Source organism: Streptomyces sp. Z423-1, assembly GCF_013009255.1.
Taxonomy (GTDB): Bacteria; Actinomycetota; Actinomycetes; order Streptomycetales; family Streptomycetaceae; genus Streptomyces; species Streptomyces gossypiisoli.
This window is the reverse complement of record NZ_CP053109.1, coordinates 3,992,388-4,223,073: the sequence shown is the minus strand read 5'-3', so window position 1 is coordinate 4,223,073 and position 230,686 is coordinate 3,992,388. Positions and strand designations below refer to the sequence as shown.

General features: G+C 70.5%; 196 protein-coding genes, 1 tRNA gene and 12 pseudogenes (2 of these 209 only partly in view). 126 read left to right on the top strand and 83 right to left on the bottom strand.

The genetic code is table 11. From position 1 onward, the window contains the following. A protein-coding gene (locus HJD23_RS18850; protein WP_171109801.1) for a SpoIIE family protein phosphatase crosses the window boundary here: on the bottom strand, positions 1-1,148 show its 5' portion. Its footprint begins 1,012 nt before the window's first position; the window shows 1,148 of its 2,160 coding nt (coding positions 1-1,148); its start codon is at positions 1,146-1,148; its stop codon lies off the left edge, out of view. A gap of 259 nt (positions 1,149-1,407) precedes the next feature. On the opposite strand from HJD23_RS18850, the gene HJD23_RS18845 reads away from it, so the two are divergent. The 6 genes from HJD23_RS18845 (at position 1,408) to HJD23_RS18820 (ending at position 5,257) form a co-directional block, all read left to right on the top strand. After that, positions 1,408-1,746: a MerR family transcriptional regulator gene (locus HJD23_RS18845; protein ID WP_141310868.1), complete on the top strand. Its 339-nt coding sequence runs from the start codon at positions 1,408-1,410 to the stop codon at positions 1,744-1,746. Between the two features lie 232 nt (positions 1,747-1,978). Next, positions 1,979-2,182 (top strand): cold-shock protein, encoded by a 204-nt coding sequence (locus HJD23_RS18840; RefSeq protein WP_007383480.1) that lies wholly within the window; start codon positions 1,979-1,981, stop codon positions 2,180-2,182. 239 nt (positions 2,183-2,421) lie between these two features. Next, complete coding sequence (locus tag HJD23_RS18835) at positions 2,422-3,960, top strand: DEAD/DEAH box helicase (RefSeq protein WP_171109800.1); 1,539 nt, start codon at positions 2,422-2,424, stop codon at positions 3,958-3,960. Between the two features lie 98 nt (positions 3,961-4,058). Then, the gene (locus tag HJD23_RS18830) at positions 4,059-4,466 is read left to right on the top strand and encodes a CBS domain-containing protein (protein WP_171109799.1); all 408 of its coding nucleotides are present in this window, start codon (positions 4,059-4,061) and stop codon (positions 4,464-4,466) included. Positions 4,467-4,524: 58 nt separating this feature from the next. Further along, positions 4,525-4,812 carry an SCO5918 family protein gene (locus tag HJD23_RS18825; RefSeq protein ID WP_171109798.1) on the top strand — a complete coding sequence of 96 codons (288 nt, stop codon included), beginning with the start codon at positions 4,525-4,527 and terminating at the stop codon, positions 4,810-4,812. Between the two features lie 67 nt (positions 4,813-4,879). Beyond that, entirely contained in the window at positions 4,880-5,257 is a 378-nt protein-coding gene (locus HJD23_RS18820; RefSeq protein ID WP_171109797.1) for a hypothetical protein, read from the top strand. 52 nt (positions 5,258-5,309) lie between these two features. Here HJD23_RS18820 and HJD23_RS18815 read toward each other — a convergent pair whose 3' ends face one another. The 6 genes from HJD23_RS18815 to HJD23_RS18790 form a co-directional block, all read right to left on the bottom strand. Further along, a complete protein-coding gene (locus HJD23_RS18815; protein ID WP_240980744.1) occupies positions 5,310-5,849 on the bottom strand; it encodes a hypothetical protein in 540 nt (179 codons plus the stop codon). Positions 5,850-5,872: 23 nt separating this feature from the next. Beyond that, positions 5,873-7,261, bottom strand: a complete 1,389-nt coding sequence (locus HJD23_RS18810) for a hypothetical protein (RefSeq protein ID WP_171109796.1) — start codon at positions 7,259-7,261, stop codon at positions 5,873-5,875. After that, a complete protein-coding gene (locus HJD23_RS18805) occupies positions 7,258-8,067 on the bottom strand; it encodes an ABC transporter ATP-binding protein (RefSeq protein WP_171109795.1) in 810 nt (269 codons plus the stop codon). Before HJD23_RS18805 ends, HJD23_RS18810 begins: the two co-directional genes overlap by 4 nt. 68 nt (positions 8,068-8,135) lie before the next feature. After that, positions 8,136-8,951 carry a zf-HC2 domain-containing protein gene (locus HJD23_RS18800; protein ID WP_171109794.1) on the bottom strand — a complete coding sequence of 272 codons (816 nt, stop codon included), beginning with the start codon at positions 8,949-8,951 and terminating at the stop codon, positions 8,136-8,138. Further along, positions 8,948-9,508, bottom strand: coding sequence for an RNA polymerase sigma factor (locus HJD23_RS18795; RefSeq protein WP_171134044.1), 561 nt, complete (start codon positions 9,506-9,508; stop codon positions 8,948-8,950). The genes HJD23_RS18800 and HJD23_RS18795 overlap by 4 nt, the downstream gene beginning before the upstream one ends. Before the next feature lie 181 nt (positions 9,509-9,689). Then, the gene (locus HJD23_RS18790; protein ID WP_171109793.1) at positions 9,690-10,421 is read right to left on the bottom strand and encodes a helix-turn-helix domain-containing protein; all 732 of its coding nucleotides are present in this window, start codon (positions 10,419-10,421) and stop codon (positions 9,690-9,692) included. Between the two features lie 223 nt (positions 10,422-10,644). Between HJD23_RS18790 and HJD23_RS18785 the strand changes: the two genes are divergently transcribed. From HJD23_RS18785 to HJD23_RS18750, 8 genes are all read left to right on the top strand, one after another. Continuing rightward, positions 10,645-11,316: a DUF4097 family beta strand repeat-containing protein gene (locus tag HJD23_RS18785; protein WP_171109792.1), complete on the top strand. Its 672-nt coding sequence runs from the start codon at positions 10,645-10,647 to the stop codon at positions 11,314-11,316. Positions 11,317-11,345: 29 nt separating this feature from the next. Further along, entirely contained in the window at positions 11,346-12,323 is a 978-nt protein-coding gene (locus tag HJD23_RS18780) for an ATP-binding cassette domain-containing protein (RefSeq protein ID WP_171109791.1), read from the top strand. Then, on the top strand, positions 12,320-13,138 hold the full coding sequence (locus HJD23_RS18775) for an ABC transporter permease (RefSeq protein ID WP_171109790.1): 819 nt from the start codon (positions 12,320-12,322) through the stop codon (positions 13,136-13,138). Before HJD23_RS18780 ends, HJD23_RS18775 begins: the two co-directional genes overlap by 4 nt. Before the next feature lie 179 nt (positions 13,139-13,317). After that, positions 13,318-13,590, top strand: coding sequence for a hypothetical protein (locus HJD23_RS18770; RefSeq protein ID WP_332112401.1), 273 nt, complete (start codon positions 13,318-13,320; stop codon positions 13,588-13,590). Positions 13,591-13,784: 194 nt separating this feature from the next. Next, positions 13,785-14,789: an iron ABC transporter permease gene (locus HJD23_RS18765; protein ID WP_171109788.1), complete on the top strand. Its 1,005-nt coding sequence runs from the start codon at positions 13,785-13,787 to the stop codon at positions 14,787-14,789. Continuing rightward, positions 14,786-15,850 (top strand): iron chelate uptake ABC transporter family permease subunit, encoded by a 1,065-nt coding sequence (locus HJD23_RS18760; RefSeq protein WP_171109787.1) that lies wholly within the window; start codon positions 14,786-14,788, stop codon positions 15,848-15,850. Before HJD23_RS18765 ends, HJD23_RS18760 begins: the two co-directional genes overlap by 4 nt. Then, positions 15,847-16,677: an ABC transporter ATP-binding protein gene (locus HJD23_RS18755; protein WP_171109786.1), complete on the top strand. Its 831-nt coding sequence runs from the start codon at positions 15,847-15,849 to the stop codon at positions 16,675-16,677. Before HJD23_RS18760 ends, HJD23_RS18755 begins: the two co-directional genes overlap by 4 nt. A 92-nt stretch (positions 16,678-16,769) precedes the next feature. Beyond that, positions 16,770-17,819 (top strand): iron-siderophore ABC transporter substrate-binding protein, encoded by a 1,050-nt coding sequence (locus HJD23_RS18750; protein ID WP_171109785.1) that lies wholly within the window; start codon positions 16,770-16,772, stop codon positions 17,817-17,819. Between the two features lie 33 nt (positions 17,820-17,852). Here the strand turns inward: HJD23_RS18750 and HJD23_RS18745 are convergent, their stop codons facing one another. The 3 genes from HJD23_RS18745 to HJD23_RS18735 all read right to left on the bottom strand — a co-directional run bounded on the left by HJD23_RS18745 (position 17,853) and on the right by HJD23_RS18735 (position 22,254). Beyond that, positions 17,853-18,866, bottom strand: a complete 1,014-nt coding sequence (locus HJD23_RS18745) for an ABC transporter (protein WP_171109784.1) — start codon at positions 18,864-18,866, stop codon at positions 17,853-17,855. Then, positions 18,863-19,798, bottom strand: coding sequence for an ABC transporter ATP-binding protein (locus HJD23_RS18740; RefSeq protein ID WP_171109783.1), 936 nt, complete (start codon positions 19,796-19,798; stop codon positions 18,863-18,865). The genes HJD23_RS18745 and HJD23_RS18740 overlap by 4 nt, the downstream gene beginning before the upstream one ends. A gap of 188 nt (positions 19,799-19,986) precedes the next feature. Continuing rightward, a complete protein-coding gene (locus HJD23_RS18735) occupies positions 19,987-22,254 on the bottom strand; it encodes a heterodisulfide reductase-related iron-sulfur binding cluster (RefSeq protein WP_171109782.1) in 2,268 nt (755 codons plus the stop codon). A 183-nt stretch (positions 22,255-22,437) separates the two neighbouring features. On the opposite strand from HJD23_RS18735, the gene HJD23_RS18730 reads away from it, so the two are divergent. The 7 genes from HJD23_RS18730 to HJD23_RS18700 all read left to right on the top strand — a co-directional run bounded on the left by HJD23_RS18730 (position 22,438) and on the right by HJD23_RS18700 (position 30,421). Beyond that, entirely contained in the window at positions 22,438-23,466 is a 1,029-nt protein-coding gene (locus tag HJD23_RS18730; RefSeq protein ID WP_171109781.1) for an MraY family glycosyltransferase, read from the top strand. A gap of 94 nt (positions 23,467-23,560) precedes the next feature. Continuing rightward, positions 23,561-25,399, top strand: coding sequence for a molecular chaperone DnaK (gene dnaK / locus HJD23_RS18725; RefSeq protein WP_171109780.1), 1,839 nt, complete (start codon positions 23,561-23,563; stop codon positions 25,397-25,399). After that, a complete protein-coding gene (grpE, locus tag HJD23_RS18720) occupies positions 25,396-26,046 on the top strand; it encodes a nucleotide exchange factor GrpE (RefSeq protein ID WP_171109779.1) in 651 nt (216 codons plus the stop codon). The genes dnaK and grpE overlap by 4 nt, the downstream gene beginning before the upstream one ends. 33 nt (positions 26,047-26,079) lie before the next feature. Continuing rightward, positions 26,080-27,258: a molecular chaperone DnaJ gene (gene dnaJ / locus HJD23_RS18715; RefSeq protein WP_171109778.1), complete on the top strand. Its 1,179-nt coding sequence runs from the start codon at positions 26,080-26,082 to the stop codon at positions 27,256-27,258. Between the two features lie 8 nt (positions 27,259-27,266). Then, positions 27,267-27,725, top strand: a complete 459-nt coding sequence (locus HJD23_RS18710) for a helix-turn-helix domain-containing protein (RefSeq protein WP_171111614.1) — start codon at positions 27,267-27,269, stop codon at positions 27,723-27,725. Between the two features lie 213 nt (positions 27,726-27,938). Continuing rightward, positions 27,939-29,048 carry a substrate-binding domain-containing protein gene (locus HJD23_RS18705; RefSeq protein WP_171109777.1) on the top strand — a complete coding sequence of 370 codons (1,110 nt, stop codon included), beginning with the start codon at positions 27,939-27,941 and terminating at the stop codon, positions 29,046-29,048. 338 nt (positions 29,049-29,386) lie between these two features. Further along, entirely contained in the window at positions 29,387-30,421 is a 1,035-nt protein-coding gene (locus tag HJD23_RS18700; protein ID WP_171109776.1) for a LuxR C-terminal-related transcriptional regulator, read from the top strand. A gap of 73 nt (positions 30,422-30,494) precedes the next feature. Here HJD23_RS18700 and HJD23_RS18695 read toward each other — a convergent pair whose 3' ends face one another. Next, the gene (locus tag HJD23_RS18695; RefSeq protein ID WP_171109775.1) at positions 30,495-31,508 is read right to left on the bottom strand and encodes a helix-turn-helix transcriptional regulator; all 1,014 of its coding nucleotides are present in this window, start codon (positions 31,506-31,508) and stop codon (positions 30,495-30,497) included. A 303-nt stretch (positions 31,509-31,811) separates the two neighbouring features. Here HJD23_RS18695 and HJD23_RS18690 point away from each other — a divergent pair, with 303 nt between their 5' ends. Together HJD23_RS18690 and clpB are read left to right on the top strand one after the other, a co-directional pair. Beyond that, positions 31,812-32,147: a hypothetical protein gene (locus HJD23_RS18690; protein WP_171109774.1), complete on the top strand. Its 336-nt coding sequence runs from the start codon at positions 31,812-31,814 to the stop codon at positions 32,145-32,147. Between the two features lie 295 nt (positions 32,148-32,442). Continuing rightward, entirely contained in the window at positions 32,443-35,043 is a 2,601-nt protein-coding gene (clpB, locus tag HJD23_RS18685; RefSeq protein ID WP_171109773.1) for an ATP-dependent chaperone ClpB, read from the top strand. A 23-nt stretch (positions 35,044-35,066) separates the two neighbouring features. Here clpB and HJD23_RS18680 read toward each other — a convergent pair whose 3' ends face one another. Beyond that, the gene (locus HJD23_RS18680) at positions 35,067-35,546 is read right to left on the bottom strand and encodes a hypothetical protein (protein ID WP_171109772.1); all 480 of its coding nucleotides are present in this window, start codon (positions 35,544-35,546) and stop codon (positions 35,067-35,069) included. A 136-nt stretch (positions 35,547-35,682) separates the two neighbouring features. On the opposite strand from HJD23_RS18680, the gene HJD23_RS18675 reads away from it, so the two are divergent. Further along, positions 35,683-36,210 (top strand): YbjN domain-containing protein, encoded by a 528-nt coding sequence (locus HJD23_RS18675; RefSeq protein ID WP_141310925.1) that lies wholly within the window; start codon positions 35,683-35,685, stop codon positions 36,208-36,210. A 151-nt stretch (positions 36,211-36,361) separates the two neighbouring features. On the opposite strand, the gene HJD23_RS18670 is transcribed toward HJD23_RS18675, so the two are convergent. Further along, complete coding sequence (locus HJD23_RS18670; RefSeq protein WP_171109771.1) at positions 36,362-37,552, bottom strand: pyridoxal phosphate-dependent aminotransferase; 1,191 nt, start codon at positions 37,550-37,552, stop codon at positions 36,362-36,364. 131 nt (positions 37,553-37,683) lie between these two features. On the opposite strand from HJD23_RS18670, the gene HJD23_RS18665 reads away from it, so the two are divergent. The 11 genes from HJD23_RS18665 to kynU all read left to right on the top strand — a co-directional run bounded on the left by HJD23_RS18665 (position 37,684) and on the right by kynU (position 48,828). Then, complete coding sequence (locus HJD23_RS18665) at positions 37,684-37,947, top strand: hypothetical protein (RefSeq protein ID WP_171109770.1); 264 nt, start codon at positions 37,684-37,686, stop codon at positions 37,945-37,947. Between the two features lie 392 nt (positions 37,948-38,339). Beyond that, complete coding sequence (locus tag HJD23_RS18660) at positions 38,340-38,894, top strand: DUF2617 family protein (RefSeq protein WP_171109769.1); 555 nt, start codon at positions 38,340-38,342, stop codon at positions 38,892-38,894. Between the two features lie 145 nt (positions 38,895-39,039). After that, positions 39,040-40,602: a polyamine aminopropyltransferase gene (locus tag HJD23_RS18655; protein ID WP_171109768.1), complete on the top strand. Its 1,563-nt coding sequence runs from the start codon at positions 39,040-39,042 to the stop codon at positions 40,600-40,602. Positions 40,603-40,714: 112 nt separating this feature from the next. Then, positions 40,715-41,506 carry an SRPBCC domain-containing protein gene (locus HJD23_RS18650; RefSeq protein ID WP_171134043.1) on the top strand — a complete coding sequence of 264 codons (792 nt, stop codon included), beginning with the start codon at positions 40,715-40,717 and terminating at the stop codon, positions 41,504-41,506. Between the two features lie 575 nt (positions 41,507-42,081). Continuing rightward, positions 42,082-42,870 carry an aldose 1-epimerase gene (locus tag HJD23_RS18645; protein WP_171109767.1) on the top strand — a complete coding sequence of 263 codons (789 nt, stop codon included), beginning with the start codon at positions 42,082-42,084 and terminating at the stop codon, positions 42,868-42,870. A gap of 10 nt (positions 42,871-42,880) precedes the next feature. Then, the gene (gene pyrE / locus HJD23_RS18640; RefSeq protein WP_171109766.1) at positions 42,881-43,429 is read left to right on the top strand and encodes an orotate phosphoribosyltransferase; all 549 of its coding nucleotides are present in this window, start codon (positions 42,881-42,883) and stop codon (positions 43,427-43,429) included. Positions 43,430-43,554: 125 nt separating this feature from the next. Continuing rightward, positions 43,555-44,586, top strand: coding sequence for a class II fructose-bisphosphate aldolase (gene fbaA, locus HJD23_RS18635; protein WP_171109765.1), 1,032 nt, complete (start codon positions 43,555-43,557; stop codon positions 44,584-44,586). Between the two features lie 61 nt (positions 44,587-44,647). Next, positions 44,648-46,162: an MFS transporter gene (locus HJD23_RS18630; protein ID WP_171109764.1), complete on the top strand. Its 1,515-nt coding sequence runs from the start codon at positions 44,648-44,650 to the stop codon at positions 46,160-46,162. 38 nt (positions 46,163-46,200) lie between these two features. Then, positions 46,201-46,614, top strand: a complete 414-nt coding sequence (locus tag HJD23_RS18625; RefSeq protein WP_171109763.1) for a DUF3151 domain-containing protein — start codon at positions 46,201-46,203, stop codon at positions 46,612-46,614. A gap of 146 nt (positions 46,615-46,760) precedes the next feature. Then, a complete protein-coding gene (locus HJD23_RS18620) occupies positions 46,761-47,600 on the top strand; it encodes a tryptophan 2,3-dioxygenase family protein (protein WP_171109762.1) in 840 nt (279 codons plus the stop codon). Positions 47,601-47,604: 4 nt separating this feature from the next. Further along, positions 47,605-48,828, top strand: a complete 1,224-nt coding sequence (kynU, locus tag HJD23_RS18615) for a kynureninase (protein WP_171111611.1) — start codon at positions 47,605-47,607, stop codon at positions 48,826-48,828. Here kynU and HJD23_RS18610 read toward each other — a convergent pair. Next, positions 48,825-49,439 (bottom strand): TetR/AcrR family transcriptional regulator, encoded by a 615-nt coding sequence (locus HJD23_RS18610; RefSeq protein ID WP_171109761.1) that lies wholly within the window; start codon positions 49,437-49,439, stop codon positions 48,825-48,827. The genes kynU and HJD23_RS18610 overlap by 4 nt on opposite strands. Positions 49,440-49,652: 213 nt before the next feature. On the opposite strand from HJD23_RS18610, the gene HJD23_RS18605 reads away from it, so the two are divergent. From HJD23_RS18605 to HJD23_RS18575, 7 genes are all read left to right on the top strand, one after another. Next, positions 49,653-50,612, top strand: a complete 960-nt coding sequence (locus HJD23_RS18605) for an alpha/beta hydrolase (protein ID WP_171109760.1) — start codon at positions 49,653-49,655, stop codon at positions 50,610-50,612. Positions 50,613-50,848: 236 nt separating this feature from the next. Further along, positions 50,849-51,826 (top strand): alpha/beta hydrolase, encoded by a 978-nt coding sequence (locus tag HJD23_RS18600; RefSeq protein ID WP_240980743.1) that lies wholly within the window; start codon positions 50,849-50,851, stop codon positions 51,824-51,826. A 61-nt stretch (positions 51,827-51,887) separates the two neighbouring features. Further along, the gene (locus tag HJD23_RS18595) at positions 51,888-53,153 is read left to right on the top strand and encodes an acyltransferase (protein WP_171111610.1); all 1,266 of its coding nucleotides are present in this window, start codon (positions 51,888-51,890) and stop codon (positions 53,151-53,153) included. Between the two features lie 139 nt (positions 53,154-53,292). Beyond that, positions 53,293-54,645, top strand: coding sequence for a sensor histidine kinase (locus HJD23_RS18590; protein WP_240980986.1), 1,353 nt, complete (start codon positions 53,293-53,295; stop codon positions 54,643-54,645). Continuing rightward, positions 54,642-55,316, top strand: a complete 675-nt coding sequence (locus HJD23_RS18585) for a response regulator transcription factor (RefSeq protein WP_171109758.1) — start codon at positions 54,642-54,644, stop codon at positions 55,314-55,316. The genes HJD23_RS18590 and HJD23_RS18585 overlap by 4 nt, the downstream gene beginning before the upstream one ends. 98 nt (positions 55,317-55,414) lie before the next feature. Beyond that, a complete protein-coding gene (locus tag HJD23_RS18580; protein ID WP_171109757.1) occupies positions 55,415-56,764 on the top strand; it encodes a histidine kinase in 1,350 nt (449 codons plus the stop codon). Beyond that, positions 56,761-57,426 (top strand): response regulator transcription factor, encoded by a 666-nt coding sequence (locus tag HJD23_RS18575; protein ID WP_171109756.1) that lies wholly within the window; start codon positions 56,761-56,763, stop codon positions 57,424-57,426. Before HJD23_RS18580 ends, HJD23_RS18575 begins: the two co-directional genes overlap by 4 nt. Positions 57,427-57,656: 230 nt before the next feature. Here the strand turns inward: HJD23_RS18575 and HJD23_RS18570 are convergent, their stop codons facing one another. Together HJD23_RS18570 and HJD23_RS18565 are read right to left on the bottom strand one after the other, a co-directional pair. Beyond that, positions 57,657-57,860 (bottom strand): hypothetical protein, encoded by a 204-nt coding sequence (locus HJD23_RS18570; protein WP_171109755.1) that lies wholly within the window; start codon positions 57,858-57,860, stop codon positions 57,657-57,659. Beyond that, positions 57,857-58,342, bottom strand: coding sequence for a hypothetical protein (locus HJD23_RS18565; protein ID WP_171109754.1), 486 nt, complete (start codon positions 58,340-58,342; stop codon positions 57,857-57,859). The genes HJD23_RS18570 and HJD23_RS18565 overlap by 4 nt, the downstream gene beginning before the upstream one ends. A gap of 224 nt (positions 58,343-58,566) precedes the next feature. Here HJD23_RS18565 and HJD23_RS18560 point away from each other — a divergent pair. The 4 genes and pseudogenes from HJD23_RS18560 (at position 58,567) to HJD23_RS18545 (ending at position 62,169) form a co-directional block, all read left to right on the top strand. Beyond that, positions 58,567-59,318 (top strand): annotated as a pseudogene (locus HJD23_RS18560) (DUF6879 family protein). Positions 59,319-59,330: 12 nt separating this feature from the next. Continuing rightward, complete coding sequence (locus HJD23_RS18555; RefSeq protein WP_171109753.1) at positions 59,331-60,182, top strand: helix-turn-helix transcriptional regulator; 852 nt, start codon at positions 59,331-59,333, stop codon at positions 60,180-60,182. A gap of 112 nt (positions 60,183-60,294) precedes the next feature. After that, the gene (locus tag HJD23_RS18550) at positions 60,295-61,500 is read left to right on the top strand and encodes a cytochrome P450 (protein WP_171109752.1); all 1,206 of its coding nucleotides are present in this window, start codon (positions 60,295-60,297) and stop codon (positions 61,498-61,500) included. A 90-nt stretch (positions 61,501-61,590) separates the two neighbouring features. Beyond that, a complete protein-coding gene (locus HJD23_RS18545) occupies positions 61,591-62,169 on the top strand; it encodes a Uma2 family endonuclease (RefSeq protein ID WP_232108233.1) in 579 nt (192 codons plus the stop codon). A 9-nt stretch (positions 62,170-62,178) separates the two neighbouring features. Here HJD23_RS18545 and HJD23_RS18540 read toward each other — a convergent pair whose 3' ends face one another. Both HJD23_RS18540 and HJD23_RS18535 read right to left on the bottom strand, forming a co-directional pair. Then, complete coding sequence (locus HJD23_RS18540) at positions 62,179-63,786, bottom strand: ABC transporter permease (protein WP_171109751.1); 1,608 nt, start codon at positions 63,784-63,786, stop codon at positions 62,179-62,181. Beyond that, positions 63,783-64,724: an ABC transporter ATP-binding protein gene (locus HJD23_RS18535; RefSeq protein ID WP_171109750.1), complete on the bottom strand. Its 942-nt coding sequence runs from the start codon at positions 64,722-64,724 to the stop codon at positions 63,783-63,785. Before HJD23_RS18535 ends, HJD23_RS18540 begins: the two co-directional genes overlap by 4 nt. Positions 64,725-64,829: 105 nt before the next feature. On the opposite strand from HJD23_RS18535, the gene HJD23_RS18530 reads away from it, so the two are divergent. Continuing rightward, positions 64,830-65,360, top strand: a complete 531-nt coding sequence (locus HJD23_RS18530) for a MarR family transcriptional regulator (protein WP_171109749.1) — start codon at positions 64,830-64,832, stop codon at positions 65,358-65,360. 342 nt (positions 65,361-65,702) lie between these two features. After that, complete coding sequence (locus tag HJD23_RS18525; RefSeq protein ID WP_171109748.1) at positions 65,703-66,053, top strand: peptidase inhibitor family I36 protein; 351 nt, start codon at positions 65,703-65,705, stop codon at positions 66,051-66,053. A 140-nt stretch (positions 66,054-66,193) separates the two neighbouring features. Here the strand turns inward: HJD23_RS18525 and HJD23_RS18520 are convergent, their stop codons facing one another. Beyond that, the gene (locus HJD23_RS18520) at positions 66,194-67,042 is read right to left on the bottom strand and encodes a diacylglycerol kinase (protein ID WP_171109747.1); all 849 of its coding nucleotides are present in this window, start codon (positions 67,040-67,042) and stop codon (positions 66,194-66,196) included. A 186-nt stretch (positions 67,043-67,228) separates the two neighbouring features. Here HJD23_RS18520 and HJD23_RS18515 point away from each other — a divergent pair, with 186 nt between their 5' ends. From HJD23_RS18515 to HJD23_RS18495, 5 genes are all read left to right on the top strand, one after another. Next, a complete protein-coding gene (locus tag HJD23_RS18515; RefSeq protein ID WP_171109746.1) occupies positions 67,229-68,512 on the top strand; it encodes an adenylosuccinate synthase in 1,284 nt (427 codons plus the stop codon). Positions 68,513-68,776: 264 nt separating this feature from the next. Continuing rightward, the gene (locus HJD23_RS18510) at positions 68,777-69,382 is read left to right on the top strand and encodes a hypothetical protein (RefSeq protein ID WP_171109745.1); all 606 of its coding nucleotides are present in this window, start codon (positions 68,777-68,779) and stop codon (positions 69,380-69,382) included. A 118-nt stretch (positions 69,383-69,500) separates the two neighbouring features. Further along, the gene (locus HJD23_RS18505) at positions 69,501-69,764 is read left to right on the top strand and encodes a hypothetical protein (RefSeq protein WP_232108223.1); all 264 of its coding nucleotides are present in this window, start codon (positions 69,501-69,503) and stop codon (positions 69,762-69,764) included. 5 nt (positions 69,765-69,769) lie between these two features. Next, positions 69,770-70,174, top strand: coding sequence for a hypothetical protein (locus tag HJD23_RS18500; protein ID WP_171111606.1), 405 nt, complete (start codon positions 69,770-69,772; stop codon positions 70,172-70,174). 112 nt (positions 70,175-70,286) lie between these two features. Then, positions 70,287-70,577, top strand: coding sequence for a DUF3303 family protein (locus tag HJD23_RS18495; protein ID WP_171109743.1), 291 nt, complete (start codon positions 70,287-70,289; stop codon positions 70,575-70,577). 7 nt (positions 70,578-70,584) lie between these two features. Here HJD23_RS18495 and HJD23_RS18490 read toward each other — a convergent pair whose 3' ends face one another. From HJD23_RS18490 to HJD23_RS18480, 3 genes are all read right to left on the bottom strand, one after another. Beyond that, positions 70,585-71,235 (bottom strand): hypothetical protein, encoded by a 651-nt coding sequence (locus tag HJD23_RS18490; protein WP_171109742.1) that lies wholly within the window; start codon positions 71,233-71,235, stop codon positions 70,585-70,587. Between the two features lie 137 nt (positions 71,236-71,372). Then, the gene (locus HJD23_RS18485) at positions 71,373-72,083 is read right to left on the bottom strand and encodes a GntR family transcriptional regulator (protein ID WP_171109741.1); all 711 of its coding nucleotides are present in this window, start codon (positions 72,081-72,083) and stop codon (positions 71,373-71,375) included. A gap of 91 nt (positions 72,084-72,174) precedes the next feature. Then, entirely contained in the window at positions 72,175-73,530 is a 1,356-nt protein-coding gene (locus HJD23_RS18480; protein WP_171109740.1) for an aspartate aminotransferase family protein, read from the bottom strand. Positions 73,531-73,714: 184 nt separating this feature from the next. Here HJD23_RS18480 and HJD23_RS18475 point away from each other — a divergent pair, with 184 nt between their 5' ends. The 4 genes from HJD23_RS18475 (at position 73,715) to HJD23_RS18460 (ending at position 78,511) form a co-directional block, all read left to right on the top strand. After that, positions 73,715-74,326 (top strand): type 1 glutamine amidotransferase family protein, encoded by a 612-nt coding sequence (locus HJD23_RS18475; RefSeq protein WP_171109739.1) that lies wholly within the window; start codon positions 73,715-73,717, stop codon positions 74,324-74,326. Then, positions 74,323-74,787 carry a MarR family transcriptional regulator gene (locus HJD23_RS18470; protein ID WP_171109738.1) on the top strand — a complete coding sequence of 155 codons (465 nt, stop codon included), beginning with the start codon at positions 74,323-74,325 and terminating at the stop codon, positions 74,785-74,787. The genes HJD23_RS18475 and HJD23_RS18470 overlap by 4 nt, the downstream gene beginning before the upstream one ends. Positions 74,788-74,906: 119 nt before the next feature. Continuing rightward, on the top strand, positions 74,907-76,835 hold the full coding sequence (locus HJD23_RS18465) for a serine/threonine-protein kinase (RefSeq protein WP_171109737.1): 1,929 nt from the start codon (positions 74,907-74,909) through the stop codon (positions 76,833-76,835). A 146-nt stretch (positions 76,836-76,981) separates the two neighbouring features. After that, positions 76,982-78,511: a substrate-binding domain-containing protein gene (locus HJD23_RS18460; RefSeq protein ID WP_240980742.1), complete on the top strand. Its 1,530-nt coding sequence runs from the start codon at positions 76,982-76,984 to the stop codon at positions 78,509-78,511. Positions 78,512-78,638: 127 nt separating this feature from the next. Here the strand turns inward: HJD23_RS18460 and HJD23_RS18455 are convergent, their stop codons facing one another. Beyond that, positions 78,639-79,388: an SLATT domain-containing protein gene (locus tag HJD23_RS18455; RefSeq protein WP_171109736.1), complete on the bottom strand. Its 750-nt coding sequence runs from the start codon at positions 79,386-79,388 to the stop codon at positions 78,639-78,641. A 311-nt stretch (positions 79,389-79,699) separates the two neighbouring features. Between HJD23_RS18455 and HJD23_RS18450 the strand changes: the two genes are divergently transcribed. From HJD23_RS18450 to HJD23_RS18440, 3 genes are read left to right on the top strand one after another with little or no spacing between them, the layout of a single operon-like run. Then, positions 79,700-80,041: a YbaB/EbfC family nucleoid-associated protein gene (locus tag HJD23_RS18450; RefSeq protein WP_141310988.1), complete on the top strand. Its 342-nt coding sequence runs from the start codon at positions 79,700-79,702 to the stop codon at positions 80,039-80,041. A 59-nt stretch (positions 80,042-80,100) separates the two neighbouring features. Then, the gene (gene recR, locus HJD23_RS18445; RefSeq protein ID WP_171109735.1) at positions 80,101-80,700 is read left to right on the top strand and encodes a recombination mediator RecR; all 600 of its coding nucleotides are present in this window, start codon (positions 80,101-80,103) and stop codon (positions 80,698-80,700) included. Then, positions 80,693-81,355, top strand: a complete 663-nt coding sequence (locus HJD23_RS18440) for a DUF5063 domain-containing protein (RefSeq protein ID WP_171109734.1) — start codon at positions 80,693-80,695, stop codon at positions 81,353-81,355. The genes recR and HJD23_RS18440 overlap by 8 nt, the downstream gene beginning before the upstream one ends. Before the next feature lie 141 nt (positions 81,356-81,496). On the opposite strand, the gene HJD23_RS18435 is transcribed toward HJD23_RS18440, so the two are convergent. Further along, a complete protein-coding gene (locus HJD23_RS18435; protein WP_171109733.1) occupies positions 81,497-82,333 on the bottom strand; it encodes a PhzF family phenazine biosynthesis isomerase in 837 nt (278 codons plus the stop codon). 218 nt (positions 82,334-82,551) lie between these two features. Between HJD23_RS18435 and HJD23_RS18430 the strand changes: the two genes are divergently transcribed. Then, a complete protein-coding gene (locus HJD23_RS18430; RefSeq protein ID WP_171109732.1) occupies positions 82,552-83,058 on the top strand; it encodes an SgcJ/EcaC family oxidoreductase in 507 nt (168 codons plus the stop codon). On the opposite strand, the gene HJD23_RS18425 is transcribed toward HJD23_RS18430, so the two are convergent. Both HJD23_RS18425 and HJD23_RS18420 read right to left on the bottom strand, forming a co-directional pair. Next, on the bottom strand, positions 83,024-84,397 hold the full coding sequence (locus tag HJD23_RS18425; protein ID WP_171109731.1) for a HAMP domain-containing sensor histidine kinase: 1,374 nt from the start codon (positions 84,395-84,397) through the stop codon (positions 83,024-83,026). The genes HJD23_RS18430 and HJD23_RS18425 overlap by 35 nt on opposite strands. Continuing rightward, positions 84,394-85,110 carry a response regulator transcription factor gene (locus HJD23_RS18420; RefSeq protein WP_171109730.1) on the bottom strand — a complete coding sequence of 239 codons (717 nt, stop codon included), beginning with the start codon at positions 85,108-85,110 and terminating at the stop codon, positions 84,394-84,396. Before HJD23_RS18420 ends, HJD23_RS18425 begins: the two co-directional genes overlap by 4 nt. Before the next feature lie 197 nt (positions 85,111-85,307). Between HJD23_RS18420 and HJD23_RS18415 the strand changes: the two genes are divergently transcribed. The 4 genes from HJD23_RS18415 (at position 85,308) to HJD23_RS18400 (ending at position 89,962) form a co-directional block, all read left to right on the top strand. Then, positions 85,308-86,585 (top strand): aspartate kinase, encoded by a 1,278-nt coding sequence (locus tag HJD23_RS18415; protein WP_171109729.1) that lies wholly within the window; start codon positions 85,308-85,310, stop codon positions 86,583-86,585. 189 nt (positions 86,586-86,774) lie between these two features. After that, positions 86,775-87,833 carry an aspartate-semialdehyde dehydrogenase gene (locus HJD23_RS18410; RefSeq protein ID WP_171109728.1) on the top strand — a complete coding sequence of 353 codons (1,059 nt, stop codon included), beginning with the start codon at positions 86,775-86,777 and terminating at the stop codon, positions 87,831-87,833. A 387-nt stretch (positions 87,834-88,220) separates the two neighbouring features. Further along, positions 88,221-88,817, top strand: a complete 597-nt coding sequence (locus HJD23_RS18405; RefSeq protein WP_171111600.1) for a SigE family RNA polymerase sigma factor — start codon at positions 88,221-88,223, stop codon at positions 88,815-88,817. Further along, positions 88,814-89,962 (top strand): hypothetical protein, encoded by a 1,149-nt coding sequence (locus HJD23_RS18400; protein ID WP_197973591.1) that lies wholly within the window; start codon positions 88,814-88,816, stop codon positions 89,960-89,962. Before HJD23_RS18405 ends, HJD23_RS18400 begins: the two co-directional genes overlap by 4 nt. Here HJD23_RS18400 and HJD23_RS18395 read toward each other — a convergent pair. Further along, the gene (locus tag HJD23_RS18395; protein WP_171109727.1) at positions 89,932-90,735 is read right to left on the bottom strand and encodes an SURF1 family protein; all 804 of its coding nucleotides are present in this window, start codon (positions 90,733-90,735) and stop codon (positions 89,932-89,934) included. The genes HJD23_RS18400 and HJD23_RS18395 overlap by 31 nt on opposite strands. 111 nt (positions 90,736-90,846) lie before the next feature. On the opposite strand from HJD23_RS18395, the gene HJD23_RS18390 reads away from it, so the two are divergent. Further along, positions 90,847-92,673 carry a prolyl oligopeptidase family serine peptidase gene (locus HJD23_RS18390; protein WP_171109726.1) on the top strand — a complete coding sequence of 609 codons (1,827 nt, stop codon included), beginning with the start codon at positions 90,847-90,849 and terminating at the stop codon, positions 92,671-92,673. A gap of 76 nt (positions 92,674-92,749) precedes the next feature. Here HJD23_RS18390 and HJD23_RS18385 read toward each other — a convergent pair whose 3' ends face one another. Further along, positions 92,750-94,681: an NAD-binding protein gene (locus HJD23_RS18385; RefSeq protein ID WP_171111597.1), complete on the bottom strand. Its 1,932-nt coding sequence runs from the start codon at positions 94,679-94,681 to the stop codon at positions 92,750-92,752. 242 nt (positions 94,682-94,923) lie between these two features. Between HJD23_RS18385 and HJD23_RS18380 the strand changes: the two genes are divergently transcribed. The 5 genes from HJD23_RS18380 to HJD23_RS18360 all read left to right on the top strand — a co-directional run bounded on the left by HJD23_RS18380 (position 94,924) and on the right by HJD23_RS18360 (position 97,873). Continuing rightward, complete coding sequence (locus HJD23_RS18380; protein WP_232108229.1) at positions 94,924-95,853, top strand: permease; 930 nt, start codon at positions 94,924-94,926, stop codon at positions 95,851-95,853. Further along, complete coding sequence (locus HJD23_RS18375) at positions 95,850-96,551, top strand: TIGR03943 family protein (protein ID WP_171109724.1); 702 nt, start codon at positions 95,850-95,852, stop codon at positions 96,549-96,551. The genes HJD23_RS18380 and HJD23_RS18375 overlap by 4 nt, the downstream gene beginning before the upstream one ends. Before the next feature lie 102 nt (positions 96,552-96,653). Next, positions 96,654-97,142: a hypothetical protein gene (locus HJD23_RS18370; RefSeq protein WP_171109723.1), complete on the top strand. Its 489-nt coding sequence runs from the start codon at positions 96,654-96,656 to the stop codon at positions 97,140-97,142. Between the two features lie 82 nt (positions 97,143-97,224). After that, entirely contained in the window at positions 97,225-97,413 is a 189-nt protein-coding gene (locus HJD23_RS18365; RefSeq protein ID WP_171109722.1) for a ferredoxin, read from the top strand. Positions 97,414-97,519: 106 nt separating this feature from the next. Further along, positions 97,520-97,873 carry a VOC family protein gene (locus HJD23_RS18360; RefSeq protein ID WP_171109721.1) on the top strand — a complete coding sequence of 118 codons (354 nt, stop codon included), beginning with the start codon at positions 97,520-97,522 and terminating at the stop codon, positions 97,871-97,873. A gap of 297 nt (positions 97,874-98,170) precedes the next feature. On the opposite strand, the gene HJD23_RS18355 is transcribed toward HJD23_RS18360, so the two are convergent. The 3 genes from HJD23_RS18355 to HJD23_RS18345 form a co-directional block, all read right to left on the bottom strand. After that, positions 98,171-98,935, bottom strand: coding sequence for a glycosyltransferase (locus tag HJD23_RS18355; protein WP_171109720.1), 765 nt, complete (start codon positions 98,933-98,935; stop codon positions 98,171-98,173). Positions 98,936-98,943: 8 nt separating this feature from the next. Further along, positions 98,944-99,732, bottom strand: a complete 789-nt coding sequence (locus tag HJD23_RS18350; protein WP_171109719.1) for a GntR family transcriptional regulator — start codon at positions 99,730-99,732, stop codon at positions 98,944-98,946. Between the two features lie 285 nt (positions 99,733-100,017). After that, the gene (locus HJD23_RS18345; RefSeq protein ID WP_171109718.1) at positions 100,018-104,001 is read right to left on the bottom strand and encodes a WD40 repeat domain-containing protein; all 3,984 of its coding nucleotides are present in this window, start codon (positions 103,999-104,001) and stop codon (positions 100,018-100,020) included. Between the two features lie 553 nt (positions 104,002-104,554). On the opposite strand from HJD23_RS18345, the gene HJD23_RS18340 reads away from it, so the two are divergent. The 3 genes from HJD23_RS18340 to HJD23_RS18330 all read left to right on the top strand — a co-directional run bounded on the left by HJD23_RS18340 (position 104,555) and on the right by HJD23_RS18330 (position 108,761). Further along, positions 104,555-107,266, top strand: a complete 2,712-nt coding sequence (locus tag HJD23_RS18340; protein ID WP_240980741.1) for a YfhO family protein — start codon at positions 104,555-104,557, stop codon at positions 107,264-107,266. 38 nt (positions 107,267-107,304) lie between these two features. Beyond that, entirely contained in the window at positions 107,305-108,282 is a 978-nt protein-coding gene (locus tag HJD23_RS18335; protein ID WP_171109716.1) for a glycosyltransferase family 2 protein, read from the top strand. A gap of 89 nt (positions 108,283-108,371) precedes the next feature. Then, positions 108,372-108,761 (top strand): GtrA family protein, encoded by a 390-nt coding sequence (locus HJD23_RS18330; protein ID WP_240980740.1) that lies wholly within the window; start codon positions 108,372-108,374, stop codon positions 108,759-108,761. Here the strand turns inward: HJD23_RS18330 and HJD23_RS18325 are convergent, their stop codons facing one another. Continuing rightward, on the bottom strand, positions 108,762-109,112 hold the full coding sequence (locus HJD23_RS18325; RefSeq protein ID WP_171109714.1) for a tetratricopeptide repeat protein: 351 nt from the start codon (positions 109,110-109,112) through the stop codon (positions 108,762-108,764). Between the two features lie 191 nt (positions 109,113-109,303). Next, positions 109,304-110,308: a hypothetical protein gene (locus HJD23_RS18320; RefSeq protein ID WP_180687361.1), complete on the bottom strand. Its 1,005-nt coding sequence runs from the start codon at positions 110,306-110,308 to the stop codon at positions 109,304-109,306. A 656-nt stretch (positions 110,309-110,964) separates the two neighbouring features. Between HJD23_RS18320 and HJD23_RS18315 the strand changes: the two genes are divergently transcribed. Then, complete coding sequence (locus HJD23_RS18315; RefSeq protein WP_171109713.1) at positions 110,965-111,567, top strand: hypothetical protein; 603 nt, start codon at positions 110,965-110,967, stop codon at positions 111,565-111,567. A 655-nt stretch (positions 111,568-112,222) separates the two neighbouring features. On the opposite strand, the gene HJD23_RS43870 is transcribed toward HJD23_RS18315, so the two are convergent. The 3 genes and pseudogenes from HJD23_RS43870 to HJD23_RS18305 form a co-directional block, all read right to left on the bottom strand. After that, positions 112,223-112,561, bottom strand: a complete 339-nt coding sequence (locus HJD23_RS43870; protein ID WP_240980985.1) for an integrase core domain-containing protein — start codon at positions 112,559-112,561, stop codon at positions 112,223-112,225. Between the two features lie 10 nt (positions 112,562-112,571). Further along, positions 112,572-113,108, bottom strand: a pseudogene (locus HJD23_RS43865) (IS3 family transposase); the annotation flags it as partial. Positions 113,109-113,121: 13 nt separating this feature from the next. Then, positions 113,122-113,403 (bottom strand): transposase, encoded by a 282-nt coding sequence (locus HJD23_RS18305; protein WP_171133957.1) that lies wholly within the window; start codon positions 113,401-113,403, stop codon positions 113,122-113,124. A gap of 196 nt (positions 113,404-113,599) precedes the next feature. On the opposite strand from HJD23_RS18305, the gene HJD23_RS18300 reads away from it, so the two are divergent. Next, the gene (locus HJD23_RS18300) at positions 113,600-113,857 is read left to right on the top strand and encodes a hypothetical protein (protein WP_171134041.1); all 258 of its coding nucleotides are present in this window, start codon (positions 113,600-113,602) and stop codon (positions 113,855-113,857) included. A 774-nt stretch (positions 113,858-114,631) separates the two neighbouring features. Here the strand turns inward: HJD23_RS18300 and HJD23_RS18295 are convergent. The 3 genes from HJD23_RS18295 to HJD23_RS18285 all read right to left on the bottom strand — a co-directional run bounded on the left by HJD23_RS18295 (position 114,632) and on the right by HJD23_RS18285 (position 117,192). Then, positions 114,632-116,110, bottom strand: a complete 1,479-nt coding sequence (locus tag HJD23_RS18295; protein ID WP_171116325.1) for a SulP family inorganic anion transporter — start codon at positions 116,108-116,110, stop codon at positions 114,632-114,634. A gap of 17 nt (positions 116,111-116,127) precedes the next feature. After that, a complete protein-coding gene (locus HJD23_RS18290; protein WP_171116323.1) occupies positions 116,128-116,709 on the bottom strand; it encodes a carbonic anhydrase in 582 nt (193 codons plus the stop codon). An 81-nt stretch (positions 116,710-116,790) separates the two neighbouring features. Continuing rightward, positions 116,791-117,192: a hypothetical protein gene (locus HJD23_RS18285; protein ID WP_171116320.1), complete on the bottom strand. Its 402-nt coding sequence runs from the start codon at positions 117,190-117,192 to the stop codon at positions 116,791-116,793. A 1,370-nt stretch (positions 117,193-118,562) separates the two neighbouring features. Here HJD23_RS18285 and HJD23_RS18280 point away from each other — a divergent pair. Together HJD23_RS18280 and HJD23_RS18275 are read left to right on the top strand one after the other, a co-directional pair. Continuing rightward, entirely contained in the window at positions 118,563-118,790 is a 228-nt protein-coding gene (locus HJD23_RS18280) for a DUF2945 domain-containing protein (protein WP_171116318.1), read from the top strand. Between the two features lie 6 nt (positions 118,791-118,796). Next, complete coding sequence (locus tag HJD23_RS18275) at positions 118,797-119,129, top strand: DUF3140 domain-containing protein (protein WP_093801984.1); 333 nt, start codon at positions 118,797-118,799, stop codon at positions 119,127-119,129. Between the two features lie 69 nt (positions 119,130-119,198). Here the strand turns inward: HJD23_RS18275 and HJD23_RS18270 are convergent. After that, positions 119,199-119,330 (bottom strand): annotated as a pseudogene (locus HJD23_RS18270) (IS5/IS1182 family transposase); the annotation flags it as partial. Between the two features lie 314 nt (positions 119,331-119,644). Further along, complete coding sequence (locus HJD23_RS18265) at positions 119,645-120,337, bottom strand: HemK2/MTQ2 family protein methyltransferase (RefSeq protein WP_171116316.1); 693 nt, start codon at positions 120,335-120,337, stop codon at positions 119,645-119,647. Positions 120,338-120,702: 365 nt separating this feature from the next. Between HJD23_RS18265 and HJD23_RS18260 the strand changes: the two genes are divergently transcribed. Further along, positions 120,703-121,563 (top strand): oxygenase MpaB family protein, encoded by an 861-nt coding sequence (locus HJD23_RS18260; protein WP_171116314.1) that lies wholly within the window; start codon positions 120,703-120,705, stop codon positions 121,561-121,563. Between the two features lie 97 nt (positions 121,564-121,660). On the opposite strand, the pseudogene HJD23_RS18255 reads toward HJD23_RS18260, so the two are convergent. Continuing rightward, a pseudogene (locus HJD23_RS18255) lies at positions 121,661-122,247 on the bottom strand (PP2C family protein-serine/threonine phosphatase); the annotation flags it as partial. 642 nt (positions 122,248-122,889) lie between these two features. On the opposite strand from HJD23_RS18255, the gene HJD23_RS18250 reads away from it, so the two are divergent. From HJD23_RS18250 to HJD23_RS18225, 5 genes and pseudogenes are all read left to right on the top strand, one after another. Continuing rightward, positions 122,890-123,372, top strand: a complete 483-nt coding sequence (locus HJD23_RS18250; RefSeq protein WP_171116311.1) for an MSMEG_6728 family protein — start codon at positions 122,890-122,892, stop codon at positions 123,370-123,372. A gap of 507 nt (positions 123,373-123,879) precedes the next feature. Further along, a complete protein-coding gene (locus tag HJD23_RS43860) occupies positions 123,880-125,769 on the top strand; it encodes a geranylgeranyl reductase family protein (protein WP_240980739.1) in 1,890 nt (629 codons plus the stop codon). After that, the gene (locus tag HJD23_RS18235) at positions 125,766-126,785 is read left to right on the top strand and encodes a 3-oxoacyl-[acyl-carrier-protein] synthase III C-terminal domain-containing protein (RefSeq protein ID WP_171116307.1); all 1,020 of its coding nucleotides are present in this window, start codon (positions 125,766-125,768) and stop codon (positions 126,783-126,785) included. Before HJD23_RS43860 ends, HJD23_RS18235 begins: the two co-directional genes overlap by 4 nt. Further along, positions 126,782-127,300 carry an isoprenylcysteine carboxylmethyltransferase family protein gene (locus HJD23_RS18230; RefSeq protein WP_171116305.1) on the top strand — a complete coding sequence of 173 codons (519 nt, stop codon included), beginning with the start codon at positions 126,782-126,784 and terminating at the stop codon, positions 127,298-127,300. The genes HJD23_RS18235 and HJD23_RS18230 overlap by 4 nt, the downstream gene beginning before the upstream one ends. A 46-nt stretch (positions 127,301-127,346) precedes the next feature. Continuing rightward, positions 127,347-128,395: pseudogene (locus HJD23_RS18225) on the top strand (FAD-dependent monooxygenase). Between the two features lie 737 nt (positions 128,396-129,132). Here the strand turns inward: HJD23_RS18225 and HJD23_RS18220 are convergent. Continuing rightward, entirely contained in the window at positions 129,133-129,831 is a 699-nt protein-coding gene (locus tag HJD23_RS18220) for a helix-turn-helix domain-containing protein (protein WP_171116303.1), read from the bottom strand. 151 nt (positions 129,832-129,982) lie between these two features. Between HJD23_RS18220 and HJD23_RS18215 the strand changes: the two genes are divergently transcribed. Continuing rightward, positions 129,983-131,353 (top strand): FAD-binding oxidoreductase, encoded by a 1,371-nt coding sequence (locus HJD23_RS18215; protein ID WP_171116301.1) that lies wholly within the window; start codon positions 129,983-129,985, stop codon positions 131,351-131,353. Between the two features lie 508 nt (positions 131,354-131,861). Here the strand turns inward: HJD23_RS18215 and HJD23_RS18210 are convergent. Then, positions 131,862-132,137, bottom strand: a complete 276-nt coding sequence (locus HJD23_RS18210; RefSeq protein ID WP_171116299.1) for a hypothetical protein — start codon at positions 132,135-132,137, stop codon at positions 131,862-131,864. A gap of 498 nt (positions 132,138-132,635) precedes the next feature. Here HJD23_RS18210 and HJD23_RS18205 point away from each other — a divergent pair, with 498 nt between their 5' ends. Next, positions 132,636-133,049 (top strand): DUF4383 domain-containing protein, encoded by a 414-nt coding sequence (locus HJD23_RS18205; protein ID WP_240980738.1) that lies wholly within the window; start codon positions 132,636-132,638, stop codon positions 133,047-133,049. A gap of 59 nt (positions 133,050-133,108) precedes the next feature. Next, positions 133,109-133,207 (top strand): annotated as a pseudogene (locus HJD23_RS43855) (cytoplasmic protein); the annotation flags it as partial. Between the two features lie 24 nt (positions 133,208-133,231). Here the strand turns inward: HJD23_RS43855 and HJD23_RS18200 are convergent. Next, a complete protein-coding gene (locus HJD23_RS18200) occupies positions 133,232-134,494 on the bottom strand; it encodes an MFS transporter (protein ID WP_171116295.1) in 1,263 nt (420 codons plus the stop codon). A gap of 98 nt (positions 134,495-134,592) precedes the next feature. Between HJD23_RS18200 and HJD23_RS18195 the strand changes: the two genes are divergently transcribed. Further along, positions 134,593-134,967: a helix-turn-helix transcriptional regulator gene (locus tag HJD23_RS18195; protein WP_171116292.1), complete on the top strand. Its 375-nt coding sequence runs from the start codon at positions 134,593-134,595 to the stop codon at positions 134,965-134,967. Between the two features lie 90 nt (positions 134,968-135,057). Here HJD23_RS18195 and HJD23_RS18190 read toward each other — a convergent pair. Next, positions 135,058-136,296 (bottom strand): annotated as a pseudogene (locus HJD23_RS18190) (IS256 family transposase). Positions 136,297-136,410: 114 nt separating this feature from the next. Between HJD23_RS18190 and HJD23_RS45015 the strand changes: the two are divergent. After that, the gene (locus tag HJD23_RS45015; protein ID WP_346770312.1) at positions 136,411-136,596 is read left to right on the top strand and encodes a hypothetical protein; all 186 of its coding nucleotides are present in this window, start codon (positions 136,411-136,413) and stop codon (positions 136,594-136,596) included. Positions 136,597-136,875: 279 nt separating this feature from the next. Here HJD23_RS45015 and HJD23_RS18180 read toward each other — a convergent pair whose 3' ends face one another. Together HJD23_RS18180 and HJD23_RS18175 are read right to left on the bottom strand one after the other, a co-directional pair. Continuing rightward, positions 136,876-138,132, bottom strand: a complete 1,257-nt coding sequence (locus HJD23_RS18180) for a SpoIIE family protein phosphatase (protein ID WP_240980737.1) — start codon at positions 138,130-138,132, stop codon at positions 136,876-136,878. Then, positions 138,129-138,932: an alpha/beta hydrolase gene (locus tag HJD23_RS18175; protein ID WP_171109595.1), complete on the bottom strand. Its 804-nt coding sequence runs from the start codon at positions 138,930-138,932 to the stop codon at positions 138,129-138,131. The genes HJD23_RS18180 and HJD23_RS18175 overlap by 4 nt, the downstream gene beginning before the upstream one ends. Before the next feature lie 693 nt (positions 138,933-139,625). Between HJD23_RS18175 and HJD23_RS18170 the strand changes: the two genes are divergently transcribed. The 4 genes and pseudogenes from HJD23_RS18170 (at position 139,626) to HJD23_RS18155 (ending at position 145,165) form a co-directional block, all read left to right on the top strand. Further along, positions 139,626-140,492, top strand: coding sequence for an SDR family oxidoreductase (locus HJD23_RS18170; protein ID WP_171109596.1), 867 nt, complete (start codon positions 139,626-139,628; stop codon positions 140,490-140,492). 309 nt (positions 140,493-140,801) lie between these two features. Then, a pseudogene (locus HJD23_RS18165) lies at positions 140,802-142,189 on the top strand (FAD-binding oxidoreductase). 635 nt (positions 142,190-142,824) lie between these two features. Continuing rightward, a complete protein-coding gene (locus HJD23_RS18160; RefSeq protein ID WP_171109597.1) occupies positions 142,825-143,034 on the top strand; it encodes a hypothetical protein in 210 nt (69 codons plus the stop codon). Between the two features lie 856 nt (positions 143,035-143,890). Next, complete coding sequence (locus HJD23_RS18155) at positions 143,891-145,165, top strand: serine/threonine-protein kinase (protein ID WP_240980736.1); 1,275 nt, start codon at positions 143,891-143,893, stop codon at positions 145,163-145,165. Between the two features lie 704 nt (positions 145,166-145,869). Here HJD23_RS18155 and HJD23_RS18150 read toward each other — a convergent pair. From HJD23_RS18150 to HJD23_RS18140, 3 genes are all read right to left on the bottom strand, one after another. Next, entirely contained in the window at positions 145,870-149,337 is a 3,468-nt protein-coding gene (locus tag HJD23_RS18150; RefSeq protein ID WP_171109598.1) for a S8 family serine peptidase, read from the bottom strand. Next, the gene (locus tag HJD23_RS18145) at positions 149,337-151,298 is read right to left on the bottom strand and encodes a M14 family zinc carboxypeptidase (protein ID WP_240980735.1); all 1,962 of its coding nucleotides are present in this window, start codon (positions 151,296-151,298) and stop codon (positions 149,337-149,339) included. The genes HJD23_RS18150 and HJD23_RS18145 overlap by 1 nt, the downstream gene beginning before the upstream one ends. A 518-nt stretch (positions 151,299-151,816) precedes the next feature. After that, entirely contained in the window at positions 151,817-151,984 is a 168-nt protein-coding gene (locus HJD23_RS18140) for a hypothetical protein (RefSeq protein ID WP_171109599.1), read from the bottom strand. Between the two features lie 101 nt (positions 151,985-152,085). On the opposite strand from HJD23_RS18140, the gene HJD23_RS18135 reads away from it, so the two are divergent. Continuing rightward, positions 152,086-152,928, top strand: coding sequence for a hypothetical protein (locus HJD23_RS18135; RefSeq protein WP_171109600.1), 843 nt, complete (start codon positions 152,086-152,088; stop codon positions 152,926-152,928). On the opposite strand, the pseudogene HJD23_RS18130 reads toward HJD23_RS18135, so the two are convergent. The 4 genes and pseudogenes from HJD23_RS18130 to HJD23_RS18120 all read right to left on the bottom strand — a co-directional run. After that, positions 152,909-153,112: pseudogene (locus HJD23_RS18130) on the bottom strand (sensor histidine kinase); the annotation flags it as partial. The gene HJD23_RS18135 and the pseudogene HJD23_RS18130 overlap by 20 nt on opposite strands. A gap of 68 nt (positions 153,113-153,180) precedes the next feature. Continuing rightward, positions 153,181-153,384 (bottom strand): annotated as a pseudogene (locus HJD23_RS43850) (mobilization protein); the annotation flags it as partial. Beyond that, the gene (locus HJD23_RS18125) at positions 153,381-153,872 is read right to left on the bottom strand and encodes a mobilization protein (protein WP_171109601.1); all 492 of its coding nucleotides are present in this window, start codon (positions 153,870-153,872) and stop codon (positions 153,381-153,383) included. The pseudogene HJD23_RS43850 and the gene HJD23_RS18125, both read right to left, overlap by 4 nt. Positions 153,873-154,054: 182 nt before the next feature. Further along, entirely contained in the window at positions 154,055-154,831 is a 777-nt protein-coding gene (locus HJD23_RS18120) for a hypothetical protein (protein ID WP_232108384.1), read from the bottom strand. A gap of 79 nt (positions 154,832-154,910) precedes the next feature. Here HJD23_RS18120 and HJD23_RS18115 point away from each other — a divergent pair, with 79 nt between their 5' ends. The 7 genes from HJD23_RS18115 to pglW all read left to right on the top strand — a co-directional run bounded on the left by HJD23_RS18115 (position 154,911) and on the right by pglW (position 167,872). Beyond that, positions 154,911-155,720 carry a transposase family protein gene (locus tag HJD23_RS18115; RefSeq protein WP_171109602.1) on the top strand — a complete coding sequence of 270 codons (810 nt, stop codon included), beginning with the start codon at positions 154,911-154,913 and terminating at the stop codon, positions 155,718-155,720. Between the two features lie 727 nt (positions 155,721-156,447). After that, complete coding sequence (gene ltrA, locus HJD23_RS18110; RefSeq protein WP_171109603.1) at positions 156,448-157,689, top strand: group II intron reverse transcriptase/maturase; 1,242 nt, start codon at positions 156,448-156,450, stop codon at positions 157,687-157,689. 721 nt (positions 157,690-158,410) lie between these two features. Further along, positions 158,411-159,025: a hypothetical protein gene (locus HJD23_RS18105; protein ID WP_171109604.1), complete on the top strand. Its 615-nt coding sequence runs from the start codon at positions 158,411-158,413 to the stop codon at positions 159,023-159,025. After that, positions 159,022-160,344 carry a 7-cyano-7-deazaguanine synthase gene (locus tag HJD23_RS18100; protein ID WP_171109605.1) on the top strand — a complete coding sequence of 441 codons (1,323 nt, stop codon included), beginning with the start codon at positions 159,022-159,024 and terminating at the stop codon, positions 160,342-160,344. The genes HJD23_RS18105 and HJD23_RS18100 overlap by 4 nt, the downstream gene beginning before the upstream one ends. Positions 160,345-160,498: 154 nt before the next feature. Beyond that, positions 160,499-160,912 (top strand): hypothetical protein, encoded by a 414-nt coding sequence (locus tag HJD23_RS18095; protein ID WP_171109606.1) that lies wholly within the window; start codon positions 160,499-160,501, stop codon positions 160,910-160,912. Continuing rightward, positions 160,912-163,116: a caspase family protein gene (locus HJD23_RS18090; RefSeq protein ID WP_171109607.1), complete on the top strand. Its 2,205-nt coding sequence runs from the start codon at positions 160,912-160,914 to the stop codon at positions 163,114-163,116. The genes HJD23_RS18095 and HJD23_RS18090 overlap by 1 nt, the downstream gene beginning before the upstream one ends. A gap of 316 nt (positions 163,117-163,432) precedes the next feature. Further along, positions 163,433-167,872: a BREX system serine/threonine kinase PglW gene (gene pglW, locus HJD23_RS18085; RefSeq protein WP_171109608.1), complete on the top strand. Its 4,440-nt coding sequence runs from the start codon at positions 163,433-163,435 to the stop codon at positions 167,870-167,872. Positions 167,873-167,923: 51 nt separating this feature from the next. Here pglW and HJD23_RS18080 read toward each other — a convergent pair whose 3' ends face one another. From HJD23_RS18080 to HJD23_RS18070, 3 genes are read right to left on the bottom strand one after another with little or no spacing between them, the layout of a single operon-like run. Next, complete coding sequence (locus tag HJD23_RS18080; protein ID WP_171109609.1) at positions 167,924-169,372, bottom strand: hypothetical protein; 1,449 nt, start codon at positions 169,370-169,372, stop codon at positions 167,924-167,926. Then, the gene (locus HJD23_RS18075; protein WP_171109610.1) at positions 169,369-170,781 is read right to left on the bottom strand and encodes an AAA family ATPase; all 1,413 of its coding nucleotides are present in this window, start codon (positions 170,779-170,781) and stop codon (positions 169,369-169,371) included. The genes HJD23_RS18080 and HJD23_RS18075 overlap by 4 nt, the downstream gene beginning before the upstream one ends. Next, on the bottom strand, positions 170,778-171,287 hold the full coding sequence (locus HJD23_RS18070; protein ID WP_171109611.1) for a hypothetical protein: 510 nt from the start codon (positions 171,285-171,287) through the stop codon (positions 170,778-170,780). Before HJD23_RS18070 ends, HJD23_RS18075 begins: the two co-directional genes overlap by 4 nt. A gap of 163 nt (positions 171,288-171,450) precedes the next feature. On the opposite strand from HJD23_RS18070, the gene pglX reads away from it, so the two are divergent. Next, positions 171,451-175,206, top strand: coding sequence for a BREX-2 system adenine-specific DNA-methyltransferase PglX (gene pglX / locus HJD23_RS18065; protein WP_171109612.1), 3,756 nt, complete (start codon positions 171,451-171,453; stop codon positions 175,204-175,206). Positions 175,207-175,260: 54 nt separating this feature from the next. Here the strand turns inward: pglX and HJD23_RS18060 are convergent, their stop codons facing one another. Both HJD23_RS18060 and HJD23_RS18055 read right to left on the bottom strand, forming a co-directional pair. Further along, positions 175,261-175,452: a DUF397 domain-containing protein gene (locus HJD23_RS18060; protein ID WP_171109613.1), complete on the bottom strand. Its 192-nt coding sequence runs from the start codon at positions 175,450-175,452 to the stop codon at positions 175,261-175,263. After that, on the bottom strand, positions 175,449-176,333 hold the full coding sequence (locus HJD23_RS18055) for a helix-turn-helix transcriptional regulator (protein ID WP_171109614.1): 885 nt from the start codon (positions 176,331-176,333) through the stop codon (positions 175,449-175,451). The genes HJD23_RS18060 and HJD23_RS18055 overlap by 4 nt, the downstream gene beginning before the upstream one ends. 150 nt (positions 176,334-176,483) lie before the next feature. Between HJD23_RS18055 and HJD23_RS18050 the strand changes: the two genes are divergently transcribed. The 5 genes from HJD23_RS18050 to HJD23_RS18030 all read left to right on the top strand — a co-directional run bounded on the left by HJD23_RS18050 (position 176,484) and on the right by HJD23_RS18030 (position 187,372). Next, positions 176,484-176,942 (top strand): ATP-binding protein, encoded by a 459-nt coding sequence (locus HJD23_RS18050; RefSeq protein ID WP_171109615.1) that lies wholly within the window; start codon positions 176,484-176,486, stop codon positions 176,940-176,942. 173 nt (positions 176,943-177,115) lie between these two features. After that, positions 177,116-181,096 (top strand): PglY protein, encoded by a 3,981-nt coding sequence (locus tag HJD23_RS18045; RefSeq protein ID WP_171109616.1) that lies wholly within the window; start codon positions 177,116-177,118, stop codon positions 181,094-181,096. Then, the gene (gene pglZ, locus HJD23_RS18040) at positions 181,096-183,924 is read left to right on the top strand and encodes a BREX-2 system phosphatase PglZ (protein ID WP_171109617.1); all 2,829 of its coding nucleotides are present in this window, start codon (positions 181,096-181,098) and stop codon (positions 183,922-183,924) included. The genes HJD23_RS18045 and pglZ overlap by 1 nt, the downstream gene beginning before the upstream one ends. Beyond that, positions 183,921-185,252: a BREX system ATP-binding protein BrxD gene (brxD, locus tag HJD23_RS18035; protein ID WP_171109618.1), complete on the top strand. Its 1,332-nt coding sequence runs from the start codon at positions 183,921-183,923 to the stop codon at positions 185,250-185,252. Before pglZ ends, brxD begins: the two co-directional genes overlap by 4 nt. Continuing rightward, positions 185,249-187,372, top strand: coding sequence for a DEAD/DEAH box helicase (locus HJD23_RS18030; protein WP_171109619.1), 2,124 nt, complete (start codon positions 185,249-185,251; stop codon positions 187,370-187,372). The genes brxD and HJD23_RS18030 overlap by 4 nt, the downstream gene beginning before the upstream one ends. 368 nt (positions 187,373-187,740) lie before the next feature. Here HJD23_RS18030 and HJD23_RS18025 read toward each other — a convergent pair whose 3' ends face one another. Then, on the bottom strand, positions 187,741-189,030 hold the full coding sequence (locus tag HJD23_RS18025) for an NYN domain-containing protein (protein WP_171109620.1): 1,290 nt from the start codon (positions 189,028-189,030) through the stop codon (positions 187,741-187,743). Between the two features lie 357 nt (positions 189,031-189,387). Next, positions 189,388-191,781, bottom strand: a complete 2,394-nt coding sequence (locus HJD23_RS18020) for a UvrD-helicase domain-containing protein (protein ID WP_171109621.1) — start codon at positions 191,779-191,781, stop codon at positions 189,388-189,390. A 267-nt stretch (positions 191,782-192,048) separates the two neighbouring features. Between HJD23_RS18020 and HJD23_RS18015 the strand changes: the two genes are divergently transcribed. Beyond that, the gene (locus HJD23_RS18015; RefSeq protein WP_240980734.1) at positions 192,049-192,708 is read left to right on the top strand and encodes a restriction endonuclease; all 660 of its coding nucleotides are present in this window, start codon (positions 192,049-192,051) and stop codon (positions 192,706-192,708) included. A 143-nt stretch (positions 192,709-192,851) separates the two neighbouring features. On the opposite strand, the gene HJD23_RS18010 is transcribed toward HJD23_RS18015, so the two are convergent. Then, complete coding sequence (locus HJD23_RS18010; protein WP_171111581.1) at positions 192,852-193,094, bottom strand: DUF397 domain-containing protein; 243 nt, start codon at positions 193,092-193,094, stop codon at positions 192,852-192,854. Between the two features lie 11 nt (positions 193,095-193,105). Beyond that, the gene (locus HJD23_RS18005; protein ID WP_171109623.1) at positions 193,106-193,987 is read right to left on the bottom strand and encodes a helix-turn-helix transcriptional regulator; all 882 of its coding nucleotides are present in this window, start codon (positions 193,985-193,987) and stop codon (positions 193,106-193,108) included. A gap of 222 nt (positions 193,988-194,209) precedes the next feature. Between HJD23_RS18005 and HJD23_RS18000 the strand changes: the two genes are divergently transcribed. Together HJD23_RS18000 and HJD23_RS17995 are read left to right on the top strand one after the other, a co-directional pair. Continuing rightward, positions 194,210-195,550 (top strand): hypothetical protein, encoded by a 1,341-nt coding sequence (locus HJD23_RS18000; protein WP_171109624.1) that lies wholly within the window; start codon positions 194,210-194,212, stop codon positions 195,548-195,550. Between the two features lie 55 nt (positions 195,551-195,605). Then, positions 195,606-196,310 (top strand): 2'-5' RNA ligase family protein, encoded by a 705-nt coding sequence (locus tag HJD23_RS17995; protein WP_171109625.1) that lies wholly within the window; start codon positions 195,606-195,608, stop codon positions 196,308-196,310. Here HJD23_RS17995 and HJD23_RS17990 read toward each other — a convergent pair. Further along, on the bottom strand, positions 196,206-196,751 hold the full coding sequence (locus tag HJD23_RS17990; protein WP_171109626.1) for an ATP-binding protein: 546 nt from the start codon (positions 196,749-196,751) through the stop codon (positions 196,206-196,208). The genes HJD23_RS17995 and HJD23_RS17990 overlap by 105 nt on opposite strands. Before the next feature lie 212 nt (positions 196,752-196,963). Here HJD23_RS17990 and HJD23_RS17985 point away from each other — a divergent pair, with 212 nt between their 5' ends. The 6 genes from HJD23_RS17985 (at position 196,964) to fxlM (ending at position 203,551) form a co-directional block, all read left to right on the top strand. Then, a complete protein-coding gene (locus tag HJD23_RS17985) occupies positions 196,964-197,371 on the top strand; it encodes a hypothetical protein (protein WP_232107855.1) in 408 nt (135 codons plus the stop codon). A gap of 8 nt (positions 197,372-197,379) precedes the next feature. After that, entirely contained in the window at positions 197,380-197,547 is a 168-nt protein-coding gene (locus tag HJD23_RS17980) for a hypothetical protein (RefSeq protein WP_171107092.1), read from the top strand. A gap of 185 nt (positions 197,548-197,732) precedes the next feature. Beyond that, positions 197,733-197,936 carry an FxLD family lanthipeptide gene (locus HJD23_RS17975; RefSeq protein WP_171109627.1) on the top strand — a complete coding sequence of 68 codons (204 nt, stop codon included), beginning with the start codon at positions 197,733-197,735 and terminating at the stop codon, positions 197,934-197,936. A gap of 78 nt (positions 197,937-198,014) precedes the next feature. Beyond that, positions 198,015-201,065 carry a lantibiotic dehydratase gene (locus HJD23_RS17970; protein ID WP_171109628.1) on the top strand — a complete coding sequence of 1,017 codons (3,051 nt, stop codon included), beginning with the start codon at positions 198,015-198,017 and terminating at the stop codon, positions 201,063-201,065. Then, positions 201,065-202,240: a lanthionine synthetase C family protein gene (locus HJD23_RS17965; protein WP_232107856.1), complete on the top strand. Its 1,176-nt coding sequence runs from the start codon at positions 201,065-201,067 to the stop codon at positions 202,238-202,240. The genes HJD23_RS17970 and HJD23_RS17965 overlap by 1 nt, the downstream gene beginning before the upstream one ends. Before the next feature lie 87 nt (positions 202,241-202,327). Further along, on the top strand, positions 202,328-203,551 hold the full coding sequence (gene fxlM / locus HJD23_RS17960; RefSeq protein WP_171109630.1) for a methyltransferase, FxLD system: 1,224 nt from the start codon (positions 202,328-202,330) through the stop codon (positions 203,549-203,551). Positions 203,552-204,024: 473 nt separating this feature from the next. Here fxlM and haaN read toward each other — a convergent pair whose 3' ends face one another. The 6 genes and pseudogenes from haaN to HJD23_RS17930 form a co-directional block, all read right to left on the bottom strand. Then, positions 204,025-204,504 carry a cyclophane-containing RiPP N-acetyltransferase HaaN gene (gene haaN, locus HJD23_RS17955; RefSeq protein ID WP_171109631.1) on the bottom strand — a complete coding sequence of 160 codons (480 nt, stop codon included), beginning with the start codon at positions 204,502-204,504 and terminating at the stop codon, positions 204,025-204,027. Between the two features lie 92 nt (positions 204,505-204,596). After that, positions 204,597-205,757 carry an FxsB family cyclophane-forming radical SAM/SPASM peptide maturase gene (locus HJD23_RS17950; RefSeq protein ID WP_171109632.1) on the bottom strand — a complete coding sequence of 387 codons (1,161 nt, stop codon included), beginning with the start codon at positions 205,755-205,757 and terminating at the stop codon, positions 204,597-204,599. 13 nt (positions 205,758-205,770) lie between these two features. Further along, positions 205,771-205,974 carry a HaaA family cyclophane-containing RiPP peptide gene (gene haaA, locus HJD23_RS17945; RefSeq protein WP_171107094.1) on the bottom strand — a complete coding sequence of 68 codons (204 nt, stop codon included), beginning with the start codon at positions 205,972-205,974 and terminating at the stop codon, positions 205,771-205,773. A gap of 139 nt (positions 205,975-206,113) precedes the next feature. Then, a complete protein-coding gene (gene haaT, locus HJD23_RS17940) occupies positions 206,114-208,867 on the bottom strand; it encodes a cyclophane-containing RiPP biosynthesis TPR protein HaaT (RefSeq protein ID WP_171109633.1) in 2,754 nt (917 codons plus the stop codon). A gap of 248 nt (positions 208,868-209,115) precedes the next feature. Continuing rightward, complete coding sequence (locus HJD23_RS17935) at positions 209,116-210,885, bottom strand: hypothetical protein (protein WP_171109634.1); 1,770 nt, start codon at positions 210,883-210,885, stop codon at positions 209,116-209,118. Positions 210,886-211,258: 373 nt separating this feature from the next. Next, positions 211,259-211,965, bottom strand: a pseudogene (locus HJD23_RS17930) (nucleotidyltransferase domain-containing protein). A 379-nt stretch (positions 211,966-212,344) separates the two neighbouring features. Here HJD23_RS17930 and HJD23_RS43845 point away from each other — a divergent pair. Further along, positions 212,345-212,491 (top strand): annotated as a pseudogene (locus HJD23_RS43845) (DUF317 domain-containing protein); the annotation flags it as partial. A 174-nt stretch (positions 212,492-212,665) separates the two neighbouring features. On the opposite strand, the gene HJD23_RS17925 reads toward HJD23_RS43845, so the two are convergent. From HJD23_RS17925 to HJD23_RS17915, 3 genes are all read right to left on the bottom strand, one after another. Further along, positions 212,666-212,739: transfer RNA gene (locus HJD23_RS17925), tRNA-Pro, on the bottom strand. Positions 212,740-212,771: 32 nt separating this feature from the next. Next, the gene (locus HJD23_RS17920) at positions 212,772-213,566 is read right to left on the bottom strand and encodes a Pr6Pr family membrane protein (RefSeq protein ID WP_171109635.1); all 795 of its coding nucleotides are present in this window, start codon (positions 213,564-213,566) and stop codon (positions 212,772-212,774) included. A 156-nt stretch (positions 213,567-213,722) separates the two neighbouring features. Further along, positions 213,723-214,649 (bottom strand): metallophosphoesterase, encoded by a 927-nt coding sequence (locus tag HJD23_RS17915; protein WP_171109636.1) that lies wholly within the window; start codon positions 214,647-214,649, stop codon positions 213,723-213,725. A 95-nt stretch (positions 214,650-214,744) separates the two neighbouring features. On the opposite strand from HJD23_RS17915, the gene HJD23_RS17910 reads away from it, so the two are divergent. After that, positions 214,745-215,209 carry a GatB/YqeY domain-containing protein gene (locus tag HJD23_RS17910; RefSeq protein ID WP_171109637.1) on the top strand — a complete coding sequence of 155 codons (465 nt, stop codon included), beginning with the start codon at positions 214,745-214,747 and terminating at the stop codon, positions 215,207-215,209. A gap of 250 nt (positions 215,210-215,459) precedes the next feature. Here HJD23_RS17910 and HJD23_RS17905 read toward each other — a convergent pair whose 3' ends face one another. After that, entirely contained in the window at positions 215,460-217,751 is a 2,292-nt protein-coding gene (locus HJD23_RS17905) for a transglycosylase domain-containing protein (protein ID WP_171109638.1), read from the bottom strand. A gap of 418 nt (positions 217,752-218,169) precedes the next feature. Here HJD23_RS17905 and wblA point away from each other — a divergent pair, with 418 nt between their 5' ends. Further along, on the top strand, positions 218,170-218,505 hold the full coding sequence (wblA, locus tag HJD23_RS17900; RefSeq protein WP_171109639.1) for a transcriptional regulator WblA: 336 nt from the start codon (positions 218,170-218,172) through the stop codon (positions 218,503-218,505). 119 nt (positions 218,506-218,624) lie between these two features. Here the strand turns inward: wblA and HJD23_RS17895 are convergent, their stop codons facing one another. Then, positions 218,625-219,983, bottom strand: coding sequence for an ArsA family ATPase (locus tag HJD23_RS17895; protein WP_171109640.1), 1,359 nt, complete (start codon positions 219,981-219,983; stop codon positions 218,625-218,627). Further along, positions 219,980-220,957: an ArsA-related P-loop ATPase gene (locus HJD23_RS17890; RefSeq protein WP_171109641.1), complete on the bottom strand. Its 978-nt coding sequence runs from the start codon at positions 220,955-220,957 to the stop codon at positions 219,980-219,982. The genes HJD23_RS17895 and HJD23_RS17890 overlap by 4 nt, the downstream gene beginning before the upstream one ends. A 135-nt stretch (positions 220,958-221,092) precedes the next feature. Here HJD23_RS17890 and HJD23_RS17885 point away from each other — a divergent pair, with 135 nt between their 5' ends. From HJD23_RS17885 to HJD23_RS17870, 4 genes are all read left to right on the top strand, one after another. Further along, positions 221,093-221,254, top strand: coding sequence for a DUF4177 domain-containing protein (locus HJD23_RS17885; protein WP_003975360.1), 162 nt, complete (start codon positions 221,093-221,095; stop codon positions 221,252-221,254). After that, a complete protein-coding gene (locus tag HJD23_RS17880) occupies positions 221,251-221,715 on the top strand; it encodes a RidA family protein (protein WP_171109642.1) in 465 nt (154 codons plus the stop codon). Before HJD23_RS17885 ends, HJD23_RS17880 begins: the two co-directional genes overlap by 4 nt. Positions 221,716-221,798: 83 nt before the next feature. Continuing rightward, the gene (locus HJD23_RS17875; protein ID WP_171109643.1) at positions 221,799-222,668 is read left to right on the top strand and encodes an NUDIX hydrolase; all 870 of its coding nucleotides are present in this window, start codon (positions 221,799-221,801) and stop codon (positions 222,666-222,668) included. Beyond that, entirely contained in the window at positions 222,665-223,495 is an 831-nt protein-coding gene (locus tag HJD23_RS17870; protein ID WP_171109644.1) for an MBL fold metallo-hydrolase, read from the top strand. Before HJD23_RS17875 ends, HJD23_RS17870 begins: the two co-directional genes overlap by 4 nt. Positions 223,496-223,570: 75 nt before the next feature. Here HJD23_RS17870 and HJD23_RS17865 read toward each other — a convergent pair whose 3' ends face one another. Together HJD23_RS17865 and HJD23_RS17860 are read right to left on the bottom strand one after the other, a co-directional pair. Beyond that, entirely contained in the window at positions 223,571-224,386 is an 816-nt protein-coding gene (locus HJD23_RS17865) for a nucleotidyltransferase domain-containing protein (protein WP_171109645.1), read from the bottom strand. Between the two features lie 32 nt (positions 224,387-224,418). Continuing rightward, positions 224,419-225,093, bottom strand: a complete 675-nt coding sequence (locus HJD23_RS17860; RefSeq protein ID WP_031115987.1) for a Crp/Fnr family transcriptional regulator — start codon at positions 225,091-225,093, stop codon at positions 224,419-224,421. 334 nt (positions 225,094-225,427) lie between these two features. On the opposite strand from HJD23_RS17860, the gene nth reads away from it, so the two are divergent. The 3 genes from nth to HJD23_RS17845 all read left to right on the top strand — a co-directional run bounded on the left by nth (position 225,428) and on the right by HJD23_RS17845 (position 228,544). Next, positions 225,428-226,489 carry an endonuclease III gene (gene nth, locus HJD23_RS17855; RefSeq protein ID WP_240980733.1) on the top strand — a complete coding sequence of 354 codons (1,062 nt, stop codon included), beginning with the start codon at positions 225,428-225,430 and terminating at the stop codon, positions 226,487-226,489. Between the two features lie 82 nt (positions 226,490-226,571). Next, positions 226,572-227,267 (top strand): CoA pyrophosphatase, encoded by a 696-nt coding sequence (locus tag HJD23_RS17850; protein ID WP_171109647.1) that lies wholly within the window; start codon positions 226,572-226,574, stop codon positions 227,265-227,267. A 77-nt stretch (positions 227,268-227,344) separates the two neighbouring features. Continuing rightward, positions 227,345-228,544: a MarP family serine protease gene (locus tag HJD23_RS17845; RefSeq protein WP_171109648.1), complete on the top strand. Its 1,200-nt coding sequence runs from the start codon at positions 227,345-227,347 to the stop codon at positions 228,542-228,544. A 12-nt stretch (positions 228,545-228,556) separates the two neighbouring features. Here HJD23_RS17845 and HJD23_RS43840 read toward each other — a convergent pair whose 3' ends face one another. From HJD23_RS43840 to nhaA, 4 genes are all read right to left on the bottom strand, one after another. Beyond that, entirely contained in the window at positions 228,557-228,736 is a 180-nt protein-coding gene (locus HJD23_RS43840; protein WP_232107541.1) for a hypothetical protein, read from the bottom strand. 166 nt (positions 228,737-228,902) lie between these two features. Further along, the gene (locus tag HJD23_RS17840) at positions 228,903-229,841 is read right to left on the bottom strand and encodes an alpha/beta hydrolase (protein ID WP_171109649.1); all 939 of its coding nucleotides are present in this window, start codon (positions 229,839-229,841) and stop codon (positions 228,903-228,905) included. Further along, positions 229,838-230,344, bottom strand: coding sequence for a phage holin family protein (locus HJD23_RS17835; protein ID WP_171109650.1), 507 nt, complete (start codon positions 230,342-230,344; stop codon positions 229,838-229,840). The genes HJD23_RS17840 and HJD23_RS17835 overlap by 4 nt, the downstream gene beginning before the upstream one ends. Positions 230,345-230,433: 89 nt before the next feature. Then, positions 230,434-230,686 carry the end of a Na+/H+ antiporter NhaA gene (nhaA, locus tag HJD23_RS17830; protein ID WP_171109651.1) on the bottom strand. It continues 1,169 nt past the right edge of the window, so 253 of the gene's 1,422 nt are visible here — the last part of the coding sequence; its start codon lies off the right edge, out of view — the gene reads right to left on this strand; the stop codon is at positions 230,434-230,436.

Below are 230,686 nucleotides of genomic sequence, written 5' to 3'. Positions count from 1 at the left end.
CCGACACCCGCGCTGTCGGGGTTGGCGGGCTGGTAGACGCTGGCCGTCTCGATGGTGTCGCCGCCGGTCCGTGGCAGCAGCCGGCGCTGCAACGCCAGCACCTGCGTGTGCTCGCGCTGGTGCTGACGGGCCAGGTCGACGTGATGAGAGGTCCGGGCCACCAGCTCCTGCAGGTCCAACAACTCGCCGTCGTCGAAGGGGCGGTCCGCCCGCCGCCAGACCTCCGCCACGCCCAGAACGACGGGCGGCGCGCCGTCGAGGACCAGCGGTATGCACGCCACACCCGCCGCCCGGTCACCGGGCACCAGGGCACGCACCAGCCGCGGACTGCCGAGTACCCGCTCGATCGTCTTCCGGTCGGGTATGACGATGGCCTGCGCGGCATCGTCACGCCGTATCGCCTGCGACAGCAGGCGACTCGCCTCGCTGGGAAGATCGTCGCCAGGAGTCACGTAGCCATCGGGCCACGCCCGGTCCGGCACCAGGGCCGCCCGCCGCAGCCGGATGCGCCCCCGCGGCTGCCCGGTGACCCCCTCGCCCGTCCACACGGCGAAGTCGAGGTCGATGGCGGCCACGTCTCCCCAGGCCAGCAGGGACTCCGCCAGCGACTGCGCGGTCTCGCCGATGTCCAGCGAGGTGCCGATCGCGGTCTCGGCGGCGTACAGGTGCAGCCTCCTGGCCATGGCGATCAGGGAGACGGTCAGGCCCTCCTGAGGCGCCGCGGCGGCCAGGATGCTCATCGAGACCACCAGCTCCGACCCGTCCCTGCGCCGCAGACGCTGGACCCGGGCGACGTGCGGCTCACCGGTCTCCAGGACCTGCCGCAACCGACGGGTGACCGTCGGTACGTCCCCGGGAGGCAGAAGATCGACGAAGGAGCTCCCGGTCACGGCGTCCAGTCCCGCGAAGACGGGGGCGTCCAGATTGCAGCGGGTGATTCTCAGATCCCAGTCCAGGTTGACCGCGCCGAGGATCTGCTCCTGGCGGCCGGCTGCCGGGTTGGCGGGTACGTATGGGCGGACAGTGCGGTCGCCCTGCGAGTCGGCACCACCGGCCGCCGCCGCTCCGCCGCGCGGGATGTACTTCCCCAAGGCGCTGCTGACCATGTCGAACGGCGACGAGGACGAGGGGGAGGGTGTGGCGTCCATGCGGCTCTCTCAGCTCGCTTCCTGACCGCACATTTCATTCAATAACACCCTGCGCCGCCCCGCCCACACCAGCGCGTCGCACGCATTCGCCGGTGTCACATGGCTGACCGCCGGTGTCACATGGCTGACCGTTCGCCGGCCTGGCCTGTGCGGCAGGGAAAGTCTGTTCCGGCGAGGCCACATGTCCGTGCCTGCCGGAGTTAGGGTCGGAGCACGGGTGCCCGCCCGGGTCCCTCGCCGCATCGGAAACGAAGGTGCTATGCCCGCTGAGAACGCCCCCGTCGCCGGGAACCTCGACGACGACGACTACCCCGCCTACACCATGGGGCGGGCCGCCGACGTTCTCGGCACCACCCCCGCCTTCCTCCGGGCCATCGGCGAAGCCGAACTGATCACTCCCCTGCGTTCGGAAGGCGGCCACCGCCGGTACTCCCGCCGCCAGCTGCGCATGGCCGCCCGCGCCCGTGAACTCGTCGACCAGGGCACCCCCATCGAGGCCGCGTGCCGCATCATCTCGCTCGAGGACCAGCTCGACGACGCCCTCCGTCTGAACCGGGAAATGCGCCGGAAGCTGGACGAACACGACGCGGATACCTAGTCCCGCCGGTACAGAAATACTGGGTGCGGAGGGATGAGAATTTTTGGGCGGTCCGAAAAACGCGTTGAGAGTTTCCACCCGACCTGTGTTAGCGTGATAGCAGTTGCAGTTTTGGTTGCCAGAGACTTGTTTCTTTGCAGAGCTTTCCGGATCTTTCCGGAGGGGTGATCATCGCGGCGACTCGGATCCGTAAAGTGCGGAGTCCGGCACTGCCCCCCAAGGGAGATTCAATATGGCATCTGGCACCGTGAAGTGGTTCAACGCGGAAAAGGGCTTCGGCTTCATCGAGCAGGACGGCGGCGGCGCTGACGTGTTCGCCCACTACTCGAACATCGCCACCTCCGGCTTCCGCGAGCTTCAGGAAGGCCAGAAGGTAACCTTCGACGTCACGCAGGGCCAGAAGGGCCCGCAGGCCGAGAACATCGTTCCCGCCTGACGCTGACGCGAACCATGTGGCTGGGGCCCGCGCTCTTGGGGTGCGGGCCCCAGCTCATTTCTTTCCCGGGTTTCCCCGGTTTCTCCGGTTTCCCGTACATCCCGGATTCCTGACAGCCCCGGCTTCAGCGCAGAGAGGCCCGGCTTTTCGCATTCCCTTCGGCTCATTCTTGTGAATCCGCGTGCAGCGCTGCACCACAGCGGAGTTCCTCGATGCGCCGCATCGAGGAAGGTTCCTCCATGAACCGCACCCGCCGTACCGGCGGCCGTTCCGGTCGCTTCCGCACGGACAGAGGCTCCACGCGCTCGGCAGGCTCCGCTCGCGGCAGCCGATTCCGCCGGCAGGAGGCAGGCTCCACCGCACGCCCACAGGAGTTCGCCCTGCCGGTCACCCTCACCGAGCCGCTGCCGGCGGTCGCGACGTTCGCCGAACTGGACATGCCGGCACGTCTGCTGGCCACGCTCGGCGCCGAGGGCGTCACCGCGCCCTTCCCGATCCAGGCGGCCACGCTGCCGAACGCGCTGGCCGGACGGGACGTGCTGGGCCGCGGGCGCACGGGCTCGGGCAAGACACTCGCCTTCGGCCTGCCCGTGCTGGCCCGGCTGGACGGGCAGCGTGCCCAGCCCCGGCAGCCCCTCGCCCTCGTCCTCGTACCCACCCGGGAACTGGCCCAGCAGGTGACCGACGCACTCGCCCCCTACGCCCGCGCCCTGCGGCTGCGGCTCGCCACCGTGGTCGGCGGCATGTCGATCGGCCGCCAGGTGAGTGCGCTGCGCGGCGGCGCCGAGGTCGTCGTGGCGACACCCGGCCGCCTCAAGGACCTCATCGACCGGGGCGACTGCCGGCTGGACCAGGTCGCCGTCACCGTTCTGGACGAAGCCGACCAGATGGCCGACATGGGCTTCATGCCCCAGGTGACCGCTCTGCTCGACCAAGTGGGTTCCGGCGGCCAGCGGTTGCTGTTCTCGGCCACCCTGGACCGCAACATCGACCTGCTGGTACGCCGCTACCTCCACGATCCCGTGGTCCACTCGGTCGACCCGTCCGCGGGCGCCGTCAGCACGATGGAGCACCATCTGCTGCACGTGCACGACGCCGACAAGCACACCACCGCGACCGAGATCGCCGCCCGTGACGGACGAGTGATCATGTTCCTGGACACCAAGCACGCGGTCGACCGGCTGGCCAAGCACCTGCTGTCCGTCGGTGTGCGGGCCTCGGCCCTGCACGGCGGCAAGTCCCAGCCGCAGCGCAACCGGACGCTCGCGCATTTCAAGGACGGCCACGTCACGGTCCTGGTGGCCACCAACGTCGCCGCCCGCGGGATCCACGTCGACGACCTCGACCTCGTCGTCAACGTCGACCCTCCCGGCGACCACAAGGACTACCTGCACCGCGGCGGCCGTACCGCCCGCGCCGGCGAGTCCGGCACCGTCGTCACCCTGGTCCTGCCGCACCAGCGTCGCGCGGTGGACCGTTTGATGGCCGACGCCGGCATCACCGCGCGTGCCGTCCGGGTCCGCCCGGGCGAGGCCGAACTGCATCGCATCACCGGCGCCCGGACCCCGTCCGGCGTACCCGTCACCGTCACCGCACCGGTCGCCGAGCAGAGCGAGCGCACGGCATCCACCGGCCGTGGCCGGAGGGGACGGGGCGGCGGCCGTGGTGGGGCAGGACGGGCCGACGGGCGGGGTGGAGCAGGACGGGCCGACGGGCGCGGTGGGGCAGGACGGGCCGCCGCCCGCACCCGTCGCTCCGCCCCGAGGAACAACCCGTAGCCAGGCAGCGGGACTCACTTCGGCGGTCGGGGCGAGCCTTCGCTCGTCCTGCCCGTCCCGACGAACTCGTCCTGCCCGTCCCGACGAAGAGGAAGCCCTTGACGCCGATTCCGCCCCGCACACGGCAGGCCGAGAACGCCGACGGCACCGGCCTGACCGCCGGTGACGCCATGCACGTTCCCGGGCCCCACGTCGACGACCACATGACCGTCGACGTGGCCCTGTCCGTGCTCATCAGTGCCCGCGTCCCGCACCTGCTCCTCCAGGACGCGGACGGGCGCTGCGCGGGACTGGTCACCCGGGCGCAGCTCTCCGCGCACCGCGGAGGCGCGTGGTACAGCGACCGGACGCGGCTGCGGGACCTCCTGCTCGACCGCGGGCCGTTCACCTCGTCGGTGGCCGTACTGAGTGAGGCGGAAGCCGCCATGCGGGCCCGGACCCTGGACGTGTCCCCCGTGATCGACGAGCATGGCTACGCCCTGGGTGTCCTCGCTCTCACCTACTGACCGCCGTCGCGCGGTCGGCCCCTGAAGGTGTTTATCCCCCAACCCTGTGGAGGCATCCATGCGCTGTGTCATCGCCCGTTTCCCCTTCGACCTGACGAAGAGCGAGGTCGAGCAGTCGATGAGCGGCATCACGCCCGAGCCTGTCACCGGCGTGTCCGTGACCATCGGCCGCCGCGTCTACCCCGTGATGCAGGTCGGGGAAGTGATCACCAGGCAGAACCGCCGCGACTTCACCACGGTTGAGATGCGCCGGGCGCTGACCCGGCTCGGCTTCAGCTGCCACGAAGCGCCTCCGGTCGCGCCGACCGGAGACGCGCGAGCCGACGAGGGCCTGCTGGGCTGGTGACGCCTCGATTCCTGCCACGCCCCGACAGCCTTCGCCGGACCGGGCTGTCGGGCTAGGCTCCTGAGGCATGAAGCATCCTGACGACCTGCTCGTCGCGATCGCCGCGATGGTGGAGTCTCAGCACAGCAGCCGGATGTCCCTGACCGTGGTGATCCCGGGAGCCGTCATCACAGGTCGGCTGGCCCCGGAAGCCCTGTGGAAGGAGCGGGTGGCCGAAGTCCTGCGGGACTCCGAACACCTGGGGCGGTTCGCCACCGCGTTCACCGCGCCCCAGGGCGGCGACCACCGCCCGGAGCACGGCGACGGGCCCACACATCTCCACTTCCACGTTGCCCGGATCCTCCAGGGCAGCTTCGGCATCCCCGAAACGGGAGGCATGTACCGCGTCGCGCTGAAGGACGTGAGCGCCTGGACCATCGGGGACATCGGCTACTCGGACCAGTGAGGACCCCTCTCTGGTGGGCGGCCGAGCGCATGCCCTCGGCTCGTCGGACCCGCTACCGTCTCGGCCCCGCGACGGCGTAGGCCGCGGTGCCGGTGACCGCGAGGGCGAGGGCCGTCCAGGTGGCCGCCGTTGTGCCGGGCGGCAGCAGCATCCAGGTCGCCACCTCCGTCGGCGTACTCGTCGGGGGCGGGGCGAAGAGCGACAACGCCAGCCAGGAGATCGGCAGCGTCCACGCGTACTGCGCCCCGAACACCGTCGCCCCGGCGGCGACCAGCCCCATCAGCCCCGCGCTGTCGCGGACGACGAACGCGGTGGTGGCCAGGTCCTCGCCCATCGTCTGCACCGCCAGCAGCACCGCGCCGACGACCGTGCCGATGAGCAGCACATGCGCCGCTCTGCGCGGCACCCAGCGGATCGCCGCAGTCCGGTCCAGCGCGAGGTCCTGCCCGCCGAGCCCGATCGAGGCCGCCGTCGCCCCCGCGGCGAGGACGAGGGCGGGCAGCCGCGGGTCACCGGGTCCGTCGTTGCCGTCCCTGGCGAGTGCCCACACCGTCGCCGCGCTGATCGCCACCGCGGCGAGCGACGCGGGCACCTGCCGCGAGCGCGCGTACAGCGTCAGCCACCTAACGGGGACTCACCACCGGCCAGTACGTGCAGCGGGTCGCCGTTGCAGGAGACCGCGGCGGCGTGCATCGCGCGGATCCGCGCGAGCTGTTCGATCCGTGGCAGCGCCTTGAGGTCCTGCCACACCGGGCGGGCCAGGTCGAGCTGGTCGCGGGCGGAGTGGACGGTGCCGCCGAGCGGCCTGAGGTCCCCGAGGACCCAGCCCGCCGCGACGCTCTGCGCGGCGATCTCCCCGGTCGTGCCGCTCTCGCCGGCGCTGCGGGCGAAGCACGTCGGTGCCATGCCCTGGGCGACCAGGGCCCGGGTCAGCTCCTCGCGCTTCGCGGTGTCGAACACGCCGTCGTCGAAGTCGACGAGCACGGCGTCGCGGGGCCGTTCCGGCGTGGCCATCTGCGCCCGTAGGGCGGTGCTCTCACGGATCGAGTCCGGCGCCCGGCTCCCGAGGGCGTCGTTCAGGAGGCGCAGTGCCTTCCGGCCGGGGCCCGCGAGGTCGTCGAGCCGTGCCTGGTGTGCCTTTGTCACGCAGACCGGGCCGTCGCACACCAGCGCGGCGGCGGCCTCGTCGACGACGTACGTCCGGCGTGGGTCGGAGGGGAGGACGAGCAGGGCGATCGCCGCGCCCGCCAGGACGGGCGTCAGGGCGAGCAGCCGGGCGCGCGGGGTCGCGGCGGCCAGCAGGGCGAAGCCCGTCGCGGCCATGCCGAGCAGCCAGAGCGTCTGCCCGAGATGCACGGAGGGCGACAGCGTGAGGAGCACCTCGTGCACCTGTGCCACCGCGGGTGACAGCAGCGCGATGCGGTTCGGCACGGTGGCCGTCGGCACCACCGACTCCATCGTCTGCTGCAGGAGGGTGGTGAACAAGAAGGCGGCCACGGCCAGCGCCGGCGGGGTGAGCGGGGACGGCAGCGCCCGTGCGACCCCCATGCCCAGCACCGCCCCGGCGACGAGCGAGAGTGCCCCCACCAGCGAGATCGGCAGCCATCCGAGGTGTGTGTACTCGGTGCCGGCCAGTACTTGGACCGCGCCCTGGAGGACGAAGAGCGCGAAGACGGAGGCCAGGGTGATCGCCGTCGTACCCGCCAGTGCGGCCGCGCGGTGCCAGGCGGGCCGCGGTGTGCTCGTCAGCAGCTCGGACATCTTCGAGCGGTGGTCGCGCAGGCCCTGGAGTGCCCCGAGCCCTACGGCGAGCGGCCAGAGGAAGACCAGGAGGGTGCGGGTCCACAGGGCCATGGACGTCCACTGGGCCGTCCACAGCGCGGTGCCCTGCCACCAGGGACCGCTCAGCAGGTACAGGAACGCCAGCGCCGCCACCAGGACCACGGCCCCGGCCCAGGGGGCGACGGACCGCCTCAGCTCGATGCGCAGGACGCGGATGTTCACCAAGTGCCCCTTTCCCGTGCGGGGTTGAGCAGCATCGCCGAATAGCCGCGCTCCAGCGGGCTGTCACCCTCGTGCTCCGGGCCGCCCACCGAGGCCAGCTCGTCCGGCGGGCCCTGGAAGACCAGCCGGCCCTCGGCGAACAGCACCACGTCGGTGCAGGCGGCGGCGACGTCCTCGACCAGGTGCGTGGAGACGACCACGCAGGTGTCCGTGCCCAGCTCCTGCAGCAGCTCGCGGAAGCGCAGCCGCTGCGCCGGGTCCAGGCCGACCGTCGGCTCGTCGAGCAGCAGGATCGACGGGTCGTTGACGATGGCCTGGGCGATGCCGACCCGTCGCACCATGCCGCCCGACAGGGCCTTCATCTTCTCGTCGGCGCGGTCCGCCAGGCCCACCCGCTCCACGGCGCGCTGCACCGCCGCCGGGATGTCCGCCTTGGGGACCTCCTTCAGCCACGCCATGTACTCGACGAACTCGCGCACCGTGAAGCGCTTGTAGTAGCCGAACTCCTGCGGCAGATAGCCGATCCGGCGGCGCAGCGCACGGTGCTCGCCCAGGCCGCCCGCCGATTCGCCGAGCAGCTCCAGGGTGCCCTCGGTGGGGCGCAGTACGGTGGCCAGCGTCCGGATGAGGGTGGTCTTGCCCGCCCCGTTGGGGCCGAGGAGGCCGTGGACGCCGGTGCCCAGCGCCAGGTCGAGACCGTCTACGGCCATCCGGTTCCTGCCGACCCTCACCTTCAGCCCGGTGGCCAGGATCTGCCAGGCGTAGGTGGTCGGTGCGATGTCGGCCGCGCTTGCCGCGGGCATCATGCGGTGTTCCCTTCCTGTGGTCGGGTTTCCTGTGGTCGGCTTTCGTGTGGTCGGCTTTCGTGTGGTCATCAATGGGCTCCCAGCACGGAGTACGCGCCCCTGCGGGCGATCACGACACCGATGCCGAGCGCGAGGATCAGCCCCCACACGGGCAGACCGCCCGACTGCAGAGCGAAGGCCGTACGGCTCGTGGCGAGCGTCGGCGCCACGATGACGGCGGCCCATACGGCCGTCAGTGCGACGGCGGCACGGGTCACCCCGATGACACCGCCGAGCGCCAGGGTCGTCGAGGTGAACGCCAGGCAGGGCAGCAGCCACTGGGCCACCATCACCCCCGTCACCCATCCGCCCACCAGCAGCACGGGCACGACCACGGCGAGCACGGACGCGGTGCGCCGCAGCACCAGATACAGCCCGGCCCTGGGCACCGAGGCCGTCAGCTCGTACGCCGGGTCCAGGCCGCGCGACCAGGACGCCGCGACGCCGAGCACGGGCAGGACCGGGGCGAGCAGCAGCACCGGCGACACCTCGCCGTAGCCGACGTCGGCCAGGTCGAGCAGCAGCGCGAGCAGGGTCACGCTCGTGACCATGGCCAGCCACGGCACCATCGTGGGCGTCATCCACTTCGACAGCCGTGCCGACCAGCGCCGTCGGCGCGGCAGCGGGGCGGTGGCGGCCAGGTGGGGTTCGAGTCCCGACCACACGGTGTCGACCAGCGCCGCCACGGCGGGTGCCCCGGCCGTGACGGCGGCCGACAGCCGGTCACGGCACACCCCGCACGCCTCCAGATGGGCCTCCAGGGCCCACACTTCGTCGGCGGCGAGGTCCGCGCCGCCGCGGGCGTAACCGTCGATGATCCGCATCGACGCGTGCTCCACGCTCATGCCAGCGCCTTTCGCATCGCGATCCGGGCCCGGCGGGCACGGGTCTTGACCGTGCCCTCGGGGAGTCCGAGCAGTGCGGCGGTCTCCCGGACCGACAGCCCGTCGAGCACCATGGCCTGCAGTACCTGCCGCAGTTCGGGCGCGAGGCGCCGCAGCGCGTCGCCGACGTCACCGCCGACGGTCGCCGCGAGCGCCTCCTCCTCGGCGGCGGGCGCCGTGCCGGGCAGAGCGGCGGCCGTCGGCGGTTCGGCGTGGTGGGCCCTGCGTCGGAAGGCGTCGACGAGGCGGCGCGCCGCGATCGTCCACAACCAGCCGACGGCCGTCCCCCCGGCGGCAGTCCCGGCGAACGCGCCCGCCGCGCGCCACACCGCCAGATACGTCTCCTGCATGACCTCGGCGACGATCTGCTCATCCGCGCAGCGACGGCGCAGCCGCACCGCCAGCCACGGCGACGTGCGCCGGTACAGCTCCTCGAACGCGGCACGGTCGCCCTTGGCCACCAGCCGGACGAGACGCTCCTCGTCCAGCTCGCCCGGTGCCTTCCTGACTGATCTCACACCCTCTAGACGGCCGGCCCGGACAACGGGTTTTCACCCCGACGTGATCCCCGTCACATGGAGGCGCTCCACGGACCGGAGTCCGGAGCTGACGAGTAATCGGTCCTGGACACCGACCACCCGCGCTTAGATCCGCCTCCCGCGGGCCCGGGACGCGGACCGGCGAACGCCGCAATGCCGATCACTCGCCGCCCGAGGCCGCTTCGGGTTTCGTGTGGAGGATCTCGCGGGCCTGCTCCGCGGCGCGGACGGTGCTCTCGCTGACGAAGTCGAGGAAGCGGGCGACGTTCTCGAAGCGGGCGCCGGCCGGGGTGTGGGGGCCGAGGACACCGACGCCCTGCCGCGCGGTCTCGACGATCTGGTTGATGGCCCGGGCGCTGGCCAGCATCGACTCGTACCAGACGTCGTCGTCGACCACGTAGCGCTCGCGGCGGCCTTCGTCGCGCTCCCGACGGACCATGCCCTGGCTTTCGAGGAACGCGATCGCCTTGGAGACGGACGCCGGGCTGACATCGAGGCGCTGGACGAGTTCGGACGCGGTGAGGCTGCCGGAGTCGGTGAGGCTGAGGGCGGCCTGGATCCGGGCCATCATCTTGGGCATGCCCGACTGCATCATGACGGTGATGAACGTCTCCTCGTACGCGCGGACCGCCTCGGCGTCGCGCCCGTAGGCCTGCGCGGCCGCCTCCGGCCCCCGGGGCGCGACCTGCCTGCGCCGGTGAGCGCGGCGTTCGGTGGCGCGGTGGGCGAGGTCGGCGCGGTAGGCGGTGGGCCCGCCGTTCCGCATCACCTCACGCGTGATCGTCGAGGTCGGACGGTCGAGACGTCTGGCGATCTCCGCGTAGGCGAGGCCGTCGGCCAGCCCCAGCGCGATCTGCTGACGTTCCTGCTGGGTGAGCCTGCCTCCCGGCATCGCGATCTCCTTCGTACTCCTTGAAGGGCTCCAGCATAGCGTTCACCCGTAAATCATTGCAACGAGCCAGCGTGCCGCCATTGCATTAACTTCAGAACCGTTGCAACGATTCTTATGCTCGCACCTGCACTAACGCTGATTACGTGCAACAAGTACGTTGTCGAACCCGTGAACGCAACGTAGCTTTTCCTGTGTTGGAAACAACGACCCGAAGGAGCGCACGATGCAGCAGTTCCACACCACCGCCCCGATCTCCGTCGGCCTCGACATCCCCGCGGGACGCATCCGGTTCATCGCCGCCGACCGGGCCGACACCACGGTCGAGATCCTGCCCGCGGACGCCTCCAAGAGCCGCGACGTGAAGGCGGCGGAGCAGATCACGGTCGCGTACGGCGACGGCGTCCTGCGGATCGAGGCCCCGGAGGCCAGGAACCGGATCCTCGGACACTCCGGGTCCGTCGAGGTCACCGTCCAGCTGCCCGCCGGCTCCCGCGTCGAGGCGAAGGCGGCCGGCGCCGAGTTCCGCGGCGTCGGACGGCTCGGCGACGTCACCTTCGACGGTGGCTACCGCACGGTCAAGCTCGACGAGGCCGCGAGCGCCCGCCTCACCGCCCTCGACGGCGACGTCTCGGTCGGCCGCCTGGGCGGCCCCGCGGAGATCAGTACCCAGAGGGGCGACATCCAGGTCGCCGAAGCCGTGCGCGGCACGGTGACGCTGCGCACCGAGAAGGGTGACATCTCGGTCGGCGCCGCCCGCGGAGCCTCCGCCTCCCTGGACGCCGGCACCGGTTACGGCCGGATCAGCAACGCGCTCAAGAACAACGACGGCGCCGACGCCGCCCTGACCATCCACGCGACCACCTCCTACGGCGACATCACCGCCCGCAGCCTGTAGTCGCCCGCAGCTTCCGAAGGAGCACCCTCATGAGCAACCTGGCCATCGCGGCGAACGGGCTGCGCAAGTCCTACGGCGACAAGGTCGTGCTCAACGGCGTCGACCTGGCCGTCCCGGAGGGAACGATCTTCTCTCTGCTCGGCCCGAACGGCGCCGGCAAGACCACCGCCGTCAAGATCCTCTCGACCCTCGTCTCCGCCGACCCCGCCTCCGGTGAGATCCGGGTCGGCGGCCACGACCTCGCCGCCGACCCGCAGGCCGTACGTGCCGCGATCGGGGTCACCGGGCAGTTCTCGGCCGTCGACGGGCTGATCACCGGCGAGGAGAACATGCTCCTGATGGCGGACCTGCACCACCTGTCCAAGCGCGAGGGGCGGCGGGTCGCCGCCGAGCTGCTTCAGCGGTTCGACCTCACCGAGGCCGCGAAGAAGCCCGCCTCGACCTACTCCGGCGGCATGAAGCGCCGCCTCGACATCGCCATGACCCTGGTCGGCAACCCAAGCATCATCTTCCTCGACGAGCCGACCACCGGCCTCGACCCACGCAGCCGCCACAACATGTGGCAGATCATCCGCGAACTCGTCTCCGACGGCGTCACCGTCTTCCTCACCACGCAGTACCTGGAGGAGGCCGACGAACTCGCCGACCGGATCGCCGTGCTGAACGACGGGAAGATCGCCGCCGAGGGGACCGCCAAGGAGTTGAAGCGGCTCATCCCCGGCGGGCATGTGCGGCTCCGCTTCACCGATCCGGCCGCGTACCAGTCCGCCGCCGTCGCGCTGCGCGAGGCGGCCCGGGACGACGAATCCCTCGCCCTGCACATCCCCAGCGACGGCAGCCAGCGCGAGCTGCGCTCCCTCCTCGACTGGCTGGAGGCAGCCGGCATCGAGGCGGACGAGCTGACCGTGCACACCCCCGACCTCGACGACGTGTTCTTCGCCCTGACCGGCTCCACCGTGCCCGCCCAGCGCAACCAGCCGACCCAGCCCAAGGAGGATGTCCGATGAGCACCCCCCTGACTCCCGCCCGCCCGACCCGGCTCTCCCTCGCCGTGCGCGACTCGTCCACGATGCTGCGCCGCAACCTGCTGCACGCCCGGCGCTACCCGTCGATGACGCTGAATCTGCTGCTCACGCCGATCATGCTGTTGCTGCTCTTCGTCTACGTCTTCGGCGATGTGATGAGCGCGGGCATCGGTGGCGGCGGCGCCGACCGCTCCGAGTACATCGCCTATATCGTCCCGGGCCTGTTGCTGATGACCATCGGCAGCACCACGATCGGGACCGCGGTCTCCGTCTCCAACGACATGACCGAGGGCATCATCGCCCGCTGCCGCACGATGGCGATCCACCGCGGGTCCGTGCTCGTCGGGCACGTCGTCGGCAGCGTGCTGCAGTGCGTGATGAGCGTGGTCCTCGTGGGCGCCGTCGGCGTGGCCATCGGCTTCCGCTCCACGGATGCCACGGTCCTGGAGTGGCTGGCGGCATTCGGGCTGCTCGTGCTCTTCGCCATGGCGCTCACCTGGGTTGCGGTCGGCATGGGCCTGGTCAGCCCGAACGCCGAGGCCGCCAGCAACAACGCGGTGCCGATGATCCTGCTGCCGCTCCTGTCCAGCGCCTTCATCCCGGTCGACACGATGCCGGGCTGGTTCCAGCCGATCGCCGAGTACCAGCCGTTCACGCCGGCCATCGAGACCCTGCGCGGGCTGCTGCTCGGCACCGAGATCGGCCACAACGGATGGCTCGCGGTCGTCTGGTGCCTGGGCCTCGCGGTGCTCGGCTACGTCTGGTCGACCTCGAAGTTCAACAACGACCCGAAGTAACCGCCATGCAAGCGCGGGCCCCTTCCCCGCAACTCGTCCCACCCCAGGGCGGCGTACACCGACACCTCGTCGGCGTACGCCGCCCCGTTCGTGTGTCCAACCCCTCGCGATAGCCTGCGGGCCGACCCGGAGTGGGGGACAGGGCAAAGATGATCAGACGGTGGCCGACGGCCTTGGGCGTGAACCTGCTGCTCGGAATCCCGGGGGTGGTGCCGATCTGGCTGCTGTGGTTCCTGGCAGCGAGCCGGCACAACCCGGAACCGACGGAGAACGACGGCATGGCCCTTTGGCTGGTGATCATCGTGCCCGTCGTCGGTCTCTACACGCTGCTGTGGTGGACCGCCAACACAGCCCTTGCCCGCCGGACCTCACTCGCCGCTCAGCACTATTGGCTGCTCAGCGTGGCAGGCACGTTCTTGCCCACCCTCACACTCATCCTGCTCTATCCCTGACTTGAGCCCGCGGTGAGCAGACTTCGTCTCGTACGCCGCCTCCACAACCACTGGCCGGATGCCCCACGCCGCGCGGTGGGGTCAACCCGGCGCGCATGCCCCACCCCCATGCCCACCCCCACGCCGTACGCGAGCGCGCTCTCCCCACCACGTACGCTTAGGCAATCCTTAGCTAACAGGTACGGGAAGGGCGCATGTCAGGAGTCGCGAGCCGACGCGTCGGCTGGATGGCCGTCGCCCTTCTCCTCCTGCTGCTGGCCGTACTGCTGAGCCTCGCCGTCGGCAGCCGCGCGATCGCCCCCGCGGCGGTCTGGGACGCGCTGCTGCACGGCGGCACGAGCGACGACGCCCAGGTCGTACGGGCGCTGCGGGTGCCGCGGACGGTCGTCGGTGTGCTCGTCGGGATCGCCCTCGGCGTTGCCGGAACGGTTCTGCAGGGCATCACCCGCAACCCCATCGCCGAGCCCGGCATCCTCGGCATCAGCCAGGGCGCCTCGCTCGGCGTCGTCTGCGCCATCACCTTCTTCGGCGTGCACACCCTGAACGGCTACGTCTGGTACGCCTTCGCGGGCGCGGCCGTCGCCGCGGTGTGCATCTACGTCGTCGCCGGCAGCGGACGCGGCGGCGCCTCGCCGGTCAAACTCGCGCTCGCGGGCGCCGCGATGAACGCCTTCCTCGCCTCCGTCGTCACCGGCATCCTCACCACCGACGCCCGTGCCCTGGACGAGTTCCGGTTCTGGGACGTCGGCTCGATCGCCGGCCGGGACGCCTCGATCGTCGGGCAGACCTGGCCGTTCCTGGTCGCGGGGCTGCTGCTGGTGCTGGCCATGGCCCGCGGGCTGGACGCGCTCGCCCTCGGCGAGGACATCGCGCGGGGCCTGGGCCGCAACGTGGCGCTGCTGCGCGCGACCGGCGCGCTCGGCGCGACCGTGCTCACCGGCGTCGCGGTGGCCGCCGCGGGCCCGATCGCCTTCACCGGCCTCGCCGTCCCGCACATCGCCCGGGCGCTCGTCGGCCCCGGGCATCGCTGGCTGCTGCCCATGGCCGCCGTGCTGGGACCGGTGATGCTGCTCCTCGCGGACGTCCTCGGGCGGATCGTCGTACGGCCCTCGGAGGTGCCGGTGGCCGTGATGACCGCGCTGGCCGGAGTGCCGTTCCTGGTGGTGCTGGTACGGCGCAGGAAGGTGGTGGCGGCATGACCCGGGCCACCACCTTCCGTCTCCCGGGGCACGCCGTCCTGCGCACCGGGAAGAGCAGCCTGCTGCTGCACCGCAGGAGCCTCCTCGTCACCCTCGTCCTCACCGCGCTGCTCGCGGCCACCGTCGTCGCGTCCCTGTGCGTCGGCGAGTCGTTCGTCGCGCCGGGCGAGGTCGTCCGCGTGCTGCTGGGTCTGCCCAGCCCGGACGAACTGGTCGTCGGCACGCTGAGGTTGCCGCGTCTGGTGACCGGGCTGCTGGTGGGCGCCGCGTTCGGGATCTCCGGCGCGCTGATCCAGACCGTCGCCCGCAATCCCCTGGCCAGCCCCGACGTGATCGGCGTGACGCACGGGGCGGGCGCGGCGACGGTCGCGGCGATGACGTTCGGCGTCACCTCGTACGCCGTACTGCCCTACGTCTCCGTCGCCGGCGGTCTCGCGGCGGCGCTGCTCGTCTATCTGCTCGCCTGGCGGCGCGGGCTGCACGCCGCCCGGTTCGTGCTCATCGGCATCGGCATCTCGGTGGCCCTCGGCTCCCTGACCCGGCTGTTCGTGACCAAGGGCGAGTACCTGGTCGCCCAGCAGGCCAAGGTCTGGCTCACCGGCTCCCTCAACGGCCGCGGCTACGACCAGGCCGCGCCGCTCGCGACCGTACTGCTGCTGCTCGTACCGTTCCTGCTGTGGGCGGCCCGCGCCCAGCGCGGTGCGGCGTTCGACGACGACACCGCCACCGCCCTCGGCACCCGGCTCGACCGGGACCGGCTCGGGCTGGGCGTGCTCGGTGTGGTGTCGGCGTCCGTGGCGACCGCGGCCGCCGGGCCGGTGGACTTCGTGGCGCTGCTCGCCCCGCAGATCGCCCGCCGTCTCACCCGCACCCCGCACATCCCCCTGCTGTGCTCGGCGCTGATGGGCGCGCTGATCGTGACCGTCGCCGACCTGCTGGCCCGCCGGCTCTTCTCGCCGACCGAGCTGCCGGTCGGCGTGTTCACCGCCCTGGTCGGCGCCCCGTATCTGATGTGGCTGATCGTCAGCTCCCGTAGCGGCCGTTCCGGAGGAACCGCGTGACCGGCAACCGCCTCACCGCCCAAGGGCTCACCCTCGCCTACGAGGACCGCACGGTCGTCGACGGCCTGGACCTTCAGGTCCCGGACGGGCAGGTCACCGTCATCGTCGGGCCCAACGCCTGCGGAAAGTCGACCCTGTTGCGCGCCCTGGGACGGCTGCTGAAGCCGAAGCGCGGCGCGGTGCTGCTCGACGGCGGCGAGCTGTCCCGCATCCCGACCCGGCGGATCGCCCAGGCCGTCGGCCTGCTGCCGCAGACGCCCGTGCCGCCGGAGGGCATCACGGTCGCCGACCTGGTCTCGCGCGGCCGGCAGCCGCACCAGAAGTGGTGGCAGCAGTGGTCGGAGGCGGACGAGACGGCCGTCGCCCGGGCGCTGGAGCGCACCGGGACCGCCGAGCTCGCCGAGCGGCCGGTCGACGAGCTGTCGGGCGGTCAGCGCCAGCGCGTGTGGATCGCGATGGCCCTCGCCCAGGACACCGACATCCTGCTGCTCGACGAGCCGACGACCTACCTCGACATCGCCCACCAGGTGGAAGTCCTGGACCTGGTACGGCAGTTGAACCGGGAGCGGGGCCGGACCGTGGTCGCCGTGCTGCACGACCTGAACCAGGCGGCCCGGTACGCCGACCACATCGTCGCCATGAAGGCGGGCCGCGTCGTGGCGCAGGGCGCGCCGGCCGACGTCGTCACCGCCGAACTGGTCGAGGAGGTCTTCGGACTCGCGTCGGTCGTCGTACCGGATCCGGTGACGGGCGATCCGCTGGTGGTGCCGGGACCGCCACGTTCGACGCAGACGGCCGTGCCCGAACAGGCCGTACGGGGAACGTGATCGGAGCCACAGGCTCCGGATGCCCCGGATCCACAGGTGTCTCATAAAGTAAGGCTCGCCTAACTTTTATGTTGTACGACGGGAGCGTCCCCATGTCTGCCAGCCGCCGCGGCACCGCCGCCGCAGCCCTCGCCCTCGCCGCCGCGCTCTCGCTGACGGCCTGCGGCGGTTCCTCCTCCAGCGGGGAGGAGACGTCCGCGGGTGCCTCCGCCGGAGCCGGCGACAAGAAGGCGGTCGCCCAGGGCGGCGAGGACTTCTCCAAGGCGGCGGAGCAGACCGCGGCGATGGGCACCGACGCCAAGCCGGGCGAGTGGCCGCGGACCGTCGAGCACGCCATGGGCGAGACCGAGATCAAGGCCCAGCCCAAGCGTGTCGTCGTCCTCGACGTCGGCGAGCTCGACAACGTGGTGTCGCTCGGCATCGAGCCGGTCGGTCTCGCCCCCACCGAGGGCTCCCCCGAGCTGCCGTCGTACCTGAAGAAGGAGGCGGGCAGCCCGGCGAACGTCGGCACGATCAACAACCTCAACCTGGAGGCCATCGCCGCGCTCAAACCCGACCTGATCCTCGGCAGCCAGCTGCGCGCGGCCGACAAGTACGACGAGCTGTCGCAGATCGCGCCGACCGTCTTCTCCCTGCGCCCGGGCTTCACCTGGAAGGAGAACTACCTCCTCAACGCGGCCGCCCTGGACAAGACGGCGGAGGCGAAGGCGCGGCTGGCCGAGTACGACGAGAAGGTGGCGGCCCTGAAGGCGAAGCTCGGCGCGGACAAGCCGACCGTCTCGATGGTCCGTTACCTGCCCGACGGCGTGATCCGCCTCTACGCGAACGCCTCGTTCATCGGCACGATCCTGAAGGACGTCGAGATCCCGCGCCCGAAGAACCAGGACATCGAGGACCTCGCCACCGAGATCAGCGCCGAGAACATCGACCAGGCCGACGCCGACTACATCTTCACCGGCGTCTACGGCGACCCGAAGGCCACGGACAAGTCCACGGCGCAGGGCAACCCGCTGTGGAAGAACCTCGGCGCCGTCAAGTCCGGCCACGCGTACGACGTTCCGGACGAGACCTGGTACCTCGGCCTCGGCGTGATGGCCGCCGACGAGGTCCTCGCCGACCTGGAGAAGCACCTCACCGAGTAGCCGCACGGACGGACCGGTCCAGGGGACGCAGGGTCAGACCAGGCGTTTGCGGCCCCACAGGAAGAGGAACGCCGTGAGCGCCGCCGTCAGGGCCAGGAGGATGGCCGCGCCGAGCCACTGCATGCCGGTCATCTGGGAGATGGGCAGGTAGTCCACCGACCAGCCGACCACATCGGCCTGCTGCAGACACAGCTCACGCGCCTGCTCGGTCTCCTCCTGGGCGCAGGTGCTCCAGCCGAGCAGCTCGCCGCTGCCGGTGACGTACGACTGGTCGATCTGGTACGCGGCGTCGGGCAGCGTGGGGAACGCGTCCTCCGCGAGGACACCCTTGTGCGTGGTGACCGTGACCACGTCGCCGAGCGCCGGCCGCAGCTCACTCCAGACGACCTGGACGAGGACGGCGAACCCGAAGGTGACCACCATCGCCGCCAGCGTGCGGCGGAGCACCAGGCCGATCGCCACACCGCCGACGACCGTGAAGAGGGTCAGCGCGACGGGAACGGGTCCCGTGGTGTCGAACGAGGGGCCGGAGGTCCAGTCCATGACGTTGGTCTGGTCCTTGACCGGTCCCCACCACGAGCCGAAGGCGACGGCCAGGGTCACCGTGCTCGCCACGACGACCAGTGCGGTCACACCGAGCTTGGTGGCCAGCCAGCGCACCTGGCTGCGGGACTGGGTCGCGACGAGCCTTGCGGTCCCGTGCTCCAGGTCGCCCGCGAGCAGGGGGGCGCCGACGAAGACGCCGAGCAGGACGGGGATCACGCCCAGGGCGGTGGTGACGGGGCTGAAGGCGGCGGCGTACGGCTCGAACCTCTCGTCGAATTCCGCGATGTCCTTGCCGGGCCAGCCCTGGTCGCCGAGGAAGTCCAGCATCTGGCCGCGCTGGTAGAGGATCCACGTCGCCAGGAGTGCGGTGGCGCCCAGGACGGTCCAGAAGGCGGCCCGGTGCTGGCGCCACACGAGCCAGGTCATGCCGCGGAGCCGGGGGCGCCGGGTGGCTGCGGTCGTTTCCGCGGCCGTGGCCGGGGTGCCGGTGAGGGTGCTCATGCCGCCACCGCCCGCGTGCCGGTCCGGACCTCGGCGGTGGGGGTGATCAAAGGTGGCGCCCCGGTCGAGCGCAGGTACGCGAGCAGGAGTTCCTCCATGGTCGGGCTGTCGGTCTCCCATGGGCCGACGAGCGGTCCTTCCGGCCGTACGAGCGCGCTGAACTGCCGTCCGCCGGTGCGCGATTCGACGACGGGGTGATGCGCGAGGTCCGCGGGCAGGCCCTCGCCGTCGCGGGCACCGGTGACCAGGGTGTGGGCGTACAGCAGCTCGTCCACGTCACCGGCGAGGCGCACCCCGCCCTGCGCGACGACGACGAGGTAGTCGCAGACGCTCTCCAGCTCGGCGAGGACGTGGGTGGACATCAGCACCGTGGTGCCGCGCTCGGCGGCCTCGGCCATGAGGGTGCCCATGAGTTCATGCCGTACGACCGGGTCGAGGTCGGACATCGGCTCGTCCAGCAGCAGCAGATCGGGCCGCTTGCCGAAAGTGAGCGCGAAGGCCACGCGGGTGCGCTGCCCGCCGGAGAGGGTGCCGACCCTGGCGTCCAGCGGCACGTTGCCGGCCCGCACGATGTCCTCGGCGGCCCGCTGGTCCCAGCCGGGGTTCAGCTCCCGCCCCAGCCGCAGCGTCTCGGCGACCGTGAAGCGCCGGTACAGCGGCTTGTCCTGGGCCAGGAACGCCGTACGACGACCGGCCTCCGTGGAGCCCGGGGCCGCGCCGAACACGCTCAGCGTGCCCTCCGTCGGCTCCAGCACATGCGCCGCGATCCCCAGCAGCGTGGTCTTCCCCGCCCCGTTGGGCCCGACCAGCCCGCAGATCCGCCCGGCCGGCAGCCGGAACGAGCAGTCCCGCAACGCCCAGCCCCGCCGGTACCGCTTGCCGAGCCCCACCGCCTCCAACGCCGGCCCGCCGGCGTACCTACCGTCACTCACTGTGTTCCTCCCCCAGCAGGGCTTGCCCCGCCACCATCATCATTCCACTAATCAAGTAGTGAAATGATGATGGAGGGCCGCGCGGGATCCTGTCAACGCCACGAGGACTCCTGGGACGATCGCCGACAAACACCGACGCCCCCCGTCCGTCAAGGACAGGGGGCGTCACAAACCGCGGCAGGGGCCGGTTACTTCACCGGCTCCGGCTCAACCTCGCTCTCCGCGTCCGCCGAGCCCTCCGGCGTCACCGGCGTCTTGACGGAGTCGAGCAGCAGCTGGGCCACGTCGACGACCTGGATGGACTCCTTCGCCGTCCCCTCGTTCTTCCGTCCGTTGACCGAGTCGGTCAGCATGACGAGGCAGAACGGGCAGGCCGTCGAGACGATGTCGGGGTTGAGGGAGAGGGCCTCGTCCACCCGCTCGTTGTTGATGCGCTTGCCGATCCGCTCCTCCATCCACATCCGCGCACCACCGGCGCCACAGCAGAAGCCGCGCTCCTTGTGGCGGTGCATCTCCTCGTTGCGGATGCCCGGGACGCTGGCGATGATCTCGCGCGGCGGCGTGTAGATCTTGTTGTGGCGGCCCAGGTAGCAGGGGTCGTGGTACGTGATGATGCCCTCGACCGGCGTCACCGGGACCAGCTTGCCCTCGTCGACCAGGTGCTGCAGCAGCTGCGTGTGGTGGATGACCTCGTAGTCGCCGCCCAGCTGCGGGTACTCGTTGCCGAGGGTGTTCAGGCAGTGCGGGCAGGTGGCGACGATCTTCTTCGCCGACTTGGGCTTCTTGGTCGCCGGGTCCTCGTCGTCCTCGCCGAACGCCATGTTCAGCGCCGCGACGTTCTCCATGCCGAGTTCCTGGAACAGCGGCTCGTTGCCCAGGCGGCGCGCCGAGTCACCCGTGCACTTCTCGTCCCCGCCCATGATCGCGAACTTCACGCCCGCGATGTGCAGCAGCTCCGCGAAGGCCTTCGTGGTCTTCTTCGCGCGGTCCTCCAGCGCACCCGCGCAGCCGACCCAGTACAGGTACTCGACCTCGGACAGGTCCTCGATGTCCTTGCCGACGACCGGGACCTCGAAGTCGACCTCCTTGAGCCACTCCAGGCGCTGCTTCTTGGCCAGGCCCCAGGGATTGCCCTTCTTCTCCAGGTTCTTGAGCATCGTGCCCGCCTCGGACGGGAAGGCGCTCTCGATCATCACCTGGTAGCGGCGCATGTCGACGATGTGGTCGACGTGCTCGATGTCCACCGGGCACTGCTCGACACAGGCACCGCACGTGGTGCACGACCACAGCACGTCCGGGTCGATGACGCCGTTCTCCTCGACGGTGCCGATCAGCGGACGCTCGGCCTCCGCGAGGGCGGCCGCGGGGACGTCCTTGAGCTGCTCCTCGGAGGCCTTCTCCTCGCCCTCCACCGTCTTGCCGCCGCCCGCCAGCAGGTACGGCGCCTTGGCGTGCGCGTGGTCGCGCAGGGACATGATCAGCAGCTTGGGGGAGAGCGGCTTGCCGGTGTTCCAGGCGGGGCACTGCGACTGGCAGCGGCCGCACTCGGTGCAGGTGGAGAAGTCGAGCAGGCCCTTCCAGGAGAACTGCTCGACCTGCGAGACACCGAAGACGTCGTCCTCGCCGGGGTCGGTGAAGTCGATCGCCTTGCCGCCGGACGTCATGGGCTGCAGGGCGCCCAGCGCGGTCTCACCCGTCGCGTTGCGCTTGAACCAGATGTTGGGGAAGGCCAGGAAGCGGTGCCAGGCCACGCCCATGTTGGTGTTGAGCGAGACGACGATCATCCAGACGAACGACGTCCCGATCTTGATCATCGCCGTGAAGTAGACGAGGTTCTGCAGGGTTGTCGTGTCCAGGTTCTCGAAGGCGAGGACCAGCGGGTACGAGGCGAAGTACGCGGCCTCGTAGTGCTCCACGTGGTGGATCGCGCCCTCCAGGCCGCGCAGCACGTAGATCGCGAGGCCGATGGTGAGGATGACGTACTCGACGAAGTACGCCTGGCCGGCCTTGGAGCCCGCGAAACGGGACTTGCGGCCCGCCCGCGACGGCAGGCTCAGCAGGCGGATCACGATGAGCACGGCGATGCCCAGGATCGTCATCGCGCCGATGAACTCGATGTACATCTCGAACGGCAGGAACCCGCCGATGACCGGCAGCGTCCAGTCGGCCTGGAAGAGCTGGCCGAACGCCTGGGCGAGCGTCGGCGGCAGCGTCAGGAAGCCGACCGCCACGAACCAGTGGGCGATGCCGACGATGCCCCACCGGTTCATCCGGGTATGGCCGAGGAACTCCCGCACCAGCGTCACGCTGCGCGCGTAGGGGTTGTCGGTCCGGCTGCCGGCCGGCACCGGCTGGCCGAGCTTGAAGTACCGGACGAACTGACCGACGGCGCGTGCGAGCAGCGCAACGCCGACCACGGTCAGGACCAGCGACACGATGATCGCGGCGAGTTGCATTTGGGGCTCCTCGGGCCTGCGAGGGAGATTACTAAGCGGTAACTTACCCAGTCCGTCTGAGACTACCCGCATCCCTCGTCGCACTGTAGCCAGGCATGAGGTGATCTGGGTCGCTGAGGGTTGCCTCAGGAACTGAACGTGTTATTCGTACCAAATTGATAGATTCGCACCTAATTTAAGAGCGTGCTCTACGGCATCGGCGCCGCCGTCGCGGCCCTCTTCCTCGGCTCGCTGCTCGCGGCCCTGTTCCGCGGCCTCGGCCTGCGGCTCGGTCTGCTCGACCGGCGCCGCCGCAGCCGTCCCGTCCCGCTGCTCGGCGGGGTGGCCGTGGTGCTCACCACCCTCGCCGTCGCGGGCACCGGCGAGTGGACCGGCGTCGCCCCGCTCGGTTCCGGCGTCGGCAGGCTCCTGGGTGCCGCTGCGGCCGTCGCCGTGCTGGGACTGGTGGCGGATGTGTGGCGGCTGCGGGACCGGGTGCTGTTCTGCGGTACGGCGGTGGCGGCGGCCTGCGTGGTGCCGTACGAGGACGTCGGTGTGGCCGGTGGGGTGGTGGCCGTCGGGTGGATCGCCGCCGCCGCCGTGGCCTTCCGGGCGCTCGATCACGCGGACGCGCTGGTGGGCACGGTGGGGGTGGTGACCGCCTTCGGGGTGGGGGTGTGCGCGGCGGTCGAGGTGATGGACGGGCTCGCGGTACTGCTGAGCGTGCTGGCGGCCGCGCTGACCGGGTTTCTGATGCACAACTGGCACCCGGCGCGGATCGCGCTCGGCGCGTGCGGGTCGCTGTTCACCGGGTTCCTGCTCGCCACCGCGCTTGTGCTGACCCGCGCGGGGTACGCGCCCGGGAGTTCCGCGGGCGTACTGTTCGCGTTCACCGCCGTGGCGAGCGCCGACGTCCTGATCGTGGTGCTGGCCCGGCGGTTCACCGGGCGGCCCGGGCCGGACCATCTCGCGCACCGGCTGCGGCGGCTGGGGCTCACTCCGCAGGGCGTGACCGTCGTCCTGGGCGCCCTCGCCTTCGGTGGCGCGCTCGTCGGTGTCCTCGTGCACGCCGGGTGGGCCGGCGCGGGTGCCGTGCTCGGCGTGGCGGGCGCCGCGCTGATCCTCGTGCTCGGACTGCTGCGGGTGAAAACGGGCGGTCGGTTGACGGCAACCTCCACGCGTGCTCCTGCGTCTTTGCAGGTCACAGGGCAGTTGCGTGTAAGGAACGGATAAGAGTTGAGTCGGTTGGACTCAGGTCTGTTGACCCCGGCCCGGTCCTCATGCACACTTGAGCCTGTTCCACTCAAGTCAGCTGGAGGAATCAACCATGGCACGTGCGGTCGGCATCGACCTGGGCACGACTAACTCCGTCGTCAGCGTTCTGGAGGGCGGCGAGCCCACCGTCATCACCAACGCCGAGGGCGCCAGGACCACGCCGTCCGTCGTCGCCTTCGCCAAGAACGGCGAGGTGCTGGTGGGTGAGGTGGCCAAGCGCCAGGCCGTGACCAACGTCGACAGGACCATCCGGTCGGTCAAGCGCCACATGGGCACCGACTGGAAGATCGAGCTCGACGGCAAGCCCTTCAACCCGCAGCAGATCAGCGCCTTCGTGCTGCAGAAGCTGAAGCGGGACGCCGAGGCCTACCTGGGCGAGAAGGTCACCGACGCGGTCATCACCGTCCCGGCGTACTTCAACGACGCCGAGCGCCAGGCCACGAAGGAGGCCGGCGAGATCGCCGGTCTGAACGTGCTCCGGATCGTCAACGAGCCGACCGCCGCCGCCCTGGCGTACGGCCTCGACAAGGACGACCAGACCATCCTCGTCTTCGACCTCGGTGGCGGTACGTTCGACGTCTCGCTGCTGGAGATCGGCGACGGCGTGGTCGAGGTGAAGGCCACCAACGGTGACAACCACCTCGGTGGTGACGACTGGGACCAGCGCATCGTCGACTACCTGGTCAAGCAGTTCCAGTCCGGCCACGGCGTGGACCTGAGCAAGGACAAGATGGCGCTGCAGCGCCTGCGCGAGGCCGCCGAGAAGGCGAAGATCGAGCTGTCGTCCTCGACGGAGACCTCGATCAACCTGCCGTACATCACCGCCTCCGCCGAGGGCCCGCTGCACCTGGACGAGAAGCTCACCCGGGCTCAGTTCCAGCAGCTGACGGCCGACCTGCTGGAGCGCTGCAAGACCCCGTTCTTCAACGTCATGAAGGACGCCGGCGTCTCCATCAACGAGATCGACCACGTCGTCCTCGTCGGTGGCTCCACCCGTATGCCCGCCGTCGCCGAGCTCGTCAAGGAGCTGACCGGCGGCAAGGAGGCCAACAAGGGCGTGAACCCGGACGAGGTCGTCGCCATCGGCGCCTCGCTCCAGGCCGGTGTCCTCAAGGGTGAGGTCAAGGACGTCCTGCTGCTCGACGTCACCCCGCTGTCCCTCGGTATCGAGACCAAGGGCGGCATCATGACCAAGCTGATCGAGCGCAACACGACCATCCCGACCAAGCGCTCGGAGATCTTCACCACGGCCGAGGACAACCAGCCGTCCGTGCAGATCCAGGTCTACCAGGGCGAGCGCGAGATCGCGGCCTACAACAAGAAGCTCGGCATGTTCGAGCTGACCGGTCTGCCCCCGGCGCCGCGCGGCGTCCCGCAGATCGAGGTCTCCTTCGACATCGACGCCAACGGCATCATGCACGTCACGGCGAAGGACCTCGGCACCGGCAAGGAGCAGAAGATGACCGTCACCGGCGGCTCCTCGCTGCCGAAGGACGAGGTCGACCGGATGCGCCAGGAGGCCGAGCAGTACGCGGAGGAGGACCACCGCCGCCGCGAGGCCGCCGAGACCCGCAACCAGGGCGAGCAGCTGGTCTACCAGACCGAGAAGTTCCTCAAGGACAACGAGGACAAGGTCCCCGGCGAGATCAAGACCGAGGTCGAGGACGCCGTCGCCGAGCTGAAGGAGAAGCTCAAGGGCGAGGACACCGCCGAGATCCGCTCCGCCACGGAGAAGGTCGCGGCCGTGTCCCAGAAGCTGGGCCAGGCCATGTACGCCGACGCCCAGGCGTCCCAGGCGGCCCCGGGCGGCGCTTCCGAGCAGCCCAAGGCCGACGACGACGTCGTGGACGCCGAGATCGTGGACGACGAGCGCAAGGACGGTGCCGCGTGACGGAGGAGACCCCGGGCTTCGAGGAGAAGCCCGACGTCCCCTCGGGCGCCACCCCTGACGACGCCGAGCCGAAGGCCGCCCCGGAAGAGGGGACGGCCCCGGCAGGGGACGTTAACCAGAACGCCGGTCTGGTGGCGCAGCTGGACCAGGTGCGTACGGCGCTCGGTGAGCGCACGGCGGACCTCCAGCGGCTCCAGGCCGAGTACCAGAACTACCGCCGCCGCGTGGAGCGGGACCGGATCACGGTCAAGGAGATCGCCATCGCGAACCTCCTGACCGAGCTGCTGCCGGTGCTCGACGACATCGGGCGGGCCCGGGAGCACGGTGAGCTGGTCGGCGGCTTCAAGTCCGTCGCCGAGTCGCTGGAGACCGTGGCGGCCAAGATGGGCCTGCAGCAGTTCGGCAAGGAGGGCGAGCCCTTCGACCCGACGATCCACGAGGCCCTGATGCACAGCTACGCGCCGGACGTCACGGAGACGACCTGCGTCGCGATCCTCCAGCCGGGGTATCGCATCGGCGAGCGCACCATCCGCCCCGCGCGGGTGGCCGTCGCCGAGCCCCAGCCGGGCGCGCAGACCGTGAAGCCCGCCGAGGAGAGCGACACGCAGGCCGACGACAAGGAGAACGGTGGCCCGGACGAGGGCTGACGTTGAACGGATGAGGAAGGAGGGACGTCGAGGATGAGCACCAAGGACTTCATCGAGAAGGACTATTACAAGGTCCTCGGCGTCCCCAAGGACGCCACCGAGGCCGAGATCAAGAAGGCGTACCGCAAGCTCGCCCGCGAGTACCACCCGGACGCCAACAAGGGCAACGTCAAGGCCGAGGAACGCTTCAAGGAGATCTCCGAGGCGAACGACGTCCTCGGCGACCCCAAGAAGCGCAAGGAGTACGACGAGGCCCGCGCCCTGTTCGGCAACGGTGGCTTCCGTCCGGGCCCCGGCGCCGGCGGCGGCTCGTTCAACTTCGACCTGGGCGACCTCTTCGGAGGCGCCCCCCAGGGCGGGGGAGCGGGCGGTGGCTTCGGCGGCGGACTCGGTGACGTCTTCGGGGGCCTGTTCAACCGGGGCGGCGCGACCGGCACCCGGACCCAGCCGCGGCGCGGCCAGGACATCGAGTCCGAGGTCACCCTCAGCTTCACCGAGGCGATCGAGGGCGCGACGGTCCCGCTCAGGATGTCCTCGCAGGCGCCGTGCAAGGCCTGCTCCGGCACCGGCGACGCCAACGGCACACCGCGCGTGTGCCCGACGTGCGTCGGCACCGGCCAGGTGGCGCGCGGCTCCGGCGGCGGCTTCTCCCTCACCGACCCGTGCCCGGACTGCAAGGGCCGCGGCCTGATCGCGGAGAACCCCTGCGAGGTCTGCAAGGGCAGCGGCCGTGCGAAGTCGTCCCGCACCATGCAGGTGCGCATCCCCGCCGGGGTGTCGGACGGCCAGCGCATCCGCCTGCGGGGCAAGGGCGCACCGGGCGAGCGGGGCGGTCCGGCGGGCGATCTGTACGTCGTCGTGCACGTCGACGCCCACCCGGTGTTCGGCCGCAAGGGCGACAACCTCACGGTGACGGTCCCCGTGACCTTCACGGAGGCGGCCCTCGGCGGCGAGGTGCGGGTGCCCACCCTGGGCGGCCCACCGGTCACCCTGAAGCTGCCGCCCGGCACGCCCAACGGACGCACCATGCGGGCCCGGGGCAAGGGCGCGGTCCGCAAGGACGGCACGCGCGGCGATCTGCTGGTCACCGTCGAGGTGAGTGTCCCGAAGGACCTGACGGGGAAGGCTCGTGACGCGCTTCAGGCGTATCGCGAGGCGACCGCGGGCGAGGATCCGCGGGCGGAGCTGTTCCAGGCCGCGAAGGGAGCATGAGTCAAGCCATGGACACCAACGGCCGTCGACGCAACCCGTATGAGCTGACCGAGGAGACCCCGGTCTACGTCATCTCGGTGGCGGCCCAGCTGTCCGGCCTGCACCCGCAGACGCTGCGCCAGTACGACCGCCTGGGGCTGGTGTCTCCGGACCGCACGGCCGGCCGCGGCCGCCGCTACTCGGCCCGGGACATCGAGCTGCTCCGCCAGGTGCAGCAGTTGTCGCAGGACGAGGGCATCAACCTGGCCGGCATCAAACGCATCATCGAACTGGAGAACCAGGTCGCGGCACTGCAGTCCCGCGTCGCGGAGCTGCAGGCCGCGCTGGACGGCGCGGCGGCGGCGATGCAGCAGCGCGAGGCCGCCGTGCACGCCTCCTACCGGCGCGACCTGGTGCCGTATCAGGAGGTGCAGCAGACCAGCGCGCTGGTGGTGTGGCGGCCGAAGCGGCAGCAGCAGGGCGACTGACGCACAACGACCTCATCTCCCCCTCGGTGGAGGGGTCGTAAAGGTCTCGGGAGGCTGTTTCGCCGTGTGTTCACGGCCTAAGCGGAACGTGATGTTGCTATCTCGTTAAGTAGTTTCCCTTGACGCTGGGGGGCGCCGACGCGTTGGCTTTTCAGTCATCCGGGCCGCGGTGTCGCGGCCGCCTGACGGTAAGCAGCAGAAGTGGGCTCCTCCATGCGTCGTCGTATCGCCATGTCCGTGGTCGCATCGTCGTTGTCCCTGTCGCTGGCAGGCTGTGGCGTACTGGGGGCGACGGGCGACAGCAGCGACGCGAGCCCCACCAAGGGCAACGACATCACCGTCGGCCTGCTGCTGCCCGAGACGGCGAACACGCGGTACGACAAGTTCGACTACCCGATCATCAAGGAGCGGGTGGCCGCGCTCACCGAGAACCAGGGCAAGGTCCAGTACGCCAACGCCGACGCGGACGCGAACAAGCAGGCCAGTCAGTTGCAGCAGATGATCGACGAGCAGGTCGACGTCATCCTGCTGGACGCCGTCGACGCGCACGCCATCGCGGACGGGGTGAAGAAGGCCAAGGACGCGGGCATCCCGGTCATCGCCTACGACCGGCTCGCCGAGGGTCCCATCGACGCGTACATCTCCTTCGACAACGAACTCGTCGGCGAGGTGCAGGGCCGCTCCCTCCTCGATGCGCTGGGCAGCGACATCGACAGCTCCGACAAGATCGTCATGATGAACGGCTCGCCCACCGACCCGAACGCCAAGCAGTTCAAGCAGGGCGCGCTGTCCGAGCTGAACGGCAAGGTGACGATCGCTCAGTCCTTCGACACCAAGGACTGGAAGCCGGAGAACGCCGAGGCCAACATGGCCCAGGCGATCGAGCAGATCGGCAAGGACAACATCGCCGCCGTCTACTCCGCCAACGACGGCATGGCCGGCGGCATCGTCAAGGCTCTGGAGGCGGCCGGGGTGACCAAGCTGCCGCCGATCACCGGGCAGGACGCCGAACTCGACGCGGTGCAGCGGATCATCGCCGGTGAGCAGTACATGAGCGTCTACAAGTCCTACCCGCAGGAGGCCGAGGTCGCCGCCGAGATGGCCGTGGCCAAGGTGCAGGGCAAGGACATCCAGTTCGACGCCCTCGCCCGCGACCGGGTGGACAGCCCGACGGACAAGGGCATCCCGGCCCAGCTGGTGTCGGTGGTGGCGCTGACCCGGGAGAACATCAAGGACACGGTGGTCGCGGACGGCATCTACAAGGTGTCGGAGATCTGCACGGCCGAGTACAAGGACGCCTGCGCGGCGATCGGGCTCAAGTAACGGGCTCAAGTAACGGTCGCCGGTTCCCGGCACGGGTGAAGGGGTGTGCGCGCTCGCAGCGTGCCGCCCCTTCGGTCGTTCCGCTTCGGCCGTTCCCTTTCGGCCGTTCCCCTTCGGGCGTTCCCCTTCGGTCAATCTTCCGGTCATTCTTCCGGGCGGGTACTCCGGAGGCGTACACCACCGTCAGCTTGTTGCAATGTGACGGGCGGGGGTAGGGAGGAATCCGGCCATACCAGTGGTTTCCCACGGTCACCCGGGAGGGAGCCGTGTTGCGGAGCAGGTCCGGTCCGCGCATAGTTGCGCTGCGGAAGAGGCTGGAACCGGGGGTGGAATGGGCCATGGCCGGGCACGGGACGGACGAGCATCCGCATGGTGCTGACCGACTGTGCGAGGCCGGGGATCGTGTGTATTCCCGGGCCGTACGGCGGGGCCGTGTGCCGCGCCGGGACGCGGAACCGGTGCCGTGTCTGCTGGAACTCGCCCTGCTGCACCCCGACCCCGACGACATGGACTGGCTGGTGCCGACCTCTCCGCAGGAGGTCATGACCCGGCTGCTGCGCGGCGTGTACGACGAGATCAGCGCCAGCCAGCGGCGGGTGGGCTCGGCGGTGGCGGCCTTCGAGTGGTACGCCGGTCTGGGCGGCCCGGCGTCCGCCTCCTCCGAGGGCATGGCCATCCGGGTGCTGGACGGGCCCTCGCGCATCCAGGCGGCGCTGGACGAGGCGACGGCGGCGTGCACCACCGAGGTGCTCACCGTGCAGCCCGGGGGCATCCGCCGCGAGCACGAACTGTCGGAGGGCCTGCACCGGGCGCTGGCGCTGCGGGGGCGGGGCGTGCGGATGCGCGACCTGTACAACCATGTGGCCCGGCACGGCCAGGGGCTGCTGAACTACCTGGAGTTGATGGGCGACGCGGTCGAGGCCCGGACCCTGGACGAGGTCATCGACCGCCTGATCCTCTTCGACCGCACGGTCGCCTTCATCCCCGCGAACGCCGACCGCACGATGGCCCTGGAGCTGCGTCACCCGGGGCTGGTGGAGTACCTGGTGACGGTCTTCGAACGCCTCTGGCGCCTGGCGATCCCGCTCACCGCCCCCCTCCCCGACACGGGCATCGAGGGCATCTCCCACCGGGAGCAGTCGATCGCGGCGCTGCTCGCGGAGGGGCACCAGGACGCGGTGATCGCGGAGCGCCTCGGCATCAGCGTCCGCACCTGCCGGGCCCACATCGCCCGCCTCTCCGAGACGCTCGGGGCGGCGAGCCGCACGCAGTTGGGCGTACGCATAGCCCAGGTCGGCCTCGACGGCCCCGCCCGTCCCCTCGCCGCCGCCGAACTCACCCTTCCTGAGCAAGGATCCCGGACTGCCCGATGAGGCCATGAGGCCATGAGGCGATGAGGCCATGAGGCCATGAGGCCATGAGGTCATGAGGTCATCGGCTCTGCGTTCAGTGATCCCGCTCCAGAATTCCCGACTGCGCTATGAGGTAGCCGAGCTGGGCCCGGCTGCCGCTGCCCAGAGCGGCCGCCAGCTTGGCTATGTGGGCGCGGCAGGTGCGGACGTTCATGCCCAGCCGGCGGGCGATCGCCTCGTCGACGTGGCCCTCGATGAGGAGTTTCGCTATGGAGCGCTGCACGCCCGTGATGCCGTCGGAGGAGACCTCGTTGGGCAGTTCCTCGGTCAGCGGGACCGCGCGCTGCCACAGCTGCTCGAAGACCTTGCGCAGATAGGTGACCAGCCCGGGGTGCCGCAGCTCCAGGGCCACGCTCCGGTCGTCGCTGGCGGGTATGAACGCCACGGTGTTGTCGAAGAGGATGAGGCGTTCCACGAGCTCTTCGAGCGTGCGCACCTGGACGTTGCCGCGGGGCATCCGCTCGACGTACGCGAGGGTTCCCTGACTGTGCCGGGCGGTGTGCTGGTACAGGGTGCGGAAGATGACCCCCCGGTCGGTCAGGGGGCGGTCGCGCTTGAGTGCCTGGGCCAGGGCGTCCACGGGACGGCCGCCGCCGGGCTGGATCGTCAGCACCTCGCGCTCGCACTCCGCCGTGGCGGAGTCGAGTGCCGCGTTGATGCGGTCGAACCCCTCCAAGACCGTGATCGCATGGATGCTGCCCGGATTCTGGGTACTGATCGCGATGAACGGATCGAAGGAATCGGCCAGCTCGATCGCCTGGCGCCGACGGTCCTGGATCTCCCGTTCCAGCGGGTGCAGCCGTTGCGCGAGGGCGACGGACGGCGGTACGGGGCGGAGCCAGTTCGCGTCGTCCGGATCCGGGTGCAGAAGCGCGAATTCCAGCAGACAAGGGGCGGCGGGTTCTACATCCATCCGATTGATGCGTCCGGAGCGCAAAGCGGTCGCGTAGAGCCGTGCCCCTTCGTCGCACAGGGCGGTGAGCGTGTGGGGATGTGTCGGTTGTGCGTCTTTTGTGGGCAAAGCTCCACCCCCCAGGGTCCTGAACATGCAGGAACATGATGCACCGCTCCTGTGGCATTGACGTGCCTGAATGAGCCATCGTCTTGTGTCGCGGGGGAGAGGAAACCATCGAGTGAGGACGAAGCCGACTATGCGAGCGAGATTGCTTGGCTCAGTGCTTGCCGCGGTCTTCTCCGCCGTAGCGACCTTCGGTGCCCTTGACGCGGGGCACGCCGAGGCCGCTCCGCTGGACACAGGCTGGACCAGCGTTCGTGCGGACACCGGCTGGACCGGGGTGCCTGCGGTCGCTGGCGACAGTGGGCTGACGGGTGCCGTGGAGGAGGGCGGAGCATGAGCACTCCACCCGACGACCGCTCCTTCCGTAGAGAAATGGCCACCGCCTACCGATCCGGCTGGCACTTCATCGACCTGGCCACCGCCATCCCCCACAGCGGTGACTCGTTGATGGTGACCGTCTTCGGTGAGCCCGTCGTCGTCACCCGCGACGAGGACGACGACGTGCGGGCGTACCGGTGTCTGCGGCGGCCTCGGGGGGCGCCGCAGCCCGTGCGGTGTGCCATCCGGTACGGGATGATCTTCGTGAACCTGGATCAGCGAGACCATCGGATGGTGGAACCGGAGACCTCCGACCCCATGACCATCTCGGCCACCCCCCGCAGTGCCTGACGCGATTCCCCCGTCGTAACAGATCGCTCAGGTGCTTCGCAGCGGCGTCACCGTGACCTGAACACGGTGACGCCGCTGCAGTTTTTGCGGGATATTTCCCGCTATCACGGCCTATCGGACGTGCGTTCGAGTGTGGCCGAAAAGGGTCGCCCGTCGTCGATGGCGCGTTCCATGCTTCCTCCGGGTACTACAGAGAGACCTTGGGTCGTTCCCCACCCTCACCCTTGAGTGGAATAGACTCAACTTTATGCACGTTGCCTGAGTCAGTGGCTCACGCAAGGAGGAGAACGGACACGTGGACGCCGAGCTGACCAACCGGAGCCGGGACGCGATCAACGCGGCCGGTAACCGGGCCGTGACCGAGGGGCACCCCGACCTGACCCCCGCTCACCTGCTCCTCGCTCTGCTCCAGGGGCAGGACAACGAGAACATCATTGACCTGCTGGCCGCCGTCGACGCCGATCAGGCCGCCGTACGCGCCGGTGCGGAGAAGGTCCTCGCCCAGCTGCCCAGCGTGACCGGCTCCACCGTCGCGCCCCCGCAGCCCAACCGCGAGCTGCTCGCCGTGATCGCCGACGCCCAGGCCAGGGCCCAGGACCTCGGTGACGAGTACGTCTCCACCGAGCACCTGCTGATCGGCATCGCCGCGAAGGGCGGCGCGGCCGGCGAGGTGCTGACCCGGCAGGGCGCCGACGCCAAGAAGCTGCTGGACGCCTTCCGCAAGGCGCGCGGCGGACGCCGGGTGACCACCGCCGACCCGGAAGGGTCGTACAAGGCCCTGGAGAAGTTCGGGACCGACTTCACCGCCGCCGCCCGCGAGGGCAAGCTCGACCCGGTCATCGGGCGGGACCAGGAGATCCGGCGGGTCGTGCAGGTCCTGTCCCGCCGCACCAAGAACAACCCCGTGCTGATCGGTGAGCCCGGCGTCGGCAAGACCGCCGTCGTCGAGGGGCTCGCCCAGCGGATCGTCAAGGGCGACGTGCCCGAGTCCCTGCGCAACAAGCGGCTCGTCGCGCTCGACCTCGGCGCCATGGTCGCCGGGGCGAAGTACCGCGGTGAGTTCGAGGAGCGGCTGAAGACCGTGCTCGCCGAGATCAAGGACTCCGACGGGCAGATCATCACCTTCATCGACGAGCTGCACACCGTCGTGGGCGCCGGCGCCGGCGGCGATTCGGCCATGGACGCGGGCAACATGCTCAAGCCCATGCTGGCCCGCGGTGAGCTGCGCATGGTCGGTGCCACCACCCTCGACGAGTACCGCGAGCGGATCGAGAAGGACCCGGCGCTGGAACGCCGCTTCCAGCAGGTGCTGGTCGCCGAGCCCAGCGTCGAGGACACCATCGCCATCCTGCGCGGACTCAAGGGGCGCTACGAGGCCCACCACAAGGTGCAGATCGCGGACAGCGCGCTGGTCGCGGCCGCGACCCTGTCCGACCGGTACATCACCTCCCGCTTCCTGCCCGACAAGGCCATCGACCTGGTCGACGAGGCCGCCTCCCGGCTCCGTATGGAGATCGACTCCTCGCCCGTCGAGATCGACGAACTCCAGCGTGCCGTCGACCGGTTGAAGATGGAGGAGCTGGCGATCGGCAAGGAGACCGACGCGGCCTCCCGCGAGCGCCTGGAGAAGCTGCGCCGCGACCTCGCCGACAAGGAGGAGGAGCTGCGCGGCCTCAACGCCCGCTGGGAGAAGGAGAAGCAGTCCCTCAACCGGGTCGGCGAGCTGAAGGAGAAGCTCGACGAACTGCGCGGCCAGGCCGAACGCGCCCAGCGCGACGGCGACTTCGACACCGCCTCCAAGCTGCTGTACGGCGAGATCCCGGCCGTGGAGCGGGACCTGGAGGCCGCTTCCGAGGCCGAGGAGGAGGTCGCCAAGGACACCATGGTCAAGGAGGAGGTCGGCTCCGACGACATCGCGGACGTCGTCGCCTCCTGGACCGGCATCCCGGCAGGGCGGCTGCTGGAGGGCGAGACGCAGAAGCTGCTGCGGATGGAGGACGAGATCGGCAAGCGGCTCATCGGGCAGACCGAGGCCGTGCGCGCGGTGTCCGACGCCGTACGACGCTCCCGCGCGGGCATCGCCGACCCGGACCGGCCCACCGGCTCCTTCCTGTTCCTCGGTCCGACGGGCGTCGGCAAGACCGAACTCGCCAAGGCGCTCGCCGACTTCCTCTTCGACGACGAGCGGGCCATGGTCCGCATCGACATGAGCGAGTACAGCGAGAAGCACAGCGTCGCCCGGCTCGTCGGCGCCCCGCCCGGGTACGTCGGCTACGAGGAGGGCGGCCAGCTGACGGAGGCGGTGCGGCGCCGGCCGTACAGCGTCGTACTCCTGGACGAGGTCGAGAAGGCGCACCCGGAGGTCTTCGACATCCTGCTCCAGGTGCTCGACGACGGGCGGCTGACGGACGGTCAGGGGCGGACGGTCGACTTCCGCAACGCCATCCTGGTGCTGACCTCCAACCTGGGCAGCCAGTTCCTGGTGGATCCGATCTCCAGCGAGGAGGAGAAGAAGGAGCAGGTGCTGGAGGTGGTCCGTGCCTCCTTCAAGCCGGAATTCCTCAACCGGCTCGACGACCTGGTCGTCTTCTCCGCGCTGAACAAGGACGAGCTGAGCCGGATCGCCCGGCTCCAGATCGACCGGCTGGCCAAGCGCCTCGCCGAACGCCGCCTGACCCTGGAGATCACCGACGAGGCCCTCACCTGGCTCGCCGACGAGGGCATGGACCCGGCGTACGGCGCCCGCCCGCTGCGCCGCCTGGTCCAGACCGCGATCGGCGACCGGCTCGCCAAGGAGATCCTCTCCGGCGAGATCAAGGACGGCGACACGGTCCGGGTGGACACCTTCGGGGACGGGCTGATCGTGGGCCCGGCGACGACCGGCAAGACGCTGTAGGGACACTCCGTCGCGCGTCCGCTTCACACCGTGAACGCGGAGAAGCGGACGCGCGCGGTGTCGGTGCCCTCGTACGTCACGTACACCTGCACGGCGTGGGCCGCCACCTCCGGATCGGAGTGCTCCATGGCGAAGTCCAGCTCCAGACAGAGATCCGCGTCGTCGAAGCAGTACTCGGTGTCCGGCTCGGGTGCGTACGGATAGGTGTCCGCCAGCCAGTCCCGCACCTGAGCGCGGGGCATCCGGAACTCGGCGCTGTAGTGCGTGTCCTGCCAGGCCATGACCTCGCACGCGCCGACCTGCTGCGCGCCCTGCGGCAGCCGGGCCCCGCCGAAGGCCAGCGCCTCGGCACAGGGCACCTCCTCGGGGCCGCCGCCCAGGAAGTCGTCCGACACCGCGGCGGACACCACCATCCAGCCGAAGAGACCCAGGATCAGCACCGGCACCGCGGCGAGCGCCGCCACCAGGCCCCACCGGCTCCGCCCCCGCCGACCGTCGTTCATGAAACCCACCCCTGTACGGGCCTCCCCCCGACCGGCCAGATCATGCCGGCCGATCGCCGACAGGACCCTTCGGGACTTGCCACCCCCCTCCCCGCATGGGGGAGGATGGCGGAATCCGTACGAAGGGAAATTCACGGTGACCATCGACCCGTCCTCGATTCCGAACTTCGGGGGCAAGCCCCAGCCGCAGCCCCAAGGACCGGCGGGCCCCGTCGTCCCGGATCAGGACCTTGTGAAGCAGCTCCTCGACCAGATGGAGCTGAAGTACGTCGTCGACGAAGAGGGTGACCTCGCGGCGCCGTGGGAGCAGTTCCGTACGTACTTCATGTTCCGCGGCGAGGGTGACCAGCAGGTCTTCTCGGTGCGGACGTTCTACGACCGCCCCCACCCGATCGACGAGAAGCCGCAGCTGCTGGAGTCCATCGACGACTGGAACCGGCGGACCCTGTGGCCGAAGGTCTACAGCCACACCCACGACGACGGCACCGTCCGCCTCATCGGCGAGGCCCAGATGCTGATCGGCACCGGCGTCAACCTGGAATTCTTCGTCTCCTCGACGGTCAGCTGGGTGCGCGCGGCCATCGAGTTCGACCGCTGGCTGGTCGAGCAGCTCGGCCTGGAGAAGGAGATCAACGACGCGGACAAGCCCGAGGACGAGGAGTAGTCGGGCCGCACGAGAGCCCGGTCAGGGCACCGACCCCCGCGGTCGGGTGCTCCGGCCGGGCTCTCGCCGTACCTAGGGCCTGTTGCGAAAGTCCCGCCTGCCCTCCGGGCGGACGACGGGACTTTCGCAACAGGCCCTAGGCCCTCACGCCTCACCCGGCGAGCGTCTTCAGCCGCTTCACTGCCTCCTGAAGCACCGCCCGCTGCTTGCAGAACGCGAACCGCACGAAGGGCGCGCCCGCCTCCCGGTGGTCGTAGAAGACGGCGTTCGGGATCGCGACGACGCCCGCGCGCTCCGGCAGGGCGCGGCAGAAGGCGATGCCGTCGCTCTCGCCGAGGGGGCGGATGTCGGTGGTGATGAAGTAGGTGCCGGCCGGTTCGAAGACCGTGAAGCCCGCCTCCGCCAGGCCCGCCGCCAGCAGATCACGCTTGGCCAGCATGTCGTCGCGGAACGCGGTGAAGTACGACTCCGGCAGCGCGAGGGCCTCCGCGACCGCGTACTGGAACGGCCCCGACGCCACATACGTCAGGTACTGCTTCGCCGACCGCACCGCCGTCACCAGACCCGGCGCGGAGGTGACCCAGCCGACCTTCCAGCCGGTGAACGAGAACGTCTTGCCGGCCGACCCGATCGTCACCGTCCGCTCCCGCATGCCCGGGAAGGTGGCCAGCGGCACATGCTCGGCGTCGTCGAAGACCAGATGCTCGTACACCTCGTCGGTCACCACCAGCAGATCCCGCTCGACGGTCAGCTCGGCGATCGCGGTCAGCTCCGCGCGCGTGAGCACCGTGCCGGTCGGGTTGTGCGGGGTGTTGATCAGCAGCAGGCGGGTGCGGTCGGTGACGGCGGCGCGCAGTTCGTCGAGGTCGAGGCGGAACGTGCCTTCGTGCGGACGCAGGGTGACCGGCACCCGGGTGCCGCCCGCCATCGCGATGGACGCCGCGTACGAGTCGTAGTACGGCTCGAAGGCGATCACCTCGTCCCCGGGCTCGACCAGCGCCAGCAGCGCGGCGGCGATCGCCTCGGTGGCGCCGGCGGTGACCAGGACCTCGGTGCCGGGGTCGTAGGACAGCCCGTAGCGACGCTCCTGGTGCGCGGCGACGGCGGTGCGCAGCTCGGGGATGCCCGGGCCGGGCGGGTACTGGTTGCCACGGCCCTCGCGCAGGGCCCGTACGGCCGCCTCCCGGACCTCCTCGGGGCCGTCGGTGTCGGGGAAACCCTGGCCCAGATTGATCGAGCCGGTGCTCAGGGCCAGCGCGGACATCTCGGCGAAGATCGTCGTCCCGAACTCCGCGAGACGGCGGTTGAGGAAGGGGCGCGCGGTGGAGGTCATGGCGGTCATCCTGCGCCCAAGCTCTGGACTTCCTCAACTCTGCTTTGGCTCGCGCGGCGGGCGGGCATCCCCTCGGCACGCAAGCGAACGAGGCGCCCACGGGGGGCCGCTTCGGGGGGAAACGGAAGGAGGGTGACGCCATGGTCATCGGCATCATCCTGGCGCTCTTGACGGCCTTGGTGCTCGTCGCGGGCATCGGGGCCATCGCGGGCCTGCGTAACGCCGGCGGCCGGGCCCGTCGGCGCAGCCGTTCGCACGGCGGCCGGGTCCGTCGGGGCAGCGGTGCGTCCGGCAGTGGCGGCAACAGCTGGTGGGCGGGCGGGGGCGACTCCGGGGGCGGGCACTCCTGCGGGGGTGGCTCGTCCTGCGGAGGCGGCGGCGGTGGATGCGGGGGAGGCAGCTGACACGGGGCAGCTGAGCTCCTTGAAGGGGGAACCGCATCTCTGCCGCACGGCGCCCGCCGGGACTCCGGTCCGGGCGGGCGCCGTGGTGTGCGCCGGTCGCGCGCCGTTCGCGCTCCCTCCGGCGTGCGCCGGGCTCGCTCGGGCGTACGCCGTGGTTGAACAGTTGAACTGATAAGCCCTCTGAGGGATGGAAGCCCCACGAAGTTGGGTAAAAACGCTGTGGCGTCGCCGCAGTTCATGATTCCCTCTAAACCACCAACGCGGCCCTCGGACGTCCTGCGGACCCCGCCACCGACCGGGCACCTGACAGGGCCGCCGGGCCGATCTCCCGGTGCCGACCGGGGCGCGCCGGACCCACACCGCCTTTCTTTGCGTGCTAGCGGAGCCGATCCATGCTCACGACCCTGAACACCTCCTACACCGACACGCGCGCGGCCGACCTCGCCTGGGCGCTGGGCCGTGAACCACTGCCCGCCCTTGCCACCCTCGATCTCGAACTGGCCGGGGCAAAGCTCCAGTTGCGCCTGCTCGGCGCGTCCCACCAGGTGCTCCTGGAGGAAGAGCGGAGCAGCTGCTCGGAGACCGTGGCGTGCATTCCCGGCAGCAGCACACCCCTGCCACTCGGCGTCGCCAAGCGGGTGGGCGACTGGGAGTACGAGTTCGCCGCCCGCGTCGAGGCACTGTCACCCGGCTCCTTCGCGGGCCGCGCCCAGGAGTTGCTGGCCCTCGTCTCCGACCACCCGCACGGCCTGGTCGGCGTCTTCCCCGGCAGCCCGCACGCCTTCACGGCCCTGCTCGCCCAACGCCACGAGGGCCAGGTGCACTGGCGCACGTGGCACGCGTACCCGCAGGACGGCCAGTTGGTCGCGACGCGGACACGGGTGGGGGTGCGGGGGCCGGTGAGCCATCAACGCCGGGCGTCTTCCATAGGTCCGTCCGGTGATTGAGGACGAGACCGTTCACGCCGAAAGCGGGGGCTGGGGGTGTGCAACCCCCAGCGACGCCCACCCAAACGCCCCGAGCCCCGACAACACCGGGTTCCACACGTGTGGGTGACGAAGCGTGCCAGACCTGTGACGTAACGTCGCAGTCGTGATCGACCCGCACGCGCCAGCCCCACCCGGCACCTCGCCCCCCTGGCGCGCCCCCGCTCGGATCCCCGTGCGGCAGGCAACCGGACGGTACCTGGTCCTCGCGGGCGTCTTCGTCTGCGCGGCCTGCGGACTGGTGTACGAACTCGAACTCGTCGCCCTGGCCTCCTACTTGATTGGCGACTCGGTCACCCAGACCTCCGTCGTGCTGTCCGTCATGGTCTTCGCGATGGGCATCGGCTCGCTCGCCGCCAAGCGGCTGCGCCGCCAGGCCGCCGCCGCCTTCGGCGCCGTCGAGGCGACCCTCGCCCTGGTCGGCGGGTGCAGCGCCATGGTCCTCTACGCCGTCTTCGCCTGGACCGGCGACTGGGGCGGCCTGTGGGCCGACGGCCCGCGCTGGCTGCTGGTCGCCTTCTCCCTCGCCATCGGCCTGCTGATCGGCGCGGAGATCCCGCTGCTGATGGAGCTGATCCAACGCATCCGCCGACAGGACGCGGGCGGCGCGGTGGCCGACCTGTTCGCGGCGGACTACGTCGGCGCCCTGGTCGGCGGCCTCGCCTTCCCCTTCCTCCTGCTGCCGTTCCTGGGCCAGTTGACCGGCGCCCTGCTCACCGGCGCCGTCAACGTCGTCGCCGGCGGCTGCCTGGTGCTCGGCCTGTTCCGGCGCGACCTGACGTGCCGCGCCCGCTGGCTGCTGCTCATCGCGAACGTCGCCGTCCTCGGCATCCTGGCCTCGGCCGCCGTCCTGGTCGACGACTTCGAACGCGCCGCCCGCCACGCCGTCTACGGCAGGGACGTACGCGTGGCCCTGCAGACGGACGTCCAGGAGATCGTCCTGACCGGCGGCACCGACGGCCGCTCCCTCGACCTCTTCATCGACGGCCGGCTCCGCGTCAGCGGCCGCGACGAACGCCGGTACCACGAAGCGCTGGTGCGTCCCGCGATGAACGGCACGCACGCGCGCGTACTCATCCTCGGCGGCGGGGACGGCCTGGCCGCGCGCGAGGTACTGCGGCATCCGGACGTACGGCATCTCGACATCGTCGAACTCGACCCGGCGGTCGTGGAGCTGGCGGGCCGGGACCCCGCGCTGGCCGACCTCAACGACCACGCGTACGACGATCCGCGCGTCCACGTCACCACGGCGGACGCCTTCCGCTGGCTGCGGGGCGCGCCGGCGGCGGCGTACGACGTGGTGATCGCGGACCTGCCCGACCCGGGCATCACGGCCAGCACCAAGCTGTACTCCCAGGAGTTCTACGGCCTCGCCCGGCGCACCCTGACGGACGGCGGCCGCCTGTCCGTGCACGCAGGACCGTTCCGCTCCCGCCTGCGCGTCTTCTGGACGGTCGAGACGACGATCCGTGCGGCGGGCCTGCACACGGCCCCGTACCGGGTGTCGTCCGGCCACGACTCCGCGTTCACCGCCGACCGCACTCCCCAGGACTGGGGCTTCGTGCTGGCCGCGCAGGACGGCACACCGCCCTTGGACGCGACCGGCCACACCCTGACGGCCCGGAGGACGGGGTTGCCGCCGTCGACGTTGGTGCATCCGAGGTATTGAGCCGTGCAGCGGGGGCCCGGGGCGGCAGCCCCCGGAGGGCCGACCGCAACGCCGGGCACGTTTCTGTCGAGGGAAGCGTGCTTCCGGCCAGCCACGGGTAGGCTCCGTCGGCATGGAGCATGAGGTGTTCGTTCCGGTTTCCCCCGACCGGTTGAGCGCGGCGCTGGCCGACCCCGAGCGGGTCGCCCGGGCGGTTCCCGGGCTCCAGCAGGAGGCGGGGGCCGAGCCCGTCGCCGGGCGGCTCAAGGTGCGGATCGGCAGTCACTCCATCACCTACCGCGGCACCCTGCGCATCGCCGCACAGGACAACGGTTCGTACGCCGTCGAGGGCGACGCCACCGAGACCCGCGGCGCCGGCTCGGTCAAGTTCGCGCTCACTGTCCGCCTCCGCGACCACGACGGCGGCACCACGCTCACCGTCCAGGGCACCGCATCGGCCGACGGCCGCATCACCGAGCAGCCCGCCGAAACGGTCCACTCGGCCGTGATCCGCCTGGTCAACCGCACGGCGGAGAACCTTGCCGCCGTCGCCGCGGAGCCCGCAGCGCCCCCGCCGCCCCCCGAAGAACAGCCCGCCGTCCGCGACACCGAGGTCCCGCCCCCCGCCCTCGCCCCCACCGCCGACGAACCCGACCGCGTCGACGAGGCCGCCGAAGAGCCACCCGTCGCCCAGGACTTCGCCGAGGCCGCCGAGCCCCCCGCCGAAGCCGCGCACGCGCGCCGCACGATGATCGGCCGCAGCGCGGAGGAGGTCGACCACGCCCCGCCCCGCGGCCGCTACGCCCCCGTCCCGGCCCCGCAGACGATCGTGCAGAACCCCGCCCTGCGCTGGGCGGCTCCGGCGGCGGCGCTGGTGGTGGCGACGGCGATCGTCCTGGGCCGCGCCCTGCGCCGCCGCCGCTAGGGCCTGCCCGGCCCGGCACATGCCCGTCTGCCCGCGACGCCTGCACGCACGCTCGAACCGGCTTCGCCCGCCCCGCGGCCGCTACGAGCCCGTCGGCCCCGCAGACGATCGCGCAGAACCCCGCCTTGCGCTGGGCGGCTCCGGCGGCGGCGCTGGTGGTGGCGACGGCGATCGTCCTGGGCCGCGCCCTGCGCCGCCGCCGCTAGGGCCTGCCGGGCACATGCCCGTCTGCCCGCGGCCCCTGGCACGCACGCTCGAACCGGTTTCGCCCGCAGCGCGGCCGCTACCGCCCCCGTCCGGCCCCGCAGACCGTCGCGCAGAACCCCCGCCCTGCGCCGCCGCTAGGGGCCTGCCCGATACATGCCCGTCTGCCCCCCGCTAGGGCCTGCCCGGCACATGCTCGTCTGCCCGCGGACCCTGGCACGCATCCTCGAACCGGCTTCGCCCGGCTCGTGCGGGGCGCACCCATCGCCGCCGCGGAGTCCGCCCTCCGCACGGACGACGGGCGTGTGTCGGACAGGCGCCGCCCACCGCGACCGGACATGCCCTCTTGATCCCCCCAGTAGGGTCGTCCCGTGAGTAACGAACCCATCACGCTGACCGCGGGCGACGCGGAAGTGACCGTGCGGCCGGACAACGGCGGCCGTGTCGCGGGGCTCCGCGTCGGCGGCACCGAAATCCTCCGCCAGGGCGACCGCTTCGGCTGTTTCCCGATGGTCCCCTGGTGCGGCCGGATGCGCGAGGGCCGGTTCCGCAACGGCGCCGTCCAGCACCAGCTGCCGCTCAACGCCCCGCCGCACGCCATCCACGGCACCGCCCGCGACGGCGCCTGGAACACCGCCCGCGTCACGGCCGACGAGGCGGTCCTGACGTACGACCTGGTGGACCCCTGGCCCTACTCCGGCCGCGTCACCCACGCGATCGGCCTCACGCCGGACGCCCTGACGCTGACCATGGCCGTCGAGACGTACGACGACTCCTTCCCGGCGCAGATCGGCTGGCACCCGTGGTTCAACCGGAACCTCGGCGGGGCCGACGTACAGCTCGGCTTCAGCCCCGCCTGGCAGGAGGAGCGCGGCGACGACCACCTCCCCACCGGCAACCGCCTCGACCCCAAGCCCGGCCCCTGGGACGACTGCTTCGGCATGCCCGGCGGCGTCGACGTCACCCTCACCTGGCCGGAACGGCTGGAGCTGAAGGTCACCAGCCCCGAGGAGTGGGTCGTGGTGTACGACGAGCAGGAGGCCGCCGTCTGCGTCGAGCCGCAGACCGGGCCGCCCAACGGGCTGAACACCCTCCCGCGCCTGGTCACGCCGCTGGAGCCGCTGGAGGCCACGACGACCTGGAGCTGGAGGCGGCTCTAAGCTGGTCGGCATGACGGACGTACGCGCGGCGCTGCTGCAGCAGATCAAGGACAAGGCCGTGGTGCACGGCAAGGTGACCCTCTCCTCGGGTCTGGAGGCGGACTACTACGTCGACCTGCGCCGCATCACCCTCGACGGCGAGGCCGCCCCGCTGGTCGGCCAGGTGCTGCTGGACCTGACCGCCGACCTGGACTTCGACGCCGTCGGCGGCCTCACCATGGGCGCCGATCCGGTCGCCGCCGCGATGCTGCACGCCGCCGCCGCGCGGGGCCGCAAGCTGGACGCGTTCGTCGTACGCAAGGCCGCGAAGGCGCACGGCCTGCAGCGGCGGGTGGAGGGCCCGGACATCGCGGGACGCCGCGTGCTGGTCGTCGAGGACACCTCCACCACCGGCGGCTCCCCGCTCACCGCCGTCGAGGCGGTGCGCGAGGCCGGCGCCGAGGTGGTGGCCGTCGCCACGATCGTCGACCGGGCGACCGGCGCCGCCGAGAAGATCCAGGAGGGCGCCGGGGTGCCGTACCTGTACGCGTACGCGAAGGACGAGCTCGGTCTGGACTGAGCGCCGCCTCTTAGAGCATCACGGTTCGTCTGGGAAGATGGGGCCGACGATGACGTCGCACCCCAGGTCTAGGTCAGGGCCGTAAGTACGCAGAACGCCAACCCGCACATACAAGGAGCGGACAGATGCCCATCGCAACCCCCGAGGTCTACAACGAGATGCTCGACCGGGCGAAGGCAGGCAAGTTCGCCTACCCGGCCATCAACGTCACCTCGTCCCAGACCCTGCACGCGGCTCTGCGCGGCTTCGCCGAGGCCGAGAGCGACGGCATCATCCAGATCTCGACGGGCGGCGCCGAGTTCCTGGGCGGCCAGCACAACAAGGACATGGTCACCGGCGCGGTCGCCCTGGCCGAGTTCGCGCACGTCGTCGCCAAGAAGTACGACGTGACGGTCGCCCTGCACACCGACCACTGCCCCAAGGACAAGCTCGACGGGTACGTCCGTCCGCTGATCGCGGTCTCCGAGGAGCGCGTCGCCCGCGGCGAGAACCCGCTCTTCCAGTCCCACATGTGGGACGGCTCCGCCGAGACCCTGGCCGACAACCTGGCCATCGGCCAGGAGCTGCTCGCCCGCGCCGCCGCCGCGAAGATCATCCTTGAGGTGGAGATCACGCCGACCGGTGGCGAGGAGGACGGCGTCACCCACGAGATCAACGACAAGCTGTACACCACGGTCGACGACGCGATCCGCACCGCTGAGGCGCTGGGCCTGGGCGAGAAGGGCCGCTACCTGCTGGCCGCGTCCTTCGGCAACGTGCACGGCGTGTACAAGCCGGGCAACGTCGTGCTGCGTCCCGAGCTGCTGAAGGAGCTCAACGAGGGCGTCGCCGCCAAGTACGGCCGCCCGGCCGACAGCAAGCCGTTCGACTTCGTCTTCCACGGCGGCTCCGGCTCCACGGCGGAGGAGATCCTCACCGCGCTGGAGAACGGCGTCGTCAAGATGAACATCGACACGGACACCCAGTACGCCTTCACGCGCCCGGTCGCCGACCACATGTTCAAGAACTACGACGGCGTCCTGAAGGTCGACGGCGAGGTCGGCTCCAAGAAGACCTACGACCCGCGGACCTGGGGCAAGCTGGCCGAGGCGAGCATGGCCACGCGCGTCGTCGAGGCCTGCCAGCACCTGCGGTCGGCCGGTACGAAGCTCAAGTAGTACCCCGATTTCATCGGCCGGGCCCGGCGCACAGCGCCGGGCCCGCTGTATACCTGAGGGCATGCCTGATGTCCGGCTGGCCTCGCCCCAGGGCAAGTGGATCCTGTTCACCACGGTGCTCGGCTCCAGCATGGCCATGCTGGACTCTACCGTCGTCAACGTCGCCCTGCCCCGCATCGGCCGCGACCTGGACGCCGAGCTGTCGGCCCTCCAGTGGACGGTCAACGCCTACATGCTCACGCTGGCCGGGCTGATCCTGCTCGGCGGCTCGCTGGGCGACACCTACGGCCGCCGGAAGATCTTCGTCGTGGGTGTGGTGTGGTTCGCGGTGGCCTCGCTGCTGTGCGGGCTCGCGCCGAACGCGGGGATGCTGATCGCGGCCCGGGCGCTGCAGGGGATCGGCGGCGCGCTGCTCACACCGGGTTCGCTGGCGTTGATCCAGGCCTCCTTCCATCCCGACGACCGGGGGCGGGCGGTCGGCCTGTGGTCGGGCTTCGGCGGCATCGGGGCGGCGGTGGGGCCGTTTGTCGGCGGCTGGCTGGTGGACGGCCCCGGCTGGCGCTGGGTCTTCCTCCTCAACGTCCCGCTCGCCCTGGTGTGCATCCCGGTGGCCCTGCGGCACGTCCCCGAGTCGGCCGACGGCCGCAAGCACGGCCGCTTCGACGTGCTCGGCGCGACACTGGGCGCCCTGGCGCTGGCCCTGGTGACGTACGCCCTGATCGAGGCCACGGAGGGCACTCTCGTGGTCGCCCTGACGGCGATCGCGGGCGTGGCGGCGGGCATCGCCTTCGTGTACGTCGAGAAGCGCCGCCCGGACCCGATGATGCCGCTGGACATCTTCGCGTCGCGCCAGTTCACGGCGGTCAACGTGGTCACCCTGTGCGTGTACGCGGCCTTCGGCGGCTTCTTCTTCCTCGCCGTGATCCAGCTCCAGGTGGTCTCCGGCTACTCGGCCCTGGCCGCCGGTACGGCCCTGCTGCCGACCACGGCCCTGATGCTGCTGTTCTCGGCCCGCTCCGGCGAACTGGGCGACCGGATCGGCCCCCGCATCCCGCTCACCGTCGGCCCGCTGCTGTGCGCGGCGGGCATGCTGCTGATGCTGCGGGTGGGGCCGGACGCCGCGTACCTGCCGGACGTGCTCCCGGCCCTGCTGGTGCTGGGCCTGGGCATGGTCACCCTGGTGGCCCCGCTCACCGCCACCGTCCTGGCCTCCGTGGACCCGTCCCGGGCCGGTCTGGCGAGCGGCGTCAACAACGCGGCGGCGCGGGCGGCGGGCCTGATGGCGGTCGCCGCGCTGCCCCTGGTCGCCGGGATGGGCCCGGAGGCGTACCTCAGGCCGGAGGCCTTCGACGCGGCGTTCGGCCGGGCGATGGTGGTCTGCGCGGTCGTCCTGGTCGCCGGGGCGGCGCTCGCCTACGCGTTCGTACGCCGGCCGGCTCCGGGCTGTGAGCGGCCCGAGTGCCGTACGCACGGAAACGTGGTCTCGCCGCCGCTGGAGCGGCCGGGGCGGCCGGGGCGGCGGGGGCGCGGGACGGCGGGGCGTAGAGCGCGGGGCGGCGCGGATAAGCGACTGTGACTGCTCTCGTTCTGCCGTGATGCACCAGACTGGGACACATGACGATTCACGAGAACCTCCTCGGGGGACCGCCCCCGACCCACCTCCCCGACGACCCGGAGCCGCGTGAGCTGCTCGCGAACGGGTCCGCGCCCGCCGAGGTCGCGGCGAAGTACCCGACGTCCTCGCTGGCCTGGGCCCAGCTGGCCGACGAGGCGTTCGAACGGGGCAGCGTCGTGGAGTCGTACGCCTACGCCCGTACGGGCTACCACCGCGGCCTGGACGCCCTGCGCCGCAACGGCTGGAAGGGCCACGGGCCCGTGCCCTGGGAGCACGAGCCGAACCGCGGCTTCCTGCGCGCCCTGCACGGACTCGCCCGGGCGGCGGGTGCGATCGGTGAGCAGGAGGAGTACGAGCGCTGTACGCAGTTCCTGAAGGACTCCTCGCCGACGGCGGCGCAGACGCTGGGTTAGTCCTGTCTTCTTCGCGGGCCCGTCTGTGATCAGGCGGGCCTTGCGATGTTCCGGGGCATACCTGAGGATGCGGGGTGGGGACCGGGGCCCCCGTGTCGGTAACGGCAGGGGCGGACCGCTACCCGGAGTTACAACAGGAGACAGCGATGTCCCAAGAGGCTCAACTGACGCACGAGCCCGAGACCCCGCATCTCGATTTCGATGGCACGACGCCGTACGAGGACTACGTCAAGGCGGATGTGCTCACCCACCTCCAGCACACCCTCTCCGACGATCCCGGAGAGATGGTCTTCCTGGTCACGACCCAGGTGATGGAGCTGTGGTTCACCGTCGTCGTCCATGAGTGGGAGACCGCCGCGAAGGCGCTCCGCGAGGACGACGTGCCAGTGGCGGTCGCGGCGCTGAAGCGTTCCGTCCGCGAGCTGGAGGCGCTGAACGCCTCCTGGAAGCCGCTCGGACAGCTGACGCCGGCCCAGTTCAACTCGTATCGCTCCGCCCTGGGCGAGGGCTCCGGCTTCCAGTCGGCGATGTACCGGCGGATGGAGTTCCTGCTCGGCGAGAAGTCCGCCTCGATGCTGGTCCCGCACCGGGGCGCGCCCCGGGTGCACGCCGAGCTGGAGAAGGCGCTGCACGAGCCGAGCCTCTACGACGAGGTGCTGCGGCTGCTCGCGCGGCGCGGGCACGCCGTGCCGGAGTCCGTGCTGCGGCGTGACGTGTCGCAGCGGTACGAGGCGTCCGACGAGGTCGAGGCGGTGTGGGCCGCCCTCTACGCCGACGACCAGAACGCCGAACTCGTCCGTCTCGGCGAGGCGTTGACCGATGTCGCGGAGCTGGTGTGGCGCTGGCGCAACGACCACCTGGTCGCCACCCGCCGCGCGATGGGCGCCAAGCCCGGCACGGGCGGCTCCGCCGGGGTGGCCTGGCTGGAGAAGCGGGCCCGGAAGAACGTGTTCCCCGAGCTGTGGACGGCGCGGTCGCATGTCTGAACAGATGTCTGAACTGCGCCTGCGGGCCGAGAAGCTGGACGCCGAGGACCCGTTGGCCGGGAAGCGGTCGGAGTTCGTCCTCGACGACGTGGTGTACCTGGACGGGAACTCGCTGGGCGCGCTGCCGGTCGGCGTGCCGGGCCGGGTCGAGGACGTCGTCCGCCGTCAGTGGGGTGAGCTGCGGATCCGTTCCTGGGAGGAGAGCGGCTGGTGGACCGCGCCCGAGCGGATCGGCGACCGGATCGCTCCGCTGGTCGGGGCCGGACCCGGGCAGATCGTCGTCGGCGACTCGACCAGCGTGAACGTCTTCAAGGCGGTCGTGGCGGCGGTGCGGATGGCCGGTGAGGGGCGGGACGAGATCCTCGTCGACGCCACCACCTTCCCCACGGACGGATACATCGCCGAGTCGGCGGCCCGGATGACGGGGTGCACGCTGCGGGCGGTGGTGCCGGGTGAGGTGCCCGGTGCCCTGTCCGGGCGTACGGCCGCGGTGCTGCTGAACCACGTCGACTACCGGACGGGCCGGTTGCACGACCTGCCCGGTCTGACGGCCGCGGTGCACGCGGCGGGTGCGGTGGCGGTGTGGGACCTGTGCCACAGCGCGGGCGTGCTGCCGGTGGGGCTGGACGAGCACGGGGTGGATCTGGCGGTCGGGTGCACGTACAAGTTCCTGAACGGGGGGCCGGGTTCACCGGCGTACCTGTATGTGCGGGCCGAGCTGCAGGACCGCTTCGATTCGCCGCTGCCGGGGTGGACCTCGCACGTCGAGCCCTTCGGCATGCGGACCGACTTCGAACCGGCGGCGGGCGCGGTGCGCGGGCGGGTCGGCACGCCGGACATCCTCTCGATGCTGGCCCTGGAGGCGGCGCTGGAGGTGTGGGACGGCGTCTCGATCGAGGCCGTCCGTGAGAAGTCCCTCGCGCTGACGGACTTCTTCCTGGAGTGCGTCGGCGCGTATGCGCCCCAGGGGCGCGTGGAGTCGGTGACTCCGGACGCCCCCGCGGAGCGCGGCAGCCAGGTGGCGCTGCGGTGCGAGGACGCGGGGGAGGTCATGAAGCGGCTCATCGAGCGAGGGGTCGTGGGCGACTTCCGGCATCCCGATGTGCTGCGGTTCGGCTTCACGCCGCTCTATGTGGGGTTCGCGGATGTGGAGCGGGCGGCGCGGGTGCTGGGGGAGGTGCTGGGCTCCTACGAGGAGCCGGACCCCCGGGAGGTGCTGGCCCCCTAAGGGGCATCCCCGGTGACGTAGACCCCCGCCGCGGCAGCCGCATACGCCGCCCGCGCGGCGCGCTCCGCGGCGGGGGCGTCCGGGACCACCCCGGTCGTCAGCAACCCGTAGTACAACGGCGCCGAAACCGCCCGTACCACCGCCCCCGCATCCGTCCCCTCCGGCAACTCCCCCCGAGCCACCCCCTGTTCCACGCACGGCGCCCACTCCGCGACCCGCACCTCGTAGAACCGCCGCAGCGCGGCCGCCGTCCGCTCGTCGCACGCGGCCGCCGCGATCACCGCCCGGAACAGGGACCCCTGCCGGGGATCCGCAAGCGTCCGCTGCACCAGCCGCGCATTGGCCCGCAGGTCCCCCAGTACAGAGCCGGTCTCCTCGCGCGGCAGCGACTGCTCGGCCATGTCCACGAGCAGATCGGCCACCAGCCCGGTCACCGACCCCCACCGCCGGTACACGGTCGTCTTCCCCACCTCCGCGCGCCGCGCGACATCCGCGAGGTCGAGATGAGCGAACCCGTGTTCGGCCAGGACATCCCCGGCCGCCCGCAGAACGGCCGCACGCACGCGTGCGGTACGCCCGCCGGGGCGTACGGTGCCGGGTTCGGCGGTCATGGGGGCTCCTCGTGCGCGTCTGCAACCGTGGCTCACCAGCGTAAAGGAAACGACAGTACCGTTTGCCTGCTCCTCACCGAGCGTGACATCCCCATGCAGTCCCACGTCACCGGCCTGATACCGTCCCCGCCAACGGCCGCCCCTGGTCCGCCAAACCCTCCCCCAGTGCCGAAGGCCTGGGAGGTACCCCCATCGTCGCTGAGAGGTTGGAGCATGCCGGACGACGCCGCAGCAGCCCGGGCCGCCGCCGAGGAGGAGTCGGCCTTCTCGCATCCGGCCGTCGACCCCGACGCCACGGCCGCGTACGGCGACCACCCCGACCAGGTGATCGACTTCTACGCCCCGCGCGGCACGGAGCCCGCGGGACCCTCCGCCCTCGCCCCGCTCGTCGTGGTGCTGCACGGGGGTTCGTGGCGGGCGCCGTACGACCGTAGGCACGTCAGCCCGTTCGCGGACTTCCTGGCCCACCGGGGGTTCGCCGTGGCGAGCGTGGAGTACCGGAGGGGCGCGGAGATACCGAGCGGGGACGCCGGGCCGGTCGCCAGGACGGACGCCAGGACGGGCGCCGGGACGGGCGCCGGCTCGGTCGCCGGGCCGGTCGCCGGGCCGGTCGCCGGGCGTTGGCCGGAGACCTTCGACGACGTCGCCGCCGCGCTCGACGCGCTCCCCGCGCTCGTACGGGAGGCCCTGCCGCAGGCCGACCCCCGCCGCATGGTGATCACCGGGCACTCGGCGGGCGGGCAGCTGGCGCTGTGGGCGGCCGCCCGGCATGTCCTCCCGGTGGACGCGCCCTGGCGCACGGACCGGCCCGCGCCGCTGCGGGGCGTGGTGGCGCTGGCCCCGATCGCGGACTTCGCGGTGGCCGACAAGCTGGATGTGTGCGGGGGTGCGGTACGGCAACTCCTGGGCGGCGAGCAGCACTTCGCGGAGCGGCAGCCGTATGCCGACCCGGCGCTTCTGCTGCCGACCGGCATCGCGACGACGCTCGTCCAGGGGCGCACGGACGCGGATGTTCCGCAGGCCGTCGCCGAGTCGTACGCGGAGGCGGCGGCGAAGGCGGGGGAGGTGGTGGGGCTGACCCTGCTGGAGGATGTCGGTCACTTTCCGCTGATCGATCCGGCGGCGGATGCGTGTGCGGTGGTGGCGGAGGAGATTGGGCAGTTGGCTTGGTGAGGGGATGTCGGCCCTTTTGCCTGGCCGTCGGCTCAGGGGTCCCCCTCATACCCGTACTACCTCATACCCGTAGTACCTGAGAGCTACCTGCCGGAACAGCTCCCTGGCGTGACGCGGGCGACGAGCCCGGATCCGTAATTTCCCCACCAGACAGGCCCGATGGGCGGGCGGACTGGGAGGGGAAGACGGCCATGGGCCTGGGGTTCGGGGTTGGTACGAGGACGGCTGGGCAAGGGGTGCGGGGCCGGCAGGCGGCCCTCCTCACCGCCCGGCGCCTACGCCGCTCCCTCCTCGCCCTCCTCATCACCGCCGCCGTCGTACTCCCCCTCTCCGCCGCGGCCCACCCCCGCATCCCGGCCCCCGCCGTACTGGCGCCGCTCACCGCGTCCACCCTCGACGATGCCTACGCCGCCAACCGCGCCAACGCCGCGGAGGCGTCCCGTATGGCCGAGGCGCACGGCGACCGCGGCCGCGCCGCCGTGGACCGCGCCCTGGCCGACCCGTCCCGCACCCTCCTCGCCTTCGACGGCCGTGGCTCCGGCCGGGCGACCGAGGTGTTCGGCGACCTGGCCCACGCCGACCGCATAGCGGTCCTGGTCCCCGGCTCCGACACCACCCTCGACACGTACGCCCGCTTCCGCGCGACGGCCACAGCGCTGTACGGCCAACTGGCCCGGCACGCCCCGAAGGGCCCCCGCCCGGCGGTCGTCGCCTGGCTCGGCTACGAGACACCGGCCACGATCAGCACCACGGTCCTCACCCCCACCCGCGCCGACCAAGCCGCGCCGAAGCTGCGCGAGTTCATACGACAGCTGCACGGCATCACCGCCCGCCAGGCCCACGTCACGCTGCTCTGCCACTCCTACGGCACTGTCGTCTGCGCCCGCGCCGCCGCCGGACCCGGCGTCGACGACATCGCGTTCGTCGGCAGCCCCGGCACGGGCGTGGACTCGGCGGCGGCGCTGCACACGTCCGCCCGCGTCTGGGCGGCCCGCGGCGGCGACGACTGGATCGCGGAGGTCCCGCACGTCAGCGCCGACCTCTTCGGCACCACCGTCGGCTTCGGCACCGACCCGGTGTCGCCGGCCTTCGGCGCCCGCGTCTTCGCCGCCGGCGACGGCGGCCACAGCGACTACTTCACCCCGGGCTCGGTCTCCCTGGCCAACCTCGCCCGGATCGTCCTCGGCGACACCTCGGAGGTGACCCGTGCGTGACGTACGCGATCTACGCGATGTACAGGACATACAGGGCGTACGCGACCGGGCCGTCCGGTACATCCGGAAATCCGCCGCCCGTATCGACGCCGCCACACCCCCGGAACGGGATCGCGCGGTCGACGCCCTGCGCGCCCTCGCGATCCTCGGCGTGGTGCTGGGCCACTGGCTGGTGACCGCCCTGGTGGCGGACGGCGGCACCCTGCGCGCGTCCAGCCCGCTTCAGCACATGCCCTGGCTGGCCCCGATCTCCTGGATCTTCCAGACGCTCGCCGTGTTCTTCCTGGTCGGCGGCCATGTGGCGACCAGGAGCTATGCCTCGGCGCAGGCGCGTGGCACGACGTACCGCCGCTGGCTGGTCACCCGCCTGGCCCGGCTCTTCGCGCCGGTGGCGGCGGTGCTGGCGCTGTGGGCGGTGGCGACGGCCGCGCTGCTGCTGACGGGCGCGGAGTTCACGACGGTCCGCACGCTGGTCAAGCTCGCCCTGTCGCCGCTGTGGTTCCTGCTGGTGTTCGCGGGGCTGACGGCGGCGACGCCGTTGCTGACGCGGGTCAACCCGCTGTGGCCACTGGCCGTCGTCCTCCATGTGGATCTGGTGCGCTTCGGCCTCGGCGGCCCGTCCTGGCTCGGCTGGGTGAACGTGGCCGCGGGCTGGCTGGTGCCGTACACCCTGGGCGCGGCCTGGACCCGGGGCGAGCTGGAGCGCCGCCGCTCCGGGTGGGTCCTGCTCACCGGCGGTGCGCTGGCGACGGCGGGTCTGGTGGCCTGGGCCGGGTATCCGGCGTCGATGGTCGGCGTGCCCGGCGCCGCGGTCTCCAACCTCAACCCGCCGACTCTGGCCGCCGTCACCTTCGGCCTGGCCCAGTGCGGCCTGGCCCTGCTGCTGCGCGGTCCCCTGCGCCGGGCGATGCGCCGGCCCCTGGCCTGGGCGGCGGTCGCCCTGCTCAACCTCTCCGCGATGACGATCTTCCTCTGGCACCAGACGGCCCTGATGGCCACCACGGCCACCGGCCTGCTCGCGGGCCGCCTGCCCGGCCTGCACACCCTCCCCGACGACCCGGCCTGGATAGCGGCCCGGCTCATCTGGCTGCCGGTCTTCGCTGTCGCACTGACGGTCTGCTGGGGTGCGTTCCGCTCCTACGAGTCCCACGCCCACGCCCACGGGCCGGGGCCGCGACGAGTCCGACACAGGCAATCCACCCGCTCCCGCGTGGTCCGCGTACACCGCGGCCGCCCCGCCCGCTCCACCACCGAGGAGGTTCCGGATGCCCGGTTTTCGACGCCGTCTGGCCAGTGGGACGCCGGGCATGCGAAGCCTCCTGTCTAGGCTGAGCGGCATGACGGGCAGGGGCGTTCCTGGGGAGCGGGGCGGGCAGCCCGGCCGCGCGCTGCCCCACATCCGCAACACCCTCCGCGGCCTGCGCGACGACCTGTGGACCAGCACGATCAACCCCCTCCCACCCTCGATGTGGCTCCGCTGGTTCCCCCACGGCGTGGTGATCCTCGTGGCGATCGGCACCCTGATAGCCAACGCCGACCAGATGGCCGACGGCTACGGCCTCGGCGCGGAGTACGGCCTGCTGTGCGCGACTGCCCAGGGCGTGGCCGTCGGGCTGGCGTTGTGGTGGCCGGTTCCGGCCTGGTGGCTGTCGATGGTGGCGACGGTCGTGGCGGCCATGGGCGCCCGGATGCAACTGATCGCTGACCCGCTCACGGCCGGCGGCCCCGGCTGGCCGTGGGGCCCGCCCGGACTGGTCGCGCACGCCATGGTGCTGTTCCTCCTCGCACTGCGCGTGCCGACCCGCGTCTCCGCGACGGTTCTGGCCCTGACGGCACTGGTCACCTGGGTCATCCAGGGCCTCGTCGGGGCCGCGAACTACACGTCGACCGGCGTGCTCGCCGTCGCCCTCTTCGCCGGCGTGGTCCTCCTCGGCACTGCCCTCAGAGGCCGCCGCGAGGCCCGGAACCAGCTCGTGGAGCAGGCCGGGATCACCGCCGAGGAACGCGCCCGCCGCACCCTGCTGGAGGAACGCCACCGCATCGCCCGCGAGCTGCACGACGTCGTCGCGCACCACATGTCGGTGATCTCCATCCAGGCCCAGGTCGCCCCCCATCTGGTGGAGAACCCGTCCGACGAGCTGAAGGAGAACCTCGACGGCATCCGCAACAACGCCCTGGAGGCCCTCACCGAGCTGCGCCGTGTCCTCGGCGTCCTGCGCTCGGAGCACCCCGAGGACCCCGACGACCCGTACGGCCTGGGCGAGGCCGGAACCGGCACCGCCCCGGACGCCCCGCAGCCCACGCTCGACCGCCTCGACGCCCTGATCGACAACACCCGGGCCGCCGGACTCGACGTCGTCACCGACATCCGGGGCGAGCCGAGCCGGCCGTACTCGCCGGGCGTGGAGCTGTCGGCGTACCGGATCGTCCAGGAGGGACTGAGCAACGCCCTGCGGCACGCACCCGGCTCCCATGTCCGCGTCGAGATCACTCACTTCCCCGAAGGCCTCTACCTGAGCGTCCTCAATTCCCGCCCGGAACACCCGGTCCAGCCCTCCCCGGGCGCCGGACACGGCCTGCTCGGCATGCGCGAACGCGCGACAATGCTCGGCGGTCACCTCACGGCGACCAGAACGCTGCACGGCGGCTTCGCCGTCTCGGCCTTCCTCCCCAGGGACGGCCGCCCACACCCGGACGGCCCCCGCAGGCCGACCGCCGACCCTCGGCTCCCGGCCCCGGAGCTGCACTTCCCCCCATCCGACGCCACAGACCACGTAACCCTGCGCCCCCCGAACCCGGCAGGAGAAGAAAACCCATGACGAGCGGCACTATCCGTGTACTCATCGCCGACGACCAGCAGATGGTCCGGCAGGGCTTCACCGTGCTGCTCAACACTCAGCCGGACATCGACGTGATCGGCCAGGCGGTCGACGGCCTGGACGCCGTGGCCAAGGTCGCCGACCTCATGCCGGACGTCGTCCTCATGGACATCCGCATGCCCGAACTCGGCGGCATCGAGGCCACCCGCCGCATCACTGCCGCCACTCCGCAGATCAAGGTGCTGGTCCTGACGACCTTCGACCTCGACGAGTACGTGTACGAGGCGCTGCGCGCGGGCGCGTCCGGGTTTCTGCTGAAGGACGCCTCCGCGGACCAGCTGGCCGAGGCGATCCGGGTGGTGGCGGCCGGCGACGCGCTGCTCGCGCCGGGCATCACACGGCGGCTGATCGCCGAGTTCTCCCGGCTGGAGGGCCCGCCCCGGGCCCCGCTCAAGGAGCGCGTCGGTGACCTGACCGAACGGGAGACGGAGGTGCTCGCCCTCATCGCCCGGGGCCTGTCGAACGCGGAGATCGCCCAGCACCTGGTGGTGGCCGAACAGACGGTGAAGACGCACGTCGGCCGCATCCTGGTCAAGCTGGGCCTCCGCGACCGCACCCAGGCGGCGGTCTTCGCGTACGAGTCGGGCCTGGTCCGGCCCTCGGGCTACTGAGGGAGGTGAGGGCGGACCCGTAGTACCTGAGAGGGACGTCGAATGACCCCTCTCACTGGTGACGACCTGGACCCCCATCCGGCCGTACGGTTTTGAACGTGACCGAGACGACCCAGACGCAGAGGCCTACGACACCGCCGGGCGGTGCCGCGGCGCGCAGCCCCGAGTTCCGGCTGGCCCTGGACGCCCTGCGGGGCCTGCGCCAGGACCTGTTCCACGACGCCTTCGCCTACCGCCCATTGCCCCGCATGAGCGTCGACGGCCCCATAACGCGCCGGCTGAAGGGCCGGTTGCGGCAGTACGCGGCGTGGACCCCGCACGCGGTGGTGGTGTCGGCGGGCCTGCTGGCGATGCTCGTCGGAATCGAGTCGAGCCGCGGCGAGGCCCTCAACCTGTTCGTCGGTGTGCTCGCACTGGCCCCGGTCCTGCTGACCCTCGTCCGCCCGGTCGGCGCCTTCTGGGTCTCCCTGGCCGCCGCCCCGCTCTCCGGCATGTTCTACAGCGGGTGGTACGAGCCGTGGCCGTGGCCCCCCGGCAGCTTCGTGACGCACCTGACGGTGCTGACGGTCGTCGCCGTGCGCACCCGGCCTCGTACGGCCGCGTGGATGTGGGTGCTGACCCTGGCCTATGGGCTCCTCGCGGACACCTTCCTCGGCGCGGGCTACTACGACACCAACACCGGCCCGATGCTGATCCTGTCGGCGATCATCCTGCTGTTCGTCGCCGTGCTGCACATACGCCGGGAGGCCAGGCAGGAGGTGACCGCCCAGCAGACGGTCACCGAGCATGAGCGTTCACGGCGCACGCTGCTGGAGGAGCGCACGACGATCGCCCGCGAGCTGCACGACGTCGTCGCCCACCACATGTCGGTGGTCGCCATCCAGGCGGAGGCCGCGCCCTACCGGGTGGAGAACCCGCCGCCGGAGCTGGAGCGCGCTTTCGCCACCATCCGGGAGAACGCGGTCGCGGCCCTCACCGAGCTCCGCCGCGTCCTGGGCGTCGTACGCGCCGAGGACTACGAGGCACCCGAGGCCCCGCAGCCCACGCTCGCCGACCTGGACGCGTTGCTCGCCAATGTGCGCGACGCCGGCCTGACCGTCGACAAGACGGTGACCGGAGCGGTGCGCGAACTCCCGCAGGGCGTGGAGCTGTCGGCCTACCGCATAGTCCAGGAAGCGCTGAGCAACACCCTGCGGCACGCACCCGGCGCGACCGCCCGCGTCGAGATCGGCTATGTCCTCGGCGGCCTGGGCCTGCGCATAGTCAACGGCCCGCCGCCGCACCCGGCCCTGGTGAAGCCCTCGCCCGGCGCCGGGCACGGCATCACCGGCATGCGCGAACGCGTCTCCATGCTGAACGGCGAGATGACGGCGGGCCCCACGGACGAGGGTGGCTACGAGGTGGCGGTGTTCCTGCCGGTCGCCACGGTGAGCGAAGGTGAGGCATGACCATCCGCGTCCTGATCGCGGACGACCAGATGATGGTCCGCGAGGGCTTCTCGGTCCTGCTGAACGCGATGCCGGACATCGAGGTGGTCGGCGAGGCGGTCAACGGCCGGGAGGCGGTCGACAAGGTCCGCGAACTGATGCCGGACGTCGTCTTGATGGACATCCGGATGCCCGAGCTCAACGGCATCGAGGCGACCCGGGAGATCATCGCCGCCGACGGCACGGCAAAGGTGCTGGTGCTGACCACCTTCGACCTCGACGAGTACGTGTACCAGGCACTGCGTGCGGGAGCCTCCGGCTTCCTCCTCAAGGACGCCTCGGCACGGCAGCTCGCCGACGGGGTCCGGGTGGTGGCCTCCGGCGAGGCCCTGCTGGCCCCGTCCGTCACCAAGCGCCTGATCACGGAGTTCTCGAAGCTGTCGGAGGCACCGGGCATACCCGCCACCGCCCAGGCAGCCTACGGCGACCTCACCGAACGCGAGACGGAGGTACTGGTCCTGATCGCGCAGGGCTTGTCGAACTCGGAGATCGCGGCACGGCTGGTGGTGGCCGAGTCCACGATCAAGACCCACGTCAGCCGAATCCTGGTGAAACTGGGGCTCAGGGACCGCACACAGGCGGCGGTATTCGCATACGAGGCCCGCTTGGTGACACCGGGCTGAACGACGGCGCTGTCCTCACGCTGCGGCGAGTTCGCACCACACCTGTCCCAGTATTCGGCGGGTGTCATGGGCGCGTGAGGCATTCGGCTCCTCGGGAGGGTGGGATGACCGGTGTCCGTGCGCACCACGCCCGCCGCCCTGCCGCCGGCGGTAGCCCGCTGGCGGCGAGGACTAAGGAGGTCGTGGCGCGGTACTCCTCCCCACAGCCTGTTTACTCCCACCCGCCCTGCTCACTGCCGCCTCGGGCGCTGACGGTCGGCATGGTGGTTGCGGATCTCCACGTTGCAGTCCGATACGCGGGACTGGTCGTTCCGGGCCGCTGCCTCGGCACGTTGGCGCGCCAGCGCCTGGCACACTCCGCAGTCCGCCTGGGGCTCCGGCCACTCCAGCGGGAGGCCGAGCCTGGGCGCGTCGTCCATGGTGGTCGACCTCATCCGAGTGACTCCGAGGGGCGCCGGTGCTGGCGCCAGGCCCCGAACGCCGCGGCAAGTACGGCGGGTCCGGTGAGACGCCCCGTTCCGTCGGGACGCCAGAGCCACCACCGGCCCGCCACCTGCCGACCGGTCGGCGGGCAGTTCAGCGTCCAGCCAGCAGGCTTCACGCTGACCTGCCGCACGTCAGCCAGCTCCTCGGCGGCATCGAGCCGCACGAGCCACCACAACTTGTCGAGGTCCGGGTCGGCGAGCACGGGCCCCCGCAGTTCCTCGTGGATGCGTACGGCGGCGGCCATGCCGGTGACCAGGCGGGACTCGGCGACGAGCCAGTGCTCGCCGGAGGTTAAGGGTGCGAGTTCTTCCGCGTCCCAGGCGTGGTGTGCGAGGTCCGGGTGCGCGGAACAGTCGGCGAGCCACGCGTCCCCGGCCTTGTACAACGCCGCGAGCGTGGCCGCACGCGTCGTGGTCGGCTTCGTGTTCATGCCGCGCGGTCCTCTCGCTGGAGGGCGGTTGACGTTTGTGACTGCGTCCATGAACAGGACAGTAGGAAGGGCCCGTTGACAGGCGCTATGTGATGTTCTCGAATGTTCTCGCAGGCTGGCTGAATGTTCTCGCCTGGTCTCGCGAAGGGGCGTGCGCGCTGTAGTACGGCACACCGCACGCGGTAATGCTGAAGGCGACACCGGCCACCGGCAGGGGAGGAACCATGGCACGACGCCTGCGTTTCAACGGCACAGACAGCAAGAACGGCGGCTGCCCGGCCGTCCACGAAGACCTCGACAGCGGCGAAGTCGTCGTCCAGGGGCGGCCGCTCACCGACCCGGACGACATCGCGCAGCTCCAGCATTTCGGCCCGGGCGATGTTGCTGTGGTCGTGCCGCGCGAGCTGCTCGTCAACCATGGCCCGAAGGAGATGAAGCGCGTGTCCAAGCTGATCGGCCTGGAGGAGTTCGGCCGACTGTTCGAGACGTTCGAGCACTCGGCCTGGCACCTGGAGACCCGGCGCGGCTACGCCTCCGACCGCGAGGACCCGGCCTTCGCTGAGTTTCTGGAGACCGGCGAGGCGCCGCTGGACCTCGACAGCGACTGGTGTCAGACCATCAGTCGGCAGACAGCCGCAGGAAGTACGTTGGCCGGGTCCGCGTCGTCGACAACCCGCCGACCGAGGGGCAGTCGTTCCTGCTGTCCTACGCGCGGTGCAACGCGGCCACTGGGGAGGACGTGCGGAACCTGTGGCGGGAGGGCGCCGAGCGGGCGCACCTGCCCACAGAGGATTTCTGGCTCTTCGACAGCCGCTTGTTGGCCATCCTCCGCTTTGACGACCAGGACGCATTCCACGACGTGGAGATCGTCACCGAGCCCGCAGAGGTGCTCCGGTACTGCCAGGTCCGGGATGCGGCGGTGCACGCGTCCGTACCGTATGACGAGTTCGCGGCGCAGCTCGGCGCGAAGGGGTAGTGAGCGGTACCGGTGAGCACGGACTACCAGCAGGCGCGGGAGGCACTCGGCGCACGCCTGAGAGAGCTGCGCTTCTCCGCCCCTGATGGCAGGCTCACCGGTACGCAGCTCGCACAGCGGCTCGGCTGGCCGCACTCGAAGGTGTACAAGCTGGAGGGCGGCCGGCAGACCGCTACGGCGGAAGACTTGCGGGCGTGGGCTGATGCTGTCGGCCAGCCCGACACCTTCGAGGAACTGAACGCGAGGCTACGCGGCTTCGAGTCCCACATCCGGTCCTGGCGCCGCCAGCTCGCCGCCGGCCACCGGCCCGTGCAGGACAGCTGGAACGTGGCCGTGGACCAGGCCCGCGTCATCCACGCCTGGGAGGAAGCCGTCATCCCCGGCATGCTCCAGACTGCGGACTACGCGCGGCACGTCTTCCTGCGGTACGCCGACCTGCAAGGCACCCTGCGGGACACGGACGCCGCGGTTCTCTCCAGGATGGAGCGGCAGAAGTGGCTTTACCAAGGCGGCCGCCGGTTCCATGCTCTGGTGTGGGAGGCGGCGCTGCGTACTCTCGTGTGCCCGCCGTCGGTGCTCGTCGCCCAGCTCGACCGGCTTGCGGGACAGATCGGGATGGACACCGTAGAGCTGGGTGTCGTCCCTCTGGGCGCGTCGCTACGTATCCCGGCCGCAAATGGATTCTGGGTCCTGGACGAGCGACTCGTCATCACTGAGGACTGGCACGCAGAGCTGTGGCTCGACGACGCCGAGACGGTGGCCTTGTACCTGCGGGTCTGGCGCACGCTCCGCGAGTCCGCGGTGTACGGCGCCGACGCGCAGAACGTGATCAACCGGGCCCGGCGGGCGCTGAACATACGCTGACCCCGGCATTCGGGGCCGTAGCCCATCCGTCTGCCCGCGCGGGTGCCGCATCTACCGCCAGCCGCGACAACCCCCCTGTTCAGCGACCGACCCTCCGGGTTAGCGTCCGCTCATGGCAGTCTTCGACCCCTGGGACCCCGCGTTCCTCGCCGACCCGTACCCCGCCTACGCCGAGCTGCGTGCCCAGGGGCGCGTGATCCGTTACGAACCCACCGACCAGTGGCTCGTCCCGCACCACGCGGACGTCTCGGCGCTGCTGCGCGACCGGCGTCTCGGCCGGACCTATCAGCACCGGTTCACGCACGAGGAGTTTCATCGGACCCCGCCCCCGCCGGAGCACGAGCCGTTCCACACGCTGAACGACCACGGGATGCTCGACCTGGAGCCGCCGGACCACACCCGGATCCGGCGCCTGGTGTCGAAGGCGTTCACACCGCGCACCGTGGAGCGGCTGAAGCCGTACGTGGACGGGCTCGCCGGCGATCTCGTCTCGGCGCTGGTCGAGGCGGGCGGCGGGGATCTGCTGACCGACGTGGCCGAACCCCTCCCGGTCGCGGTGATCGCCGAGATGCTCGGCATCCCCGAGTCGGACCGCGCCCCGCTGCGGCCCTGGTCGGCGGACATCTGCGGAATGTACGAGCTGAACCCCTCCGAGGAGACGGCCGCGAAGGCGGTGCGGGCGTCGGTCGAATTCTCCGAGTATTTGACGGAGTTGATCGCGGAGCGCCGGAAAGAGCCCGGCGACGACCTCATCTCCGGTCTGATCGCCGCGCACGACGAGGGCGACCGGCTGACCGAGCAGGAGATGATCTCGACGGCCGTGCTGCTGCTGAACGCGGGCCACGAGGCCACGGTGAACGCCACCGTCAACGGCTGGTGGGCGCTGTTCCGCAACCCCGACCAGCTGGCGGCCCTCCGCGCCGACCACTCCCTCGTCCCCTCCGCCGTCGAGGAGCTGATGCGCTACGACACCCCGCTCCAGCTCTTCGAACGCTGGGTGCTGGACGAGATCGAAATCGACGGCACGGTGATCCCGAGGGGTGCGGAGATCGCGATGCTGTTCGGTTCCGCCAACCATGACCCGGCGGTCTTCACCGACCCCGGCCGCCTCGATCTCACCCGCCAGGACAACCCCCACATCTCCTTCAGCGCCGGCATCCACTACTGCATCGGCGCCCCGCTGGCCCGTATCGAACTGGCCGCGTCGATGCGGGCACTGCTGGAGAAGGCCCCGACGCTCACCCTGTCATCGGAGCCGGAGCGGAAGCCGAACTTTGTGATCCGGGGATTGGAGGGGCTGAGCGTGGAGGTGGGGTGATCACTCATTCGGCTGAGCAACGGGGAGATCCGGCCCCGGATCATCGGCGGATCGGCAAGCTGGTGCGGCCTGTGAAGGGAGATCGCGGTGATGGGCGGGTCGTGCCACATGCTGGTGGAGGAGTTCGAGGAGATCGCGGCATTCGCCGAGCGTGAGATCGAGACGGTCAGGTTCGAGTTCGTCGAGGGCCGGATCGGGGTCAGGAAGGCGACGAACGGCAACCACGGGACGGTCGTGACATGGCTGATCCACAAGTGGATGTCGGCCCGGCCGGAGCTGGGCCTCTACCCGTGCGCCGGTTTGAAGGTGGGGCGGCAGCGCACGGGGCGGGCCGTGCCCGACGGCGTACTCGCGCCGATCGGGCACTTCGCCGGCCAGGGCGACTGGGCGGAGCCGGACGGTGTGCTGATGACCGTCGAAGTGACGTCGCACGACTCGGACACGCACCACCGCGATCGTGTGGCAAAGCCCTCGGCCTACGCCGCGGCGGGCATCCCCGCCTATCTGCTGATCGACCGCGACAAACGCACTGTCACCCTTCACAGAGAACCGCACCCGGAGATCGGTTACCGCACGACCCGCAAGGAATCCTTCGGCGCCAAACTCGCGCTCCCCGAGCCCCTCGGCATCGAACTCGACACCGAGAGGCTCAAGCAGTACGTCGACTGAACCCCACCGTCAGCCGCTGATCACGTCCCGCCGACGCAACCCCGCCAGTCCCGCCCCCACCAGCACCACCGCAACGCCGGTCAGCACGGACACCGCCCCCCACGCCATCTCCCCACCCGGCAGCTTCGGCAGATGCCCGAACGGTGACACATCCAGCACCGCCTGCGGGGCATCCAGCGCCGGGCCGATCCACCCGATCAGCAGGACCGCCCCGGCGACTCCCCACGCCGCCGTCGCCAGACGCGGCGACACCCCGTGCAGCAGTACCGCCACCCCGCCGATCACCCAGATCGCCGGGAGCTGCACCAGGCAGGCGGCCAGGATCGGGCCCGCCGACTTGCCGTGGCCGAGCGCGAGGCCCAGCCCCGCCAGCAGCATGAGCAGCACCGAGCCGCCGAAGGCGACGAACAAGTGGCCCGCCGCCCAGCGCAGCCGCCCCACCGCGTTCGCCAGTACCGGCTCCGCCCGCCCCGACGTCTCCTCGCCGTGCAGCCGCAGTACCGACGCCACGACGTAGAGGGCGGCGACGAGACCGAGCATCCCGACCATCGCCGCGAGGAACGCGTCCGTCAGGCCCGACTGGCCGCCCATCCGCTGGAAGATCTCCCGGGCGTTGTCGTTGTCGCCGACCAGATCGGCCGCGCCCTCGGCCAGCCCGCCGTACACCACCCCGGCGAGGAGGAAGCCGATGCTCCAGCCGAGCACGCTGCCCCGCTGCAACCGCCAGGCCAGGGCCCCGGCCGTGCCCAGCCGTCCCTCGGCCGGGCCCGGTCGGCTGGGCAGGAAGCTCATGCCGACGTCCCGCCGCCCGGTGAGCTCGTACGCCACCGCCCCCTGCACCGCCGCCGCCCCGACGAACAGCAGCAGCACCCACCACCGTTCGTCCGCGAACGCCCGCAGGTTCTCCAGCCAGCCGATCGGCGACACCCAGGTCAGCACCGACGAACCGTCGTCCGTCGCCGAGTCGCCCGCCGCGCGCAGCACGAACGCCGCGCCGAGCAGCCCGGCCGTCAGCCCGCGGGCGAGCCGCGCGCTCTCCGTGAACTGGGCGACGATCGCCGCCATCGTCGCGAAGACCATGCCGACGCCCGCGATCCCGAGCCCGAAGGCCAGCGCCCCCTCGGCGCCCTGACCGGCCAGGCCCGCGGCGATCAGCAGCGCCAGCACCGCGTTGGCGACCGCCGCCGTCAGCAGCGCCGCCGTCAGCGGGGCCCGGCGGCCCACCATCCCGGCCGAGATCATCTCCTGCCGGCCGCTCTCCTCCTCGTCACGGGTGTGCCGTACGACGATGAGCAGGCTCATCACCGCGGCGAGCACACCGGCGTACACGCCGGCGCGCCACGCGGTCAGCGCGCCGAGGGAGTCGCCGAAGACCGGGCCGGTCATGGCGCGCAGGGAGGCGTTGGTCTCCATCTGGCGGAGCAGATCGGCGCGTTGGGCGGCGGTCTCGTACAGGCCCTTGAGGGTGTTCGGCAGGGACAGCACCATCAGGGCGTTCACGCCGATCCAGATCGGGATCATGGCCCGGTCGCGGCGCAGCGCGAAGCGCAACAGCGTGCCGGTACCGGCCAGTTGACGGGACCCGGTGCCCCGTACCGCAAAGGTCGCGGCGGTCATCGCGCGGCCACCTCACTGATCTCGCCGGTCTCCCCGGTCTCGCCGGTCTCGCCGGTTTCGTCCTGGTAGTGCCGCATGAACAGCTCCTCCAGGGTGGGCGGCGTCGAGGTCAGGGACCGTACGCCGGAGTCGCTGAGGGACTTCAGTACGTCGTTCAGCTTGTCGGTGTCGACCTGGAGGCGGACCCTGCGCCCCTGTACGTCGAGGTCGTGCACGCCGGGCAGGCGGGACAGTCCGTTGGGCGGACCGGCCAGCTCGGCGGTCACGCTGGTGCGGGTCAGATGGCGCAGGTCGGCGAGCGAACCGGTCTCCACGGTCCGGCCCTTGCGGATGATGCTGACCCGGTCGCACAGCTCCTCCACCTCGCTCAGGATGTGCGAGGAGAGCAGGATCGTCCGGCCGCGCTCACGCTCCTCGGCGACGCAGCGCTGGAAGACCTCCTCCATCAGCGGGTCGAGGCCCGAGGTCGGCTCGTCCAGGATCAGCAGGTCGACGTCCGAGGCGAAGGCGGCGACGAGGGCGACCTTCTGCCGGTTGCCCTTGGAGTACGTGCGGCCCTTCTTGGTCGGGTCCAGCTCGAACCGCTCGATCAGTTCGGCGCGGCGCCGCTTGTCGAGGCCGCCGCGCAGACGGCCGTACAGGTCGATCACCTCCCCGCCGGAGAGGTTGCGCCACAGGGTCACGTCGCCGGGGACGTACGCGATCCGGCGATGGAGTTCGACCGCGTCCGCCCAGGGGTCGCGGCCGAGCACCTGCGCGGCACCGGAGTCGGCGCGCAGCAGGCCGAGCAGGACGCGGATGGTGGTGGACTTGCCGGCGCCGTTCGGGCCGAGGAAGCCGTGTACCTCACCGGACTCGACGTCCAGGTCGAGGCCGTCGAGCGCATGGGTCCGGCCGAAGGACTTGTGCAGGCCGGAGACGGTGATTGCCTTGGTCATGGTTCAGAAACGTACGCGTGCTTCACAAACTTGTGAAGTTAAGGAAGCGTATAAATCCTCGGTACACTCGGAGAGCGGGCGCTGAGCAGGGGAGATGATGCGGGGATGACCGAGCGGAGCGAGAGTGCGGGCGCGCAGACGGGCGGGAACGGGGCGGACGGGCGGAATCCGGAGGCCATCTCCCGTTTCGTCGAGCACTTCGCGGCGCAGCTCGTCGAGGCCGGTATGCCGAGAATGCCCTCCCGTGTCTTCGCCGCCCTGCTCGCCTCCGACGCCGGTGCCCTGACCTCCGCGGAACTGGGCGAACAGCTGCAGATCTCGCCCGCCGCGGTCTCCGGCGCGGTGCGCTATCTGGCCCAGGTCCACATGGTCTCGCGCGAGCGGGAGCCCGGTTCGCGCCGGGAACGGTACCGGGTGCACGGCGACCAGTGGTACGAGGCGCTCACCAACCGCGAGGCCGTGCTCAAGCGCTGGGAGGACGCCCTGCGCGACGGCGTCGACAGCCTGGGCGCCGACACCCCGGCCGGCCGCCGCCTCGCCGAGACGCTCGCCTTCTTCGAGTACCTGGAGGGGGAGCTGGCGTCCCTGATGGAACGCTGGCGCGCGCATCGGGAGCAGGTGTTCGGCCGCAGCTGACACCCCGCGCCCCGGGGCTGACACCCCGCGCCCCGGGGCTGACGCCCGCGTCCGGGGGATGGCGCCCGCACCCCGGGGCTGACGCCCGCGTCCCGGAGTTGACATCCGTGCCCCGCAGCTCACATTCCGCACCCCGCGGATCGCCTCCCGCCCCCGACGCGGCTCGCGAGCCGTGCGTGAGGGGTGCCGGGTGCGCGGCGGTCGTATCGCGGAGGTCGCGCGCTCAGTCGTAGGGGTGTACCTGGCCGTACCCCATGGCCGTCACCGCCTGCGCCCCGCCACGCTGAATTCACGATCACCCGGAGTGTCGTTCCGGCGACAAAGAGTGAGGAGAGGTCCAACGTGAAGCGGATCATGCGCAAGGCCGTGACGATGCTGGCGGTCAGCGCCGCGGCGGCCGGGGTGGCGCTGCTGCCGGCGGGTGCGGCGCAGGCGGACGAGCCCGTGAACTGTCCCCGAGTCATCGCCTTCTGCACGTTCGAGGGGCCCGACGGGTACGGCCGGATGAGGCTGTATTTCCAGGATGAGCCCTCCGCCGACCCGTCCTTCCACACCGCGCAGAACCAGACCCCCGAGCCGTGGTGCGTCTACGAGCTGCCGGGCTACGGCGGCCTGGCGTTCGAGGTGCCCGCCTGGGGGACCGTGCGCCAGCTGCCCTTCGCGGCCCGCTCGCTGCACCAGGGCTCCTGCTGATCCCGTCATCCGGTGATCCGGTGATCCGGCAGGCCCCCTGACCGGGCCTCGCTCCGTGACCGACACCGCCACCCCGCCCGCGGAGCGAGGCCCCTCACCCGGCCCCTCACCCGGCGCTGCCCTCCACTCGGCCCGGCCCCTCACCCACCCGGCAACGTCAACCCCCACGCCCCCTCCCGCACCCGCCACGTCCGTGTCCGCACCGGCCCGCTCACCCCCGCGTCCGACCGGTACCGGAAGTCCGCTCCCGACACGGTCACCGTGCGCCCCTCCGCCCGTACCGGCGTGGCCTCCGCGCCCACCGACAGCGGGCGCACCTCGATCTCCGCCGCGCCGGAGCCGCCCGGGGCGAGGGACACGGCCTCGACCGGCTGGTCCAGATCCACCAGCGTCGACCCGTCGACCTCGACCCGCAGCCGCGCGGGCCCGGGCGCGGGCACCGACGGCGCCCGCGCCGGACGGGCCGCCACCAGGGTGCGTACGAGGGACTGGCAGGTCCGCAGCCAGGGCGTCCGCCCCGGCGCCGCGCCCTCCTCGCTCAGCGGCACCGGCGGGATCCGCAGCGCCCCCAGCACCACGCCGTCGCTGTCGTCGACGAGCAGATCCAGCCGCCGCTCGACACCCTCCAGCACGGCCCGCGCCGCCGACACCGCGCTCGTCGGCACACCCAGTGCCGCCGTGAGCCCGACGGCGGACCCCACGGGGACGACCGACAGCACACTTCCGGCCAGCTCCCGCTGCCGGTGCAGCAGGGACACCGCCCGCACCAGGGCGCGGTCGTCGCCGATCAGCACCGGCCGCCGCGACCCCCTGCGCCGAAGCGCCCGGGCGAACTCCTCCGGTCCGTCCGGCAGGCACACCTTGGTGGCCGCACCCGCGCTGAGCACGTCTTTCGCGATGCGGACGGACTCCCCGTCCGTCCTCCGAGCGACCGGATCGATGATCACCAGCAGCTGATCGGACATCGCGGAAGTCGCCACCTCGGTCATGCCTCGCTTCCTCGGGTAGCATCTTTGTGCAAGAGCCCCTTGCGCTATTGCGCCAGGGGCTTCGTCTATTCCGGGGCACCCGGTCCGACGGTCGCGGCCAACGACGGCCGCGGGGCACGCGGCGGCACGACCCACCGCGTACGCCCTTGACCTTGGACATGCCCCGCCCGGAAGGGGTGTACGCGCGTGCCCGCACTTGTGCTGCTCGGTGCTCAGTGGGGTGACGAAGGCAAGGGAAAGGCGACGGACCTGCTAGGCGGGTCGGTCGACTATGTAGTGCGCTACCAGGGCGGCAACAACGCCGGCCACACGGTCGTCGTCGGCGACCAGAAGTACGCGCTGCATCTGCTCCCTTCCGGAATCCTGTCCCCCGGCTGCACGCCGGTCATCGGCAACGGCGTCGTCGTCGACCCGTCTGTCCTGCTCTCCGAGCTGAGCGGGCTGAACGAGCGTGGCGTCGACACGTCCAAGCTCCTGATCAGCGGCAACGCGCACATCATCACGCCGTACAACGTGACGGTGGACAAGGTGACGGAGCGCTTCCTCGGAAAGCGCAAGATCGGCACGACGGGCCGCGGCATCGGTCCGACGTACGCCGACAAGATCAACCGCGTCGGGATCCGCGTCCAGGACCTGTACGACGAGTCGATCCTGACCCAGAAGGTCGAGGCGGCGCTCGACGTCAAGAACCAGATCCTCACCAAGCTCTACAACCGCCGCGCGATCGCGGTCGAGCAGGTCGTCGAGGAGCTGCTGGGTTACGCCGACCAGATCCGCCCGTACGTCGCGGACACGGTGCTGGTCCTGAACCAGGCGCTGGACGACGACAAGGTGGTGCTCTTCGAGGGCGGCCAGGGCACGCTGCTGGACATCGACCATGGCACGTACCCGTTCGTGACGTCGAGCAACCCCACCGCCGGTGGCGCCTGCACGGGCGCCGGTGTCGGCCCCACGAAGATCAGCCGCGTGATCGGCATCCTCAAGGCCTACACGACCCGCGTCGGCGCGGGCCCCTTCCCGACGGAGCTCTTCGACGAGGACGGCGAGGCGCTGCGCCGGATCGGCGGCGAGCGGGGTGTGACCACCGGCCGTGACCGCCGCTGCGGCTGGTTCGACGCGGTGATCGCCCGCTACGCGACCCGCGTGAACGGCCTGACGGACTTCTTCCTCACCAAGCTCGACGTCCTCACCGGCTGGGAGCAGATCCCGGTCTGCGTGGCGTACGAGATCGACGGCGAGCGCGTCGAGGAACTGCCGTACTCCCAGACGGACTTCCACCACGCGAAGCCGGTCTACGAGATGCTGCCGGGCTGGAGCGAGGACATCAGCAAGGCGAAGTCCTTCTCCGACCTGCCGAAGAACGCCCAGAGCTACGTCAAGGCGCTGGAGGAGATGTCCGGCGCGCCGATCTCCGCGATCGGTGTCGGTCCCGGCCGGGACGAGACGATCGAGATCAACTCGTTCCTCTGACCCCGTCCCTCTGACCTCCGGTCACTCACCACGCATCCCCAACTGCTCGTCCGCACGAGCAGTTGGGGATGTTCGTTTTGCACTCCCACGAGTGAAACAAGCGAACTTCCGCCTGGGAAAACCCGGTTCCGGCTTGCGCTCGTCGCTCTGTGTGCCCTTAGAGTCACGCCAGTAGATCAATGAAACGCCCCCGCGGTGCTGCAACACCCGGGGGCACGACACCCGGAGCCAAACCTCCAGATGCGCATTCATCGTACGGCGCCCATGCGCGCCTTTTCAGCCCTCTCTCACACTCTTTTCTCCGACCGGAGCATCTCCTGGTGCGCGGTGGGCGTACTGGCGTACCTATTGAGCGTCCCGGACGCGACTCGCGTCACCGTCCGCGCGCTCGCCGAGCAGCGCGGGGAAGGCCTGGGGCGGATCGCTCGGGCCCTGCGTGAGCTGGAGGAATCGCGGTATCTGCGGAGGGTTCTGCGCGGGGACCGGGAGACGGGGCAACTCGTCGCCGCCTACGAGGTGTTCGACACTCCGTACGAAGACGAGCCACGCGCGGGTGAACCTGAAAAAGTTCGGAACCTGACCTCCGGCGAGTCCGCCGCGTCGAGCCATCAGCGCACCCTGCTCGCCGCGAGGCTGCTCGGCTCACTCGGCATCACGCACCCCTGCCTCATGCTCGGCGCGTCCCAGGTGTGGCGGCTCGCGCCGCTGGTCGTGGAGTGGTGGGACGCGGGGGTGAGCAGTGCGCAGGTGCGGGCGGCGCTGACCGAGGGGCTGCCGAGGCGCGTGTACGCACCCGCCTCCCTCGTCGAGAACCGGCTCCGGCACAAGCACCCGGCACACCCGGCGGTGGGGGCGGCCGCGGTCGCGTAGGCCTGGAAAGACTCCCGACCGCGTGTCCGCGCGGTTGGGCGGACCCAAGTAAGAAAGGAACGCAATGACCGCACTGCTTGAACGGCCCGAGGTGGTATACCGGAGGTATACTGCCCTCATGGCTGACACCACCGTCAAGGTCGACCCCGCTGTCCGTGACCGCCTCATGGTGCTCGCCCGTGAGCGCGGGATGACCATGCGCGACCTGATCGCAGAGCTGGCGGGGGCCACGCCCACGCAGGAGGAACTGCGCAAGCGGTACGAGGAGACGAAGGCGTACTGCGAGACGCACTTCGGCGTGACGCTCACCGACGAGGATCACGACCGTGTGGAGAAGGTCTGGCAGGACCTGGAGGCCGGTCGCCCCGTGGACAGCCTGTGAGCGCGATGAGGGCCGGGTCGACCGGCGTCATTTTCGACGAGTCCGCCCTGCTGGCGCTGGCCTCGGGGAACTCGCTCGCCTCACAGTTCGTGTCGAACACCGAGCATGGGCCCACCCGGCACGTGTACGTTCCCGCGCTGTGTCTGGCCGCCGCCGACGGTATGCGCAAGGGGCTTGCCGAGCATGTCGGCGCCCTGCCCGCCGTCGAGATCGTCGAGCTGGACCTCGCGGGCGCGACCACCGTGGGGGCGCTGCTGCGTGATGGCGTGGAGTGGCGGCTGGGCCAGGCGGTCCACCTGTCCCGTCCGACGCCGGACTGGCCGGACGGACGGCACGTCCTGACCGTCGAGCCCGAGCAGTACGCCGACATGCCCCTCGTTCGCACCATCAGGTTGCCGCGCCAGCGGTGACCCCCGGTCGGGGAGGGCGTCGGCTCCCGCGTCCTCTCCGCCAGGAAGACCCCCGCAAACCGGGCATATCCTGAGGCTGTACGCGCTCTCTGCCGGAAGAAGGTGAAGCGCGATGCGCGTCATGCTCAAGGCCACGCTCGACACGGACAAGGCGAACGAGGCTCTCCGCAGTGGCAAGCTGCCGGAGTTTCTGAAGGAGGCCGTCGAGCCGCTGAAGCCGGAGGCCGCGTATTTCGGGCCGGCGGAGGGCCGCCGTACCTGCTTCATCGTGTTCGACCTTCAGGACAGCTCCGAACTGCCGCGCAAACTGGAGCCGTTCTTCACCCAGTTCAACGCCCGGGCCGAGGTCTTCCCGGTGATGACCGCCGACGACCTGCTGAAGGGGCTCGCGCAGCTTCGCTGAGCGGGCCTCAGCTGAACACGATCATCGAGCCCTGCGCGAGGCTCCGCGTCGCCGCCGCGTGCAGCCCCAGCCAGACGTGCCGTTCACGGGCGAACGGGCTCGGGTCGTACGGGGCGGGTACGGCGGGTTCCTCCAACTCCGTAGGGGCCAGAGGGGGTTGAGGCGCCGCCGGGGGGTTGGCCGGGTCGATGCCGATCGACGGGGCCACGAACTCCAGCTCGCGCAACAGGGCCTGCGAGGAGCCCAGCGGGCCGCCGCCCGCGAGGAGTTCGTCGTCCGACAACGGGTGCGGGAAGTCGACGGGGACGTACGCCCCCGCGTGGTCGTAGTGCCAGACCAGGTGCGACTGCTGGGCCGTCGTCTCGAACATCTCCAGGAGCTGCTCGTAGTCGCCGCCCAGTTCGTCGACCGGGGTGACCGGCAGGCCGCACACCTGGAGCAGGTACGCGCGGCGCAGGAAGTGCAGCGCGTCGTAGTCGAAACCGGCCACCGGAGCGACGTCGCCGGACAGTCCCGGCATGTACTGGTACACCGGCACCGGCGGCAGCCCGGCCTCGGCGAGCACCTTGTTGTAATGCGCGAGTTCCTCGGCGAACGGGTTGTCGGGCGTGTGGCACAACACGTCGACGAGCGGTACCAGCCACAGGTCACAGGCCAAAAGAGGGCTCCTCACAACGCAGGCGGCGCGGGGTGATGACGGGGGCAGCGCATAGCACGATGGTCAAAGAAGGGTAATCCGTGTGGTGCGGGGCAGGACCCCATGTGCAGTCCCCGTGTGCAGGTCCCATACCCACGTCAGCCGGTGGCCAGCCGCTCGATCACAGCCAGCGCGTGCGCGTTGTGCGCCGCGACGATGGAGCGCGCGGCGTCGGTGTCGCGCCGGGACAGCGCGTCGATCAGTTCGGTGTGGCCGGCCCACAGCTGACCGCGCAGATCGGTGACCCGGCGCAGATGCTGCACCGCGCACACCCAGGACTGCACACGGAGCCGGTGCAGGAAGTCCACCAGGTAGGGGTTGCCGAACAGGCTGCTCAGCTCGCGCCAGAAGCGCAGGTCGTAGCCGATCAGCACGGTCAGGTCCCCGGCGCAGGCGGCACGCTGCGCCTCCTCGCCGCGCCGGCGCACGCCCGCGAGCGCGGCGGCCGTGTACGGGTCGTCGGGGTCCTGGACGTGCGGCGGGCCGCCCCGGCCGCGGTCGAGGGCGTGGAACATGCCGTCGATGACCAGGCTGCGCGCCTCGACCAGCCCGCGGAAGTCGGCGAAGGAGTACTCACGGACCCGGAAGCCCCGGTGCTGGAGCGCCTCCAGCAGGCCCTGCGCGGACAGGTCGACCAGCGCCTCACGGACCGGCGTCGCCGAGACGCCGTACTGGTCGGCGATCTCCTTGACCGTGAACTCCTGCCCCGGCTGCAGCCGCCCGGCCAGCACCTCGTCGCGTAGCGCGTCCGCGATCTGCTGCCGCAGGGTGCTGCGGGTCACAGCGCCGTTGCCGCTGGTGCCGGGCATGGTCGGGGGTCTCCTCGTCGCGTGCGGATGGCGTGCTCGTGGTGGGGGTCCACGAGCACGCCACCTTACGCGCTCGGATGCCGGGCCGTGATTACTCGGTGTGCTCGTCGGCCACCGACAGGGCCGCGTCCAGCGCCGCCAGCCCTTCCTTCAGCTCGGCCTCGGTCACATTGCACGGCGGCACGATGTGCGTCCGGTTCATGTTCACGAACGGCCACACCCCGCCCGCCTTCGCCGCCGCCGCGAACGCCGCCATCGGGGCGTTCGCCGCACCGGCCGCGTTGTACGGCACCAGCGGCTCGCGCGTCTCCTTGTTCTTCACCAGGTCCAGCGCCCAGAACATGCCGACGCCGCGCACCTCGCCCACGCACGCGTGCCGCTCGGCCAGCTCCCGCAGCGCGGGCTCCACGACCTCGGCGCCCAGCCGTGCGGCGTTCTCGACGACGCCCTCCTCGGCCATCACGTCGATCGTCGCGACGGCGGCGGCACAGGCGAGAGGATGGCCGGAGTACGTCAGTCCGCCCGGGTACGGCCGCTTGCCGAAGGTCGACGCGATCTCGCCGGAGATGGCGACCCCGCCGAGCGGCACATAGCCCGAGTTCACGCCCTTCGCGAAGGTCATCAGGTCGGGCACGACGTCGAACAGGTCCGCCGCGAACCACTCACCGGTCCTCCCGAACCCCGCCATCACCTCGTCGAGGACGAAGACGATCCCGTACTTGTCGCAGAGCTCGCGCACACCCGCCAGATATCCCGGCGGCGGCACCATGATCCCCGCGGTCCCGGGGATCGTCTCCAGGATGATCGCGGCGATGGTCCCCGGGCCCTCGAAGGCGATCGTCGTCTCCAGGTGCTCCAGCGCCCGCGCGCACTCCTGCTCCTCGGTCTCGGCGTAGAAGCGCGAGCGGTACCGGAAGGGCGCCCAGAAGTGCACGACCCCGGCCGTGCCGCTGTCGCTGGCCCAGCGGCGCGGGTCGCCGGTGATGTTCACCGCCTGCTGGGTGCCGCCGTGGTACGAGCGGTACGCCGACAGCACCTTCGGGCGGCCGGTGTGCAGCCGCGCCATGCGCACGGCGTGCTCGACGGCGTCGGCGCCGCCGTTGGTGAAGAAGATCTTGTCGAGGTCGCCGGGGGTGCGCTCGGCGATCAGCCGGGCGGCCTCGGAGCGGGCCTCGATGGCGAAGGCGGGCGCGAAGGTGGACAGGGTTGCGGCCTGTTCCTGGATCGCGGCGACGACCTTGGGGTGCTGGTAGCCGATGTTCGTGTAGACGAGGCCGCTGGTGAAGTCGAGGTAGCGGTTGCCGTCGTAGTCCCAGAAGTACGACCCTTCCGCACCGGCGACGGCGAGCGGGTCGATGAGCTCCTGCGCGGACCAGGAGTGGAACACGTGCGCACGGTCCGCGGCCTTCACGGCTGCACCGGCGGCGGGATGGGGCTGAGGGGTCATGGCGCCGAGGGTAAATGTCCGGGATGCGGACGCGATATCGGCGTCCTGTATGGGGTCTCGCACATTCCGCGACAGGTTGTCGACGGGCGCCCCCCGGCAGGCATCGACAGGATGCATTGACAGGATGCTGTCGAAAGTGACAGTATCCTGTCATAGGCATTCGCCGCATGACCCAGGAGACGTCATGAACAGCAGCCGCAAGTCCGTCCATCTGGCCGTCTACGACACCCTCGCCGACTGGGAGACCGGCCACGCGACGGCGTATCTCGCCCGCGCCGGGTACGAGATCCGCACCGTCGGCCCCTCCACCGCCCCGGTCACCAGCATCGGCGGCCTGCGCGTCCAGCCCGACCTGGCCCTGGACGACGTACGGCCCGAGGGCAGCTCGCTGCTGATCCTCCCGGGCGCCGACCTCTGGGACACCGGCGACGACCTCGCGCCCTTCGCCCGCAAGGCGCGCGAGTTCCTGGCCGCCGGGGTGCCCGTCGCCGCGATCTGCGGGGCCACCGCCGGGCTCGCCCGCGAGGGCCTGCTCGACGACCGGGACCACACCAGCGCGGTCTCCTTCTACCTCGCCGCGACCGGCTACCGGGGCGGCGAACGGTACGTCGACGCCGACGCGGTCACCGACGGCGGCCTGATCAGCGCCGGGCCGACCGAGCCGGTCGCCTTCGCGCGGGAGATCTTCCGGCTGCTCGGGGTGTACGAGGGCGAGGTGCTGGACGCCTGGTACCGGCTGTTCCACGACTCCGACCCCGAGGCGTACGCCGTCCTCGAACAGGCGGGTGCGCGGTGAGCCGCCGGCGGCAGGATCTGCTCAGCCGTGGCGCGCTCGGCGTCTTCCGGCTGAACGGCCAGTTCCTCGCGGTGGCGGAGGAGCTGGCCCGCCCGGCCGGGCTCACCGCGGCCTGGTGGCAGGTCCTGGGCGCGGTGCTGCCCGAGCCGCTGCCCGTCGCCGGGATCGCCCGGGCCATGGGCATCACCCGGCAGAGCGTCCAGCGCATCGCCGACCTGCTGGTCGAACGGGGCCTGGCCGAATACCGCCCCAACCCCGCCCACCGCCGCGCCAAGCTCCTGGCCCCCACTCAGGCCGGTCTCGCGGCGGTACGCCGCATCGACCCCGGGCACGCGGACTTCGCGGACCGGCTGGCCCGGGCGCTGGGGGAGGAGGGGTTCGAGGAGACGGTACGGGTGCTGGAGCGGCTGTCGCGGGCGCTCGACGAGGTGGGGATGCCGACGGCCGCGGTGGAGCCGTAGGGACCGCGGATGCCTCGCTTCCGTTACGGAACCGTAGAAAGCGGCCGGGCCGTCTCCCCGTATCGCCGGATTATTCTTCGGTCATCGCACAGGGGCGGATGGGGGGAGGCGGGTTCGCCGTGGACAGACTGGGGCCTGGGGATCCACCGCGGATCGGTGCCTACCGGCTGCTGGCGCGGCTCGGCGCCGGCGGGATGGGGCATGTGTATCTGGCGCGGTCGGACCGGGGGCGGACCGTCGCGGTCAAGCTGGTGCGCAAGGAACTGGCCGCGCAGGAGGAGTTCCGCGCGCGGTTCCGGCAGGAGGTGCGGGCCGCCCGGGAGGTCGGCGGGCACTGGACCGCGCCCGTGCTCGACGCCGACACCGAGGCGGCCGTGCCGTGGGTGGCCACCGGGTATGTCGCCGGGCCGAGCCTGCAGCAGGTCGTCGGGCGGGACCACGGGGCGCTGCCCGAGCGTTCGGTACGGATCCTGGCGGCCGGGCTCGCGCACGCGCTGAAGGACATCCACGCCGCCGGGATCGTGCACCGGGACCTCAAGCCGTCCAACGTGCTCGTCACCATCGACGGGCCCCGCGTCATCGACTTCGGGATCGCGCGGGCGATGGAGACCGTCACCGACGGGGGCCTCACCCGGACCGGCGCGCTCGTCGGCTCGCCCGGCTTCATGGCGCCCGAGCAGGTGCGCGGCGACCGCATCACCCCCGCCTGCGACGTCTTCTGCCTCGGCTCCGTCCTCGCCTACGCCGCCACCGGCCACCTGCCCTTCGGCGGCGCCGACAGCGGGGTGCACGCCCTGATGTTCCGCATCGCCCAGGAGGAACCCGACCTGGACGGCGTGCCCGAGGGCATCGCCGATCTCGTACGGCACTGCCTGCGCAAGGACCCGGCCGCCCGGCCCACGCTGGACGACGTCCTTCGGCGCACGGGCGCCGAGGACACCCTCACCGGCGGGCGGTCCCGGGATCCCTGGCTGCCGGGCGGGCTGGTGGCCCAACTCGGGCGGCACGCCGTGCAGTTGCTGGAGAGGGAGGATCCGGAGGGGGCCGGGGGCGCCGACGCCGACCGGGGCGCCTCGCCCGAGCACGCGTCCGCCGCCGACGAGGCGGCACCGGCGGCCGCGGGGCAGCAGCCCGGAGCGCAGCCCCTGGACCGGATGCCCCCGGCGGCCGCGGCCCAGGGCGCCGCACCACCGGCCCCGCCGCACCCGGCGTACGGCTCCGTGCAGCAGGGGCAGGGCCATCCCCAGCAGGCCCAGGGCCAGGGCCAGGGCTCCGCGCAGAGCGCGGCGCCGCCACCGCCGTACGTCCCCATGTACGGACCCCACAACGGCGGTGCCCCGGCCGGTGGCGCGTACCACAGCGGGCCGTATGCCGCCGCTTCGCACACCCCCGGCCCCTACGGCGGTCTCGGCCCCACGCGTCCCTACGGCGCACCCCCCGCCCTCCCTCCCGAGGAGCCGCCCCGCAGAAGCGGCCGCACCACCGTCGCGCTCCTCGCCATGGCGCTGGTCGTCGCGCTCGCCGCCGGTGGGACGGTGTACGCGCTGATGGACGGCACCGAGAGCCCGCAGGCCGGCCCGACCGCCTCCGCGCCCGCCGGCTCCTCCGCCCCGACCAGCCCCGACGCCCCCACCACCCCCGACGGCCCCACCACGAGCCCGGAGCCGTCGGCCTCGGCCACGCCCGCCGACGGGGCGATACCCAGCGGCTATCTCGGCACCTGGACGGCCACGATCGACAACGCGAGCGGGCAGCACACCCGGCGGCTGACCCTTCAGCAGGGCGAGGTCGGCGACACGGTCCTGTCCCTGGTCGCGGACGGGCCCGTGGAGGGCGGCGGCAGCTATCACTGCGTGTTCCAGGCAGGGCTGGCGACGGCGCCGGGCGCGGACGGCCCGGTGCGGGTCGGCCCGTCCACGGTGACGGTCGGCGAGCCGGCCACCGCCTGCACACCGGGCGCGGCCACCGAGATCACCCTCCTGCCGGACGGCAGCCTGCAGCGCGTGAACGGGACCACCGGGGAGAAACTGACCTACCGGCGCCAGTGACACGTGCCGGGCCATAGCTGAAGTCCCGTCCCCTGTAGGTTAGTTGAACGTACAGCGAACTTTGCGGGCAGGGCCCTGACGGGCTGTTCGGACAGACGTACGGTGACCCCACTCATCTGAGCTCCGGGAGTGGCGGGGGACCACCAGTGTGGGAGTGGCTGAACAACGAGAACCTCATCGCCGTCGGCACGTCCGTCCTCGGTGTCGCCGCGGCCCTCGCGACGTTCCTGTACGACCGCTGGGTGCCGCGTCGCAAGCTGATCGGCTATCGCGTACAGATGGACACCCCCATAGGTGACGGGGTGTCGTCCAACCCCCGCCTCGGCGACTTCGACGTACCGAACATGGCCCGCGCCTCGCTCGTCCTGCTGCGGATCGAGAACGACGGAGGGCGCAGCATCGACCAGGGCGACTACACGTCGTCCGAGGTGCACGGCCTGACCGCCGAGTTCGCGGGGCGCACGGTCCAGGCCGTCGCGGTCACCCAGCCGTCCGGCATCGACCATCTGAACAGCCACTTCACCCGCCGGAACGGGTTCGACCACCACGACAACAAGGTGACCATCCCGCGGGTCCCGCTCGAACCCGGCGACCACTTCAAGCTGCTCGTGCTGCTCTCCGGTGGTCAGGTGGAGGGGGAGGTCAAGCTGATCGGTGGCCTCCACGAGGGCAAGGTCCATCAGAACAGCTCCCCCACGCCGGACGAGAAGCAGCGCCTGTTCAGCCTCCCCGCCCGGCTGCTCAGCGGCGCGCTCATCCTCGCCCTCCTGGGCCTCGCCGGGATCATCGTCCTGCGTGACGGCAACCCGATCGAGTGCGAGCGGGGCGAGCTGACCGTGATCGGCTCGACCGCTTTCGAGCCGGTCGTCCAGACACTCGCCGAGCGGTACGAGAGCAAGTGCGAGGGCGCCCACATCTCGGTCGAGGCGCGGGGCAGCGAGCAGGGCGTCGCCGAACTCGCGGCGCTCGGCGGACAGTCGAAGAACGACGCCCGGTCGGTGATCGCCTTCTCGGACGGCCCGCTGGGGGAGCGTCTGAACCTGAAGGGGAAGAAGGTCGCGCTGTCCGTCTTCACCGTCGTCGTGCACAAGGACATCGACCTCGGTTCGCACGGTCTGTCCCTGCAGGAGGTGCGGGACATCTACGCGGGCCGGTACCAGCGCTGGGGGCAGGTCGTCCCCGAGGTGGAGGAGCTCGCCGACCTGCCGATCGTCCTGGTCAGCCGGGGTGATGAGTCGGGTACCCGGCAGGTCTTCCAGGAGCGGGTGCTGAACGCGTGGGAGGGGGCGCCGAGCACATCACTGGACTGCACGCCGCCCGAGCGGCCCGGTGACACCGTCACCCGCTGCGAACTCCCTGGCACGAAAGCCGTGCTGGACAAGGTCGAGGAACAGCCCGGCGCCATCGGCTACAGCGAGCTCACCCTCGCCGAGGCGCGGGGTGACGCCCTGCGCAGGGTGCCCCTGAACGGTGACCAGCCCGACGACGAGCAGATCGAGCTGGGCGGCAGCCGCTATCCGTACAAGGAGGTCGAGTACGCCTACACCTACGGCACTCCCCGCCCCGGCTCCCTCGCCGCCAGCTTCCTCGCCTACGTCGAGGAGTCCACCAGCCAGAAGGTGATCCGGGACGAGGGCCATCTTCCGTGCCTGCGGGTGCCGGTGCAGTGCGAGTGACGCTGTTGCGGGGGTTGATCCGGTGGCGGTCGGCCCACCGCTGGGCGGTCGGCGGCGCGACCTGGAAGCGTTCCGCGGCCCGCCGCAGGGGCCGGCCGGCCCGCACTCCATACGGTCCAGCCGATGGTCACCTTGGCTCGGGCGGCCGCTGACGAGGCATATTGGGCCGAGCGCCCGCCCCCGGCGGCAACGGAAACCTCCCCTGTCCGCCCGCACCCTCCGGCCGCCCCCCGGACGCCACCGCCGACTGGATCCCGAGCGGCGCGGAGCCGGTCCGGAACTCCACCATCCAGTCCGCCGTCTCCGTCCGCACCAGCTCCGTCACATCCTCCGAGAACCTGCGCAGCACCCCGAGGCACCGCTCAGCCGCCTCCCCGGCAGTCCCCTCGGTGGGCCCCAGCACCTCCCGCACGCTCTCCGACGCCCAGTCGAACTGCAACGCCTGCAACCTCCGCTGCACGGCCTGCGCGGTCGCCACGTCCCTTATCCACCCGGACGTCACCCCGAAGTACCGGTCCACGGCTACACAGGACACGGCCAGCAACAGCGCCAGATACCCCCAGGGCGCCACCCCGCCCACCACACCGGTCAGGTCGAGGAACGGCAGCGCGGCCCCGGTCACCGCCCCCGCCGCCGCCCCGCCCCGCAGCGCGCGAGCACCCCGCCGCTTCCACACCCGGTCGGCGAGATACCAGGCCGCCGTCTCCAGCGCCCCCCGCTCCACCCACCGGTACAGCTCCTCCAGCCGCACCGCGGGCTCCGCCCAGTCCCCGAGCGGAAACTCCCGCCCGGCCAGATCGCCCGGCCGCAGCCCGGCCGCGCCGTCGCCCCGCCCGTCCTGAGGCGGACCCTCGGGCTGCATCTCCGGCTGACCCACCCGGCACTCCCTATCGACCACAGCTGATCACGGTGCGTGACACGTCGTGTCGTACAGCTCGTACAGCGCACGCGTCGTCACGACGTCCCGCCTGATGGTGACGCCGATGCGCCGGAACCCTTCCTACCGCCCAATGGGTGGCGAAGGCCCTGCTTTCCCCTGTTTTCCGCCCGGAAGGGGGCCTTGATCAGGTATAGGACACGAGGTTCTCTCACTCGAAAGAGTGCTGGGGCGACGGCCGCGTGGAGCACGTAGGCTCGTGCTGAGCGGGAAAAGCCCGTGCCTCATGAGCCCCGGAAGAGGAGCTGATCGTGATCCCCGGTGGTGGCCAGCCCAACATGCAGCAGCTGCTGCAGCAGGCCCAGAAGATGCAGCAGGACCTGGCGAAGGCCCAGGAGGAACTGGCGCAGACCGAGGTCGACGGCCAGGCGGGCGGCGGCCTGGTGCAGGCCACGGTCACCGGCGCCGGTGAGCTGCGCGCGCTGCGGATCGACCCGAAGGCGGTGGACCCGGAGGACACCGAGACGCTCGCCGACCTGATCGTGGCGGCGGTGCACGCGGCCAACGAGAACGCCCAGACCCTTCAGCAGCAGAAGCTGGGCCCGCTGGCCCAGGGCCTGGGCGGCGGCGGTATCCCGGGACTGCCCTTCTAAGTCGGGCCGCGGGAAACTACCGTACGTACTGAACGACACCCAGGAAGGGCGGCAGTCCGTTGTACGAAGGCGTGGTCCAGGACCTCATCGACGAACTGGGGCGGCTGCCCGGCGTCGGTCCCAAGAGCGCCCAGCGGATCGCCTTCCATGTGCTGCAGGCGGAGCCGGCGGACGTCCGTCGGCTCGCGCACGCCCTTCTGGAGGTCAAGGCGAAGGTCCGGTTCTGCGCCACCTGCGGCAATGTCGCCCAGGAGGAGCTGTGCGGGATCTGCCGCGACAGCCGCCGCGATCCGGCGGTGATCTGTGTGGTCGAGGAACCCAAGGACGTCGTCGCCATCGAGCGCACGCGTGAGTTCCGCGGCCGCTACCACGTGCTGGGTGGCGCGATCAGCCCGATCGAGGGCGTGGGCCCGGACGACCTGCGTATCCGAGAGCTTCTCGCGAGGTTGGCCGACGGGACGGTCACGGAGCTCATCCTGGCCACGGACCCGAATCTGGAGGGCGAGGCCACCGCGACGTACCTTGCCCGCATGATCAAGCCCATGGGCCTGAAGGTCACCCGCCTGGCCAGCGGCCTCCCGGTGGGTGGCGACCTGGAATACGCGGACGAGGTGACCCTCGGTCGCGCCTTCGAGGGGAGACGACTCCTAGATGTCTGACGCCACGCTGCACTCCACGACGCAGGACCCGGACGACTTCGCGGTCCAGATCGCGGACCAGGTAGAGAGTTTCCTGGTCGCCGTCACCGAGGTGGCCAGGGGCGACGAGCCGGACTCGGCCGTCCCCTTCCTCCTCCTGGAGGTCTCCCAACTCCTGCTGGCCGGCGGCCGCCTGGGCGCCCACGAGGACATCGTCCCCGACGAGCGCTACGAGCCCGACTTGGGCCCCGAGCCCGACGTCGACGAACTCCGCGAGAACCTCGCCCGGTTGCTGGAGCCGATCGACATCTACTCCGAGGTCTTCGACCCCTACGAGCCCCGCAAGGCCCGCGTCCCGGCCCGTATCTCCGACGACCTGGCCGACGTCATCACCGACCTGCGCCACGGCATGGCCCACTACCGCGCGGGCCGCACCACGGAGGCCCTGTGGTGGTGGCAGTTCTCCTACTTCTCCAACTGGGGCTCCACGGCGTCCGCCACCCTGCGCGCGCTCCAGTCGGTCGTCGCCCACGTCCGCCTCAACCAGCCCCTGGAGGAACTGGACGGCCTGGACACCGACCAGGGGATGATGGGCGACGAAACGCTGGAGTTCGAGGCCGGGAAGGTCATGGCGGAGGAGATCGCCGGGCCGCTGGGGCTGCGCGAGGCGCGGTAGCGACCGAGCCGGACCCTCGGTACTCAGGGTGCCGCTCCCTACTGGCGGTGCGCCACGGCACGACGTCCGGGTGAGGTTCGCCCGGCCAGGGATCGGCGGCTGTCACCCAGCGCCTGTCCGGCGGATCAGGCCGGGTCCGGTTCAGATCGGGACGGCGGTGCCCGTGACGCCGATGCCGCTGCCGGGCTCGGCCGGGACCGACACCGTGATGGTGCTGGGCCGTCCCATGTCCGCGCCCTGGTGGACCGTGACCGTGGCCGGCGTGGGCACGAGGCGGTGTTCTCTGAGGTAGCCGCCGAGTGCTGCGGCCGCCGCGCCGGTGGCCGGGTCCTCGACGACACCGCCGGGCGGGAAGGGGTTGCGGGCGTGGAAGACCGTTGCCGACTCCCGCCAGACCAGGTCGACGGTGGCCCAGCCCTTGCGGGCCATGAGCGCGGCGAGCGCCGGCATGTCGTAGTCCAGGTCGGCCAGGCGACCGCGGTCGGCGGCGGCGATCACCGGATGCCAGGCGCCGGCGTATGCGGCGCGGGGCGGCAGTGCCGGGTCGAGGTCCTCGGCGGGCCAGCGCAGCGCCGTCAGGAGTTCGGTCAGGTCGTCCTGGGGGATGGGTGCCGTCCGGGGCTCGACGCTCACCAGGGAGGCCACCAGGGAGCCGTCCGCGTGGGCGGCGGTGGTGACGGTCACCGGACCGGCCTTGGTGCGCAGCCGCAGGGTTCCGGGACCATGCCGGTCCGCGTAGGCGACTGCGGTCGCGATCGTGGCGTGGCCACAGAACGGCACCTCGGTGAGCGGACTGAAATACCGGATACCGAGGGTGCCGTCAGCGGACGGCAGTACGAACGCCGTCTCCGAGTAGCCGACGTCGGCCGCCGTCGCCAGCATCGTCGCCTCGTCGACCCCGGTGGCGTCCAGCACGACACCCGCTGGGTTGCCTCCCGCGGGGTCGGCGGCGAAAGCTACGTATCGCAGAACCTCCATCCGCCGACCGTAGCGGCGCGGGGCGCCGAACGCCAATGGTTTCAAAGGGCATTGAGGGCGGCTCAGCCCCAGGTCAGCAGGTCCCATGCTTGGACAAACCCTGTCCCCGCCCTGCACGCCCGCTGGACGGGCCCTAACCAGTGCAAAGCGAGTCTTGAGTCACTCCCGCAGCGCAGGTCGCTGAAGGAGCAACTCCTCTCACTTGCACTGGAGATGCGATGACCCGCAAGACCCGTATACGTGCCGCCGTCGTCACCGCCACCGCGCTCGTCGCCAGCGCCACCGTCACCGCCGGAGTCGGTGTCGCCGGTCCGTGGTGGGGTGGTGACCACAAGCGGCCCACCAAGGCGGAGATCGCCGGTCTGTTCGACGACTGGAACGCCGCCCTGCAGACCGGTGACGCGGAGAAGGTCGCGGACCTGTACGCGAAGGACGCGGTGCTGCTGCCCACCGTGTCCAACAAGGTCCGTACCGACCGCGCCGGCATCGTCGACTACTTCGAGCACTTCCAGGCGAACAAGCCGGTCGGCAAGAAGATCGAGACGCACATCAACATCCTCGACAACAACTCCGCCCTCGACGCCGGCGTGTACCAGTTCGCCCTCACCGACCACGAGACCGGCGAGAAGAGCACGGTCACCGCCCGCTACACCTACGAGTACGAGAAGCGCGGCGGCGAGTGGCGGATCGTCAACCACCACTCCTCTGCGATGCCCGAAGGCTGATCGACACACAGAGCCCGCCTCCGGGGGCGTCCGTGAGGGTCGCGGTCCCGCCGTCGTCGGTGACCAACTGCTTGACGACCGCGAGACCGAGGCCGGAGCCGGACTTGCCCGTGAGGCCCCTGCCCCGCCAGAAACGGTCGAAGGCCCGGGACTTGTCGGCGTCCGACATGCCGGGTCCCTCGTCCAGGACGGCGACCGTCACTTCGTCGCCCCTGTGCTCCACCCGGACGGTGATCGTCCCGCCGTCCGGTGACACCTCCAGGGCGTTCGAGAGCACGTTGTCCAGCACCTGGTCCAGATGACCGGGGCTGGCCAGCACCAGCGGCCGGCCGCCGGCATTCCCCCTGAGCGCGATGGTGACTCCGCGCTCGTCGGCGGCCGGTCTCCACACCGCGAGGCGCTCCTGAACGATGTCCATCAGGGGAAGCGACTCGGCGTCCGTCACCTTCGCCTCGGCCCGCGCCAGCACCAGCAGGCCGTTGACCAGCCGGCTCATCCGGACCACCTCGGCCGTCGCCTGCTCCACGTCCTCCCGGACGAAGTCGTCGTCCACACCGTCCGCGATGTTGTCCAGGGACAGCCGCAACGCGGTCAAGGGGGTCCTGAGCTGGTGCGATGCGTCCGCCACGAAGATGCGCTGGGCCGCGATGAGAGTGTCCAGGCGTTCCGCGCCCTGGTTGAGGGTGCGGGCCAGCGTCTGGGTCTCGGGTGGGCCGGTCACCGGGGAGCGGGCCGTCAGATCGCCGTCGCTGAATCTGCTCGCCATGTCGTTGAGCTGGCGCAGCGGACGCGTGATGCGGCGGGCGGCCGCGACGCCGATCAGGGCGGCGACGCCCAGGACGGCCACCGCGAGGCCGGCCCGGAAGCCCCAGATGGTCCACAGGCGGTGGGTCATCTGGGCGGTCGAGAACGTGATGCGGACGGCGCCGACGACCTCGCCGCCGTCGCGCGCGTGGGCGGGAACCGTGACCACCAGCTCCGGCCCCCAGACGAAGGAGGAGCCCCAGTCGGTGGTGACCCGGTCCTCGTCGAGGGCCCTGTTCAGGGCCGCGTCCTGGTCCGGGCGGGGCAGGGGCGGCGCGCACTCCGGAGTGGTGGTCGTCTGGACCGCGCGCGTCTCGCCGTCGTCGTCGTACGCCCGGGCCATCCGCTCCAGGGCCAGGCACGAGGCCGGGTCGCCGTTGCCCAGCAGCACCGCCATGGTCGCGGCCTTGCGCTGCACGGAGTCACTGGTGTCGTCCCGCAACTGGTTGGTGAGGGAGAACGCCACCGGCACGGTGAACAGGGCGATGGCGATCGCGACGAGCAGGATGTAACTGCGGACGAGCTGGCGGATCATCGGCCGCTGCCGCCGTTTCCACCGCTGCCGCCGTTTGCGCCGCCGTTCTCGACGATCTCCAGCCGGAAGCCCACCCCCCGCACCGCCTCGATCGTGATCGCCCCGGCCAGCTTCCGCCGCAGCGCCGCCACATGGACGTCCAGGGTCTTGGTCGGCCCGAACCAGTTCGCGTCCCAGACGGCCTCCATGATCTGCTCCCGCGACATCAGCGCCCCCGGCTCCTCGGTGAGGAAGGCCAGCAGGTCGTACTCCTTGGGCGCGAGCGCGATCTCCTCGCCGTCGAGGCGGACGCGGGCCGCCTTGCGGTCGATCGTCAGGCGCGGGCCGTACCGGTCGGGGCCGGACTCCGCGGGCGTACGAGGCTTCAGGCGCCGCATCACCGCTCGTATCCGCGCGATGACCTCCCGCACCCCGAACGGCTTGGACACATAATCGTCGGCGCCCAGCTCCAGTCCGACCACCCGGTCCGTCTCGTCGCTGCGGGCGCTGATCACGATGATCGGGACGTCACCGCGCTCGCGCAGCGCCTTGCAGACGTCGAGGCCGTCGGTGTCGGGCAGCCCGAGATCGAGGAGTACGACGTCGTAGGGACCCTGGTGGGCGAGGGCGGCGCCGCCCGTCGTCACCCACTCGACCTCGAAGCCGTACCGCTTGAGGCCGCGCCGGAGCGACTCGGCGACCGGCTCGTCGTCTTCCACCAGAAGTACTCGCACGGCGGCACCCTAGTGCTTGAAACTTAATCGACAGAGGCGCTTGTGACCCGCGGCACTTTTCCGAGTGCCATCAGCACATGCGGGCATATGCAGTCCGAGAACGAGCGGCCGGACATCTCACCATGCGATACCTGGGAAGGGAATTTCGGACGCTCGTTAAACTGAGCCGACACACACGGACTGAGCGAGGAGCGCACGTGGGCCTTGTCGTGCAGAAGTACGGAGGCTCCTCCGTAGCCGATGCCGAGGGCATCAAGCGCGTCGCCAAGCGGATCGTGGAAGCCAAGAAGAACGGCCACCAGGTGGTCGCCGTGGTTTCCGCGATGGGCGACACGACGGACGAGCTGATCGATCTCGCCGAGCAGGTTTCCCCGATCCCTGCCGGGCGCGAGCTCGACATGCTGCTGACCGCCGGAGAGCGAATCTCCATGGCCCTGCTGGCGATGGCGATCAAAAACCTGGGCCACTCGGCCCAGTCCTTCACCGGCAGCCAGGCAGGTGTCATCACCGACTCGGTCCACAACAAAGCCCGGATCATCGATGTCACGCCGGGCCGGATCCGGGACTCGCTGGACGAGGGCAACATCGCCATCGTCGCCGGTTTCCAGGGCGTCAGCCAGGACACCAAGGACATCACCACGCTGGGGCGCGGTGGCTCCGACACCACGGCGGTCGCGCTGGCGGCCGCGCTCGACGCCGAGGTCTGTGAGATCTACACGGACGTCGACGGGGTGTTCACCGCCGACCCGCGCGTGGTGAAGAAGGCCCGGAAGATCGACTGGATCTCCTTCGAGGACATGCTGGAGCTGGCCTCGTCCGGGTCGAAGGTGCTGCTCCACCGCTGTGTGGAGTACGCCCGCCGCTACAACATCCCGATCCACGTCCGGTCGTCCTTCAGCGGACTGCAGGGCACCTGGGTCAGCAGCGAGCCGATCGAGCAAGGGGAAAAGCAGGTGGAGCAGGCCATCATCTCCGGTGTCGCGCACGACACCTCCGAGGCCAAGATCACGGTCGTCGGCGTGCCGGACAAGCCGGGCGAGGCCGCCGCGATCTTCCGCACGATCGCCGACGCCGAGATCAACATCGACATGGTCGTGCAGAACGTGTCCGCCGCCTCCACGGGCCTGACGGACATCTCCTTCACGCTGCCGAAGACCGAGGGCCGCAAGGCCATGGACGCGCTGGAGAAGAACAAGGGCGGCATCGGCTTCGACTCGCTGCGCTACGACGACCAGATCGGCAAGATCTCGCTCGTGGGCGCCGGGATGAAGACCAACCCGGGCGTCACGGCGGCCTTCTTCGAGGCGCTGAGCGGCGCGAGCGTGAACATCGAGCTGATCTCGACCTCCGAGATCCGTATCTCGGTCGTCACCCGCGCCGACGACGTGCCCGAGGCCGTGCGCGCCGTGCACACCGCCTTCGGACTCGACTCCGACAGCGACGAGGCCGTCGTCTACGGAGGCACCGGGCGATGACCGTATACGGAGGCACCGGGCGATGACCAGGCCCTGCCGTCACCTTCCCGCCTGCCGCGCGGCGCCTGGCACGCACGCTCGCCGCGTTGCCGGAGTGCCCACGTGACTCCGCCACGCGGACACTCCGGCGCCTTGCGATCGCACGCACCAGGCGCCGCGCGGCCCGCCCTCCGGGCGGACGACGGGAAGGTGACGGCAGGACCTGGACCGACGCTCGCGGTCGTGGGAGCGACCGGAGCCGTCGGCACGGTACTGCTCCAGATCCTGTCCCAGCACGCGGACATCTGGGGCGAGATCCGTCTTGTCGCCTCGCCCCGCTCGGCCGGCCGCAAGCTGGCCGTGCGCGGCGAGGAGGTCGAGGTGGTGGCCCTGTCCGAGGAGGTCTTCGACGGGGTCGACGTCGCCCTGTTCGACGTACCCGACGAGGTCGCCGCGCACTGGGCGCCGATCGCCGCCGCCAAGGGCGCGGTGGTCGTGGACAACTCCGCCGCCTTCCGGATGGCCCCGGACGTGCCGCTGGTCGTGCCGGAGGTCAATCCGCACACGGCGCGGGTCCGGCCGCGCGGGATCATCGCCAACCCGAACTGCACCACACTGTCGATGATCGTCGCCCTGGGCGCGCTGCACGCCGAGTTCGGGCTGCGCGAGCTGGTGGTGTCGTCGTACCAGGCGGTGAGCGGCGCCGGGCAGGCGGGCGTTCGGACCCTGCGCGAGCAGCTGTCCCTGGTGGCCGGTACGGAGCTGGGGACCAGCCCCGGTGACGTACGGCGGGCCGTGGGGGACAACACCGGGCCGTTCCCGGAGCCGGTCGCGCTGAACGTCGTACCGTGGGCCGGGTCCCTGCGGGAGGACGGCTGGTCGTCGGAGGAGATGAAGGTGCGGGACGAGTCCCGCAAGATCCTCGGTCTGCCGACGCTGCCGGTCGCCGTGACCTGCGTCCGGGTGCCGGTGGTGACCGCGCACTCGCTGACCCTGCACGCCCGCTTCGAGAACGAGGTGACGGTGGACCGGGCGCGGGAGATCCTCGCCACGGCGCCGGGTGTCGTGCTGTGCGACGATCCGGCGGCCGGGGAGTTCCCGACGCCCGCCGACGTGGTGGGCACCGATCCGACCTGGGTCGGGCGGGTGCGGCGGGCGCTCGACGATCCGACGGCGCTCGAACTCTTCGTGTGCGGGGACAATCTGCGCAAGGGCGCCGCGCTGAACACCGCTCAGATCGCGGAGCTGGTGGCGGCCGAGATGTTCTGAGTGAAAATTGCCCCTGGCGATGTCCGGATCTGTTTGTAGGATCAACGTAAGGATTTCCTCCCCGTCACCCGCAACCGTGCGGAGGGCGGGGAGCGTCTATGCGGTCGCCCTTCCGGGGTGTGGGACGTGTTGATCCAAGGCGTGGGGACGCCGGTGGACGAGCGTGGGGACGCCCGTTCAGATGGAATATAGGGGAAGAGCGGGACGCATGAGGGCATATGAGGCACCGTCAGTCGTGCTGCCTGACGCGAGACGAAGAGTGACGTCCGGCACGTACAACCCTGACGGGTTCAGACGTGTCCAACTGGCGTGGCAGAGGTACTCGACTTCCCCGCGGTGGCCCACGGCGCGGCCCTACGGCCGCCCCGGCGGCCCGTCCGCACCCGCATGCCCGGTGCGCCCGGCGGCATGCCGGTGATCGCGCCCATGCCCGCAGCGCGGCCCGCCCGCATTCCCAGCCCGCGTGACGGCGCCGATGACGCCGTGGCTGCCGGCACCACCGTCGACCACCTCACCGAGACCTACCGCACGCACTACCGCTCGCTGCTCGGTCTCGCCGCGCTCCTCCTCGACGACACCGCCTCCTGCGAGGACGTCGTGCAGGAGGCCTTCATCCGCGTCCACTCGGCCCGAAAACGCGTCCGCGACCCCGAGAAGACCCTCGCCTATCTGCGCCAGACGGTCGTCAACCTCTCGCGCTCCGCGCTGCGCCGCCGCATCCTCGGGCTGAAGCTGCTGTCCAAGCCGATGCCGGACATGGCGAGCGCCGAGGAGGGGGCGTACGACCAGCTGGAGCGGGACTCCCTGATCAAGGCCATGAAGGGCCTGCAGCGCCGCCAGCGCGAGGTGCTGGTGCTGCGCTACTTCGCCGACATGACCGAGGCCCAGGTCGCCGAAACGCTCGGCATATCGCTGGGCTCGGTGAAGGCGTACGGCTCCCGCGGCATCGCCGCGCTGCGGATCGCCATGGAGGCGCCGGCATGACGAACGGCAAGGCGCACGAGCCGTACGAATGGCGTGAGCCGATCGAGGCGCACGACCAGGAGCCGAAGCACACGCACGCTGGGAACGGAACTGTGAACGACCGCCTCGACGACCAGAGCTCCGAGGGGCTCGACTCGGACGAGCTGGCACTGCGCAGGATGCTGCACCAGGCGGTGCAGGACATCGAACCGCGCGACGGCACGCTGGACCACCTGCGGCGGGCGGTGCCCGCACGCCGCGCACGCAAGCGGCAGGCCGCCGTCGGCATGGCGGCCGCGGCGCTGTTCGTCTGCACCGCCGTACCCGCCCTCGTGCACGTCTCCAACTCCACCGGCCCCCACGCCAACCCCACCATCGCCGGTCACGGCGCGCACGCGCAGGGCGGCGCGAGCGAGGGCCTGAGCACCGAGGGCACGGGCGACACCTCGGGCGGTTCCACCGGCACGGCGGAGAACAAGGACAAGGCCGGCCCGACCGCGAACGAGAGCCCCGACTCCACCCCGAGCAGCGGTGTCGTCGACGACACCACCGACGAGGTCTACCCCTCGGCGACCAACGCGGTCGCCGCCCCGGTGTGTACGGCGGCCCAGCTCGGCTCGGCCACCGCGACCGCCGACGTCCCCGACTCCGCCGGCACGGTGTACGGCACGTTCCGGATCACCAACGTCTCCACCGCCGGCTGCACCGTCGGCGGCGCCGGCGCGGTGACCCCGCTCGCGCAGGGCGCGGCAGACGCCACCAAGATCAGCGTCGCCGCGCACACGGCGGACGACGCGGCGACCGGCCTGCCCGACCCGGCCAAGGAAGTCCCGCAGCTGGTGCTGGAGCCGGGGGCGGCGTACGAGGTGAGGTTCGCCTGGGTGCCCTCGGCGACGTGCCCCACCGGCAACACCGGCAACACCGGCGGCACCGCCGGCCCCTCGCCCGACGCGTCGCCCAGCACGGACGCGGGCACCTCCAACGAGGGCAGCTCCACGGGTGGCGACACGGGTACGTCGACGCAGCTGATGACCGAGGAGGGCACGAAGGGCGGAAGCGTCGTCGTCTCCTACACGGCGGAGCCGGGAGCGCCGACGGTGTCGGCGACGGTGTCGAACGCGTGCGCGGGGACGGTCTACCGGACGGGCGTGCTGTCGGCCTCGTAGGTGGTGGCCGCGTCCGCGGCGAGGAGCCCCATCTCGGCGTCCCGCGCGAACTCCACCTCACGGCGGAACAACCGGAACCACATGAAGACCACGAACCCGGCGAAGACGAACCACTCCCCGGTGTACCCCAGGTTCTGGAAGGCCTTCAGGTCGAGCCCGGTGTCCGGGGCCGCGCTCACCGGCACGGCCTTCATCCCGGAGTCGCCCTTGTTCAGCGTGACCCAGGCGTCGTAGACGTCGTACGGCACCAGGTTCACGAGTGAGGCCGCGCTGATCGCCGCCGTCTGGCCCTCGGGCAGTCCGCCGCGCGCGCTGACGCCGTTCTCACCGGGGTTCTCGGAGGCCTGGAGCGCACCGGTGACGGTCACCTCACCGCTGGGCGGGGCGGGCGCCTTCGCGGCGTCCGGCTCACCGGGCAGCCAGCCCCGTACGACGGGCAGGGCCTTGCCGCCGTCGGTGTGCAGCAGGGTCAGCACGTAGTAGCCCCGCCTGCCGTCCAGCTCCCGGTCCGGCACGAGCAACTGCTCCCCGTACCGCCCGCTGACCCTCGTCTGGTCGCCGGTGGTCACCTTGTCCACCGGCAGCAACGCGTCCAGCGGCCGGGCGGCCCCCTTCTTGTCCGAGGCGACCTGTTCCTCGGCGCTGCGATGATCCTCGACGCGTGCCTCGAACCGGCTCAGCTGCCACGACCCCATGAACACGCAGAAGGGGATGGCGAGCAGCACGAAGACGTTGATCCCCCACCATCGGGGCGTCAGCAGAAACCGGTACACGCCCTCAAAGGTACGGGGTGGGGGGAGCGGTGGGGCGCCGGGGTCCCGAAGTTATCCACAGGCTGGGGACCCTGGCAGCGCGATGTCGGTGTGAGCGGGCAGTATGGGGTCATGACTGAGAGCAACAGGTCCCCCTCGCCCGAGCGGCGCGAGGACATGCCGGACTGGGAGAAGCGCTTCCGGGCGCCGCGGGTGTCGCTGCCCGACTGGGCGGAGGACGCCCCCGACCGCTCCTTGTTCGTGTCGAACGCGACGGGGACGTACGAGCTGTACGCCTGGGATCGCGCGACGGGTGAGCAGCGCCAGGTGACGAACCGGCCGAACGGCACGACGGACGGTGTGCTCTCCCCGGACGGCGAGTGGATCTGGTGGTTCGACGACAAGGACGGCGACGAGTTCGGCGTCTGGCGCCGGCAGCCCTTCGCGGGAGGCGAGGACGAGCTGGCCGTGCCGGGGCTGGATCCGTCCTATCCGGCGGGACTGGCGCTCGGGCGGGACGGGCGTACGGCGGTGGTGGGGCGGTCCACCGACGAGGACGGTACGACGATCCATCTCGCGCGCGTGACCGAGGCGCCGGTGCAGCTGTACCGGCACCGCGAGTCGGCGGGCGTCGGCGATATGTCCCACGACGGCTCACTGATCGCCGTCGAGCACACCGAGCACGGAGACGCCATGCACTCCGCGCTGCGCGTGCTGCGCCCCGACGGCACGACGGTCGCCGAGCTCGACGACACCAAGGGCGGCACGGTCGAGCTGGGCCTGGAGGTGCTCGGCTTCGCGCCGGTCCACGGGGACACCCGGCTGCTCGTCGGGCACCAGCGGCGCGGCCGCTGGGAGCCGCTGGTGTGGGACGTCGCCACGGGCGAGGAGACCGACCTGGCGCTGGAGCTGCCGGGTGACGTGAGCGCCGAGTGGTATCCGGACGGCTCGGGGCTGCTGATCGGGCACAGCTACGAGGCGCGCGGCGAACTGTTCCGCTACGACCTGCGCACGCGCGAACTGGTGAAGGTCCCGACCCCGACCGGCACGGTGCCGGGGGCGACGGCCCGGCCGGACGGCAGCGTGGAGTACCTGTGGTCGTCGGCGGCCGAGCCGTCGTCCGTGCGCTCGACGGCGGGTGGCGTGGTGCTCGACCCTCCGGGCCTGAAGTCGCCGGGCTCGGTGCCGGTGGAGGACGTGTGGGTGGAGGGGCCCGGGGGGCGTATCCACGCGCTGGTGCAGAAGCCGGTGGGGGCCACCGGTCCGCTGCCGACCGTCTTCGACATCCACGGCGGCCCGACCTGGCACGACAGTGACTCGTTCGCGGCGGGCCCGGCGGCCTGGGTCGACCACGGGTACGCGGTCGTCCGGGTCAACTACCGGGGCTCGACGGGCTACGGCCGGGCCTGGACGGACGCGCTGAAGCACCGGGTCGGCCTGATCGAGCTGGAGGACATCGCGGCGGTCCGCCAATGGGCGATCGGCTCCGGGCTGGCGGACCCGGACCGGCTGATCCTGACCGGCGGTTCCTGGGGCGGGTACCTCACGCTCCTCGGCCTCGGCACCCAGCCCGACGCATGGACGCTGGGCATCGCCGCGGTCCCGGTGGCCGACTACGTCACCGCGTACCACGACGAGATGGAAGCGCTGAAGGCCATGGACCGCACGCTGCTCGGCGGCACCCCGGAGGAGGTCCCGGAGCGCTTCGAGGCGTCGTCGCCACTGACGTACGTGGACCGGGTCAAGGCGCCGGTGTACATCTCCGCGGGCGTCAACGACCCGCGCTGCCCGATCCGCCAGATCGAGAACTACGTCAAGCGCCTTCAGGCGCGCGGCGTGGTCCACGAGGTCTACCGCTACGACGCGGGGCACGGCTCACTGGTCGTCGACGAGCGGATCAAGCAGGTGCGGCTGGAGCTGGACTTCGCGGAGAGACACCTCAAGGGCAGGGGGAATTGACGGATCCTGGCTCACCGAGGCGCGTGAGTGGCCCGCCGCGGCCCGGCAGGCCCCTCACGCCCCGGCCGAGGGCCCCTCACGCCCCCGCCCGATCCCGTCGCCTCCGCCCCAGCAGCTCCGCGAGCCCGCGTCGGGTCGCCGCCAGCACCACCCGGTCCTCGGCGCGCAGGACGTACGTGGGCGGCAGGTCCCACACGAGGTCCGAGGTCGGCCCGGGCATGCCCCGGCCGTCCGTGTCCGTCGGGCTCGTCGCCAGGTCCGGCCGGCGTTCGTCCGGGGCCGCCGTGTCCAGGGCGAGCACCCGCCAGGAACCGGCCCGGAATGCGTCGGCCACCGTCTTCCCCTCCAGCTGCCGGATGCCCCGCACCTCCACGGCCGCGAACAGCAGCACCCGCCGCTCGACCGGGATCGCCCCCAGCACCTGCCGCCCCATCATCGCCCCCGCGAACGAGGGCGCCGCGAGATGCGTGACGCTGCGGCTGCGGGTGAGCGCCCGGGGGTGCGCGGCGCGCAGGGTGCGGTAGACGGCGGCGGCGAAGTCGTCGTCGTAGAGGCGGAGTACGACCCGCAGGTCGGGGCGGACGGAGCGGGCGTAGAGGACGGCCTCCAGGTTCGTCGTGTCGGCGCTGGTCAGCGCGAGCAGCGTGCTCGCGCGCTGGATCTTCGCGGCCTCCAGGACGCCCTCCTGCGTGACGTCCCCGAGGACCACCGGCACCCGCAGCCGCCGGGCCGTCGCCATGCCCCGGGCCTCGGGATCGGCCTCGACGCAGACCACCGGGATGTCCAGTTCGCGCAGCCGGGTCAGCACACGGGTGCCGATCTTGCCCAGGCCGAGCAGGACGACATGCCCGCTCAGCCCGCGCGGCGGCCTGCGCAGCGCGGACACGCTCCGGAAGGTGCCGAGGGCCTCCAGTACGGCGGCCAGCAGCACCGGCAGCAGCAGTAACCCGACGACGGCGGAGAGGAGTTGGAGGACCTGGCGGCCGATCGAGGCGTCGATCGCCGGGTCGTCGATGCCCAGGATGTCGAGCAGCGTGAGATAGGCCGCGTGCAGCGGATGGTGGCCGGTGACGACGGTCAGCGCGATCGCCAAGGCCACCACGGCCCCCACCAGACCGGCGAGCGACCAGCGCAGCCGCCGGGAGAACAGGGAGGCGAACGGCGGTACGACACCGACCGCGCGTCCGGCGGACCGGGCTGAGCCGGCGTACGACACCTGTTCCAGGACGATCGTGCCACGCCCGGTGGCCGCCGCGACCTCCTCCGCGTCCGGCAGCAGCCGGGGCCCGCTCTCCCCGCTGCCCTCCGACCCGTCGGCACCGGCGGGATCGCTGCTCGTCGCCGACAGCAGCGCCAGCGTGCACAGCCCCGGATCGGCGACCTGACCCGGCGCCGGGGGCGTCCGCTCCACCGCGCGCAGCAGCAGCCCGTCGGTCTGGACGACCTTGCTGGTGCCGACGACGGCGGTCGCGGCCAGCGCGGGCGCGGCGGTGTCGGCGTCGGACAGCACGGTCGTGGCGGCGTCGAAGCCGCTCGTCCCGTACGCGTCGCCGGTCGCCAACGCGGCGGCCTGGTCGAGGAGTTCCTCGATGTGCTGGCCCAGCCGCCGGTTGTACAGGCGCAGGACGAGCCGCAGCCGGGGGTTGAGGCGGCGGGCGGTGAGGGCGGCGCGGATGTTGGTCTCGTCGTCGTCGTACACGAGCGCCAGCGCGGTCGCCCGCTCCGCGCCCGCGTCGGCGAGCACGGCCTCGGTCGGCTCGGCGGCCTCCACGAGCCGCACGTTGCCGCCCGCTTCGCCGTTCGCCAAGGAGCCGTTGCCCGCCGCCCGGCCCGCCGCATTCACCATCCGGTCCAGCAGCGCCGCCGACGCGGCCCGGGCCCGTCCGGCGACCGGCTGGGGCGCCCGGCGCTCGGAGGGCGGCACGACGAGGGTCACCTGCTCCTCGTACACACCCCTGAGTTCGGCCGCGAGCCGGTGCGCGAGCCCGTCGTCGCCGCACACCACCATGTGTGCGGGCGCGTCGCCCGGCCGGCCCTGATTCGGAACGCTCGCCACGAGGGAAAAGACTGCCCCAAAGGGAAGGATGGTTCCAGCAACTGATTGAACGTCTGTTCCGGGTCGGCCGTATCGAAGGGGAGGCACCCCGCGCACCGGAGGACCGACCCGTGGCCGTCACCGTCCCCAAGTCACCACCCCCGCCCCCGCCCCCAGTCCGTGAGCAGGACGACGGCTGGCACCTCAGCTCCCCCCTGGTCCTCACCGTCACCCTGCTCCTCCTGCTGCTCGCCCAGGCCCCGATCCGCCGGGCGCTGTCCGCGCCGGTGATGCAGAGCTGGACGACGGTGTTCGTCGCGGTGGTCGTGCAGGCGCTGCCGTTCCTGGTGCTCGGGGTGCTGCTGTCGGCGGCCGTCGCCGTGTTCGTACCGGCGTCCGTCTTCGCCCGCGCGCTCCCGGCCCGGCCCGCCGCGGCGGTACCGGTCGCTGGACTGGCGGGCGCGGTGGTCCCCGGCTGCGAGTGCGCGTCGGTGCCGGTGGCGGGGGCGCTGATGCGGCGGGGCGTCACCCCGGCGGCCGCGCTGGCGTTCCTGCTCGCCGCGCCCGCGATCAACCCGATCGTGCTGACCGCGACCGCGGTCGCCTTCCCGGGCCAACCCGAGATGGTCCTGGCCCGTTTCGTCGCGAGCCTGGCCGTGGCGTGCGCGATGGGCTGGCTGTGGCAGCGGCTCGGCCGCGCCGACTGGCTGCGTCCACCGGCGCGTCCGGGGTACGAGGGGCAGGGGAGGGGAGCGGCGTTCTGGGGGTCGGTGCGGCACGACGTGATGCACGCGGGCGGGTTCCTGGTGATCGGCGCGATGGCGGCCGCGACGCTGAAGGCGGTCGTGCCCGAGCCGTGGCTGCGGGCGGCGGCGGACAACCCGGTGGTGGCGGTGCTCGCCCTCGCCGTACTGGCTGTCCTGCTGTCGATCTGCTCGGAGGCGGACGCGTTCGTGGCGGCGTCGCTGACGCAGTTCTCGCCGACGGCCCGGCTGGCGTTCCTGGTGGTGGGGCCGATGGTCGACCTGAAGCTGTTCGCCATGCAGGCGGGCACATTCGGCCGCGGCTTCGCCCTCCGCTTCGCACCGGCGACCTTCGCCGTCGCGGTCGGTGTGTCCGCCCTGACCGGGGCGGTGCTGCTGTGAACCGGCACGCGCAGGCGGCGGTGCTGTGCCTGCTCGGCGCGTCCCTGGTGCACGCGGGGGCGACGGATCTGTCGCTGCGGTACGTCAAGTCCGGGCTGCGGCCGTTGCTGGTGGTGGCAGGGGTGGTGCTGGTCGCGGCGGCGGTGGCGACGGTGTGGTACGAACGCCGGCACCCGGCGTCCGGTCACCACCACGAACCCCGCGTCTCCTGGCTGCTGTTGCTGCCCGTCCTCGCGCTCGTCCTGATCGCCCCGCCGGCACTCGGCTCGTACAGCGCGATGCGCGCCGGTACGTCCCTTCAGGAGCCCCCGGCCTACCCGCCGCTGCCCGCCGGTGACCCCGTCCGCCTCGGCCTGGCCGACTACGCGGCCCGGGCGGCGTACGACCACGGGCGCACGCTGCGCGACCGCGAGGTCAGGATCACGGGCTTCGTCGCGCTGGACCGGGCGGGAAACGCCTACCTGGTCCGCATCGCCCTCAACTGCTGCGCCGCCGACGGCCGTCCGGTCAAGGTCGGCCTGACCGGCCGGATCCCGCCGGTGCTGCAACCGGACGCCTGGCTGGAGATCACCGGCACGTACAGCCCCCGCCGGACGCGGGACCCGGTCAACGCCGGGCCGATCCCGTTCATCGAGGTCACCGCCGCCAAGCCGGTGCCGGCGCCCAGCGACCCGTACGACGAGAGCTGGAACAGCTGAGGAGGGGTGGGATGGCACCCGGGGCCCAGCCGCTCTGGTGAACTGACGATCCGTCAGCTATCGTCCGGGCCTGCCTGCTGCTTCCCGAAGGAGTGATGTTCCGTGCCGTCACGTCCCCAGAGCCCGCAGCCGCCCGGTACGCCACGCTGGGTCGCGATGTTCTACGAGCCGTCCTCCGCGTCCTGGCGGGTCGGTGCAGAGTCGCCGTACCGGGTGCCCGTGCTGTACGCCCTCGGTGAGATGACCCAGACCCTGCGGGCCCGCGGCGAGGATCCGGCCGTGACGCTGTGGGGGCCGAAGGGCGGCGCGTGGCAGCGGATGGACGCTCCCGGAGCCGTCGGGGCCACCCCTGCCGCCGCACCCGAGCCGCCCACCGGTACGCCCGCCCAACCCACCAAGTTGGCCGAACGCATGACCGACCGTCGGCACCAGGTGCTTGTCGCCGCGCTGAACCGTGCCGGGCTCTACGACCTCGCCCCGGACGACGAGACGGCCGTCCAGGCGGTCGTGGACCGGCTCGACGAGACCACCGTCCGCAGGGTCGCCCACTGGCTCTCTCTCGCCGCCGGGGAAGCATCACCGGTTCGGTGAACCGCCCGACGGGCAGGGAAGGGACGTACGTCTCGGTACCGATCGGCCCGTCGTTCACGGGCTCAAGGCCACTGGAGTGAGAATGAAGCTCTCCGTTGACCCCGAGCGCTGCTACGGCTCCGGCGACTGCGCCTACCGGGCTCCGTCCGTCTTCACGGTGGTGGACGGCTTCGGCGCGGTCATCCCGGGACGCGAGGACGCCGGAGACGATCCCAAGGTCCGGGAGGCGGTCGAGGGGTGCCCGTCCCAGGCCATCACGGTCACCGAGTAGCGCGCCGCGTCTTTTCGCGCACGGACGCCGAGGCGCTCCCCTGACCTCCGAGGACATCCGACGGGCACTCAGTAGGGTGCGAAAGCGGATGAAAGGGGTACCCACCGTGGCCATCAACACCGTCTACGCCGTCATGCCCGTCGCCGACTTCGAGGCGGCGCGCACCTGGTACGAACGCCTCTGGGGCCGCCCGGCCGACCGCGACCCCATGGAAGGCCTGGCGGAATGGGAGGTCCTCCCGGGCGGCGCGATCCAGCTGCTCCGCGAACCCGACCGCGCGGGCGCCGCCATGCTGACGCTGGCCGTCGACGACGTCGACGCCGAGGTCCGGCTCGCCGCGGACCGAGGGCTGGACCTGGGGACCGTCCAGGACACCCCCGGCGGCTTCCGCGTCGCCGCCGTCACCGACCCGGCCGGGAACGTCGTCACCTTCGCCCAGGACATCGGCGGGGCGGAGTGAAGGGCCTTCGCCGAGGACGTTGGCGGTCCGGTGTGACCGGTCTCCGCGCAGGACATCGGCGGGGCGGAGTGAAGGGCCTTCGCCGAGGACGTTGGCGGTCCGGTGTGACCGGTCTCCGCGCAGGACATCGGCGGGGCGGAGTGTTGGGCCTCTGCTCAGGACATCGGCGGCCCGGGCGTGACCGGCCTTCGCTCAGGGCATCGGCGGTCCGGGCGTGACCGGCCCTCGCCCAGGGCATCGGCCGCCCCGCGTGAAAGGCGCAGTTCCTCTCAGCCGGCCTGATCCAAACGGCAGGCCCTACGAGTCCCCGCCCGCCGGATGCCTCCAGCCCAACTCCGCCAGCGCCCGCGCCCGTGCCTCCGCCACCGCCATCCGGGCCTGCCGTTCGCCCGGATCGACGTGTGAGGCCTGGCCCGTCACCTGGCCCTCCCACTTGCGGTAGAGGAGCCCCACCTCCGCCGAGAACCACCCCCGGCTCACGGCATTCAGCGCCAGCAGCAGTCCCGTGTCCTCGGACGCGGGCAGTGCCATCCAGCCGCCGAGCGCCAGCAGCAGATCCCGTCGTACGCAGAGCGAGGCCGGGTGGACCTGGGCGCGGAAGTCGTTCGCCGTCCAGAAGGCGAGCACCGCGCCCCGCTCGACCGGCCCGTCCTGCGGGTCGCCCGGGAAGCCGACTGTCGAGCCGTCCGGCAACAGGTCCAGCGCCCGGGACGTCACCCACCCGACGCCCGGTTCGGCCTCCAGCACCGCCAGATCGCGGGCCAGCACACCCGGCGCCAACCGGTCGTCGGCGTCCAGGACCTTCACGTACTCGCCGTCCGCGTGTGCCAGCGCGATCGTGCGCGCCACCCCGGGCCCACCGCGCCGCCCCTGACGGAACGTCACCCGTGCGTCCTCGGGCACATACGGGCGGACGTCCTCCGACTCCCCGTCCTCCTGGATCACCCACCGCCACTCCCAGCCCTCCGGAAGCCGCTGCTCGCACAGCGACGCGTAGGCGTCGGGCAGAAAGCGGGCCGACGGGGGATGCACAGCGGTCACGATGACGACGTGCCGGGTCACGGCAGCCCTCACCACCTTTCCAGCCACGTCGTGAAGAGCAGTTCGGTACGGTCGCCCGGAAGCGTGACGTCGGAGATGTCCACCACGCGGTCGTCGATGTCGTACGACGTCTTGTGCAGCAGGATCACCGACGTGCCCGGTTCCAGCTCCAGGTCCGCGGCCTCCTCCGGGGTCGGCGGGCGGGCGGTGAAGCGTTCCTCGATGCGGGCCACCTCGATGCCGACGGTGGAGAGCTGGTGCTGGGTGCCGCCGGGCCAGGGCTCGTTGGCCTCGTCCAGGAGAGCGGGGTTCGCGGCGATCATGTCGCGGACCAGGTAGGACGTCACGAGGTTGAGGGGTGCCGTCTCCGTCGCGCACCTGGTCCGGTAGTGGCGCTCCAGCAGGACCGTGCCCTCGGGGACGCCGAACGCCTCCGCCAGCTCCTCGGGCGCCTCGATCTCGCGGTACGTCACGTGGAAGACCAGGTCCTGTTGTTCGAGGCCGGTGTCGTGTTCGGTCGCGCCGGTCGCGGCCCGCTCGGGCAACGGCTGACGGGCGCGGTCCTTCTCCCACTGGTGCCGTCGGTTGTCGCGGACCGCGAGCGTGCGGGGGCTGCGGACGAAGGTGCCGAGGCCGTGCCGTCTGTCGATCAGACCTTCCTCGCTCAGCAGCCGCAGCGCGTTCTGGATCGTCGGCACACTGCGCCGGTACCGCTCGGCCAGCTCCGTCTCGGCCGGCAGCCGGTCACCGGGCCTGCGTTCGCCCTCGCGGATGGACCGGCGGATGTCGTCCGCGATCACTTCGTACGCCTTCGGCATATGAGTCAGCGTAGGACTCCTGAAGAGGTCTTGCCGACCGGGCCGGGCTGTATCGGAAATCGGGACGGGACTTTGTCAAATTGCGGTGCGGTCGCGCCGCAATACGCCCACCCGTGGCGCCGTATCGAAGAATGCCTCGCCATTCGTGCGGGGTGCCGGCGAACGAAAACGCCCGATCGCTGGCGACGGGGGATGCACCAGCGATCGGGCTGTGGCCAAGAGTAACAAGGCGGATGGCGGCGCGGGAGCCGACTGATGAGGTGCGTCGAGGTGCTGTGACGCGGATCACTGTGGGCAGGGCGGCTCGTAGGACAGCCGCGGCAGGTACTCGTGCCATTTTTCCGGCGTCAGCACACCCTGAGTTGTCGAACAAATGTGCCTTACCGCGTCGTCGACGTTCAGATCCCACAGCCGTACGGTCCCGGCGCCGCTCGACACCCCGAGCAGGCGGCTGTTGGGGCTGAAGGACAGGAAATTGCCGGTCTTGGCGTTGGGGCTCAGCGACTGCCCGATGGGCTTCGCGGTGGACGGGCGGCTGACGTCCCAGAGGCGGACCGTGTCGTCGTTGCCGCTGCTGGCCAGCGTGTGACCGTCCCGGCGGAACGTCAGGGACACGATCGCCTCGGTGTGGCCGGTGAGGTTCGGGCCGAGCCGGGTGGCCTCGAGCGGGTCGGTGACGCCCCACAGGCCGACCGTGTTGTCGTCGCTGCCGCTGGCGAGCGTGCGGCCGTCGGGGCTGTACGCGAGCGCGTTGACGGGGCCGAGGTGGCCGCGGAGCGGGGTGCCGAGCGGGGTGACGTGCCGGGGGTCGGTCACGTTCCACAGGCGGATCGTGGTGTCGGCGCTGCCGCTGGCCAGGGTGCGGCCGTCGGGGCTGAAGGCGAGGGAGAGGACGTAGCCGGTGTGGCCGGTCAGCGGTGCGCCCAGTCGGCGGGGGTGCGACGGGTCGTCGACGTTCCACAGCTGGATCGTGCGGTCGTCGTAGGCGGTGGCCAGGGTGTGCCCGTCGGGGCTGTACGCCAGCGCGTCGGGGCCGGCGTAGCGGTTGCGCAGTTCCACGGGCGGACCGTAGGCGACCGGCCGGGACGGGTCGGTGACGTTCCACAGCTGCATCGCGTGACTGCCGGTCAGCACCGCGAGAGTGCGCCCGTCGGGCGCGAAGACCACCGAACGGACGTCGCCTTCGGCGGGCAGGAACGGCTCGCTCAGCAGCACCGGCCGCTTGGGCGCCCGTACGTCCCACAGCCGGATCCGCTGGTCGCGGGCGGCCGTGGCGAGCACCCGCCCGTCCGGGCGGAACGCCCCGATCCGGCCGACCATGTCCGACCTCGGTATCGACCACAACCGGACCTTGGTGTCGCCGGTGCCGGTGGCGAGCGTACGGCCGTCGGGGCTGAAGCCGAGGGCGTACATCTCGCCGCTGCTGCCCGCGAGCGGCTCGCCGACCCGGGAGGGGAACGCCGGGTTGCTGACGTTCCACAGGCTCGCCGAGCTGTCCGCGCTGGCGACGGCGAGCAGGGAGCCGTCCGGGCTGAAGGCCACCGACCACACGGGCCCGGTGTGCCCGGTGAGCGGGGCGCCGAGCGGAGCCGCGTCCCGTACGTCGGTCACGTTCCAGAGCTGGACGGTGTCGTCGGAGCTGCCGCTGGCGAGGGTGCGGCCGTCGGGGCTGAAGGCGACGGAGTGGATCAGGGCCCGGTGGCCGGTCAGCGGGCCGCCGATCGGCTCGGGGTGCCGCCGGTCGGTCAGGTCCCACAGCCGGACGGTGGTGTCGTCGCCGCCGGACGCCAGGGTCCGCCCGTCGGGGCTGAAGGCGACCGAGCGCACGGCGGCGGTGTGGCCGGTGAGCGCGCCGAGCGGGGTCGGGCGGGCCGGGTCGGCCACGTTCCACAGCCGTACGACGTGGTCCTCGGTGGCGGCGGCGAGCGTACGGCCGTCCGGGCTGAAGTCGAGCAGATAGACCGTGCCGTCGTGGCCGGTCAGCGGCGCGCCGAGCGGACGCGGGTGACGGGGGTCGCGTACGTCCCACAGCCGGACCGTGCCGTCGTCGGAGGCGCTGGCGAGGGTGGTGCCGTCGGGGCTGAAGACGGCGGTGCTCACCCAGCTGGTGTGCGCGACGAGGGGCTTGCCGAGGGGCTTGGGGCGCTGCGGGTCCGCCACGTTCCACAGGCGGACCGTGCGGTCGTAGCTCGCGGTGGCCAGGAGCTTGCCGTCGGGGCTGAACGTCGTGAGGTAGACGGCGCCGGTGTGGCCGAGCAGCGGGGTGGCCAGCGGTGCGTTGACGATCGACACCAGCCGGTTGTTCGTGCCCTCGTCGTCGGGGCGGAGGCGGTGGGCGACCAGGTCGAGTTGGGCGGACAGCGACGGGTCGGTGTACTGGACGCGGTCGGCCTCGGCGAGCACCTGCTCGAACACCGCGTCGTCCCGCTGCTGCCACGCGACCACCGCCGACCCGACCGCCAGCACCGCCAGCACGACCAGCGCCGCCACCGCGCCCCGGCTGATCCACACCGTGCGTCGGCGCAGCCGGACCGAGGCGGCCAGGAAGTCGACCGCGCTGCGGGTCAGGAAGGTGTCACCGGCGGACCGCGCCCAGGTGTGCGCCTGCTCCAGCCGGGAACCCCGGTACAGCAAGGACGTGTCGCGGTGGGTCGCCTCCCAGGCCCGGCTGTCCTCCTCAAGCCGCTGGCGCAGCAGGTTGCCGCCGCGGTCCTCGTCGATCCAGTCGCGCAGCCGGGGCCAGGCGTGCAGCAGCGCCTCGTGGGTGATCTCCACGGTCTCCGCGTCGAGCGTCACCAGCCGGGCGCGCACCAGCTCTTCGAGCGACTCCTCCGTCTTGCCGGGGTCGGTCGACTCCTCCGCCAGCTGCCGTCGCGTCCCGCGCCGCCGGGTCGCCTGGGTGTCCTCGCCCAGCCGGACCAGCCGGAGCAGCAGCAGCCGCGCGGCCGTCCGCGCCGCCGGGTCCAGCCGGGACCAGGCCCGCTCGGCGGTCGCCGCCACCGCCCCCTGGATGCCGCCCGCCGCGCGGTATCCGGCCAGCGTCAGCCGGCCCGCCTTGCGCCGCTGCCAGGTGGCGAGCAGGGCGTGCGACAGCAGCGGCAGCGCGCCCGCGTCGTGGTCCCCCACTGCCCGAAAGGCGTGGGAGGTACCCCCACCGCGCGGTCCGTCGGAGCTCACCTCCCGGACGATCAGCTCCGCCAGCCCCGGCTCCAGCTCCAGGCCCACGGCCTTGGCGGGGCCGGTCACCGCCTCGCGCAGCTCCGCGGTGGTGAGCGGGCCGAGCACCATGTGCCGGTGCTGCAGGGCGTCGGCCAGCTCCGGATGGCCGAGGCACTGCTCGTAGAAGTCGGCGCGGACGCCGAGGACGACGAGCACGGGGGCCGGTTCGTCGGGACCGGCGGGGGAGGCCGCGGCGTGCAGGAGCCGGATGAAGGTACGCCGGTCGGCCTCGTCGGAGCAGAGGGTGAAGGTCTCCTCGAACTGGTCGACGATGACGACCGGCCGGGTCTCACCCGGCGCCCACGCCGTGACGGCCTCCCGTACGGCGTCCGCGAATCCGGGGGTGCCGGGCTCCTCCTGCGTGACGACCGGCGCGAGCCCGGGGATACGGCGGGTCAGCTCCGCGAGCGGGTCGGCCCCCGGCACCAGCTGCACCACCTCCCGGCCCTGGCCGCCGCGCAGGGCCGGCACCAGACCGGCGTTCAGCAGCGAGGACTTCCCCGCCCCTGAGGCCCCGACGAGCATGACCAGCCCGCCCGTCCGCTCCGCCGCCCGCAGTTGGGCGACCAGGGCGTCCGTACTGCGCTCCCGCCCGAAAAACCAGCGCGCGTCCTCCGGGCGGTAGGAGGCCAGCCCCCGATACGGGCACACACCGCCCGGAACGGACGGACCTCCCTCGGCCGGAGGCCCCTCCTCCTCTTCCGGGTCCGCCGCCCCGCCGACCGCACGCTCCCAGAGGCGCTGCCACTGGCCCATGTCGTACAGACCGGCGGACACCGGCACGGGCCGGGCCCGCCGGGCCTGCGGAATGAGTACGTGCAGCACGGCCGCGAGCGCCGCGAAGTGCGCCGGTACGTTCTTCGCCCGGCGCCAGTCGCTGATCCGCTGCGCGGAGACCCGTACGGGCCGCCCCCGTTCGTCCACCCGTTTCAGTCGTACGACGGCCTCGGACACGCTCTTCAGGGGAGGGTTGCCGGCCTCCTTGTACAGCAGCGCGAGACGCTCCGCGAAGGCTGTGCGTGCCCCTGAGCCCGAACCCAAGGTCTCCACCCCTTACTTCCGCCGCACCTCGCCATCCGGACCGGAAAACCCACTCTATATGGCTGACCTGCGGATTCGCGGTCGTCCGGACGCCGGAACCCTCCTCGTCGCGAGCCCTGGATGGGAGGCTGAGCTCCGCTGCGCGCGTCGTTCGGCACCGGTCTCCACGTGGGAGGGACCGGTGCCGAACGACGTTGCTCAAGGTTGGCCAAGATCATGTCCGGCTCCTACCCAAGCCGCCCCGGGAGAACGCGTCCGGGGCGGCTTGCGTTGCTGGAATGACGCCCTTCGTTCACCTGGCGATAACCAATTTCACCGGAATTTCTTCTGAAACCGGAATGGCTGCCTTCATATTCGTTTTCTCGCCCGGTAATTCCGTTCGAGGCACAACCATGGGGATCCGGTAATCATCTAAACCGGCGAACGAGGGCGCGCGGGAGCCGCAACACCGGACGAAATGCGACGCGTGCCACTTCCCCAGGAGGACTGCCGGAATGGTCTGTTCGCACGGACGTGGCGTGGGTCACGGAAACCGCTGGTGCCGCCCGGACAGGGACAGGGTGTGAAACAGCCCAGGCCTGCCGCCGCCCTGCTCGCCGCGGTCCTCACCGTCACCGCGTTCTGCGCCGCCGACGCCGTCGCCCGCACCTACCCCTTCGGCCCCGACACCCGGAACGTCAACGACCTGGGCAACCAGTACGTCCCGTTCCACGCCCACCTCTGGGACCTGCTGCACGGCAGGGCCGACGGCGGCCTCCTGGTCAACTGGCAGTCCGGCTACGGCTCCAGCTTCCTGCCCGACCTCGGTACGTACGTCAGCAGCCCGTTCGCCCTGCTGGTCGCGGTGTTCCCGCGGGACGAGATCGACCTCGCGGTGTACGTCATCACCGTGCTCAAGGTGGCGTCGGCGGCCGCCGCGATGGCCTGGCTGCTGCTCGCCCTGCGCCCCGGCCGCTGGTGGGCGGCGGGCCTGCTCGGCACGTCGTACGCCCTGTGCGGCTGGACGCTGGCGAGTGCCTCGTACAACACGATGTGGCTCGACGGCCTCCTCGCTCTGCCGCTGCTGTGCATGGTCGGTGAGTGGACGCTGCGGGGGCGGGAGCGGGAGCAGGACGGGGAGCGGGACCGGGGGTCGGAGCGGGGGCGGGAGCGGAACCGGGGGTGCCGGTTGCGTCAGGCGCTCGGTGTGCTGATCGTGGCGGTCGCCTGGATCGCCAACTTCTACACGGCGTACATGGCCACTCTCGCCGCCGGTCTGGTGCTGCTGCTGCGGCTGTCGCTCACCGACGGCACCCTGCGGCACAAGCTCCGCGCGGCGGGCCGGGCGGTGCTGACCGTCGGCCTCGGGGTGGGCCTGGCCGCGCCGCTGGTGACGGTCGTGTACTTCGGCACCCGGCACGCCTACCCCGGCCGCGTCCGGGAGTTCGTGCCGGTGCCGACGGAGGACGTACTGGCGCGGCTGCTGCCGGCGACGTACGGCTTCAGCTCCCCGGCCCTGTACGTCGGCGTCACCGCGCTGCTGCTCGCCCTCGCCCTGCCCTTCCACCCGGCGGTGCCCCGGCGGGTGCGGTTCGGCTGGACGCTGCTGGTGGTCGCCGTCGCCCTGTCGTTGCAGTGGGGGCCGACGCATCTGCTGTGGCACGCCTTCGCGACGCCGCAGGGCAGTCCGTACCGGCAGACGTTCGTGCTGTGCGCGCTGCTGGTGATCGCGGCGTGGCACGCGCTGGCGTACGGGGTGCCCGGATGGCGGGCGCTGACTGCCGCGGGCGGGCTGCTGGCTCTCATCGCGGTCGTGGCGAGCGGGAGTTACCTGATACGGCCGTTCGCCTGGCCGGTGTTCTTCACGGCCGTGCTGGGGACGGTGGCCGGGCTGGCGCTGCTCGCGGTCCGGCAGGCCCGGGGCTCTCACCTGACCGCCAGGGGCCGTGTCGTACTGCCCGCCCTGGCCGCGCTGCTGCTCGTCGGTACGCAGCTCGGCGAGGCCACCGCGACGTCCGCCGTGGCCAGTCGGCTGCGCCTCGGTCACATGGACGACTACGCGCCCTGGGGAGCGCGGCAGGACCGGCAGGCGGAGGCGATCGCCGAGGCCGACGGCTGGCCCCGGTACCGCACCGACCCGGGCCGGGAGCAGACCGTCGGCAACGACCCGCTGATGGTCGGCGGGCAGGGCGCCCAGTACTACAGCAGCCTCACCTCCGACGTCCTCAGCCGCACCCTCACCGCCCTCGGGGACGGCTGGACCTCGCGCGGCCGGAACGTCCAGAGCCTCGACAACGCCGTCACCGACGTGATCTTCTCCGTCGGCGCACGCGTGCACTCACCGCCGGACCCGCACCAGAGGTGGTTCCGGAACGAGGGCGGCACGCTGAGCGTGTCCCGGCAGCAGGTGCCGCCGCTGGTCACGGTACGGCCGACGGACGCGCGCGGGACGGTCGCCGACTTCGGCCCGTCGCCGTACCGCAACCAGGAACTGCTGCTGGGCACCCGCGTCTACACCGTCCCCCGCATCACCGTGCGCACGGCGGACGGCACCCCGCCGCGGCGCAGCGCGGACGACCGTCCGGGCGTCCTCATACCCGCTCGCGGCGCTGCCGAAGGGAACAGGCCGACGATCACGGCCCACTGCCCCGCGGGTGACGAGGTCTACCTGTGGGCGCCGCACTTCTCGGGCACCGCGCGCCTCACCGGCGACACGGCCGGCGGCCTGACGGGCCGCTTCCGGGCGGACCACCCCGTCACCAAGATCGCCGCCATGCAGCGACTCGGCACGGTCCCGGCGTCCGGCCGCCTCGGCGTCGAACTGTCCCCCGACCGCGAGGGCGTCGTCCCCGACGGCGCGGTCGGCTGCCTGGACACCGCCCGGCTGCGCACGGCGGTCGAACGGCTCACGGCCACCGGCGCCACCGACGTGACCTTCTCCGACGGCGGCGAGATCCGCGCCGAACTCCCGCCCGGCAGCAGGGGAACGGCCGTGATCGCGGCCCCGCGGATCGCCGGCTGGCGCTGCGCGACGGGGGACGATCCGGCCGTACCCGCGCAGCAGTACTACGGCCTGATCGCCGTACCCCTGAACGGCTCCGCCACGACCGTCACCTGCACGTTCCACCCACCCGGACTGCGGCTGGGCGCGGCGGTGGGCGGGGCGTCGCTGCTGACGCTGCTCGCGCTGGGCGCCCTGACCGCCGTACGGGACCGCCGCCTTCGACGCCGTACCACGCCCCACCCCGCACCACCCCGACCGACGGCTCCACTACCCGAGCGCGCGAGCGCGTGACCGGCCACCAGCGCGCGCAGAAGACCTGGGGGAAAACCATGCTGATATCGATCGTCGCACCCTGTTTCAACGAGGAAGACGTCATAGAACGCTTCCACGAGACGGTCCAGAAGGTCGCGGAGGAACTGCTGCCGCTGGGCCACGACATGGAATTCGTCTACGTCGACGACGGCAGCCGCGATCGCACGCTGGTCGTGCTGAAACAACTGGCCGAACTCGACGCGCGCGTGCGCTACGTCTCCTTCAGCCGCAACTTCGGCAAGGAGGCGGCCCTGCTCGCCGGACTGCGCCACGCCTCCGGCGACGCCGTGATCATCATGGACGCGGACCTCCAGCACCCGCCGGAGCTGATCCACCGCATGGTGGCCCTGCACGAGGAGGGCCACGACCAGGTCATCGCGAGGCGCACGAGGACCGGCGACGGGCTGCTCCGCACGGTGACGGCGCGCCTCTACTACCGCCTCGTCAACCGCCTCGTGGACGTGGAACTGGTGGACGGCGTCGGCGACTTCCGCCTGCTCTCCCGCCTGGTGGTGGACGCGGTCCTGGACCTCACGGAGTACAACCGCTTCTCCAAGGGCCTGTTCGCCTGGGTGGGCTTCCCGAGCACGACCTTCGACTACGAGAACGCCGTACGCGAGCACGGCCGCAGCTCGTGGACCCTCCGGGGCCTGCTCAACTACGGCATGGACGGCCTGATCTCCTTCAACAACAGACCGCTGCGGGCGGCCCTCTACCTCGGCATGGGGCTGCTGCTGTGCACGGGCCTGTACACGGCGTGGATCGTGATCGCCGCGCTGGTCAACGGCGTGGACACGCCCGGCTACGTCACGATCATCACCGCTGTCACGGCGGCGGCCGGCATGCAGATGATCATGCTGGGGATCATCGGCGAGTACACGGGCCGGATCTACTACGAGGTGAAGGGCCGACCGCACTTCCTGGTGAAGGCGACGAATGTGGAACGATCGCCGGAACGCAGCACGGGTGGCAGGACGAAGGACCTCATTCCCTGATGAGTACGCCGAATTCCCTGACGGGTACGTCGAACTCCCTGACGGGTACCCCTTCCGCGACGACTACGCACCCTGCGGACGCACGCCCGGTGCGCCCGGTCACGGGGCAGATCCTGACCTTCGCCGTGATCGGCGTCATCAACACCGGGACGTACTACGGCCTCTACCTCCTGTTCCTGCCCCACATGCCCTACCTGGCCGCACATGTCGTCGCGACGGCGCTGAGCATGACGGGGTCGTTCTTCCTGAACACCCACTTCACGTACCGAACCCGGCCGACGTGGCGAAAGTTTCTCCTCTTTCCCTTGACGAACGCCACGAGCTTCGTGGTCACCACGGCAGGCGTATACGTGATCGTCGACATCCTGCACGCCGGAAACCGCCTGGCCCCCCTCATCGCGTCGCTGGCGGCGGTGCCGGTGACTTTTGCGGTGGCGCGCGTGATCATGGTGCCGAAGGGGGGAACGGGCGGGGCGTGATCAGCCAGGCGGATGCGGTTGGTGGTTCATCGTTCGCGCCGCACCCTCGCCATCCAGACACGGCCCCAACTGCTGTTCGTTTCCCTCTGTGACGGATTGCGCCAGTTGTTCGGCCTCCGCGGTCGAGCCACGGCGGAACAGCACCCAGGCAAGGGTGATCAGGCTGACCAGCGTGCGGGGGTGCACCCTGCCCAGGGCACGTTCGCTGGTGGCCAGGTTCGGCCGGGCGAGGGCCTCGGCTTCCTCCCAGCGCTGCTGCTTGCCGATGGATTCCGCCAGGCAGGCGGTGTTCTCGACGGTGTTGGGGTGGTAGAGGGCGGGGCCCAGGACATGGGCGCTGTCCAGGCTCAACGGGTGGTCGGGGCCGTGGAGTTCCTCCGGCCCGCGCCCTGGCCGGTGGACAGAGCGGTGGCCGTGTGTCCTCCCTGCGTGCCGCGTGTGCGGCCGAGAAGTCTCCGCTGTCGTGGCTCTGTTGCCGCAGACGACGGACCCGACCCAGGTGACGACGAGGAAGGCACACAGGGCTGTGGCCGGCGGGACCGTCACCGGCGTCGGCGCCACCAGCGACCCTTGCGGGTAGAGGGCGCCTGCGGACGGACCGCGGGCCCTGTCAACTGGGCCAACAAGTGTCTGTACGCGGCGGGGTCCCGTGCGAAGTCCGTTGCGGCCGCGAGGGCGGCCAAGTCGGCGTCCTGCCCCCGAAGCAGGTCGACCGAGGTCTGCGCGAAGCGCTCGGGCAGGCCGTTCCGCTCCGCGTCGGCCAGCAGCAGGCGGAGCTCGGCAACTGCCTGTGCGGCGCTTGACCGGGCTGCCGGGCCGGCCTGCAGCATGCTCCGCAGCCCGGCGGCGGGGGCGGCATCGTCCAGCAGCCCGTGAAGCTGGTTCGCGAGCTTCCGGCCGAGAACCGCCGTCTCGCGCGCCTGCGGGCCCGCCTCCCGCAGTACCCAAAGCGCTGTGATCAGCCGGGAACCGGGGCCACTGTCGGCACCCTGGGGCAGGACGTCGTGGCGTTCCGCTTCCCTCACCGCCGAGACAGCCCGTTCGTACTCCTCGGCCGCCCACGTTGCGGCCTCGGACAGGTCGAACGCGTGGCGGATGAGCCGTGTCTGCACCCCAAGGACCCGGGGGAGGGCTCGGAGATTCCCACCGATCAGCCCGAGGGCGATGAGCGGCGTTCCCAACAGCAGGAAGACGTCCCCATTGCCGAGGTCCTGCTCGGTGGCGAGGTCCTCCAGATTCCCTCGCTCCGGCCCCTCGGTGAGCATGAACCCGGTCTCCCAGCCGTGGCCGTGACTGTCGGAGTACTGCGGCGCCTTGAGGAGGTCGGACCGGCCAGGATCGCACTGGTAGGACGCTTCCCTCGCCCGCTTCTGATACGGGTCGATCCAACGGACCCTGCACGAGCCGTCGGGCTTCTCGTCGAGCACCGTCAGGTCGATCTGACGCGCTTCAGGCAGGTCCGACCCGACGGCGTACAGCCCCACCGCACAGGCGAAGAGCACGAACCCTAACGTCAGCACCCACCGGAAGAAAGGAACATGCCTCATCCCGCCTCCTCCCCGTAAAGGCTTGCCAGCGTCCCGCGAACCTGGCGGGAGTAAGAGAGGCGACTCCGGCAGCGCTCAGACGGACGGCGCTGCCGGGGCCCGGCAGGTGGTGCACTTCTCCCCATCCTGCCGCTCCACTCCAGGGCCGGACTCACCTCACGAACAACCGCATACCGCCTGCCGTACACGACATGCGTGCCGGCCGCCTCCGGGCCGCCCGTCACGGACTCCGTAAGGGACCGGCGAATGGCGGTGCGGTCCCGGATGGGGACAAGGGGCGAGCCGTCAGCGGAACGCGTACGGAATCGGGCCGGACGGCCTTCATCGGCGATTCCGCGCAGCGCCGAGTGGTAGTGGGTGTGGTACTCGGTGATGTGCTGGTCGTGCTGTGCCTGGAAGACGCGCCCCTGCTCCCGGGCGGCCGCCCGCATGGGTAACTCTTCGGGCCGCCCGGGCTGGAGACCCACCGTTCCGCGAGGGGTGTCGGGCGTGGTCGCCTCTGCCGTCACTTACTCGTTCACCACCTCAACCCAGCCGCCCCGACTGGTGGCGTCGCACGTCAAAGCGTCGGCGGCGACCATCACGCTTTCCAACTGTGGCGGTGCCCGCGCAGAACTCGGGTGACGGCGGACTGCGGTGGGCGCTAGCGTGCGGCGGTGATCAGCAGTGAGGGAGTATGCCTGGGTGCGGAGGCCGCACGTCGTCTGGCGCAGACAGGCCTCTATGAATTCGAGCCGGGGCTGACGGACGCCGAGTTCCTACGCATTGAGCGCGAGTACGGCTTCGCGTTCGCGGATGATCACCGAGCGTTCCTCGCGGCCGGCCTCCCGGTCAACGTCCCTCCCGAGGACGGGCAGACTTGGTCCAGGCCTTGGCCCGAGTGGCGCGGTGGTGATCCGGACAGCTTGCGTCGACAACTCGACTGGCCGGTCGAGGGTGATTTGCTCGACGTTGAGCACAACGGGTTCTGGTACGCGGGCTGGGGTGAGCGTCCGGCCGACGGGACGGCGGCACTGGACGCGGCGCGGCGTCATCTGGCGGAGGCGCCAGTGCTGGTGCCCGTGTATGCCCACCGATACCTGCCCGCCGGCCGGGGAAGCTTCGGGCATCCGGTGCTCTCGATGTGGCAGACCGACGTCATCCATTACGGGCTGGACCTGGTGGACTACGTGCACCAGGAGTTCGGCGAGGCACGGGGTGAGGTCGATGAGAGCTGGAACCCGCGAGCAACGGTCCCCTTCTGGCGGGACCTTCTCTGACTCCTCGGGACCGTGGACAGGCGGCAGGGACGCTCAGCTTGGAAAGCTCGGGTTCTATGGGGTCGATTGACTTGCTGACCTGCGGAGCGACGTCATGACCTGAGGGCGTGCTTGGGCAGGTGCCCGCCGTTCCTCGTGGCTCCCCGTGGCTTTCGCAGTATCGGGTCTGGCACGGAAGCGCGTCCTGCGGGCTATTCAGGCCAGCGCCGTGAACCCGGCACGCCGCTGCCGGGGCAGAGGTCGGTGGAGGCGGTCAACAAGTGGGCCGCGGTTCTCAGATCGTTCTCCCATCCCGGGACCTCGTCCGGGCCGATCCATTCGCTGTAGTCCGCTGCTACAGAGAGGAAACGTGTCTCCTCCCGGGTGCGGGCTGCGACCGTCATCGATAGCCGGTCGGCCACGTCCTTGGGGCTCAGCTCGCCTTTCGCGAGACCGAACGCGAGGCTCACGAGGAGGCGTCGGCCGGCTGTCTCTTCGTCGGGAAGGGATATACCGAGTTCGTGCAGGGCTTGGACGTACAGTTCACGGATCTCGGCCTCATCGCACCTGCGCGGCAGGCCGGCCAGTTCGCGCAGGGCAGGGGAATCAAGCCCATCGACGAGCGCATGCGCAGCGAGCATCGTGAAGTTTCCCCGTGATCTCGGACACGTGATCGTTACGCCGCAAGGGCGTGCTGGTGTCGCTGCCTGGTCTCGGCCGGGGTGAGGTAGCCGAAGATTTTGTGCTTGCGCAGACGGCGGCGGTTGTAGAAGGTCTCGATGAAGGTGAAGACCTCGGCGCGGGCGGTCGCCCGGTCGGGCCAGGTCCGGGTGCCGATCTCCTCCTTCAGGAGGGCCCAGAAGCTCTCCGCGGCGGCATTGTCGAAACATGACCCAGTCCGCCCGCAACTCTGCCGGAGTCCCAACTCCTCTATCCGGTAACGGAATTGGGACGAGGTATACTCGCTGCCGCGATCGCTGTGGATCACACATCCCGGCTCCAGGTTCCCGGCCATGTGCCATGTCCAGGGCGTCGACGACGAGGTCGGCTCGGTGGTGATCGGCCATGGCATAGCCGACGACCTCGCGGGTGGCCAGGTCCAGCCAGCAGGCGAGGTAGAGCCAGCCCTCGGCGGTGGGCAGGTAGGTGATGTCGCCGACCAGCTTGATCCCGGGACGCTCGGCGTGGAAGTCACGGCCGATCAGGTCCGGGGCCGGCTTCGCCTTCGCATCCGGCCGGGTCAGCGAGCGGCGCTTGCGCCGTGTGACGCCGCGTATGTCGCGCTCGCGCATCACGCGGGCGACACGCTTGCGGTTCACCCGCTGCCCCAGGCGTCGCAGTTCAGCGTGAATGCGCGGGACACCGTAGGTATGGCGGGAGGCGATGTGCAGCACCGTGATCTCATGCCCGAGCGCGTCGTTCGCGGCCTCCCGGGCGCGGCGGGCCGCCTCGCCATCACACCACGCGTAGTACGACGAGCGGGCGACCTTCAGCACCCGGCACAGCAGAACGACCGGGTAGTTCGCCTTCTCCGTGTGGATGAACCGGTACAGCTCGCTCACCGGTCGTTCTCCTTCACGAAGAAGGCGGTCGCTTTTTCAGGATCTCGATCGTCTGCTGTTGTTCGCGGACCTCCTTGCGCAGCCGCTTGAGTTCCTCGCGCTCGGCGCTGGTCAGCTCACCGGGCTCGCCCTCGCCCCGGTCCGCCTTGGCCCGGCGGTACCAGCCACGCAGGGACTCCGAGCTGATGCCGAGTTCCCGGGCCACCGCAGTGACCGTCTTGCCCGAGGAGTCGACGAGCGCGATCGCGTCCCGCTTGAACTCCTCGGTGTACCGCTTCGTGTACTTGCTTCCCACCTGGTGCTACTTCCTCTGGAACCTCAGGTCCCAGTCTCCAGGTGTCCACGATCAAGGGGAAGCTTCACCGCTGGCTGCGTTCTCACATGGCTGAACAACAGCGGCACTCTCGACCGGGAGCGCGGCCGCGTCTTGCAAGCCTGCATCGAGGACCTGGATCGAGTCCTCCCTGAGATCACCGAGCCGGCAGGAATCCATGTCCTCCAATGCCGTGGAGCCGACCGCCCCAGCCACGACGTACCCCTTCTGTGACGGCAAGCGGCTGATTGCTGTGCCCGGCCGGCACGGGCGCCGGCCGGGCCGAGATTCGCTCCGCATGCCCCCGGGGGAGACGCGGAAGGCGCTCCGGAAGCTGGGCAACGCCCTGGGCGGCAGCAAGCAGAAGGAGGGGAAGAAGAAGGCGAAGCGCAAGCAGGAAGAGAGGCCGGACGAGGACGGCCAGCAAGAGTCATAGAGGTTGCTGTACTCCGCTGCTGTACAGACGCCCAGAGGCCCATCCGCGATCACGCGAATGGGCCTCTGACCTGGGTCAAGGTGGCGGGATTGGAACTCACGACCTCTTCGTCCCGAATGAGGTCCGATCATGTTGCCTACCTGCTGCGGCTGGTATTTGCGCACGTCAGAGCGTTGGTGGTGGTTGGTCTCGGGTGGTGCTGTGGGGGCTTTGGGAGAAGATCTTCTCCCAGCTTTCTCCCAAGCCACGGCGGCCCTGCTGCTCCTACGGTGACTCAGACTGCGTTGCTCGAGCAGGTTTGCGCACGCTCCGGATGGTCAGGTTGGCGGCACACGCACGCGGCTCGTTGAGCTGACCGCGAGCGGGCAGCCCAGCGCCATTTCGAGGTTTCGCACGTCACCCCGGCGGGCCGAAGGACGCTCGGGATCTTGCCCGTGGCGTAGACGATGGCCGACTCGGTGCAAACGTTGCAAGGCTGCCTTCCAGTACGAAGCGGACGTCGTCCTTGAGCTTCGCGCGGACGTGGTTCGCGGTAGGGCTGGCCTAGCCGGGAACTGGCCGCCGAGGTACGCGATCGGGATCCGGACCACCTGGCGGACAAGGCCGGGCCAGCCCCGTGTCATGCGGTGACGGTCGGTTCCGCGCGCCTGCTCGGGTTCTGTCAGTAGGAAAAGCAAGCCGAGGGGCAGGTAGCCCATGACCAGGAGGTACAGATATGCCCGGCGGAGGCTTGACTGAGCCTCCACCGGGCGGTAGATCCCTACGACGAGATCCTCATGGCGTCGTGGCCTTCACCGGTTCGGCGGACGTGACCTTCACCGGGTCGGTGTCGGGTGCGCTGTGTCGCTCGGCCCAGGTCTCCAGGGCCGTACGGCAGGCGTGGTCGAGGTGGTAAAGCCCGGACAGGTCCACCTCGATCGGCCGGTCCTGCGGAAGGGCCTCCAGGCCGTCGAGTATCTTCGGCAGCCGCAGGAACGTCGCGTTGCCCGACAGGTACACCTGGATCGGCCCCGCGCCCTTGTCTATGACCTCGGTCTTCAAGTGCGATGCCTCCCAGGCGGTCTTGACCACCGCCAGCGCCAGGCCGATGAGCACGCCCTCGAACATGTTCACCGCGACGATCGACACGGCGGTGACGATAAGGATCAGCGCCTCACCCTTGTGCCCCCGCCACAGCTCCGCGACCTGGCGGAACGGGATGAGTTTCCAGCCCGCGTGCACCAGGATACCGGCCAGGGCAGGCAGCGGGATCAGCGCCAGGACGGAGGGCAGCGCGGCGGCGAACAGCAGCAGCCACACGCCGTGCAGCACACGCGACGCCTTGGTCTTCGCGCCCGCCTGGACGTTGGCAGAGCTGCGCACGATCACCGCGGTCATCGGCAGTGCACCGAGCAGACCACATACCGTGTTGCCCGCGCCTTGGGCGATCATCTCCTTGTTGTACTCGGTGCGCGGGCCGTCGTGCAGCCGGTCCACGGCCGCCGCGCTGAACAGCGACTCGGCGGATGCGATCAGCGCGAACGCGATGATGGTGCCCCAGATGGCCGGGCTGGCCAGCTCACCGAAAGTTTCGGTGCCGGGCGGCTGGATGACGCCGAGCAGGCCCTCCACCTCGACGGTGGCGACCGGCAGGCTGAAGGCGAGCGAGGCGAGCGTGGCCAGCAGCACCGCCGCGAGGGCGCCGGGCACAGCCTGTACGGCCTTCGGCAGCTTCTTCCACAGCACGATGACGGCGACGGTGCCCACGCCGATCGCGAGCGAGGTCAGGGCCTCGGTGCTGCCGAGGGCGTCGGCGAACGCCCCGGGCAGGCCCACGATCTTGCCGATGCCGGTCTCCGGGGCCTTCAGACCTGCCGCCGCGTAGATCTGGCCGGCGATGATCACCAGGCCGATGCCGCAGAGCATGCCTTCGACGACGGCGACGGATATCGCCCTGAACCAGCGGCCGATCTTGAGGAAGCCCATGGCGAGCTGGAGCAGCCCGGCGATCAGCACGATGACGCCCAGCGCGGCCACTCCGAACTCGCTGACGGCCTCGAAGACCAGCACGGTCAGGCCGGCGGCCGGGCCGGACACCTGAAGGCTGCTGCCGCGCATGAGCCCGGTAACGATGCCGCCCACGATGCCGGTGACCAGGCCGAGTTCGGCCGGGACACCGGAGGCGACCGCCACGCCGACGCACAACGGCACGGCGACCAGGAAGACGACGATGGACGCGGCGAAATCCTGCCGCAGGTAAGGGAACCTCGACATCACAGTCATGGTGTCCCTCACAGCGCCTCGAACGTGTCGGTCTCCGCGCGGTGTTCGCGCACGGCTCCGGTGTGCACCTCGTAGTACCAGCCGCGCAGGCTGAGTTGGCCCGCCTGCAGGCGCTTCTCGACGCAGGGGTAGGAGCGCAGTCGCAGCAGCTGTGTCAGGACGTGGTGCTGCACGGCCTCGGCGACCGTCGGGTCGGCGGGGTCGGAGCACTTGGGCTCGTCGGCGGCGTGCGCGAGCCAGTCCCGCACGGCGGGGACGGCGTTCAGGTCGTCGCCGCGCACCACGGCGCCCACGGCGCCGCAGTGCGAGTGGCCGCAGACCACGATGTGCTGGACTCCGAGAACCTCCACGGCGTACTCGATGGTGGCCGCCTCGCTGGTGGGGTGCTCCAAGGCGTACGGGGGGACGATGTTGCCCGCGGTGCGCAGCTCGAAGAGCTGGCCGGGGCGGGCGCCGGTGATCAGGGCCGGGACGACCCGGGAGTCGGCGCAGGTGATGAACAAGACCTCGGGCGACTGGCCTTTGGCGAGGCCGGCGAACTCCTCAGGGCGCTGTCCGAACATACGGGCGTTGTCGATGAGGGGTTGCATGATGTGGTGACTCCTCCTGGCGCGCCGTAGAGGCGCGTCGGGGTTTACAGGACAGGTGTGTGTGGGGGGCTGCTCTGCTGCTCAGCAGCGGAACACCTGAAGTGCCGCCGGACAGTGGGCTGTCGAGGATCTCGACGTGCGGTGGTGCGCGGTACGGGGTGTCCCCGGCTCGTCCGCCTTCGAGGCCCCCTGCCTCAGGTGCGGACGGTCGGGTACCTCGGGTGCGCAGTCGGCGGCAGTGCGGTGCCGGTCGCGGGTGCCCAGGGGACCGGTCAAATCCCCGTGGCGGCCGGCATCCCGGCAGGTGGCGATCTCGTCCCGCAGCGCCTTCCCGGAGGGCTTGATTCCGGGCTGGCCCTTGGCCACGGCATGACGGGCCGTGTGCGCGGATGCGAAGGATGCGGTGGACGCGAAGCCCTGGAGGCCGAGCAGAACGGCGGCGAGGACCGACACCACGGTCCGAGCCGTCGTACCTCGGAACATGAGCCTCCCTCCAGTCAGTTCACGTCTCTAGCGCATGCCAACGCTTGGTCAATGATCGGCCAAGAAACACAATAACCCTGCAAAATCCTTTGCAGGGTTAACTCAAGGTTTCGACCTGAAGAGAGCCTGAAAAACGTGTCGCGGGTGGCGTGAACTGGCCCTGATGTAGTGAAGTTGGTCGGTCAGGCCGTCGCGCATAACGCGCGCTGCCCCGTCGCGCCGGTCAGGGCAGGTGTGACTTGAGTGGTCAGGGGAGGGGGTGCCGCGGCCGTAGAAGCAGCAATTTCCGCCACGGAGACTTCCAGGAGCGTCGGTGATGTTCCTCGCCAGCCGCCTGTTCAAGTCCGCCGGTCCGCCCGTCGTTTTTCAGCTCGGGGCGGAGTGATCTCCTCGTGCGGCCCATGCGCTGTCGTGGCCGACCGTGAAGGAGGTCCTGTCCGAGATGGTTGTGCTGCGGCGGGCGCGCGCAGTGGCGTTGAGGCAGGCGAGCCGGTCGGGGTGGACCGGATCGTCGTGTTCCGTGGCGGCTTGTCTGGAGGACGGGTTCGGGCTGTTGCCCGACCGTGACGGCCCCCGGCCCGGCACGCCCCGACTCACCGCTGCCGATCCCGGTGCCGTAGGCCCGTGTGGAGGAGTACCGCCACATCCTCGAAGGTTGGGCTCGGCTGCACGCCTGGCCCGCCTCGCTGACGAGCGGCGCAAGGCGGGCCAGGCACGGCCGACGGGGTTCGGCCCGGTGCGCGCCTCACTCTGGCACGGGCGCCCTGCGCGTCGAGGTATCTGCGGCGACGTCTGTCACCTGGTCGGGCCTCGTCAGGTGGTCAGGTCAGCTGCCAGTCGTACAAGCTGTGGTCGTCGCCGATGTCGGCGGTCAACCGCACGTTCGGCAGGTCGCTGACAGAGACCCCGACCGAGGCAGCGATGACCGACGCTGGATGGCGCTCCAGCTCGCCGCGCTCGGCTGGCGGGACGTCGGCGACAATCTCGCCTGATCACCAAACAGCAGCGGGATGCGGACGGTGATGCGCTTGGTGGTCATGGGTGCCATTCTTCGATCGGCTCCATCTCGGAAGGCCGCCGGACGTGTCGGGTGGGCCAGTGACCGATCCCCCGGATCGCACGTTCCGTTGTGGCAGCCTGCTGAAGTCGGGCATGCCCTGCTCCTAGCTCACTGGCCTCGTCCCTCACAACGCCGACGACGTCGCCGTGCCGGCTTTCCGGCTTCCCCGGTCCCATCGGTGACCGCTGTCGCCGGCTGTACTCGCTTCTGCCCGCAGCTGCGCCTGCTCACGAGCTGCGACGAGGCCGGAAAGCCCGCACTCTGGAGGAGGAAGGCTGGGTCGTCCGGCGCGCGCAGCGAGGGAGAACGCATGACGAAGAAGCGCAGCGGGAGCAAGGGGCTGCAGAAGGGCGACAAGGTCACCTGGAGCAGCCACGGCAGTGAGGCCGAAGGCAAGGTGGAGAAAAAGATCACTGAGCGGACAAAAGCCGCAGAGCGGACGGTGGACGCCTCGTCCGAGGATCCGCAGTACCAGGTCCGCAGTGAGAAGTCCGGCAAGTCCGCGGTGCACAAGCCGTCAGCGCTGAAGAAGAAGTGAGGTCGCGTGGACGACAGTGAGCGGAAAGAGACCTGGGACGAGTTCCACGAGCTGGTGAACATGAAGCCGGCCGAACTGGAGAAGTGGCTGGAATCCGAGCAGTCGCAGAGTGCCGGACAGCACAAGGACGGCGGCGAGTCCACGGGCCACGCCTCCGGCCGCCGGATCGTGGACCTTCTGCGCGCGAAGAAGGGCGACCTCTCGGACGACGACTACCAGCACATGCGGAAGGTCACCGGCTACGTCCGGCGGCACCTGGCCCAGCGGCCCTCGGGCGATGTACGGGACACCCGATGGAGGCATTCGCTCATGAACTGGGGCCATGACCCGCTGGCATGAACACGCGGCGGAATCCTGTGAGGTCCGGCCTGAGGGGGCGTTTTGAGTGGGCAGATTGCCGTTTATTTCCTAGTACGTTCCTCGCCAGGTGGGTGTCGTCTCGTCCGTTATGCGCTTGGTGAGGTTGTCGATCGAGGCGATGTGGATCATGGTTTCGAGGCTGGCGGTGAGGGTCTCGTGGTCGCGGGCGAGGCGGCGGTTTCCGGCCGACGATCTTCTTCGCGGCTTCCTTTCCCTGGCTGGTCACGGGCATGTTGGTGGAGGGCTTGACCTGCATAAACGCCCTCTGGGATTCGGGATCGCACCGCGACCCTCCTGGAACCCGCAGTTGGACGTGCGTGACTCCGACGCCGGGTGTGTCCCGGTGGCTGGTTGTCGCACCAGGGATGGCGGCGGCTGCGACGACAGGTGCGCAGGGCGCCTGCAAGAAGTGGGAGAACACCGTGCTGCCTTCTTCCACCAGGGCTCTCCACGAGCAGGAGGCCCGGCGCAACACCTTGACATTGCAGTGCGGATCAGATGGGGAGTTCGGCACGGACGACCACCAGCTCTTCCTTGTCATCGGTAGGGGAGAGCAGGCCGCGCGCCCGCAGCCAGTCTGTGCGGGCGTGCAACACGGGGCCGAACGCGATGTGTTGGCGGTGGGTGACGTCGGCCTTGAGGCCGGCTCCGCGCAGGTGCTCTACCGTCCGGTCGGAATCGCACAGCGCGGAGTGCACCATGAGCAGAACGCCGCCCCGACGCAAGCGGGAGGGAGCTTCCCGGCAGATCCGGTCCAGCAGGAACCGTCCGTCCAGGCCCGCGTCCCAGGCCCGGGCGGTGCCACGTGGCGGCCGTCTGGCGGACGGCACCGGTGCGTACGGCGGGTTGGTGAGGATGAGGTCGAACGACTGGTCCCGGACGGGAGTGAAGAGGTCTCCGCGTCTGATGCGGACCGGCACCAGCCAGGCGTTCAGCCAGGCCGTGCACGCCGCGCGCCAGGACACGTCCACCGCGGTTACCCGGGCGTCGCGGCGGGCGGCCGCGACGGCCAGTGCACCGGTTCCCGTGCCGAGGTCGAGGACGTCGGCGCCTGGCCGGAGCGGTTCTTCGGACAGGGCGCAGGCGAGCAGAGCGGTGTCCTCCTGCGGGGTGTACACGCCCGGGAGGACCAGCGGGAGGGCCGATGGCGGCATCAGGGCACTCACCCCGGGCGGGTACCCCGACATGCAGGCAATACAGCACATTTCGGATGATCGACGGGTGCGCGGGAACGCGGAAGCGGGGTGCGAGGCGAGGCTGGCACAGGGGGGCCTGCTGCGCGCAGTTGTGGGCGTCGCCTCGGGGTTGGACGCCATGCTGGTCCTGCTCCGGGGCGGCGCGTGCCGGACGGGTGGCGGCGGAGCTCGCTGCCTGGCCCGCGGTCGACCGGCCGCCGCGGGTAAAACTTCGTGGCGTGCGGTCCACCGATCCGTGCGGCGAAGGCGGGGCGCGGGAAAGCCGGCCTGTTCCCCGGCGGCACGGTGTCGAGCGACCCGCTGTGTCCGCATTCGTCCGGGTATGGCGGACACTGGCGAGAGAGGGAGGTGCGACGGTGGTGCTGGTAGTCCGCGAACGGCTGGGCCAGGCCCTGTTCCGCCGTGTCGCCGGCCCCGACGGACCGGAGGTGCGCGCCCGCATCCACCACATGCCCGGTCCGCGCTGGTTCGGACCGGACCGCCCGATCCGCACGGTGCACGCTGACGCCTCGATGTTCATCGGAGGGCTGAGCGCGCTTCTGCTGCAGTCCTTGCATCCACTCGCGATGGCGGCGGTGGCCGGGCACTCCGGTTACCGAGGCGATCCGTGGGGCCGGCTCCAGAGGACCAGCACCTTCCTGGCCGTGACGACCTACGGCACCGCCGCGGACGCCCAGCGGGCCGTCGACCACGTGCGCAGCATCCACGAACGGATAAGTGGAACGACGGCCGAGGGCCTGCCGTACCATGCGGGCGATCCGCACCTGCTCGGCTGGGTGCACGCCGCCGAAGCCCACTGCTTCCTGCGTGCCCACGAACGCTACGGAGCCCGCCCGCTGGACGCCGCCGACTATGACGCCTACGTCGCCGACACCGCGCGAGTCGCCGAGGCGCTGGGAGCGATCGATCCACCACGCGACCGCCGCGAACTGTCCGAGAGGCTGACCGCCTACCGCCCGGAACTGCGGGCCACACCTGAGGCCCGCTCCGCCGCCCGCTTCCTGTTGTTCCAACCTCCCCTGCCTCTCGTGGTACGGCCCTTCTACGGCGTCCTGGCCGCGAACGCCGTCGCGCTGCTCCCGCCCTGGGCTCGCGGCATGCTGTGGCTGCCCCGGGTGCCGGTCGTCGAGGACCTCGCCGTACGCCCCACCGGCCAGGTCCTGACCCGGACCATCCGCTGGGCCATGAACCCACCGCGCCAGTCTCGTCCGACGTGAGCCCCCCAAGGTCCCTGGCGCCGATGCGCCTGAAGGCGGCTTCGAGCCGACACAGCGTTGCCCGACACGAGGTGCGCCAGTCGCGGGCAGTCGGCCATCAGGCGGTGTCAGAGGGACGCGGACGGCCCAGGGCGAGCAGGGTGGTGTCGTCGAGCCCGTCGCCGAAACCGGCGAGCAGGCCGATGCAGGCATCGATCACGAGCGTGGGCGCGCGGGGGCGAGGTCGGTGGCGAACGACTGCAACGCATCGTAGCCATACAGGTCGTCGTTCTCTCCCGTGCGCGCCTCGGTGAGGCCGTCGGTGTAGAGCAGCAGGGTGTCGCCGGGATGGAGGGCGCTGCGGGCGGCGGTGCAGGACGCTTTCGGGAAGGCACCGATCAGCAGCCCACCAGGCGTCGGCAGGTACTCGGCCCGGCCGTCCGCCCGCAGGATCAGCGCCGAAGGGTGGCCGCCGGAGGCCAGGCGCACGGTGACGGTCTCGCCTGCGGAGTCCGGGATGCCGAAGGCGGCGGTGCAATAGCGCGGGTCGCTGGTGTACCTCTCGAGCAGCGCGGCGTTGAGGGTGGCCAGGACGGCTTGCGGATCGGAATCGTGCAGAGCCGCCGTGCGCAGGGTGTAGCGCGCGAGCGAGGTCAGGGCTGCGGCCTGCGGGCCCTTTCCGCAGACGTCGCCGAGGAAGAAGGCGCAGCACTCCCCCTGCCAGGCCCTGAGGTCGGAGCGGCCGGACCCGACGTAGCCGAACAGCACGACGCGGAAGTGCTCCGCCAAGACGGGCGCCAGGAGACGCCACAGGTCCTGATCGCAGCCGAAGCCGTGTGCGAGGACGACAGTCGGACCGTCGTCCGTCCTGACGACGCGGACGCTGTTCCTCTGGCGCGCAGCCATCCCACGTCGGCGATCGGACTTGCCCATCCGCCATCGACCTGTCCCCGACCGTCTGGTAACGGCCTCGGACAACAAGGCGCTGACGGTGCGAACGCCACCTGGGCCACCGGAGATCGTTGCCGCCACGTGGCGGGTGGGGCGACCACAGCATGAGGGCTTCGTGAAGTCGACGCCGGTAGGCCGCCGAGAAGCTGGCCGGACCGTTCGTACCTTGATACCGCGGGGCAGGCACGTTGATGGGAACCGTGTTTGTCTTGGTGGACGTACTCAACTTCATCCCCGGCAGCACCACCGACTTCGGCCGCTCTGACACACGTCTTCCACGAATCCAGGGATCGGGCGCCGAGAGTTCTTATGACACCTGACGTCACGGCCGTACCCGGCCGAACACGGATGGCTCCGGCCCGGCCGGATCCATACCTAAGCCTGATGGGGTAACAGATGCAGACCTTCCTGCCCTATCCGGACTTCAGGGCATCGGCACTGGTTTTGGACCGTCGTCGACTCGGCAAGCAGCGGGTCGAGGCGTTGCAGGTCCTCCGCGGGCTCATCGTGCCGGGTTACGGGTGGCGCCGGCACCCAGCGGTGCGGATGTGGGCCGGCTACGAGGAAGCACTGGTCCGGTATGGCCTGGAGGTGTGCAAGGTGTGGCGTGCAGCGGGGCATCAGGACACCTGTGCGGCTTCGCTGGTCAGCGGCCTTGCCGCATTCCGGCCGGGTGCACCGATACGTACCCAGCCGCAGCTGGCAAGCGCCGGAGAGCTGCCTTGCTGGCTCGGTGATGACGCCTTCCACCGCAGCCACCGCTCGGCGCTGGTGCGCAAGGACCCGGCCACTTACGGCCCGATGTTCCCCGGCGTGCCGGACGATCTGCCGTATGTCTGGCCGGCGTCGGACCGGACAGGCGACGCAGCCGACGCATGAGTGCGCTCGGCCAAGGACCCGTATGGCGCTTCGTCGGCCCTTTCCCGAATGGCCGGCCGCACCCGATCGTCGGGGCGGTGGACAGGCAGGCGACAGACGGGACCGGCGCCGTGGCGTGAGTTCGGTCGACGGCGCCGAGGGCCGGCCTTTAGGGGCCTAGGGGGGGACGTGGAGTTCTGCAACCGTCGACGTCCGCCGGATGCCGGAGTAGGTCGTGTGAGTGGGCAGGCAATGTGGCACTGATGCTTCATGCGCATCGTCACCGGGGCGACCGGGAGCGTCATGTCCACCGTTGTACGGCGTCTGCGTGCCGAGAACACGCACGACCGGGCCGGCCGGACTCCGCGGCCGAACGTCCCGGTGGCGGCCCGATGATGCCCGTGGCGTCCAGCACGGGCCCGGCGCGGCCAGGACCGTCGCCCGTGCTCGCACTGTTCGCCGCCGCCCAAGGCGGGCCGGCTCTGGCGGTCATCGCTGTCGGGGGGGCTGCTGGCGCTCCGCGGCGACTTGGGTCCGCTCCATGCCTTCGCCGTCACCGCGGCGCTGTTCACCGGACAGCTCACGATCGGCTGGGGCAACGACCTGCTCGACCGTCGTCGCGACCTCGCCGTCGGCCGCACCGACAAGCCGCTGGTCACCGGCACTCTCCCGGTCGGGCTGGTGGTGCGAGCCCTGGCCTGGGCCGCACTCGCCTGCCTGGTTCTGTCCGTGCTGGCCGGCTGGCGCAGTGCCCTCGGCCTCTTCCTCATCACCGGCGCGAGGCACCTCTACAACCTGGGGCTCAAGTCGACCCGGTGGTCGTGGGCGCCGTACGCCTGCGCCTCCGGGACGCTGCCCTCGGTCGTCGCCCTCGCCGAGCCCACCCCGCACTGGGCGCCGTTCTGGATGACCGGTGCGGGCGCCACGCTCGGTGTCGGAGCGCACCTGCTCAACACGCTGCCCGACCTCGCGGACGACGAACGCACCGGTGTTCGTGGCCTCCCGCACCGGATCGGTGAGCGCCTCTCACGTGTTCTGGCCGCCCTGCTGCTGTCCGTGGCCTCGCTGCTCGTTGTGTTTCGGCCCCGCAGGTGTGCCCCCGGCGTGGGCGTGGGCAGTCCTTGCGCTCGTGGTCGGCCTCGCGGCGTTCACGATGGTCGCTCAAGGCCGGTTCCCCTTCCGGGCCGCGGTGTTCATCGCCCTGCTCGACGTCGTGCTGCTCTTGGCGGTCGGCTGATGGTGCCGACGCCCACCCACTGGGACCTCGCCGTGATCGGCGCCGGACCGGCCGGCGCCGCCACGGCCCTCGGCGCGCTGCGGGCCGAGCCGGGCCTGCGCGTCGCCCTTTTGGACCGGGCGGACTTCCCCCGGGACAAAGCATGCGGCGACGGGGTGGCTCCGCACGTCCTCGATCTGCTGAGCGAGGTGGGCGTGACAGGTCTCGTCGACGACCGGGCGCCGGTCGACCGGCTCCGTCTCGGCCGCGGTGGCCTGGTAGCCGAGCGGTGGATGGCCCGCCCGGCCTGGGTGGTACCGCGCCGCGTCCTCGACACCCGCTTGGTCGACGCGGCGGTCGCCGCAGGCGCCCGGCTTCTCCGGCACAGGGTCCGTGACGTGCGGCATCACGGTGATGCGGTGGTCCTGGACGGCGAGATCTCCGCCGCGGTCGTCGTCGGCGCCGACGGCGCCCACTCGGTCGTCCGGCGCGCGCTCGGACTTGACAGCGGACCGGTGGCCCTGGCGGTGCGCGGCTACGCCCCGATCCCGGCCGAGCGGCGTGGCGCGCTGGTCATCGCGTTCGCCGACCGTCACCAGCTGGCATACGCATGGTCCTTCGACCTCGATGACGGCCGCGCGAACGTCGGGTACGGCGAAATCCTTGATGAGAACCGTCCCGCACCGAGCCGGATCCAGCTGCTCGAGCGCATCGAGGCTCTCCTGCCCGGCGCGACCGAGGGCGGGGCGCACTGGGTCGGCCACCACCTGCCGCTTTCGACGGCACGCTGGCGCCCGCCCACCGGCCGCCTGCTGCTCGCGGGCGACGCCGCCGGCCTGGTGAACCCACTGACCGGCGAGGGCATCTACTACGCCGTCGCCTCCGGCATCGAGCCCGGTCGCGCGGCAGCCGCGGCCCGGCGCGTCGGACGGCCCGAGACGGCGGGGGATCGGTACGCCCGCGCCACCCGCCGCATCCTGCTGACCCACCTGCGGCACACCGCAGTCGCAGCCCGGCTCGCGCGCAGCACACGCGTCCTGGAGGCCGGGCTGCGCGCGTCGGCCGCCGACCAGCGCGTCTTCGACGACCTGGTGGAGCTCGGCCTGGCCCGAGGCGGGCTCACCCCGACCATGGCGCTCGGCCTGGGCCGGGCGCTGGTCGCGCCGTTCCGCCCCACCGGCCGACTCCCGGAGCCACCATGACCATGCGTGTCCTCAGCGTCCGCGGCGCCCTGCCCGAGCACCGCCACCGGCAGGAAGAGATCACCCGGTCCTTCACCACCACGCTGACCGAGGGCAGGGTCAACAGCGGCGTCGTCGAGCGCTTCCACCGCAATGTGCGTGTCGCGACGCGGCACACCGTGCTGCCGCTGGCGGAGTACGCCCGGCTCGAGGACTTCGGTCAGTCGAACGACGTGTTCATCCGGGCGGGCGTGGAGCTCGGCGGTCGCGCGGTCGTCGACGCGCTCAAGGCTGTCGGGCTCACCCCGGCCGACGTCGACTACATCGTGTCCTGCACGGTGACCGGCCTGGCCGTCCCCTCGATCGAGGCCCGCGTCGCCGCGGAGATCGGACTGCGCCCCGATGTGGTGCGGCTGCCCCTCGTCGGCCTCGGCTGTGTCGCCGGAGCGGCCGGCATCGCCCGCCTGCACGACCTGCTGCGCGGTCGACCGGACGGTGTCGCGGTGCTGATGTCGGTGGAGCTGTGTTCGCTCACGCTCCAGCGCGATGACACCTCGGTCGCCAACCTCGTGGCCAGCGGTCTCTTCGGGGACGGTGCCGCGGCGGTGGTGGCCGTCGGATGCGAGCACCCCCTCGCGCAGTCCGACGAGCCCACCCGTCCCGAGGTGCTCGCCTCCCGCAGCCGTCTCTACCCCGACTCGGAACGCATGATGGGCTGGGACGTCGGCGCCCGCGGCTTCCTCGCCGAACACGGACTGACCGGCGACGACATCGGCTGGTACGTCGCCCACCCTGGCGGCCCGAAAGTCCTGGAGGCGCTGCAGGACGCCCTCGGGGTCGAGCGGCACGCCCTGAGCGTCACCTGGGACTCGCTGCGCCGCATCGGCAACCTGTCCTCCTCGTCGGTGCTGCACGTCCTGGCGGACACGCTCGCCAACCGTCCGCCGACGCCCGGCTCCTACGGGGTCCTGCTCGCCATGGGCCCGGGCTTTTGCTCCGAACTCGTGCTTCTGCGCGCTCCGCGAGGTGGGCGGTGACCAGCGAGGTCCTGTTCACCGCCCTGGTTGTGACCATCGGCCTGGAGCGGGTCGCCGAGTTGGCCCTCTCCCGGCGCAACGCCGCTTGGAGCCTGAAGCGTGGCGGCGTGGAGTACGGGCGGGGCCACTACCCCCTCATGGTGATGCTGCACACGGGACTGCTCGTGGGCGCGCTCACAGAGGTGTGGATGCGACGGCCGGACGTCGTAGCGGTCCTCGCGTGGGCCATGCTCACCCTGGTCGCGGCCTCGCAGGGGTTGCGCTGGTGGTGCATCGCCACCTTGGGTCGGCGGTGGAACACCCGCGTGATCGTCGTGCCCGGCGCCCCACGCGTCATCAGCGGCCCCTACCAATGCATTTCCCACCCGAACTACGTCGCTGTCGTCATCGAGGGGCTCGCGCTCCCGCTGGTGCACGCTGCCTGGGGCACAGCACTGGTCTTCACCGCACTGAACGGGTTTCTGCTCGCCACCCGCATCCGCACCGAGGACGCCGCCTTGACGCGGCTGGCCTGAGGAGGCGCGCGTGGACCTGCTCGTCGTCGGCGGAGGACCCGCAGGCATGGCCACGGCCTTGCACGCGGCCAGGGCGGGGCTCGACGTCACCGTCTGGGAACAGCGCGCAGGCACGGTCGACAAGGCATGCGGCGAGGGCCTGATGCCGAGCGCCGTCGCCGCCCTGGCGGCGCTCGGCGTGCACCCGCCGGGGCACGCCCTGAGAGGCATCCGCTACGTCGCCGGGCCGCGCCGGGTCGACGCCGATTTCCGCGCGGGGCCGGGGCGCGGGGTACGCCGAACGACGCTGCACGCGGCGCTGCGTGAGGCGGTGCTCGCCTCGGGAGTGCGGATCGAGCAGCGCACCGCGCGACGCATCGAGCAGAGGGAGGACAGCGTGGTGGCCGACGGCGTTCGCGCCCGTCACCTCGTCGCGGCCGACGGCCTGCACTCGCCGATCCGCCGTGCCCTGGGCCTCGATCGGCCGCGTCCGGGCCACCTCCGGCGGCACGGGCTGCGGCGCCATTACGCCCTCGCCGCCTGGAGCGACCACGTCGAGGTGCACTGGGCCCGCGACGCGGAGGCATACGTGACCCCCGTCTCCGACGATCTCGTGGGCGTCGTCCTGCTCACCGCTGCCCGCGGATCGTACGACGACCACCTTGCCGACTTTCCTGAGCTGAGAGAGCGGCTGGCCGGGGCCAGGCCGGCCGGATCCGTACGCGGGGCGGGCCCGCTCCGCCATGTCGCGAGCGCGCGTACCGCCGGCCGGGTGCTGCTCGTCGGCGATGCGGCCGGCTACGTCGACGCGCTGACCGACGAGGGCGTCGCGCTGGCGCTCGCGTAGGCGCCGGCAGCTGTGCGGGCAGTGACCAGCGGGGACCTCGGGGCCTACGAACGGGAGTGGCGACGGTCACCCGACGCTACCGCTGGTTGACCCACGCGCTGCTCTCCTCGACCAGGGTTCCCCTGGCTCGCGTAGCGCTGGTGCCCATGGCACAGAAGGTGCCGTGGCTCTTCTCCGCCACAGTCGACGTGCTGGCACGCCCGGCCGGGGAAGCCCGATCATGCGGGACGGCCCCGTCTGGTCCCGGACCGTACGGCTGCGACGACTGAACCCTCGCGCGCTGCTGGATGATCAGCAGACCCACCACGCAACCTGCTCCGATGCAGGAGAGCGGCAGCGTTCCGATCCTGCCTGTTCGGGGCGTTGGAGCGGTGACTCCCAACAGCGGGCGGAGGATCGTTCGTTCGGCGGAGCCATCCTGTGTTCCCAGTGATGTTCATCCAAAGGGCCGGGCTGACCGAAATCGAATCCGCATCACCTCCAGTTCGACCTCGACCGGTCACCATCACCGGTCACCATCAGGAGAAACCCCTGGTCGCTCAGGTTTTTCTCGGCGCGAGGCACGTGTCCGTCACCGCGTGTCCAGTGCTGGGCACGGGGCATGGTCACCGGGCTTTTCCTCGGAGTGCAAGCGGTGGCCCGCCAGGCCACCGGAGACCGGCTGGTAAGGCAACTGTGACGGCGGCCCACTGTACGGTTGCGTGCCATCGCTGCTGCACCTCTCCTCGAAGGACAGCATCAGGCTCGCTCCACGACCGTCGACCGCGCATGGGCAGCCCTGCCCGTCTGCTGCCGGGGGCTGACGACGAACATCGGCTTGCTCACCGTCCGGGCCTCTGAGGTGATTACGGGCCAGTCCGGCAGGGGGAACCGATCACCACGGTCTGGGGCGTGGGGCGGCGTGCGGGAATTGGCGCCGAAGGGCTCGTATGTGCGGCGCGCAGTGCTCGACAGCCTGCTGGGCTTGCGTCTGATGGCTTGGTTGCTGCGGCGTGCGTCGAAGATGTCAGGCTGCCGGACTCGCCGCGTTCGGGGAGACCGGTTTGATGTGGGCGAAGGCGCTGCGGGCGTTCCAGGTGGGGAACGTGCGTACGAGCCAGGAGGGGCCGTGGAGTTGGATGCGGCCGTCGCGGACGGCGTCGGTCCAGGTCTGCTGTCCGGCGTGCCATTTGACGAAGGCTTCGGCTTCCGCCGTGATGTAGAGGTCCTCGTCGAGGCCGGGGTACGTCTTGCAGATCTCGGTGTCTCCGTGGTCGATCAGCAGCCAGTACCGCTCGGGGCGCGGGCGGCCGGTGAAGTCGAAGCGGATGACGACGCGCCGGTCCGGGAGCCGGTCTCGGCGGAGCATGTTGCACATCGACCACAGCGCCACAAAGGGATCGAGGTGCTCGGGGGCGATCTCGAGCCAGGCAGCACCCCACTCGCCGAGCGACACGCAGACCTTGAACAGGTCGTGTCCCGCGGGCGTGAGCTCGTAGTGGCTTCCGCGCCCGTCGGGTTTGGGTGCCGCCTTGACGATGCCGAATCGTTCGAGCTGCTTGAGCCTCTGCGAGAGCAGGGTGCGGGAGAGCCCGGGGGCGCCCTGAAGGATCTCGCCGAAGCTTCCACAGCCCAGGTACAGGTTGCGGATGATCAACGGTGTCCAGCGCTCGGCGAAGATCTCGGCGCCGCGGGCGATCGGGCAGTACTGGCCGTAGCTCCGCACGCCATCAGTGTCGCACTGCTCCCCAAGGCCCTGAAGTCCAGATTCTTGACTTCACATGCGCGGCCTCCAGAGGTGCGATGAGATCGATACGCGAGGAGATTGGAGAAGGACCTCCCAGCAAGTCGGCCACCCGAGTGAGGAGGCGACCGCCATGAAGATCGACGGGTTCCGAGGCCGGCTGATCACCCGCGACGACGCCGACTACGACACCGCCCGAGCAGTGTGGAACGGTGCCGTGTACCGGCGCCCCCGGCTGATCGCCCGATGCGCAGGCACCGCAGACGTGGCCGCGGCCGTGCGTTTCGCCCGCGATCACGACCTGGAGATCGCCGTGCGGGGCGGCGGTCACAACGTGGCCGGCACCGCAGTGTGCGACGACGGGATCGTCATCGACCTCTCGGCGATGCGGGCAGTGTCGGTCGACCCGGCCGACCGCACGGCCTGGGTCCAGGGTGGTGCCCTGTGGGGCGATGTCGACCACGAGACGCAGGCCCACGGGCTGGCCACCACCGGGGGCATCGTGAGCCACACCGGCGTCGCCGGGCTGACCCTCGGCGGCGGCATCGGCTTCCTCATGCGCAAACACGGGCTCGCCGTCGACAACCTGCTGACCGCCGAGGTGGTCACCGCCGACGGCAGCATCCTCCATGCGTCCGCGGACGACCACCCTGATCTGTTCTGGGCGCTGCGAGGCGGCGGCGGCAACTTCGGCGTCGTCACCCTGTTCCGGTTCGCGCTGCACGGCGTCGGCCCGACGGTCCTGGCCGGTCCCGTCTTCTGGGCGGCCGACGACACGACCGACGTGCTGCGCTTCTACCGGGACTTCGCCGCCGACGCACCCGACGAACTCGGCACTGTGGTCAGGCTGGGGACCGTTCCCCCGCTGCCCGTCATCCCCGAGGAGCTGCACTGGCGGCCCGCCATCGCCGTCGTCTGCTGCTATGCCGGCCCGATCGCCGCCGGCGAGCGCGCGGTGGAGGCCCTGCGCCGGCTGGGGACGCCGCTGGTGGATCTGCTCGCACCCAAGCCGTACTGCGCCCACCAGAGCGCCACCGACGACACCACGCCCCACGGCTGGCACTACTACTGGAAGTCCACGGACCTCGCCGACCTGTCCGACGACACCATCTCCGTCATCGCCGATCACGCCTACCGCGCCGGCTCGCCCCGGTCGTACGCGGTGATGTTCCACATGGGCGGCGCGGTCGCCCGAGCCTCCCACACCGCCACCGCCTACGCCGGCCGTGACGTGGCCCACAACATCAACATCGACGCCGTGTGGCTGCCCGGTGAGTCGGGCGAGCACGCCGCAGCCGAGACCGCGTGGGCGCGGCGGTTCCTCCACGCCCTTCAGCCGCATCGCGCAGGCAGCGTCTACGTCAATTTCCTTGATTCCGACGACGGCACCAGCCGTGTTCGGGAAGCGTACGGCGAGCGCGTCTATTCGCGACTGGCCGAGATCAAGGCCAAGTACGACCCCGACAACGCCTTCCGCCACAACAAGAACATTCACCCTGGCTGAGGAGGGCCGGAGACGATCGAAGCCGGATCGTGGCCCCGCATGCTCGATGCGAGGGGTTGAGCCTGGAACAAAGATGGGAGGTACGGCCTGGGGAGCACGGTCATGACAGGCGGTGGCTGGTTCTGTGGGAGGTAGTGACGGTCAGTTCGCTCCGCTGTCGCGCAGTTGGGATGGTCGGGTCTCATCCATGCTGTCGCCGCGTACGGTGGCATTGTGCTGCCCCAGGTTCGCGGCAACCTCGGCGATGAGGTGGGCAGCACCGGCCGCGTGGTGGGCTTCTTCGGGTCTTCCTCGTACAGATGGTTCCGGCCTTCGGCCAAGCGTTCCACTGCGGCGTCGTCGAAATCTTCGAGGGGTTAAAAGTTGTTGCAGTCCTCGATGATTTGGAAGGTGCACTGGCCCATGCGGGCCGCTGCTGCAAACGTTCATCACTTTCCATGGGGCTGGATGTGCGATGGTGCCCGCTTGGGCAGGCACCACTAGGAAAACTTCGGCTCCGCAGCCCTTCTCAGCTGGCTTCCCTACGCTCCCGGAACTCATGCACGCTGGCGGTGAGGGTGCCGTCTTGCTGCTCGTAATGGGACAGGGCGAGACCGAGGCCGAAGAACGTGGGAGCCCACTCGCCCACGAAGATGCCCCACCGGTCGGCGCGGGCCAGCCCGGTGCCGGGTTCGGCTTTGAGACTTGTCACCCAGGCGGCGACTGTGAGGCCGATCGAGGTGAATGCGGCCATGTAGGCGTGCTCGCTTCGGACGCCCATCTCGTGCATTCTCTTGACGATCATGGTGTTCTCCGAGTCATGGACCGGTAATGAGGGGTGGTTTGCGGTCCTCGCGTTGCGAGTCGCACACCGGGGTGAGTCCGAGCCGATCGGCAGTGCTGCAGACGCACGCCGGCCGTCGTCGTCCTCCCGCCTATTGCAACAGCGCCATCGCTCCCCGAGCCGCGTCAGCGGTGGCCAGAACCTCCGCAGGCGCTGCCGCACCTGCGAGTGCCCGATTTTTAATGCAGCATCCGCGCTCCGGGGAATTGATGCCCTTTTTTGGTTGCGCGTCAATATTCCGTGGGCTCCATCAGGTGGACTTCAGTCGGCTGTGAAGACCCGAGCGTGGTCTGGTGTCGACCGGACCGGCGTGCACCGAAGTTCACGGTCGACCAGGTGGTGTTTTGCGTCGGGCGTGGTACTCGTCGGCGAGAGTTGCTTCCTTCTGCTGACTCACCGGTACGACGTAAGGACCGAAAGCCCATGACCACACATACACGCACAACCGTCCGAGGCCCCGTGCAGCAGGCCGCGATGCTGGTGGGTGCCATATTCCTCCTGGTGGGCATACTGGGCTTCATTCCCGGCATCACCACGAGTTACGGCTCGATGGAATTTGCATCGCACGAGTCAGGTGCCAAGCTGTTGGGGATCTTCCAGATTTCCGTCCTGCACAACCTCGTCCACCTGCTCTACGGCGTGGCCGGCCTGGCGATGGCCCGCACTGCTTCGGCTGCGTATTCCTATCTGCTGGTCGGCGGGGCCATCTACCTGGTGCTGTGGATCTATGGGTTGGCCGTCGGCCACGACACTGACGCCAACTTCGTGCCTCTCAACACTGCCGACGACTGGCTTCACTTCGTACTGGGCATCCTCGTGATCGGCCTTGCGCTTCTTCTCAGCCGACGCAGCCTCGGCCGCGGAGATCGGTAAGAGCGAGTTGGGCAGCGGCTTCTTCCTTCAGAAACAGAAGCCCTCGCCTCACGGAGGTGATGGCGTCGGGCTTTCCTTCCTCGGCCCTGGTCGTGGGCCCTTGCCGACCTGGCAAACAGCGGGTCGAGGCACTGCAGGTTCTTCGTGGGCTCGTCGTCGAGGCTTGCTGTGGCTCGCGGCCGTCAGGCTGGCTCCGTCGCCTGGCGCCGACTGGCGAGGACAACCAGGCCGCCGATGACCGCGAGGCCCATGAGGACGGCACCGAACACCGTGGCACCGCTGGTCAGGCCCACGGCATCGCTGAGGTAACCAGCGGACACGGGCAGTAGCCCCGCCGGGACGTACCCGCCCACGTTGAGCGCGGCGTTGGCCTCCGCGAGGCGCTGGGGCGGGACGCTGGAGTTGAGCAGAGACAGGCCGCCGAGTTGGCCCATGCCCTGGCCGGCGCCGGCGAGTAGCGCGGAGGCGATGAGGACCGGCACCGACGAGGTGTGCACGGCGACGATCAGCGTGATCATGCTCAGCGTGGTGCTGACCGCGCCGGCCGTGAGGATGGTGCGCCGGTCGAGGCGTTGCACGGCGAACTGCACGCCGGTAGCGGCGAGGAACATGACGAAGGCCATGGCGCCGGCGATGATCCGGCTGGTGGTGCCGAGCAGGCCTGACAGGAGCGAGGGGCCAAGCGAGAGCACGAAGGAGGTGGCCGTGATGCCCGGCGCGAACACGGTAATGCCGAGGGCGAGTTGGCGGCCGTTGCCGCGCGGCACGCCGGGCACTCGCACCCAGGCGCCCTTCGCGGGCGCCGCGGGACGGCGGAGGGGCATGCGCAGCACGGCAAGCACGGCGGTGACGAGCAGCACGGCCTCGACGACGAAGACGGTGACGGTCGGCCCGGGCAGTGACTCGGAGAGCACCCCGGCCAGGAGCGGGCCGAGACCGGCGCCGAAGACCATCGCGCAGGAGGCGAGTAGGGCGGCGATCCGCTTGCGCTCGGGACCAGCCAGGTCGGACACCGCGGCCATGCCGGCCGAGACGACGGCGCCGACGGCGATTCCGGTGAACAGCCGTGCCACGATCAGCGCGGCCACGGTGGTGGCGGTCGCGAAGATCAGGCAGGCGGCCAACGCGAGCACCAAAGCGGGCAGCAGCACGGGCTTGCGCCCGAGCCGGTCGGAGACCACTCCGGACACCAGGAGCGAGCCGATGAGCCCGAGGATGTGGAACGCGAACACCATGGTCAGGGTGCCCTTGGAGAAGCCGATGTCGCGCTGCCACAGCACGTACAACGGTGTTGCCGCGTTCGAGAGGACGAAGACGGCCGTGACCGGCCAGGCGGCCAGCCATACCCACCCCAGCGGAGGCGCGGATCCTCCGGCGGGCGCCGCGGTGTCACTTCGCTGCCTCCCGTCGACGGCCTGGACGGGCGGGTTCCGGGTCTCGGACATGACTGTTCCCTCCGGCTTCCTGCAGTACGACTTAAGTCGAACTTAGCATGCAGTACGATTGGAGTCGTACAAAGGAATCGAGTCGTGAGGAGCTGCCCATGTCTTCGACTGCGGCCGCACCCGCCATCAAGGTGCTCCCGGCCCCTCCCGGCCTACCCGAACCGCTGCCGGAGCCGACGGTCGAGGAGTTGCGACTGGAGACCGTTCTCGGGGCGCTCAGCGACCCCTTGCGGCTGACGATCGTCCGCAAACTCCTTCTGGAATCAGAGCAGTTCGACCACTCCTGCGGCTGGTTCGGCCTCGACCGGCCCAAGTCGTCGCTCACGCACCACTTCAAGGCGCTGCGAGAGGCGGGGGTCACGCGCCAGCGCCAGTACGGGCTCGAACGCCGCAGTCACGTACGCGTCGACGACCTCAACGCCTGCTTCCCCGGACTGCTCGACCTGGTCGCGGCCTGGGTCCCAGAGGCATGACGAGGCGCCGCTTGACGAACGAAGACAGGCGGGCGGGGGTCACAGCAAGCCCCGACACCGCGGTCGTGTCCCTTGACGTGGTGTAGGCGATCAATCGTCGGTCGTGTTGGTGGTGTTGGGGAGTGCGGGGGCGCTTTCGCCGGCTTCGGTGGGGTAGATCTGGTCCATGCTGCCTTCGGGTAGGTAGCGGCGGGGGAAGGCGATCCACTCGTCGTGCATCTCGAAGAGCACGGCGGTGACCAGTCGGAGGAGAGCGTCGTCGTTGGGGAAGACCTGGACGACATCGACGCGGCGTTTGATCTCGCGGTTGATCCGCTCCAGCGGGTTCGTGGACTGAATCTTCTTCCAGTGCCGTTCCGGGAAGGCCGCGAAGGCGGTGAGGTCGTCCTTGGCGTCCAGGAGCATCTGCTTGACCTGGGAAACTGTGCGCCCAGCATGTCGGCGACCGTGTCGAGCTGGTTGCGGACGGCGTCCTGGTCGGGCTGGGCGAAGATGGTGCGGATCGTCGCGGCGACCATTTCCGCGGCGTCCTTGGGGATCACGCCGAAGACATTGCGCAGGAAATGAACCCGGCAGCGCTGGTAGGCCGCGCCGATCATGACCTTGCGGATCGCCTTGACCAGGCCCGAGTGGTGATCGCCCAGTACGAGTCGGACACCGCCCAGACCGCGTTCGCGCAGGTGACGCAGGAACTGGGTCCAGAACACCTCGGTCTCGCTGTCGCCGACCATCACTCCCAGCACCTCGCGGCCGCCGTCCTCGGTGATGCCGGTGGCGATCACCACGGCCCGCGAGACGATCTGGTGCGCGACCCGTGCCTTGCAGTAGGTCGCATCGAGGTAGACGTAGGGAAGCGGGTGTGGTCCAGGGGCCGGCCGCGGAACGCGGTCAGCTGGGTGTCCAGGTCCGCGCAGATCCGTGAGACCTCGCTCTTGGAGATCCGCTGTCCGCACCCAGCGCCTTGACCAGGTCGTCGACCGAACGGGTGGACACTCCGTGCACGTACGCCTCCATGATGACGGCGAACAGAGCCTGGTCGATGCGGCGGCGACGCTCCAGCAGGCTCGGGAAGAAGCTGCCCGAGCGCAGCTTGGGTATGGCCAGGTCCAGGTCACCGGCCTGCGTAGTCAGCGTCTTGTCGCGGTGCCCGTTGCGCAGCGCGGTGCGTGTCTCGGTGTGCTCGTTCCACTCCGCACCGATCCTCGACGTCGCCTCGGCCTCGATCAGCTCCTGCAGCATCCGCTCGGCCACGAAACGGACGAGTTCGAGTCCGTCCGCCGAACGCAGTGACTCCAGCAGCCGAAGTAAGTCATGCTGGGACAGGGCCATCATGCACCTCCTGGTTGAACTGGCCGTTTACCAGGGAGAGTTGCATGGTGGCCCGCCTGCCGGGCAGGGAGCGGAATCCCTATCGACACACGCCCCGGGGCGTACGCCCCAACGTTGATCGGCTACACCACGAAGCGGGACGCCATCGACACCGCCGCGCCGCACGGTCACCCGCCTGCCAGAACGGCGGAAGTCAAGGGCCTCCCCCAGCGCCCGCCGCAGCCCCATCGCACCGGTGCCGGCGACCAGCTCCAGGTCGCGCATGCCGCGACGCCGGCAGTCGCGCAGCAGGTCCGCTGACGACTCGGTCGACTCGCGCAGCCCTCCGCCAGCGCGATTAGCTCCTTCGTGCCGTCGATGCGCAATCCCATCAGTACCAGAACACACGAGTGGCCTGGCCGAGGCCGACCTTGGTTGCACGCCGTCGGCCGACACGTACACGTAGTCGCTGCCCGACAGGTCGCGCTGCTGGAAGACGGCGTGGTCGTCGCTCCTCTGCTTGGTCAGACGAGTGACGGTCGGCGCGGACAGGCCGGCGGCCGAGCCGAGGAACTGTTCCGGGCCAGGCTGAACCGCCTGTCACACAGATGCGGGGCGTCCGAGAGCGAGCAGGGCCGTGTCGTCGTCCAGCCCGTCACCGAAACTGACGAGCAGTCCGATGAAGGCATCGATCACGGCACGCGGGTGCGCAGGGGCGAGGTCAGTGGCGAACGACTGCAATGCGTCGTAGCCGTACAGGTCGCCCCTGTCTCCCGCGCGCGCCTCGGTGAGCCCGTCGGTGTAGAGCAGCAAAGTGTCGCCGGGATGGAGAACGGTGCGGACGGTAGTGAAGGAGGCTTTGGGGAAGGCTCCGATCAGGAGTCCACCGGGCGTCGGCAGGTACTCGGCCCGGCCGTCCTTCCGAAGAAGCAAGGCAGGAGGGTGCCCGCCGGAGACCAGGTGGACGCCGGCGCTCTGTCCTTCGGTTTCCAGAATGCCGAATATGGCGGTGCAGTAGCGCGGGTCGCCGCCGGTGTACCGCTCGAGCAATGCGGCATTGAGGGTGGACAGTACGGCTTCGGGGTCAAGACCGTGGAGAGCCGCCGTGCGCAGTGTGTAGCGCACGAGCGAGGTCACGGCTGCGGCCTGTGGGCCTTTTCCGCAGACGTCGCCGAGGAAGAAGGCGAATCGCTCTTCACCGAGCGGGAACAGGTCGTAGAAGTCACCGCCCAGCTGTATCGATGAGGCTGTGTGGTAGTAAGCGGCGGATTCCACGCCGGGCACGGTCGGCAGGCTGGCCGGAAGCAGGCTCTGCTGCAATACGGCCAGGGCCTCGCGCAGCTGCTCGCGGTCGGCTTCCGCTTGGCGGCGGGCCTCCTCGGCCGCGCGGCGGGCGCGCAGCAGCTCGGTCTCGTAGGAACGCCGGTCGGTGGCGTCGAAGACGGTCGTGCGGATCAGCAAGGGGCGATCGTCCGCACCGCGTTTGACGGTTGATGTGATCAGTACCGGAAGCCGAGACCCGTCCGAGACCTTCAATTCCAGTGCGATGCCCCCAAGATGGCCCTGCATGCGCAACAAGGGCGCGTAGTGGGTCTCGTGGTAGAGCTTGCCCCCGACGGTCAGCAGGTCGGTGAAGTGCCTGCGGCGTACGACCTCCTCCCGGGAGAGACCGAGCCAGTCCAGCAACGTCCTGTTGATCTTGACGATGGTGCCGTCCATCAAGGTGGACAGGTAACCGCAGGGGGCGGACTCGTACAGCTCCTCCGTACTGTCCTCCAGCAGGGTGGTGAAGTCCGCGTCGATGTGTGGCTGTGCTTCGCCTCCGGGTTGAGGAGTAGGGCCGGAACGGGACATCACGCCGGATCTTTCAGGAACGCGGTGATCGCCTCAAGGGTGGCTTCCGGAGCGCTCAGTTGCGGGCAGTGGCCGGTGGCGGCCAGGGTGATCAGGCGACTGTCGGGTATTGCGGCGTGGACGTACGCTCCGACCTCCCGTGGCGCGATGACGTCGTGCTCGCATTCGACGATCAGGGTGGGGACGGTCACCGTTTTCAGGTTCTGACGGGCGTCGGAGAGGAACGTGGTGCGGGCGAAGACACGCGCGATCTCCGGGTCGGTGGCGCAGAAGCTGTTGGTGAGTTCCTCACCCAGCTCCGGTCGGTCGGGGTTGCCCATGATGACCGGGGCCATGGTCGCGGACCACCCCAGGTAATTGGCTTCCAGTGAGTCGAGCAGCTCGTTGATGTCGGCCTCGCTGAAGCCGCCACGATAGCCCTCCTCGTCGATGTAGGAGGGTGACGGGCACACCATGACCAGGGAGCCGAATCGGCCTGGGGCCGCCGCAGCGGCCAGGACCCCGACCATGGCGCTGACCGAGTGGCCCACGAACACGGCGTCCCGCAGGTCCAGCTCTTCGCACACGTCCACCACGTCCTGGGCGTAGCCGTCCAGTGTCGCGTAGCGATCCTCGCGCCAGGCGGTCAGATCGGAGCGGCCGGAGCCGACGTAGTCGAACAGCACGACGCGGAAGCGTTCCGCCAAGCTGGGAGCCACCAGGCGCCACAGGTTCTGATCACAGCCGAAGCCGTGGGCGAGGATCATGGTCCGGCCGGATTCCGGCCCGATGACGCGGACGTTGTTCCTGCGAAGGATGCCCATTCATCCATCCTGCCACCTTGGCGGGCGGGCTCGATTTCCCGTGGTGGCTGACCGTCGACAGACCGGCGTCGGCTGTCGAGCCCGGTCATTGACCTCTGAGGTTCCGCAAGCGCCGGCGCTGTTCGGCGGCGTGGTCAGCACCCAAAGCCTGGATAGTCGGCCAGGTGTCCGATCAGTGGGTGAGATCGACTCCGGAGCGCCGCAAACCCTGGAAACGGCACAGCCGAAGGGCAGCATCCGAGATGGACTCGCTTCCGTTGCGCGGGGCCGATGACCCCCCTCTGCAGCCCTGGCCGGTTCGACCCCGGCGCCCCTGCGTCGGGAACATACAGACAGCCTGGGTGGACATCAGCCGCGGGGCGATCGGGCTGCCCCGGTTGCTGGACCGATTCTCCGAAGCCGATGCACTGATCCAGGTATAGCGTGATGAAGAGCGTTGTTTGAGGGCCGCACCACCTGTTCGCAGGCCGGTGCAGAGGGTTCATGCCAGTCCTCGGCGGGCGTGGGCGCCACTGGCCCCCGGGCCGAAAGTTGCTTGTTCGAGGCGGGGTGGTAGCCGTCCGTCCGGGCGCGTGGCGACGACTCTGTCCGGCCTGCCTGGCCCACCCCACAAGCGCCGCCACGACCCGCGGAACGTCCTCCGCCTCGCTACCGACATCCGCCGAGTGGTTGTCCGTCCGGAAGAGGAGCGCGATGAACGCGATTCTGGTGGCCGGTGCGACCGGCAACGTAGGCCGAACGGTGGTGGCCGCCCTGCAGGACCGTGGCAGACCGGTCAGGGCGTTCGTGCGCGACGAGGCCGCCGCGCGGCGCCTCCTCGAGCCCCGAACCGAACTCGCGCTGGGCGACTTCCGTGACCCCGCGTCGCTGGCCCGAGCACTGCGGGGCGTCGACGCGGTCTTCCTCACCTCCGCCGACGGCCCTGAGAAGGTGGCGCACGAGACGGCGGTGATCGACGCTGCCGTGGCCGCCTCGGTCGGTCGCATTGTCAAGCTGTCCTCCCCGCATGTCCTGATCGGCTCCGACCTGGTCTTCTGGGACTGGCACGGGCGAATCGAACAGCACCTGCTCGCCTCGGGCGTGCCGGCTGTGTGCCTGCGCGCGGGCTTCCTCATGTCCAATCTCCTCAGCGCGGCCGACATGATCTCCGCCACGGGACGGATTGCCGCGCCTGCGGGTGACGCCCGGATCGCGATGATCGATCCGCTGGATGTCGGAGCGTGTGCCGCCGTCACGCTCACCACGGACGGGCATGCCGGGCGGACCTACCGGCTGACGGGTCCGCAAGCGGTGAGCTACCACGATGTCGCTGCCGCACTGTCGTCCGCGACAGGCAGAAGCGTCCGGTACGTGAATGTGTCCGACGAGGACGCCCGTGCGGGTCTGTCCGCCTCCGGCGCGCCGGACTGGCTGGCCGCCGCCCTTGTGACGATGTTCGCGAAGCTCAGAAACGGTGCGGGCGAGGAGACCACCGACACCGTCCGGTCTCTGACCGGGCGTCGGCCGAGAACAGTCGCCGAGTGGCTCGTCGACCACGCGCGGGCTTTCGCCGTGGGGTGACTGTCGGGAGAAACGAACTGGCCGTCGACAGTGGGCCGGCCGGCCCAACCCGCGCAGGCGTGACGCACTGCGACGGCAGCGCCAGGGCCTTGGCGTCATCGAACGTGACGAGCTCACCGCGGCGCGAGGTGCTCCTCTTCCACCGACGTGCGGAGCGTGACGGGCGGGTGAAGACTGGGGACGGGCAAGGACGCACTCGCCGTATCGATGCGGAGGCGCGAACGGATCCACGCCCGTCTGCGTGGCCGTGTGTGTCTCCGACATGGTGCGGGGTTCATAAGGATCACGCAGGAAATGAGGTTCTCGGCCATGGGCGGTATCGACGACACTGCTGTCGGCAGCCTGCGGGAGGCGCTCCGGGGACCGGTGATCACTCCACGGGATCCGGGCTACGACGAGGCCCGCAGCATCTACAACGCCATGATCGATCGGCGGCCGGCCGCTGTTGCGCAGTGCGTGGACGTGGCGGATGTGTAGGCGACCATCTCCTTTGCCAAGGACACCGGAGCCGAGCTGGCCGTGCGCGGCGGCGGGCACAGCGGCCCGGGTCTGTGCCTGGTCGACGACGGGCTGGTGCTCGACCTGTCGCCGATGCGCTGGGTCAGGGTGGATCCGGAGGCGGGCATCGTTCAGGTCGGCGGCGGCAGCCAGCTCGGTGACGTGGATCATGCCACGCACGCCTTCGGACTCGCCGTGCCCGCCGGCATCATGTCCACCACGGGCGTCGGCGGTCTCACCCTGGGGGTGGTCACGGGCACCTCACCCGCAAGTACGGTCTGACGATCGACAGCCTGCTGTCGGCCGACGTCGTCCTCGCGGACGGCAGCTGCGTCACCGCGTCGGCCGAGAACCATCCGGACCTGTTCTGGGCGTTGCGGGGTGGTGGCGGCAACTTCGGCGTGGTGACGTCGTTCACCTTCCGGCCGCGGCCGGCGCACACGGTCGGAGTCGCGGTGACGGTGTGGCCGGTCGACCGTACGCCGGAAGTGCTGCGCTGGTACCGGGAGTTCCTGCCCGCCGCTACAGAGGACCTCAATGGATTCTTCGCGGTGCTGGTCGTGCCGCCCGGCCCGCCCTTCCCCGAGCCGATCCACGGGCAGAAGATGTGCGGCGTGGTGTGGTGTTACACGGGCGACCTCGCCGCCGACCGCCTGGAACAGGTACTCGCCGTGATGAACGAGCCGGCGCCGCCCGCCTTCCACTTCACCACCCCCATGCCCTACCCCGGGCTGCAGGCCATGTTCGACACGCTGATCCCCAAGGGCCTCCAGTGGTACTGGCGCGGCGACACCGTCTCCGACGGCGCCATCGACATACACCACAGGTTCGGGGAGAACATCCCGACGGACCTGTCGACCATGCACCTGTACCCGGTGGACGGGGCGGCTCACCGGGTCGGAGCCGATGACACCGCCTGGGCCTACCGCGACGCCGTCTGGTCCGGAGTGATCGGCGGTATCGACCCCGACCCCGCCAACGCCGAGCTGATCCGCCAGTGGTGCGTCGACTACTGGACCGCTCTGCACCCGCACTCCATGGGCGGCTCCTACATCAACTTCATCGGTGCCCAGGAGAGCGCGGAACGCGTCCGTGCCACCTACCGGGGGCACTACGATCGGCTGGCCTCGATCAAGGGTGCCTACGACCCGGACAATCTGTTCCACGCGAACCAGAACATCCCGCCCGTCCCGGTCTGACGGCACGGATCACCGACCGCACGGCCACGTGCCGCACCGCCGGGACGACCGAAGCTCAGTGCGGAGGACCGCGCGTGCATGCGTCGACGGCCCAGCCGCAGCGCAGGAACTGCCGCGTCGGCGACGACCCTCGTACGGTCCCGACCGACGGAAGGACGTCGTCCCAGGGCCAGTGCCGTGGCCACCCCCTGCCATCAGCGATGCCGCCTGCGACGATGACCGAGGCGCAGTGACCTTCTGGCTTCATCGAACCTGCACATGGCATCCGCAACGACGTGGCGAAGCCCAGGGGATCCGCCCATGAGCCTGCCACATGACGCTCGGTTCGTGTGGAGTGTCCCGTTCGACGGCTCGGCCGCCACAGCAGCCGGTTCCCAATGCCGTGCGGTGCGTGGAGAGGCTGTTCCCGAGTCGTGTGCGGGCCTGCACGGACGTGTCGCCTGTTCGTTCAACTGCTGTGATGTGTAAGCCGGTCGATTGGATACCCGGTGTGCTCCGTGCTTTCATCCTCGGCACCGCAGGGTCCGCGCGGCAGTCTCCGGAACGGAGGTCGCAGGCCCCTTCGGCCGAGACCCGCGTCTGTCTTCAGCGGGGCCGCCCCCTTGTGGATCATCCATACGAAGGGAAGTTTCCTCATGAACTCCGCTATCCAGGTTGAGACCGTTGAGATCTCCGACGCCGAGCTCGACAACGTCTCCGGTGGCCTGAACCCGCAGGTCGGCATCGTCGTCGGCCCCACGGCGGTCAGCAGCGCTGATGTCCTGGCCCAGATCGACGGCGTCAAGAGCGAGGCCCTGGGTGCCGTCGGTCAATACCACCACGCCAGCGTCAGCGCCTCCCTCTGAGCGACTGCCTGAACGCCAGCCGGTGAGCCCCTTCCCATCTGAGGGTGTGGTGAGGCGGGTTGGCGGATTCAGGCTGCACGACTAGGTGAAGCTTCTGGCGGCAGCGGGTCCTTGACTGAGGATCACCTGTATCTGCCAGGAGCTTCGCGTGCTTGTTCGGCGCGGCTCTCAGCAGGGCCAAGCCATCAAAGCGGTCAAGCCCGCGAAGTCGTAACTCCCCGGGGCGGTATGGCCCGCGTGCACGGTCAGGTGTGACGGATCAGATCCGTGGTGCGCTGTAGGAAACGACCCGATCACCAGGGTCAAGGGGTCCGCCCTCTGTGGAGGGGGCTGCGGGCTCCGACGTGCAGGGGCAGGCTCGGTATCCCCCCGTGACGGGTCTGCCCCTGCACGAACATGAGGACGACCCTGGGGGACCAGCTGTGTGCGGCGCCCGTGCCTTCTCGGTGGGCAGGATGGCCGAGCGCGATCGAGTCCCCCGAGTGGCCGTCGCTACACCACCTCGGTGGACGTGCCCCAGCGCCTGCTGCGCTCCTGGCAGGTTCGTCAGGTGCCGACGTGCCGGACAAGAACTTCCTCCGGCGTCTCGCGGCCTGCCTCGGCGTGGCTCATCGTCTCGTCGCTCCAGGGCGGACAACTTCGCCTGGGTGTCATCGCTGAGGAGGCGCGATCACGGCTCGAAGCCGACGCAGCTCGTGGAGCTGTCGAGATGCCCCGAGAGAAACGCCCGGTCAACCAGCTGCTGTGACGCAGGGCGCTCTGTGTGAGCTGAATGCGGTGACGGGTCGGCGTGTGTTTGTGGGGCTGCCATGCAGACGGGCAGCGGCCGGAGCAAGCGGGTGCGGAGACGGGGGACGTGGTGCTGGTCTCGGAGCGGTATCGGCTGCAGGAGCGCCTCGGCCGGGGCGGTATGGGCGACGTCTGGCGCGCCGTGGACGAGGCGTTGGGTCGGACAGTGGCTGTCAAACTGCTCGCTGCCGAGGCGGACGAGGCGGCTGGCCTGCGCTTTCGCCGGGAGGCGGAGATCGCCGCCCGGCTGAACCACCCCCATACGGTGGCCCTGTACGACGCCGGGTCCTACGAGGGGCGGCTCTTCCTGGTGATGGAGTTCGTCGACGGCCGCAGTCTGGCCGAGGAACTGGCCGCCCATGGTGTACTGGCTCCCCAGCACGTCGCCGACCTTGCCACCCAGATTACGCGGGGGCTGTCCGCAGCACACCAGCAGGGCGTCATACACCGGGACATCAAGCCCGGCAACCTGCTGCTCTCCTCCGACGGCACCGTGAAGATCGCCGACTTCGGAATCGCGCGCATCGCCGACGAGACCGCACTGTCCCTGACCACCACCGGGCAGTTCCTGGGGACCAGCACCTACCTGGCCCCCGAGCGCGCCGTGGGACGTCCGGCCGGCCCTGCCTCCGACGTCTACTCGCTGGGCTGCGTCCTCTATGAACTGCTCACGGGCCGACCACCGTTCGGCGGGGACACCGCCGCGGCTGTCGTTCACCAGCATGTCCATACCGTCCCCGCGCGGCTCGGTCAGCTGCGGCCCGGGCTGCCCGGCAGCTTCGAGGACTACTTGCTTCGCCTGCTGGCCAAGGAACCCGGACAGCGGCCCACCGCAGAACGCGTCGCCGACTGGTTCGCCGCCTGGCTGGACAGCGGACCCGCCGCATCGCCCGCGCAGCCGAGGTCGGCCGCGGCGCCCACCACCCCCCTCGCTGCCTCTCCGGCTGCGACGACGCACCGGGCGCGACGGCCCGCCAGATCACGCACCGCGGTGCTCCTCGGCATGGGCGGGGTGGTCCTCTTCGCTGCCTCGGTCTTGGTAGGAACGACCCCGCACAGCGAGGCGACCGGCCCGGCAAGAACTCCTGCCCGCTCCCCGTCCGCCTCCACGCCGACGCCCACGGCGGCCACTGACCCCTCGCTCTCACAGGAGACCGGTGCCGTCACCACGACCTCCCCACCACCCGCGCCTTCCGCAACCCCCACCCTGCTCCCGACAGGGCACGACTCCATGGCCGCCACCACTCCCACAGCCCGGCCGAGCAGTGCTACGCCCACCGAGCCTTCACCGACGCCGACGTCCGCCAAGAAAAGGCCCGGCAAGCACAAGCCGAAGCCGTGACTGCCCACCTGCGTCAGTGGGACGCCTGGTCCGTGCCCCATCTGTTGCCCACCGAGTAGTGCTCGCTGTCCCGCTGGCGTCCGCATCGAGCGCTCACCTCGCAGCGGCCTCAAGGGCTCAGGGTCGAGGCGGCGGGAAGCCAGGGCGGTCATGGAGATCCTGCGGACCGCCGTGACTGGTGTCACCGATCTGCGGACCGTCGAACTGTCCGGCGCGACATACTCCGGGCTGAGGGTGGCGTCACGCTGTGGGCACGGGTGGCGAAGACCGGTGGTTGAAGCACGCACACGAACGGGCCATGCGTCCGGCCGGTCTCGGTCGGACGTCCGGGTGGGGCCCTCGCGCGTGCACAGATCTTCCGGTCAGGACCGTTTAGGCCCTGACCGGAAGGCGGTTCCTCAGAGCAGTCGGCGCGTGGTCCGCACGTGTCGGTTGACGAGCGTGTCGGTGCGGATCGCGGCGGGTCTGTCCGCCGGGTACCAGCAGGGCGTGTTCCACCGGGACATCAAGTCCGGCACCTACCCTGCCGGTGTCGGCCGATGGCACTGTTGAATCGCCGACTCGGGATCGCCCGGATCGCCGAAGAGGCCGTTGTCTCATTGACGGGCCACGGGCAGCTGATCAAGAAGAAGGTCGGCAACACCGGGGCGGGCCGGAGCCCCGCAGGTCCGGCCCGCCCGGATACTTCGGAGGAGTGTGCCGCGTCAGCGGAAGCGGACCCGCACGCTGTCGCGTGCCGTCTCGGTGCCGCGTTCCACCAGACGTACGACGATGGTGCGGTGGCCGGCGCCGTAGGAGGACGTGGTCAGGCGGAACGACCAGTCGGCGAGACCCTCGGCGGGACGCCAGGCGGCCGGGTCCACGGGGGCGTTGCGGCTGACGACCTGCCACTCGACGCGGGCGTCGGGGACCGCCCGGAAGTTCGTCCGTGTGGCCTGCGACGGAGTGCCGTCCCGCACCGCGCGGGCGTACAGCACGTGTTCGCCCGCGCCGAGGCGCCCGACGTGGACGCGCCAGGTACCCGTGGCCTCGTCGAGTTCCGCGGAGAGCGGGGAGGCGAAGCCGGCGTCGTCCACGGACACCTGCACCCGGCGAGTTTCCGGACGGCCGCCGACACCTTCGGGGTCGGTGCCGGCGTCGGGGAAGGTGAACCGGCCGCCGGCCACGACCGTCTCGCCCTCGCGGACTTCGCCGCCGTTCGCGGGTGCCTCGATGGTGGCGCCGAATGCAAGGCCGGAGGGCGGCAGCGCGGCCGGGTCGAGCGTGAGCCTGGTGGCGTGGTAGCCCTCGTATCCCACCGAGAGCAGGGCGGTGGTGTCGGAGAGCAGTTGGACGGTGAGCTGTTCCCCGGTGAAGGCGTGCCGGGCGGTCTCGAACTCGATGGTGAGTCTTGTCCAGGCGCCGGTGACCGGCTGGGTCGTGGCCTTGCCGCGGCCGATCTCCCGGTCGGTGGCGAGCAGGACGACGGACGGGCCGATGAGTGCCGCCGGGGCGCGCGTCCGCACGTACAGCTCGGCCCGCACCTTCGAGCCCGCGGCGAGCGGTGCGTCCAAGGTGTCGGTGGACGGGTGAGCGGCGGTCGGCAGATACGGCGCTACGGAGGACAGGGTGTCGCCGACGGGGCAGCTGTCCGCGTCGCCCGCCCGGTCGGTGCGGTCAATGGTCCGCTCGGCGCCGCAGTCGGGCCCTTGGTGCAGGTAGTAGCTGAACGCCCGCTCGGAGTACGTCCCTTGGGGCTCACGGTTCTGCTGCGCGGCCAGCGTCCGGCGCAGTACACCCAGCGTGCCGTCCAGCGTCGCCACGTCGTCGAGGCCCGCCGAAACGCCGCTCGGCAGCGGGGCGGGGTCCTCGGTGCCGTCCCCGTCCCGGTCGTAGCCGCCCCAGATGCTGTCCCGTACGGACCGGTCGGCGGCGAAGAAGTCGTCCTCGACGGGGCGTTCGGGTAGCAGGGTGCGGCCGAGCAGGACGTCCGTGGCGCGGCGTGCGGTCTCGGGGGTGGCGGCGCCGTAGCCCTCGAAGAGGACGTTGCCGGCCGTGTGCGGTGAGGCGAGCGGCCAGCTCGCGGACGGCAGGTTGTCCTCGCCGAGCGGGAAGGCGTTCTTCAGGACGGCCTCGCGCAGCTCGCCCCGGGTCAGCCTGCCGTCCCGCAGGTACTCGCTGCCGTCGAGCGCGGCTCCCTCGGCGACGACCTGGCCGCTCTTCTGCCCGGCCCGTGCGTCGCCGATCGCCTCGCGCACCCGCTGAAGTGTCGTTCCGAAGACGCCGGCTGTGTACGGCGTCGCGGCCGAGGTGCCGCTGAACTGGTCCTGGCACAGGACTCCGGTGTGGCAGGCCGAGGGAAGGCTTCCGATGCCCCAGGACGACAGGTGTACGGGAATGCCGTCGCCGATGACGGCCCGCTGGTCGTCGCGGCGCAGCGCGCCGACGGTGATGTTCCAGTCGGGTCCGGTCTGGTCGGAGTGCCAGGTGCTGACGGGCACGTCGAAGGCGTTGCCGACGCCGTTGCCCGCGGCGAACAGGACGGTCTGGCCGCGCTCGGCGGCCTCCTTGGTGACTTCCTCGCCGCTGAGCACGGGGCCGACGGGGGCGCCCCCGACGTAGCCGAAGGAGTGCGAGGTGATGTCGACCCAGGGGTACTTGGTGGCGACTGTCTCGTCGAGTCCCTCGACCATGACGAGCAGGCAGGTGGGGCAGTAGCCGTAGCGGTTGCCGGCCGAGACGGAGGCGGAGCCGGTGCCGTGGCCGTGGTCGTCGAGGACCGGATGGGTGCCGTCGACGCTCGACGAGTACGCCCCGATGATCTTCGTTCCGGGGATCCAGTGGAGCAGTCCGCCCTTCACTCGCCCGCCGGTCCACAGATCCTGGTCCTCCTCGGGCAGGTAGCCCTTGCCGAGGGTGACGGGGATCGCGGGGGCGGAGGCCGGGTAGCCGGGGATGTATTCCGAGGGGTGCCGGGTGAAGTTCTTCGTCAGCGCCAGCACGTCCGGGTCGGGGTAGGTGCGGGCGGAGAACTCCAGGTGGTAGGGGTTGATGCCGGTGTCGGCGACGCCGATGACGGTGACCGGCGGCGCCGCGTCCAGCCGGTCGGCGTCGCCGACGAGCACGGAGGTGGTCTCGCGCCGTTCCAGGCCCCGGGCGTCGGTCGACTTGAGGGTGACGAGGTGCCGGCCGTCGGGCAGTTCCGGGGTGACGGTGGTGCCCGTACCGTTGTCGAAGCGACCGTCGCCGTCCAGGTCCCAGGCCGCGTCGACAGGGTTCGTGCCGCCGGTGACGGTGCCGCTGAGCCGTTGCTCGGTGCCCGTCTCGAACTTGTACGGCCCCCCGGCCCTCACCTCGGGCCGCGGGTCGGCGGTGAGCCTGCGGGCCACGACCCGCGCGGTCACGTCGGCCGTGACGGTGGCCCATTTGACGGCTACGACCTTCCAGGTGCCCGCGGCCGGGTCGGCCACGGACGTCTGCTCCGGGTGCCCGGACGATTCCGACTGCGCGACCACCTTCCCGGACGGGTCGGTGACGCGCAGGTCGTAGTCCTGCTCCGGTGTCGTCCAGGACAGAGTGACGTCCAGGGACCGCACGCCGGAGGGCACGTCGAAGGGGAACTCGACGTTCTGGCCGGCGGGGAAGACGCCGGGCGTCGGGTCCGCCTTCGTCTCGTCGAGCAGTTCGCTGCTCGTCTGCTCGCCCACGACAGCCTTGACGGTGTCGCTCGTACTGACGCCCGCGGCATCGGTGACGGTGAGCCGGACGTCGTACGTGCCCGGGGCGAGCCCCGTCGTGTCGAAGGCGGGGCTCGCCGAGTCCGCGCCGGTGAGCCTGCCGTGTTCGGCGGTCCAGGACCAGGTGTAGGGAGCGGTACCGCCGTAGGCGCTGCCGAGGAGCAGCGCCTTGTCGCCTGCGGTGACGAAGGGGCTGTCGCCCGCGTCGGCGTGCAGCGGCGCGGGATCGGCGGGCTGCTGTGGGCTGCCGGTGCGGGCGGTGCCGGCCACGTCCACCGTGCCGCTCAGCGGCTGCTTGACCGTGCCGTCCTCGGTGACCTGCTGGCCGCCGACCGAGGACACCGTGACACCCGGGCCCTGCGCCGCGGTGGCGCCCGTGAGGGGGAGCAGTGAGAGGGACAGGGCAAGCGAGGTGACGGCGGCGAGGCGCCGGAAGTGTATGCGCGCGCGTCTCATCAGCTCTGGCTCCACTTCTGCGCGCAGGTCTTCAGATCGGCCTTGACGCGCTGGCCGCGGTCGACCACGACGGGCAGCTGTTGCAGGACCTTGCCGTTCTTCTCGCAGGTGAGCGTCCAGTTCTCGATGAGCCCGCCGACCTCTTCGGTGGTGGCGTCGTAGAGGGAGGCGGTGAGCTCCCAACTCGGTGCCGCGGACGCCCAGTTCTCCACCCGCAGCACGTAGTCGCCCTGCGCGGGGGAGTCGAGGAGCACACGTTCCTTCTCGCCGACCGACCCGGTGGACCGTCCGACCTCGGTGAGGGTGCCGTCGGCGTTCCTGCGCAGCACGTACAGATCGAGATCGTCCGGGGTGGGCCAGTCGAGCCGCACCTGAAGGAGGTCGGCGGCCCGGTCGACGGTGAACTCCCGCTCCGTGGGCTGCGCGGGCAGCGTCGTACCCGTGTACGTCTGCCGCTTCAGCGGCTCGGAGTCGACCACCCGGATCTGGCGGGCCTTGACGACGGGCCGGGTGGAGGGGTTGACGTGCCAGGTGTAGCCGCCGCCCGCGCCGACGGTCATCGTCGTGTCCAGGGTGTCCGCGATGGCGCCGGACCAGGTGGGCGTGGCGAAGGTCTTCTTCAGCCGCAGCGTGGCTCCGGCGGGCGCCTTGCCGGTGATGACCGAGTGCGCCGCCGGGTCGACGGCGTTCTCCAGCGCGAGCAGGAACGCCTCCCTGTTGCCCTTCCCCGCGTACTCGCCCGCGCCGAGGTATTCGTCGACGACCTCCGGGAACGGCGGGTGGAACTCGTCCGGCCCGATCTCGAAGGTGTAGCCGTAGCCGCCGGTCGCGTTGTACGACCAGTCCTCGGTCGTTCCGGTGGTGTCGTACAACTGCCAGCTGTGCTGGCTGGTGTAGCCGTTCTGCGCCGCCATCCGGTCACCGAGTTCCTTCATCGCTGCCTCGTCCGGCGGGTCGCCGAGAGGCAGTCCGTCGGGACCGGTGGTGTCGGGCGCGACGCCGTTCGGACGCAGCACCAGATTTGAGAAGGTGTGGTTGGTGATGAGCCCGGTGACCTGCCGCCCGCTGATCAGCTCGCGGATGTTCTGCGTCTCCGGCTCGGAGAACGGCCCGGCACCGCGGTAGGTGGCGTCGACGGGCTCGGCCGCCGCGCCCGGACCGCCCCAGAAACCACCGTAGTTGCGGTTGAGGTCGACGCCCGCGCCGAAGCCGCCGGGGCTGCTCGCGAGGGCGCACTCGTTCGCGAGCGGGGCCAGGCCGTCGGCCATACGGCAGTTCTTGCGCTTGTACGCGTTGCCGGGCGTGGCCAGGATGGACGCGGTGCCACCCTCGTCGACAGTCCGCAGATCGACCAACTGCCCGTCGTTGAAGGACTTCTCGAAGCCGTCGACGTTGACCACGGGCACGATGATCACCCGTGCTTTCTTCAGCAGGGAGGTGATGCGCTCGTCGCTGCCATAGTTGCGTGCCAGGTCGAAGGCGAACTCGATGGCGTGCTCGCCGGAGGGCCATTCACGGGCGTGGTGCAGCCCCATCATCAGGAAGACGGGCCGGCCGTCCTCGGGGGCGTTCACGTCATGCGCGATCTCCACCGCATACACGGACTTGCCTTCAAGACTCTTACGGGGAAGCGTCAACCTCCTGACAAGCCCTGGATGTTCCTCGACCAGGCGGTCCATGTCGGCGTTGTAGCCGGCGAGTGATCGGTAGGCGTCCCGTCCCGAGGGCAGGGGCGAGACCGCGGTGGCGGCGGCGTAGGCGCGGTTCGCGGCGTTGACGTCGGACTCGCGTTGCATCAGGTCCGGTATTCGGACCCGCCAGTCGAAGCCCGCGCCGGCCAACGCCAGTTCGTCGGCCGCACGGTGCAGGACGACCTCGACATAGTCGTGGCCGGCGTGCTCGGTCAGATCGAGGCCGAGCGCGACGAGGCGGTCCTTGTCGGCGCGTGTCGGGGTGCTCACTGTCACCAGTTGCGGGCGAAAGCCGTCCGCCGCCGCTGAGGCCGGTGCCGGCGAAGCGGGGGCCAGGCCGCAACCGGCCACGACAGCGGTCACCACCAGGGCGCAGGCGATCAGTCTGTGTCTGCGAGATCGTGGGGAGGAACCAGCCAGTTGTCGGGATGAACCAACCAGTCCTCGGGATGAACCAACCACATGACCTCCTGCTCGTTAGGAGGCACGCCGGCTGTCCCGGGCACGCCTTGTGGGCGGCCGGTTCACCGGGCGTTGCCCGATCATGTGGGGGTGGCGGACAGAACCTACCCCTCCGGATACAGCCCGTACACAGGTTTGCAGGCAGGATTTCGTGCTGTCGACTGCATCGCGTCGTGGTGGTCCAGCGTTCGATTGACGCTTACATGCCATACGCTGCATCGTTGGCAGTGTCCACGCATCCGTCGTCGGAGCGAGGGGGGACGTGCGGCCTGTTCGTTTCCGCCCTGAGCATCGGGCTTTTCCTGTGGGCGTTCACATAACTGTGCCTAGCGAGGCATCTCGATCGCGACGGCACTCGCAGTCCTCCCCGTGAAGGCGACGCCGACCGGGCTCTCCGGCGAGATCGGGCTCGAGCTGTCCGCCGACTCCGGCCGGAGGTACGCGGCCGCGAAGAACAGCAGCCGGATCGTCTCCGAGCGGACGGGTACGTACACCCAGACCCCGATTCACCGGTCGGCGCGGGCAAGTCCGGTGACCGGCGTTCTCGATGCGTCAGTCAGGATGCGTTCAGGCAGCCGGTGGCACGGTCGGCCTCATGTCATACGAGACCTCTGAAACGTCCGACATACCCGCAGCCCCCGGTTCCGCGACCGCCGCTCGTGAACATGGTCTGCGCTGGAACAAGGTTCCCGAAGTCACGGTGTACTTCTGGGTGATCAAGGTGCTGTGCACGACGGTCGGTGAGACCGCGGCCGACATGCTGAACGAGAAGCTGGGCCTGGGCCTGACCGGTGTGTCGCTGCTGATGAGCGTGCTGCTGGCGCTGGTGCTGGTCTGGCAGTTCCGTACGACCGCCTACCGTGCGGGCGTGTACTGGCTGGCCGTGGCGCTGATCAGCGTCGTCGGCACGCTGATCAGCGACAACCTCACCGACAACCTGGGCGTGCCGCTGGAGTTGAGTACGGCGGTGTTCGCGATCGTCCTCGCGGTCGTGTTCGTCGTCTGGTACAGGCGTGAGCGGACGCTGTCCATTCACAGCATCGACACCCTGAGCCGTGAGTCCTTCTATTGGCTCGCGGTGCTGTTCACCTTCGCGCTCGGCACGGCGGCCGGTGACCTGGTTGCCGAGCGCATGTCGCTCGGTTACTGGGTGTCGGCGCTGCTGTTCGCCCTCGCGATCGCCGTGGTCGCCGTGGTGCACTTCGCGTTCGGGTTCGACGCGGTGTGGAGCTTCTGGATCGCGTACGTTCTCACCCGGCCGCTGGGCGCCTCGGTGGGCGACTACCTCTCCCAGCCGACCGCGGACGGCGGCATCGGCCTGGGCACGGTGGTCACCAGCGTGCTGTTCCTGGCGGTCATCCTCGGCCTCGTGGTGTTCCTGACGGTGACGCGGAAGGACGTCACCGAGCGGGACCGGGTCAGCCTGCCGGCAGGCTGACCACGAATCGCGCTCCGTGGGCGTGCTGTTCGTCGTAGGTGACCTCCCCGCCGGCAGAGCGTGCCAGGCGTCGCGCGAGCGGCAGCCCCAGGCCGGCTCCGCCGTGCCCGTCGGCCGGATCCGCACGGCGGCCTGGCTGGAACAGCTGCCCGGCGAACTGCGGCGGTACGCCGGGACCGTCGTCCTTCTGCGCCGCGTACACCTCGGTGGAGCATCCGGATGGGGAAACCGAGGACACGGGCCGGAGCTACCCGCAGTGAGCAGGGACAGGGGCTGGTCGAGGAGGTGCTGGAGGTCCTTTTTCGTGACCGAAGGGTCGCGGCCGGGGTCGGGGGCCATGCCGTCGAAGGACGCGACCAGGTGCGGGTCGATGTGCTCCTCGTGGGTGCCCTTGCCGTACAGGTAGTGCAGGAGCCTGAGGGTACGGCTGCCCTGCTCGTGGATCCGGGGGATCAAGCCGTCTGATCCTCCTGTCGGTTGGTGATCCTGTCGGCCGCTCGCTGGACGGCCTGTGCGGCGCGTTGCAGGTCGGCGAGGGCGGCGGCGAAGTGCGGTGCGCCGACACCGGAGTTGAGTACCTTGACGGCCTGGTTGACGTTGCTGCCGGCCCAGCCGAGCTGACGGCGCACGCCGAACAGGGCGGTCAGGATGTCCCGTTCGGTCGCGATGGCCGCGGCGGTGCGGGACTGGTCGCGGGCGGCGGCCAGGGCGGAGTGGGCCAGGAACCCGGCCACGCTCATGTCGACGTGGTCGGCGCCGGACTGGATGATGGCGAGTTCTTGTTCATTGAGGCGGACGCTGTGGGCGGGGCGCTGCTTCTTGTCGCGCGGACGTGACTTCCCCTTCCTGGCCTTGCCCTTCGCGCTGGCCTTGCCTGGCTGCGGTCCGTCCTCGGTCGCAGCCTTCCCGTCCGGCGCCCCCTGGTGCCGGACGGACCCCGCCACCCCCAGGGCGGGGTCGGGTTCGGGCGCTCCCCCTGCGGGGGAGTGTCCGGACCTCCAACTTGCTCCGCCTGGGGCAGGGGTGATCGGCAGGGAGTCCTCGTGGGTGGTGGGGTCTGGGTGGTGCGGAGAGTACATGGGGCCTTCCGTGAGGGGCGTGGTGGGGAGCGTTGGTGCTGAGGGGATCACCGAGGTGCAGCGTCGGCTTCGCCCTTGACCTGGGCCTTGAAGTCACGGACGACTCGTCCGACGTCGTCACTGGAAACGGTGTAGTCATCGACGCGCAGGGCGTCCTCCACCCGGTCGCGTCCGACGCTGCCGGTCTCCTCGTACATGCGGCGGGTGTACTTGAGGATGACCTCGTCGGAGGCGCGGGGTTTGCCGTCGTTGCGCTTCTTCCGGGCAGCCGGTTTCCGCTCGCGCCTGCCCGGAGCGCTGCCCGAGGTATTGCCCGTGAGCGGCGGGCTGTCTTCGGTGTCTGCCCGGGCGGGCAGCCCTGGCGCCGAACGGGCAGGCCGCGGGCGGGCAGCCGGAGGCACGTCGTCGTCGCCTGGGTCTGATGGGTGGGGGCGGGAAGCGTTCTGCTCTGCCCGTGGCACTGACGCCGGGCGGGCGGAGCCCTGGCGGCTCTGCCCGGATTCGCGGGCGGTGTATGAGGCCGGGGCCTGCCAGCGTGGCGGCAGTGTGAGGGAGGCGAGGCCGAGGGCCTGCTTGCGGGTGGCGAGCTTGCGCAGCAGCAGCTCGTCCTGGAACGGATCGCCGTCGACATCGGCCCGCTCCAGAGCCTGGTGCAGGCGCTCTGTCAGGCGTCGTCGCCGCCGTTTGCCGCGCTTCTTGTCAAATTCGTTTGGCCCCCTGTTTGGCCCCCCGGGCATGAAAGAGGGCCATTGAGGTTTTCTCAGCGAGATGCTCTCTGCGGGGCCGGGGCGATTGGCGGCGTTGCTGGCGAGCGGGTGTGGCACCCGGGCCGCGGACAGACATGAAGCCCCTGGTAGGACAGGTCTCTCTCACAAGATCGTCCGCTGAACCAGAGGCTTCACGTTGGTCACCTATGTTGCCACGCTCGACGTCCCGCGCCACGTCGTCGAGTTCCTCGCCAGGCTGCTGGCCGCCCACCGGCGCCGGATCGGCACCCCGAAGGGCTCTCGGGCGCTCGGCCCGTTCCGGCAGGCGGTGCTGGTGCTGCGCTGGTTCCGCGAGCGCGGCTGCGTGCACTGCCTGGCCCGCGACGCGGGCGTCTCCCAGGCCACCGGCTACCGCTACCTCCACGAAGGCATCGACGTCCTCGCCGGCCAGGCCCCCGACCTGCACGAAGTCCTGAGCCGCTGCCAGCGCGCAGGTATGACGCACCTGATCCTGGACGGCACCCTGATCGAATCGGACCGCCTCGCCGGCGTCCGGGACAACGGGAACGACCTGTGGTTCAGCCAGAAACACAAGGCGTTCGGCGGGAACATCCAGTTCCTTTCGGCCCCGGACGGCACCCCGCTGTGGGTCTCCGACGTCGAGCCCGGTTCCACCCCCGACATCACCGCAGCTCGCATCCACGTCCTGCAGGCCCTGTACAAGGCGGCGGCACAGGGCCTGCCGACCCTGGCGGACAAGGGCTACATCGGCGCGGGTATCGGCATCCTGATCTCGGTCCGCCGCCCAAAGGGCAAGTCGGAAAAGGCACTTCACGCCGACACCCGCATGTTCAACGCCCTGGTGCGGCACGTACGAGCCCTGGGCGAGCGCACCGCCGCCGAACTCAAACAGCGATGGCGCACCCTGCAGTACGTCACGCTCAGCCCCAGCCGGATCGGCGACATCGCCCGCGCCGCCCTCGTCCTCAACGGAATCTGGAAGTGATCACCGTTGAGAAAACCTCATTCGCGATCATGCGAATGGCCCTCTGACCTGCGTCGGGGTGGCGGGATTTGAACCCACGACCTCTTCGTCCCGAATGAGGTTCGGTTGCTGATCTTGCCAGCGCGGATAGTGTTTTGCCTGGTCGTGTGTCACGAACGCTGAAGGAGGCGTCGATGTAGGAGCTTCCGGAAGCGGTGCTGTGTGAGAGATGGAGGTAGGTCCTCCGGGGTCGCCCTGCAGGGGGAGGCTCCAAACCACCGCAGGCTGCGCCGGTTAAGTGCCGGTCGTGGTGAGCGCTGCGGGAAAAGGCGCGGCCTTGATTGCGTCAGGTGTGGGTCAGGAAGGCGAGCGTGAGCGAACCGCTGATGACGTGTCGTAAGAAATTCCAGTGGCGTCGAAACCAGGGCGAGACCAGGGTCCTGGGACAAGTCCGGGGGGAGCCTGCTGACTGCCCGGATGGCGTCCGGCATGTAGGCGGCGCGAGCCTGGCCCGGGCTCTTGCATGGAACGTGAGAACCTGTCGCCCCGATACGGCCGCCGGGCAGCCAGCCCGGAGGCGGGAGGGAGAACCCCAAGCGGCCAACACCGCAAGAGACCGAGTACCGACGCGGGGCACGGGGGCGGACCGTCTCGTAGTAGTGGTGAAGCCCGGTAATGCGGGTGGAGCGAAGGGGACGGGTCATCCTGGCCTGCTTGGCGGTCAACCGGCGGTGCCGGGAGGAGCCGGGTGAGCGGGCCGAAGCCGTTCGAGATCTCAAAGCATGTCGTCTGGGAGGCGTATCTCAGGGTCAAGGCGAACCGGGGAGCGGCCGGCGTCGACGGCGAGTCGATCGAGCAGTTCGAGGCGGACCTGAAGGGCAACCTCTACAAGCTGTGGAATCGCCTGTCGTCGGGCAGCTACTTCCCGCCGCCGGTACGGATGGTGGAGATCGAAAAGCCGCAGGGACGAGGGGTCAGGATCCTTGGCGTGCCGACGGTCGCGGACAGGATCGCGCAGACGGTAGTGGCCATGGTCCTGGAGCCGGAGGTGGAACCGCTGTTCCATCCCGACTCCTACGGATACCGGCCCCGCCGTAGCGCGCTGGACGCGCTCGCGGTGTGCCGGGAGAGGTGCTGGAGAACCGACTGGGTGATCGATATCGACATCCGTGGCTTCTTCGACAACCTCGATCATGACCTGGTCCTCAAGGCGGTGGTCCACCACACCGACCAGCGGTGGATCCTGCTGTATGTGGAGCGCTGGCTGAAGGCCCCGCTCCAGCAGGACGGTGGCGTGCTGGTCGCGCGGGATCGCGGGAGCCCACAGGGCTCGGCGATCTCACCCTTGTTGGCGAACCTGTTCATGCACTACGCGTTCGACGCCTGGATGGCCCGGGAGTTCCCGGCTGTCCGCTTCGAGCGGTACTGCGATGACATGGTGGTCCACTGCCGCACCGAGGCCGAGGCGCACCGGGTGCGCGAGGCGATCGGCGAGCGGCTGGCGCAGTGCGGGGGCTTGCAGCTGCATCCTGACAAGACCCGCATCGTGTACTGCAAGGACGGCAAGAGGTGTGGCTCGTACGAACACACCTCGTTCACGTTCCTGGGGTACACATTCCGGTCGCGGAAGGTCCGGACGCGGAGCGGAAGCTACTTCTTCAGCTTCAGTCCGGCCATCAGCGACGAGGCCGCCAAACGGATCCGGGCCCGGATCCGGTCCTGGCGGCTGCACCTGCGCAGTGGATCGTCCCTGGCAGACCTCGCACGGGAGATCAACCCGATCGTGCGGGGGTGGATCGGCTACTACGGGCGGTTCTACCCGTCCGAGCTGGTCAAGAGCCTCAAACGCATCAACCACTACCTGATGCGGTGGGCCATGCAGAAGTACAAGCGACTCCGGCGCCGCCGGATGAGGGCCTGGGACGGCCTCGGGAAAGCCGCACGGCTCTACCCGGGCCTCTTCGCCCACTGGAAGCTTGTCAGACCTTGATCGACTGGATGATGGGAGCCGTGTGAATCGAGAGGTTCACGCACGGTTCTGAGAAAGCCGGGAGGTGAGATCCCTCCCGGCTACTCGCCAGCGCGTCGGGCTGTCGTGGTCTCGGGTGGTCTCGAAGGGGCTCGGGGAGCGGGTTGGCTCCCAGATGGCTCCCTGCGGGGCCTCAGCCAGCGGCCCCTGAGTCCGCCCTTCCCGCTGGGCCCGCGGAACCCGACCGTTACGAACAGCTCGACCTCGGCTGAGCCGCGCGTACTGACTTAGCGTTCCGCAGCAGGTGAGAACCACGTGACGCACGACGCAAGGCCCATTCTTGCCAGCCTCTGGCCTGCCCTGCCCCAGGGCCTGCGGCATGTCCGTAACCCAGCGTTACGTCTCGTCACGCTCTAGAGTGTATGAGTCACAGAGGGTGATACTCGTGGCCGGCTGGCCGACGGACCGATCGGTGCTGCCCTGGCCGAGTCCCGCCCTACCTGGGGATAGTCCGATCTGATGCCATGGATGAAGAGCGGGTTGGGACACCATCGTTGGGGGCGATGTGGGGACATCCACGCGATGGAAGGGGCCGAACGGCGAGGGGTGGAGCTCCGCTGGGAGGCGGCTGGCTCACTGGCGAGAGGACTCGCGGAACGCGGATCAGCGGCTGGAGGAGATCGCCGCGGACCATCTGCGTGCCCTGCACGAGACGCTCCGTGCCGATCGGTCGGCTTTCGGGTTGTACGACACGGCCTGTGCGGCCGGTGAACGGCTCGCCAGGGTCCTGGGTTCGCTGGCCGCAGAGGGCGCGGAGTCGGAGAACGCGCTCGTCGCGCGTCTCGTCTCGGAGGTCGGCGGTGACGGCGGCACACTCGCCGACGCCGCGGTGCGCAGGGGGATGGCCGCGGCGGTCCGCGATGTCCGGAGCAGACATCCCGAGCTGGACAACGCCATGGGCGGGGGTGCCGCCGTCGGCGGCGGCTTCACCTGGGACATCCTGTGCGATCTCTACCAGGTGTTCTTTGCCGACATGGTGGGGGAGTTCCTCAGGTCCGTGGTCGCCGAGCACGTCAAGCTGGCGGTCCCGGTGCTCATCGCGACCGATCCGGAAGGCAGGATCGCCGACTGGGTCACGGAGAAGGTGGTGGACCTGGTGCCGAGCCCCTGCGAGGAGTCCGCCGAAGCGACGGACCTTGCACAGGCTGTGGATACCGCGCAGTCGGTGGTGGGCGCTGTGCAGGATCCGTCGGCCGCACTGCCCAAGATCGCCGAGTTGTTGGTGCCGCGGGCGGTCGGAAAGGTGCTTGGCCTGATCACCGAGGAGATCACCGGCGAAGAGGGAGCCGCGGCGTGACCGATTCCGACGACTTCCTGTGGTGGCGCGGCCCCAGGGGCGACCGACCTCCTGGCGACCGCTGGACGGAGATCGGTGAGGAAGCCTTCCAGGAAAAGGAGCGCCGCATTACCGGCCGGCACCATCTGCCCGGTCCTGTCCCCGACTGGGCCGAGGACCTGTTCCGCGTCGCCAGGGCCGCGTTCATCGCCGACAAGTACGTACGCCGGACCGGGGCGCGGGACCGGTGGACCCGCCGCATCAGCCTCGCCGTGCCCGTCACGGAACACGAGCGGTGGCAGAGCGCGGCCGTCAGTACCCACCTCACCGCACTCCTCCAGATCCTCACCGGGGACCTATGGCATGTGGACTTCCGGCCTCTCACCGGTCACTACGTCGAGGAGGCGATGGTCTGCCCCGACGAGCCGCGTGCATCGGAAGTCGCGTTGTTCTCTGGTGGACTGGATTCCCTCAGCTGGGCTGCCACCCGTTCGCGCGCCGACGACTTCCGACCGCTCTTGCTCGTGATGTTCCGCGAGATCGGCCTGCTGCGTCTCCAGCAACGGGTGTACAAGGCCGTTGAGCGACTGGACGGAGCACGGCCGGTGCTGCTGTTACCGATGAGCCAGACCCCAGCGGGTGACGGCTCGGGGGCACGGCTGGAGACCTCCTCCCGCACACGTGGTCTGCTGTACGCGGCGGGCGCGATCCGCGCCGCCACCGCGCACGGGGTGGGCACCGTCCACATCCCCGAGAACGGCCAGCTCGCCCTCAATCCGCCTCTGACACCGGCGCGCTCGGCCGCTTGCTCCACGCGTTCCGTGCACCCGCGGACGCTGGGCAGTCTGAACGCCTTGGTAACTGCCGTGAGTGACGCAGAGAGCACGGTGCAGGTGGTCAACCCCTTGGCGCAGCTGACGAAAGGCGAGGTATGCAAGGCCGGACGTGATGCGGGCCTCACCCCGTCCGGCCAGGAGTCCACCTTGAGCTGCGGCAAGCCGCCAACCCGCCGAAGCGGCGGGCCTCCCATCGCCAACTGCGGCGTCTGCTTCCCGTGCCTCGTGCGCCGCTCAGGGCTACTCCACGCTAATGGCACCGACGACACCCCGTACGAGGCATTGCCATGGGCGGACGACCTACCGCCTGACCGGGGTGCCGACTGGCGCGCACTGCAGCGGTGGCTGCTCGGTGGGTACACCCTTACGGATGTCCTCACCGATACCCCGCTGCCGCCGGGCATGGACCCGGTGGCTGCCTTCGACTTGATCAGGCGCGGGCGGAAGGAGCTGGAGCGCCTGCTTCGGATCGCGGCTGTCGCTGGGGCCACTGACGCAGCGTAGGCGGCAACGTGGAATACGAATCAACGGCGCACTGGCGAAGGTCAGTTGGGACGTATTCTTTCCTCTGGGCTGAGAACTGTGGCAGGAGTGACGGTTCCGTATCCATTCCTTGCCGTGAGCGCGGGCGGCAGCAGAGGCAACAGGGGGAGACGTCGTGGAGATTCAGATCACGGTCGATACGCAGGGCGACGACGCAGCGACACATGATCTGTACTACTGGCTCCGGCAGGATGGCGAACTCCGGCGTCACGTGGAGTTCCAACTGGCACGAGCCTCCGAAGCCTCTGGCCGCATGAGCGCGGGCGAGATCATCAACATGTTCGTCAGCAATGGAATTGCCGCTGCAAGCTTGTTGGTGAACGTCGTGGTCGCCTGGCGAGCAGCCCGCCCTTCGCAGCCGGGGGCCGTGACCTTCGAACGCGGCGGTATGACAGTGACCGTGCACGACACGTCGGGCGAAACGTTGCGCCGAGTCGCAGAGCTGTTGGCTTCCGAGCCTCACGGCGGAGACCCGGAGGCCACTGGTGCGGGACAGCAGTCGGCTCCGTCGGTTTCCGGGAATCGGTGATGGGGCTGCCCAACCCCGACAGAACCCGTGTGGTGCTGATCGGCGCGGACGAGTACCAGAACTTCCCGGCCCTGCCGGCAGTGCACAACAACCTCGTCAGGCTGGCAGAGCTGTTCACGTCCCCGCACGTCGGGGGCCTACCTGCCGGACACTGCGTGATGGTACGTAATCCTGCCGCCCGCGATGACGTGCTCGACGCCGTTTACCAGGCAGCGAGCGAGGCGACGGACACGCTGGTGGTGTACTTCGCCGGCCACGGCATGCGGTCACCTGAAGGCTCTCTCTACCTCACACTGGGGCATTCCGAGCCAGGCCGGAAGTTCTACAAGTCAGTGGCGTACAACGACCTCCGCACCGGAGTGCTGGAAAGCGCGGCGCCCAGGAAGGTCGTGATCCTCGACTGTTGCTACAGCGGTGCCGCGCTGGAGGGGTACATGGGCGGGCCGGATGAGTTCGCGGACCAAACCGCCATCGAGGGCACCTATGTCATGACCGCCTCAGCGGCGACGCAGGCCGCCATGGCTCCCGTGGGTGCGCGCTTCACCGCGTTCACCGGTGAACTCGTGAAAGCCATTTCCGAGGGCGTTCGAGACGTGTCCGGCCCGCTCGATATGAACTCCCTCTTCCGGCATGTCAGCCGTGAACTGGCATCAAAGGGCATGCCGGTACCTCTGCAACGGTCCGGTGACCAGGGGCACGCCATCGCGTTGTTCCGAAACAAGTGGAAGCAGCCTTGGGAGGAGCCCACGCTCGCGACACTGCGTGAGGAGTGGTTCCGCGCGATCCAAGAAGGGCTGCTCTGGCACGTGCGGGATGTTCCGGCGCTTGGCAAGGGCCGACTACGTACCGGCTTCGGCGAGCCCAGGCTCGTCGGCTCCGTGCTGATCGCGCGGATCGCCGTCCGGCTCGCTCGGGGTGAGAGCACGGCGAGTATCCGCGACTGGCTCGCCGCCAGTCCGTTTTTCACAGCGCCCGGCCCTGATGGCGATGAGCTCAACGAGCTCATCGCCAAGGTTCAGTTCGGGTTCGAGCACGACGGGCTGGCCACCACTGTCGTGGTCCTCGACGGCCTGGGATTGCTCCCCTGGAGCCCGGAGAGCACGGACATGCTCCTCATCGAGTACTGGGCTGCCCAACGAGGTCGTACGGTGCCTCGTACGCGTGTGGAGCGCGAACTCAGGGAGTTGTGGGACAGCACCGACTCTCGCGTCCACGCGGCACTCTCGGCGCTGCCGTCCTCTCCGCTGGAGGCATACCCCGACCTGTGGGAGAGGCTGAAGGGCGAGCCTGACTTCCGAGTCGGTAACGCCGGCGCCATGGCGCTCGGCCGCCTTGGCGGCGAACGCGCCTGGGATCGGTGGATGTCCACCCGCCCCTGGAGCATCCTCAAGGCTCGCCACCTGGTGAGCCTCGGCGGAGATCTCGCCCGCTGCCAGGCCGCGCAGCGTGCTCTGGGCCGTCTCCTCGATCAAGCACCTTCCGGCGATGAGTTCCGCGGTGTTCTCGAGCGTGCCGCAGAAATCATCCGGGAGCAGTTGGAGCACATCGCCTTGGCCGTGGAAGGCATGAGTGCCATCGAGTACGAGCTGCTACGCGAGCGCAGCCAGGACGAACACTTCCAGGACGGCTGTCTCGTCACCTTCCAGCAGCATCTGCTGGAGCGGGACCAGTCCTTCACCCCTTTCCCCGAGCACGCGGCAGCGCACGGCACTTGGGGCCCACTTCCATGGTGGTCGATCGCCCTTCACGACGAACGCGAACAACGAGCGGCGCAGGAACTGCTCGCCCGCGGCGGTATGCAGCTGGCCATCACCGCCAAGAGCCGCGACGCTGACGAGCTTGTCATCACCTGCCAGGAGCCCGGGCCCGGACCGTCGCGCATCACAGCCCGCCTCCGCTTTCATCTCCGCGACGCCGTGCACGCCTGCGAGCTGCTCCTTCTTGCCCGTCGGCAGAAGGTGACGGTGGACTTCCTCTCGGCACAAATCGACGAGTGGGACGATCGCGAGGTCAACCTCATCGGCACGTTGCCCATCGACCTGGGCGGCGATCTCGGAGCCACCCTTGCCGACATCGCGACCCACGCGCTGCGCCGACTCATGCCGGGCGCGTCGGGCCCAAACTTTCACCTGGAAGGTGTCCCGTCGCTCGAAAGGCTCTTGAAGTCATCTCGACTCCCCCAGGTCTGCCGCCATCCGAGGTAGCGACGAGCCTGGGCGACCCTACGGGTCCCGGTCCGCACCGGCCGGCTTGCCGTCGAAAGGTAGCCAAGGAATCCTTCTGGCTGGAATGTCCAGGTCGGTCCGCGGTATGCCGCAAAAGACCCGCGTGATCGCGATGGCTCCGCGAGGTTGTGCGGCGCGCGCCCACCGCCGGTGTGTGGCCGAAACACCATGGGCCCGTGCCAGGCGGCCGCTCGGCTCCCGTCCACAAGCCGGTTTCCGCCGCTTGCTCTCGCGATAGGCTCGACCAGGCACTTTTGCATCGTGGTCCGTGAGGAAAGCCTGGGGAGGCCGGACGGTGACAGATCGGTCAGGCGCGTCGGCACCGAGGCCCGGCGTACCCAAGCCGGGCCCGCCGCGCCCCGCCCGGCAGTGGTTCCAGGAGCGTCCCTCGCCGTACCCGTGGGAGCAGGACGCGCTGGACCATGTGCGGGGGCTCATGCCGCAGGCCGAGCCGTTCCGCGCCTGGGCCACGTTCTCCTTCACCGCTATGTCCGGCCGCGTCAACGAGTGCGATCTGCTGGTCGCCGTTCCCGCCGGCCTCTTCCTCATCGAGATCAAGGGGCATCCGGGGCAGCTCCGCAACACCGGGTCGACCTGGAACTTCCAGGGACCAGACCGCATGCGGACCATCAACAACCCCCTGCATCTGACCGACCTGAAGTCCAAGGAGCTGAAGAGCCAGCTCCAGTGGGCGGCCCGCAAACTGGGCCTCTCCGAGCGGGTGGTCCCGCGGGTCGAGCCCGCCGTGTTCCTGTCGTCGCCCGACCTGGAAAGCCACCTGGACGAGGTCCAGCAGATCAAGGTCTACGGCCGTGACGACGGCGGCAGCGGTCTGAAACGGATCTGGCAGGACTTCCTCGGTCTGCCCCCGGACCGTCCCGACCGGCGCATCACGCAGGAGTTCTCGCGGCACACCCTGCCGCAGCTGCTGAAGGCGATCGGGATCCGCCAGTCCACGGCCCATCTCCGCTTCGGCGACGCCTGGAAGATGGAGCCGCACCCGCTCGACGCGGGACCCTCCTGGGAGGACCGCCTGGCCACCCGGGATGACGGCCTCGTCCAGGAGGAGGGCCGGGTCCGTATCTATCTGGTGAGCCAGATGGCGACGGAGGCGGCCCGCAAGGCAACCGAACGCGCTGCGCGCCGCGAGTACCAGGTGCTGCAGGGCATCACCCACCGCGGTATCGTCGACGCGCTCGACTACCGCGAGCACCAGGGCGGACCGGCGATTCTCTTCCGCCACCGTCACGGCGATCTCCGCCTCGATCAGTACCTGGACGCCTACGGCGGCAGGCTGACGCCCGAGATCCGCCTGGACCTGGTCCGTCAGCTTGCCGAGGCGGTCCGTTACGCACACAACCGCTCGCTCTATCACCGGGCTCTCGCGGCCCGCTCCGTGTACGTCTCGTTCCGGTCCGACGGGGCCAACCCCGAGCTGCGGATCACCGACTGGCAGACCGCGGCGCGGGACTTCGACAGCAACGCCACGTTCTTCCGCTCCATCGGCGGCTCCGCCCTCGACGCCGCTCTGATCGAGGACGCGGCCCGCGTCTACCTCGCCCCCGAGTCGGACCAGCCGTACGCGGACCCGGCCGACCTGGACATCTTCGGTCTCGGTGCACTGGCCTACCTGATCCTCACCGGCCGCCCGCCGGCCGCCCAGCGCAGCGACCTCGCCGAACGGCTCCGCAGCGACGGCGGGCTCCGCCTGTTCGCGGTGGCCGACGGCCTGCCCGACGCACTCGACGACCTGGTCTTCCGGGCGACCCGCGCCGACGTCGACGAGCGCCTCGGCTCGGCCGAGGCGTTCCTGGACCTGCTGGACGAGGCGGAACGTGCCAGCATCCTCCCGGACTCTCCGGCGGCGGCCTGCGTCGACCCGCTCGAAGCGGTGCCCGGTCAGGCGCTCGACGCCGAGTGGACGGTACGCCGTGTCCTGGGCACCGGAGCCACCGCCCGCGCCCTGCTCGTGGAGCGGGTCGCGGAGGACGAGGACGGCCGCACCCAGATCGACGAGCACGTCTTCAAGGTCGCCCTAGACGAGGAGAAGGCGGGGCGGCTGCGCGCCGAGGAACGGGCGTTGCGCAAGGTCGGCGGCGGCTCCGTCGTCCAGTTGCGCGGCGAGGGGCTGCGGGAGCTCGGCGGGCGGACCGTCCTGGAGCTGGAGTACGCCGGTGAGCAGTCGCTCGGCGAGCGGCTGCGCGGCAAGGGGCGGCTCAGCTACCACGACCTGGAGCGCTTCGCCGACGACCTGTTCCGCGCCCTGGACCAGCTCGCCGCGCAGGGCGTGCGCCACCGCGACATCAAACCGGACAACTTCGGCATCCAGCGCCGCAAGGACCGCACCCGGCAGCTCAAGTTGTTCGACTTCTCCCTGACGGACGCGTCCGACCGGGACGTGAAGGCCGGCACGCGCGGCTACCTCGACCCGTTCCTCGGTTCGATGCGCCGCGCCCACTACGACGACCACGCCGAGCGGTACGCCGCCGCCGTCACCCTCCACGAGATGGCGAGCGGCGAGCGTCCGCTGTGGGGCGAGGGGCAGCTCGATCCGCTGACCAACGAGTCGGCCGAACTCCACGTCGCCACCGAGCTGTTCGAGCCCGCGCTGCGCGATGGACTCACCGCCTTCTTCCAGCGTGCGCTGCACCGGGACACCGAGCAGCGCTTCGACACGCTGCGGCAGATGTGGGACGCGTGGCGTGAGGTGTTCCGGGCGGCCGACGCGACCGCGCCCGCCACGACCCCCTCCACGGTCGGCAGCACCTCCGACGACCCGCTGACGGCCCGCGACCGTGCCGCCGCGGCGGCCGACCTGACGACGCCGCTGGACGCCGCCGGCCTGTCCCCGCGTGCCGTGTCGGTGGCCGGCGGACTGGGGGCGACGACGGTCGGTCAGCTGCTGGACATCCAGCCGTACGCCATCTCCAAGGCGCGTGGCGCGGGAAACCTCGTCCGCAAGGAACTCAACCGGCGCCGCAGGCAGTGGGCCACCGCGCTGCGCCCGGCGGCGCCGTACGCGCCCCGCAGGCAGGCGCCGGACGACACCGACCGGAAGCACTCCGCCCCCGGCACCAGCGAGCCCCGCGTCCTGTCGATAGACGACATGGCCGCGCTCCTCGCCCCCGAGCCGGGACGCAAGGGCTCCCACCGCGCCGACGTCGTACGCCTCACCCTCGGCCTGCCCCTGGACGACGGCGGACTCTCCCCGCTCGGCGCCTGGCCCGTGCAGGCCCGCGTCGCCGACCACTTGGGCATCAAGCAGACCTCCGTCTCCCGGCACCACCGCAATGAGATCAAGAAGTGGGCGGAGGCGGACTGGCTGGACCCGGTCCGCACCGAGCTGACCGAGATCATCCAGTCGGTGGGCCGGGTGATGACCGCCGACGAGGCGGCGGCCGAACTCCGGGCCCGGCACGGCGCGGGGGCGGACACGCCCGAGCGGACGCTCGCCAGGGCCCTGGCTGTCGTCCGGGCCGCGGCCGACGCGGAGACCACCGAACGACCGGACGAGGACCCCGACGGGCAGCACGAGCCCCGGCTCGACGTGCACCGGCGCGGTGAGACCGTCCTGCTCGCCGCTGAGTCCCTGCCGGGTGCGGACGACCCCAGCCCGCGGGAGCTGGCGGACTACGCGGCGCTCCTCGGCCAGGCCGCCGAACGACTGGCACGGCAGGACCCGCTGCCCGGCCGCGGCGAGGTCCTGCGCGTCCTGCGCTCCGTGGCCGCGCCCGACGGTCTGGCCCCGCTCGCCGACACCCGTCTGGTGTCCCTCGCCGCCGCGACGGCCCCCGGCGTCGCGGCCACGCCCCGGCTGGAGCTGTATCCGCGTGACCTGAGCCTGGAGCGGGCGCTGCGCATCTCCCAGGCGGGCGCGGGCGTCCGCCGGGACCGGGGGATCACCGTCGCCGAGCTGGTGGCGCGGCTGCGCGCCCGTTTCCCGGGCCTGGACCTGGTGTCGGGTTCCCGGGAACCCACCCATGTGGAACTGCTGGACGCCCTGGAAGGGGCGCGCTTCGACCTCGTCTACGACGACGAGGCGGAGAAGTTCGTCCCCAGGGCGCCGGAGTCGCGGGGCCCGTGGAGCTCCACCGGCGCCCTCACCAGTTACCAGCCGCCCACCCCCGTCACCCGGGCCGACCGGGAGGATCCGCACGGCCCGCTGCGGGAGCGGCTTGCCGCCGTTGCGGAGCGGGGTGGTTTCCTCGCCCTCACGGTGAAGGCGAACGCGTTCGCGGGAGCGGCGGAGACCGTGGCGGCCGCTTTCCCGGTCGAGGCCCTGGACCTGTCGGACGTGTTCCTCACCGCCTTCCGCGCCCTGGCCGCGGAGAAGGGCCAGGACTGGCAGAAGGTCCTGCGCGCCGACAGCCTCTCCACGCCCGGCAACATCAAGCCCGGATTGGCGTCGTTCGTCCGGGTGGTCTGGCAGCGTGTGGAGGAGGCGGTGCTGGCCCGCGCCGACGCGCCGCGCACCGTGCTGTTCCTCCACGACGCCGGCCTGGTCGCCCGGTACTGGGACGAGGGCGGTCACGCCTTCCTGGTCCGGCTCCAGAACGCGGCCCGCCGCCCCGCCGACGCGCCGTACGGCCTGTGGCTGCTGTGCACGGTCGAGACGCGCGCGCAGGAGCCGAAGCTGGACGGCCGGACGGTGGAGGTGATCGGCGGGGACGGCGAACGGGCGCACCTGGACCAGGAGTTTCTGGACTCGTTGCGGGTGCCGGTCGGCACCGGCTGAGCGGCGGCCGGCTACCCGGCACCGGCCGACGCATCTATCAACCTTGATAGTTCAGGTCTTACGGGGCACCCCGCCTTTGCGGCCGATGTCGAACGCCAGCCGGTACACGTCGGGGAGGTCGAGCGCGCCGCTGGTGCGTTCGGTCAGGACGCCGAGTTCGACCAGTTCCTCTATCAGGCCGATGGGGTCGTCAGCGGCGGCGCGGGGACCACTGTTCTCGTCGTCGTCCTCCCGCATACGACGCAGGATTTCCGAGAGACCGCCACGCTCCCAGCACTGGCGGACGACTGACGGCTCTATCGGCACCCGCTCGCCTTCGAGCTGTTCGATCGCCGTCGCGGCCCAGCCGATGTCCTCCTTCAGCTCGTCCACCCTGACCCGCGACGCCTCGTGCAGACTCTCCCGGATCGCCTCGTAGTGCAGCGGGTACTGCTGCGTGGCGTACCGCTCCGCCGTCAGGTCCGTGGCCGTGCGCAGCGCGAGCAGCCAGGTCCTCGGGCTCACGCGTCCTTTGCCGTCCTGGAGATGGTTCGGTACCCAGGTGAAGGTGTGGCCCTTGCGCCGGTCGGTCCCCATGTACGGCCCCGCGAGGGCGACGAAGGCCCGCTCCTGGCACTTCTCGTCGGCGATCAGGTCGACCGGGGCGACGAACCGCCCTTCACTCTGTACCAGCCACTCGCCGTACTGCGCCCGGAACTTTTCCGCCTCGGCACTCGGATAGTTGCCCAGCCGGTGGAAGAGCAGCCCGTAGAGGTTCTCTCGGCTCCATGTCAGGTCGGCCGCGTTCGCCCCCAGCTTCGAGGCGTCCGGGAACGTCTTGGGCGCGCTGTCGTACATGTCTGGGCGTACGAAGATCTTGGCACGCAGGGCCCCCGTGGTCAGACGCAGTTCCAGTGCCACCTGGAACAGCGCCGACACCAGCCGGTCGGCGGTCTTGCGGTCCGCGTGGAGGTGGTCGAGGGCGTCGAAGAGCAGCACGCGTGTCTCGCCGCTGTCCCGCGCCTCCCGGTCGGCCTTGCGTAGTGCGTCCTCGTAAGCGTCCTCGTTCTCCTCGGCCCACCGGATGCGGTCGGCCCAGTCGGGGATGCTCGCGATCTCCGGAACGCCGAGCGCCATCATCACGACCGCGCACCAGAAGACCTCGGGATCGGCCCCCTCGCGCAGCAGCCGGGCGATCCTGCGCTTCCCCGGGTATGGGGTGTCGGCGCCACCCCCCGTGGTGAAGCCGGTGGTGACTCTGACTCGCCGCAGCCGCGGCATCATGTACGACCGCGCGGCCACCTCCCGCAGCTCGGGATCGGTCAGTGCCTTGGCCCAGTACGTCTTGCCGGTGCCGCGCGCGCCCCGGACCACGGTCACGTCCGGGTCGAGCGCGAGGCGGTGGCTGGACGGCGTGAACAGCCGCCGCAGGTCGGGGCCGTCCGTGTCCGCGTCGAGCGCGACACCGAGGGCCCTGGTGATCAGGGTGCGGTACTCGTCGGTTGTCGGTGCGGCGGTCATGAGGACTCCGGGGCGGGGTGCGGTGGCGGCAGCAGACGCTCCACCGTAGTCGTGAAGGTCCGGTACGCGGCGTCGACGAACGGCAGCTCGGGCCAGTCGCGGCTGCGCAAGGGGTCCAGACCCACCAGGTCGTTGCCGAAGAGGATGGGGATGGCGGCGTGCGGCGCGTCGTCGTCCTCCAGCGGGGGGTGGTATAGCTCGTCGCCTTCGTCGTCGGCGCCCTCCTCGTCCGCGTCGAGCTGGTCGTACAGGGTGGAGGCGAACAGTGTCTGGGCGCGGTCGATCAGGGCGGGCAGCCGCTTCGCGTCCCCGGCGGAGTGGAACATGGCCGCCACGATCCGCAGCCGCTCCCTCAGCTCCCGGGCCAGGGCCGGACGCCGCTGCCACTGCGTGAACAGCATCTCGTAGCCCTCCCAGGTGGAGGGGTTGTCCACCGCGAACAGCAGCGAGAGCCCGCTGAGATGGGTCAGGGTGACCGCCGCGATGTCGTGCATGCCGGCCCTGCTGTCCAGCAGGACGACGTCCGGGGGCCGTGACAGCTCGGTCACCTGGTCCTCGCAGGCGGCGATCGCCTCTTCCAGCCGCGCGGCGAACGGCCGTTCGCGGTCACCGGGGTTGAGCCCGGCCAGGTCGCTGTAGATGCGGTTGAGTTTGGCGAGGTAGTCGTACGGCTCGCCGTTCCGCTCCAGGGGGCGGCCGCCCGCCGGCGCCAGCCACACCTCCCCGTTGCCCGTGACGGGCAACGCGGAGCTGCGTGCCACCAGTTCCAGCCCGTCGGCGTTGCCGACACCGCCCTCTATCAGGTGGTCCACGATGCCGTGGCGGGGGATGCCGGCGGGGTCCTCCAGCAGGTTAGACACGCCCGGGGACTCCAGGTCGAGGTCCACCACGAGCACGCAGCGGCCCGTTCCGGCCAGGTACCGGGCGAGAACGGCGGTGGCGGTGGTGCGCCCGACCCCGCCCTTGAAGCCGTACAGCGCCACCCGCCGGTCGCGGCGCCCGGCGGTTCCGTCGGAGGGGGTGGGGACGCTGCGGGCCCAGTCAGTGCCGATGACGGTCCGCTCCAGGGCGTGGACACTGCCGGCCCCCGTTCCGGTGGCCTGCCGGGGGCTGACCTCCACACGGTCGTCGGCGTCGAAGTACAGCTCCGGCGCGAAGAGCTTGTCGCCGAAGAGGAGGGGTTCCAGGCCGGTGAAGGGGCGCGTGGCGGCGGTGAACGCGTCTCGGAGAGCGACTACGTCGGGGTCGTCGTGGGCGAGGGGGCGGCCACGGTCGTCGATGAGGATGCAGCTTCGGCCGAGCACGTCCCGGGTAACGACGACGTCCATGCCGAACTGTGCGGCGGCCTGCCGGGCGTGGTCGAGGGCGGCCTGCCAGGCCGTGTCGAAGCGCGCGCGGGAAGGGCTCATGCGCGGGTCCTCGTTCCCAGGATGCTCGCCTGCTCGTGGGCGGCGATGAGGGCGTACGCGGCCTTCAGGTGCTGATCGATATCCGCCTTGGTGATCGCGGTGCCGTCGCAGTAGCGGTCCGCGACGTCCCAGTCGGCGAACGGGTTCTTCCAGATGAGCTGTGTGAACAGCGCGCCCGCTCCGCCTCCCCGGCGGCGGTGGGCTACGGCGGTGAGGTGTTCCCACAGTTCGGGCAGGTGCCCGTGCTTGTTGGTCCACTGCGGCTTCTTGCGGGAGCGGTCCAGGTATTTCACCTCCGGGTGCTCCGGCATGTTCCGCGCGTCCAGCCGTGAGCCGAGGAAGTCGATCAGGATGGCCTTTACGGCGCACTCGGCCGCCAGCCCGGCCAGATGGTCGGCGGATATCCGCAGGTCCCGCTCGGAGGCCAGCAAGGCCGCGTCGTAGTGATTCCTGCTCGCCGTCGCGAATGCGGGCGGCGGTGTCGCGGAGGGTGTCGAGGCCGTCACGACGATCACTTTAACGAGTCGATCAAGAGGGTTGCGGGGGCTTTTCCCGGATCGCGACAACCCTGGGCCGCCGTACGGGGGTACGGGTGCGGCAGGATGGGAGGTCCGGTCCGCGGATGACGCGGTGGGGCGCTGACGCGGTGCAGGGAGAAGGAAGCGAAGAGTGACGGTGACGACTACGGGCACGGACAAGGCGGCCCTGCTCAAGGACCTGAAGAAGCTGGTCGTCGCACTGGAGGACGACCTGCGGGCCCGCTGCGAGTCCAAGGAGGAGTTCCGCACCCGCCTGGACCGCGAGTGGCGCGAGGCCAAGGAGGCCCGGCGCACCGCCCTGTCCTACCCGGCCTGGCGGGACGATCGCGTCACGCAGGCCGCGGTGGCGTGGGTGCTGGGCTGCGTCTTCGTCCGCTTCTGCGAGGACAACGGCCTGATCGACGAGCCGTACCTCGCCGGCCCCGGTGAACGCCTCGCCGAGGCGGAGGCCCGGCACGAGGCCCACTTCCGCACCTACCCGCACCACAACAACCGCGACTGGCTCATCGAGGCGTTCCGCCACCTGGCGAGCACCAACGAGACCGCCGCCGGCCTCTTCGACGAGCGGCACAACCCGCTGTGGGGACTAACCCCCGGCTACGAGACGGCGACGGAACTGCTGATGTTCTGGCGCCGCTGGGGCGCGGACGGCGAGATCCGCTACGACTTCACCGACCCCGAGTGGGACACCCGCTTCCTCGGCGACCTCTACCAGGACCTCAGCGAGCACGCCCGCAAGACGTATGCGCTGCTGCAAACCCCCGAGTTCGTCGAGGAATTCATCCTCGACCTCACCCTGGAACCGGCGGTCGCCGATGACGGGCAGGGCTTCGGCCTCGACCCCGTGTGGACCGGCCCGGACGGCAGGGAACGCCGCGGCCTGCGCACCATCGACCCGGCGTGCGGCTCCGGCCACTTCCTGCTCGGCATCTTCCACCGCCTGCTGGACAAGTGGCGCCAGGCGGAACCCGGCACGGACGACTGGACGCTGGTCCGCCGGGTGCTGGAGTCCGTCCACGGCTGCGACAAGAACCCCTTCGCCGCGAGCATCGCCCGCTTCCGTCTCCTGGTCGCGGCGATGCGCGCGGCCGGTACGCGGAGGCTCGCGGACGCGCCGCCATTCCCCATCAACGTGGCCGTGGGTGACTCCCTGCTGCACGGCCGGGGCGCGGCGGGCATCCAGACCGACCTGGACACACTGTTCGCCGAGGCGGTCGTGGGGCGCGAGGAGGGGGAGGCGTACGCGTACGCCACGGAGGACGTGTGGGAGTACGCGAAGCGGGTCGACCTGCTGGGGCGGGGGTCGTATCACGTGGTGGTGGGGAACCCGCCGTACATCACGGTGAAGGACAGGCAGGAGAAGGAGAACTACAAGAAGGGCTACAAGAAAGCGTGTGTGGGTCTCTTCGCCCTGTCGGTGCCGTTCGCGCAGCGCATGTTCGAGCTTGCGGTGAAGGGACCTGGCGGGCGACAGGGCGGCGGTGGATTCGTCGGTCAGATCACTGCGAACTCGTTCATGAAGCGGGAGTTCGGACGCAACCTGATCGAGGTGGTCTTCCGTAACGAGGTCGAGCTGTCGCACGTCATCGACACCTCGGGTGCCTATATCCCCGGGCACGGAACTCCCACGGTCATTCTGGTGGGGCGCAACCGTGTGCCCAGCGGCAGTCGGCCCATCCGGGCGGTGCTGGGCGTACGGGGTGAGCCGGAGCAGCCGGAGAACGCTGCCGAAGGGCAGGTCTGGACGGAGATCGTCAAGTACGTCGACCGGCCGGGCAGCGAGACGGACTGGGTCTCGGTGGCGGACTTCGACCGCACCCACTTCGCCGAGGCACCTTGGTCGCTGAGCGGTGGCGGCGCCTCCGAGGTGTTCGGTCAGCTCACAGCTGCGGGGGCGGAGCTGTTGGGCTCGCGCGTAAAGCTGATCGGGCGCACCACGCACACGGGTGCGGACGAGGCGTACTTCGCTCCACCCGGCACCTGGACCAGGCATGGAGTCGCAGCGAGCCGGGTGGTGCCTTTGGTGGAGGGCACCGTCATCCGGGACTGGGACCTCGAACCCGAGACCGAGGCGCTGTTCCCGTACGGTCGCGACCTCTCCGCCAGCCTCTCCGACCCGGCCTCCGAGCGGCTGCTGTGGCCACAGCGCAGCATGCTCAGGCTGCGCCGCGAGCCCGGCGGCACGCACGAGGAGATCGGGCTGACCTGGTACGAGTGGAGCCGCTGGCATCCAGAACGCTACTCGGTGCCCCTGGGAATCGCCTTTCCGTTCGTGGCGACGCACAACCACTTTGCATTGGATCGAGGCGGGAAGGTTTTCAAGCAGACCGCGCCCGTGATCAAGCTGCCCGAGGGAGCCGGGGAGGAAGAGCACCTGGAGTTGCTGGGGGTGCTCAATTCTTCGGTGGCTTGTTTCTGGCTCAAGACGGTGAGCTACCCGAAGGGTGGTGATCCAGTCGGCGGTGCGGGTGCGCGCGTCAGCGTGCACCCTTGGTCAGACAGATACGAGTTCACTGGCACGAATCTGCAGGATTTCCCCCTTCCGGCCAAGCTCCCGCGTCACCTCGGCCGCGTCCTCGACGCCCAGGCGCAGAAGCTCGCCGAGTTCGAGCCCTCGGCCGTGGCCGCGACTGTCGTGCCTACGCGGCAAGCGCTGGATGACGCGGAAGCCGAACACGTCAAGGTCCGTCGCCGCATGATCGCCCTCCAAGAGGAGCTGGACTGGCAGGTCTACGGTCTCTACGGGCTGCTTACCGACCGCGAGGTCGCCCGGACCGTGACCCCGTCGCCCGACCCCGAAACCATCCCTGAGGTCAAGCTCGGCGAGCGTGCCTTCGAGATCGTCCTCGCGCGCAAGGTCGAGGCCGGTGAAGTGGAGACCGCCTGGTTCACGCGCCACGGCTCGACCCCCGTCACCGAGATCCCCGCCCACTGGCCGGACTGGTACCGCAAGATCGTCCAGGCCCGTATCGACCTGATCACGAGCCGCAAGGACATCGCCCTCATCGAGCGCCCGGAGTGCAAGCGCCGCTGGGCCACCGACCCGTGGGAGAAGAAGGAACGCGCCGCGCTGCGGGGCTGGCTGCTCGACTGCTGCGAGGACGAGAACCTGTGGTTCGAGGTGCGCGAGGGGATGCGCTACCCGCGGACGCTGACCGTCAACAACCTTGCCGACCGGCTCGTTTCCGACCCCGACTTCACTTCCGTCGCCGCGCTCTACGCCACCGACCACCTCAAGAAGCCGGACCTCCCCCTCGCCCAGATCCTCAACGAGATCATCGCTGATGAGCACGTGCCCTACCTCGCGGCCATGCGCTACAAGGACTCCGGCCTGCGCACCCGCCGGGAGTGGGAGAAGGTCTGGGAGAAGCAGCGCGAGGAGGATCGCACGGGTACGCGGCTCGACATCGACCCGCCGACGAAGTACAAGTCCTCCGACTTCCTCAAGCAGTCCTACTGGACCCACCGCGGCAAACTCGACGTCCCCAAGGAGCGGTTCATCTCCTACCCGGAGGCGGGGCCGGACAGCGACTCCACGCTGATGCTCGGCTGGGCCGGCTGGGATCACAAGGACCAGGCGCTGGCCCTCACCCAGCTGATCGAGACGCGCGTCAAGAACGACGCCTGGGGCGCCGAACGGCTCGTACCGCTGCTCGCCGGCTTGCGTGAGGTCATGCCGTGGGTGCACCAGTGGTACAGCGCCTACGACGACGAGTGGGAGGGCTCACCGGCCGAGGACCTGGAGGCGGAGTTCCAGCGCTACTTGCGCACGCACGGTGTGAGCGAGGCGCAGATGCAGGACTGGCGTCCGGTACGGAAGACGCGCGGGCGGAAGGCCGTACAGCGTCGTGAGACGACCGAACAGGCCGAGCTGGACGACGCGTAGAGCGGGGCGAGGGGGAGAGCCAGAGTGCCCTCCCCCGGGGCTCCGACCGGTGACTCAGCGGGCGGAGCCGGACGCGTGCGCGGTGAACGCCGACCAGGCGGTGGGGGACATGCGCAGGGCCTGAATCCGGGTGTCCTTGGAGTCGCGTACATGGACAGCCTCTTGGGTCAGGGCCACCTCCACGCAGTTGTCACCAGCGCCGCCGCTGTAGCTGCTCTTGAACCAGGCAAGTTCGGTGGTGCTCATAAGGCTCCTCGCATCTGCTCCAGCAGGCTCGCGGTGGCCGTCCGGCTGAGAGCCTGCGAGCGCATCTTTCCATAGCGCTGGAGTATCGCACTGACCGATTTCGGGTTGGTGATGAGGACGCTGGTCTCTTGAGCTTCGACGTACCCCACCCACTTGTTGTCCGGCGTTTCGGCCAGGTACTTCGGGCCTTCGAACCCCGAGTGGTCCTCCTGGCACAGCGGCATGACCAGGATCTCGACGTTGCGGCGACGGCCCTGCTCCAGCAGGTTGTCGATGAGCGCCCGCGTCACCTCGGGGCCACCCATCCGACGTTCAAGCAGAGCCTGCTCGATCATGAAGGAGAACGACGTGTTCGGGCGCTCGTGCAGGAGCCGCTGCCTGGCCAGTCGAGCAGCCACCTGTTGCTCGAACTGCTCCTCAGTCAGTGGCGGCAACCTGCGCTCGAAGACTTCCCGGATGTACGGCTCGGGCTGCAACAAGCCCGGAATCACCCGGCACTCGTACGCATACAGAGACACCGCCTCCTCCTCGATGCCCGCCCACTCCCGGAACCACGACGCCAGCCCCGCCCTCCGCGTAAGACTCCGCGCCGCAGCGCCCAGCACCTTGGCCGCAGCCGCTCCCAGAGCCGGTTCCGCCCGCGACGGCAAGTCGCTCGGCGGGAACCTCTTCCCCTGCTCGATCTTCGCGACGTAGGCCGCGGAGTACTGCACCCGCTGCGCGAACTCCTCCTGCGTGAGCCGGGCCTCTTCCCTCAAAGCCTTCAGGACCGCGCCGAAGGTCTTGAGGCTGTCGGACAGATCGTGCTCCCCGTTCGAGCCGCCGCCCCCACCCGCCCCGGCACCCCCGCACCCGCTGCCGATTCCGTTGTCCGTAGCCATGCAGCCGCCTCCCCGTGCACTGTCGCACACCGAACCCACCCCATGGTTACGGGCCGTGACCCACCCAGTCCAGCGAGTGAACCAGTACAGGCGAATCTGTATCAGCGTCGGTCCTGTTGGCGGCGCTCTGGCGGCGGGACCTTGGTCCGCATGCCGACACCGCAGACCCAAGCCACCGTCACCGTACGTACGTTCGCCCAGCGTTTCTCCGCGACCCGCCGCGGGGCGCGGCTCGCCCGCAGACTCGCCGCGCACCAACTGGACGTGTGGGGCGTACCGCACGGCACGTCGGCGTCGGACGCCGTCGTGCTGATCGTCGCGGAGTTGAGCGCCAACGCCGTCCTGCATGGACGCGTACCGGCGCGTGACTTCGCGCTGCGGCTCGTCCACAGGCCGGCCGCCGGGCTCGTACGCGTCGAGGTGTCCGACACGCATCCGGCCCTGCCCGTGTGCCTGCCCCCGCCCGCAGACGCCGACGGGGGCTGGGGTCTGCTCCTGGTCGCCGCCCTGGCCTCCCGCTGGGGTGTGACGGAGCGCACGGGGCCGGGGAAGACGGTGTGGGCGGAGGTGGACCTCCCGAGAGAGGCTCCCGCCGGACACCCCACGTGAGCGCGCCCGGCCACCCACCCCCCAGACGATCACCCACCGTGATACCCCACCCCGAAGGCGTCACGATCTCCCCTCCCACTGTCGGACTCACCTGGCAAGATGGACGTCGCGCCAACGCTTGAGGGGGGCGCTGTCCGGGCAGGCAGCCAGCACAGTGAGGGAATGATCGCCTGATGTCGACCACAGAGCTGTTCCTCCGCGATGTCATCGACATCAAGGAGGACGTCCACGCGGGCGATTTCAAGGTCGACCTCTCCCAGGGCTTCCACGAGGCCGATGAGCGGGTGGCGGAGTACGTCGTCACCGAGCAGTTGCAGAAGGCGTTCCGCAAGGCGCTCGGCATCGTCGCGAAGGCGGTCCGCACGGGCGACTCGCACGCCGCGTATCTGCACGGCTCGTTCGGTGCCGGTAAGAGCCACTTCCTCACCGTGCTGCACGCGGTGCTCAACGGCCACGAGGGGGCTCTGAACAAGCGGGGCCTGACGGAGGTCGTCGCCGAGCACCGGGACTGGCTGGGCGGCAGCCGGTTCCTGATGATCCCCTACCACCTGGTCGGATCGACCGACCTCGACTCGGCGCTGCTCGGCGGTTACGTCCACACCGTGCGGGAGCTGCACCCGGAGGCGGCGACCCCCGCCGTCTACCGGTCGGACGCGCTGCTCGCCGACGCGGACCGGCAGCGCAAGTTCCTCGGCGACGACGACAAGTTCCGGCAGTGGCTCGGCGCCGGTGCGGCGGCCACCGCCCCCGGCGGGGCGTCCGGTGCGGACGACGAGGACGACCTGCCGGGCATCGACGGGGGAGCCGGCCTGCCCGGCACGGGCGGCTGGAGCACCGCCGAGCTGGACCGGGCCTTCGCCGCGCCGCCCGGCAGCGAGGAGCGGGAGCGGCTGGTGTCGGCGCTGCTGACCGGGCCCATGGCCGCGTACACGCAGGCCGCCCGCGGCGACGCGCAGTCCTTCATCCCGCTGGAGAACGGCCTGAAGGTCATCTCCCGCCACGCCCAGTCGCTGGGCTACGACGGTGTCGTCCTCTTCCTCGACGAGCTGATCCTGTGGCTCCAGGCACACATGGGCGACCAGGACTTCGTCCGCGACCAGGTGCAGCGGCTGGTCAAGCTGATCGAGTCCGCCGACAGCGGCCGACCCGTGCCGATCGTCTCCTTCATCTCCCGCCAGCGCGACCTGTCCCAGCTGATCGGCTCCGACGTCGCGGGCGCCGACGTGCAGAACCTGGAGCAGCAGGTCGACTACCTCGCCGGCCGACTGGATGTCGTGGAGCTGGAGGACAGCAACCTCGTCGAGATCATCAAGCACCGGGTGCTCGCCCCTCGCCCGGGCATGGAGCAGGCGCGCGACGACGCGTTCAAGATCGTTGAGTCGTCGCGGGACGAGGTGCGGCAGGTCCTGCTCGACGCGCAGGGGCGCACCGAGGCGAGCTGGGACGACTTCCGCACCCTGTACCCGCTGTCCCCGGCACTGCTCAACGTGCTGGTCGACCTGTCCGGCGCGCTCCAGCGCGAGCGGACCGGCCTCAAGCTCGTGCAGGAACTGCTGCGGCGCCACCGCGACGACCTGCGGCTCGGCCAGCTCGTCCCGATGGGCGACCTGTGGGACGTCATCGCCACGCGGACCGGTGAGGCGTTCACCGCGAAGCTCCGCAAGGAGTCGGAGATCGCGCACCGCTTCCACGCCCGCGTCCGCGAGCACCTGCTGACCAAGTACGGCTCCGAGGACGACAAGCGGTTCCGGACCGACGACCGGCTCGTCAAGACGCTGCTGCTGGCCTCCCTCGCCCCCAACGTGCCCGCCCTGACCCGGCTCACGGGCGGCCGGCTCGCCGCGCTGAACCACGGCACCATCAGGACCCGGGTGGGCGACGCGGGGGCCGTCGCCGTCAAGCGCCTGCAGGAGCTCCAGGCCGAGGGCTTCGACGGCGAGCTGCGCAGCGAGGGCGACCCCGCCGACCCCGTCTTCCACCTGCACCTGTCCGACCTGGACGTCGAGCCGCTGCTGGAGGAGGTGCAGGGCGTCGCCGACCAGGACGGCTACCGCCGCCAGTGGATCAAGGACCAGCTCTGGGCGGCGCTGGGCATCCCCGACACCCAGGCGTTCGTCTGCGAGCGGACCGTCGTCTGGCGCGGCACCAAGCGCACCGTCGAGTTCGTCTTCGGCAACGTCCGCGACCCGCACCTGCCCGACGCCGAGTTCGCGCCGCAGACCGAGGGCAACATCCGCTTCGTCTTCGACTACCCCTTCGACGGCCACGACCACTCGCCGATGGACGACGTGCAGCGGGTGGAGCGGATGAAGCGCGCCGGGAAGACGGCGCCGACGATCGTCTGGCTGCCGCACTTCCTGTCCGAGCAGAAGGCCCGCAACCTCGGACGCCTGCTGAAGATCAACTACCTGCTGGAGCGCGACCGGCTCGACGACCACACAGCGACCCGCCCCGCCGAGGAACGCATCCAGATCCGCAACCAGCTCAAGGCGTCCCGCGACAGCCTGACCACCCAGCTCACCGACGCGCTGCTGCAGCTGTACGGCATCAACAAGGCCGAGCCCGGCACCGCGGGAGCCGAGGTCCCCGAAGGTCACCACCTGATCTCGCTCCAGCCCGGCTTCGCCCGCACCCGGCCCGAACCGGCGGTCGGCTTCGAGGAGAACCTCTTCCTGCTCGCCGACGGGCTGCTCAGCGCCCGCCACCCCAAGCACCCCGACTTCGACCCGCGGCTCACCCGCAAGGCCGTCACCACCCGCGAGCTGAAGACCACCCTCGAATGGATCACGAGGGCGATGGAGGACGGCTCCCGCCGCGTCGTGGTCGACAGCCAGCACCTGCCCGTCGTCCGCCGGATCGTGCACGCCCTCCAGCTCGGAGAGGTCCACGAAGGACCGCTGAACGTCACCACCGACTGGCGCCTGCGCATCAACAAGAAGGCCGCCGAGACCCCCGACGCCGGCCCGGACCTGTCCGTGGAGGACATCCGCGACTGGATCGAGGAGCTCGGCTACACCGGCCTCGACCGCCACGTCAGCAACCTGATCATCGCCACGTACGCCCTGCTCGACGACCGCACCTGGGTCTACCAGACCTCGCCGCTGCCCAAGGCCCCGGAGCTGGAGCGGATCGGCCCAGGATACGGGCTGAGGGCCGTGGAACTGCCCACCGAGGACGAGTTCCACACCGCGCTCGGCCGCGCCGGGACGATCTTCGGCAGGACCGTCTCGCGGGTCCTGTTCGCCCGCAACGTCGCCCGGCTCGCCGAAGGCGTGCGCGCGGTCGCGGAGGAACACCGCGTGGCCCTCGGCGAGGTGCGCACCCTCCTGACGGAGCACGCCCACCACCTGGGACTGACCGGCGCCGACGCGCCTCGCCTGAAGTCCACCAAGGCCGCCGCCGACCTCGTCGCCCGGCTGCTGCGCACCACCGAAACGGCCGCGTGCGTGCGGGAGCTGGCCGCCGCGGCGTACGACGTGACCGACGAGGAGATCGCGGGCGCTCTGCGGCACGCCCCGGAGGTCGCCGCCGCGCTGCGCGGTACCAGGTGGTCCCTGCTGGAGGACGTGCGCCGCGACATCGCCATACGCCAGGACAGCCTCGGCGAGCGGGCCACCCGCTTCCTGGACGAGGTGCACCGCGCCGCCCGCGAGCACGAGCAGACCGTCTCGCTCGTGCCCGTGCTGGACCGGCTCCCGGACACCGTCATGGCCCTGATGCGCGAGGCCACCCGTCTCGCACAGCCGGCGCAGCCGGTCACCCCGCCCGTGGCGCCGGTCACGCCAGTCGCGCCGGAGCCGACCGCCGAGGACGTCAGCCCCACCACCCACGGCAAGCCCCCCGTCCCCTCGACCCCTGTGCCGCACCAGCCCGCCACGCCGGACGACTCCTCCCGCAGCGGGGGTGGCTCGGAGGCCGTCGTCCCGGCGCAGGCCGGTCGCCGGCGCGCCGTCCACCTCGTCGAGCCCACCCAGCTGGAGGTATCGCTGGCCACCACGGTCGCCGAGATCGACGCGGAGATCCGCGCCTACCTCGCCGCCCACCCCGGCACCCGCATTCAGGTCACCTGGCAGCCGGTCGCCGACACCGGGTCCGGAACCGACGGCTCCGCCGAAACCGAGGCGGAACCGGGCGGCGAAGGGACCACCGGCTGATGGCCCCGGCCCTGCCCCGGGTGGGCCGCCGTACCGTGGAGGCCCTGCTCGCCGCGAACGCCAAGGACCTGGGCGAGCGCAGCCTTGTGCTCGTCCACGGCCAGTACGCGCCCGGCGCCCCGCCCCGGTTCACCGTCACCCTGGACGGCGAGGCGCGGCGTGTCCACGTACGCGACGAAGCCTCCGTCCTCGGCGTCGTCGCCGCCCTGCACGAACACCGGAGCGCAGCCGCTTCCTCCGACGTGCTCGTGGTGACCACGGGCGTCGACGACGAGCAGCTCGGCTGGGACGTGCGCGGCAGGGCCGTACGGCGCAAGACCCTCACCGTCGAGAACGCCGAGGTCGTCCTCCAGCGCTTCGGCGCCACCGCCCTCGACCCGCGGATGTACCGCGAGCGGTGGCTCCTGGAAGCCCTGGTCGAAGCGGAGCCCGCGGAAGACGGCTGGCCGCGCCTCGGCGGAGTGCTGACCCGGGACGCGGCCCTGCGCGCCCTGACCGCCGAACGGCTCGGCCTGCGCGCGGTGCACGGCGCCTCCGGCCAGGACGGCCAGGTCACCCTCGACGCCGACACGCTGCTCGCCTGGTCGCGCACACCCGCCGGACCCCGGCGGTTCGCCGAACTGGGCGCCACAGAGCGCGGGGAACTGAAGAAGTGGCTCGCGGAGGTCGCCGGACCGGCCGTCCCCGTCCTGCTGTCCCTCGCCGAGGCCGGACTCGGCCACGACGCCCTGCCGCTCGGACTGCTCGGCGCCGCACTGCGGGACCCCGCCGCCCAGCCCGACACCGTGCTCGCCCTCGGCGGACTGTTCGGACAGGTCATGCCCCGACGGTCGGAACTCGCGGTGTTCACCGACGCCGTGGAGGGGACCCTCACCCGCTGGATCGCCGACGCCCGGACCAGCCAGGACGCCCGCCGACGCGTCGACGCCGTACTGGACCGGGCCGACGAGCTGGCCGACAAGGCGGGCCTCACCCCCGGACTCACCGCGAGCCGCTTCCTCCCCTCCAGCTTCACCGCGCAACTGCGCCGGACCGTCGCGGAAGCCCGCAGGTCCCCGACTGCCGGCGAGGCCGCGCTGGCCGACCTCCTCGGCCACGCCCTGGCCGGCCTGCGCCCGGACCACGTCCAGGCCGCCGAGACGGCCGTACGGGTGGCGCGCTGGCTCAGCGGCCGCGAGCCCGCCGTCACCGGTGTGGCCGCCGCCGTGCGAGCCCATGTCTCCGACTGGGGCTGGGTGGACCGTGCGCTCACCGTGCTGTGGGCGGGCGATCCCGACGGCGACCTCGAGACCGGCCGGGACCTGCGCGCCCTCTACGAACAGGCACGTGAGCGCAGGCAGCGCCTCGATCAGGGGTTCGCCCTAAGGCTCGCCGCCTGGACGGCGCACGCCACCGCCCAGCACCCCGACGGCTGCCTCGTCGTCGAGAACGTGCTGGACACCGTCGTACGCCCGCTGACCGGCCAGGCCGCTCCGCTCCTCCTCGTCCTCGACGGCATGAGCAGCGCGGTCGCCGCCCAGCTCGGCGAGGAGGCGGAACGCGACGGCTGGCGCGAGATCGTGCCCCGCCCGGAGCCGGGAGAGACCCCGGCGCGGCTCGCCGCCGTCTCGATGCTGCCCTCCGTCACCCGCGTCAGCCGTGCCTCCCTGCTGGCGGGTGAAGCGGCGGGCGGCGGCCAGTCGGCCGAGACGAGCGGGTTCACCGCCTTCTGGAAACGGCGCCGCAAGGACGCCGCCCTCTTCCACAAGGCCGCCATCGGCGGCGAGGCGGGCCACGCGCTCTCCCATGACCTCATGACCACGCTCGCCTCCGACGCCGTGGTGGGCGTGGTCCTCAACACCATCGACGAGGCACTGGAGAACGGCCGGCACGGCCGCGGCACCACCTGGTCCCTGGCCGACGTCACGCACCTTCGTGAACTGCTCGCCGCCGCCCGCAGCTACGGCCGCCCGGTCGTCCTCGTCGCCGACCACGGGCACGTCCTGGAGCGCGGCAGCCGCTCCGACGGCCCGACGGCCGCCGCCGACGGCGCGGAGTCCGCCCGCTGGCGCACCGGCGATGCCGTGGGGGAGGGGGAGATCGCCGTCCGCGGCCCGAGGGTGCGCGAGGGCGGGGGAGCGGTGATCCTGCCGTGGCGCGAGGACATCCGCTACACCGGACGGCGCGCCGGATACCACGGCGGGGCCTCCCTGGCCGAGGTGACCGTCCCGGTGCTCGTCCTGCTCCCGGCAGGGGAGGAGACCCCGAAGGACTGGGTGCCGCTGCCCCGCGAGCTGTCCACGCCGGACTGGTGGCGGACGCACGTCACCCGTGACGAGCCGGCCTCCGCCGCCGTGCCTGCCGAAGCGCCGGCGGTGCCCTCGCCCGCGCGCCGCACCGCGCCCTCCGGGAGCGCGCCGACCACCGAGGCGCGGCCGTCCGCCCGGACTAAAGCCGCACCGCCGGTGGCAGAGTCGCTCGGCTCCACAGTGGTGAGCAGCGAGGTGTACGCGGCCCAGAAGGAGTACGTCCGCAAAGCGCCCGAGGCGAAGGTGGTGGCCGCGGTCGTCGACGCGCTCGTCACAGCGGGCGGGACGATGTCCCCGGCCGCTCTCGCCGCGGCGATCTCCGCCACCGGGCGGGTCCGCCGCAACATCGAGGGATTCGTCGCCACGGTGCAGCGGCTGCTGAACGTCGAGGGGTATCCCGTCCTCGGGTTCATCGACGGCGGGCACGCGGTCAAGCTCGACGTGCCGCTCCTGCGCGAGCAGTTCCTGCCGAAGCCGAAGGACGACGAAGCGGACGAGCAGACGGACGAGCCGGCTGGCCGGGGGGAGGAGAAGGCGTGACCGACCCCGCCTCCGTCAGCGCGGTCCGGCGCCGCGAGGTCATCGACGCTCTGCGGCGCGGCACCGTCCCGCAGTCCGGCCTCGACCTGTTCGCGGTCGGACTGGACCGGTTCGAAGCCGCCCTCGACGACGACCTGGCCACCGTTACCCGCGGCGGTGCCGCCTTCCACGCCGTCCGCGGCGACTACGGCTCCGGCAAGACCTTCTTCGCCCGCTGGCTGGCCGAACGCGCCAAACGTGCGGGACTCGCCACCGCCGAGGTGCAGATCTCCGAGACCGAGACACCGCTGCACCGGCTGGAGACCGTCTACCGCCGGCTCACCGAGCGCCTGGCCACCGCCACGCACCAGCCCAGCGCCCTGCGCGCGGTCGTCGACTCGTGGTTCTACACCCTGGAGGAGGAGGTCCTCGACGGCTCGGAGATCGACGAGGACGACGAGGAAGCCCTCGCCGAGGCCGTGGACGCGCTGATGGAACGCCGGCTGGCCGACGTCGCCCGCACCACCCCCGCGTTCGCTGCCGCCCTGCGCGGCTACCGGCGGGCCGTCACCGCCGGGGACGGTGCCACGGCGGAAGCCCTGATCGCCTGGCTCGGCGGCCAGAAGTCCGTGGCCGCCTCCGCCCGCCGGGCCGCCGGAGTACGCGGAGATCTCGACCACTTCGCAGCGCTCGGCTTTCTCCAGGGGCTGCTGACCGTGCTGCGCGACTGCGGCCACCCCGGGCTGCTCCTCGTCCTCGACGAGACGGAGACCCTGCAACGCGTCCGCGGCGACGTCCGGGAGAAGGGCCTCAACGCACTGCGCCAGCTCCTCGACGAGATCGACGCCGGACGCTTTCCCGGCCTCTTCCTCGTCATCACCGGAACCCCCGCGTTCTACGACGGCCAGCAGGGCGTCCAGCGCCTCCCGCCCCTGGCCCAGCGGCTCGCCACCGACTTCACCACGGACGCCCGCTTCGACTCGCCCCGCGCCGTCCAGCTCCGCCTGCCCGGCTTCGACCTGCCGCGCCTGGGGGAACTCGGCCGGAAGGTGCGGGACCTTTACCGGGGCGCGGCCCGCCACCCCGAGCGGGTCACCGCGCGGGTCGACGACGCCTACGTCGGCGAACTCGCCACCGCCGTCACCGGCGGTCTAGGCGGCAACGTCGGCATCGCCCCCCGCGTCTTCCTGCGCAAGCTCGTCGCCGATGTCCTCGACCGCGTCGACGAGTTCGAGGACTTCGACCCACGCAAGCACTACCAGCTCACCGTCTCGGCCGGCGAGTTGACGGACACCGAACGCAACGCCGCCGCCGACCGGGCGGACGACATCGAGCTGGAACTGCCGTGACCACTGCCGACGGCCTGGAACCGGCGCTGGTCCACCACATCGTCAACACCCTGGGCTGGAAGGACCTGCGCCCGCTCCAGAAGGCCGCCGTCGCCCCGCTCACCGCAGGAGACGATGCCCTGCTGCTGGCCCCGACGGCAGGCGGCAAGACCGAAGCCGCCTGCTTCCCCCTGCTGTCCCGAATGCACGCCCAGAGCTGGTCCGGCACATCAGTGCTGTACGTGTGTCCCCTCAAGGCGCTGCTGAACAACCTGCTGCCGCGCGTGGAGACCTACACCGCCTGGCTCGGCCGGACCGCGGCCCTGTGGCACGGCGACACACCGGCCGGCGCCCGGCGGCGCATCCTCGCCTCCCGGCCCGACGTGCTGCTCACCACTCCCGAGTCGCTGGAAGCCATGCTGGTCAGCGTGAATGTCGACCACGCGTCCTTCTTCTCCGGGCTGCGGGCCGTGGTCGTCGACGAGGTCCACGCCTTCGCCGGCGATGACCGTGGCTGGCACCTGCTCGCCGTACTGGAGCGCCTGCAAAGAGTCGTGAACCGCTCCCTACAGCGCGTCGGCCTCTCCGCGACGGTCGGCAACCCCGAAGCCCTGCTCACCTGGCTCCAGGGATCAGGAGCGGGGCGGCGCCCCGGCCACGTCGTCGCGCCCCACCTGGCCGAGACACAGCCGACACCGGCTTCCGTACCACCGGGCGACATCCAGCTCGACTACGTCGGCTCGCTCGACAACGCGGCCACCGTCATCAGCGCCCTCCACCGCGGCGAGAAGCGGCTCGTCTTCTGCGAGTCACGGCGCCTGGTGGAGGAGCTGGGCGCCAAGCTGCGGGCCAAGGGCGTGACCACCTTCCTCTCGCACGCCTCCCTCTCGCTCGACGAACGCAGACGCGCGGAAACCGCGTTCGCCGAGGCGCGCGACTGCGTGATCATCGCCACGAGCACCCTGGAACTGGGCATCGACGTCGGTGACCTGGACCGGGTCATCCAGATCGACGCGCCCACCTCGGTCGCCTCCTTCCTACAGCGCCTGGGCCGCACCGGACGCCGCCCCGGCACGACCCGGAACTGCCTCTTCCTCACCCTCGACCAAGGTGGGCTCCTGGCTGCCGCGGGACTGCTGCTCCAGTGGTCGCGAGGCTGGGTCGAACCGGTCACCGCACCGCCCGAGCCCCGGCACATCGTCGCCCAGCAGCTGCTCGCCCTCTGCCTTCAGGAACACCGCGTCGGAGACCGGCTCTGGCAGGAGTGGTGGAACGGTCTGGGACCGTTCGGAGGGTCCGCCGAGCCGATCGTCCGCCATCTCGTGGAGGAGGGATACCTGGACCAGGACGGCGGCATGCTGTTCATCGGCCCCGAAGCCGAACGGCGCTTCGGACACCGCCACTTCATGAACCTCACCGCCGTCTTCACCGCACCCCCGCAGTTCACCGTCCTCCAGGGCCGCACCGAGATCGGCCGCACCGACCCCGCCCTGCTCACCGAGCGTGTCGCTGGCCCTCGTCGGCTCCTCCTCGCCGGCCGCAGCTGGCAGGTCACCTACATCGACTGGCAGCGCAAGCGCTGCTTCGTTGAGCCGGTCGACGGCGGTGGAAAGGCCAAGTGGAGCGGCACCGGATTCGGCCAGGGCACCTCCTTCGAGGTGACCCGCGCCGTGCGTGAGGTGCTGCTTGGGGCGGATTCGCCCGTCGCCCTGACCCAACGCGCCACCACGGTGCTCAAGGAGGCACGTGACGTCTTCCTGGAGAAGGTCCACCCGGGCGGCACCCTGATCGTGCGGGACGAAGGAGGGCAACTCCGCTGGTGGACCTGGGCAGGTCACCGGGCGAACGCCACTCTGTCCGCCACGTTGGAGGGGATCGCGGTGCCGGCCCAGCGCATCAACGATCATTGGATCCGTCTGCGGGAAGACCTCACTCCACCGGTGTGGAAGGAAGCCCTGAGCGAGGCTCCGGACCGGCTCTGCCTTCCCGCTGTCGACGAACGGGCGGTGCGGGGATTGAAGTTCGGGGACGCGCTGCCGCCGCGTCTGGCGGAGGCGACGCTGTCCGCCCGGCTGGCCGACTTGGAGACCGCCGCAGCTGTTCTCACTGAGCCTGTACGTTTCGTCTACACAGGTGCGTAGGACATGAGCTGGTCGGGCAGGGACCGGTCGCAGCGCGGGCGGTGTCGCTGTTGTCAGTGGCGTCCGGTATCAATCGATCTGGAGACGATCACTGGCCGATATGAGGTTCGAGCTCGTGAAGGGGCCCAACACGCTTTCCAAATGTTCGTCTGGGGGTTCGGGGCGGGACGGGAGCGTCTTGACCTGCGGTGGAGCGGGTGATGGGAGGCGGTTCGGACGGCTCCGGACGGGGGTGAATGAGACCAAAACTGAGACCAGAGGCGGCCACGTTGCCCGAACACCTCCCTCAACGGCACGGGAGCCCTGCCCGTTGCGGCCTGTGTTCTCACGCCGCCTCCGTCACTCCATCGGTGGCCGCGCTGCAATGTTTACTGGTCAGAGGCGTGAGAGGCTGTCTCCTCAAGGCTGCTGGCTGCCAATCCCACCTCGAATCCGCTGATGTCGCCCCCGGTGATCCACCTACGGATCAGTTCCCGGTCCTCCTCGGAGAGCGACATCCGTGCGTTCGCGCACAACGTGTAGACGTTTTCCACCCACGCGTCGGCAAGGGCCTCCGCTGTAACGCCTTCGGCCATCAGCTGTCCCACGTAGAGGAGCCCCTTGAGTACGAAGTTGACGGCGTTGCGAGTTACGGGGTTTCCACGCGACTCCGTTTCGTCTCGGACTCTCTTCGACGTCGGGTACAGCTGAAAGGCAGAACTCTGCAAGTCTTGGGCGAGAACCTCGAACAGCAGAGCATAGGCGTCCGGCTGCAACGCCGGCACATCCGTCAGGGCACACACCTGAGCAAGAAGACGAGGAAGCTGCGCCCGACCCCCCTTGTCCTCAAAGGAGTGCAGCGTTGGATCGAGAATGTATCCGGGGGGCGTGGCAACATATTCAAGATCACTGCAATGAGTCTTCACGAACCCACTGAAACTTCCGGCGCCGTACCATGCGGAATCCTTTATCGAGGGATCGATGTTGAGCGCCGCCTGTGCCGCGGCAGCCGAGGCGAGCGGACGGGCAGCCGCCCGTACGACGCGGTGAATCTCCTTGACGACTGCCTCGCGCTGGTCGCTGCCCGCTTGTTGCGGAAGGACGACCGCGACCTGCTCGGCGTCGCTGTCGAGCGTCACCTCCGTTGCCTGGAACTCGTCCCAGAGCGAGGCCGCGGCGAGCTGCTCAGGAGTCACGAACACATCACACGTCGCCCGGAAGGCAGCGGCGCTCAGGCCGGCCGCTACCACCGTCGTCCACCGATCCTTGGCCCGGAGCCTTTGCAATACGGGGGTGAAATCGGCGTCCGCCGACATGATCACAAACTCGTCGTACCGGGTCTCGTCCGCTAGAGCATCCATGATATCGAGCACCATGTAGATGTCAGCGCTGTTCTTGCCTCGAGTAGTCAAGGGTGGGCAATCGATCGACCGAAACCCACTTCGCGTGAAGAAGGCGCGGTACTTACCGAAAGCTTCCGGGTTGATATACACGTTCCGCACGAGGAAGCGGCGAGCGGGGCCACCCTGGGCAGCTTCACCTGTGTGGCTCTTCCCTTCCAGCCAATTCATCCACCTGTCCGGACGGGTCGCAAACGCGTCAGCCGCCCCCGGGTCCATGTCGCGAAGTCCCAAGTAGATGTTGTCGAAGTCCACAAACAATGCGGACTTGATCGTCACCGAATTGGCACCATCGAATGGCTCTTTACTCAACGACCCGCCTCCACTGGTCATTTCGCGGAGCGCTCAGAGGGGAGCGATCCACGCAGCCATGACATCGGTGTGGGAAGCATAGCCGCGTTCCTGGACCGGAAAACCGAACGGAACGAACGGTGAACCGCTCCGGGTCTGATGGAGGTTCCGCCTGCCCCGAGTTGCGCGGAGTCGACCAGATCCAGGACACGGCGGCGGAACTCAGGGGGATGGCTGTGGGGCATGACGGCCTCCGTAAGCTGCTGGAACGGTCAACTCGTCGGCGATCCGGCTCCATCAGAACCAGGGCTGCCCACCGACACCGATCCCGGGATGGTTCACACGTCATGGCTTCCTGCCGGCGTCGCGCAGGTGCTGGCGGAATTGGTGGCGCAGTTGCGGCAGCGGAGCGTTGGCGCCGAGCCGCCGCAGGAACTCGTCGGCCTTCCATGTGATCAGGCCGCCTTGGCGGGACAGGTACAGGCCGACATGGTCGATACCGAAGGCGTCGTCGTAGTCGAGGAGCAGGTATCCGGCGAGCTGGTAGATCTCCTCGCGGCCCAGGCGGCGGGGGTCTTTCGTGGCTTTGCAGTCAAGTAGGAGGCCGCCGAGGATGCAGTCGGCGTCGGCTCCGCCAATGTCGGTGCTGCCGGTGAACACGGGGCCGCAGATCCGGTTCTGGGGCGGGAGGGCGCGAAACGGCGCGAAGGGGGCTTTGGCCAGTTCCATCTGCTGGTGGATGTCGTCGAGTACGTATTCGGGGACCGCGGCGGTGAGGTCGTCCAAGGCAGTGGCTGGGGTGGCGTGGGCGAGCATGCTGAAGCGGCGGATCTGGCCGGTGCGGGCGATGTCCTCGAAGAAGCCGGCGACGAAGCACAGCCGAGTGAGTGCGTGCTCGTCCAGGTTTGTGGGGGCGGCGAGGTAGGCGTCGACGGTGGCCAGGAGCTGCTGGCCTGCCGCGTGCAGGGCCTTGCGGCTCTCCGGCCCCGGCGCACCACGCAGGGGCTGGATGTCGCCGAGGGAGAGGACGCCGGCGCTGACGGCGGGTCCGAGTCGTCCGCCGAGCGACAGGCGCAGCCGGTAGTCGATGGCGTGGCCGAGGGCTGACCAGTTCGGGTGTTGTACGTCGATGGGCTGGACGGGGCGTGGGAGGCGGGAGATGCGGGCCTGGTAGTCGCGCAAGAGGTCCTGGTGGCGGGGGAGGCGGTGCGCCATGAACTGCGAGATGTCGTACTTCAGCTGTCCGGTCAGGCTCAGCTCGATCATCGGCCGCCCGGCGACGGTGCCGTCGCGGCCCGCGCCGGTCATAGCGGTCTCGTACTCGTCGATCCACGCGATGCCCTCGGTGTCGAGCTGGTGGCGGGCGCGGGTGACGGCGACGTAGATCAGGCGGGCCTCGCTCGGGATCAGGGAGCGTTGCAAACCGTCGTCGTCGACGGATGGGGCTTGGAAGCCTTTGCTGATTCGGACGGTGGCCCACTCGCGGCCCTTGGCCTTGTGCGCGGTGGACACGGTGACCTTTGCATCGTCCTCGGAGGAGAGCCGGTCCACGGCAGCGATGATCTGGTCGGGTCCGTAGGTGTCGACCAGCTTGACGATGGCCTTGAGGTCCTGGGCTGCCTTGTCGTGCTCGGCGTACTCCTGTACCTCGCCCCAGGAGTTGAACAGGAACAGTTCGGGGTGGCTGGTGCGCTTGCCCGCCTTCAGCTCCATTGCGGCCGTCGCGATGCGGTGCAGCGCGCTGCCTCCGCCGGTCAGCGCGACGGGGATACCCAGCTCCATGTACGCCAGGACTTCCTGCATGGCGTCGGCGTTGCCGCGGCACAGCACCGCGTCCGGATGCGTCACTGTGCCGATGCGGGAGGCGCCGGGGCCGTGCCCGGTCAGCTGCATCTCGGATTCGGCGTGCTTCAGCCACCGGTTGGCCACCTTGGCGATCGCAGGGCCGAAGCGGAAGGACTGGGTGAGGTGCAGATGCTCGCCCGGGAAACCGGTCATGACGTCGCGCGCGTTGCGCCAGCCGTAGATCTGCTGGGCCGGGTCGCCGACGCAAACCCGTTGCGCCTGCTGAGCGAGGAAGATCTCCTCCAGCACGGGGTTGGTGTCCTGCGCCTCGTCGAGCAGGATGAAGTCGGCCGACAGCACCGGCTCTGTCATGGCCCACAGCTTCATGTAGTGATCGTGTTCGAACCGCAGCTTGCCGTTGGGAGAGCAGATGTCCTCCCAGGCCCGGTGCGCGTACTGCAGCAGGACGCGGGCGACGTACTCCTGGGCCCTGTCGTCGAGGCCGTTGAGCCACTCCATGTGGCGGGCCATGACCTGCCGGTCGGTGGTATAGCAGAACTTGCGGATCATGCCCATCACCAGGCGGGCCTGGTGGCTGACCTTAATCCGGCGGGAGTTGACGATCAGGTCACGGTCGATGCCCAGCATCTGTGCGGTGTGTCTCGCAGGTATGCGTGCCGAGGTGTCCAGGCGCTCGCGGTAGAGATGCCCCACTGCCCTGAAGGCGAGGGAGTGCGCGGTGCGGCACTCCACGTTCGGTCCGAAACGTCGGCAGGCGTCGTCGGCGATGGCTCGGTTGAACGCCACGTACAGTCCGCGCTTGCGGGTGGCGGAGCCCATCAGGATCAGCGTGGACGTCTTGCCCGTTCCGGCGCCAGCGACCAGAGCCAGGTCCTGGCCTGAGACGAACAACTCACGGGCAGCTTGCTGTTCTTGGGTCGGCTCAATGGCCACAGCAGTCCTCTCTGGAAACACGGCTTCATGTACCGCAGTCCGCAGGGTGCCTGTTGACGTGACCGTAGGTCAATAAGGTCTTACGTTCGGTAGTAGGTGTGGTGCTGGGCCCGTCTGGCCTCGTCGGTTAATCGGGATCCAGACATGGCTGACTTGCGCCCTTCTCGCGCTGTATCGGGCTGCTCAGACTTCCGTACACGGACCTATGGGGGAGGGGCTTCGATCGTGGCTGGGCGTGGACGGGGTGCGGCTGCTCGCAGTCGGCGGGTGGCGCGGCTGAAGGCGGGGGCGGTCGGCGGTGGCCTGGTGTTGGTCCTGCTGGTGGTGTTCTGGTCGGCCGTGTGGCCTTACATCACGGGCGCATTGGTCCTCGGTGGCGTCGGCGCGGTGGGCTGGTGGCTGTGGCGTACGGACCGGCTGGTGCGGGGGCGGGACCGTCTGTGGCGGCAGGAAGAGGCGGTGAGGGCCGGGCATCGAACGCTCGCCGAGGTGGACGCGATGACAGGTACCGAGTTCGAGGACCTGGTCGCGGGCCTCTGCCGACGGGACGGATGCACAGAAGTCCGGAGGGTGGGCGGTGCGAACGACAACGGCGCCGACGTCGTCGGCCGTCTCCCGGACGGGCGGACCATGGTGATCCAGTGCAAGCGCTATGCGCCGAGCAGCACGATCGCGAGTCGCGAGTTACGCGATCTGCTGGGCGCCAAGGTGCACTTCGGGGCCGACCTGGCGGTGTTCGTGACGACCACGCGCTTCAGCCGTCCCTCGGAGCGGTTCGCGGTGCAGCACGGCATCCTCGCGGTGCACCGCGACCACCTCGGCTTGTGGAACAACGGGACCTCCCTGCTGTCCCTGAGTGAGGTGAACGGCCACGGCCAGGGAGACTCCCGGTACCGGGCCCGTTGGAAGCGCGCGTACGAGAAATGACTGGCCTCCCGGGTGCGCGAGGCCAGTCATGCCGGACGTTTCCCAGCGCGGCCTCAGTTAGCGCTACGCCGGTCGTGAGGCCCGAGACGACTACGTCCACGAGACGACCGTCACGACCCTCTCCTCACGCCCCAGCTCTCTGCTCAGCCCCGATGCTCACCCATGGCCCTCATGGCGATTCCGCCAACCAGCGCGCGCATCGCCGCCTTCGGGAAGAGCAACGTCCCACGGCTGATGTCCTTGGAGTCGCGCACTGCGGCATGTTCGCCCAGTTCGGCAACTTCCACGCAGTCGTTCGCACCACCGCTGTACGAGCTCTTCCTCCAACGCGCGCGTGCGAGGTCGACGTCGTGCCGGGCTGCCGTGACGTCGTGTGGGGCGGCCATGCGGGGCGTGCTCACTCTTCGAGCTCCTTGCTGATGCGTGCGATGCGGGTGCGAGTCTCCGACGGGTCGAGGGCGCTGTCTCTCAACTGATCGAAGATGTCCGTGTAGTTGTCCACGTCCTCCGGGGACTCGAGATACATGGAGTTCTTGGGGTTCTCCAACCACACCAGATCTGGCGTGGAGTCCGGGAAGGTCAGGATGACGAACGGACCGTACAACCCGGGATGCGCTCCGAGCGAGAACGGCAGCAGCTGCACGGTGACGTTCGGCCGCTCGCTCGCCTCCACCAGCATCCGCATTTGGTCGCGCATCACTTCGACGGAGCCGACCGTCCTGCGCAGCACGGCTTCGTCGAGGATCGCCCAGAACCTGGCTGGGGTCTCACCGTCCAGGCGGCTGTTCTGCCGCTCCATGCGGACCCTGACCAGGGACTCGACCTGCGGCGGGGACAGGTCCTTCCTCATCTGGGAGATCACGGCACGCGCGTAGTCCTCGGTCTGGAGCAGCCCCGGCACGAGCATCGGCTGGTAGCTGGCGAGGTGTGTCGCGCCGGCCTCCAGCGCGAGGTACCCGTCGTAGCGGGTCGGGGTGAGCACCGTCGAGTACTTCCGCCACCAGGGCTTCTGCTGCTCCTTGTCCGCTCGCACGAGGTCGAGCACGTCGGCGCGCCGGTCCTCGTCCTTGACGCCGTACAGGTCCAGCAGAGCCCGGACGAGGACCGGCGTCGTACCGCGCTCGCCGTTCTCGATCCGGCTCAGCGACCCCTGGTTGACCTCCAGTTGATCAGCAACCTCGGTGAGGGTGAGCCCGGTCGCGTCACGCAGTTCCTTCAGCCGTGCCGCGAGCTGTCGCCGGTGCACCGACTGCGGGACCAGGCTTCTCTTCAAGGCCATGCCGGAAGTCTCTCCGTACCGGCGACACCTCTACAACCCATACGGGTCAACTTCACCAGACATATTGCCTAGTTGGTGGTTGCGTCGGCATGCTGTCACGAGTCGCGGCGCGCGTGCGTACGGGCGTGCACCGCAGCCGACCGATGGGCGAGCATGGCCACCACCTCGCTACCGGCACGCGCCTTCGCGTCGGTCCTGCACGCCGCACCAGGAGGGTGGGCCATGCCACGGACAACGCTGCTCCGGCAGCTGCTCCAGCAACGGCACCTGACGACGCACGAGGCTTTCGCCGCCCAGTACGAGCGGGCCGCCGCCCGGCTGGCAGAGCTCGACCGCGACCCCCGCCTGGCGTCCCTCCAGGTCTCTCCACGCCAGTTCGACCGCTGGTACGGCGGGGAGTTGCTGACTCTCCCCCGTCCTGACGCCTGCCGAGTTCTGGAGCACATGCTGGGCAGACCCGTGTCCGAGCTGTTCTCCGCGGCGTACTACGGCGACTCCGCGCACGACCGCGACGAGGAGCCGAGCACGGCCCAGCAGGCGACGAGTGCGCCTCCGCCACGAGAGGACGACGAGAACCCACTGCACATCGTCACCCGGACCCGGCAGCTCACGGCCAGCAACGCCGACGACGCGACGCTCGCCTTCCTCGACTCCTCGCTGGAGGGCATCGCCAGCCGGTACGAACAGGACGGGCCGTACGTCCTCCGCCCCCAGGCCCGCCAGGTGCGGCAGCTCGCCCACACCCTCCTCGACGGCCGCCAGCCCCCACGCACGCGCCGGGAGCTCTTCCGCCTCGCCGCCCGCGCCTCCGGCCTGCTCGGCTACATGGCGGTGAACACGGGCGACTTCGCGCTCTCGGAGGCGTACTGCACCGAAGCCCGGGAACTCAGCCGTGAGATCGGCGACCTGGACACCGAGCTCTGGGCGTGCGGCACCCTCTCCTTCAGCCTCTACTACGCCGGCCGGTACGACGAGGCGGACGCCTGCGCGGCCGCGGCCGTCGAGCGAGCCCCACGCCACGCCCAGTCCATCCGCCTGCTCGCCAACGGCCGGGCCCGGGCCCTCGGCAAGACCGGCGACCGGCGTGCCGTCGAGCAGACCATCGGACAGGCACTCCGCCTCTCCGACCTCCACGAGGTACCCGTCGGGCTGACCTCCTGCATCTCCTTCGAGCCGTACGGACGGGCCAGGACGCTGGCCAACGCCGTCACGTCACACGTGGCGCTGCGCAACACCGCCCAGGTACTGCGCGACGCCGAGCGCATCGACGATCTGGTGGAGCACTCGACCTCCGCCTGGAGCCGGTCGCTCGTACGCCTCGACGTCGCCACCGCGTTGCTGCAGCAGCGCACGCCCGACATCGACCACGCGATGGCGCTGGGCCGTGAGGCCCTGCGGTTGTGCGGAGACACACCGATCAGCTCGGTCTACCAACGCTCCCGTGACCTGCATGAGCAGGCCGGGCCGTGGCGTGATCACCCGGCGGTACGCGATTATGGCGACGAGTTCCGGACCTGGAGCTCGCAGCCAGCCGCCCTGGCCATGGCGTCATCCGCGTCGTAGGCGCCGTCGATGTCGTCGTACTCCGGGGCAGTGTGAAGCCGAAGGAGTCCGACGGGTGCCCCTGCTCAGCGCCGATCCCGCCGCGTTCCCCGCCGAGCCCCCGGCCGACACGCATGATCCGGCGGTCACCGCGGCCCACGACTGGGCTGCGTTCAGCGCACTCGACGAGATGACCGACCACTGGGCACGCCCCGGCTGGTCGGACGGCAGCCGGGCGTACTACTGGATGCTGACCTTCCCGGATGATCAGCGGCTCGCGACTCTCGCCGGGCGCTGTCAGGAGGAGCTGGCCCCCCTCGGCCTCGACCCGGTGCCAACGGACGGACTGCACATCACCCTCGCCCGAGTCGGAACGCCGGGCGTCGTCACCCCCAGCCAGCTGGACAGCTTGGCGCGGGACGCCGAGGCGCTGCTGCCCTCCGCTTTCTTCGTACGCGCCATGCCGCTGGCCGGCTCCCGCGGCGCCGTCCGGCTGTCCCTCGGACCCTGGGAACCCCTGCTCCGGCTGCACCACGCGCTGGCCAAGGCGGGGAGCAGCGTCGGTCTGGCCCCGAAGAAGCCGACGTCCGCTTTCCGGCCGCATCTGAGCCTCGCGTACAACAACCGTCGGCGCCCCGCCGCGCCCGTTGTGGAGACGGTCTCAGGGCTTCGCGCTCTACCGGCTGTCGAACTCTCCGTGTCCGCCGTCCAGTTGGTGGAGCTCCGCCGTGAGGGGCGGACGTACCGCTGGGATGTGCGGAGGAACGTCGCGCTCGGGTAGCCCGCTGGCGTCTAGGGCGAGAATTACGACCACTTCCTTGCCGATCGCGGTCGGCCGGACGGACCACGCGGAGGCCAACTCGGCGACGAGCAGCAGTCCGAGACCACTGCCCTTCAACTCATCCACCGACTCCTCCGCAGACCGTGCCCGGACCCTGGAGACATCCCGTCCCGCGTCATGGACTCGTAGTACCGCCACGTCCCGGTAGACCTCCACACACATGCAGTCCGGTCCGTCGGCTGTGTGCCTGAGCGCGTTGCCCACGAGCTCCGAGGCGATCAGAACGGCGTCGTCGACCCGCTCCGGCGCGGCACGTCCATCGAGGAGTTCTCGTACGTGTCTGCGCGCGAGGCCCGGAGGCTCGGTGCAATCGGCCAGCTTCACCCAATGACGCCGTACTGGCGTCCGCCTGCATAGGCGCTCTTCGTCCACCGCGCCCATCGCCGCTTCTCGTTTCCGCTTGGCACTGGACCGATCAGCCTCGCTACGCCTGAGCCGCGGCGGTACGCCGCGGCTCCGCCTGCTCGCGCGCCGCCGGACGGCGGACGAACGGCGTGCTGACGGCGTACCGCCGCCGACTGCCCCCGGCGAGGCTTTTCGTCAAGGCGCCGGACCCTTGGCGCATCGGCTCACCTGGCTGGAGGTAACGCGGCATGAGCGGCAGTGCGAGGCAGACCGCACCACACGAGGTGCCCCCGGGCACGCGCCTGGTGTTGTACGCCTGTCTGCCCGCGTCGCTCGGTGATGCCGCCGACCAGAGCGTGGCCAGCGCACAGCGGTACATCTCCGGTGCCGGCTGGGAGGCGGTCGAAACGTACGTCGACCGGGCGGCACCGTTCGAGAGCCGCGCCCTGTGCGAGGGCTGGCACAACGCTCTGGCCGCAGTCGAGCAGGGGAAGGCAGCCGGGATCGTCACCCCTTTGCTCGTGATGCTGGGGCATCTGGAGGAGGACAGGGCGAACCTCGCTGCCTGGCAGGCTCGGACCGGAGCGCTGATCACGACCCCGTGGGCGGTCGTCGATGCCGCAGGCGCCACGGTCGCACGGCGGTCGGCGGCGTGATGGCCCGGATGCGGCAACGGTCGCTCCTGCAGCTGCTCGGCCAGGTCGGATGGGTGCTGCGGCATCCGGTTACGTACGTCGGTCGGTTCGGCTTCGGCAGCTTGCAGGTGCTGTTCCTGCCCGTCCTGGTGACCGGCACAACCTTGACCGCGCTCTACGCGGGCCAGTCCCGGTAGCCCCGGCCCGTGTCCTCGACCCCCCTTTCCGGATGCTCCGAATCCATGTCCCCCACGGAATCCGATCAACCGGAGAGGGGCCGCACCCAAGGTACGAACGCAGAAACCCGGCCCTGCGGCAATCCATACGCAGGCCGGGCAGCACGACGAACCGTTCAGAACCTTCCGACAGAAGAGGAAGTGCGATGACCGCAACCATGCTCAGCCCGATCACGACGGCCACCACCGCGGCGTCCGCTGCGACGGCCGCCCCCGAGGCGCCCGCCGACCCGTTCGACATCGACCTGACCATCGTCACGGAGATCGGCGCCGACCTGCTCCCCAAGGCGTGCGGCACCGGTGACGGGTGCGCGCCCTCCTGCGCCTCGTCCTGCGCCAGCGCCGTCTGACGACGGCCGTGCACGGGGTCGGGGGCGCAGCCGCCCCCGACCCCGCTCGTTCACAGCACCGACGGCGGAGGCATGGGGATGGGAATCGACGGAAAGCTCTACCAACACACGGGCGCGGCGCTGCTCCGGGCCGCCGCGATGCCACTGACGGGTCTGCCGACATGGTGGCCTGACCCGTCCGACACGGAGGCATGCGGCAGATGGCTGAAGCAGGTGTGGGCCGATGCGCGGTTCGCCGACGCCGTCCGGCAGGCAAGCGGCGATCTCGCCACGCGGGTCGACGCGATCTGCGCCGGGCAGCCGACACGTCCCAAGCAGGTCCGGCGCGCCGCCATGGCCACCGTCCGCTACTTGTTGCGCGCCACCGGGCGACCGACCCCGTTCGGCCTCTTCGCAGGAGTCACCGCGGCCAGCGTGGGCTCGACGCCACACGTGAGGTGGGGCGACACACACCAGGCCGTGGCGCGGGTGGATACCGAGTGGCTCGACAACGTCATCGTCCGCCTGGAGGCGTGCCCGATCCTGCTGCAGCGCCTGGATGTCGTCCTCAACAACCTGGCGGCGCGCCGCGGCGGGCGGCTGCATGTCCCGCACGGCGGACCGATGGGGGCCACCGTCCGGCGCACCAGCGCGGTACGCGTGATCGAGGACCTGGCACGTCGGCCGGTCCGCTTCGCCTCCCTCGCCGAGCAGTTGGCCGCCTCCTTCCCCCGGACCGAGCCGCAGAACATCCCCACACTGCTCGGCGCGCTGGTGCGCGAGAAATTTCTGATCACCAGTTTGCGCGCGCCGATGACCAACACCGATCCGCTGTCCCACCTGATCGAGCGGCTGCACGGCGCGGACGCGGGCACGGTGCCGCAGGTCGCGCAGGTTTTGCACGAACTGGAAGCTGTGCAACGCGCCGTACACGAGCACAACCGGCGCCCGGCGAGCGCGCAAGTGCTGGCTCGGGAGGAACTCACGGGTCGACTGCGTGGGCTCTCCGACGCGGGCCGAAGCCCCTTGGCCGTCGACCTGAGGCTGGACGCCGAGGTACGGATCCCCGAGAGCGTCGCGCAGGAGATGGAAAGGGCTGCCGATGCTCTACTGCGGCTCACGCGCCGACCGGCGGGCCAGGGCGTGTGGAAGGAGTACCAGGTCGCGTTCTGGGAACGGTATGGCACCGGCACGCTCGTGCCGGTGAAAGAGGTCGTCGACCCGGCGTCCGGGCTCGGCTATCCAGCCGAGTACCCCGGCAGCCGCATGACCGCACCGCCCCCGACAGTCTCCGAGCGGGACGAGCGGCTGCTGGCCCTGGCCTGGCAGGCACTGGCTGACGGCAGCAGAGAGATCGCCCTCACCAACGACCTGATCGACCGCCTGGCCGGCGATGCGCCGACCGGGCAGGAGGCACCGCCCCACGTGGAGATGTGCGCGCGCCTGCACGCCGACAGCCTGTCCGCCCTGGAGGACGGGGACTTCACGCTCACGGTGACACCGGCACGCGCCGCGGGAACGCTCACCTCCCGGTTCACTCCGGTCGCCACCGGCACGGGACTCGACGAGGTCTACCGCCAAGTTCCCACGGGCGTCGAGAACGCGCTGACCGCGCAGCTCTCCTTCCCGCCGCTGTACCCACACACAGAGAACGTCGCCCGCATCCCCGCCTATCTCCCACACGTGATCCCGTTGGGCGAGCACCGCAGCCCCGACGACACCTCGACGACGCTCATCGACGTCGACGACCTCGCGGTCACGGCCACGCACACCCGGCTGTACCTGGCCAGCATCTCCCGCCGTCGCCTGGTGGACCCGCAGGTCTTCCACGCCATGGCCCTGGACAAGCAACCCCCGCCCCTGGCCCGGTTCCTGGCGCACCTGACCCGCTCCTTCGGCCCTGCCTGGACCAGCTTCGACTGGGGGCCGCACGGCGCACGACTGCCGTTCCTGCCGCGCGTCCGCTACGGGCGCGTAATCCTCTCTCCCAGTCGCTGGATTTTGACCGCCGACGACCTTCCAAGCCGCGGCGCGGACATGCGGGAGTGGACCGACGCCCTCGGCAGGTGGCGGAAGCGGTGGCACTGCCACGGTGCCGTCGAGCTGCGGGAGGACGACCGGACACGTCGGCTCCAACTCGACGTGCCCGCCCACGCCACCGTCCTACGCGCCCACCTGGACCGGGAAGGCCATGCCGTGCTGACGGAGGCGCCGACCGAGGAGACCTACGGCTGGATCGGCGGCCACGTCCACGAGATCGCCCTGCCGATGACCAGCACCCGCCGACCGATACCCGACCCGCTCTCCGGCTTCCTCCCCGTGCTCACCAACAGCACCCTCGGGCCCGTACCGGGGGCGGTACAGGCACCCTGGCTGAACGCCAAGATCTACAGCCACCCCGAACAGCTCGATGAGCTGATCGGCACCCACCTCACGAGGCTCGTGACCCAACTCCCAGGTACGCCCGAGTGGTGGTTCGTCCGTTACCGCACCCCGCACGACCTCGACCACCTGCGCCTGCGCATCCGCACCCACAGCCCCGGACAGTACGCCGCCGGCACTGAGCTCGTCGCTGGATGGGCCACCGGGCTGCGCCGCGAGGGGCTCAGCAGCAGGCTCGTGTTCGACACGTACACCCCCGAGATCGGCCGTTACGGCCCAGGCGCCGCCCTGCGCTGTGCCGAGGCGGTGTTCACGGCCGACTCGGCCTACGCCCTCGCCGCCCTGCAGGGCCCCGGCGTCGACGGCGTCGACGGACGCGCTCTGGCCGCGGTCGGCATGGTGGACACCGCCTGCGGCTTGCTCGGCCCCGACGAGGGCATGCGGTGGCTGGCGAACCGCCCCGCGCCTCCGGCTCGCGTCGAGCGAGGCGTCAGCGACCAGGCAATCGAACTCGTCCGCCGCACTACGCCTCATGCCCGGGGCTGGGGCGAAGAGCTCGCCCAAGCGTGGCACCGTCGCGCCGTGGCCCTGGCGCTGTATCGCGAGGGCCTCGCCGAGAGCATGGACCTCGACTCCGTCCTGGAATCCTTGCTGCACATGCACCACAACCGCCTGCGTGGCCTGGACCGGGAGGACGAGAGAATCTGCCGCCGCCTTGCCCGTCAGTCCGCCGTCGCATGGGCCGCCTGGCCGGGGGAGAGCCGCTGATGAACTACGACGCGCCGCCCACACCCACCGGGCCCGGCTGGGGCCAGTCGCTGTACTCCGGCGCGGCGGGAGTCGCCCTGCTGCACGCAGTCAGAGCCCACACCGGCGAAGAGGACCGGGACGCCCTCCGGCCGTGGGCCGCCGCCATGCTCAAGGGCCCGATCCAGGCCGCCCCCGAAGCATGCGGTCTGTACGAGGGCGCTCCGGCCGTCGCGTACGTCCTCAGCTTCACGCACACGAACACCGCCACGCGCGCCCTGGCGACCCTGGACACACACCTCGCCGACGTCACACGCCAACGACTCAAGCGGGCACACGCCCGTATCGATCGCGGCGCGTTGCCCACCCTGGGCGAGTACGACCTCATCAGCGGACTGACCGGGCTGGGCGTGTACCACCTGCACCGCGGCCACAAGACGGAGCTTCAGGACCTCCTCGCCTACCTGGTGCGGCTGACCGAACCGATCACCTTCGAAGCGCAACGTCTGCCCGGCTGGTGGACGGGAGACAGCCCCGATCTGCGACCGACGCCGCGATGGCCCGGCGGACACGGCAACTTCGGCCTCGCCCACGGCATCGCCGGACCGCTGGCGCTGCTGGCCACAGCCCTGCGCCACGGCCACACGGTGCCCGGACAGACGCAAGCCATCACCCGGATCTGCGACTGGCTCGACCGGTGGCGCAACGGCACCGGCTCGCGCGCCTGGTGGCCGGACCTGATCACCCGAGCCGAACACCGACGCGGCGAACTCCAGCGCCCAGGACCGAGGCGCCCGTCCTGGTGCTACGGCACCCCCGGCATGGCCCGCGCCCAACAACTCGCCGGCCTCGCCCTCGGCGACCGTGACCGGCAACGGCAAGCCGAGCAGGCCCTGGCCGGATGTCTGGCCGACGACCAGCAGCTCGCCCAGCTCACCGGAGCCTCCCTCTGCCACGGCTGGGCGGGGCTCATACAGACCGTCTCCCGTGCCGCCGCCGACGCCCTCGACGACGAACTCGCGTCGCATCTACGCCGCCTGAACGTCCGGCTCAACAAGCACCTGGACCACCACGGACTGCCGGACGGCGCCGGCCTGATGGACGGCACGGCAGGTATCCACCTGGTCCGTCTCACCGACCCCGTCAACACGGCGGTCACCGCCCCCTGGGACCGCTGCCTTCTCCTGACGGGATGAAGCCGCGACCCGCACCCGCGCACGAGAACAAATAAGTACGATCTGCCCCTGCCGCACGCACGGCCGGGCACCTTCCGGAAGGACGCGATGAACACCACCACTGGCGCCTCCCCCGAGGCCCTGCGCAACCGCCTGGTCGACGCCATCCTGAAAGAGGACCTCTCGGGCCTCCGCGACGCACGCGTCGAAACCGCAATGCGGACCGTACCCCGCCACGCCTTCCTCCCCGACGCGCCCCTCGAGGAGGCGTACGCCAACAAGAGCGTGACGATCAAGGAGAACCTCGACGCGGACGCACTCCCGCTGAGCTGCGCCTCCCAGCCCGACGTCGTGCACTTCATGCTGGTCCAGCTCGCCGTCCGCGAAGGCGACAACGTCTTCGAGATCGGAGCCGGCACCGGCTACAACGCCGCCCTGCTCAAGCACCTCACTGGGAAGTCCGGACAGGTCACCACATGCGACATCGACCCCGACGTGACCGCCTACGCCCGCCGGACACTGGACGCCAACGGATACGAAGACGTTCGCGTCGTCACGAGGGACGGCGCCCTCGGCGCCCCGGAGTTCAGCCCGTACAACCGAATGATCGCCACGGTTGGCATGTGGGACCTCCCCGGCGCCTGGTGGGACCAGCTCGCCGTCGGCGGACGCCTCGTGGTCCCACTGCGATGGCGCGGGCTCTCCAGGGCCGTGGCCTTCGAACGCGAGGAAGGGCGGATGCGGTCCGAATCCGTCAAGATGTGCGGCTTCCTCCCGGTGATCGGCCAGGACGGAGAGCGGAACGATTACATCGACGACGACCGGCTCGTCCGGCTCTACTGGGACGAGGACCAGTTCATTACCTTGGATCTCCTGCGCGACGCGCTCACCCGACCGAAGTCGGTCGCTTGGACCGATGTGACGGTCGGGCCCGTCGAGTCGTTCGACGGCGTCTGGCTGCGGTTGAGCGCCACCGAGCGAGCGACCTGCCGCATCACCGCGAAGCCCGCAGCGATGGAGGCCGGCCTCCATCGCCCCGCCTCACCCGCCCTGAGCCCCGCCCTCGTCGAGGGGGACTCCATCGCGTACCTCACCCTGGAGCGGACCGCCGAAGACCCCGAGACAGAACCCCGGTTCCGACTGGGAGCCGTCGGCTACGGCCCGGCCGGCGCTGATCTCGCCGAGCGGATCTGCGCGCAGATCCGCGCCTGGGGCCCGGACCGGACCGCCGAACCCGTGGTCACGGCCTACCCCGCCGACACACCGGACAGCGACCTCGCCGACGGAGCCGTGATCGACCGGCCCTCCGTGCGGCTCGTCATCAGCTACTGAGCCTGACGCAGGCGGGCGCGGCCGTTGACGGGTGAGGCCGCGCCCGCCGAAGCGAGAACAGAGCGATGTCGCAGCACGGTGGTCAGCCCTGCGCGAGGTTCGCCTCACAGGTGGTGCACCGTCGCACGGCCCGCCGCCTCGGATTGCCCGCGGTGGCGGTCGCCGGAGAAGCACTGCTCAACCGCTCCCAGAGCCCGGGCGGAGGATTCGGGATCCACCCCCAGCGCGGCGGCTGTACGTCGTCCTCGGTCATGTGGTCGCACCATCCCGGCCTGTGCGCGCACTGGGCCGGGGAGATCAGGATTGTGTCCTCCGGGTGAGTACGCCACTCCGTCCTCACGAACGTACTCACCGAACGCGGGGTCGCCGACGCCAACGCGGACGAGCCCGGCGGACATTCGCATCCGAGCCCGATGACGATCTTGCTGCCGCACTCGTCGCAGCGCTCTACTTTCACTGGCCTCGTACCACCCTCACGCAGTGCCGGAGTCGACCCGGTAGACGATCTTCCCGTCGAACTCGGCGAACCCAAGTGACTTGTAGAAGGCCCGTGCACTCGGGTTGTCGCTGTCGGTCATCCACTCCACGCGGCTGCACCCGGGACGCGCCGCGGCGATGGCACGAAGTTCGTCCATGAGGCGGGCACCGATGCCCTGCCGTCGGAGTGTGCCACGGACGTACAGCTCCTTGAGGAACAGGGAGTGCGAGGAGCCAGCGGCCGGCCAGAGGAACGAGTAGGCGGCGAGTCCGATGATGTCCCCGGTCTCATCCTCGACGAGCAGCGCGGAGGCCAGCGGCGGCGAGCCGAACAGCGCCTCTTCGACCTGGCTGCGGCGTTCCTCCAGTGGCTGGATACCGGTGTCGGTCGCGCCGTAGAACCGCTCGATCTCCTCGATCAGCTCGGCCACGGCCGGGACGTCCCGCTTCTCCGCAGGGCGGATCGTCACGCTCATCGGCGCCTCCTGTCGTTCCTCGGGTAGCTCGGTCGCTGCTGCACTCGCTCGTTCCAACGCGTGATCCCCTCCTGGTGGTACGGCACACGCGTCTACGGCGACGAGGCGGCCTGCGCGTAGGGGTCCCAGCCGTGCTGCCGCAAGGAGCCCTGGACGTTTCGGATGAGGTACTCCAGGTCCGCGCAGTAGACAGACGGGTTCCGGTAGCCCTGGGCTTCGCTGAAGCGGTGTGGGAGGTAGCCACCGCCGCACACGTCCACAAGTGGGCAGGCGCGGCACTGCTCGGCGAGCGCTTCCTTGCCGTGTTGCCGGTGCAGCAGCTTTGGATGGGACAGAGCTTCGTCGAAGGAGTGGCGGAGGACGTCGAGTCCGAGCCAGGTGGCACCCTCCTCGACCGACCGCAGGGTGTCCACGGCCTCGATGGAGCCGTCGGACTCGATCACGACGCTTGTCGGCGGGGCCAGGCCGAGCGTCTCCACCGAGCCGCGCACGCCGGAGCTGAGGGCCACGATGTCCTCCAGCATCCGGACGCTGTGCCGGTACTCGGGCCGGTCGAGCCAGGCGTCGTACACCCTGCTCATCCACAGCCCGTACTCGGGCACGCTCGGGTCGGAGCGGTGCGGCGGGTCGTCGTGGGTCGCGTGCGGCAGGCCGAAGTCGATCACCGGCGGTTCGAACGCCGCCAGGTAGTCGTGGACCTCCACGGGGTCGTTGGCCAGGTCCACGACGGCGAGCAGCCCCGCGAACAGGTGTGGCCGCGACCGCAGGAGTTCGATGCCGCGCACGGCGGAGGCGGCGCTCGACCGCCCGACGTGCGTCAGCCGGTGCCGGTCATTGGCATGCGGCGGCCCGTCGAGGCTGACGCCGACCGCAACCTCGTACCGTTCGAAGAGGTCCAGCCACGCATCGGACAGAAGAGTCCCATTGGTCTGGAGCTCGAAAAGGACCCGGGTCCCGGCCGGCACGCTGTCCCGGACGGCCTGCAACAGACCGGCCATGTGCCCGACGCCGACGAGAAGCGGCTCCCCGCCATGCAGGACGACGTGGATGGCTCGAAGGCGGTGGGCGGAGGCGTGCTCACCTATCCGCCGGGCCGCAGCCCGCACCACAGCGAGGTCCATTCGGGCGGGCAGGCGCCGCGCCGCCTGGTCCTTGGAGTTGAAGACGAAGCAGTAGTCGCAGTCGATATTGCAGCGGTTGGCGACCTTGAGGATGAACGTCCGGAAAGGAACGGGGCCTTCGGGTTCTGTCATCGAGCGGACGTGCTCACAGCGGCCAGGGCCAGATGAGCGAGGCCGCATGGGCACCGTCGCCGACCCGGGCCGTCGCGCCCTCCTCTGCCTCCAGCCGTTGCCGGACGCGGGCGGCCACGCGGTCCAGGACGGCGGTGCCGGCCGCCGTCGGCTCCGTGGACGCCGGGCCGGCGGGCGTGATGGTGCGTGGCTCGGTGGCGGACGTGGGTGACGGCATCCAACGCTCCTCGTGAGGTACGTGCCGGAGGTGGCACGGTGCGACGGGGTTGAAGCGACAGATCAGCCGGAAACGTAGCATCCTCAACCACCCACCTGGCACGGGAAATTCGGCCACGTGGTCGGCATCAGCCGGACCGCTACACCAGCAACCGTTCGATGTCGTCCACGGACGCGCTCACTCCCAACCGCCGGTACACGGTCACGGCGGCTCGCAGCGAGTCCACGCCGTGACCAGGCCCGTCAACCGTCCAGTCGCAGCGGCCGATGCCCTCCAGCGCCCGCGCCTCCTCTAGCGGGCAGCGGATGTCCCGCGCGAGCGTGAGCGCCTGACCAAAGTGCCCACGGGCGGCCGTCGGCTCATCGGAGGTGAACAGCAGCATCCCCCAGTGGTTGAGTACCTCTGCCTCGCCGCACCGGTCGCCCAGGCCCCGCAGGATCTCCAAACCGCGTTGGAACGCCTCGATCGCGCCGTCGCGCTCACCGACGATGCCGCGCGCCACGCCCAGCTCGCTCAGCGAGGCGGCCTCACCCCCGCGGCTGCCGAGTTCGCGGTAGGCGCCCAGGGCCTCCTCCAGAAGCCGGATCGCCTCTGTCGCATCCCCGGTCACACGCTCCACGAGGCCAAGGTGACGGATGCTGTTCGCGCGGCCGAACCGTTCACCGAGCTCGGTGAAGTGCATCAGGGCCTGGCTGTGTGCCGTCCGCGCTGCCTCGATGTCTCCGGTCAGCCGTCGGACGACGCCCAACTCGTTCAGCGCGTAAGCCTGGTGCACACGGTCGTCCAGCTCCAGGTAGATGTCGAACGCTTCCTGGTGATGCCGCGCGGCCAGGTCGTACGTGCCCATGAGGCAGTGCACGACACCCAGGTCCCGCAGGGAGTTCGCCTCCCCGTACCGGTCACCGAGTTCTCGGTAGATCGCCAGGGCCTCGCTCTGCGCCTCCACCGCAGCGTCGAACCGGCTCATCTGCCGGTGTGTCATGCCGAGATCCGCGAGCGCGTTCGCCTGCCCGAGCCGGTACCCCAGCTCACGGTAGAGGGCGAGGGCCTCGGTCTGGGCCCGGGCCGCGTCCTCGTTGTCCGCGGTCAGGTACCAGACGATGCCGAGCTGGTTCAGTGCCTCCGCCTTGCCGCGCCGGTCGTCGACCGCTTCGTACGCCGTCACGGCGTCGTTGAGGGCCTCGATCGCCTGTGGGTAGGCGGCCATGAAGCGGCGTACGACACCCAGCTCGGCGAGTGCATCGCCCAGCGCCCGATGGTCACCGGTATGGCGAGCGGCCTCGGCGGCGGTCCGATGGAGCCCGACGGCCTGGTCCCAGGGGCCGGCCTGGCGCAGGAAGGGCGCCATGGCCGCGGCGAGCCGGACCACGAGGTCGTACAGGGCGAGGCCGTTCGCCCGCCGGACGCAGGCCAGGATGTTGGCCCGCTCGGTCTCCAGCCAGCTCAGGGCATCCGCCCGCGACTCCAGGACCGGCGTCTCCACCCGCGAGGTGTCGTCCGGCGCCGGTGGCACCGCGGCTCCGCTGCGCACGGTGTGCCCGTTCGCGACGGCGAGAGCGGCCAGGTAGTAGGTGCACACGCGCTGGACGGCCTGTACATGGTCCATGCTGTCTCCCTCGGCGGCGAGACCGCGAGCGTAGTCGCGCAAGAGATCGTGCAGCCGGTAGCGACTCCCCGGTTGCTCGTCGATCAGGTGGTCGTCGTAGAGCGCCTCAAGGTGCCGACGGGCCACCACAACGGAGACCTCAGCAAGAGCCGCACCGACGTGCGGGTCCAGATCGGTCCCGGGGAAGAACCCGAGCTGTCGGAAGAAGTGCTGCCGCTCCGGCGCGAGATCCCGATAGGACAGATCGAACGTCGGGGTGACGGCACGTTCCCCCGCGCGCAGCTCTCCCAGCCGGTCCCGCGCCGCCACCAGCCGCCCGCGCAGGTCCTCGGCGCTCCAGGACGGATGGTGCCGCAGCCGTGCCGCGAGAAGCGACACCCCCAGCGGCAGACACCCGCACAGCCGCACCAACTCGTCCACCACATCCCGGCCGAGAGCGTCGGCCGGTCGCCCACTGAGCCGTACGAAGAGGTCGACCGCGTGATCCGGCGGCAGTGCGTCCACCGACATGACCACCTCCTCGTTCGCCACCAGCCGCTTGCGACTGGTCACCAACACCAGACACCCGCTCCCACCGGGGAGCAGCGGCTCCAGCTGCCGGTAGCTGGCCGCGTTGTCGAGAATCAGCAGCGCCTTCTTGTCCGCGAGTCTGCTCCGCCACATGGCGGCCCGAGCCTCGGTGACCGCTCCGACGTCGTCACCTACGGGAATCTGCTGCGTCGGCACGCCGGCGGCCGCGAGAAGCGAGGCGAGCGCCTCGCCGGCCTGCACCGGAGTACGCCCCGGCGTGTGCCCGTTGAGGTTCACGAAGAGCTGTCCGTCGGGGAACCGCTCGGAGAGCAGGTGGCCTGCGTGCACGGCGAAGGTCGTCTTCCCGACACCGGGCATGCCGTCGATCACGTGAACGGGCAGCCCCTCGCCACGCTCCTGTGAGGCCCGCACCGAGCCCACCAGCCGCTCCAGCTCCGCGGCACGGTCGGTGAACGCGGCGGTGTCGCGCGGCAACGAACGCAGCACCTGGGCGGCCCCTGGCCCTGCTCCATCCTCCGGTCGGCCCGGAGGGGTGGGAGGCCGCGTCTCGGAGAGCCCGGCGAGCAGGGCCGTCAGCCCCGCCATCGCAACGCCCAACACGACGAACGAGAACCAGGCGTGCTCCTGCAACCACCCCAGCCCGCCGGGCCACCGCGACTCATCGGACACGGCGTTCGTGACGAGCCCGACCAGCATGGTGGTCACAGCGCCGCCTCCGGCGACGACGGCGATCGCGATCCCGCGCCGGAGTCTCATACGGAGGCCCCAGAAGCCAGGGGAGCGGCCGATTCCACCCTGGTGCCGCTGACGAGACACCACGCACTGCCAACCGACCTGGTCACGAAGGCAACTCCCGAGTAGAACGCCCCAACTTCCCTAACGGAACAATCCTCGTAGACCTTGGTCAAGGGCGCGTCTGAGCCACGGGGTGCACCAGCTGCCGCAGGGCGCGGTGGGCGCTTCCCTATCGGCCCCAGCCACGAACTGGTCAATCGGTTCGGGGCCTACTCGGCATCGCAGGTCGTGGCCTCGGATCCAGCCGGTTCGGTAGACCTCGTGCCAGCACTCTCGCTCTTCTTGCCCGCCTCGATGGGGGCGTAGCGCCGCCGTTGCAGCTCGTCGCGTTCAACGTCCGGGATCGTCATCGACTCGGCGAGCACGGCGGCGAGCGCGCCCACTTGAGTGTTGTCGATGTCAGCGTGGAAGAGCCACCGGATGTTCTCGTCGCGCGTGATGAGGTCGATCGCCAAGCGCGCGCTTCTGTCCTGTGTGGTCGTTGCTCGGACGTATCGCACCTGGTCGATCGGGATGTCTTGACGGATCTCGGCTTGCTCAAGGAATGCGTTCGTCTTGGCCGTGATGATGCGGCGATCCGTGACGGCGACCAGTGTCTTTGCCGCAGCCTTGTCCCTCGCTGCCGCCCACTTATCCTTCGCTCCGCCGACGATCGCAGAAATTGGACCGAGGGCATCGAGTTGGTCGGGGAAGCCGAGGACACGTAGAGCCTCACCGTCCTCGAGGAGCCATCGCAGGATGCGAAGGTACGGCTTGAGATCCAGCGATTCGGGTGCGCAGACGACGCCCGGAGCCTCGAGCGGAGGGGCCGGCGGGTGGAGAGCGTCGGCAAGAGGCTCGATCGCCTTCAGAAGACGGGCGGAGGTTTCGCGGGCTGCCTTCACGTCCTTCCGCTTCCCCGGCAGCGGCCATGTGTCGGGTCCGGGGAGTTCGGCGGTGATCCGCAGCTCCCGCGTCAGCGCGTCGACGAGGCTCGTCGCTTCGGCGAGAGCGGAGTCGAACTCCGCGCGGGTGTCGCGCGCGATGACCTCGGCGTACTGCGCCTCGGCGGCGTCTTCGCGTCCAGCGGCTCTCGCCCTCGCGGCGCGCAGCGCGTGATACCCGGTCCATGCCTTGAGGGAGGACAGGAGGGCGTAGGCGTCGAAGGCGATCGCCTCGGCGTTCGTCTGCAGATGCTCACGGTGGCTGCGTGCGTCGGCCCGACCGATCCGCCTGACGTGGTCTCGGACGTTCCCCTGGTAGAGCTCAAGCTGCTTCTGCAGCAGCGCTCCAATGCCCGCGACGTCCTCCCACAAGGACGTCGGGACCGATTCGATCTCTCGCGCCTGGTCGACCGCGCGATCGATGGCGGCGACGAGCCCCGTCAGTTCGGCCCACTGATCCTTGCGGATGGCGGTGAGGACCTGACTTGTCACCGCGAGGTTGGTCCTGACGAGGCCCGAGACCTCACTCAGCATCATCTGAAGGGCGACCATGGCCAGCGCCGGCCCGACCGAGGCCGCGGTCTGCGCCTTGCTCACCGCAGTCACGGGGTAGAAGCGGGCCGCATGCAGGATGCGGCCAGGAACCATCACTGTTCCCAGTTTCGCGCCGTCCTTGACGGCGAGCGTCGCGCCGCTGTTCAGCAGGGCCTGTGCCGTGTCGCCGATCCTGTAAAGCCCCTGCACGCCGGCGAACGCGCTTCCGAGATTGCCGGCCACGGTCGCCGCGTTCCCGATCGAGGCGAGGATCGCTGAGATCTGCTTGCGGTCGGCAGCCGGCACGATCCCGAAGTCGATCAGATCGGGCTTCAGCTCCGGCGGGACCTCACCGGCGACGACAGCCACCCCTGGGAGCACCTCCACCAGGACCGTCGACGCCGTCGTCGAGTCGATGTCCGAGTCGGACGTCGGATCATCCACAACTGGTGAGTTGGCGGTATTGCTCCGGCCGTTCTCCTCAGGCTCGGCGATCTCCATCGAGTCCGAAGGGTCCTGCATGCGATCTCCTCCCCCGCGGGCACGCGCAACGGCCGGACCTCGTCAGCGTTGGCTGCCGAAGTCTACGGCTCGACGCCTGCGGTCCAGTCCGAATCCACCCGAATCCATCGGCGCTGATTCCGCACTGGCTGGTGCCAGGCATGGGTGCACCCGGCGTCGGCTGCGCGGGCAGCTGCCCGCGCGTGATCAGGACCGCCGGAGTGTGCGTCGGCCGGATGCCGGCCACACGCACGCTCTCGGGGCCGTCCTCCACCGTCGCACGAGCCAGCGCGAGGACTTCCGCACCGGACTTGCCGAGGGCCACGGCCTGTCCGTCGCTGAGTTCGTCTACTCCGTCGTCACCAGTGGGTACTGCCGGCCGTGCCGTGCCCGCTCACGGCGTCCCGCCACCGCGCTTGTAGCCCTCCCACAACCGGCCGCCGACCTGCTCCAGTACCTCGTCCACCACACCGACGAGGGAATCACCCGACCCTCCAGCACCTCGCAAAGGGCATGATGCAGACGCATGCCGAGCCCCGGCGCTGTGGATTCCAGACGCCGTGCCAGCCACTTCCCGCCCCCACTCCAAGACCCGCCTATGGCCAGCGCCAACTCCCCGGTTCGCCCGACCAGTTCGGTGGCGATGAACAGCCGCTCACTCTGGTCGGCACTCCCCGAGAGATCGTCGAGGAGGTCGGTGATCGCGTAGCGGCGGTCATCGATCTCTTCAGCTGACACAGGCGGCGGTCCTGCCGCAGCCAGCCTCTGGGCTTCGTCGTTGAGGCGCGCTCCGACTCCGTCGGTGTCGAAGAGCAGCAGCCCGTCGGCGCACATCCACAGGAGGGGTGACCGGCGCTTGCGTATTTCCCGTTCGACGTACGCGGACCAGGTCTCCTCGGTGTGCACGAACAGCTCCACCGGCCAGTCATCGTGCCGGAAGCTTGCCCGGTACGGGGCTGGGGCTCCACGCAGGAGCACCACGATGTCGAGGTCCGACGTCGCCGTGCGGCGGCCCGTCACGACGCTGCCTCCCAGGAACGCCGCGCGAGCGTCAGGGTGGTGTTCCTCTACAACGGCACGCGCAGCGTCAACAGCATCCATTCAGCAACTATCAGCGCCCTGTGGGCAGGCGCGCACTAGGTTTTGCTCTCCCACCAGCGATGGCACCCGCAGGACCCGATGCTGTCGCCTGCGCTGGTGGCGGCCTCTGGGTGCAAGCCAGACTCGCCCAGAACGGCGCCCAAGCCCGTCGGGAGCCACCTGACCGCAGCGTCTCGACGCGCTTCTCGACTTCCTCAGCGACGCGCGGATCCGTGCCGGCGTTCTGGGAGAGCCAGGTGACCATCAGCAGTTCGCGGACGCTCCGGAGCACGGTGTACCCGGACCACTGCCGGACGTCGAAGCCGTAGCCCTCAGCGAAGTCGGTGTACTCGGCATCTGCGTGCCAGCCGAAGCTGGCGTAGTACATGGATGTCTGTGTGAGGTGTGGGCGGAGCCCGTGCCCGGCGCGTCGTATCTGTGGTGTGCCAGCTTCAGCGCCAGCGTCCCCCATGGCCTGGTCGCCGCGTTCGTGTCCTCTCGTTTCCCCGGCCCGGTGCCTCGCCACCGCAGGCAGCCTGTCCCGTGATCACGCAGGTGCCGAAGCGATGGATGACATTCTCGCCGAAGGTCAGTAAGGGGAGCTGCGGAGGCCGACGAAGAGGGCGACGGGTGGCCTGATCAAATTCGTTTGGCCCCCTGTTTGGCCCCCGAACATGACAGAGGCCCACCCGCGATCACGCGAATGGGCCTCTGACCAGCGTCGGGGTGGCGGGATTTGAACCCACGACCTCTTCGTCCCGAACGAAGCGCGCTGCCAAGCTGCGCTACACCCCGATGTCGCTGCTGTCGCGGCGACGTCGTTTACTTTAGCCCACTGGTGGCTGGAGACGAAATCCGGTTTTCGTGCGGTGGCGGACGGGGTTCGGGCGGGCGTGGTCGAGGGCGACCAGGAGGACGGCCAGGGCGTAGATGGAGAGGCCGAGGAGGAGGGCGTTGCCCAGGACGCTCTTGTAGCCGTGCTGGTCGACGTCGAGGAACGGGTAGAGGTAGCGGCCCGGCGTGTCGGGGAGCAGGTACGCGCCCCGGGCGAAGGAGAAGGCCAGGTAGGCCAGGGGGTAGAGGAGCCAGGTGGTGGCCTGGCGGAGGTGGAGGCGGCCGGAGGGGGTAAGGAGTAGCCAGTCCAGTACGGCCGCTATCGGGACCGCCGTGTGCAGGGTGTGGTCGGCGATCGACTGCAGCAGCGTGGGGTGTGCGTCGCCGGTCAGCGTCGTCGTCATCACGAACGGGCTCGACGCGTTCGCGAGGAGCAGGTGGTGGACGAGGGCCGCGATCAGCACGTAGAGGAGTGCCGCGCCCGTCACGGCCGGCGGCAGGGGGCGGCGGGCCGTCCAGGCTCGGCGGGCCGAGATCGTGAGGACTACGGCCAGCAGGATGCTGCTCTGGATCGTGAAATGGCTCATCACCCGGAGCGGGCTGCCGAGGAGCAGGAAGATCGTTGCGCCGGCCGCCGCCGTCAGTGCGGTCATGAGGCGGAAGACGGCGGTCGCGGGGCGGCGTACGGGGGGTACCACCGCCGTGGCGGGAACCGGGGAGGGCGGCAGCCCGGGCACGCCCGGGATCGCGGGGAGGTCCGGGATGTCCCTGGGTATCGGGGCGGTCATGCCCTCACGCTAAGCAGATCGGGCAAATGGGGCATTGTGGGTGGGCTGTGTGGGTTACGTCGGTCGGTGCCTTGCCGGTGCCTTGCCGGGTGCCCTGCCAACCAGCGCCGCCCCGCCCCGCCGCCCCGGCTCTACCCCCTACCCCCGCCCTACGCCCTACCCCCGCCCCACCAACGTCATCAACGTAACCTCCGGCGGACAAGCAAACCGCACCGGCGTAAACCGGTTCGCCCCGCACCCCGCCGACACGTGCAGGTAGGACGTGTGGCCCTCGGAGGTGTGCGTCGACAGGCCCTTCACCCGGTCCGTGTCCAGGTCGCAGTTGGTGACCAGGGCGCCGTAGAAGGGGACGCAGAGCTGGCCGCCGTGGGTGTGGCCGGCCAGGATCAGGGGGTAGCCGTCGGCCGTGAAGGCGTCCAGGCTGCGCAGGTACGGGGCGTGCACCACGCCCATCGAGAAGTCCGCCGACGACGACGGACCGCCCGCCACCGTCGCGTAGCGGTCCCGCTTGATGTGCGGGTCGTCCACGCCCGTCATCTCCACCGTGACGCCGTCGATCTTCAGCATCCCCCGCGTGTTCGTGAGGTTCAGCCAGCCCGCCGCGTCGAAACCGTCCCGCAGGTCCTCCCACGGGTTGTGGACGACGCCGACCGCGGGCGCGTTGCCGTTCAAGCCGTGGCGGCCCTGGGCCTTCTCGATCAGATAGCGGGCGGGGTTGCGCAGCTTGGGGCCGTAGTAGTCGTTGGAGCCGAAGACGTACGCACCCGGGAACTCCATCAGGGGCCCCAGCGCGTCCAGCACCTCCGGTACGCCCTCCGGATCGGAGAGGTTGTCGCCGGTGTTGATCACGAAGTCCGGGCGCAGGCCGGCCAGCGAGCGCAGCCAGCGCTGCTTCTTGCGCTGGCCGCTGACCATGTGGATGTCGGAGACGTGCAGCACGCGCAGCGGGCGCATGCCCGCGGGCAGGACGGGGACGGTCACCCGTCGCAGACGGAAGGAACGGGCCTCGAACCCGGCCGAGTAGACGAGACCGGCGGCCGCGACCGCCGTGATGCCGAGGGGTACTCCGTATCGCGCGCGCATACGCCCCATCGTGTCAGACGCTGTAGCGCCCCCGCGCCCGACCGCCCCTTAAATCAACGGGCGTCCAGCCGTGCACACCTGCGACAATCGACCCCATGACCACGCTCAAGTCGAAGCTGCAGGAAGACCTCAACGCCGCGATCAAGGAGCGTGACGAGCTCCGCTCCTCGACGCTCCGGCTGACGCTCGCCGCGATCACCAAGGAGGAGGTCGCGGGTACGGAGAAGCGCGAGCTCTCCGACGAGGAGGTCACGAAGGTGATCACCCGCGAGGCGAAGAAGCGGCGTGAGGCCGCGGACGCCTTCGCGCAGGGTGGTCGCGCCGAGTCGGCCGAGCGGGAGAAGGCGGAGGGCGAGGTGCTCGCCGCGTACCTGCCCAAGCAGCTGTCCGACGAGGAGCTGAACCGGATCGTGGCTCAGGCGGTGGAGGAGGCGAAGGCCGCCAGCGCGGAGGGGCCGCGGGCCATGGGCGCGGTCATGAAGATCGTGAACCCGAAGGTGGCCGGCCTGGCGGAGGGCGGCCGCGTCGCCGCCGCGGTGAAGAAGCTCCTCGCGGGCTGAGGCGGCAGTCGCGGGCCACCGCGCCAAGCAAGCGGCCGTACGCCGACGGGGCGCCCCTCTTCAAGAAGGGCCCCATCACGTCGCCAAGGGCGCCCCTCTTAAAGAGGCGCCCCTCTTAAAGAAGGGGTGCCCACCACGCCGCCAAGGGTGCCCTCTCCACAAACGGCGCCCAGCCTCCAGTACGCCAAATGGGGGCGCCCCTCCTCAAGAAGGGCGCCCCCATCGTCGTACCACCGCCTGGGTCAACCCATCACGGCCAGTTCCCCCCGTTGCCGTTGCCGTTCCCGTTGTTCCCGCCGTTGCCGCCGCCCTGGATCCAGCCCTCGGGAATCGAGAACGTGGGGTCCGGGAACCTCCCCCCGTCCGTGCCCCCGTTGGTCAGCCCTTCGATCAGGCCGCCCCGGTCGTCGCCGTTGCCGTTGTCGTTGTTGCCGCCGTCACCGCGGTCACCGCGGTCGCGGTCGCCGCCGTCCGGGATGTCGACGATGTTGAAGGAGGCAGGCTCCTTGCCCGCGAGGGCGCCGGTCATGGCGTCGCGCCAGATCGGGCCGGGCACGCGGCCGCCGTAGACCTTGTCGTGATAGACGCCGCCGATGGAGATGCCCTCCATCTCGACCTGCTGGGTCGCGCTGCCGACCCAGACCGCGCCGGCCAGGTTGGGCGTGTAGCCCACGAACCAGGCGTTCCTGCGCTCGTCCGTCGTACCCGTCTTACCGGCGCTGTCGCGGTCGGTCAGGCCCGCCTCCTGGCCCGTGCCGGAGTCGACCACACCGCGCAGCAGGGTGTTGATGGTGTCGGCGGTCCGCTCGGACATGGCCCGTGAGCAGGTCGACTTCGGCACCGGAAGCGACTTCTGCTCGTTGCCGATCTTCTGCGTGATCGACTCGATGGCGATCGGCGTGCAGTACATACCGCGCGCGGCGAAGGCGGCGTACGCGGTCGCCATGGTCAGCGGGGAGATGCCCTTGGCGCCGAGGGCGATGGAGGGCATCTCGGGCAGCTTGTCGCCGTTGCCCTGCACCACGTGCAGGTTGTCGGTCATCTTCACGACCGGGCAGAGGCCGATGTCGGAGATCATCTGCACGTAGTAGGTGTTGACCGACTTGGCCGTCGCCTCCTCCAGCCGGTACGGGCCGACCTCGGACTCGTCCTCGTTCTCGACGGTCTCCTTCTTCGGGCCGACGTTCACCCACGGCTTGCCGGAGCACGTCTGGACCGGGCTCGGGTACTCCATCCGGTACGGCGACGAGTACTCCTGTGTGGGCGGCCGCCCCTCCTCCAGCGCGGCCGCCGCGACGAACGGCTTGAACGTCGAACCGGTCGGGAAGCCGTAGTTCGAGCCGCCCATGGAGGAGTCGACCGAGTAGTTGTACTCGGTCTCGTTCTTGTTGTAGCCGTACGGCTTCGACTGGCCCATGCCGAGGATCTTGCCGGTGCCGGGCTCGACCAGGGTGGTGGCCGCGGCGACCTGGTCGTCCTTGTTGACGTGGTCCTTGAGCGAGGCCTGGACCGACTCCTGGGCCTGCGGGTCGAGGGTGGTCCGGACGGTCAGACCGCCCTGGTTCCAGAGCTTCGCCCGCTCCTCCTTGGTCTTGCCGAAGACCGGGTCGTTGAGGAAGACCTTCTCGACGTACTTGCAGAAGAAACTGGCGCCCTTGACGGCGGTGATGCAGCCGTTCTGCGGCCGGCTGACCTTCAGCCGAAGCGGCTCCCGCATGGCCTCGTCGGCGTCCGCCTGGGAGATGTCGCCGACTTCGGCCATGCGCTGCAGGACGACGTTGCGCCGCTTGGTGGCCTCGGCCTCGTCGTTGACCGGGTCGTACCGGCTGGGCGACTGGACGATGCCCGCGAGGAGCGCCGCCTCCGGGAGGCTGAGGTCCTTGGCCGACTTGGAGAAGTAGCGCTGGGAGGCGGCCTCGACGCCGTACGCCTGCTGGCCGAAGAAGGTGATGTTCAGATAGTTCTCGAGGATCTTCTTCTTGCCGAGCTCCTCCTCGACCTGGATCGCGAACTTCAGTTCGCGGATCTTGCGGCCGAGGGTCTGCTGGGTGGCCTGCGCGACCTTCGTCGGGTCGTCGCCGGCCTCCTCCACGAAGACGTTCTTCACATACTGCTGGGTGAGCGTGGACGCGCCCTCGGCGACGCCGCCGCTCTGCGCGTTGCGGTTCAGGGCGCGCAGGACGCCCTTGAGGTCGACCGCGCCGTGCTGGTAGAAGCGCGAGTCCTCGATCGCGACGATCGCCTTCTGCATGTACGGCGAGATGTCCTTGAGCTCGACCACCGTGCGGTCGCGTGAGTAGACCGTCGCGATGTGGTCGCCGCGGGAGTCGAGGATGGTGGTCCGCTGGCTGAGCGGCGGGGTCTTCATGTTGGCGGGGAGCTCGTCGAAGCTCTCCACCGAGCCCTTCGCCGCGAGGCCCAGCGCGCCGACGGCGGGCAGCGCGATGCCGGCCATGACGGCTCCCGCGAGCACACTGACACCGAGGAACTTGGCGGCCTGCTGCGTTGCCGACAGACCACCGCCCGAGCGCTTCTTTGGCATGAGGGCAGCCTACGTTCTCATTCGCCGGACACGCGTATATGCCTTGGCCTAAGCTGCTCTCAACTGTCACAGCAGTAGGACTACGTATCAATACGTCCGGCGACCCCGAATCGTTCCGGATCCTCTCGGCCCTTTTTGCCGAGGCGTGTTGGGTGCGTGCCCGAATCCGCCTTGTGTGTCACCGGGCGTCCGTTGTGACGCAACAGAACCATCCCGAAATGCCGGGATTGCCGCGCATGTCGCGGGCTCACTCCCCCGGGTGATCTGCCGCTTGCGCATAGTCCGTTCGGGCCATTCAAGATTGGGCCCGCTGGGGGTGTTGCACTGTGCCCACCTTCCGTAACGTCCTCAACTGGCGGCGGTGAATATGCCGCTGCCGCCGTGGGGGAGCCTCGATTCGGGAGAGGACGGCGCCGGTATGGGCTGGGTAACCGACTGGAGTGCGCAGGCGGCCTGCCGCACTACCGATCCGGATGAACTGTTCGTTCAGGGAGCAGCGCAGAACAGGGCCAAGGCGGTGTGCACCGGATGTCCGGTACGCACGGAATGTCTGGCCGACGCGCTGGACAACCGCGTCGAGTTCGGCGTGTGGGGAGGAATGACCGAGCGCGAGCGCCGCGCACTGCTGCGCAGGCGCCCGACCGTCACCTCCTGGCGTCGGCTGCTGGAGACCGCGCGGACGGAGTACGAGCGGGGGGCCGGCCTGGTGCCCCTCGACGACGAGGTGTACGAGAACTACGCGGCGGTGAGCTGAGGACCGCGGGCGTCCCGGGCGCCCCCTCAGGGGCCCCGCGTCGTCAGGCTTCCTCAGGGGCCCGTGTCGTCAGCTTCCTCAGGGGCCCCGCGTCTTCAGGCTTCCTCAGGGGCCCGTCTTCAGGCTTCGTCGACGGACAGCTCCGGCCGGTGGGCCGCGAGCCGGTCCCCGATGTCCCGCAGCCCCGCGAGGTCGTGCACATCGCCGGGCAGCGCGGCCACTTCGACCACCGCCACTTCGGGGTGCAGCGCGGTGAAGCGGTCACGCGTGCGCTGCTCGCGGGAGAGCAGTTGCATACGGTCCGCGTGCAGCCTCAGCAGGCCCGCGGTGAGCTGGTCGACGGTGCGGTCTGAGCCGTTCCCGTCCGTGGCGATGGGGGAGTCCTCGCTATTGAGCGGTGCTTCGGGAGCCGGTGACTCGGGGGCCGACGCCTCGGAAGCGGGTGCATCTGAACTGCCGTACGTGTCGGGAGAGTTACGAAGTCCAGCTTTCCCGCCCCCCTGATCCACAATGCGGGGCTCCTCAAGATTTTCCGCGGCGGCGAGCGCCCGCTCGGCCGACAGGCGGTCGGCGCCGCTGCCGTGCACGCGGTTGAGCACCAGCCCGGCCAGCGGCATGTCCTCGGCGGCCAGCCGCTCCACGAAGTACGCGGCCTCGCGCAGCGCGTCCCGCTCCGGGGCCGCCACCACCAGGAACGCCGTCCCGGGCGCCTGGAGCAGCTTGTACGTGGCGTCCGCGCGCGTGCGGAAGCCGCCGAAGGTCGTGTCCATCGCCGCCACGAACGTCTGGACGTCCTTCAGCAGCTGACCGCCGAGCAGCTTGCCGAGCGTGCCGGTCATCATCGACATCCCGACGTTCAGGAACTTCATCCCCGCCCGGCCGCCCAGCTTCGCCGGGGCCGTCAGCAGCCGGATCAGCCGCCCGTCCAGGAACGACCCCAGCCGCTTGGGCGCGTCCAGGAAGTCCAGCGCGGAGCGCGAGGGCGGCGTGTCGACGACGATCAGGTCCCACTCGTCGCGGGCCCGCAGCTGGCCCAGCTTCTCCATCGCCATGTACTCCTGCGTGCCCGCGAAGCCCGCCGAGAGCGACTGGTAGAAGGGGTTCGACAGGATCGCGGCCGCCCGCTGCGGATCCGCGTGCGCCTCGACGATCTCGTCGAAGGTGCGCTTCATGTCGAGCATCATCGCGTGCAGTTCGCCGTCGCCCTCGACGCCCTTCACCCGGCGCGGGGTGTTGTCCAGCGAGTCGATGCCCATGGACTGCGCCAGCCGGCGCGCCGGGTCGATGGTGAGCACGACGACCTTGCGGCCGCGCTCGGCGGCCCTGAGGCCCAGCGCCGCCGCCGTGGTGGTCTTGCCGACCCCGCCCGAGCCGCAGCACACCACGATGCGGGTCTTCGGGTCGTCGAGCAGCGGATCGACGTCGAGCACGCGCGCGGGGGAGAGGTGGTGGTGCGTCGATGTGGGGTCCGGGCTCATGAGACGTCCTGCTTCCGCAGCTCGGTGGCCAGTTCGTACAGGCCCGCCAGATCCATGCCCTCGGCGAGCAGCGGCAGTTCGTGCAGCGGCAGGCCCAGCTCGGCGAGGACAGACCGCTGTTCGTGCTCCAGCAGATACCGCTCGGCGTACTCCTCGGCCTGCGCCAGCAGCGGGTCCACCAGCTTCTCGGCGTTCTGCCCGCGGCGCGCCCCGCCGAGTCCGGCGGCCGACAGCGACCGGGCGAGATCGGTGCGCGGCACGGTCCGTACGAGGTCCAGGTCGGCCGCGTCCAGCACCTCCGGCCGCACCATGTTCACGATCACCCGCCCGACCGGCAGACCCGCCGCCCGCAGCTCGGCGATGCCGTCGGCGGTCTCCTGGACGGGCATCTCCTCCAGGAGGGCCACCAGGTGGACGGCCGTCTCCCGGGACTTCAGCACCCGCATCACGGCCTGTGCCTGATTGTGTATCGGGCCGATCTTCGCCAGCCCGGCGACCTCGTCGTTGACGTTCAGAAAGCGCGTGATCCGGCCCGTGGGCGGCGCGTCCATGATGACGTAGTCGTACACGAACCGCCCGGTCCGGTCCTTGCGCCGGACCGCCTCGCACGCCTTGCCGGTCAGGAGTACGTCCCGCAGGCCGGGCGCGATGGTGGTGGCGAAGTCGATCGCGCCGAGCTTCTTCAGGGCCCGTCCGGCGCTCCCCAGCTTGTAGAACATCTGGAGGTAGTCCAAGAGGGCCAGTTCGGGATCGATGGCGAGGGCGAACACCTCGCCGCCGCCCGGGGCGACCGCGATCTTCCGTTCCTCATAGGGCAGCGCCTCCGTTTCGAAGAGTTGTGCGATGCCCTGTCGGCCCTCGACCTCGACGAGAAGCGTCCGCTTCCCCTCCGTGGCCAGAGCCAACGCGAGTGCCGCGGCGACCGTCGTCTTGCCGGTCCCGCCCTTGCCGCTGACGACCTGGAGCCTGCTCACGTCTTCGAGCGTAACCAGTTCGCGCGAAAACCAATCGGCGGCCTGTGGATAACATCCTGTGGATAACGCCCTGTGGACAACTCTCACTCCCGCCGCCCGCGATGACCGCCCCCGCCAGCGGATACAGTCGGCCCCATGACCAAGTGGGAATACGCAACCGTGCCGCTGCTCGTCCACGCCACGAAGCAGATTCTGGACACCTGGGGCGAGGACGGCTGGGAGCTCGTCCAGGTCGTGCCCGGGCCGAACAACCCCGAGCAGCTGGTGGCCTACCTGAAGCGGGAGAAGCAGGCGTGAGCGCGGTCGAAGCGAAGCTCGCGGAGCTGGGCCTGACGCTGCCGGAGGTCGTCCCGCCGCTGGCCGCCTACCAGCCGGCCGTGCAGAGCGGACCCTACGTCTACACCGCAGGCCAGCTCCCGATGGTGGAGGGCAAGCTTCCGGTCACCGGCAAGGTCGGCGGGGAGGTCACCCCGGAGGAGGCCAAGGACCTGGCCCGCATCTGCGCCCTGAACGCGCTGGCGGCCGTCAAGTCCGTCGCCGGCGACCTGGACCGCATCGCGCGCGTGGTGAAGGTCGTCGGCTTCGTCGCCTCCGCCGCGGACTTCACCGGCCAGCCCGGCGTCGTCAACGGCGCGAGCGAGCTCCTGGGAGAGGTCCTCGGCGACAGGGGCGTGCACGCGCGCAGCGCGGTGGGCGTGGCGGTGCTGCCGCTGGACGCGCCGGTGGAGGTCGAGGTCCAGGTGGAGCTCGCCCCGTAGCAACCGGGCGGGTCACTGCCTCCGGCAACCGAGATGATCAACGCCCCTCGAACATCCGCTCACCACGGGATAGCCTCGCGCCCATGGCGAACGGTCAGTGGTACCCCCCGGAGTGGCCGGACCGGATCCGCGCGCTGGCGGCGGGCTCGCTCACGCCGGTGACCCCCAAGCGGGCGGCCACGGTCATGCTGCTCAAGGACACCGGCACCGGCCCCGTCGTCCACATGCTGCGCCGCCGCGCCTCCATGGCCTTCGCGGCGGGCGCCTACGCGTACCCGGGCGGCGGCGTCGACCCGCGCGACGACGACCGTCACGTCGGCTGGGCGGGCCCCACGCGCGCGTGGTGGGCGAAACGGCTCGGCGTCGACGAGACGGCCGCCCAGGCGATCGTCTGCGCGGCCGTACGGGAGACGTACGAGGAGGCGGGCGTCCTCCTGGCCGGGCCCACCCCCGACTCGGTCGTCGGCGACACGACCGGGCCGGACTGGGAGACGGACCGCGCCGCCCTGGTCGCGCGCGACCTCTCCTTCGCGGAGTTCCTGGACCGCCGGGGCCTGGTGCTGCGCTCCGACCTGCTGGGCGCCTGGACGCGCTGGATCACCCCGGAGTTCGAGGCCCGCCGCTACGACACCTGGTTCTTCGTCGCCGCGCTCCCCGAGGGCCAGCGCACCCGCAACGCCTCCACGGAGGCGGACCGCACGGTGTGGATCCGGCCGGCCGAGGCGGCGGCGTCGTACGACAAGGGCGAGCTGCTGATGATGCCGCCCACGATCGCGACGCTGCGGCAGCTGACGGCGTACGAGACGGCCGCGGAGGCGCTCGCGGCGGCCCCGGGCCGCGACCTGGCTCCCGTCCTGGCACAGGCCCGTCTGGAGGGCGAGGAGATCGTGCTCTCCTGGCCGGGCCACGACGAGTTCACCAAGCACATCCCGACCGGTGGAGCCCCCGCATGACGGACGCAAGCGCCCTGCCCGGCCAGCCCCGGGGCGGGGTCCTCACCGGACCCGCCACCCCGCGCGCGGTCAACGTCCTCGCGCCCAACCCCTCCGCGATGACCCTGGACGGCACCAACACCTGGATCCTGTCCGAGCCCGACTCCTCGGTGGCCGTCGTGGTGGACCCGGGGCCGCTGGACGAGGGACACCTCCGCAACGTCGTCGGCACCGCCGAACGGTCCGGCAAGCGCGTCGCCCTGACCCTGCTGACCCACGGTCACCCGGACCACGCGGCCGGTGCCGCCCGCTTCGCCGAGCTGACCGGCACCAAGGTGCGGGCGCTGGACCCGGCGCTGCGGCTGGGCGACGAAGGGCTGGCGGCCGGGCACGCGGTCCGGGTCGGCGGCCTGGAGCTGCGGGTCGTACCGACGCCCGGCCACACCGCGGACTCGCTCAGCTTCCATCTCCCGGCCGACCGGGCGGTGCTGACGGGCGACACCGTCCTGGGACGCGGTACGACGGTCGTGGCGCACCCCGACGGCCGGCTGGGCGACTATCTGGACTCCCTGCGGCGCCTGAGGTCCCTCACGGTCGACGACGGCGTCCACACGGTCCTCCCGGGTCACGGGCCCGTCCTGGACGACGCCCAGGGCGCCGTGGAGTACTACCTCGCCCACCGCGCCCACCGCCTCGCCCAGATCGAGACGGCCGTCGAGGACGGCTACCGGACGCCGTCCCAGATCGTCGCCCATGTGTACGCCGACGTGGACCGCTCGCTGTGGCCGGCGGCGGAGCTGTCGGTGCGGGCCCAGCTGGACTACCTGGAGGAGCACGGGCTCATCTAGGGCCTGTGCTGTGGAGCAGGCCGCGGCGTCGGCCCTTTGAGGCTCGACTGACGCTCGACGACGTGCAGTCCCCGTTCAGTCGGGCCTCGGTGCCTTGACGCCGTGCACGCGCGCGTACTCCTCCGCGAGCCAGGGGCCGAGGTCGTCGACGTACGCCCCGAGGACGGCACGGTCGCCGGTGGGCTCGTACCCCAGGACGGCCGCCGTGCGCATCTGCTCCGCGCGCGTGGGGTAGTACGCGCCGAAGATCCCGGCCATCTCCGCGAGGTCGCTGGTCCAGCCGCCCCAGCGGGGCATCACGAGCGTGAATCCCGTACGGACGAGATGCCGGGACATGAACCGGACGAGCGGCCGCCGGGCCGCGTCCGTGTCCTCGACGCCCGCGATGCGGTCCCGCCAGCGCGGCAGCAGCAGGGCGAGGTCGCCGTTGGTCTCGCGCGCGAGGAGGCTGTCGGGGCGGTAGCGGGGCAGCAGTTCGGCGAGGTCCGCGCCGAGCAGCGGCGTACACAGACAGGCGACGAACCACCCCTGGTCGTACGTCTCCAGCTCACTCAGCAGCCGTGCCCGGCCGTACAGCAGCGTCCCGACCCCGTCGATCTCGGGGAAGTCCTTGTCCAGCGCCTCGCCCAGGGCACGGGCGGCGGCCCGGTCCGCGTCACCGGGCTCCTCCCGGAGCGCGACCAGCAGATCCAGGTCGCTGCGTCCCACGCGCGCGGTGCCGCGCGGAATCGACCCGTAGAGGTACGCGCTGTGCAGCCGCGCGCCGAACACGTCCGGCAGCCGGTCGCGGGCTGCGGCCACGACGGGACGGAAGGGGGCCTGTACGCGCGCGGGAGAGCCTTCGCGCGCGAGGTAGCCCTCCGGGTCGAGGCCCTTGGGCGGCGGTTTCACCGCGGTGCCGGTCTCTTGGCCCCCGGCCGCCGTTACCGCGAGCGCTTCGCCAGGCGCTCCACGTCCAGCAGGATCACCGCGCGTGCCTCCAGCCGCAGCCACCCGCGCTGGGCGAAGTCGGCCAGCGCCTTGTTGACCGTCTCGCGGGACGCGCCGACCAGCTGGGCCAGCTCCTCCTGCGTGAGGTCGTGGACGACGTGGATGCCCTCCTCGGACTGCACGCCGAACCGGCGGGACAGGTCCAGCAGGGCCCGCGCGACACGGCCGGGGACGTCCGAGAAGACGAGGTCGGACATCGCGTCGTTGGTCTTGCGCAGCCGCCGGGCGACGGCACGCAGCAGCGCGGAGGCGACCTCGGGGCGGGCGTTCAGCCAGGGCTGGAGGTCGCCGTGGCCGAGGCCGAGCAGCTTGACCTCGGTCAGCGCGGTGGCGGTCGCCGTACGCGGACCCGGGTCGAAGAGCGACAGCTCACCGATGAGCTCGCCGGGGCCGACCACGGCCAGCATGTTCTCGCGGCCGTCCGGTGAGGTGCGGTGCAGCTTCACCTTGCCCTCGGTGACCACGTAGAGCCGGTCGCCCGGGTCGCCCTCGTGGAACAGGGAGTCACCCCGCGCGAGGGTCACCTCACTCATGGAGGCGCGCAGCTCCGCGGCCTGCTCGTCGTCGAGCGCCGCGAAGAGCGGATTGCGCCGCAGAACGTCGTCCACGAGTTCTCTCCTTGTCGACCTGCTCAGGGGATCTTGTCCCCGGTGTACCAAGGCACCCTGGTGCCCATTTTGCCGGACGGCCCAAACAGTGTGATCTGTCACAAGGATGCCGCACAGCTGTGCCGTGGTAAGCGGCAGGGGTCCAATTGGGCGCTGATCCTCGGGGTCCCGGGCGGATGTCAGTACCGGGGCTTAGGCTGGCCGGGTGTCCAAATCGCCGGTGAGAGCACGGGCCTAGGGGGCTGCGCGGGTGGTTGTACGTCGAGATTCCGCTGTGGGCGAACAGGATTCCGGTGGCGGAGAGAAAGCAGCAAAAGCGACAAAACGGACGGCTGTGAAGAAGGCTGCCGCCAAGACCGCTGCTGCGAAAAAGGCCGCCCCGGCCAGCAAGGCTGCCGCCAAGAAAGCCGCCCCTGCGAAGTCGGCGGCGGCCAAGAAGGCACCCGCCAGGAAGGCTCCTGCAAAGAAGGCTCCTGCAAAGAAGGCCGCCACCGCCAAAAGCGCAGGCCCCGTCAAAAAGGCCACCGTCGCCCGCGCGAAGCCCACCGTCGCCCCCAAGAAGGCCTTCGCCCCCGTGAAGAAGGCCGCGCCCGCGAAGACCGTCACCCCGAAGCCGCCGAGCGACGAGTCCCGTACCGCCCTGGTCCGCCGGGCCCGCCGGATCAACCGCGAACTCGCCGAGGTCTATCCGTACGCCCACCCGGAACTGGACTTCGAGAGCCCCTTCCAGCTCCTGGTCGCCACGGTCCTGTCCGCCCAGACCACCGACCTGCGCGTCAACCAGACCACCCCGGCCCTCTTCGCGAAGTACCCCACCCCCGAGGACCTGGCCGCCGCCAACCCCGAGGAGGTCGAGGAGATCCTCCGGCCGTGCGGCTTCTTCCGGGCCAAGACCAAGTCGGTGATAGGGCTGTCCAAGGCCCTCACGGAGGACTTCGGCGGCGAGGTCCCCGGTCGGCTCGAAGACCTCGTCAAGCTGCCCGGCGTAGGCCGCAAGACCGCCTTCGTCGTGCTCGGCAACGCCTTCGGCCGCCCCGGCATCACCGTCGACACGCACTTCCAGCGGCTGGTGCGGCGCTGGCGGTGGACCGACGAGACCGACCCCGACAAGATCGAGGCCGCCGTCGGCGCGCTCTTCCCCAAGAGCGACTGGACGGACCTCTCGCACCATGTGATCTGGCACGGCCGCCGCATCTGCCACGCCCGCAAGCCCGCCTGCGGCGCCTGCCCCATCGCCCCGCTCTGCCCGGCCTACGGCGAGGGCGAGACGGACGCGGAGAAGGCGAGGAAGCTGCTCAAGTACGAGAAGGGCGGCTTCCCGGGCCAGCGTCTGAAACCCCCGCAGGCGTATCTGGACGCGGGCGGCAAGCCGGCCCCGCCGCTGGGGGCCGGATGAGGGGACCAGCGACGCGTCCGCCCCGCCAGGAACGATCTCGGTGCCGTCCCGCGTTGGACGCATCAGGACGACGGGGGTGGCGATGACACGAGCGAGCGAGACACAGGGTGGCCCGGTGGTGCTCAGCAAGGAGGGGCTGCCCGACTGGCTGGACCCGGTCGTGCACGTCGTGGAGACGGTGGAGCCGCTCCAGCTGAGCCGTTTCCTGCCCCCGAAGGACGGCGCCGGCCGCCAGTCCGCCGTACTCATCCTGTTCGGTGAGGGCGAGCGCGGCCCCGAGCTGCTGCTGATGGAGCGGGCGAGCTCGCTGCGCTCGCACGCCGGACAGCCCTCGTTCCCCGGTGGTGCGCTCGACCCCGAGGACGGCGATCCGCACGCCGACGGGCCGCTGCGGGCCGCGCTGCGCGAGGCGGAGGAGGAGACCGGCCTGGACCCGTCCGGGGTGCAGCTGTTCGGCGTGCTGCCCAGGCTCTACATCCCGGTGAGCGGCTTCGTCGTGACGCCGGTGCTGGGCTGGTGGTGGAAGCCGAGCCCGGTCGGAGTGGTGGACCCGAACGAGACGGCCCGGGTCTTCACGGTCCCCGTGGCGGATCTCACGGATCCCGACAACCGCGCCACCGCCATCCATCCCAGCGGCCACCGAGGTCCGGCATTTCTGGTCGAATCGGCGCTTGTCTGGGGCTTCACGGCCGGAATCATCGACCGCCTGCTGCACTACGCGGGCTGGGAGAGACCGTGGGACCGCGACAAGCAGGTCCCGCTCGACTGGCGGTCATGACAGGGTGGCCCTCGTGCTGTGGCCGGGCCCCGGCCGACCAGGAGTGATCGCGAAGTGATGAGGCGAGGCTTGAAGCGGTGAACGTGCTGGACATCCTGTTGCTGGTCGCCGCCGTGTGGTTCGCGATCGTGGGCTACCGCCAGGGCTTCGTCGTCGGCATCCTGTCGGTGATCGGCTTCCTGGGCGGCGGCCTCGTCGCCGTCTACTCCCTGCCCGTCATCTGGGACGCGCTGACCGCCAACGCGGAGGTGAGCACCACGGCCGCCGTCGTCGCGGTGGTCGTCGTGATCGTCTGCGCCTCGGTCGGCCAGGCCCTGACGACCCATCTCGGCAACAAGCTGCGCCGGTACATCACCTGGTCCCCGGCCCGCGCCCTGGACGCGACCGGCGGCGCCCTCGTCAATGTCGTCGCCATGCTGCTGGTGGCGTGGCTGATCGGCTCGGCGCTGGCCGGCACCACCCTGCCGACGCTCGGCAAGGAGGTACGCAGCTCCAAGGTGCTGCTCGGGGTGTCCCGGGCGCTGCCCGAGCAGGCCGACACGTGGTTCGCGGACTTCTCCTCGGTACTCGCGCAGAACGGTTTCCCGCAGGTCTTCAGCCCGTTCGCCAACGAGCCCATCACCGACGTACAGCCGCCCGACCCGGCCCTGGCCAACAGCCCCGTCGCCACGCGCGCCCAGCGCTCCATCGTCAAGGTGATGGGCACCGCCCAGAGCTGCGGCAAGGTCCTGGAGGGCACCGGCTTCGTCTTCGGCGAACGCCGTGTGATGACCAACGCGCACGTGGTGGGCGGTGTCGACGAACCCACCGTCCAGATAGGCGGGGAAGGCCGGCGGTACGACGCGACCGTCGTCCTGTACGACTGGGAGCGCGACATCGCCGTACTCGACGTACCCGACCTGGACGCGCCCGCCCTGAGGTTCGCCGCCGACGACGCGGTGAGCGGGGACAGCGCGATCGTCGCGGGCTTCCCGGAGAACGGGGCGTACGACGTGCGCGCCGCGCGCGTGCGGGGGCGCATCACCGCCAACGGCCCGGACATCTACCACCGGGGCACGGTCCGCCGCGATGTCTACTCGCTGTACGCGACCGTCCGCCAGGGCAACTCCGGCGGCCCGCTGCTGACGCCCGAGGGCGAGGTCTACGGTGTCGTCTTCGCCAAGTCCCTCGACGACGCCGAGACGGGGTACGCGCTGACCGTGGACGAGATCCGCGAGGACATCACCAAGGGTCGTACGGCGAACCAGCAGGTGGACAGCGACAGCTGCGCGCTCTAGCAGGCGGTGGCGTCACCCGCGCGGGTGACGCAGCCGTACCGAGACCCAGCGGGCCCGGCGGCGCAGAATGCGCGGGATGCCCACCCTCGGGTCGGTGCCCGCCAGTTGCGGGGTGCCCCGACGGTGGGGGCCCGGGCCGTTGCCCGAGCGGCGAGTGCGTGCTGCGTCACTGTAGTCGTGCGTCCAGCCCATACCCCGACGTGTGCCCCCGCCCCAAGGTCGATAACCGCCTCCGAGGCCGCCAATTGGCCTATGCGCCAGGCATTTGGCAGTTCGTAGTACAGGCGTACCGCTCCGCATACGGCACATCGGCTCGCCGACCGGCCGGGGGCGTGGCCTTTCGGCCGGACGTGCCTGTTCAGCGGTCCGGCTCGGGGTCCTTCAGCCAGCTGATCAGCTCGTGGGAGAACGCCGCAGGGTCCTCCTCGTGCGGGAAGTGGCCGAGACCGTCGAACAGGCGCCAGCGGTACGGGGCTTCGACGTACTCGCCGGACCCGGCCGCGCTGCGGGTGCGCATCACCGGATCGAGGGAGCCGTGCAGATGCAGGGTCGGCACGCGGACGGGCCGTTTCATCCGGCGGTTGAACTGGATGCCGTCGGGGCGGGCCAGGGAGCGGACCAGCCACCGGTACGGCTCGATCGAGCAGTGCGCCGTCGAGGGGATGCAGATCGCGCGCCGGTACGTAGCCACCGCGTCGTCCTCCGGCAGCCGCGGCCCGGCCCAGTCCCGGATCAGCCGCCCGACCAGCGCCCCGTCGTCCGCGACGAGCTGCCGCTCCGGGATCCACGGCCGCTGGAACCCCCAGATGTACGAACTCGCCGCCGTCTGCCGCACGTCGGAGAGCATCGCCGAGCGCCAGCGCCGGGGGTGCGGCATCGACGAGACCACCAGACGGCGTACCAGCTTCGGCCGCATCACGGCCGCCGTCCACGCCAGATAGCCGCCGAGGTCGTGCCCGACCAGCGCCGCGTCCGGCTCGCCGAGCGAGCGGACCACGCCGGTGATGTCGAGGGCGAGGTTGGCCGGGTCGTACCCGCGGGGCGTGCGGTCGCTGCCGCCGACCCCTCTGAGGTCCATGGCAACGGCCCGGAACCCGGCGTCGGCGAGCGCGACCAGCTGGTGCCGCCACGCCCACCAGAACTGCGGGAAGCCGTGCACCAGCATCACCAGCGGCCCGTCGCCCAGCTCCGCGATGTGGAAACGCGCGCCGTTCGCCGCCACGTCCCGGTGCGTCCAGGGGCCTTCGGGCCGGATGACCGAGCCGGACTGCGCCGAAGGGGTGTCGGGTTCCGTCATGACGACGAGCGTGCCACAGCCTCGATGGCCTCGGGCGCGCGGTCCCGGGGCAGCTCGGGCAGCTCCGGCCGCGCGGGGCGCGGATGCGGCTTGGCCTTCTGCAGCACGCCCGCCGACTCCTTCACCGACGCGGCCACCTTCTGCGGGCCCTTGCCCTTCTTGGTCTTCTTCGCGAACACCAGGCCGATCAGGGCGAGAACGAGGGCGATCAGGACGTTCGCCGTGAAGGACAGCAGGAAGCAGAGCGCGAGGTTCCAGTCGGTCCAGGTCCGGATGCCGTACGCCAGGGCGAAGTTGAGCATCGGCAGGGAGAACAGGAGCAGCACACCGGCCGCCATGAACGCGCCACCGCTCGTCGCACCGCGCTTGACGTCCTGCCTCAGCTGCGCCTTGGCCAGCGCGATCTCGTCGTGCACCAGCGCCGACATCTCGGCCGTCGCGGAGGCGAACAGCTGGCCGATGCTGCGTTCGGCGCCGACCGGGCTGCCGTCGGGTGCGCTCATCGCGGTCTCCCTCTTCTGCTTACTTCTGCGTACGGGGCCCGTCTGTGCCTGCCTGTGCACGGTCCCGTCTTTTGTACCGTCTCGTCAGATCATGCCGGACCGTCGCCTTCATCGCCTGCCCCGCCGCCCACTTCGGCAGGCTCGGCCGCCCTGATTTCGGCGAGCCGACGGTGTTCGGCGGCCTTGCGGTCGTAGATCTCCGCCATCCGCAGGTGGTACGCCGGGTCGTGCTCCTCGTAGATGTCCGGGATGCCGTCGCGGTCCTCGTCGCGGTCCTCGGCCTCGCACAGCCTGCGGTACTTGGCGTTGCGTATCTTCAGCAGCACTGTCGCGAGCAGGGCC

Excerpts from the sequence above, each read along its gene's own strand:
- HJD23_RS18210 (WP_171116299.1), bottom strand. The coding sequence starts at position 132,137 with ATGATCGTCAAGAGAATGCACGAGATGGGCGTCCGAAGCGAGCACGCC.
- HJD23_RS18760 (WP_171109787.1), top strand. The coding sequence starts at position 14,786 with ATGACCCGGGCCACCACCTTCCGTCTCCCGGGGCACGCCGTCCTGCGC.
- kynU (WP_171111611.1), top strand. The coding sequence starts at position 47,605 with ATGTCTGAACTGCGCCTGCGGGCCGAGAAGCTGGACGCCGAGGACCCG.
- HJD23_RS18620 (WP_171109762.1), top strand. The coding sequence starts at position 46,761 with ATGTCCCAAGAGGCTCAACTGACGCACGAGCCCGAGACCCCGCATCTC.
- HJD23_RS18350 (WP_171109719.1), bottom strand. The coding sequence starts at position 99,732 with ATGCCGAAGGCGTACGAAGTGATCGCGGACGACATCCGCCGGTCCATC.
- HJD23_RS18170 (WP_171109596.1), top strand. The coding sequence starts at position 139,626 with ATGAACGCGATTCTGGTGGCCGGTGCGACCGGCAACGTAGGCCGAACG.
- HJD23_RS18670 (WP_171109771.1), bottom strand. The coding sequence starts at position 37,552 with ATGACCGCCATGACCTCCACCGCGCGCCCCTTCCTCAACCGCCGTCTC.
- HJD23_RS18320 (WP_180687361.1), bottom strand. The coding sequence starts at position 110,308 with ATGAGGCATGTTCCTTTCTTCCGGTGGGTGCTGACGTTAGGGTTCGTG.
- HJD23_RS17840 (WP_171109649.1), bottom strand. The coding sequence starts at position 229,841 with ATGACGGAACCCGACACCCCTTCGGCGCAGTCCGGCTCGGTCATCCGG.
- HJD23_RS18500 (WP_171111606.1), top strand. The coding sequence starts at position 69,770 with ATGAGGGCCGGGTCGACCGGCGTCATTTTCGACGAGTCCGCCCTGCTG.
- HJD23_RS18075 (WP_171109610.1), bottom strand. The coding sequence starts at position 170,781 with ATGAGCCCTTCCCGCGCGCGCTTCGACACGGCCTGGCAGGCCGCCCTC.
- HJD23_RS18825 (WP_171109798.1), top strand. The coding sequence starts at position 4,525 with ATGCGCTGTGTCATCGCCCGTTTCCCCTTCGACCTGACGAAGAGCGAG.
- HJD23_RS18530 (WP_171109749.1), top strand. The coding sequence starts at position 64,830 with ATGACCGAGCGGAGCGAGAGTGCGGGCGCGCAGACGGGCGGGAACGGG.
- HJD23_RS18650 (WP_171134043.1), top strand. The coding sequence starts at position 40,715 with ATGGAGCATGAGGTGTTCGTTCCGGTTTCCCCCGACCGGTTGAGCGCG.
- HJD23_RS17965 (WP_232107856.1), top strand. The coding sequence starts at position 201,065 with ATGAACTACGACGCGCCGCCCACACCCACCGGGCCCGGCTGGGGCCAG.
- HJD23_RS43870 (WP_240980985.1), bottom strand. The coding sequence starts at position 112,561 with ATGGCCGGGAACCTGGAGCCGGGATGTGTGATCCACAGCGATCGCGGC.
- HJD23_RS18050 (WP_171109615.1), top strand. The coding sequence starts at position 176,484 with ATGCCGACACCGCAGACCCAAGCCACCGTCACCGTACGTACGTTCGCC.
- HJD23_RS18745 (WP_171109784.1), bottom strand. The coding sequence starts at position 18,866 with ATGAGCACCCTCACCGGCACCCCGGCCACGGCCGCGGAAACGACCGCA.
- fxlM (WP_171109630.1), top strand. The coding sequence starts at position 202,328 with ATGAACACCACCACTGGCGCCTCCCCCGAGGCCCTGCGCAACCGCCTG.
- wblA (WP_171109639.1), top strand. The coding sequence starts at position 218,170 with ATGGGCTGGGTAACCGACTGGAGTGCGCAGGCGGCCTGCCGCACTACC.
- HJD23_RS18780 (WP_171109791.1), top strand. The coding sequence starts at position 11,346 with ATGAGCAACCTGGCCATCGCGGCGAACGGGCTGCGCAAGTCCTACGGC.
- HJD23_RS18150 (WP_171109598.1), bottom strand. The coding sequence starts at position 149,337 with ATGAGACGCGCGCGCATACACTTCCGGCGCCTCGCCGCCGTCACCTCG.
- HJD23_RS18295 (WP_171116325.1), bottom strand. The coding sequence starts at position 116,110 with ATGTCGAGGTTCCCTTACCTGCGGCAGGATTTCGCCGCGTCCATCGTC.
- HJD23_RS18700 (WP_171109776.1), top strand. The coding sequence starts at position 29,387 with ATGGCCGGGCACGGGACGGACGAGCATCCGCATGGTGCTGACCGACTG.
- HJD23_RS18045 (WP_171109616.1), top strand. The coding sequence starts at position 177,116 with ATGTCGACCACAGAGCTGTTCCTCCGCGATGTCATCGACATCAAGGAG.
- HJD23_RS18495 (WP_171109743.1), top strand. The coding sequence starts at position 70,287 with ATGCGCGTCATGCTCAAGGCCACGCTCGACACGGACAAGGCGAACGAG.
- HJD23_RS18280 (WP_171116318.1), top strand. The coding sequence starts at position 118,563 with ATGACGAAGAAGCGCAGCGGGAGCAAGGGGCTGCAGAAGGGCGACAAG.
- HJD23_RS18235 (WP_171116307.1), top strand. The coding sequence starts at position 125,766 with ATGACCATGCGTGTCCTCAGCGTCCGCGGCGCCCTGCCCGAGCACCGC.
- HJD23_RS18300 (WP_171134041.1), top strand. The coding sequence starts at position 113,600 with ATGTCCTCCAATGCCGTGGAGCCGACCGCCCCAGCCACGACGTACCCC.
- HJD23_RS18835 (WP_171109800.1), top strand. The coding sequence starts at position 2,422 with ATGAACCGCACCCGCCGTACCGGCGGCCGTTCCGGTCGCTTCCGCACG.
- HJD23_RS18540 (WP_171109751.1), bottom strand. The coding sequence starts at position 63,786 with ATGACCGCCGCGACCTTTGCGGTACGGGGCACCGGGTCCCGTCAACTG.
- HJD23_RS18505 (WP_232108223.1), top strand. The coding sequence starts at position 69,501 with ATGGCTGACACCACCGTCAAGGTCGACCCCGCTGTCCGTGACCGCCTC.
- HJD23_RS18405 (WP_171111600.1), top strand. The coding sequence starts at position 88,221 with ATGCCCGGTGCGCCCGGCGGCATGCCGGTGATCGCGCCCATGCCCGCA.
- HJD23_RS18160 (WP_171109597.1), top strand. The coding sequence starts at position 142,825 with ATGAACTCCGCTATCCAGGTTGAGACCGTTGAGATCTCCGACGCCGAG.
- HJD23_RS18775 (WP_171109790.1), top strand. The coding sequence starts at position 12,320 with ATGAGCACCCCCCTGACTCCCGCCCGCCCGACCCGGCTCTCCCTCGCC.
- HJD23_RS18365 (WP_171109722.1), top strand. The coding sequence starts at position 97,225 with ATGAAGCTCTCCGTTGACCCCGAGCGCTGCTACGGCTCCGGCGACTGC.
- HJD23_RS18135 (WP_171109600.1), top strand. The coding sequence starts at position 152,086 with ATGTCATACGAGACCTCTGAAACGTCCGACATACCCGCAGCCCCCGGT.
- HJD23_RS18335 (WP_171109716.1), top strand. The coding sequence starts at position 107,305 with ATGCTGATATCGATCGTCGCACCCTGTTTCAACGAGGAAGACGTCATA.
- HJD23_RS18565 (WP_171109754.1), bottom strand. The coding sequence starts at position 58,342 with ATGAACACGAAGCCGACCACGACGCGTGCGGCCACGCTCGCGGCGTTG.
- HJD23_RS18840 (WP_007383480.1), top strand. The coding sequence starts at position 1,979 with ATGGCATCTGGCACCGTGAAGTGGTTCAACGCGGAAAAGGGCTTCGGC.
- HJD23_RS18055 (WP_171109614.1), bottom strand. The coding sequence starts at position 176,333 with ATGGCTACGGACAACGGAATCGGCAGCGGGTGCGGGGGTGCCGGGGCG.
- HJD23_RS18790 (WP_171109793.1), bottom strand. The coding sequence starts at position 10,421 with ATGCCGGGAGGCAGGCTCACCCAGCAGGAACGTCAGCAGATCGCGCTG.
- HJD23_RS18010 (WP_171111581.1), bottom strand. The coding sequence starts at position 193,094 with ATGGCCGCCCCACACGACGTCACGGCAGCCCGGCACGACGTCGACCTC.
- HJD23_RS18080 (WP_171109609.1), bottom strand. The coding sequence starts at position 169,372 with ATGACCGCCGCACCGACAACCGACGAGTACCGCACCCTGATCACCAGG.
- haaT (WP_171109633.1), bottom strand. The coding sequence starts at position 208,867 with ATGAGACTCCGGCGCGGGATCGCGATCGCCGTCGTCGCCGGAGGCGGC.
- HJD23_RS18665 (WP_171109770.1), top strand. The coding sequence starts at position 37,684 with ATGGTCATCGGCATCATCCTGGCGCTCTTGACGGCCTTGGTGCTCGTC.
- pyrE (WP_171109766.1), top strand. The coding sequence starts at position 42,881 with ATGACGGACGTACGCGCGGCGCTGCTGCAGCAGATCAAGGACAAGGCC.
- HJD23_RS18440 (WP_171109734.1), top strand. The coding sequence starts at position 80,693 with ATGTCTGACGCCACGCTGCACTCCACGACGCAGGACCCGGACGACTTC.
- HJD23_RS17875 (WP_171109643.1), top strand. The coding sequence starts at position 221,799 with ATGGCGAACGGTCAGTGGTACCCCCCGGAGTGGCCGGACCGGATCCGC.
- HJD23_RS18475 (WP_171109739.1), top strand. The coding sequence starts at position 73,715 with ATGAACAGCAGCCGCAAGTCCGTCCATCTGGCCGTCTACGACACCCTC.
- HJD23_RS17970 (WP_171109628.1), top strand. The coding sequence starts at position 198,015 with ATGGGAATCGACGGAAAGCTCTACCAACACACGGGCGCGGCGCTGCTC.
- HJD23_RS17985 (WP_232107855.1), top strand. The coding sequence starts at position 196,964 with ATGAGCGGCAGTGCGAGGCAGACCGCACCACACGAGGTGCCCCCGGGC.
- HJD23_RS18535 (WP_171109750.1), bottom strand. The coding sequence starts at position 64,724 with ATGACCAAGGCAATCACCGTCTCCGGCCTGCACAAGTCCTTCGGCCGG.
- HJD23_RS18060 (WP_171109613.1), bottom strand. The coding sequence starts at position 175,452 with ATGAGCACCACCGAACTTGCCTGGTTCAAGAGCAGCTACAGCGGCGGC.
- HJD23_RS18250 (WP_171116311.1), top strand. The coding sequence starts at position 122,890 with ATGCAGACCTTCCTGCCCTATCCGGACTTCAGGGCATCGGCACTGGTT.
- HJD23_RS18175 (WP_171109595.1), bottom strand. The coding sequence starts at position 138,932 with ATGGGCATCCTTCGCAGGAACAACGTCCGCGTCATCGGGCCGGAATCC.
- HJD23_RS18385 (WP_171111597.1), bottom strand. The coding sequence starts at position 94,681 with ATGGTGGTGTGCGGCGACGACGGGCTCGCGCACCGGCTCGCGGCCGAA.
- dnaK (WP_171109780.1), top strand. The coding sequence starts at position 23,561 with ATGGCACGTGCGGTCGGCATCGACCTGGGCACGACTAACTCCGTCGTC.
- dnaJ (WP_171109778.1), top strand. The coding sequence starts at position 26,080 with ATGAGCACCAAGGACTTCATCGAGAAGGACTATTACAAGGTCCTCGGC.
- HJD23_RS18265 (WP_171116316.1), bottom strand. The coding sequence starts at position 120,337 with ATGTCGGGGTACCCGCCCGGGGTGAGTGCCCTGATGCCGCCATCGGCC.
- HJD23_RS18520 (WP_171109747.1), bottom strand. The coding sequence starts at position 67,042 with ATGACCGAGGTGGCGACTTCCGCGATGTCCGATCAGCTGCTGGTGATC.
- HJD23_RS17895 (WP_171109640.1), bottom strand. The coding sequence starts at position 219,983 with ATGAGCCCGGACCCCACATCGACGCACCACCACCTCTCCCCCGCGCGC.
- HJD23_RS17905 (WP_171109638.1), bottom strand. The coding sequence starts at position 217,751 with ATGCCAAAGAAGCGCTCGGGCGGTGGTCTGTCGGCAACGCAGCAGGCC.
- HJD23_RS18610 (WP_171109761.1), bottom strand. The coding sequence starts at position 49,439 with ATGACCGCCGAACCCGGCACCGTACGCCCCGGCGGGCGTACCGCACGC.
- HJD23_RS18195 (WP_171116292.1), top strand. The coding sequence starts at position 134,593 with ATGTCTTCGACTGCGGCCGCACCCGCCATCAAGGTGCTCCCGGCCCCT.
- HJD23_RS17975 (WP_171109627.1), top strand. The coding sequence starts at position 197,733 with ATGACCGCAACCATGCTCAGCCCGATCACGACGGCCACCACCGCGGCG.
- HJD23_RS17935 (WP_171109634.1), bottom strand. The coding sequence starts at position 210,885 with ATGCAGGACCCTTCGGACTCGATGGAGATCGCCGAGCCTGAGGAGAAC.
- HJD23_RS18585 (WP_171109758.1), top strand. The coding sequence starts at position 54,642 with ATGACGAGCGGCACTATCCGTGTACTCATCGCCGACGACCAGCAGATG.
- HJD23_RS17915 (WP_171109636.1), bottom strand. The coding sequence starts at position 214,649 with ATGCGCGCGCGATACGGAGTACCCCTCGGCATCACGGCGGTCGCGGCC.
- HJD23_RS18705 (WP_171109777.1), top strand. The coding sequence starts at position 27,939 with ATGCGTCGTCGTATCGCCATGTCCGTGGTCGCATCGTCGTTGTCCCTG.
- HJD23_RS18285 (WP_171116320.1), bottom strand. The coding sequence starts at position 117,192 with ATGTTCCGAGGTACGACGGCTCGGACCGTGGTGTCGGTCCTCGCCGCC.
- HJD23_RS18485 (WP_171109741.1), bottom strand. The coding sequence starts at position 72,083 with ATGCCCGGCACCAGCGGCAACGGCGCTGTGACCCGCAGCACCCTGCGG.
- HJD23_RS18400 (WP_197973591.1), top strand. The coding sequence starts at position 88,814 with ATGACGAACGGCAAGGCGCACGAGCCGTACGAATGGCGTGAGCCGATC.
- HJD23_RS18590 (WP_240980986.1), top strand. The coding sequence starts at position 53,293 with ATGTGGCTCCGCTGGTTCCCCCACGGCGTGGTGATCCTCGTGGCGATC.
- HJD23_RS18735 (WP_171109782.1), bottom strand. The coding sequence starts at position 22,254 with ATGCAACTCGCCGCGATCATCGTGTCGCTGGTCCTGACCGTGGTCGGC.
- HJD23_RS18680 (WP_171109772.1), bottom strand. The coding sequence starts at position 35,546 with ATGAACGACGGTCGGCGGGGGCGGAGCCGGTGGGGCCTGGTGGCGGCG.
- HJD23_RS17835 (WP_171109650.1), bottom strand. The coding sequence starts at position 230,344 with ATGAGCGCACCCGACGGCAGCCCGGTCGGCGCCGAACGCAGCATCGGC.
- HJD23_RS17950 (WP_171109632.1), bottom strand. The coding sequence starts at position 205,757 with ATGACAGAACCCGAAGGCCCCGTTCCTTTCCGGACGTTCATCCTCAAG.
- HJD23_RS18800 (WP_171109794.1), bottom strand. The coding sequence starts at position 8,951 with ATGAGCGTGGAGCACGCGTCGATGCGGATCATCGACGGTTACGCCCGC.
- HJD23_RS18545 (WP_232108233.1), top strand. The coding sequence starts at position 61,591 with ATGGGCGGGTCGTGCCACATGCTGGTGGAGGAGTTCGAGGAGATCGCG.
- HJD23_RS18575 (WP_171109756.1), top strand. The coding sequence starts at position 56,761 with ATGACCATCCGCGTCCTGATCGCGGACGACCAGATGATGGTCCGCGAG.
- haaA (WP_171107094.1), bottom strand. The coding sequence starts at position 205,974 with ATGCCGTCACCCACGTCCGCCACCGAGCCACGCACCATCACGCCCGCC.
- HJD23_RS18630 (WP_171109764.1), top strand. The coding sequence starts at position 44,648 with ATGCCTGATGTCCGGCTGGCCTCGCCCCAGGGCAAGTGGATCCTGTTC.
- HJD23_RS18215 (WP_171116301.1), top strand. The coding sequence starts at position 129,983 with ATGAAGATCGACGGGTTCCGAGGCCGGCTGATCACCCGCGACGACGCC.
- HJD23_RS18820 (WP_171109797.1), top strand. The coding sequence starts at position 4,880 with ATGAAGCATCCTGACGACCTGCTCGTCGCGATCGCCGCGATGGTGGAG.
- HJD23_RS18005 (WP_171109623.1), bottom strand. The coding sequence starts at position 193,987 with ATGGCCTTGAAGAGAAGCCTGGTCCCGCAGTCGGTGCACCGGCGACAG.
- HJD23_RS18785 (WP_171109792.1), top strand. The coding sequence starts at position 10,645 with ATGCAGCAGTTCCACACCACCGCCCCGATCTCCGTCGGCCTCGACATC.
- HJD23_RS18550 (WP_171109752.1), top strand. The coding sequence starts at position 60,295 with ATGGCAGTCTTCGACCCCTGGGACCCCGCGTTCCTCGCCGACCCGTAC.
- HJD23_RS18805 (WP_171109795.1), bottom strand. The coding sequence starts at position 8,067 with ATGATGCCCGCGGCAAGCGCGGCCGACATCGCACCGACCACCTACGCC.
- HJD23_RS17980 (WP_171107092.1), top strand. The coding sequence starts at position 197,380 with ATGCGGCAACGGTCGCTCCTGCAGCTGCTCGGCCAGGTCGGATGGGTG.
- HJD23_RS17850 (WP_171109647.1), top strand. The coding sequence starts at position 226,572 with ATGACACGAGCGAGCGAGACACAGGGTGGCCCGGTGGTGCTCAGCAAG.
- HJD23_RS43840 (WP_232107541.1), bottom strand. The coding sequence starts at position 228,736 with ATGGGCTGGACGCACGACTACAGTGACGCAGCACGCACTCGCCGCTCG.
- HJD23_RS18390 (WP_171109726.1), top strand. The coding sequence starts at position 90,847 with ATGACTGAGAGCAACAGGTCCCCCTCGCCCGAGCGGCGCGAGGACATG.
- HJD23_RS18605 (WP_171109760.1), top strand. The coding sequence starts at position 49,653 with ATGCCGGACGACGCCGCAGCAGCCCGGGCCGCCGCCGAGGAGGAGTCG.
- HJD23_RS17990 (WP_171109626.1), bottom strand. The coding sequence starts at position 196,751 with ATGGGCGCGGTGGACGAAGAGCGCCTATGCAGGCGGACGCCAGTACGG.
- pglZ (WP_171109617.1), top strand. The coding sequence starts at position 181,096 with ATGGCCCCGGCCCTGCCCCGGGTGGGCCGCCGTACCGTGGAGGCCCTG.
- HJD23_RS18510 (WP_171109745.1), top strand. The coding sequence starts at position 68,777 with ATGCGCGCCTTTTCAGCCCTCTCTCACACTCTTTTCTCCGACCGGAGC.
- HJD23_RS18710 (WP_171111614.1), top strand. The coding sequence starts at position 27,267 with ATGGACACCAACGGCCGTCGACGCAACCCGTATGAGCTGACCGAGGAG.
- HJD23_RS18480 (WP_171109740.1), bottom strand. The coding sequence starts at position 73,530 with ATGACCCCTCAGCCCCATCCCGCCGCCGGTGCAGCCGTGAAGGCCGCG.
- HJD23_RS17870 (WP_171109644.1), top strand. The coding sequence starts at position 222,665 with ATGACGGACGCAAGCGCCCTGCCCGGCCAGCCCCGGGGCGGGGTCCTC.
- HJD23_RS18430 (WP_171109732.1), top strand. The coding sequence starts at position 82,552 with ATGACCCGCAAGACCCGTATACGTGCCGCCGTCGTCACCGCCACCGCG.
- haaN (WP_171109631.1), bottom strand. The coding sequence starts at position 204,504 with ATGAGCGTGACGATCCGCCCTGCGGAGAAGCGGGACGTCCCGGCCGTG.
- HJD23_RS18425 (WP_171109731.1), bottom strand. The coding sequence starts at position 84,397 with ATGATCCGCCAGCTCGTCCGCAGTTACATCCTGCTCGTCGCGATCGCC.
- HJD23_RS17920 (WP_171109635.1), bottom strand. The coding sequence starts at position 213,566 with ATGACCGCCCCGATACCCAGGGACATCCCGGACCTCCCCGCGATCCCG.
- HJD23_RS18090 (WP_171109607.1), top strand. The coding sequence starts at position 160,912 with ATGGGGCTGCCCAACCCCGACAGAACCCGTGTGGTGCTGATCGGCGCG.
- HJD23_RS18845 (WP_141310868.1), top strand. The coding sequence starts at position 1,408 with ATGCCCGCTGAGAACGCCCCCGTCGCCGGGAACCTCGACGACGACGAC.
- HJD23_RS18625 (WP_171109763.1), top strand. The coding sequence starts at position 46,201 with ATGACGATTCACGAGAACCTCCTCGGGGGACCGCCCCCGACCCACCTC.
- HJD23_RS18200 (WP_171116295.1), bottom strand. The coding sequence starts at position 134,494 with ATGTCCGAGACCCGGAACCCGCCCGTCCAGGCCGTCGACGGGAGGCAG.
- HJD23_RS18435 (WP_171109733.1), bottom strand. The coding sequence starts at position 82,333 with ATGGAGGTTCTGCGATACGTAGCTTTCGCCGCCGACCCCGCGGGAGGC.
- HJD23_RS18000 (WP_171109624.1), top strand. The coding sequence starts at position 194,210 with ATGCCACGGACAACGCTGCTCCGGCAGCTGCTCCAGCAACGGCACCTG.
- HJD23_RS17910 (WP_171109637.1), top strand. The coding sequence starts at position 214,745 with ATGACCACGCTCAAGTCGAAGCTGCAGGAAGACCTCAACGCCGCGATC.
- HJD23_RS18570 (WP_171109755.1), bottom strand. The coding sequence starts at position 57,860 with ATGAGGTCGACCACCATGGACGACGCGCCCAGGCTCGGCCTCCCGCTG.
- HJD23_RS17885 (WP_003975360.1), top strand. The coding sequence starts at position 221,093 with ATGACCAAGTGGGAATACGCAACCGTGCCGCTGCTCGTCCACGCCACG.
- HJD23_RS18290 (WP_171116323.1), bottom strand. The coding sequence starts at position 116,709 with ATGCAACCCCTCATCGACAACGCCCGTATGTTCGGACAGCGCCCTGAG.
- fbaA (WP_171109765.1), top strand. The coding sequence starts at position 43,555 with ATGCCCATCGCAACCCCCGAGGTCTACAACGAGATGCTCGACCGGGCG.
- HJD23_RS18695 (WP_171109775.1), bottom strand. The coding sequence starts at position 31,508 with ATGTTCAGGACCCTGGGGGGTGGAGCTTTGCCCACAAAAGACGCACAA.
- HJD23_RS18660 (WP_171109769.1), top strand. The coding sequence starts at position 38,340 with ATGCTCACGACCCTGAACACCTCCTACACCGACACGCGCGCGGCCGAC.
- HJD23_RS18690 (WP_171109774.1), top strand. The coding sequence starts at position 31,812 with ATGAGCACTCCACCCGACGACCGCTCCTTCCGTAGAGAAATGGCCACC.
- HJD23_RS18750 (WP_171109785.1), top strand. The coding sequence starts at position 16,770 with ATGTCTGCCAGCCGCCGCGGCACCGCCGCCGCAGCCCTCGCCCTCGCC.
- HJD23_RS18765 (WP_171109788.1), top strand. The coding sequence starts at position 13,785 with ATGTCAGGAGTCGCGAGCCGACGCGTCGGCTGGATGGCCGTCGCCCTT.